The sequence below is a fragment of the Aggregatibacter actinomycetemcomitans genome, assembly GCF_023518055.1.
Taxonomy (GTDB): Bacteria; Pseudomonadota; Gammaproteobacteria; order Enterobacterales; family Pasteurellaceae; genus Aggregatibacter; species Aggregatibacter actinomycetemcomitans.
The window spans coordinates 1-230686 of record NZ_CP085096.1 but is presented as its reverse complement, the minus strand read 5'-3'; the positions used below and the strand labels follow the sequence as shown (position 1 = coordinate 230686).

Below are 230686 nucleotides of genomic sequence, written 5' to 3'. Positions count from 1 at the left end.
CAAACTACATGTGCACGATGAAAACAACGAAGCTAAATTAGGTGATTTAGTAGAAGTTCGCGAATGTCGTCCAATTTCTAAAACTAAATCATGGACTTTAGTTCGTGTAGTTGAGAAAGCAGTAATTGCTTAATTAACGATAAATAGAAGCCGATGATTTTATCATTGGCTTTTTTATTTATAGCTAGACAACGTCTAGCTATAAAAACCGTACGCTATGCATATGGAATCAAAGAGCTTAAGCGGTCAACATAAAAAATCCTCACTATATAAGAATAAGGCTGACAACCCAAATTCAAGATATAGGAGGATAAGTCAATGGTAAGTAAAGCCAATGACGATTCAAGTCTATCACATACCAAATGGAACTGTAAGTATCACATCGTCTTCACCCCGAAATATAGAAGAAAAGCCATTTACGGAAGGCTTAGAACGGATATAGGTAGCATATTAAGGCAGTTATGCGACTATAAAAATGTGGAAATAATAGAAGCGCACGCAATGAAAGAGCATATTCATATGCTTCTAAAAATTCCGCCGAAATTATCGGTATCAAGTTTTATGGGGTATTTAAAGGGAAAATCATTTGAAAGGCACGCAAACCTAAAATACAACTATGGTAACCGACATTTTTGGTCGAAAGGCTATTATGTAAGCACGGTAGGGCTAAATACAAAGGTAGTGTAGGAGTATATAAGGAATCAGGAAAAGGAAGACATGATTCAGGATAATTTATCGAAGAAAGAATATGTGGACCCCTTTAAGGGGTAGGTCATAGAGTTATTTCACGGTTGTTGGTTTTCATATGCCCTTTGAAGGGCATGTGAAGTACTAGGTCCTTATAGAGTAGCCTAAAAACCGCACGTTTTACGTGCGGATTGTTATTTACAGGAATCTTATTCCGCGTGATTGTCTTCTTCTACCATGTTTAACATTTCGGTTAAACTTGCTGACGCATCTTCGGAGGTCATCACGAATTCGGAAGCAATTTCTTCTTCATCCGCCGCCGATAATCTTACCGGCACCTCGTCATCCGCGATGGCTGTCGGGTTTTTATGGCGATTTCGGTGATACGCAAAACCGGTACCCGCCGGGATCAAACGACCTACGATGACGTTTTCTTTCAAGCCACGTAATTCATCGCGTTTACCGGCAACCGCCGCTTCCGTTAACACACGGGTGGTTTCCTGGAAGGAGGCCGCAGAGATGAAGGACTCGGTTGCCAAGGACGCTTTGGTGATACCCAATAATTCGCGTTCATATTCAACCGGCGGTTTGCCTTCTGCTTCGCGTTTGCGGTTAACGATTTTCACACGCGCCACTTCCACTTGTTCCCCTTCGAGGAATTCGGAGTCGTAGGCTTTGGTAACGATAGCTTTACGCAACATTTGGCGTACGATCACTTCGATGTGTTTATCGTTAATTTTTACCCCTTGTAAGCGGTAAACTTCCTGTACCTCGTTAACGATGTATTCGGTTACGGCATGGACACCTCGTAAACGTAAGATGTCATGTGGCGTTTCCGCACCGTCGGAGATTAAATCGCCGCATTGTACCATTTCACCTTCGAATACGTTCAGTTGACGCCATTTCGGGATCATTTCTTCGTACACTTCACCTTCCGTCGGGGTAATCAATAAGCGACGTTTACCTTTGGTTTCTTTACCGAAGGACACGATACCGGAAATTTCCGCCAAGATGGCAGGTTCTTTCGGTTTACGCGCTTCAAATAAATCCGCCACGCGCGGAAGACCGCCGGTAATATCTTTTGTTCCGACAGATTCTTGTGGAATACGTGCCAACGGGTCACCCACATGCACTTCCGCGCCGTCATCCAAGGTCACGATAGCCTTACTTGGCAAGAAATATTGTGCCGCAACGTCGGTGCCCGACACCAATACGTCATTCCCTTTCTCATCAACTAGTTTGATTGCAGGGCGCAGATCTTTACCGGCTGTGGCACGTTCACCCACGTCTTGTACCACGATAGAGGAAAGACCGGTGAGTTCGTCGGTTTGACGGGTGACGGTTAAACCGTCTACGATGTCCACGAATTTCACGAAACCGCCCACTTCAGAAATAACCGGCATGGTATGCGGATCCCAGTTAGCGATGGTTTCGCCTGCATTCACTTCTTGGTGATCGCCTTTGCTTAAAATCGCACCGTAAGGCACTTTATAGTGCTCTTTGGTACGTCCGAAATTATCCACAACGGTCAATTCGGTATTACGGGAAGTCAGCACCAATTTACCTTCGTTGTTCGTCACGAATTTTGCATTGGCTAAACGCAATGTGCCGTTGTTTTTCACTTGTACGCTGGATTCTTTGGCTGCCGCGGATGCCGCACCACCGATGTGGAACGTACGCATGGTTAACTGTGTACCCGGTTCACCGATAGATTGTGCCGCGATAACACCTACCGCTTCACCTTGGTTAATCAGGTGACCGCGCGCCAAGTCACGACCGTAACATTTCGCACAAACGCCGAAATCGGTGTTACAGGTTACGACGGAACGCACTTTTACGCTGTCCACGGAGTTTTCATCCAACACATCACAAAGTTTTTCATCAAGCAAGGTATTGCGTGGAATTAATACGTCTTCCGTACCCGGTTTTAAGATATCTTCCGCCGCCACACGACCTAATACCAATTCGCGCAGAGGAACTTTTTCGTCGCCACCTTCGATTAACGGGGTCATCACGATACCTTCGTGCGTACCACAGTCATCTTCGATGATCACTAAATCCTGTGCCACGTCAACCAAACGGCGGGTTAAGTAACCGGAGTTCGCGGTTTTCAACGCGGTATCCGCCAAACCTTTACGCGCACCGTGGGTAGAAATAAAGTATTGTAAAACGTTCAACCCTTCACGGAAGTTTGCAGTGATTGGGGTTTCGATAATGGAACCGTCCGGACGCGCCATCAAACCACGCATACCCGCCAACTGACGAATCTGTGCTGCGGAACCACGGGCACCGGAATCCGCCATCATAAAGATGCTGTTGAAAGAGGCTTGTTTTTCCGGTTTACCTTCACGGTTAATCACTTCTTCCGAAGACAGGTTTTCCATCATGGCTTTGGCAACGCGTTCATTGGCTGCCGCCCAAATATCAATCACTTTGTTATAACGTTCGCCCGCTGTCACAAGACCGGATTGGAATTGTTCCTGAATTTCGGCAACTTCTTCTTCCGCCGCAGAAATAATTTCGTATTTCTTCGCCGGAATCACCATGTCGTCGATACCCACGGAGGAACCGGAACGTGCCGCGTAAGCAAAACCGGTGTACATGATTTGGTCGGCGAACATGACGCTGGCTTTTAAGCCTAAGCGACGATAGCTTTCGTTAATTAACTTAGAAATGGCTTTTTTGCCAAGAGTTTGGTTAAACAAGCTAAACGGCATGCCTTTCGGCGCGATCATCCATAAGATGGCACGACCGATGGTAGTATCGGTTAGGGTTGTTTTCGGTTCAAACTCACCGGCGTCGTTTTTCACATATTCGGTAATACGCACTTTCACGCGGGAATGCAATTCTGCCTGACCGGTACGATAGGCTTTTTCCGCTTCGCGCGGATCTTGCAATAGCATACCTTCACCTTTACCGTTCACTTTTTCGCGGGTCATGTAGTAAAGCCCTAACACCACGTCTTGTGACGGAACGATAATCGGATCGCCGTTCGCCGGAGAAAGAATGTTATTGGTGGACATCATTAACGCACGCGCTTCTAATTGCGCTTCAAGCGTCAACGGAACGTGCACCGCCATTTGGTCACCGTCGAAGTCCGCGTTAAACGCCGCACAGACAAGCGGGTGCAATTGGATTGCTTTACCTTCGATTAAGATTGGTTCAAAGGCTTGAATACCCAAACGGTGAAGTGTCGGTGCACGGTTCAACAGAATCGGATGTTCGCGAATGACTTCCGCCAGAATATCCCAAACGATGGCGTCTTCGCGTTCCACCATTTTTTTCGCCGCTTTAATCGTTGTTGCATAACCACGACTTTCTAATTTCGCGTAGATAAACGGACGGAATAATTCCAATGCCATTTTCTTCGGCAAACCACATTGGTGTAAGTGCAAGTATGGACCCACGGTGATTACGGAACGACCGGAGTAGTCAACACGTTTACCCAACAAGTTTTGACGGAAGCGACCTTGTTTACCTTTAATCATATCCGCCAATGATTTTAACGGACGACGGTTAGAACCGGTGATGGCACGACCGCGACGACCGTTATCCAATAACGCGTCCACGGATTCCTGCAACATGCGTTTTTCGTTGCGCACGATAATATCCGGTGCGATAAGATCCAATAAACGTTTTAAACGGTTGTTACGGTTGATCACACGACGATATAAATCGTTCAAATCGGAAGTGGCGAAACGGCCGCCGTCTAACGGCACTAACGGACGTAAATCCGGCGGAAGTACCGGCAATACGGTCATCACCATCCATTCCGGTTTGTTGCCGGATTGCAGGAAAGCTTCTAATAATTTTAAGCGCTTCGTGATTTTCTTCCGTTTGGTTTCGGAATTGGTTTCTTGTAATTCTTCACGTAAATTTTCGCATTCCGCTTCTAAATCGATACCGCGCAATAACGCTTGGATCGCTTCCGCACCCATTTTTGCGTCGAACTCATCCTGCCAGCGGTCTTCCGCGTCAAGATATTGCTCTTCGGTTAATAACTGACCGCGTTCCAGATCGGTCATACCCGGTTCGATCACAATGTAAGATTCAAAATAAAGCACGCGTTCAATATCACGCAATGGCATATCTAACAACAAACCGATACGGGACGGCAGGGATTTTAAAAACCAAATGTGCGCCACCGGAGAGGCTAATTCGATGTGCCCCATACGTTCACGACGTACTTTGGTTTGAGTCACTTCAACGCCACATTTTTCACAAATCACGCCACGGTGTTTTAAGCGTTTGTACTTACCGCACAAACATTCGTAATCTTTTACCGGTCCGAAAATACGGGCACAGAAAAGACCGTCACGTTCCGGTTTAAAGGTACGATAGTTGATTGTTTCAGGCTTTTTAACTTCACCGTATGACCAAGAACGGATCATGTCAGGTGAGGCTAAACCGATTTTAATCACATCAAAATCTTCAGCGGTTTTTGATTGTGCTTTTAAAAACTTAACTAAGTCTTTCACAGATTTGCTCCTGTCGGAGTTAAACTTATTCAAGTGCGGTCGTTTTTCAAAACGTTTTTAACATCGACCGCACTTGGGCTCAATAGGGGTCAATACCCTGACTTATTCTTCGTCCAAGTCGATGTTGATACCAAGTGAACGGATTTCTTTCATGATTACGTTGAAAGATTCCGGTGTACCCGGATCCATTTGTTGGTTGCCGCTGACGATGTTTTTATACATCTTCGTACGACCGTTCACGTCATCGGATTTCACGGTTAACATTTCTTGTAAGGTATAAGCCGCACCATAAGCCTCAAGTGCCCACACCTCCATTTCACCGAAACGTTGACCACCGAACTGCGCCTTACCGCCCAACGGTTGTTGGGTAACAAGACTATAAGAACCGGTTGAACGCGCGTGCATTTTGTCATCAACCAAGTGATTCAATTTGAGCATATACATATAACCTACGGTTACCGGACGCTCGAATTTTTCACCTGTGCGACCATCATAAAGGGTAATTTGACCGGAAGTCGGTAAACCACCAAGCTCTAACAAACCTTTGATTTCTTTTTCATGTGCACCGTCAAATACCGGTGTAGCAACCGGCAAACCTTTACGCAGATTTTGCGCCAAACGCATCACTTCTTCATCGGTAAAGGTGCTGAGATCCACTTTTTGTGAACCGCCGCCAAGGTCATAGGCTTTTTGCATGTATTCACGCAATTTCGCGATAGATTGTTGTTGTTTAATCATCGCGTTAATTTGATCGCCAATACCTTTCGCCGCCAAACCTAAGTGAGTTTCCAAGATTTGACCGATATTCATACGGGACGGAACGCCCAGCGGGTTCAATACGATCTCAACAGGTTGACCGTTTTCATCGTATGGCATGTCTTCCACCGGGTTAATTTTGGAGATAACCCCTTTGTTACCGTGACGACCCGCCATTTTATCACCCGGTTGAATTTGACGTTTCACCGCAAGATACACTTTAACCACTTTTAACACGCCCGGTGCCAAATCGTCGCCTTGGATAATCTTGTTGCGTTGAATTTCCAATTTACGTTCAAATTCTTTGCGTAATTCTTCGTGCTGTTCCGCCAACTGCTCTAATTGGTGTTGTTTTTCTTCGTTATCTAAAGTTTGTTCCAACCATTTAGTGCGGTCTAATTTATCCAAGGATTTCGCATCGAAACCGCCGGATAACAACAGATTGCGTACGCGCATAAACAAGCCGGCTTCCAAGATCTCAAACTCTTCGCTCAAATCTTTTTTCGCTTGTTTTAATTGCATTTCTTCAATTTCTAACGCACGTTTGTCTTTTTCCACACCATCGCGGGTAAACACTTGCACATCGATAACCGTACCGGAAACACTGTTTGGTACGCGTAGAGAGGAGTCTTTCACATCGGAGGCTTTTTCACCGAAGATCGCACGCAATAATTTTTCTTCCGGCGTTAATTGGGTTTCACCTTTCGGTGTCACTTTACCTACCAGAATATCGCCGCCTTTCACTTCCGCACCGATATACACGATACCGGATTCGTCCAACTTACTTAGTGCGGCTTCACCGACGTTAGGAATATCTGCGGTAATTTCTTCCGCGCCTAATTTGGTATCACGCGCTACACAAGAAAGTTCTTGGATGTGAATCGTGGTGAAGCGATCTTGTTGAACCACACGTTCGGAGACTAACATGGAGTCTTCGAAGTTATAACCGTTCCACGGCATGAACGCCACGCGAATGTTTTGACCTAATGCCAATTCACCTAAATCGGTGGAAGGACCGTCTGCCAAGATTTCACCGCGTTCCACCGGATCGCCCAGTTCCACACAAGGAATTTGGTTGATACAGGTATTTTGGTTCGAACGGGTATATTTAATGAGGTTATAAATATCAATACCGGCTTCGCCCGCGACAGTTTCGTCTTCATTGACTTTCACCACGATGCGGGAAGCATCCACATATTGGATGGTACCGCCGCGTTTTGCCACAACCGCCACACCGGAGTCAAGGGCAACCGCTTTTTCGATACCTGTACCGACTAACGGTTTGTCCGCACGCAATGTCGGCACGGCTTGACGTTGCATGTTCGCCCCCATCAAAGCACGGTTCGCATCGTCATGCTCCAGGAACGGAATCAATGCCGCCGCTACGGAAACCACTTGTTGGGTAGAAACGTCCATATAGTGAATTTCTTCCGGTTTATATAAGCCGGATTCACCATGTTCACCACGACAGGTTACAAAGGCATCGGTAAAGCGGAAATCATCATCAAGATTGGAGTTCGCCTGTGCGATAACGTATTTGCCTTCTTCAATGGCAGACAAATATTCGATTTCTTCGGTCACCTGACCATTTACTACTTTACGGTACGGAGTTTCTAAGAAACCGTAGTCGTTAGTACGCGCATAAACGGAAAGGGAGTTGATCAAACCGATGTTCGGACCTTCAGGGGTTTCAATCGGACACACACGACCGTAGTGGGTGGCGTGTACATCACGCACTTCAAAACCGGCACGTTCACGGGTTAAACCGCCCGGACCCAATGCGGAAATGCGGCGTTTATGGGTCACTTCCGATAACGGGTTGTTTTGGTCCATAAATTGAGACAATTGGGATGAACCAAAGAATTCTTTCACCGCGGCGGAAATCGGTTTCGCATTGATTAGATCTTGCGGGGTAACAGCTTCCAGATCACCTAAAGATAAGCGTTCTTTTACCGCGCGTTCAACACGAACCAAGCCGATACGGAATTGATTTTCCGCCATTTCACCTACGGAACGAATACGACGGTTACCCAAGTGGTCAATATCATCCACTTCACCACGGCCATTACGGATATCAATCAATTTTTTCATCACACTGACAATATCTTCATTGCTTAAGGTGCCACCACCAGTGGTTTCTTCAATGCCTAAAGAGCGGTTGAATTTCATGCGCCCTACCGCAGATAAGTCATAACGATCGGAAGAGAAGAATAAATTATCGAATAACGCTTCCGCCGCTTCTTTTGTCGGTGGTTCGCCCGGACGCATCATGCGATAAATTTCCACCAAAGCGCTTAAACGATCGTTCGACGGATCAACACGCAGGGTTTCGGAAATATACGGACCGTAATCCAAGTCATTGGTAAATAGAGTTTCCAGCGTGGTATAACCGGCTTGTGCCAATTTCGCCAATAATTCAAGAGAAAGTTCCATATTCGCCGGGCAAATTAATTCGCCGGTTTCTAAATCTACATAATCTTTCGCGGCAACTTTCCCGATAATATATTCGGTTGGCACTTCCACCTGAGTGACTTTATCTTTTTCCAACGCTTTAATGTGACGGGCGGTAATACGACGACCGCGTTCTACATACACCTTGCCTTTGGTTTCAATATCAAAGGCGGCGATTTCACCACGTAGGCGTTCCGGCACTAACGTCATCAACAATTTGTTATCTTTGATTTCAAAAGTAATTTTATAAAAGAAAAGATCTAAGATTTGTTCGGTGGTGTAGCCTAAAGCACGCAAAATAATGGTTGCCGGTAATTTACGACGGCGGTCAATACGTGCGTATAAGTTATCTTTCGGATCAAACTCAAAATCCAACCATGAACCACGGTAAGGAATAATGCGTGCATTATAAAGCACTTTACCTGAAGAGTGGGTTTTGCCTTTGTCGCTATCAAAAAATACACCCGGACTGCGGTGTAATTGAGACACGATAACACGCTCGGTACCGTTAATCACAAAAGTACCGTTATCGGTCATCAACGGGATTTCACCCATGTAAACTTCTTGTTCTTTAATATCTTTGATCGTGCCCGGTGCTGCGTCTTTGTCATAGCTGACTAAACGCAATTTTACACGCAATGGTGCCGCATAGGTCGTGCCGCGAATTTGACATTCACGCACATCAAATACAGGCTCGCCTAATTGATAGCTGACATATTGTAATTCGGTATTTCCGTTCGTACTGACAATTGGGAAGACGGAGCGGAAAGCGGCTTCTAAGCCTTGTTGACCATCCGGATCTCTTTTAATAAATTTCTCAAAAGAGTCGATCTGGATTGTTAATAAATAGGGAATATTTAAAACTTGCGGACGTTTGCCGAAGTCTTTACGAATTCGTTTTTTCTCGGTATAGGAGTAAACCATAGGGTTCCTCTGCTTGCTGTTCAGTGACCCACAATCAACACACAATAATTTGGGCAAATATTGGTGATAATGTATTAGATACCGTTTTAGATGACCGCACTATGAACCTTACTTCTTGAGTGGGCATGATTCAAATTAACATGCTTGATTTAATTTGAGGAAACAAAAGTAATCAAACGGCAAATTTACTTCTGTTTTTGATAGCACAAAATGGCTGATGGTTACCCACCAGCCATTTAGCCTGAGAAACAGGACGAAATCGAATCAAAATTATTTGATTTCTACTTTCGCGCCAGCTTCTTCTAATTCTTTCTTAAGTGCTTCTGCTTCTGCTTTAGCGATACCTTCTTTCAATACAGCCGGTGCAGATTCAACTAAGTCTTTAGCTTCTTTCAAGCCTAAACCGGTTGCACCACGTACTGCTTTGATTACCGCTACTTTGTTAGCGCCTGCTTCAGCAAGAACTACGTCGAATTCAGTTTTCTCTTCTGCTGCCGCTACTGCGCCACCTGCCGGAGCTGCTGCTACTGCTGCCGCTGCTGAAACGCCGAATTTTTCTTCCATCGCTGCGATTAATTCAACGATTTCGGTTACAGATTTAGAAGCAATCGCTTCAATGATTTGTTCGTTAGTTAATGACATAACAATCAATTCCTAAAGTAAATAAAGTTAATTGGATGAAGAAACGCTTGATTAAGCCGCTTCTTGTAATTTGTCGCGTAATGCCGCAAAAGTGCGAACAAGTTTGCCTGCCGCAGCTTCTTTCATTGTGCCCATTAAACGTGCAATTGCTTCGTCGTAAGTCGGTAATGTTGCTAAGAATTCAATATCTTGGATCTTACCTTCAAAGGCTGCACCTTTAAGTTCAAACTTATCGTTTGCTTTAGCAAATTCTTTGAACAAACGTGCTGCAGCACCAGGATGTTCATTAGAGAATGCGATAAGTGTCGGACCGGTGAAAGCGTCTTTCAAACACTCGAATTCAGTGCCTTCTACCGCACGACGTAATAAAGTATTACGAACAACGCGCATAGAAACACCGGCTTCGCGTGCAGATTTACGCAATTCGGTCATTTTATCTACGGTGACACCACGGGAATCCGCGATCACGGCAGAAAGGGCACCTTTGGCTGCTTCATTTACTTCGGCAACAATTGCTTGTTTGTCTTGAAGATTTAATGCCATTGGCTGTTAGCTCCTGAATACACTCCGATTGCTCGGAATTTAGATACCTAATAAAACTGCTATTAGGACGAACTCGGTGCACAGAAGCAAGAAAATTCTTATTCTGTTCACCATCTACGTAGGATAATTAAGATTGCTCCCCTACGGTCTTGGACGGGGCTTGAATGAGGTCAAGCACCAACCAGAAATGCTAAACCGCAAGTAAACTGCGGTCTAAAAGGGACATGGATTATAACGACCGAAACGGCATTTGTAAAGCCTGGTGATAAAAAATCATCAATTCGCCCGTGATAAACGTCGCAAAAAATAACCGCACTTTTACTTTTAAAAGTGCGGTTATTTTTCATTGTATTTCTACAGATTAAAGTGAAGCTTGATCAATCGCTACACCGGCACCCATCGTGGTAGAAAGGCTCACTTTCTTAATGAAGATACCTTTGGATGTTGTGGGTTTCGCTTTGGTTAAAGCGGCTAACAGCGCTTGAAGGTTTTCTTTTAATTGATCTTCGGAGAAGTTTGCTTTACCGATAGTGGTGTGGATGATACCGTTTTTATCGTTACGATAACGGATTTGACCGGATTTCGCGTTTTTAACCGCTTCGGCAACGTTTGGTGTTACGGTACCCACTTTCGGGTTTGGCATTAAGCCGCGCGGGCCTAATACTTGACCTAATTGACCGACAACACGCATTGCATCAGGAGAAGCGATAACAACGTCAAAGTTCATTTCGCCTTTCTTAATTTGCTCTGCTAAATCTTCCATACCGACTAAATCTGCACCGGCTGCTTTAGCCGCTTCTGCGTTTGCACCTTGAGTGAACACAGCAACGCGAACTTCACGACCGGTACCATGTGGTAATACAGTTGCGCCACGCACGTTTTGATCGGATTTACGTGGGTCGATACCCAAGTTTACGGCAACGTCAACGCTTTCAACGAATTTAGCGGTCGCGAATTGCTTTAATAATGCGATAGCTTCGTTGATTTCGTATGCTTTAGTAGAATCCACGCCAGCTTTGATTGCTTTCATTTTTTTAGTCAATTTAGCCATCGTATTACTCCTCTACCACTAAGCCCATTGAACGAGCAGTACCGGCGATTGATTTCATTTTGGTTTCGATAGTTGCACCGGTCATATCGGCTGCTTTGGTTTCAGCGATTTGACGGATTTGATCTAGAGTTACTTTACCCACTTTATCCTTATTCGGTTTACCGGAACCGGATTTGATGCCTGCCGCTTTTTTCAATAACACGGCTGCCGGTGGAGTTTTGGTTACGAAAGTGAATGAACGGTCTGCATAAACAGTGATAACAACCGGAATCGGTAAACCTTTTTCTAAGCTCTCGGTACGAGCGTTAAATGCTTTACAGAATTCCATGATATTCACACCTTGTTGACCTAATGCGGGACCGACCGGTGGAGACGGGTTTGCCATACCGGCTGCAACTTGCAGCTTAACGTAGGCTTGGACTTTTTTTGCCATTTTAGTTTCCTCTGAATGGGTGATAACGCTATTGCTAGCTCCCCTGTTGTTAAAAAGGCTGCATTCTAATCAAATACAACCGGCTTTTCAAGTAAAACGCCGAAAAAATCGACCGCACTTTCCCAAAAGTGCGGTAGAAAATTCATGTGTTTTTACTAGTTATTTTTTTCTACCTGACCGAACTCAAGTTCAACCGGCGTAGCACGGCCGAAAATAGACACGGACACTTTCAAACGACCTTTTTCGTAATCGACCTCTTCCACTGTACCGTTGAAATCTATAAACGGCCCTTCGGTTACACGCACTTCTTCGCCCGGCTGGAATGTCGTTCTTGGTTTCGGTTTGTCGTTGCTTTGTTCCAAGCGATTTAAAATAATATCCGCTTCACGACTGCTGATTGGTGCCGGCTTATCTGGTGTACCGCCGATAAAACCCATCACCCGCGGCACACTGCGCACCAAGTGCCAAGTGTCATCATTCATTTCCATCTGTACCAGCACATAACCCGGGAAATATTTACGTTCGCTTTTACGACGTTTACCCGCTACATTTTCAACAACCTCTTCCGTCGGCACCAACACCTCGCCGAATTGATCTTCCATATTGTGAAGTTTAATGTATTCACGCAATGTGGTTGCTACTCGTGCTTCAAAACCGGAGAACGCCTGCAATACATACCAACGTTTTTTGTTTGCGGTTTCGGTCATTTTAGAATCTCCAGTCGGTTAAAAAGGTAATAATGCTGACGATAATTGAATCTAACCCCCAAAGGATTAAAGACACAAACACGGTGACACCAACAACCATCAATGTGGTTTGCGTCGCTTCCGGACGGGTCGGCCAGACAATTTTGCGCAATTCGGTACGGGCATCTTTAAAGAAGCCAAGGGCTTTTCCGCCTTGGTTGGTGCTCGCTGCGACACCTAAAGAGACTGACAGCAAGACAACAATTGCAACCACGCGAATCGGCGTAGAATATTGGTCTTGGAAATAAATATTACCAAATGCGGCCACTGCAATGATCAATACTGTCAGCAACCATAAAAAAATGTTTAATCCCTTAGCTTTTTCAATGGGAGCCTCAGGTGCATTTTTCTTTTTCTCAATCTCTAATGCCATAAAAATTTATCCATTAATGTAACTTAAAAACGGGGATCCTTCTTCGAACGCAGGATTATAGCAGCTAATTTTCCAGTTTCATAATTAAAATTACGGATTTGCTCAAGTATTTCAAGCCCTGTGATTTTGAATAAAAGTATCATGCAAATTTAGTCGCATTCTATTTAATGCAATAAAATGTGGGTTTGCCTTTGTGCAAAACACCAAGTATTAATGAAAAAATAAACAGATGAATCAGTTAATTGCAGTCAAATCAGCGGACTTTTTACCGCAACCGGAGCATTAGTCTGCCACCGTGCTGACCACTAGCATTTCTCTGTCGATAAAGCAAATTATGAAGACAAGTTCATGACAGCAAGCGACAAGTCTGCTTTAATAAATAAAATCATGGCGATTGTTGATAATAGTTTTAAGGGATCGGTTTTCAGACAATTTTGCATGTTATGGTTTTTCAAACTGCAAACCACCTTTGTTCCCTAGATATGTCGGTTGAATCTCGATACTTTGCTTATCTACCAACATCTCGGCGGTTTGTTTCAAATAATCTTTAAAATGCGGTGTTTCTCGGTGTGCCGCATAGGCATCGTCGTTTGCATAGATTTCAAAGAACATCCATTTATTCGGATTTTCCTGTGCTGTGGCGGCATACATTGCAATGACGCCGTCTTCTACTTTTAACGATTGCGCCATTTCAGCCAGCACAATAGCTTTAAATTTGTCATTTTCCGACGGTTTCACCTCCACCATGACTAAATTCGTCCGGGTGTTGGCAGTTTGCTCAACTTTCTTATCGGCTAAAAATTGCGGAGTTAGCACTGTGCGCTTTTTGTGATCCGTTAAAATCTCAGGAGAGGCGGTTAAAAACGCCTTGTATTGCGGTGAAGTGCGGTGGATTTCGTAGGCGTTTTGATCGGCATAAATTTCCACCATATACGCCATATTCGCATCAGCTTTTTGTTTCACCGAATGCATTGCCAGTGTGCCCTTTTCCGTTTGCATCGAGGTTTTGATGTTCTGTTCGCCCACTGCTTCATATTGCGCGTTTTTGCCCGGCTGAATGCCCAGTTCAAACAGATTGATAATCGGCGCGGCTTGTGCGGTCATTGCCATGCTCATAACTCCTAAAAGTGCGGTCAGTTTTTTCATTGTTTTTCCTTATACGATAATCAGTGGTAATAAATTACCCACAGACAAAAAAGATAGGGCATTATTTGTACTATCCACGCGGCAGCCAAGTCCCCACCAACAGCTCTGTTTCGAATTTTTGCTGCCTTTAAGCATCAATGTGTCATCATAATGTTTTACCATTTCCAAAGCAATCACCAAACCCAATCCTGAACTTTGCTTTACTAATATCCGCCGCGATCATTTTCGGGGCGAATTCGCGGATTTCATATTTGGCGAAATCCGGGTAGTAGCAATCTTCTTCCAAGATTTTTTGGAATGCTTCACGGCTTTCGGTTTTCGCGAAAATGACGCCTGAATGGGCATCGGTGTCGATGTAAGGACCGAGCATTAAAAATTTGCCTGCTTGGAAGTATTTTTTGAACCATTCCACATGGATTGGGAATAACTCGTTTTGTTTTTCTTCAGAAACGGAGGGGTTTACAGTGATGTTGATGATGTACATGTTTTTTTCTTGTAGGATGCAACTCGTTGCACCTACGAATTACGCTGTCGCCTTATCAATCACCGCCACTAAACGTGCCGCGTGATCTGGTGCCATGGCTTTTTGTGCGGCGACTTTCGCTTCGTCTCGTCCCGCATAGCTTACGCCGCAGGTGATGACCAGCGCTTGATAGTCCAAAGTACATAAGGTGGCGAAGGTTTCAAATTGCGACAAGTAATCTTCCACGGTGTGTTTGAAGAAACCGTCTTTTTGATACACTTCATTTGGTGCGCCGGTGGTGGAAATAATTAATTTTTTACCGCCGATTTTTGCCGCTGAACCGTGTGCAAATCCGTATACAAAACTTTGTCGATTCACAATTTCATTACTCGGTACGGAATACCAGGAGAACGGGAATTGGAACACAATCACGTCCGCTTCCAAAATCACCGATTGTTCCGCGTCAATATCAAATTTATAGGTCGGGTAAAGGCTGTCTAAGCGACGGATTTTTACATCGGGTAACGTGTTTTCGACCGCTTGTAGAATTTCCACATTTGCCACAGAATGGTTTGAATCCGGGTGACCTGAAACGATAAGTACATTTTTCATGTTGCTTTCCTTGTTTGTTGATTCGTCATCTGGTGTTGCACATTGAGGTGTTAACCAACCTGATTGAAGATGGCTTTGATTTGGGCATTCGTTTCGGTAATCGGCTGAATGAAGGTATAGTGGCGCGGAAATTGATGAATCCTTTTAAAGAAGGGCTTTATGTCAGTAAATCTTACGTGGCGCAGTACGGCATACCGAAAACGCCGAAAGCGTTGGCGGGACATAAACTCATCGGCTATCGCTTCATTTCCTCCAATCGCATTGAACCGCTGGTACTGGATATTGACGGGCAGGACACGGCGTTGGATATGGGTATGCCGTTATTTGTAACGACCCGGAAATCATCGCTGATGCCACTCGCGAAGGCTTGGACATCGGGCGTATTTTTGAAACCAGTCTGCAATTTTTCCCCGACAAAGCTCAATTTATCCCCGTGCTGCAAAAATACTGGCGTCAATCCCCCGCGCTTTATTTGTATTATTTACAACACAGTCAAAAGGCGAAAAAAGAGTAGGTGCTCATTGAATTTTTGTTAGAGAAGGGGAGAGAAAGGGGCTATATTTAGCTATTTTTGCACAGCACACACGGCATTATAGGTTAAAAAAGTGCGGTCAAAATCCACCGCACTTTTACCACAGCTGATCCAGCGCGATAACCAATAATGTATGAACACATAAGGGAGTAGGCTTATGTTCATTTACCCCAAACGTTAGCGGAACCGTAGCCTGTTTTTAAATCACGCTTTTCGCCCAATTCACTGCCGTTTCAATGGTTTTTCGCGCCTGGGGGCTGTTACGCCAGCAAGTGGAACCGGTTATTTCGGCGCCGCGTTGGAGAATAAAATCCGGGCTAGTGGCGGCGAGTGTGCTGACATCATCCAAGCCCATTTCTTCCAAGCGTTTTAAAATCGTCTCACCGATGCCCTTTTGCGCCAAAAGAGCGCGTTTTTCAGAGTCGCTAAATGGCATATTGTCGTCCTTACAAGATAAAAAAGTGCGGTCAAAATCCACCGCACTTTATTCACATTGATATTATGCTTCTGCTTTTGGTTTAATCACCGCATACACTACGCCGGTCACGACAGAGCCGATAGCGATGGCGCTGAGGTACATCAACGGTTCGGAGACAAACGGGATCACGAATAAACCGCCGTGCGGCGCTTGTAGCGCAATGCCGCAGCTCATGGAAATTGCCCCTGCGGTAGCGCCGCCTAACACGGAACTGATAATCACGCGGAGCGGATCTGCTGCCACGAACGGCAACGCCCCTTCAGAGATAAAGCATAATCCCAGTACGAAAGAGGCTTTCCCTGCATCACACTGATTGGCGGTGAATTTATTACGTGCTAACCAAGTAGCGATTGCCATGCCAATTGGCGGCACCATACCGGCAGCCATGGCGGCGGCCATCGGAGTGTGAATCTGTGACGCCAACAGACCTACCGAGAAGGTGTAAGCCGCTTTGTTTACCGGACCGCCCATATCAATACACATCATGCTGCCGATAATTACCCCGAGCACGATGGCATTTACATCTCCTATAGATTTCAGCCAATCACTTAACGCCGCCATAATTTTGGCAACCGGTGGGTTAATGATGTAAATCATCGCCAAGCCCACAATGAGCGTGCCAAGTAGCGGTAAAATCAAAATTGGTTTTAAAGAAGTTAAACTTGGTGGCAATTTAATGGCGTTGTTCAAGCTTTTCACCACATAACCCGCAAGGAAACCGGCGATAATCCCGCCCAAAATCCCCGCGCCCGCCATGGTGGCAAGCATACCGCCGATTAAACCGACCGCCAGCCCCGGACGGTCGGCAATAGAAAACGCCACATAGCCGGCGAAGACGGCGATCATTAAGTGGAACGCTGCGCCACCACCGATGTCCATTAAGGCTTTCGGCAAGCCGCCTGCGATGGTTTCGTCTTTAAACGCTTCAATCCCGAACATGAAGGAAATGGCGATCAGCAAACCGCCCGCCACCACCAACGGCAACATGTGCGATACGCCGGTCATCAGGTGTTTGTACACGCCTTTCTTCTCGCCGCTTTCTTCCGCTTTTGCGCCCACTTGTGCCGCTCCGCCATCAAACACTTTGGCTTCTTTGAAGGCTTTTTCAAATTCCTGCGCGGTTTTCTTCAAGGCAAGCCCGGTGGAAGTGCGGTACATTAATTTGCCTTTGAATTTGTCTAACGGCACATCAATATCCGCCGCCACAAAGACAAGATCCGCCGCCGCCACTTCTTCCGGCGTAATTTCATTGCCGGCACCTACCTGACCGCGGGTTTCCACTTTCACCTGCCAGCCTTGTTGTTTGGCGTAGGTTTCAATCGCTTCAGCAGACATGAAGGTATGCGCCACGCCCGTCGGGCAAGCGGTCACTGCTACGATATTTTTAATTTTACCGTCAGAAACGACCGCACTTTTCGTTGGCGGAACATAATCCTGTGCCTGTTGAATAGCGGTGTCTAACAACTGTTCCGGCGCATTAAAGTGCTCGTCGATTTTCGCCAAAAACACTTTTTTGCCGTGAAATTGCGGGTTATTCGGTAGCTGATCGCCAAGCACGATAATCAACTCTGCTGCATCGGTGTTATCCACGATTTGATGTTGGGTCGCCGCCGCGCTGAGCATTTGGCGCAATAAAAAGGCTTTTGCATTGCCGAAACCGGCGGATGGAGTGAAATAAATATGCATAAAATTATCCCTCAATGACAGTGATTTTGACATTGTTTAAAATCGGTTCAAGTAAGCTGCGGTCTGAAATACCTACGTTACTTTGCGACACGGCAAAGGCGGATACCGCGCTGGCGAAGGCAAGCGTTTGCTGTTGCGGCAAGCCGTTAATTACGCCGTAAATCAAGCCCGCCACCATAGAATCGCCCGCGCCCACGGTGCTGACCACGTTTTCGCATTTCGGCGGTTGCGCCTGTACGGCGGCTGTATCGCTCAACCACAACGAACCGTTGGCGCCCATGGAAATAATCACGTTAGCAATGCCTTGTGCTTTCAGTTTTTTCGCCGCCGCGATAATGTCGTCCAAGGTCGGCAGCGCATGACCAATCCAGGCTTCCAACTCACGATGATTCGGTTTAACCAACCAAGGTTGCGCCGTTAAGCCGGCGGTCAATGCGGCGTTACTGCTGTCCAACACCACTTTTACGCCCGCCTGATGTAACTGTTTTAACCAGTCGGCGAATAGTTCCGGTGTCACGCCGCGTGGCAAGCTGCCGCACACGGCGACGATGTCGAAGGCTTTGCAATAGGCGAGAGAATCCGTCACAAACTGTTGCCATGCGTCGGCACTGATTTTATAACCTAAGAAATTCAAGTCCGTGACGTCCGCTTCGGTTTCGGTGATTTTCACGTTAATGCGGGTTTTACCCGGCACGCGTTGGAATTTATCTTGTAGCCCCAATTTGTCGAACAGGGTGACGAAATCCCCTTGGTTATCTTCGCCAAGGAACCCGCCCACGGTGACATCCACGTCCAAATCTTTTAACACTTTCGCCACGTTAATGCCTTTGCCCGCCGGGAAAAAACCGAGGGTTTCCACGGTGTTCACTTCGCCCAATTCAATACGTTTTAAACGCCCGACCAAATCGTAAGCGGAGTTTAAGGTGATGGTTGCGACTTTTGCCATAATTATTCTCCCAATCCTGCGTTGATCGCGGCGCCGATGCCGTCGATGGCTTGTTGCGCTTGCTCACCGGTCGCTACGAAACGCAGGCGATGGCCTTTCACGACACCCAACGCCACCACTTTCATCAGGCTTTTCGCGCTGACCAGTTGTGAATCGCGCGATAGATTTTGCACCGCCACATTGGCGTTGTATTTTTTCACTTCGCTCACTAATACTGCAGCAGGGCGGGCGTGTAAGCCATGTTCGTTTTTCACTTCAAAAATGCCTTCCACCGATTCACCCGGATTTTGCACCGCACTTTCATGGCTTGACGCAGAGGCTGCCGGCGTAGCTTGTCCCATAACTTCGATAGTATCCGGTTCACTCGGCGGTACGGCAGAAACGCCTTCGCCAAGACCGGCAGCAATCACTTTGCCGATGGCTTCCATGGCGGCTTGCGCATCTTCACCTTCCGCTACGAAACGTAAACGATGTCCTTGGGTCACGCCCAACGCTACGATTTTCATCAGGCTCTTGGCGCTCACCGGTGCACTAGCGCGCGTGAGGTTTTCTACATTGATTTTTGAGGTAAATTTCTTCACTTCGTTGACTAAAATGGCACTCGGACGGGCGTGTAAACCGTGTTCGTTACGAATGGTGAAAGTGCCGACCACGCTGCCGCCCGCCACCGCCGGTTCACTTGAAGCGGTTGGCGCTACCGCTTCAGGAATTGCCACGCCGTTTAACGCAGCGACAATTTGCGCGCCGTCACCGTTTAACAAGATTTGTTGCACTTTCGCATCCAATAAACGGGTTAACGCCTCGTTGATTTGATCGTTGGCATAGGCGACCGTCACCACGCCGTGCACGGCTTTATTATTCAGACTGAACGCCTGTTTTGCACGACTAAAGGCAATCGCGTTCTTTTGATTGCCTACCGCCGCATCGGTTACCCATAAACCTTGCACCAACGGCAACGCCGGATTGGCGATGACCTCGGAAACGTATTGATTATTGACCGCACTTTGCTGTTCCAATTTGCCCGCGTTGATGGCGATTAAGGTCAACAGGCTGGCGGTGTCCACATCCAAACTGATGTTTTCGGCGGCTACTTTAAATGCTTCCGCTTCGCCCATTAAAATGGCACGGAATTTTTTCACATCGGTCAGCGTGGCGAGTTTGGCGGCGGTGTCTTCATTCCCCAGCACGTGCGTCAGTTGGCGCAACAATGCCAAATGCTCGTCGGAGCGCGCGGCAATGCCAATTACCACATAAGCGATATTGCCTTCACCCCATTCAATGCCCTGTGGAAATTGGAAAATCTGCACGCCGGTATTTTTCACCATGCTGCGGGTTTCTAACGTACCGTGCGGAATGGCAATGCCGTTACCCAAAAACGTCGAGGTTTGTTGTTCGCGTCCTAACATTCCTTGCAGGTAGCCGCTTTCCACATAACCCGCCTGTTCAAGCGCATTTGCCGCCATTTCAATAGCTTGCTGCTTATTGTCGGCTTGCGCCGCCAGATGAATGTTACTTTCAGGTAAATTAAACATTCTGTCTCCTTGTATCTGCGAGATATAAATAAGGTACTGAATAAGGCAAAAACCTTTCAGCCTTGGATTAAAAATACAAAAAACTGCCGACCAAAACCGACAGTTTTTTCATTATTTTCCGGTGCAAAGTTTGAGCAGCTGCTCGGAACCTTGCGCAATATATTCATCATGTTCTGACCGCACTTTGCCTTTTTGTAAATCTAACATGGCATCATAAATACCTTGTGTAGTGCTCGGCGTATCAATGTAGCTCCAGCAATTCGGATTCAATTTGGCGAAATTGCCTTGCAACGCCTCAGCATGAAGCACGCCGCTGTAATAAGCGTACACATCGGAATCTTGACCTTGCGGGCTATACAGTTTTTCTTTGATCTGTTCAGCCGGAATGAGGATTCTGCCCAAATACCAGTCTTTCGCGCCGCTGGCGAACGAGTTGACATTGTAGTTATCGTTTACGCGATCGCGATAGGTTTCCACCGTGGCTTCATAAGCGGTAGCGTAGGATTTTTGATCGATTTTATCTTCGTCTAAGTTAATGACAGTTTTTTTGTCGCCCATAAACGGCACATAAGAGGAAATAGAAGAAAGGGAACACGCACTCAACAGGGAGGCAAACACAAGAATGGAAAGTTTTTTTAACATAAAAATCCTTGAATGTCGGTTAAATCGGATAAGTTAACGCAAACGTGGCAGCCATTATACTGCTTATGTCCGGTTTCGCAATAAATAGCGCAGAATAGTTACGCCTGTCCGTTAAGTTGCTGCAACTCATCGAATGTATTGATATTGGCAAACGCCTGTTTATTTTCCGAAAAATCCACGCTCACTGCGCCGTTTTGGCGCATAAAATGCAGCATTCGGCGCTCGCCCGAAGCTAAATAGGCGGCAAGTTTGTCTTTCAGACTGCGCGCCATTAAACAGAAGGTCGGATGTTCCCGCTCGCCATCATGGGCATAGGCAACAGAAACGCCGTGAAAAATGACCGCACTTTTGAGCTTTTCCAGCAGATTTTCCGGGAAAAACGGGCTGTCGCAGGGTACAAATAAGACAAAATCCGTGTCGGATCGTTCCAACGCCGTCAAAATCCCGCTTAACGGGCCTTGAAACCCCTCCATATTATCGGCAAATACCGGCAAGCCGGCAGCGGCATAATCGGCTTGATTGCGATTGGTATTCACCGAAACCTGCGCCACCTGCGAACACAGCCGTTCATAAATCCACTGAAACAGCGGTTTGCCGTGCAATCGCTGTAAGCCTTTGTCCGCACCGCCCATACGCGTCGCCCGCCCGCCGGCTAAAATTACCGCGCTGATTGAAATTGTCATGTTTTCTTCCGTCGTTATATTTTCTTCCGGGGTTAATTCAAGTATGATCCCGCCGTTTATTTCTCAATAATAAGGAAAAGCGTATGAAATGTCATCGCCTGAATGAAGTGTTGGAACTTTTGCAACCGTACTGGTCTAAAGACTCCGATTTGCATTTAACGCAGATTTTGCAAAAAATCGCTGACGAAGCAGGTTTTGATAAGCCGTTAACCGAATTACCGGACGAAGTGATTATTTATCACTTAAAAATGGCAGGAAAAGACAAATTTGAACCGATTCCCGGGATCAAAAAAGATTATGAAGAAGATTTTAAAGCTGCTTTATTAAAAGCACGTGGAATTATTAAGTAGTTATATTAAGGATTGTCAATGAAAAAATGGTTATTTTTAGCCCTTACCGCCGCGTTTTCCGTCTCCGTGCAAGCACAGGATTTAACGGAAGGCAAACAATACACCGTAGTGGAAGGTCAACAACGCACCGCCCAGCCTGAAGTGATTGAATTTTTCTCTTTCTATTGCCCGCATTGTTATTCCTTTGAAGCGCAATATCACATCCCGCAAAAAGTTGCCGAAGCCTTGCCGGAAGGCACCTCTTTTAAACAATACCATGTGGATTTCTTAGGTCTTCAGTCGGAAAACCTAACTCGCGCCTGGGCGTTGGCGATGGCGATCAAAGCGGAAGAAAAAGTCAAAATACCATTGTTTAAAGCGGCACAAACCAACACGTTAAAATCTATGGATGACATTCGCCAAATCTTTATTGATAACGGCATTTCTGCCGAACAATTTGACGGCGGCATCAACAGTTTTGCGGTAAGTGGTTTAGTCGCCAAACAGCAAAATTTGGTGGAAAAATACCAACTGCGCGGTGTGCCGGATTTCTACGTGAATGGCAAATATCGCGTAAATACAGAAGGTTTGGCGCGCGATGAAAAGGGTTTCGTTGCCGAATATGTTGAAACCGTAAAAGGTTTATTGCAAAGATAAGCAAAAATTGGTTTAATGCCTGCCGATTTTATTTTCGAACAGTATTTTTAGAGGATTATATGGCTGAGAGTTTTAGCGTCACACGTCGTTTTTTCGATGACAAAAATTACCCGCGCGGCTTCGCCCGTCACGGCGACTACACCATCAAAGAAGCACAGGCTTTAGAGCAATACGGACAAGCATTCCGTGCTTTGGATTCAGGCGAGCGTAAACCTGCAACGGCAGAAGAAAAAGCCTTCGTGGCGTTCTGTCGTGGTAAACGTGAAGCGGAAACCTTCTTTGAGAAGACCTGGAATAAATATCGCAGCCATATTTCTGCCAGCAAACGCCTCTACACCTTATCCGGCGTGGTGAGTGTAGATAATCTGGACGACTACTCGGCAGACTAATCACGCAATAACAATCAGAAGGCTTGGGGTTCCGAGCCTTTTGTTTTACCGCCAACCCGATGAGTTCCTATGCTTTATTTACCTGTTGAACGTTACTCCGTGCTACTTGCAGAAAAGCAAAAAAAACTGACCGCACTTTTCGCCCCGTTTAATGCCCCCGAATTACAGGTTTTTGCCTCACCGACACAGCATTTCCGTATGCGTGCGGAATTTCGTATTTGGCATGAACAGGACGATTTCTATCACATCATGTTCGATCAGCAAAGCAAGCAACGTTATCGTGTGGATCGCTTTCCCATTGCCAACGAATTGATTAACCGCATGATGACGGCATTATTACCGTTGCTGAAACAACAAATGGTGTTGCACCACAAGCTGTTCCAAATTGATTATCTCAGCACCCAAAGCGGGCAAATTATCGTCAGTCTGTTATATCACAAAACCTTAGACGACGCGTGGCAGACTGCCGCACAAACCCTACGCACCCAACTGCAGCAACAAGGCTTCAACGTGCAGCTTATCGGGCGCGCCAGTAAGCAAAAAATCTGCCTGGAACAGGATTATGTGGACGAAATCCTCAGCGTGCACGGCAAGCAGTACATTTATCGCCAAGTAGAAAACAGTTTCACCCAGCCGAACGCGGCGGTGAATAGCAAAATGCTGGAATGGGCGGTGGATTGCACCCGCAACAGCCACGGGGATTTGCTGGAACTGTATTGCGGCAACGGCAATTTTTCCATCACCTTGGCGCAAAATTTCCGCCAAGTCCTCGCCACAGAAATCGCCAAACCGTCCGTGGTGGCGGCACAATTTAACATTGTCGCCAACAAGGTGGAAAATTTACAGATTATCCGTATGTCCGCTGAAGAATTCACCCAAGCCATGCAAGGCGTGCGCGCGTTTAACCGGCTCAAAGGCATTGATTTGACTGCCTACCAATGCAACACGATTTTCGTCGATCCGCCGCGTGCCGGATTGGATAACCAAACCCTGAAATTAGTGCAGCAGTACGAGCGTATTTTGTACATTTCCTGCAACCCGCACACCCTGTGCGACAATCTGCAAACCCTCTGCCAAACCCACCGCATTGAAAAAGCCGCGCTGTTCGATCAATTTCCTTATACGGAACACATGGAAGCGGGCGTGTGGTTGGTGAGGAAGTCATAACATGAACATCCAGCTCCTCTGTGAAACAAAAACACCGGAAAAACCAACCGCACTTTTTACCGACGCCGGTTTAACGCACGATCCGCATAGTCCCTTGGCGTTGGTGTGGACGGAAGCGGACGGCGTGGAACGCCTGGAATTGCGCAAATTGGATGAACCGAAACTTGGCGCGGTGTTTGTGGATTTTGTCGGCGGCGCGATGGCGCATCGGCGCAAATTCGGCGGAGGACGCGGCGAAGCGGTGGCAAAAGCGGTGGGCGTTAAACAAGACAAACTCCCCACCGTCATCGACGCCACCGCAGGATTGGGGCGCGATGCCTTTGTGCTGGCGACGCTCGGTTGCCAAGTAAAGTTGGTTGAACGCCACCCGGTGGTTCGCCTGTTACTGCAAGACGGTTTGCAACGTGCTTATGCCGACGAAGAAATCGGCAGCTGGATGCAACGCAATATGCAGCTATTGCCTTATCAACACATCAATGAACTCAACCCCGAAACGGATTGTGCTGATGTGGTGTATCTTGACCCCATGTACCCGCATAAAACCAAAAACGCGTTAGTCAAAAAAGAAATGCGCGTCTTCCAACACCTCGTGGGCGCAGATCTAGATGCCGATGAACTGCTCTCCCCCGCGTTACAACTTGCCCGTCAACGGGTGGTGGTCAAACGCCCGGACTACGCCGATTTTCTCGCCCGAAAAACACCGCACTTTTCCCGCGAAACCAAAAACCATCGCTTTGATGTGTATGTGAAACATGGGTAGGTATTTTTATTGATATATAGGCGTTTCCTAACCATTCCGTTGCTATGTTAAGGTAAGCCGATTTAACAAAATCGGAGATTGATTTTTTCTGAATAAAGCCTCTAAAACAATTTGGGTGACACAATACCGTTTTGCCCCAACAACTCGACAAACGAACAATTTACCGGTTATGTGCTTGGTTTAATGTCGGACAGAGAAAGTTATCAACAAGCTGTTGAAACGTTTCTATCGACACAAAATTTATCCGGGCATTTTCAACTTGCCGCGCTACCTATTCAAATTTGGTTTACCCGACATGACTTTTCTGCCCCGTTATGGCGATTAGCACAGCAAATATCGCCGGAAAACCCGATAATTTTATTCCGGGAAAATGCGTTATCGGTTGAAGCCATCACCGAAGATACCGAATATCTTGTGCAGGAATCAGTTACATTTGAGCCTTTCCTTGATATTTTTAGTAAGAACGCATTACCTGATATTTTGAAAAAAGGCTTTTTCGCCGAATTAATCGGTTTAGATGAACGACATTTTTTAACGGATAAAGAGGAAATACCACTTCAGTTACAACAAACAGGTAAACATTATTATGCAGTAATTGACACCTCAAAAGTTGTTGCTTATCCCTCCGCCTTAAAAGGTTCGGGACAAATAGCTAATCTCTATAAGGGAAAAACAGGCGAAACATTAGAAGATGCAGCACCCTATTTATTTGAATTCGATCCCGGCAATAGCGGGAGCATTATGTTCCTGCAAAAATTATTCAGGAAAATGGAAAGTCGGGTTTTAAGCCACTGGGAAACTAATCCTGTCATTTTTATCCGTAGTGATAAGGATTTTGATATGGTTTATCACCATCTCAGAAAATTTACACACCTGTATAACCCTGAAGAAGAAATATGGTATTTCTTCCGTTTTTACGACCCAAAAGTGCTAAGCGCCTGCTTGCCATATGATGAACGTCAACCGGCAGACCGTCGAATGGAGCATATTACATCGGTATTTAATAAAGCCACCGCCATTTTTGGTGACGCTAGGCGATCTCCAACAGGTTTTAAATATCATTATATAATTTTCATCTTATTTGGTTCCCTAACTCCCAGAATAAGATGGTTTTTTTATCTTACTCCCCATACAATAGCTCTTTCCCTTAGTAGTCGTTTTTTATTAAAGCTGTGGATATGTTATACAATGTATTTTCAGCGTCTACAAAAAACCTATATTAAGACATAGGGATTTAGTAGGACTTACAGAAACCTGTTGACATAGATACGATTTATAAAACTATTAAAAACCAATTAGTTAATTTTAAAGTGTATGATTTTAGAAGATAATTTAACCCAACATACTCCCATGATGAAACAATATCTGCAACTTAAAGCAGAGAATCCGGATATTTTGTTATTTTATCGTATGGGCGATTTTTACGAGCTATTTTACGACGATGCAAAACGCGCCTCCGCCTTGTTGGATATTTCCCTGACCAAGCGCGGGCAATCCGCCGGACAGCCGATTCCTATGGCGGGCGTGCCTTATCATGCGGTGGAAGGCTATTTGGCGAAATTGGTGCAACTGGGTGAGTCGGTGGCGATTTGCGAGCAGGTCGGCGATCCGAATACCGCAAAAGGCCCTGTAGAACGCCAAATCGTGCGCATTGTCACACCGGGCACCGTGAGCGATGAAGCCCTCTTGCCGGAACGGCAGGATAATCTTATTGCCGCCGTGTATCAGGAAAAAGATCATTTCGGTTTAGCCACGCTGGATATGACCTCCGGCCGTTTTCAAGTGTGCGAGCCGCAATCCCCAGCAGATTTACAAACTGAATTACAACGCATTGAGCCGGTGGAATTGCTTTATTGTGAAGATTTTGCCGATTTTCAGCTAATTGAGCACGCCAAAGGTTTGCGTCGCCGTCCTATTTGGGAATTTGAGCTGAAAACCGCTATTCAACAGCTTTGCCATCAATTTAATACCAAGGATTTACGCGGCTTCGGCGTGGAAAAAGCGATTTTAGGCTTATGCGCCGCCGGTTGTTTATTGCAGTACGCGCGCGAAACTCAACGCACCGCGTTGCCGCATATTCAGAGCATTTATCTGGTTCAACACAGCGAAAACATTCAACTGGACGCCGCAACCCGTCGCAACTTGGAACTCACCCAAAATCTGTCGGGGGGCACGGAAAATACGCTGGCAGCGGTGTTAGATAAATGCGTTACGCCAATGGGAAGCCGCTTGCTCAAACGTTGGATTCACCAACCGATTTGCGATGTGGCGAAACTCATGCAACGCCAACAGGCCATCGGTACGATTTTAGAACAGGATTTAGCGGCGGATTTGCAACCCTATTTACAACAGGTGGGCGACATGGAACGCATTCTGGCGCGCGTGGCGTTACGCACCGCCCGCCCGCGTGATTTAACCCGTTTACGCACCGCTTTGGAGCAGATTCCTTATATTAAAAATCTGTTGGCTGAAAAAACGTCCGCCAAAATGACTGCACTTTACCAACAACTGGGTGATTTTTCCGTGCAATTCGATCTCTTACAACGGGCGATCATTGAAAGCCCACCGGTCTTAATTCGCGACGGTGGTGTTATCGCGCCGGGCTATCATGCGGAATTGGATGAATGGCGTGCGTTAGCTGATGGTGCCACCCGTTATTTAGAAGAATTGGAACAGAGTGAGCGGGAAAGCACGGGGATTGATTCGCTAAAAATCGGTTTCAATGCGGTGCACGGCTATTACATTCAAATCAGTCAAGGACAGGCGCACAAAGCGCCGATTCATTATGTGCGTCGCCAAACCCTGAAAAATGCCGAACGCTATATTATTCCCGAACTTAAAACCTATGAAGATAAAGTGCTGAAGGCAAAAGGCGCTTCCTTGGTGTTGGAAAAACAACTATATGATGAAATCTTTGCTCAATTGTTACCGCACTTAAGCCGTCTGCAACTAGCCGGTTTAGCATTAGCCGAATTAGATGTGCTGACCAACTTAGCGGAGCGGGCGGAGAATTTGAATTATGTGGCGCCGACGTTCTCAGAACAAACCGGCATTCATATTCAAAACGGACGCCATCCGGTGGTAGAACAAGTGCTGAAAGAACCGTTTATCGCCAACCCGACGGAGCTTACCGAACAGCAACATTTCCTCATCATTACCGGGCCGAACATGGGCGGTAAAAGCACCTATATGCGCCAAACTGCATTGATTACGCTGATGGCGTACATGGGCAGTTTTGTACCGGCGGACAGCGCCGTTATCGGGCCGATTGATCGCATTTTTACCCGCATCGGTGCCTCCGATGATTTGGCTTCCGGACGCTCAACCTTTATGGTAGAAATGACGGAAATGGCGAATATTTTGCATCAGGCAACGGAGAAAAGTTTGGTGTTAATTGATGAAATCGGGCGTGGAACCTCCACTTATGATGGGTTGTCTCTGGCTTGGGCATGTGCCGAGTGGCTGGCGAAAAAAATCCGTTCACTGACCCTGTTCGCCACGCACTATTTTGAATTAACTATTCTACCGGAACAAGTCAATGGTATCGGCAACATTCACTTGGATGCCATGGAACACAACGACACCATCGCATTTATGCACGCCGTTCAGCATGGCGCCGCAAGCAAAAGCTATGGCTTGGCAGTGGCGGCTTTAGCCGGTGTTCCGCAACAAGTGATCAAGTTAGCGAAGCAAAAACTTGCCCAACTGGAAAAATTGTCAAACCAAAACACCAATCAGCAAATTCAAGATCTGCGTTTATTGAACCAACGCCAAGGTGAGTTAGCTTTTGAAAGTGCAGAAGATGAGAATAAAGATATGCTGTTGCATATGTTACAAGAATTGGATCCTGACGAATTAAGCCCGAAACAGGCATTGGCTTATTTATATCAGCTGAAAAAAATGGTGAAAAATTAAAATATGCAAAAAATAAACCGCACTTGTCGTCTGCGGCCTAAAAGTTGAATAGCACAACTAACCAATTAAGGTACGCAGCACACGTGCGGTTTTATTTTATCGCTATTTTTTCAGTATCACTCGGCACAGTAGACAAAAAATCTAACATACCTCCGCAGTACCAAGCTGCATAGCGGTATTGGCCACATAATTTTCTCGGTGGTTTTTAGCCAAGTATTTCTTCAATAAACCGGGCGATGCCGTCGCTATCATTTGAACCGATAACCCGTTTTGCCTGTGCTTTTACGGCATCTTCTGCGTTTCCCATGGCAACGCTGAGTCCTACGGCGGTAAGCATACTGATGTCGTTATGATTGTCGCCGAAGGCGATAACGTTTTGCGGATCAATATTCCATAACTTTAATAAATCAAGCAGACGTGCACCTTTACTGTTGCCGTTGTTGGCAACATCCACGCGATCAATCCATGACCATTCACAGCTGAACTCCGATTCAGGCAAGGATTTGACCGCACTTTCCATAGCCTGACGATCAGGCGAGCTAATCACGAATTTCCAGATATTTTCTTTCGAGTTATTAATAATTACCTTGAAATCCGTTACCAGACGTACGTCTGGGCGCACGGCAGGCGGGCAGCTCATTGCCCATTGGGTGAATTTTTCCATGTGCGGATTTAAGCGGGTGTAGTTCATGGCATCGCGGCTATACATCAGCAAGTGGGTGTCGAATTGATCTGCAATGTCGAGCACTTTATGGCATTGTGCGGCGGAAAGCGGGTTGGCGAATTTCACTTCATCGGTTTGTGGGTAGTAAAGGTAAGTTCCGTTGCAGCAAATAATCGGCGTGTCCAAGTTCACTTCATGATAATAAGGTTTGACGGCGGTGTGATGACGCCCGGTGACAAAAACTACTTTCATGCCTTGTTTTCGTGCCAGTTGAATGGCGTGTTTGCTAGCGGGAAGAATACTGCCTTGACGGTTTAGCAAAGTACCGTCAAGATCAAACGCGATAACCTGGTATGTCATAAGATGTCCTGTGTGCAGTAAGTAATGTAAAACGGAACGATCGCCGTAGTATAGAGCGAAGCATGAAAGAAACGCAAGGCGAGCAGGGAATATTATCTCAATTATTCCGTCACAATGAAAAAATTCGATACCGAACCTGAACCAAGTATCGGGATACAGAGACCCGGCATAGCCTGCTTAATTTATCTTTATTTTTTAGGCAAGGAAACGCCCTATAACCTGCCCGCCAACAATAATCCATGTCATTAATATTGAAGTTAAAAAAACGCCTAAATACACATAACCTGTTTTTAAATAACACCAATGGCTAATTAAAATCAACACAATAAATTGTGGAATAATCACTGATAACATCATCATCCAGCGACCACCGAATTGTGGAAGTCCAATTAAATCAAAGCCCGGTCCCAATTGCATAAAATCCGGTATAAAGTGAAATAACCATAAAAGTACCAATCCACTTACCGCGAAAAAGCTCGTTTTAATTGTCCAGCCAATCAAGGTTATTGTGAAATTTTTTGCCTGTTTCATACGCATTTGTACAGTGACAACTAACCCATTAAATGAGTAAAAGAAGAATAAAATAAATAACCAGTAAATCGGAAACAAAGCAAAGCGCTCTGGTGTAAGAGGTTTAAATGCCGGCCATAAAAAGCGCAATTCAACTTGCCAGTAAGAATGAACGACATAGGCAATCCCATACAAATAACTAACTAATATGGCAGCTAAAATCAAATAGCGCCCGATTAATTGAGAGGTCGTTATATTTGGTTTGCCAGCTAAAATACCAAATTCCTGCCAAGAAATAGATTTTTTATGGGACCATAGAAAGAATAAGAGATAATTAACAATTGCACTGACGACTAACCATAAGACAATTCCATTTCCCATCTCCAATGGCATGAAATCATTGATGCAATAGGTTCATTAGCGCCTCCCCATTGCGTGAACAATGGATACAATATCATTGTCGCAATAATATTGCACATAGCGAAATGAACCCATTTACCTGAAGGCAATTCAACTTTTCTTGACGGCATTTGTGTCACGGCAGAGAAATAAGGATTCTTCAGTAAGCCTGCCGCTAAACATAACGCAGAAATAACCGCAAAAGATAACGCAAATAATCCTGCAATCTCTTTATACCAATATGTCTGTTGTTCAGGTTCAATCCAATCGGCATCTTGTTGTCCTTGTTGTAAAGCTTGATTAAACCATAAAATTGCCTCTTTATTGGTATGTGATGAAACCATCACACCTAAATGAGTACCCTCTACTAAAGCCACTCGTCTTGCTGAACCGTCAGTAAAGTTTCCATAAGTATGATCCCATTGTAAACCACCACTTTTTTCCAATGAAAATGCTTTTAGACGGTTGGTATTTTTAGCTAACTCTTTAACCGGAAAAGATTTTTCACGATAACCGGCTATTTCCTCATACAATCCCTGAGTAAGGAGATAATTATGGAGACCGGGATCTCCACCGTTACTACTTTGACCATTTATCGCTTTGTGATCAGGATTTAACTGAGCGACACGAATAGCATTTAAGGCACCTGTTGAATGACCAAAAATACCTAATCGCCGACTATCTACAAAAGGTAAAGATTTCAAATATTGATAACCATTATTTGCACCACTCATATTTTTATTTGACGCAGGTAATTTAGTTGAATAGCCATGACCAAAATGATCAATTGCAAGAACAACGAAACCACGTTTTGCTAATTCCAATGCCCCAAAAGTATTGGTTGCTTCTTTATCGCTTTGATAGCCATGCAATGCCAATAAGCCGGGTTTAGGTGTTTTATCTGTTGCAGATTGTGGGCGATACAATTTTGCCACCATTGGCTGTTGTTCTTCTGTCATAAAGGATATGGTAGAGATCTCAAGCTGACCAAAATCTCGTTCAACTAAAGCGGCTACATAAGCGCTTATGAACGTGAAAATTAAAAATAAACCACCCCACACAAAACTTTTTCTTATCATCTTATTTACCTTTTTATATTTTCAAATCACATTGATTTTTAATACTTTTAATCAAAAACTTCAGCAATACAAGTGACTTGACTTGAATCTAAACCAACAATTCTGAGTGGGGCATTAAAGAATTGTTTGATTCGAGCGTTCCTCGGCAAAAGGTTATTTTCATTTAGCGCAACAACCTGTTCAGAAAAATCATCAATAAATAAAGTTCTAACGTTCTTTCTTTCTGCATTTTGAATAACTTCATTTCGATCAATAGTCTTGCCATTAGAAAGTTTCACATATCCTATTTGCTTAATTTTATAAACTAATTTTTCGTCATAATATTGTGGGATTTTTGTTGACTGAACTTTTTCGATCTCAATGATATGACCTGATTGATCTTTTGCTCTAAACTTCATAGGGTTCTTATTATCAATAATAAGTGAGTATAAATTAGCGTTAGTATCTCTATCATCGAATTCAATAATGACAAACTTCCCTGATTTAGCCTGCGGAGTTTTCTCCGGTAAATTATTTACATATGCACGAATTATGGTTCGAGGTTGTTCTTGCCGTTCTAACAACGTAAAAACTTGGTATGTATTTCTTAAATCACTGCTTGATAAAACATAATCCTCGTACTCTAAGGCCAAACCGGTAATTTTTTGCCCTGAAGAAGTCACTTCAGCAAGTAATATTATATTGATTGGTTTTCCTTCTTTAGGAGTATCATCTTGCGCCAAAATACCAAGATCCGTAATTAATAATAAAAATGCAATTAATATTTTTCTTAACATAAAATGTTTCCTTACTTTTAAATGTTAAATAAAGAACCACATCAAACTAATAATTAAGAATGCAATACTTCCGTATATCGTGGTAAGAATAGTCCAGGTTTTTAATCCGTCAGCGACAGAGATCCCAAAGAACTTTGTCCATACCCAGAATAGGCTGTCGTTCACATGCGACAATGTCATAGAACCGGCCCCCATAGCTGCTGTAATTAATGCGATTCGCACTCCGCTATATCCGGCAGTAGTAATAATAGGCGATAGAATTGTTGCAGTAGTAATAATTGCCACTGTCGCAGAACCTTGTGCTGCGCGTAATAATGCTGCTAGCACAAAACCTAATGTAAGAACATGTAATCCGGTGCCGGATAGTACCTCAGCCAATGCCTTTCCTACACCACTTGCATCTAAAACTTTACCAAACATCCCGCCGGCACCTGTAATTAAGATAATCCCGGCAATTGGTGCCAAAGATGAGTTAAGAATTTCTTCTAACTTTTCTTTATTCCAGCCACGACGTAAGCCTAATACATAAGAAGAAACACAAACAGCCAGCAATAAGGCGAACGGCGAGCTTCCGACCATGCTAAAAATTTCACGGATTATATGTTCTTTTGGTAAAGTTACTGCTGTGATCGTGCCCAACATAATTAATACGAGCGGAAACACAATCATGCTTAAAACCGTGCCGAATTTAGGTAATCCGGAAGCATCATGAGATAGCTGTTTTTGATATTGAATTAAATCTGCTGAAGTTGGTATATGAATAAATGTGCGATTTGTGAAAAAGGGAATAAACAATTGCCCGAGTAAGTAAGCAGGTAATGCAGCGCATAAACCAATACCAAGAACAAAACCTATATCGGCATTTAATACTTGAGCACCGGCGACAACCCCCGGATGCGGTGGTAACATCACATGTACCATCAACATGGAAAGACCAATAGGTAAAGCATAAACAAGCATATTTCCGCCAAGTCTTCGTGCCACACTGAAAATGATCGGTAGTAATACGATAAAACCAACATCAACAAACACCGGAATCCCGAAAATGAATCCTGTTGCGCCTAAAGCAAAGGCGGCGTGTTTTTCACCAAATTTATCCAATAGCCAGGCAGCGAGAACATCGGCACCATTCGATTTTTCAATAATCTTTCCAAGCATAGCTCCCAATCCAACGATTAAAGCGACATTTCCCAGTGTTCCTCCCATTCCGCTTACTAAGGTTGGGATGACTTTATTCGTTGGGATGCCGGCACTTAATGCAACGGTAATACTAACAAGCCCAAGAGCAATAAAAGGATGTACTTTCCCTTTAATCATAATGGTTAACAGTGCTGCAACGCTCGTTATGCCAATTAGAATAAGTATTTCATTAGACATACAAAACTCCTTAGCTATGGATATAAAAAGGGCGGTCAATTTTCATGACGTTTTAAAAACTCTCAAAAAAACAACCGCACTTCATCACTTATTTATACTGTTCAAACCAACCTAGACCGCTTGAGGTTTCACCCCGTGGTTTGTACTCACAGCCTACGAAACCTTGGTAACCAATCTCATCTAATTTATTAAAGAGGTATTCATAATTGATTTCGCCTTCATCCGGTTCATGACGATCCGGTACGGAAGCAATTTGTACATGCGCAAATTTGCCATTTAATTTGTCGGTCAAACGGGATAAATTGCCGTCTACATTTTGAGCATGGAAGTAATCTAATTGAACAAACACATTATCGCGTTCAACACGCTCTACAATGTCTAAGGTGTCATATTGGCTTTTTAGCAAATAGTGCGGTTTCACTTCCGGACTTAATGCTTCAAGTAAAATATTCACACCATGCGGTTTAAATTTTTCTGATGCATAACGAATATTCTGAATAAAGATTTGTTGATATTCTGACTTATCCGCCCCTTCCGGTACCACCGCTGCCATAATATGGACATTCGGGCAACCAAGACCTAGCGCGTATTCCAATGCCATATCAATGTGTTGATGGCTTTGTTCCTCACGCCCGGGAATAGCAGAAACGCCCCATTCCCCTTTGGAAACATCGCCTGCCGGAGTATTAAATAAAACGACCTTTAAACCATGTTTATCCAGTTCTTGCCTGATGGTTTCAACACTGTAATCGTAAGGCCAGAGAAACTCGACATACTTAAAGCCGGCGTTAGCCGCCGCTTCAAAACGATCAATAAATGGCACTTCGTTGAACATCATGGTTAAATTAGCAGCAAATTTTGGCATAATTATTTCCCCCTGTTTTTCAATTCATTCACTTCATCGTCATTGAGATAACGAATCGGTTGCCCTTGCAATAGGAAGAACAGTTTCGCGGCTTCTTCCAATTCTTCGGTATTGTCGGCGGCATCGAGTAAATCCTTACCCGTGACCACTACGCCATGATTTGCCAATAAAAAGGCTTTACCTGACAACGCGCGTGCCTCTAATTCTTCCGCTATGCGCGGTGAACCCGGGCGGTAATAAGGAATCACCGGTAAGCTTCCGACTCGCATTACGTAATAAGGCGTAAAGGCTTTTATAGCATTTTGTGGATCAAGGTTTTCTAAACAAGAAAGCGCAGTTAAGTAACTAGAATGAAGGTGGACAATGGCCTTGCACTCCGGATTTTTGCGATACATGGCCAAATGAAAGACGGATTCTTTGGATGGTTTATCACCTTCTAACAGGTTGCCCTCCATATCTAATATGGAAAGTCGCGCTTCCTCTAAACGTCCAAGTGAAGAACCGGTAGGCGTGACTAAAATTCGATTCCCATCCAGCCGGGTGGAGAGATTTCCTGCGCCACCGACGGTGTAGCCACGTTCATAAAAAGAATGTCCAAGCCGCACCATGATTTTTTTTAATTCACCATCACTCATAACATCATTCCTTGTGCATCAGCGAAGAAGGTTTCTTTGCCGAAGTTGCCTGATTTCAATGCAAGTGCGGTCGATTCTCCCAATACTTTTAACCAAGGCACGCCCGGCGCAATTTGTTTGCCAATTTGAAAACCGGTGAAGCCAAGTTGTTGCACCACAATGCTTGAAGTTTCTCCACCCGCAGTAATAAAGTTTTCCACCTTGGCTTTTTCTTTTAGTAACTGCGCTAAGTTTGCAAAGGTTTTCTCAATAGCATGGCTTGCCCGTTCACCACCAAATCGGCTTTGAATTTGTTTCAGTTGTTCCGGTGGCACGGTGGCATAAACCATTGGTGCAAGCGGTTCAGAAAAATGAGGTTGCACTTGATCAAACAACGTTTCCGCATAATTAGATTCCGCAATAGCTTTTTCCACATCTAAATAAATGGCGGTGGCTTTTTCTTTATAGGCATTCACTTGTTTATTCGTCATCACAGAACAAGAACCGGAAAGAATCACGCTTCGTCCTTTTTTCGGTACAAAAGCATCTGTGGCTTTTTTGCCGCCACTTAATCTTGCTGCCATATAAGCCCCTAAACCGGAACCACCTGTGACTAATTTCAATTCACTGACGGCTTCTGCCAAAACAGCAAGTTGACTATTATCCACGGCATCCACAACAGCGTAGCGGAAGCCGGCTTGCTTCAACCGGGTGAAACAAGCCTTCAGGTGCTCAGCACCTTGAATCACATCTGCATAACTCACTAAACCGGTTTTACCTTTTGCTTGCGCATCCATTAAACGTATAAGATTGGCGTCTTTCATCGGTGTAATCGGGTGATCACGCATGCCGGATTCATTAAGCAACACATTACCGACGAATAAATAACCGTTAAAGATCGTTCTGCCATTGACAGGCAAAGCCGGCGTGATTACGGTAAAATCATCATCAAGTGCTTCTAACAAGGCATCCGTTACAGGACCAATATTGCCTTTTGGTGTGCTATCAAAGGTGGAACAATATTTAAAATAGAACTTAGAACAACCGCTCTTTTGTAGCCAGTGAAGCGCCTGCAATGATTGTTCAATAGCTTCATTCACCGGGTTGGAACGAGATTTTAAACCGATGACAATGGCATCCACTTTTTCTGTTAATGGCGCGTTTGGCACGCCATTCATTTGTACCGTATGCAAGCCATTTTCAACTAAGAAACTGGCAATATCGCTTGCGCCGGTGAAATCATCAGCAATTACACCTAACATCATTACGCTCCTTTTTTCGGTAATTCGATACCACTGAAAATTTTAATCACAGCGCTGTCATCTTCTTTGCCATAGCCTGCATTACTCGCTTCAGTAAACATTGAATAGGCGGTACTTGCGAGGTGAAGTGGGAAGTGCAAAGATTTCGCCGTATCGTTTACGAGACCTAAATCTTTAACAAAAATATCTACCATAGAAAGCGGAGAATAATCTCCTTCCACCACGTGTTTCATACGATTTTCAAACATCCATGAATTACCTGCTGCGTTAGTCACCACATCGTACATCAGATTAAGTGGAATCCCTGCTTTGGCTGCAAGCGCCATCGCTTCTGCACCTGCGGCAATATGCACACCGGCAAGCAGCTGGTGGATGATTTTCACGGTTGCGCCTAAACCGATTTCTTCACCGATGTTATACACTTTACCCGCAACGGCATCTAACACCGGTTGTAATTTTTCAAAAGCCTGTGCAGAACCTGATGCCATTACTGTCATCTCACCCAATGCTGCTTTTGCCGCGCCACCGGAAACCGGCGCATCTAACATAACTAACCCCAAATCTGTTAATTTTTGTGAAATCGCTTTCGCATCTTGGGCAGAAATGGTTGAGGAAACCATGACAGCGGTTCCTTTATTTAACTTAGCCGCTAAACCATTTTCACCAAATAGCACCGAATTGACTTGCACAGCATTTACTACAAGCAACAAAACTGCATCTAATTTATCCGCAAAATCGACCGCACTTTGGCTGGTTGCGTGTGCGCCATCAGTTTTTAATTTTTCAAGTGCTTTTGGGTTAAGATCTACACCATAGGTCGTCAATCCGGCTCTTATACAAGACTGAGCCGCCCCCATGCCCATTGCACCCAGCCCAACAATAGCAACAGAATATGATTTGTTTGTCATGGTATTTCTCCAAATAATAAAGTTTGTTGATCTAACGGTATCCATTCTGCCGGATCTTAAAATAAAAAAACGTGAGCAATGTCACAAAATTTAACATTATTATTTATTTTTGTTATTTTATGTGAAAAATGAATGGAATAACAACAAAATAAACAAAAAGAGATATAATGACGAAAATTTTTTGGAGGGGTTATGATTCCTGCAGAGCGACAAAAATTATTACTCAATTTAATTAACCAAAAAGGTATTGTGAGCATTTCAAAATTAATGGAATCGCTCAATGTTTCACACATGACAATTCGTCGTGATATTCAAAAATTAGAAGAGATGGGGAAGGTTGTCTCAGTATCCGGTGGTGTGAAAATACATGAACATTTGTCCTTTGAGCCTACACATCAGGACAAATCGTTATTATTTCATGATCAGAAAGAAAAAATCGGCGAGCAGGCGGCAAAGTTGATTCCATCTAATACTACGATTTATTTGGATGCCGGCACGACAACGTTGGAAATTGCCTATCGTATTATTGAACGCGATGATTTATTAGTCATAACCAATGATTTCTCCATTACACATTTTTTAATGACCAGCGGCAAATGCCAATTAATCCATATTGGCGGTTCGGTGAATAAACTCAATCACTCTTCGGTAGGGGAACTGGCTGGGCAGTTTTTACGTCAGCTGTCGGTTGACATTGCTTTTATCTCTACCTCTTCTTGGACATTGACGGGCTTAACTACGCCGGATGAAATGAAGCTACCGGTGAAAAAAACGATAATTGAGTCAAGCAATAAGCGGATCTTAGTCTCAGACTCTTCAAAATACGGCAAAGTTGCCACCTTCAAAATTGCAGCCTTAAGCGTTTTCAATACGATTATTTGTGATAAGAATTTATTGCCTAATACAAAAGAAGCAATCCATGATATGGATATTGAATTGTTGCTGGTATAACAAAATGTCGGGGCTAAGTTGGTATAGCTTACAAGTGCGGTTATTTTTTTGAGTATTTTTTAAGGAGCGATCATCATGAAAAAAATCGAAGCGATTATAAAACCGTTTAAACTGGACGATGTGCGTGAAGCCTTGTCGGACATTGGCATTACCGGCATGACGGTGACTGAGGTGCGCGGTTTCGGGCGGCAAAAAGGGCATACGGAATTGTATCGCGGTGCCGAATATATGGTGGATTTTCTACCGAAAGTGAAAATGGAAGTTGTGGTGCCCAATGATTTGTTAGACCGATGCTTGGACGCCATTATTGATACAGCACAAACGGGCAAAATCGGTGATGGCAAGATTTTTGTGTACGAGGTGGAACGGGTGATTCGTATCCGCACGGGCGAAGAAAATGAGGATGCCATTTAATCCATGGGAAATAATACCGATAACACCGAGCCTTGTTTCGACAAGGCGCGTTTTCTTTAAAGCACGGTTTTATGCTATAATCCCGCCACTTTTTGTCATAATTTCCATAGAGAATTTCATCATCTTACGATAACGCTTATGAAAAAATTTTGTTTATTTCTTTTGTTTTTACTTGTTCTTCTTGCCGGCGCAGGATTTTGGGGATACCGGCAGTTGCAACAGTTTGTGCAGCAACCGGTGAATGTGCAAAAAGACCGGCTATTCACCGTGGAACGCGGCACCACGGGTAGCAAACTGGTGACTTTGCTGCAAAACGAACATCTTTTAGAAAATGCCGCACTCCTGCCTTGGGTGTTGAAAATTTATCCGGAATTTAACAAGGTGAAAGCGGGCACTTATGCCTTGGATAACGTCAAAACTGTGGAAGATTTGCTGAAGCTTCTCAATTCCGGTAAAGAAGCGCAATTTAACGTGCAGTTCATTGAAGGCAATACCTTTAAAACCTGGCGAAAACGCTTGGAAAACGCACCGCACTTAAAGCAAACCCTAAAAGATAAATCCGAGCAGGAAATTTTTCACTTATTGGCAATTCCCGATGTGGCGCAAGAGGTGTACGAATGGCTGAAAATCGAAGGCTGGTTGTATCCCGACACCTATAATTACACGCCGAATTCCACCGATTTGGAGCTTCTGCAACGTTCCGCCGAACGCATGAAAAAAGCCCTGGATAAAGCATGGCAGGAGCGTGATAAAGATCTGCCGTTGGCGAACCCTTACGAAATGCTGATCCTCGCGTCCATCGTGGAAAAAGAAACCGGCATTGCTGCAGAACGCCCACAAGTGGCGTCGGTATTCATTAATCGGTTAAAAGCCAAAATGAAGCTGCAAACCGATCCGACCGTCATTTACGGCATGGGCGACGACTACAACGGCAATATTCGCAAAAAAGATTTGGAAACGCCAACGCCTTATAACACCTATGTGATTGACGGCTTGCCGCCGACACCGATTGCGATGCCGAGTGAAGAGGCGTTACAGGCGGTGGCACATCCGGCGCAAACGGCGTTTTATTATTTCGTGGCAGACGGCACGGGGGGACACAAATTCAGTCGTAATTTAAACGAACATAACAAAGCGGTGCAGCAATATTTGCGCTGGTACCGCGAACAAAACGGAAAATAATATGGTAGGCAAATTTATTGTCATTGAAGGCTTGGAAGGCGCAGGCAAAAGCACCGCTCATCAATGCGTTGTGGATACGTTAAAAACGTTAGGTGTTGGGGAAGTCATCTCTACCCGCGAGCCGGGCGGCACACCGTTGGCGGAAAAGCTACGCCATCTCATTAAACATGAAAACGAAGAGCCGGTGACCGATAAAGCGGAATTACTCATGCTGTATGCGGCGCGCGTGCAGTTGGTGGAAAATGTGATCAAGCCTGCTTTGGCACAAGGCAAATGGGTGGTGGGCGATCGCCATGATATGTCCTCACAGGCTTATCAGGGCGGTGGTCGTCAGTTGGGCAAGGATCTTTTAAGTAGCTTAAAGCAAACCGTATTGGGCGATTTTGAACCGGATTTGACCCTTTATTTAGACATTGATCCGGAGATCGGCTTAGCGCGCGCGCGCGGACGGGGTGAACTGGATCGTATCGAACAGCAAAATCCGGATTTTTTCCACCGCACCCGCGCCCGTTATCTGGAACTGGTGAAAGACAATCCGAAGGCGGTGATCATTGACGCGGCGCAACCTGTTGAGCAGGTGCGGGCGGACATTCAAAGTGCGGTCAAAAATTGGTGGGTTTCTCTTTCAAGATGATCACGTTATACCCTTGGCTTACGCCCGTTTATCAGAAAATCACGCAGGCTTTTGAGGAAGGGCTGGGGCATCATGCGTTGCTGATTCGTGCCGATGAAGGTTTGGGCGCAGAACAGCTTTGCCGCCTTTTGGCGCAACGTTTGATGTGCTTAACGCCAAAGAGCGCGGAACCTTGCGGCGAATGCCATGCCTGTCATTTGATGCAGGCGAACAGTCACCCTGATTTCCAGCATATTGCGCCCATTGAAAATAAAGACATCGGTGTAGATCAAATTCGTGCCATGAATGAACAGGCAAGTCAGCACGCGCAACAAAACGGCAATAAAGTGATTTATATTGAACAGGCGCATCGCCTGACGGAATCTGCCGCCAATGCTATTTTGAAAACCTTGGAAGAACCCCGCCCGAACACCTATTTCATTTTGCAGAATGATATGCAAAAGGCGCTGTTGCCCACCATTTATAGCCGTTGCCAAGTGTGGAATCTTCTGCCGCCGGCGACGGATACTGCGTTGCACTGGTTGCAGGCACAAACGTCTGTCGAAACGCCGGAAATTCTGACCGCACTTTTGGTAAATTATGGTCGCCCGCTGTTGGCGCTTGCCATGTTGACGCAGCATCTGCCGGAACAACGGCGCGAGTTTTTACGTCAATTCTGGTTGTTTTATCGTCGTCGTTCGCCGTTGGAATTGTTGCCGTTTTTTAATAAAGAGATTCTGTTGCAACAACTGGATTGGCTGTTGGCGTTTTTGAGTGATAGTCTGAAAAATAAATTGGCTATTCAGGAAAACTGGATTTGTCGGGATATTGAACGGGGCGTGATTCAATTCAGCCAAGGGCTGTCCGCTCCGGCATTGTTAAAAGCGACGCAGATCGTCGGCAAAGTGCGGTCGGATTTGGCGGCGAATAATGCGTTAAATCAGGAATTAATTTTATTGGACGGGCTGACCCGTTTAATTACCGAAGTGTTTGAAGGATAAAATATGTTTATTGTGGATTCCCATTGCCATTTGGATGCGTTGGATTACGAAAAATTACATGAAAATATCGCCGATGTAGTGGCAAAAGCTAACGCCCGCGATGTGAAGCATTTATTGGCAATCGGCGTAACGTTAAGCCGTTTCGAGAAAGCCTATCCCGAATTGGTTAAATTTGATAACGTCTCTTTGGCGTGCGGCGTGCACCCTTTGGATTTTGAGGAAGAACCTTACGACGCCGCCCGTTTGCTACATTTGGCGCAGGATCCGAAAGTGGTCGCCATCGGCGAAATCGGCTTGGATTATTATTACAGCGCAGAAAACAAGGCGCAGCAACAGGCGGTGTTTGCCAGCCAGATTGAAGTTGCCAATCAGTTAAATAAGCCGGTGATTATTCACACCCGCGAAGCCCGCGAGGACACCATGAGCCTGTTGCGCGACAATCATGCGGAAAAGTGCGGTGGCGTTTTGCATTGTTTTACGGAAAATTACGACATGGCAAAACAAGCCTTGGATTTGGGCTTTTATATTTCTATTTCAGGCATCGTTACCTTTAAAAATGCCGAGGAAATTCGCGATGTGGTGCGTAAATTGCCATTAGATTGTTTACTGGTGGAAACCGATTCGCCGTATTTGGCGCCGGTGCCTTATCGCGGCAAACAAAATCAACCGGCTTACACCCGTGAAGTGTGCGAATATGTGGCGGCGTTGAAAGGCGTTTCGGTGCAGGAAATGGCGCAAATCACTACGCAAAACTTCGAGCGTTTATTTAAAATTCAGGTACAATGAGGTTCAAACGAGTCGGAAAAAGGACGGAATAATGCGTAAATTTTTTAAATATTTTTTCATTACGGTGATTTTGGTTTTTCACCTGTTTTTGTTCGCCACCGTGCACTATGTGTTCCCGCGCTATGATGTGACGCAGGTCACCGGCGTGGAAGTGAAACGGATGGATAAAGACGGGTTAATTACTAAAACCAATCCGGCGGACGGACCGACCCGCGACGTGTATTTTATCAACACCCAACATCCGGACGGCAAAGTGCGGGTATATCGTAACGAAGACACCGGCTGGGGCTTCCCGTTCTATTTTAAATTCGGTTCCGCGAATTTGCAGGCGGAGGCGCAGGCATTGGGTAACGAACAGAAAACCGTACAAATGAAATACTACGGCTGGCGCATTACCGTATTTAACGAATTTCCGAATGCTTTGTCGGTAGAAGCTCTGGCAGAAGGCGAATCGCCAAACCATCCGATTTTCGCCTATATTTTCTACGTGATTTTGCTGTTCACCTTATTCTTCTCTGTGCAATTTGTGCGCGGTTGGTTCGACAGCGAAAACTAACGTTCCTTTTTCCTTTCTTCGGTGCGGTTGAAAAACGTTTTAAAAACCGACCGCACTTTATCTTTATTTACATCAATGAATTGAAATCTTATGAGTTTATTTACCGCGATTTTAGTTTTAATTTTATTAATTATCATCAGTGCCGTTGTGTCTTCTGCTGAAATTTCCCTGGCGGGGGCGCGTCGGATTAAATTGCAAAACATGGTCAACGAAGGTAACACGAAAGCCGCCATGGTGCTCAAACTGCAAGAGCAACCGGGGCGCTTCATTACTGTGGTGCAAATCGGCTTGAATATGGTCGCCGTGTTAGGCGGGGTGATCGGCGAAGCGACCATTCGGGTGCACTTGCAACACGTTATTCATCAATATACCGATGCTGCGTGGGTGGAAAGCGCCGCTTCCTGGATTGCGTTTTTTATCGTGACCGCTTCCTTTATTTTGCTGGCGGATCTCATGCCTAAACGCCTGGCAATGACCAACCCCGAAGTGGTGGCATTGCGCACGGTGCGGATTATGCAAATCTGCATTTTCTTATTGAAACCTATTGTGTGGGTGTTCGATTCCGTCGCCAATTTCATTTTCCGTATTTTTAAAGTATCTACCGTGCGCGAAGAAAGTATGACCTCCGAAGACATCGTGGCAGTGGTGGATGCCGGCGCGGAGGCAGGCGTGTTAAAAGCGCAGGAACATTATCTCATCGAGAATATTTTCGATATGCAGCAACGCACGGTCACCTCCACCATGACCACCCGCGAAAATATCATTTTTTTAGACCGCACTTTTACCCGCCAGCAAGTGCTGGACACGCTCACGAAAAATTCCCATTCCAAACTGCTTATTTGCGATCAGGGCTTGGATCATATTTTAGGTTATGTGGAATCGCACAGTTTGCTGACACTGTTCCTGAAAGAGGAACAGGTGCAGCTCACCGACAATCGTTTGTTGCGCAAACCGCTGTTCGTGCCTGATACTTTGTCTTTGTATGAGGTGCTCGAATTATTTAAATCCACCGGCGAAGATTTTGCCGTTATCGTCAACGAATATGCGCTGGTGGTGGGCATTGTTACCTTAAACGATGTGATGAGTATCGTCATGGGCGAGTTGGTATCCAGCGAAGAAGAACAGATTATCCGCCGCGACGAAGATTCTTGGTTGGTGGACGGCGCCACACCGCTGGAAGATGTGAAACGCGCCTTGGATATTGAAGTCTTCCCGCACGATGAAAATTACGAAACCATCGCCGGTTTTATGATGTATATGCTACGTAAAATCCCGAAAAAAACCGATTTTGTGTTATACGGCCGCTACAAATTTGAAATCATCGACACCGAGAACTTTAAAATCGATCAACTGATGGTGTCTTTTAGGAGGGATTTGGAGGAAAGTAATCATAAGGATTGAGTTTGTTTGGTGGGTGTTGTATCCGCCCGAATTGTTCTGCTTTTAAGAGACAGTTTGGTGTCTCCTCTGCATTCCCTTTTTAAAAACGCTGCGAAAATCCACCGCACTTTTCTGTGAATTTACCCTTTCCGCACCAAAATCATAAAACGACAATCGTAAGGATTTTGTTCGTCGGCGGGGCGGTATTGTTCAAATTCAATGTTCCAGTGGTTCCAATCAATAGGCGGGAAGAAGGTGTCGCCTTCCAGTTCAGTTTGGATTTCGGTGAGGTAAAGGCGGGTCGCCTGCGGTAAATATTGCTTGAACAGCTGACCGCCGCCGATGAGCATGATTTCGTCGGAATCGATGACAAAATCCACCGCACTTTCCAGGCTGTCTTTCCAAATAATGCCGTCGTGCACGAAAGGTTGGCGGGAAAGCACGATGTTGGTACGTTTCGGTAATGGGCGACCGATGCTTTCAAAGGTTTTGCGTCCCATGATGACGGGTTTGCCGGTGGTATTTTGGCGAAACCAGGCGAGGTCGGCGGGCAGGTGCCATGGCATTTGGTTATCTTTGCCGATGACATGGTTTTTGGTCATGGCGACAATCAGGCTTAAACGCATTGTATTTCCTAATGTATTTAACGGGTTAAAGTGCGGTTACTATACCACAGGTTTTTCCCGATAGAACAGTAAGCCAGGTAATGCCAAGCCGAAAACCAGCGCACCGAGAATAAACGTGGTGCTGATGAAGGAGGCGATCATCTGCTCAAATAAGGCGTCGGAGAAGCCGTAATGGTGAATTTGCACGATGGCGATCATCGCCTTATATGCCTGCACGCCAGGAATCATCGGGATAATGGCGGCGACGGTGAACACTTTCGGGTGTGCCAAATAACGGTGGGATAAATGTACGCCGATGAAGCCGATGAGCGCCGCGCCGACCAGGGTGGCAAAAACGATGGGGATGTTGCACTGAATTAAAATGGTGCGGGTGACGTGTCCCAAAGCACCGAGCAAGGCGCAGTATTTCAACGCTTTCGGCGGCACATTAAAGACCAACGCAAAGCCTACCGCCGGAATAGCGGCGAAAAACATATCGTCCAGTAACAAAAATAACCAATCCATTTTAATGCCCCCACGTGGTGATGTTGAGTACGCTCAAGGCGAAGACAATGCCGAGACAAGCGCCGAAAGTGAGAATGGTAGCGATCGCCCAACGCCCGATTCCCATATTCACATAGCCTTTCAGAATATCCGCCAAAGAATTGATTAACGGAAAGCCAGGCACCAGTAATAATACGCTGGACGCCAAGGCGATTTGTGGGTCGTTGCCGAGCTGATATTTCAGACTGATGCCGGCGATGAGCGAGGCGACGAAAGCGGTGACGGCAAACACAATGACCGGGTTGTAGTGCCGTTTGGACAATTCCTGCCGCACGAACATGGCGACGGAGGCGGCTAAAAAGGTGATGAGCGAAATCAGCGCATTGCCGCCGGATAAATGGGCAAAAGAGGCGCAGGATAAGCCGATCATCAAGACCACAAAATAGCGGTTATATTTTAGCGGCTTGAGTTGCGAGAGTTTTTTCCTGACCAGCTGAATGTCGTAGATTTTATGTTCGGCAGAGATGACAATGCGTTGCACGTCGGTGACCATTTGCATATTAATGCCCTTGTCGGTGCTTTTACGGGCGGTGGTGATGCAATGGTTGTTAGCCAAGGTGGTGATAACCACGGCGTTGGCGGTGAGGGCGCATTCTACACTTTCTACCCCCAGTGCAAAACCGAGCCGTTGCGCCATTTGCGACACGACGGTGCTTTCCGCGCCATGTTGTAGTAATAACAGCGCCGTTTGCACGCATAATCGCGTGACTTCCCGTTGATAGTCGGGTGTGATGTTTTCTCTTTCCATGATGAATCTACCTAAAATTAATTAGCGACATTATAGACCTTTCGTCATTGAACAAAAATGCTTAATAGAATAAGCACTAAAGTGCGGTGGGATTTTTGGATAAATTTCAGGATTTATGCTAGGTTAAGTGCATTTTTGAGAGAAGTCAGTATGCAACAGAATAATAAAACCATTGTGGTGAAATTCGGCACCAGCACGCTCACGCAGGGCTCGCCGAAATTGAATTTAGCCTACATGATGGAAATTGTTCGTCAGTTGGCACAATTACATCAGGCAGGTTTTCGCCTGGTGATCGTGACCTCGGGTGCCATTGCCGCCGGTCGCCATTAATTATTTAAATCACCCGCAATTGCCGCCCACCGTGGCGTCCAAACAATTGCTGGCGGCGGAGGAGCAGAGCCAGCTGATTCAAACCTGGGAAAAACTGTTTGCCATTTATGATATTCACATCGGGCAAATGTTGCTGACCCGCGCCGATATTGAAGATCGCGAACGTTTCCTGAATGCACGCGTTGCTGGATAACCGCATTATTCCGGTGATCAACGAAAATGATGCGGTGGCGACGGCGGAAATTAAAGTGGGATAACGATAATTTATCAGCGCTGGTGGCGATTTTGGTGCAGGCGGATCGTTTGGAAAACCGTAAACAATGGCTGTTCACCGCGCCGTCGGCAGGCGTACTGACCATTGATGAAGGCGCACAAAGTGCGGTGTTAATTCAGCATAAATCTTTACTGCAGGCAGGCATTGTGAGTGTCAGCGGGCGTTTCTCACGCGGTGAAGTGGTGCGCATTCGGAATGCACAAGGCAAGGACATTGCCCTCGGCATGCCGCGCTATAACAGCGATGCGCTGGAACTGATTAAAGGCAAACAATCGCAGGATATTGAACAACAGCTGGGCTATGAGTACGGCGCGGTGGCTATTCATCGGGACGATATGATCGTGTTATAAAAAGAGAGAAAAGAAAAACGGCGTTCATCATAACGCCGTTTTTTGTAGGATGATTTTTTTGAATTATAGAATATCCAATAATTCCACTTCAAACACTAACGGGCTGAATGGCGGAATGGCTGCGCCAGCACCACGTTCGCCGTAAGCCAATTCATGCGGAATCGCCAAACGCCATTTGGAACCGACCGGCATCATGGAGAGGGCTTCGACCCAACCTTTAATCACGCCGTTAACCGGGAACTCCGCCGGTTGACCGCGTGTTACGGAGCTGTCGAATACGGTGCCGTCCGGTAGCGTGCCGGTGTAGTGTACGCTGACTTTGTCCGTGGCGGAAGGCACTTTGCCGTCGCCTTCAATCAGCACTTCATATTGCAAACCGGAATCGGTCATTTTCACACCGTCTTTTTGTTTATTGGCTTCCAAGAAGGCTTTGCCAGCCGCTTCAATTTCTTTGAATTGCGCCTGTTGTGCTTCTGCCGCTTGTTGTTGTAATTGTTGCAGCGCTTGGCTGATTTCGTTGAAATCCAATACCGGCGCGTGTTGATTTAACACATCGTAAATTCCTTTTGCCACGGCTTCCGTTTTTACCGCTAATTGGCTGTCCAATAATTGCTGACCGATTTGCAAGCCGATACCGTAGCTGCCTTTGGCTTGTGTATCGTCCAATTTCACTTGATTAAAAAACGCTGCCGTCATGTTGTTTTCCTTTGTATGATAAAAATTAATTGATCGTGGCTAATATTTCACCCACTCTGACGGGTTCGTCCACCTGCAAATGTTCTGTTAAGGTCACGCGATTAGCCGGGAAAAGGTTGATGACCGTAGAACCTAACTGAAATGCGCCCATTTCCTGACCTTTGGTCAATTTTACCGCATTTTCCTCTTGATACGTCCAGACTTTCACTTCATCGGCGCGCGGCGGATTAATCACGCCCGCCCAAACGGTGCTCATGCTGGCGGTGATCGTGGCGCCCACCAGAATCTGCACCATAGGGCCGAATTCGGTATCAAACAGGCAAATCACCCGTTCATTACGGGCAAATAAGTTAGACACGTGTTCCGCCAGGAACGGGTTCACCGAGAACAAGGCGCCGGGCACATAAATCATTTTGCGCAGGGTGGCATCGCACGGCATATGCACGCGGTGGTAATCGCGAGGAGATAAATAGATGGTGGCGAATTCGCCGTTTTTAAAGGTGTTGACCAATTCCTCATCGCCCGCCAATAAATCGGACAAGCTGAAAAAATGCCCTTTGGCTTGCAATAATAATTCGTCGTCAATATGCCCGATTTGGCTCACACGACCATCTGCCGGCAAGCAAAGTGCGGTAGGATTTTCATTTATTTTTCGGGCACCGTCTTTTAATTCGCGAATAAAAAATTGGTTGAAATTTTCGTAGTCGCTGAAGTTTTCTTTTTTCGCTTCGCTCATGTCCACATTGTATTTCTTGGCGAAGAGTTTAATTACGAAATGAGTGACTGCGCCCCATTTTTGCTTGGCGAACCAGCCCGCCAATTGGGTTAAATACAGTTGTGGCATAACATATTGAAAGGCAACTTTCAGGCGCTGCCAATAAGTGGATTTGTTCATAATGGTTATTTTTTCTACAATGTTAAGATGAATGAGGGGTGATTATAACAACTTATTCGGCTTGTGCAATGAGGGGGATTTACTGCCGTCGTTATATCGGAAAGAAAAAATATTGGAAGTACTTCAGAAGATGTAAAAGACAGTTTTAATCATATATAAGTATTTGGGGGTGGCGCCAATTCTCAGGTAAAATCACAATTTTATTCTTTTTCGATTAACTCTATGAATCAACAACAGCTATTAAAATTTGATCGTGAACATATTTGGCATCCCTATGCAGCACTTCCACCAACTACACCGATTTATGCAGTAGAACGCGCAGAGGGCGTAATGATTATGCTTAAAGATGGACGTCAGCTGATTGACGGAATGTCGTCTTGGTGGGCAGCGTTACATGGTTATAATCACCCTCGTCTGAATGCAGCGGCAAATAAACAGTTGGCGCAAATGAGCCACATTATGTTCGGTGGGTTAACTCACGAACCGGCTATTAAACTGACACAAAAATTGTTACCTTTATTACCTTCGGGATTAGAACAAATCTTTTTTGCCGATAGTGGTTCCATTGCCGTTGAAGTGGCGATGAAGATGGCTATTCAGTATCAACATGCAAAAGGTGAAACTCAGCGATATAAATTTGCAACCATTCGTTCAGGTTATCATGGTGATACTTGGCATGCCATGTCGGTATGCGATCCGGTGACGGGGATGCATAGCCTGTTTGCCAAAAGTTTGCCGGTGCAGTATTTCCTTCCACAGCCTCAAACTTCTTTTGGGCAACCATGGTGTGAAGAAGATATTGCACCATTGGCGGATTTATTGGAAAAACGAGGTGCAGAATTAGCCGCACTTATTCTTGAACCGGTAGTGCAGGGGGCAGGAGGAATGTATTTTTATTCGCCAATGTATTTAGTCCGGGCCCAACAACTTTGTCAACAATACGGCGTATTGCTAATTTTTGATGAGATTGCTACCGGTTTTGGTCGCACAGGAAAATTATTTGCGGCAGAATATGCCGACATTTCACCTGACATTATGTGTATCGGTAAGGCGTTAACCGGCGGTTATTTAACGCTGTCGGCAACCATTACAACCCGTGTTATTGCGCAAACTATTTGTCGTGGTGAAGCACAATGTTTTATGCATGGACCGACGTTTATGGCAAATCCATTAGCTTGTGCCATTGCTACAGCATCAATTGATTTATTGCTGGAAAACGATTGGCAGGGCAATGTAAAACGTATTGAACAACAACTGAAAGCCGAATTGCAGATTGCGGAAAATTTTAATGCGGTGAAAGCTGTACGGGTACTGGGTGCTATTGGTGTTTTGGAAATGTATGAACCGGTCAATTTAACCTCATTGCAGGTGCGTTTAGTGGCACATGGCGTCTGGGTTCGCCCGTTTGGCAGATTAGTGTACTTAATGCCACCTTTTATTATCAGTCCGTCACAATTATCTGCATTAACTTCCGGTATGTTGGCGGCAATCAGAGAGGAATACTATGAATAGGTCGGATTATTTTTCCACACAACTGGACATATTACGGCAAAAAGATCAATATCGCCGTTTCCCGCAAATTCACCATAACGGTAAGTTTGTTGAGCAAAATGGACATCAGATGCTCAATTTGGCTTCTAATGATTATCTGGGGTTAGCCGGTGATGTATCGTTACAACAAGCTTTTCTTAAAAAATACATTGAAAAACTACCGCACTTTACCTCCTCTTCGTCGCGCTTGCTAACCGGCAATTTCCCCGAATATGAAGCCCTTGAACAATTAATGGCAAATGCGTTTCGGCGGGAGGCATGTTTGCTGTTTAATAGCGGTTATCACGCCAATATTGGTATTTTACCGGCAGTAGCCAATAAACAAACCTTGATCGTCGCTGACAAATTGGTACATGCCAGCATTATTGATGGTATTCGCCTGAGCAATTCCCCGTTTTTGCGGTATCGTCATAACGATTACGATCACTTGTATAACATTTTACACAAACAGTATCTTCATTATGAACGCATTATTGTGGTGACGGAAAGTGTGTTCAGTATGGATGGGGATCTCGCAGACTTATCACAATTGGTTGCATTTAAAAAGCAATTTGACAATGTTATGTTGTATGTGGATGAAGCACATGGCATTGGTGTTTATGGCGAACGGGGTCTGGGTGTTGCCGAACAGACAAATTGCCTACCTGACATTGATTTTTTGGTAGGGACTTTTGGTAAAGCGTTTGCTTCCATGGGCGCTTATGTGGTTTGTGATCGAGTCATTAAAGATTATTTAATTAACACTATGCGCCCTTTGATCTTCAGCACAGCGTTACCGCCATTCAATGTGGCATGGACCACATTTCTCTTCGAAAAACAACCGCACTTTCAGGCTAAACGACAACATCTCATGCAATTAAGTGCGCGATTACGGCAGGTTCTCGCAGAGCAATTCAATATGCCAATGCCAAGTGAAAGCCATATAGTACCTTATATTTTAGGCGAAAATCAGCGCACTATAAAAATAGCGCACCGCCTTCAACAATGTGGATATTATTGCTTACCTATTCGGCCGCCTACCGTTCCTGTCGGAACATCTCGCATTCGTTTGTCTTTAACAGCCGATATGACCCATGATGAAATTGAACAATTTATAGAACAGTTATTTTATGCAATATCAATTAATTAACGTAAACCTGACACGTCGGCATTTAATCGTGTATTTCACCGGATGGGGTATGACACCATTGGTCATCCAACATTTAACATTACCGAAAGAACATGATTTGCTGGTTTGTTATGACTATCGGGATTTATCGCTTAATTTTGATTTTTCCTGTTATGAAAGTGTACGCTTAGTAGCATGGTCTATGGGTGTTTGGGTGGCTGAACATGTGATGGGGCAAACACCATTACTTTCCGCCACTGCAATTAATGGCACGGGGCTCCCTATGCACAATGAATATGGCATCCCTTGTGCCGTATTTAAAGGCACTTTGGAAGCTTTTGATGAGGTCAATCAACATAAATTTGAACGCCGAATGTGTGGTGACAAAAGTACATTACTACAATATCAATCGCTGGAAGGGCAGCGTTCAATTGAAGAAACACATGCCGAATTGACCGCACTTTATGAAGCATTGTTGACAAACCGGCAAAATGTCCCTCTGCACTGGACGAAAGCCATTATTGGCACGCAAGATCGTATTTTTCCTGTGCAGAATCAGCGTAATTACTGGCATTCTCGTTGTACGATGGTTGAAATGCTGGGTGGGCATTATTTGTTCCCATTACTACAAACATGGGCGCAATTATGGTGATCAAAAAAGAGCGTATAATGCAATGTTTCAATGCCGCATTAGAAACCTATGAAAAAAATGCCATTGCTCAACAACATATTGCCAATGATTTATTGAAATTATTATTGGAAAAAGGTGGAAGCCGTTTTCATCGAGTGCTGGAAATTGGTTGCGGCACAGGTAATTTTACCCGTTTATTGATGCAAAATATTGAGGCAGAGCATTGGGATTGTAATGATTTGTGCGATGTTTCCGCTCAATTAATGCAGAATCTGCCACTTCGGAACTATAATTTTTACCAAGGATGTGGCGAATCTTTGGTCTTATCTGCTCAATATGATTTGATCGTTTCCGCCTCAACCATTCAATGGTTTTCCGATCCATTGGCTTTTTTGTACCGATGTTCGACACACTTAATACCAAACAGTATGATTTTATTGAGTACATTTGCGCCGACGAATTTGCCTGAAATCAGGGCACTAAGCCAAATCGGTTTGGATTACCCTAATCTGGCACAATGGCGGGAAACATTAATGGCGAATTTTCATATTATTCACTTATCCCAAAAGGAAATTCGGCTAGAATTTGATTCCGCACTTTCAGTGCTGAGACATTTAAAAGATACCGGCGTCACAGCAACGAATAATCGAATTTGGAATCGTGAGAAAGTTGCTCGCTTTTGTGAGCAATATCATCAACATTACATCAATGAACAGGGTAAAGTTTCATTAACTTATGTGCCGATCTTCATGTTGGCACGAAAAAAAGAGAATGCATAATGGGAAAAGTATTGTTTGTTTCAGGCATTGATACCGATATTGGCAAATCCGTTGCCACAGGTTATTACGCTAGATACTTAATGCAATTGGGGTATTCGGTAATCACTCAGAAAATGGTGCAAACAGGTTGTTGCGATATTTCATCAGATATTTTAATTCACCGCAAAATTCAAGGTGTTGAATTAGCAGATGAAGATCGCAAAGGGGAAACCTGCTGCTATTTATTTGATTATCCTTGTTCACCCTATTTAGCTGCATGTTTGCAAAATACCTATATTGATGAAAAAACGATTGAAAAATACACCGCACTCTTAGCGCAAAAATATGATTATGTTTTGCTGGAAGGAGCAGGCGGTTTGATGGTCCCTTATGCCGAGGGAAAGACAACCTTGGATTATATTACGGCACATAATTATCCGTTAATCTTGGTGACTTCCGGTAGATTGGGTAGCATTAATCATACATTGCTCAGTTTAGAAGTATGCGCGCATCAAAATATTAACGTGGATACATTGATTTATAATCTTTATCCGCCTACGGATAAATTGATTACACAAGATACGCAACAATATTTCAAAAGCTATTTAGCCAAACGCTTTCCGACGACAAAATTTATGTTGATGCAAAAAATTGATTTTTAGCATTGATTTTCATGTTTATAACAATAATTTCCTTTGACTATTTTATTCCCAAAGAGTAATATGCGCTCCCTATGCAAAAGGTAAAGCTACCCCTAACTGTTGATCCGGTAAAAGACGCGCAACGAAGATTGGATTATCAGGGTTATTACTCCGTTAATCAATTAAGCCGCCTTGCCGAATCGGTCAGTAAAGTGCTCAGCGATGCACAGGTTACATTATCGTTCTTTATTGATCCGCAAAAATTAGTTGTTATGCAAGGTCATGCCTGCGTTGATGTCAAGTTGACTTGTCACCGTTGTGGTGAACCGTTTACACAAACCGTTGATTGTGAATTTTGCTACAGTCCGGTAGCTAGTTTTGATCAAATTGATGTATTGCCGGAGATCTATGAGCCAATTGAATTCAATGAATTCGGTGAAATAGATTTACTCGGTGCGATTGAAGATGAACTCATTTTAAGTTTGCCGATTGTACCAATGCATTCATCTGAACACTGTGAAGTGTCCGTGGCGGAACAGGTTTTTGGCGAATTGCCGCAAGAGCTGGCGAAAAGACCGAACCCGTTCGCTGTATTAGCTAATTTAAAGCAAAAATAATTTAGGAGTATAGCCAATGGCTGTTCAACAAAATAAAAAATCCCGTTCACGTCGTGATATGCGTCGTTCTCATGATGCGTTAACCACAGCTGCAGTCTCTGTTGATAAAGCAAGTGGTGAAACTCATTTGCGTCACCATGTAACCGCTGACGGTTACTATCGTGGTCGTAAAGTGATTAACAAGTAATTATCCATTACAGCAAAGGTAATCACTTGAGTCGTCTAACCCTTGCGTTAGATGCGATGGGCGGGGACATAGGTCCCCGTATTACTATCCCTGCATCCATTTTAGCCTTGGAACGTGATCCAGCGCTTTTCCTCGTATTATTTGGCGATCGCCAACAAATTCTTCCGCTTTTATCCGCCGCTTCAAACACTGTTCGTCAACGTTGTGACATCATTCATTGCGCCCGCGTAATTGATAATCGCCAAGGTATTTCCTATGCGTTACGTCACAGTAAAGATACTTCAATGCGTTTAGCTATTGAAGCGGTACAAAAGGATACCGCGCAGGCTTGTGTCAGTGCCGGCGATACCGCCTCATTAATGGGGTTGTCAAAAATTTTATTACAGCCCCTTGAAGGCATTCATCGCCCCGCGCTTATCTCCGCGATTCCGACCATCACCGGTGAACGTACTATCATGCTTGATTTGGGCGCCAATCTGGAATGTGACGCGGAAAACCTATACCAGTTTGCGCTGATGGGGGCTATTTTTGCCGAGAATACGCTGGATTTGGTTTATCCTCGCATTGCGTTGTTGAATATCGGTATTGAAGCAGTGAAAGGGTATAAATCCCTGCGTGATGCCGCTGATTTACTGCAAAAAGATACCGCACTTAATTATATAGGGTTCATTGAAGGGAACTGCCTGTTAAACGGCATGGCGGATGTGATTGTCAGTGACGGTTTTGCCGGTAATATTGCCTTAAAAACCCTGGAGGGGGCGGCGAAGAATGTGATTTCCTTACTGAAAAGTGAGAAGAAAAATAGTATATTAAGCACGGTTTTCAGTTGTTTAATTCGGTCTTTATTCAAAGACAGATATCAACGACTAAAAAAAATCAACCCCGATCAATATAATGGCGCATCTTTGATTGGTTTGACTTCCGTGGTAGTAAAAAGTCACGGCAGCGCGAACCAAGAAGCTTTTGCCAATGCCATTGCCGATGCGGCGTTACAAGCCCGTCGTCAAATTCCACAAAAAATTTTAGCGGGATTAAATAAGAATTAAATATCATAGATTAGTGAGTTCCCTCACTATTTTTAATGAGATGACTATGTTTAGCAAAATTTTATCTACCGGTAGTTATTTACCAAAAAATATTCGCACCAATGTCGATTTAGAAAAAATGGTAGATACTTCAGATGAATGGATTGTGACCCGTTCCGGTATTCGCGAACGTCGCATTGCCGATCCGAATGAAACCGTATCAACCATGGGCGTTGAAGCAGCGAAAAAAGCGATTGAAGCCGCAAACATTGACCCGCAGGAAATCGATCTTGTGTTGGTCGCTACAACCAGCAACTCTCATGCCTATCCGAGCGCTGCTTGCCAGATTCAGGGGATGCTGGAGATTGATGATGCCATTTCCTTCGACATTGCCGCCGCTTGCACCGGATTTGTGTATGCCTTAGGTGTCGCGGATCAATTTATTCGCACCGGTAAAGTAAAAAATGCGCTGGTGGTCGGTTCCGATTTAAACTCCCGCAAATTAGATGAAACGGATCGTAGCACTGTGGTGTTATTCGGTGATGGTGCCGGCGCGCTGATTTTACAGGCTTCCGAACAGGAAGGCATTATTTCCACCCATTTGCATGCCTCTGCGGACAAGCACGCCGCCTTGGTGCTGCCGCAACCGGAACGAGGTGAAGCCAAATCAGGCTATATTGAGATGCAGGGTAACGAAACCTTTAAACTTGCCGTGCGCGAGCTTTCCAATGTAGTGGAAGAAACCCTTGCCGCCAATAATTTAGATAAAAAAGATATTGATTGGTTAGTGCCTCATCAGGCAAATTTACGTATTATCACGGCGACGGCGAAAAAACTGGAAATGGATATGTCGCAAGTGGTGGTGACGCTGGATCGTTATGCCAATAACAGTGCGGCAACGGTGCCGGTGGCGCTGGATGAAGCGGTGCGTGACGGACGTATTCAACGCGGGCAGCTGCTCCTGCTGGAAGCCTTCGGCGGTGGTTGGACTTGGGGATCCGCCCTGGTTAGGTTTTAATAATGAAGATTTAATGAATTTTATGACCGCACTTTTTAGGTATTGATGCGGATTGACACTTTAAAGTGCGGTCGGTTTTTCTCACATTTTTAAGTAGGAAAAAAGTATGAAAAAATTTGCAATGGTTTTCCCGGGACAAGGTTCTCAAGCTGTGGGTATGCTTGCCGAATTGGCGGTGGAATATCCTGTGGTGCAGGACACTTTCAAACAGGCATCCGAGGCGTTGGGCTATGATTTATGGCAATTGGTACAACAAGGTCCGGCAGAAGAGTTGAATAAAACCTGGCAAACCCAGCCTGCGCTTTTAGCTGCGTCCGTAGCAATTTATCGTGTGTGGCAGGAAAAATATCCGCAATTAAAACCGGAAGTCATGGCGGGACACAGTTTGGGTGAATATTCCGCGTTGGTATGTGCCGGCGTGTTGGATTTCCAGGATGCAGTTAAATTGGTGGAATTGCGCGGTAAACTCATGCAACAAGCTGTACCGGAAGGCACCGGTGCCATGTATGCCATTATCGGGCTAGATAATGAAGCGATTATTAATGCTTGTAAACAGGCGGAACAAGGGGAAGTGGTGTCTGCAGTGAACTTTAATTCACCGGGACAAGTGGTCATTGCCGGTACGAAAGCGGCGGTAGAACGTGCGGCAGCATTGTGTAAAGAAGCCGGCGCTAAGCGTGCGTTACCGTTAGCGGTGAGCGTGCCTTCCCATTGTGCATTAATGAAACCGGCGGCGGATCAATTATCCGTTTCCTTAGAAAGTATTACCTTAAAGGCACCGAGTGTTGCCGTATTAAATAATGTGGACGTGAAAGGGGAAAGCGAGGCGGAAGCCATTCGTCACGCCTTGGTTCGCCAGCTTTATAGCCCGGTGCGTTGGACTGAAACCGTGCAGAAAATGGCGGGCAACGGCGTGGAAGTGTTAGTGGAAATCGGTCCGGGCAAAGTGTTAAACGGGCTAACTAAACGTATTGTGGATTCATTGCAGGCGGTTTCGGTGAACGATGTGAAATCCCTCGATTCAATTGAAGAATTATTCGCATAATAATGAGTAAAAAGGAGTAAAACTATGCAGGGCAAAATTGCACTCGTGACAGGCGCAACACGCGGTATCGGTCGTGCGGTGGCGGAAGAATTGGCATCGAAAGGTGCGTTTGTGATCGGCACGGCAACTTCTGAAAAAGGCGCAGAAACGATTTCCGCCTATTTAGGTGAAAAAGGCAGAGGCTTGGTATTAAACGTTGCCGATCAAGCCTCTATCGAAGGCGTATTGGAGCGCATCAAAAAAGAATTCGGCGACATTGATATTTTAGTCAACAACGCCGGGATTACCCGTGACAATCTGTTAATGCGTATGAAAGATGAAGAATGGTTCGATATTTTACAAACCAATTTAAGCTCCGTTTATCATCTTTCCAAAGCCATGTTACGCAGCATGATGAAAAAACGCTTCGGACGTATCATCAACATCGGTTCCGTCGTAGGTTCCTCCGGTAACCCGGGGCAAAGTAACTACTGCGCGGCAAAAGCCGGTTTAGTCGGTTTTAGTAAAGCCTTGGCGAAAGAAGTGGCCTCCCGCGGGATTACCGTAAACGTTGTGGCACCGGGCTTTATCGCAACAGATATGACCGAAGTATTAAGCGAAGAATTAAAAAACAACCTGCTGACCCAAATTCCGGCGGGACATTTGGGCAAACCGAAAGACATTGCTAAAGCCGTGGCATTTTTAGCCTCCGACGATGCGGCATACATTAACGGTATAACGTTGCACGTTAATGGCGGAATGTACATGAGCTAGGCGGTATTTGGCGAAAGGTTACGTGCGGTAAATAGGATAAAAGCAATAGCCAAACGTTCGGCTTAGTGTTAAAATCGCCTCCGCAATGTAACTTGGTTAGGTCGTTCAAGGGTTCGTGAAAGACGTAACTATTTTTTTTCACTGTATGTCTTTGTGAAAATTCAATGTTTTTTGAGGTTTGACCTCTTGCCAAAAACGTTGTAAATTTTCGGTAAGTACATACACTACTTAACTTATCGCAATGAGCGAAAACTTAAACATAGGAAGAAACAAATGAGCATTGAAGAACGCGTAAAAAAAATCATCGTTGAACAATTAGGCGTGAAAGAAGAAGATGTAAAACCTGAAGCGTCTTTCGTTGAAGATTTAGGTGCGGATTCTTTAGATACTGTTGAATTGGTGATGGCTTTAGAAGAAGAATTCGATATCGAAATTCCGGATGAAGAAGCTGAAAAAATCACAACAGTTCAATCAGCGATTGATTACGTTCAAAACAATCAATAATTGATTTGCTAATTTAGGCGGTTTTCATCACCGCCTAAATTTTTTCTGGTGATTCTACATTCCCGCCGTAAAAAACACATTCAAAACCGACCGCACTTTCTGTGCTTTGCTTATTGAAATTTTCCCTGAAAGCAGTAGACTGGCGCACAATTTTTTAGCCTTGTACACAGCCTAAAAAATCTCTTCTCTTCTAACTTTAAATGTTACCCGTGAGTAACAGAAGGACAATTCAAAATGACAACAAACGTAAATAGCTATGGCTGGAAAGCCTTGCTGGGTTCCGCCGTGGGTTATGCCATGGACGGTTTCTATCTTCTCATTCTCGGTTTCATGTTAAGCGCTATTTCCGCCGATTTAGGTTTAACCCCGGCACAGGGCGGTTCTTTGGTCACCTGGACCTTAGTCGGCGCGGTAGTCGGTGGCATCTTATTCGGTGCGTTAAGTGACAAATACGGGCGCGTGCGCGTGCGCGTGCTCATGTGGACGATTATCCTATTCGCCGTGTTCACCGGTTTATGTGCCTTAGCGCAAGGGTATTGGGATTTGCTCATTTACCGCACCATCGCCGGAATCGGCTTGGGCGGCGAATTCGGTATTGGCATGACATTGGCGGCGGAAGCCTGGCCGGCGCGTCATCGCGCCAAAGCGGCATCTTATGTGGCGCTCGGCTGGCAAGTCGGCGTGCTGGGGGCGGCGTTGCTGACACCGGTATTATTACCGCATATCGGCTGGCGCGGAATGTTTGTGGTGGGTATCTTCCCGGCATTTGTCGCCTGGTATTTACGCGCTCACTTACATGAACCTGAAATTTTTGTGCAAAAACAAACCGCACTTTCTGAGCGCAAAGCGGAAAAAAGCGGTTGGTTTTCCAAGTTGGAATCGTTCAAATTACTGGTGAAAGATAAAGCCACCATCAAAATCAGTTTAGGCGTTGTGGTGCTGACTTCCGTACAAAATTTCGGGTATTACGGCATCATGATTTGGATGCCGAATTTTCTCTCCAAGCAACTGAGTTTCAGCTTAACAAAATCCGGCATTTGGACAGCGGTCACCGTGTGCGGCATGATGGTCGGCATCTGGATTTTCGGACGTTTGGCGGATCATATCGGGCGCAAACCGAGTTTTCTGTTATTCCAAGCCGGTGCCGTGGTGAGTATTTTCGCCTATTCTCAATTAGCGGACCCGACGGCGACGCTGATTGCCGGCGCATTTTTAGGGATGTTTGTGAACGGCATGATGGGCGGTTACGGTGCCTTAATGGCGGAAGCCTACCCAACTCAAGCGCGCGCTACCGCACAAAATGTGCTATTTAACTTAGGGCGCGCCGTCGGCGGATTCGGACCGATTGTGGTCGGTGCGATCGTCTGCGCATATTCATTCCAAACCGCCATTGCCTTATTGGCAGTGATTTATGTGATTGATATGTTGGCGACCGTGTTCCTGGTACCGGAATTAAAGGGCAAAGCGTTAAATTAGCAAACTAAAGTGCGGTGAGAAAATGATGTGTTTTTTAACCGCACTTTTTAGACGATAACCTTAAACAAAAAGCCGCTTTTGATGATGTCAAAAGCGGCTTTTTCAAGGTAAAGTGCGGTGGAAATTATGAGCGTTTCATAATCTCAAAAAATTCTTCGTTGGTTTTTGCTACGGCGAGTTTGTCGATAAGGAATTCCATGGCTTCCACTTCGCCCATTGGGTTAAGGATTTTGCGCAGGATCCACATTTTTTGTAACTCGTCAGGGGTAGTAAGCAAGTCTTCTTTACGGGTGCCTGAACGGTTGAAGTCAATTGCCGGGAACACGCGTTTTTCCGCGATTTTACGCGAAAGATGCAATTCCATGTTACCGGTGCCTTTAAATTCTTCGAAGATTACTTCGTCCATTTTCGAACCGGTATCCACCAGCGCGGTGGCGATAATGGTTAAGCTACCGCCTTCTTCTACGTTACGTGCCGCACCAAAAAAGCGTTTTGGGCGATGTAGAGCGTTGGCGTCCACACCACCGGATAAAATTTTGCCGGAAGCCGGGGTTACGGTGTTGTAAGCGCGCGCTAAACGAGTGATGGAATCGAGTAAAATCACTACGTCTTTTTTGTGTTCGACGGCACGTTTGGCTTTTTCAATAACCATTTCCGCCACTTGGACGTGACGGGTCGCCGGTTCGTCGAAGGTGGACGCGATGACTTCGCCTTTCACGGAACGTTGCATTTCCGTTACCTCTTCCGGACGTTCATCAATCAGCAAGACGATAAGTTCGACATCAGGGTAATTGTGCGTGATACTTTGTGCGATATTTTGCAGCAACATGGTTTTACCCGCTTTTGGCGGCGCCACGATCAAACCACGCTGACCTTTACCAATCGGGGAGGCCAAATCTAAAATACGGGCGGTTAAATCTTCGGTAGAACCGTTGCCGCGTTCCATTCTTAAATGGGAGTTGGCGTGTAATGGGGTTAAGTTTTCGAAAAGGATTTTGCTGCGGGATACTTCCGGTTTGTCGTCGTTGACTTGGTCAACTTTAAGGAGGGCAAAGTAGCGTTCGCCTTCTTTCGGCGGTCGAATTTTCCCTTCGATTTTGTCCCCGGTCTGTAAATTGAAACGACGAATTTGGCTCGGGCTGACATAAATATCATCCGGGCCGGCTAAATAGGAACTGTCGTCGGAACGCAGGAAACCGAAACCGTCCGGCAAAATTTCCAACACGCCGCCGCCGAAAATATCTTCCCCACCTTTGGCGTGCTGTTTCAAAATCGCAAAAATAATGTCTTGTTTGCGTAAACGGGCTAAATTTTCCAAACCCATTTGGTCTTCGCCCAGTTTCACCAGATCGGAAACCGGCATATTTTTAAGTTCTGTAAGATGCATAGTTTATTTGAAGTTTGTTTAGAGTTGAATGTTTAAGAAATAAATGAATGGAGGCCAATTTGAAATTGGTGCGTAACTTAGCATTAAATTTAGGCACTGTCTAGTTTTTAACGTTTTTTTTTCTGTGTTTGTTTGATCCAACCCCGGATTGCAGAAAAGTGCGGTGGTTTTTGCGGGCGTTTTTCAGGTCCACCTTTAATGTTCGTTTACAAAATTCCCTAAATTTGTTGTGTCTAATTTTTGGGGATTTTCCCTGTTCGTGCTATGCTTAGCGCCAATTTTTTACGATAAATTTGAGACTATGCAACAGAATTATTTAAGTTCGGCACGTTTCGCCGATTTAGCCCTACATCCTTTGGTGTTACAGGCGTTGAACGACAAAGGATTTGATTTTTGTACGCCGATTCAGGCGCTCTCGCTGCCCATTACGTTACGAGGCAAAGATGTTGCCGGACAGGCACAAACCGGCACCGGAAAAACAATCGCGTTTTTGTCCGCACTTTTCCATCATTTATTAACCTACCCGAAACAAACGGAAGCCAATCAACCGCGCGCTTTGATTCTGGCACCAACCCGCGAATTGGCGGTGCAAATTGAACACGACGCGCAGATTTTCTTAAAAACAACCAAATTTAAGACCGCACTTGCCTACGGCGGTGACGGCTATGACAAGCAACTCAAAGCCATTGAAAACGGCGTGGACGTGCTTATCGGCACCACGGGGCGCGTAATTGATTATGTGAAACAGGGCGTGATTCGTTTGGATCAGATTCAAACGGTGGTGCTGGACGAAGCGGATCGTATGTTCGATTTGGGTTTTATCCGTGACATTCGCTATTTGTTACGCAAATGCCCGCCACCACAACAACGCTTGACCATGTTGTTCTCCGCCACCTTGTCTTACAAAGTGCGTGAACTGGCTTTTGAAGATATGAATAGCCCGGAATATGTGGAAATCGAACCTGAACAAAAAACCGGGCAGCAAATTAAAGAAGAATTATTTTATCCGTCCAATCGGGACAAAATGCCGTTGTTGCTGACGCTCTTGGAAGAAGAATGGCCGGAGCGCTGTATTGTGTTTGCCAACACCAAACATAAATGCGAGGAAATTTGGGGCTATTTGGCGGCGGACGGGCATCGCGTGGGCTTATTAACCGGCGATGTGGCGCAGAAAAAACGGCTTTCCTTATTGAAAAAATTTACCGACGGCGATTTGGATATTTTAGTGGCGACGGACGTGGCGGCGCGCGGGCTGCATATTGCGGAAGTGACTCATGTGTTCAATTACGATTTGCCGGACGATCGGGAAGATTATGTGCACCGTATCGGGCGTACCGGACGTGCCGGCGAAAGCGGCATTTCCATCAGCTTCGCCTGCGAGCAATACGCCATGAATTTGCCGGCGATTGAAGAATATATCGGACACAGCATTACCGTGAGCCAATACGATCCGAACGCGTTATTACAGGATTTGCCGAAGCCTTATCGATTAAAACGGCAAACCAATTTCAGCGCACAGAATAACAATCGCCGCAAACCGTTTCGCGCAAAACGCTAGCCAACAGATTGGCGTGTATTTTATTCAATGGTAAAATTTGCACCTTTTGTCAATTGAGGAAAAATAATGTCATTAGTCGATTTCGTGGTGAATAAACTGGATAATTTAAAAGCCACCGATATTTTATCGTTAAACGTGAAGGGAAAATCCTCCGTCACCGATACCATGATCCTTTGCACCGGCACCTCTTCCCGCCATGTGTCTTCTTTGGCGCAAAAATTAATTACCGAATGCAAACTTGCCGGTATCGACGTGTTCGGCGATGAAGGCAAGGAAACCGCCGATTGGGTGGTAGTGGATTTGGGTGACGCCATCGTACATATCATGCAGGCAGAAAGCCGCGAAATGTATCAGCTGGAAAAACTTTGGGCATAGACGCCAAAAAGTGCGGTTGTTTTTCCCGCTATTTTTTAGGTGCTGTTGAGGATCGAAAGGTGAAAATTCAGTTAATTGCCGTTGGAACCAAAATGCCGGGGTGGGTGACTACGGGCTTTGAGGAATATCAACGCCGCTTTCCGAAAGAGATGCCTTTTGAACTCATTGAAATTCCTGCCGGTAAACGGGGTAAAAATGCCGACATCAAACGTATTTTGGAACAGGAAGGCAAAGCCATGTTGGCGGCTGCCGGAAAAGGCAAGGTGGTGACACTGGACATTCCAGGTAACCCCTGGACCACGGAACAGCTGGCTCAACAATTAGAAGGCTGGAAAAATGACGGGCGCGATGTTTGTTTGCTCATCGGCGGGCCGGAAGGCTTGGCACTGGAATGTAAAGCCGCCGCCGAACAAAGTTGGTCACTTTCACCGCTTACTTTGCCGCATCCGTTGGTGCGCGTGGTGGTGGCGGAAAGCCTGTATCGCGCGTGGTCGCTCACTGCCAATCATCCATATCATCGAGAATAAATCAATAATAAGATGAGTTTAAAAATATTATTAAATCAGCCGCAATACGATCCGATTCGTGACAAAAAAGCCGAGCGCAACTTATTTGCCCGTCGCGCTTTGGTGTCATTTATCGGCGTGTTGGTGTTGTCGGTGGTGTTAATTTTAAACTTGTATGATTTGCAGGTGGTCAATTATGACGGTTATCAAACCCGTTCCAACGGCAATCGTATTAAGTTGTTGCCGCTGCCGCCGACTCGCGGGTTGATTTATGATCGCAACGGCAAACTGCTGGCGGAAAATCTGACCTTTTTCGGGCTTTATATCGTGCCTGAAAAGGTGGAAAATTTAGACCGCACTTTTGAGGAGCTGAGGGTGTTGGTAGGCTTAACTGATGAAGATATTGCGAATTTTAACAAGGAACGGCGTCGCTCCTCCCGTTATATGCCGATTATGCTGAAACGAAATCTAACGGAAGAGCAAATTGCCCGTTTTGCGGTGAATCAATACAATTTCCAGAGTTTGGATGTGAAACCCTACTTTAAGCGCCATTATTTATACGGCGAACCGCTGACCCATGTTTTGGGCTATGTGTCAAAAATTAACGATCGTGATGTAGAACGCTTGAAAAAAGAGGAAAAGTACGCCAATTATTCCGGCACGCACGACTGGGGCAAACTCGGCATTGAGCGCTATTATGAAGATGCTTTACACGGCACCACAGGCTTTGAAGAAGTAGAAGTGAACAGTCGCGGTAAAGTGATCCGCAAATTGCGCGCACAACCCGCCATTGCCGGCAAAAGCATTCACTTGACCATTGACTTAAATTTACAGCTTTACGTTACCGATTTATTGGCGGGACACAAAGGCGCCGTGGTAGTGATGGATCCGAAAGACAACAGTATTTTAGCCATGGTTTCCGTACCGAGTTATGACAATAATCTTTTTGTGGATGGTATTTCCGGGGCGGATTACCGTCGCTTGCTCAATGACTCAAATCGCCCGCTTTATAGCCGCGTGACCCAAGGCGCCTATCCGCCGGCATCAACCGTGAAACCGTTCATCGCTGTTTCCGCATTGCAGGAAAATGTGATTACGCCGAACATGACCATTTATGATCCCGGCTATTGGATGTTGCCGAACAGTACCAAGCGTTTTCGTGACTGGCGTAAAGGCGGGCACGGCATGATCAATCTAAACAAGGCCATTACCGAATCCTCCGATACGTATTTTTATCAAACTGCCTATAACCTCGGCATCGATCGCCTGTCCGATTGGATGAAACGCTTTGGTTTCGGTGTCCCGACGGGGATTGATATTCAGGAAGAAACCAGTGCCAATATGCCGACCCGTGAATGGAAGCAAAAACGCTATAAAAAAGCCTGGGTGCAGGGCGATACAATTTCCGTAGGCATTGGGCAGGGGTACTGGACGGCGACGCCGTTACAGCTGGCAAAAGCCACCAGCATTTTAGTGAATAACGGCAAGGTAAACACACCGCACTTAATGAAGAGCGTGGAAGGTTCGGTAGTAGAACCCTATAAAGATCCGTTGTTGTACGAAGATATTACCGAACCGAAACAGTATTTCTGGGATGAGGCGAAACGCGGTATGTACAACGTGGTAAACGGTGCCGGCGGAACGGGGCGTAAAGCTTTTATCGGCACGCCTTATCGTGTCGCCGGTAAATCCGGTACGGCACAGGTGTTCAGTTTGAAAGAAAATCAAACGTATAACGCCGGCAGCTTGAAAAAAGAATTGCACGATCACGCGTGGTTTACCGCTTTCGCACCTTATGATAACCCACAAATCGTGGTGTCGATGATTTTGGAAAATGCCGGCGGCGGTTCCAGTAATGCGGCGCCGATCGTCAGAAAAATTATGGATTATTATTTTAAACAAAATACCCCGCAAGCCGTGATGTCGCTATTCGATGAGCCTGAATCGCCGGAATCGGAACCCGCAACAGGAGACGAACCGAATGAAAATGAATGATCGTAATATTTGGCTGGAACTGTGGCGGCGTCTGCATATCGATTTGTGGCTGTTTATCGGGTTGGTGGTGGTTACCGGCTACGGCATGTTGGTGTTATATAGCGCTTCCGGTGCCAATGAAGCCATGTTTCGTAGCCGTATTGTGCAGGTGGCGCTCGGGTTTGTCGTAATGTTGGTCATGGCGCAATTTCCGCCGAAATTTTACCAGCGCATTGCGCCGTATTTATTTGGAATCGGCATCGTATTGCTTATTTTGGTGGATCTTATCGGCGCAACCAGTAAGGGGGCACAGCGTTGGCTGGATTTGGGCGTGGTACGTTTTCAGCCGTCCGAGATCGTAAAATTGGCAGTGCCGCTGATGGTGGCGGTGTATTTGGGCAATCGCCCACAACCCATTAAGTTAAAGGAAACGTTTATCGCACTGATCACCATTATTGTACCGACCTTACTCGTGGCGATTCAACCCGATTTGGGCACCGCAATTTTGGTTAGCGGTTCCGGCTTATTTGTGATATTTTTAGCCGGCATGAGCTGGTGGCTCATTTTAATTGCCGTGGTTGCGCTTGCGGGATTTATTCCGGTTATGTGGTTCTATTTAATGCACGACTATCAACGTGCCCGTGTGTTGACCTTATTTGATCCGGAAAAAGATTTATTGGGCGCGGGCTACCATATTTGGCAATCCAAAATTGCGATCGGTTCCGGTGGGTTATGGGGCAAAGGCTGGTTACAGGGAACGCAATCCCAGCTGGAGTTTTTACCCGAGCCGCACACGGATTTTATTTTCGCCGTGTTGAGTGAAGAATATGGCATGATTGGCTTTTTGGTTTTATTAGCCATTTATTTATTTATTGTTGCGCGCGGTTTAATGATTGGCGTTAATGCGCAAAGCGCTTTCGGGCGTATTTTAGTGGGGGCATTAACGTTAATTTTCTTCGTTTATGTCTTTGTTAACATCGGCATGGTAAGCGGCATTTTGCCTGTTGTGGGCGTGCCTTTACCATTGGTGAGTTATGGCGGTACATCCTATGTGGCAATTATGGCGGGCTTCGGTTTAATCATGTCAATTCATACTCACAAAGAACACTTTCTGAAAGGAACTAACTAAGTTTTCAGTTTTCTTAATTGTGAGCTTTACAGAGAGGGAGAAAACTCAATGAATCTAGAGCAAGCTGTAAAATATATGATAATTTTGTTTTCATTTTGCACCGCACTTTCCGTGCAAGCCGAAACAAAAAAATTATACGGCATTCAGGGACCGTCGTTGACTTACCGTCCGATGTCCGATAAAGCGCAGACTTATAATGTAAAAGGGGAAACTTACACCACGAAGCCGCACCAAACGGCAAAAAATTATTCCAAACAGGGGATTGCCAGCTATTACCATCATAAATTTAACGGGCGGAAAACTTCCAACGGCGATATTTACGATTCCACTTTATATACGGCGGCACATAAAACTTTGCCTTTGAATTCCTACGCAGTGGTCACCAATATGTATAACCAACGCAAAGTCATTGTGCGAATCAACGACCGTGGGCCCTTTGCTAAAGATCGTATTATTGATTTGTCCCACGCGGCGGCAAAAGAGATCGGTATTGTAAATTACGGTATGGGATTGGTTAAGGTGGAAGCGTTGCATGTGGACGCTAACGGTGAGCTTTCCGGCGCAGGCACCTCCACATTGGCGAAAGCAAGTAGAACAGAAGAAGGGCTAAAACGCCTGGTGGATAATGAAATCGCTTCCACGCCGGCGCCGCGACAAAATCGTAAAGTGGCAAGTGCCGAACGCTATGAAATTAAAATGGTCAATGTCGCCAGCAAGAAAAACGCCGAGCAGATCATTCAGGATTTAGCGTTAAATAATGTGAAAACGGAAATTGCCGCACATGGTCAAAAATACCATATCCATTTGGGACCTTTTAATTCAAAACAGGAAATCAACGAATTGAAAACACAATTAAGACGGTTAAATCATTCTGAACCGTTGATTGTGTATTCTTATAATCAATAACAAGTACATAATTTCAGGATATTTAACATTATGTTTAATAAAGCAGTAAAAAACAGCAAGATTGCCATCGTCTCAGGGGTATTGGCGGTATCGCTCGGTGCTATGGCGGCGGAAGACGTACAATTTAACATCGCCGTGCCGGAAATTAATGCACAAACCTACGTCTTAATGGATTACAACTCCGGTGCCGTGTTGGCGTCCCTTAACCCTGATCAGCGCCAATATCCGGCATCATTGACCAAAATGATGACCAGCTATGTGGTCGGGCAGGCGATTAAGCAAGGTAAAATCCGTAATACGGATATGGTCACCATCGGCGAAAGCTCCTGGGGGCATAAATTCCCCGGTTCTTCCAAAATGTTCTTAAACTTAAATCAACAAGTTTCCGTTGCGGATTTACATCGCGGCATCATCATTGTTTCGGGTAATGACGCCTGCGTGGCAATGGCGGAGCATGTTTCCGGCACGGTGATGAACTTCGTTGATACCATGAATAAATATGTGGAACAGTTCGGTTTAAAAAATACCTATTTCACCACGGTACACGGTTTAGATGAAGATAACCAATACTCTTCCGCCCGCGATATGGCGATTATCGGCGCGCGTATTATTCGTGATTTACCGGAAGAATATAAAATTTACGCCGAAAAAGATTTTACCTTTAACAAAATCAAACAGCCTAATCGCAACGGCTTGTTATGGGACAAAACCATTAACGTTGACGGTATGAAAACCGGTCACACGGATAAAGCGGGGTACAACCTGGTGGCTTCCGCCATCAGCCCGAACAATATGCGTTTGATTTCTGTGGTGATGGGCGTGCCGACTTATAAAGGTCGCGAAGTGGAAAGCAAAAAATTATTGCAATGGGGTTTTGCTAATTTTGAGACCTTCAAAACCTTGGATTCAGGCAAATCCATTTCCGAACAACGGGTGTATTACGGCGATGAAAGTAACATCCAATTAGGCGTGTTACAAGATGCTTTCATCACCATTCCGAAAGGCAAAAGCGCCGAGCTCAAAGCCCGTTACGAATTAGAGAAAAAATACCTTGAAGCGCCCCTTGCCAAAGGGCAAGTTGTGGGCAAGGTGGTGTATCAATTAGACGGCAAAGACATCGCCAGTGTAAACTTACAAGTGATGCAAGAAGTGAAAGAAGGCGGTATCTTCGGCAAAATCTGGGACTGGCTGGTGCTGACCATCAAAAGTTTATTTGACTAGCCTTTAAAAAACACACTCAACACTGACCGCACTTTTTCATGAAAGTGCGGTTCACTTTTTTAGGAGAATGCAATGACAGATAAAAAAACGGTAAATTTAGCCGACATTCCACAACAAAAATTAAAAGACTTGCTGGAATTCCCATGTGATTTCACTTTTAAAGTGGTGGGTGCCGCCCGTCCCGATTTAGTGGATGATGTGGTTCAGGTGGTGCATAAAACCATCAAAGACGATTACAACCCGAGCATGAAAGAGAGTGGCAAAGGCACTTATCATTCCGTGTCCATCACCGTGCGCGCTGAAAATATCGAACAAATTGAAAAACTGTATAAAGAATTGGCGGAAATCGACGGCGTGAGAATGGTGCTTTAACCATTAAAGTGCGGTCAGAAAAAACAGCGTTTTTAGGAAACTATCATGCAACCCGAATTAATTGTACGACAACTCGGCATTCGTGATTATGAGGACGTTTGGCACGAGATGCAGGCGTTTACCGATAATCGTACGGAGCAGACTCCTGATGAAATTTGGTTGGTGCAGCATTTATCTGTGTTCACCCAAGGTCAGGCGGGCAAGCCGGAACATCTATTGCAACAAAGTGCAATTCCGGTGGTGCAGTCCGATCGTGGTGGGCAGATTACCTATCACGGTTTGGGGCAGCAAATTATGTATGTGCTGATTGATGTGAAACGCCACGAGAATCTAAATGTGCGCCAATTAGTAACCGCACTTGAGCAATCAGTGGTGAAAACCTTGGCGGATTACGGCATTGAAGGCTATGCGAAACCTGATGCGCCGGGCGTTTATATTGACGGCAAAAAAATCTGCTCCCTCGGTTTGCGTATTCGCCACGGTCGGTCGTTCCATGGCTTGGCATTTAACATCAACATGGATTTGACCCCGTTTCATCAAATCAATCCTTGCGGTTACGCGGGTTTGGAAATGTGTCAGCTGGCAGATTTTATTCCCGCACCAGAGGCGGACTGCGACAAGGTTTCCCCACAATTAGTTCAACATTTCGCCGTGCAATTAGGGTATAATGTAACAAATTGTTAACATCAACAATCGTTTTTTACGTTCATTATCTCTGCAAATCTGCACAGAAAATTAAGGAATATCAATGGGAACACCTTTTAAAATGGAGCGCGGCGTTAAATATCGCGATGCCGCCAAAACCTCCATTATTCCGGTGAAAAATATCGATCCTGAGCAAGAACTGCTCAAAAAGCCGGAATGGATGAAAATTAAAATTCCGGCAAACGGTGCGCGCATTCAAAGTATCAAATCCGGTATGCGTCGCCATGGCTTGCATTCCGTCTGCGAAGAAGCCTCCTGCCCGAACCTGCACGAATGTTTCAACCACGGTACGGCAACTTTTATGATTCTTGGTGCTATTTGCACCCGCCGTTGTCCGTTCTGCGACGTGGCGCATGGTAAACCGTTGGCGCCGGATCCGGAAGAACCGCGTAAATTAGCGGAAACCATTCAGGATATGAAATTGCGTTATGTGGTGATTACCTCCGTTGACCGCGATGATTTACCGGATCGCGGTGCCGGGCATTTTGCCGATTGCGTTCGGGAAATCCGCGCCCTGAATCCGAATATTAAAATTGAAATTTTAGTGCCGGATTTCCGTGGTCGCATTGAACTGGCATTGGAAAAATTAAAAGACAATCCGCCCGATGTGTTCAATCATAATCTGGAAAACGTACCGCGCTTATACCGCGAAATCCGCCCGGGCGCTGATTATCAATGGTCACTGCGTTTGTTGAAGGAATTTAAAGCCATGTTCCCGCATATTCCGACCAAATCCGGACTTATGGTGGGATTAGGCGAAACCAATGACGAGATCTTGGAAGTGATGCAGGATCTGCGGGATCACGGTGTGACGATGCTGACGTTGGGGCAATATTTACAACCGAGTCGTCACCACCTTCCGGTTGCCCGCTATGTTCCACCGACAGAATTCGATATGTTCCGCGACAAAGCCCAAAACATGGGCTTCGAACACGCCGCCTGCGGCCCATTCGTCCGTTCTTCTTATCACGCCGATTTACAAGCAAGCGGCGGCTTGGTGAAATAATCGCGAAAAGTGCGGTGGTTTTCACGAACGTTTTTTCTCTTGAAAAACGCTTGGAAAAACCACCGCACTTTACGATGAACCCCGTGTCGTGATAACAAAAAAGGAAGTTAATGATAACTTTCCTTTTGCTTTTCTGAATAGCTTAAATTATTGCTTACGCCAGGTGGTGCCGTTCGGTCCGTCTTCCAATATGATGCCCATTTCCGTTAAGGCATTGCGCGCGGCGTCAGCGGCTGCCCAGTCTTTGGTGGCTCGGGATTCGTTGCGTTGCTTAATAAGCGCTTCGATTTTCGCCACTTCATCTTCATCGGAACCGGCTTGCAGGAATTGCTCCGGATCCAGTTGAAGCAGACCGAGAATGGCGGCGAGTTCGCGTAAGCGTGCGGCTAAGCCGTTGGCTTTTGCCATGTCTTCGGTCTTCAGCTTGTTCAGTTCACGCGCCATTTCAAACAGTACGGAAAGGGCATTCGGCGTGTTGAAATCATCATCCATGGCTTCACGGAAGGCATCCACAAAATTTTCACCGCCAAAAGCCACCGCACTTTTATCTGTGCCGCGTAATGCGGTGTAGAGCCGTTCTAATGCGCCGTGAGCGAGGTTAAGGTTTTCTTCGCTGTAATTTAATTGGCTGCGGTAGTGCGCGGTCAATAAGAAATAGCGCACGCTTTCCGCGTCGTAGTGGTTTAATACGTCGCGAATGGTGAAGAAATTGCCGAGGGATTTCGACATTTTTTCTTTATCCACCATGATCATGCCGGAGTGTAGCCAATAGTTCACATATTGATTGCCGTGGGCACAGCAGGATTGGGCGATTTCGTTTTCGTGATGTGGGAACATGAGGTCGGAGCCGCCACCGTGAATGTCAAAATGCTCGCCTAATTGTTTGCTGTTCATGGCGGAGCATTCGATGTGCCAGCCTGGGCGCCCTTTGCCCCAAGGCGAGTCCCAGCTCGGTTCATTCGGTTTAGACATTTTCCATAACACGAAATCCATTGGATTTTTCTTGATTTCGTTAATTTCAATGCGCGCGCCCGCTTGTAATTGTTCCAAATCCTGACGGGACAATTTGCCGTAATCTTTGAAGCTTTCCACATCAAACATTACATCGCCGTTGTCCGCTACGTAGGCGTGTCCGCGTTGGATTAATTTCTGTACAATGTCAATGATTTCAGGAATATGGTGGGTGGCGCGCGGTTCAAAATCCGGACGCAAAATATTCAGCGCGTCAAAATCTTTATACATTTCCACCACCATGCGATCCACCAACTGATCGCAGGTTTCTTTATTTTCCAAGGCATGTTTAATAATTTTGTCATCCACGTCGGTAATATTACGCACATAGGTTAAATCGTAGCCTAAATAACGCAAATAACGGGCGATTACATCGAAACACACGAACGTACGCCCGTGCCCGATGTGGCAGAGATCGTACACGGTCACGCCACACACATACATTCCGATTTTGCCGGCGTGAATCGGTTTAAAAATTTCTTTTTCGCGGGTTAGGGTATTGAAAAGTTTTAACATATTGGGATCCAAATCTTTTTGAAAACGCACCGCACTTTATGGCGATTTGGGGCGGATTGTGAAATAATGACGCTCTTTAATTCGTAGAGGAAAAGCACAATGGTTACACTACATACAAATTTCGGCGATATTAAAATTGCCTTAAATCACGAGAAAGCACCGGTAACGGCGGAAAATTTCTTAACTTATTGTAAAAACGGTTTTTATGATAACACAATTTTCCACCGCGTGATTGACGGTTTTATGATTCAAGGCGGCGGTATGGAAAGCGGTATGCGCGAAAAAGCCACCAACGCGCCGATTAAAAATGAAGCCAATAACCGTTTAAGTAACAAACGCGGCACCATCGCCATGGCGCGCACCTCCGATCCGCATTCCGCGACAGCGCAATTCTTCATTAATGTTGCCGATAACAACTTCCTGGATTACCGCGCAAAAGAGTTGCACGGGCGCGAAGTGGTGCAAGAATGGGGTTATGCGGTATTCGGCGAAGTGGTTGAAGGCATGGATGTGGTCGATAAAATCAAAGGCGTTAAAACCGGCAACAAAGGTTTTCATCAAGACGTGCCGAATGAGGATGTGGTGATTACTTCGGTTACTGTGGATGAGTAATTTTTCATAATAACCGCCTAAATAATTGGGCGGTTATTGGTTCCTTAATGGATTGGTTTGTACTAAAATTAACCAAAATCGAGGGAGGTTATGATGATGACACAGGAATATAAGCAGTTTTTGCAACAAAAAGTGGCAAAATCTGATGAAGATTTTAAAAATAATCGCGTATTTGAGCCTGAACAAGTGTACCAACGCGTGATTCAAGCGGCGGTAAAAGCTAAAGAAGGAATGAAGGACGTTGCATAAAATTATTTATTCAGAAAACGCCGTTCAGGATTTTGAGCATATTGTTTTTGATTTAACCGAATATGCCGGATTTAGCAGTGCTATAACTATTTTTGAAGATATTAAACAAGCGATTGAATTGCTTGCCTATATGCCTCTGATGGGAGTTGTCGGTAGTGTTGAGGGAACTCGTGAAATTTATGTCAGAGGCTATCGAATTGTTTATCGTGTTTCTTCTGCAGAAATTCAAATCAGCACCATCATTCATTGTAAAAGACTTTATCCCAATTTCTAATCATGCCTTTTTTTGATACCCACACCCACCTTGATTACCTGCAACAATTTAGCGGCGAGCGGTTGGTGCAGCTGATGCAAAATGCGCAGGCGGCGGGAGTGCAAAAGATTTTGATTGTTGCTGTGTTGCAGCGGGATTTCAAAACGATTGAAAAAATGACCGCACTTTATCCCGGGCAGTTGTATTACGGCTTAGGGTTGCATCCTTTGTATATCCAAGAGCATCAAATCGACGATTTGGGTTTGCTGGATCAGGCATTGGCAAGTCGTCCGGCAAATTGTACGGCGGTGGCGGAAATCGGTTTGGAGCGTGCCTTGCCTGAACTCTTAACGGAAGCATTATGGCGCAAGCAATGTGATTTCTTGGAAGCGCAGTTGCACTTGGCGAAAAAACACAACCTGCCGGTAAATCTGCATTCCCGTAAATCTCATGAGCAACTGTTTTCCTTTTTAAGACGCATCGCCGTGCCAAAATGTGGTGTGGTGCATGGTTTTGCGGGCAGTTATGATCAGGCGAAACGCTTTGTGGATTTAGGTTACAAAATCGGCGTAGGCGGCACCATTACTTATGAACGCGCCAATAAAACCCGTCAAACCATCGCCAAATTGCCTTTAAACGCGTTGCTGTTGGAAACGGATTCGCCCGATATGCCGGTGTTTGGTTTTCAAGGGCAGCCTAATCGCCCGGAACGCGTGGTGCAGGTGTTCAATGCCTTGTGTGAATTAAGAAGCGAAACGCCGGCGCAAATCGCCGAGACCATTTGGCACAACAGCGTGGCAAAATTCGCTTGAAAAAAGTACCGCACTTTTGTGCGAAATCAGATCTTAAACCGGTGAATCACTTGATTCGCCGAACCGCGCCAAATCAGGCTCGGATCCGCTTGCGCCTGAATGAATTTGCCGTCAATTAGCACGTCGATATAAGGCAGCATTTGGCGTTGATAGTCGTCCAATTCATCTAATTTGTACCCGGTCCATACCCAAATGTCTTTATCGGGGCATTCCCGTTTCACCCGTTGCACTAACGGCAACAGCGTTTCTACATTGCGCGGATGAAGCGGATCACCGCCGGAGAGGGTCAAACCTTGGCGTTTAATGCGGGTGTCTTTGAGATCCTTGAGAATTTGTTCTTCCATTTCAATACCAAACGGCGCGCCCGCACTAAACGACCAGCTTTTTTGGTTGTAGCAACCTTTGCAGGCGTGCGTACAGCCGCTGACGAAAAGGGTGCAGCGAGTGCCTTCGCCGTTGACGATGTCGACGGGGTAGTATTGGAGGTAGTTCATTAGTTACTTATGTTTTAGATTGTTTAACCCGCTATGGTTTTTGTTGATATATCGGATTTCGCCGATGGCGAGTTACTTTTCTTTGCGTCGTCAAAGAAAAGTAACCAAAAGAAAGGCGCCCCTGCTTTGCCTTGTTTATTCGCAACTCAGCACAGCTGACTTGCTCACCCCTTCGGGGTCGTTGGCATAGCCAACGCTTAAAATGCGTTGCATTTTGTCCTTTGTTCCATTGAATTTGCTTTACGGGAATTTTGTAAACTTGCTACGCTCAAACAGTACAAAATTCCCTACAAATTCAATTTCACAAAGGCGGTAAAGAAGGGAACCCAACGTTGACTTTTAAAGTGCGGTGAAATTTTGTGGTATTTTCTATAAAAAAACACTCAAAAAAATAACCGCACTTTTCTAGAATAACGCTCAAATAAATGGGGTCCCCGTATAAGACGCCTGAGCGACTTGCAATTTTTAGGAAATTTTCGTCTGTTTGCGCGTAGCGAGTTCGAAAATTTCCGTGAAGAAAATTGCAACCAAGCGAAGAACAGCGGCTTATCCGGGGTGTGTTCTTTGCTACTTTCTTGCACAAGCAAGAAAGTAGGAGTAACTACATATGCTTAACTCTGCGCTTCACTTCTTCCTGTTTCCCCGCATTAAACGGTCTGGCGTCTGGGCTTCCTAGGTAGCCGCAAACCCGTCGGGTGACGGAGACTTTTTCGCTGTCGTGGTTGCCGCATTTCGGGCAGGTGAAGCCTTTGCTGGTGCATTCAAATTCGCCGGTGAAACCGCATTCGTAGCATTCGTCGATAGGCGTGTTGGTGCCGTAGTAAGGCACGCGGTCGTAGCTGTAATTCCACACGTCTTCCAGTGCTTTGAGGTTGTGCTGGATGTTTGGGTATTCGCCGTAGCAAATGAAACCGCCGCTGGCAAGTGGCGGGTACGCCATTTCAAAGTCCAGTTTGTCGTATGGATTGACTTTTTTCTCCACGTCCAAATGGTAGCTGTTGGTGTAGTAGCCTTTGTCGGTCACGCCGTCGATGACGCCGAATTGTTTGGTATCTAAACGGCAGAAGCGATCGCACAGGTTTTCGCTTGGAGTGGAATACAAACTGAAGGCATAACCCGTTTCGGCGCGCCATTGTTTGGTGGCGTTGCTGAGGTATTCCACGATGGCACGACCTTTTTCGCGTAGCATGTCGTTATCGTAAATGTGTCCTTGGTGATAGAGCGCATTGACGGTTTCATAAATGCCGATGTAACCGAGGGAAATGGAGGCGCGTCCGTTTTTGAAGATTTGTGCCACGTTGTCGTCCGCTTTTAAACGCACGCCACAGGCGCCTTCCATGTATAAAATCGGTGCGACACGGGCTTTGGTGTGTTCTAAGCGGGCAATGCGGGTCATGAGTGCTTTTTTCGCCAAGGCTAAACGTTGATCCAAAATTTCATAGAAGCGTTTTTCATCCCCTTTGGCTTCAATGGCGATACGCGGCAGGTTGAGGCTCACCACGCCGAGGTTGTTACGTCCGTCGTGGATTTGTTCGCCATTTTCTTCGTACGCGCCCAAGAAGCTACGGCAGCCCATCGGGGCTTTGAAGGAACCGGTGACTTTGACCACTTGATCGTAATTCAGAATATCCGGATACATACGTTTGCTGGCGCATTCCAAGGCAAGCTGTTTGATGTCGTAATTCGGATCATTAGGTTCCAGATTTACGCCCTTGCGTTGGGTGAAAACCAGTTTCGGGAACACCGGTGTTTTGTGGTTTTTGCCTAAACCGCGAATTCGGTTTTGCAAAATCGCTTTTTGAATCAAGCGCGCCTGCCAGCTTGTGCCCAAACCGAAACCGAAGGTCACGAATGGGGTTTGACCATTGGCGGTGTGCAAGGTATTCACTTCATATTCAAGGGATTGGAAGGCGTCGAAACAATCTTTTTCGATAAGTGCCTGCGTGTATCCTTGCGCATCGGGCACATTCCACTGCGCGGCATTTTTCAGATGTTTGTCGTAACTGAGTTGAACGTAAGGCGCCAACACTTCGTCAATACGGTTAATAGTGGTGCCGCCGTAAATGTGACTTGCTACCTGCGCGATAATTTGCGCAGTCACGGCGGTGGCGGTGCCGATGGATTTCGGCGGTTCGATTTCCGCATTGCCCATTTTAAAGCCTTGGGTCAGCATGCCTTTTAAATCCACCAACATACAGTTAAACATCGGGAAGAAGGGCGAATAGTCCAAATCGTGATAATGGATTTCGCCTTTCTCATGGGCTGCCACCACATCGCGCGGCAGAATGTAACGTTTGGCATAATGTTTCGCCACGATACCCGCCAGCAAATCCCGTTGGGTCGGGATCACTTTGGCGTCTTTATTGGCGTTTTCGTTCAGTAATTCCACGTTGCTTTGTTCAATTAATCCCTCAATTTCCCGGGTTAATTGACTGCGTTTTTCACGCGCCAAATCACGATCGTGGCGATATTCAATATAAGCGCGTGCCACTTGCGGGTATTGGCTAGCCATCAGGTGATTTTCCACGATTTTTTGAATGTGACTAATGTCGATTTCCTGTTGGTAATGGCTGAAAATGTCATCACTGACTTTCTGCGCCACGGCATAGCAATAACGATCATCCGTAATACCGACCGCCTGCGCTGCCTTTTTTATGGCGTTTACGATACGTTGAAGTTCAAAGCTAATGCGTGAACCATCACGCTTAATGACAAAGAATGTACCCATGAGAGATGTCCATATTTAGTGTTATAAAAAATTGGATAATACTATATATAGATATTTTTAGGATTTCAAGACACAAGATGTAGTGTTTTTGTGGCTTGTTTGTTAACGTTCTGTTATGAGCAAAGTTTAGTGATTGGTTTCGTTAGGAATTTCATTCGGGGAGAAATGAGAGGGCGAAAATAAAAAAGTGCGGTGAAGAAACACATTATTTTTCCACCGCACTTTTGTTTCAGGTTAGCTGAATAAGCGCATTTTACCAGAAATAGCCCGCGCCTGCCGTACCGCCAACTTCACCTTGTGAGTTGGTGCTGAAAGAAACTTTCACGCCGTATTTTCCGTTATCGGAAATGCGTGAGTAACCCACAGCTACAGCGGTTTCGCTTTGATATTGACCGACAGCGGCGACTAAGGCGGATTGCCCGTCTCTATGCGGCTGCATCAAACCCGCCGTAGCGAGGGCGGAAGCGGTGCCGGCTTTGCGACGTTTATCCATTTTTTTCACGCGCTTATCAATGTTATCAATGCGATTATTAATGGCACTGCCGACGTCTTGAAGCTGACTCATATTTACTGCATCCGTCGGTGCTTTCCCTTTCGCAACGTTAGCAATTCGTTTGCCGCCGGCGTTGATGCCGTGGCTTGTCATGCTTGGACCGTCTTTAATCGTAACACCGTCGTTATTGACCGTGGTATTGCCTACAGTAAGGCTGCCATCTGCGCCGAGATTAACTTCCTTCGCCAGCTGAACGGTCATGGTGCCGTTTTTATCTGCGGTCACGCCGATATTATTTTGTGTTAATTTCTTCGGATCCGCACCGCCGCGAATGTTAAGTTGATCGCCTAATTTACGATTAACTGTGACTTCTTGATTGTCTCCTTGGAAATTCAGCCCTTTGTCCACATTGTTGGCTAAATTCGTCACATTTTGGTTGGTTTGATGTAATTGGCTACCGTTCACCGCCTCTTTACTATGGGCTGAAATTTCACCGTCTTTTACACCGGTGATTTTCTTATCATTGGCGTGAATGCCGTCCTTGGTGACACTTGGTCCGCCATTGATATTGACACCGTTGCTATCCAGGGTGGTATCACCGGTTTTCACCGTGCTGAATTCAACATCGTTTTGGGTTTCAACGGTGTACGTGGTGCTTCCGTCGGCATTCTTTTGAGGCGTTACAGTAATGTTTTTGCCGGCACTAACACCGGATTTAGCTTGAGCAATACTTCTATCCAATTGGGATTTGTTCACCGCATCTTTGTCATTTACCCCATCGGCAACCTGAGTAATACGACCATCTTCCTGGAACGAAATGCCATCTTTACCGTCTTTGCCTTTGAGCGTCAACGCGTCTTTACCATCAGCGCTACGCGTAGCGGCAATAGACATACCCGGTTGTCCGTCTTTAGCAAAAGTGACGGAAGCCTCTTTGCCGTTGATGGATACGCCATCCTTACCGTTTTCCCCTTTGACGCTAATGGTGCCCGCTTGCGCATCGTCTCCTACAGTGATGTCGTTGCTTAAACCCACTTGTAAGGTCGGTTTACCATTATCGGTAACTACTTTTGTAATAACACTGCCATCGCCTTTCACTTTCACGGTTTCACCTAAGTTGGCTTTAGCGGTTGCGCCATTGTCATCGCTTAAACCGAAGCCGCCGTTTTTACTTGCGTCGGTAATGTCGTTAATGGATTTTTGTAAATCGCCGATATTCGCCGCATTTTTTAAGGTATCACCTGAGGCGTCTTTTAAAGCAACTGTTGAACCGTCGGCTTGTTTTAATCCGCTGTCAATGTTCACAATTTGATTACCACCATTGTTTAGTCCTTTATCCGTTAAGCTGACCGCCTTTGTCGGATCTTTCGGGGTAATTGTTATGCCATTGCCATTGATAACCGTTGTGTTGTCGCCATTCTTGAATTGCGCACTGGTTAACTCATTCAACTCTTTGGCTAATTTCACTTCCAGTTTGCCGTTATTGGCATTTACGCCGATATTGTTGTCAGATAATTTGTTTTTATCTGCACCACCCACAATTTCCAGTTTTTGATTTAAGGTTTTAGTGATGACTTCGGTGCTGTTATCTCCGGCGAATTTTAAGCCGTCTTTAAGGGTTGCAACAGCGTCGTTATTCACCATTAAACGGTCTTTGGGATTGGTTTCATTCACACCGGCAGGACCTTGCGCCGTTTTGATGGTGACAGGATTCGCACCGTCTTTGCCATTTAATGCAATGGAACCGTCTTTACCGTTAATCGCCACACCGGAGCCATCTTTGCCGTTCACTTTAATGGAAGAATCTTTACCGGTTACGCCGTTAGCGTCTTTTTGACCTAGCGCTAAATCATCTTTCAGATTCACTTTAAACGGATTGGCGGCTGAGCCATCACCTTCAATGGTTGTATTGTTGCCGGGAGCCATTGCTGTTTTTTCCGGTGTTGGAATATTGGCTTTGATTTTGTAGGTTTTTTGTCCTGTCGTATTATCGGTTTCGTCAGTTACCGTAATCGTAGAATCAGCGGCTTTCACTACAGCGCCTAAAGCGGTAATAACTTTTTTACCATTATCGGTAATGTTGGCGAGATCTTTATCTGCCGCATTGTCGATCTTATTTTTTGTGGTTTGGGCAAGATCCACCGTGACATCATCGCCGGATCCTGATGTCGTCACATATTTTTGGCTGTCTCCGCCTTTGATATTAAATTTGATTCCGCCGTTGTGAGACAAGGATTTCTCTGTGGTACTACCGTTGTCACCGCCTAAAGAAACCTTATTATCGAATTTTTTATCGACTATAGATAATTGATCTTCCGTTGCTGCACGACCGGTTGTTGGCGCGCCCGTCCAGCTTGTATTGGTTAAACCGGTAATATAGCCGTTATTACCATCAATGGTGATCGGGTGACCATTTGTTCTTGGTCCGACGGTCAAGCTAGGATTTAATGCCACTTTATAGTTAATATGTCCGTCCGTTGCAGTTTCTGATGTGATTTGAATATTATCATCACCTTTCTCAACCGTAGTTTTGGCTTTTGCAGTTTCAGCGAATAATTGACCGCCATTCACGGCATCTTTGCTGTTAGCTGCAATAACGCCATCTGCTACATTGGTGATTTTCTTACCGCCTGCATCCACACCTGATTGGGTAAGTTTAGGGCCGTTGGTGATTTCTACACCATTACCGGTTAATTTGGTATTGCCCGTGGTCACAGAAGTAAATTCAACATTATCTTTGGTGGCAAAAGAGAATTTTTTATCTCTTTGAGTAATTTTGATGTTTTTGCCGGCATCATAAGTCACCGTATCCCCATTTTTAACGGAATTAGATGCATTGCTGACGACTTCGCCGTCAGATTTAGAGGCAGTTATTGTCCATGCGGCATTATTTAACGCCTCTACCACATTTTTAACCGTCGCTACGCCATCTTTGCCATCAGTGCCGTTGGCGCCATTTGTGCCCGGTGTACCGGCTACGGCAGCCTTGCCATCTTCTACTTTAATGGTGGATAAATTGACGTCATATTTCACCACACCGTCATTTGCCACGGAAGCGGTTGTCATCATACCATTGGTAAAGTTTAATCCTTTATCCAACATGACGGTTTTATCACCGCTACCGTTAGCTTTATAAGTTAATGGGATAGATTTCGCCGCTTCTGTGCCATTAAAGGTTACGGCATAAGTATCAACGCCATTTACATCTGTTTTGTTTACATTAATCGGTGCCGAACCTGTCACTTTAACCGTTTCTTTTGCGGCACTTTGTACGGCTTTTTTGGATACAGATACTTCGTATTTCGCACCCATATCGCCGGCGTTTTTACCATTTGCTACGCTAATATCCGCCAGGTTTTCATCTCCGGCTTGAGCTGCTTTTTTCTCAACAATTTCCGTTGACGCGGAGCCACCAAGAAGGCTTTTTAATTGTTTAAAGTTAACCGCGTCGTCATCTTGAGTGCCTTCAGCGACACCGGTAATGCGATTATTTCCCATATTGATGGTTCCGCCATTTTGAACGCTGAAGTTCTTAACAGTGGTGTTGCCTGTTGCAGTTAGATCTTGGGTCGTAACATTAGTGAACGTGACATTTTCTTGGGTTGAGAAGGTGAAGTTAGTGCCGTTTTGTTTGACTGCTAAATTCTTTCCTGCCAGTAGCTTCACTTGGTTACTCGGTTTGATTGTTGCTGTTGAGGCTGCGCCATTTTGAGTACCACCATTTTCTACGCCGGAAGTGATTTGCCAACCTTGTTCTACACGACTGGCGACAGCAAATAATTGAGAGCCATTAACGGCATCGGTTGAGTTTGCCGCAACATTACCTGCTGCCACATTTTTAATTTGACGCTCATTGCCTTTTGAACCAATGCTCACAAAATGTCCCGACTCTTTTACCGTGCCGGTAAAACCTGAGTAGGTATATCCGTTAACAGTCGCACTGCTAACATTTGAAACAGGATGTGAACCTTCCGTGGTGGAGGAATTTCCTAAAATGACGGAACCGTTGGTTGTCGCGGTGATATTGGCACCCAATGCAACGGTATTTTGGCCGCTAACATTGCTGTTTAAACCAATGGCAATAGAGTTCATTGCCGCCCTTCCTGTTGTGGCTTTTTCGCCTAACGCAATAGAACCTACTGCTTTAGCCCCTTTATTGTCGTAATTACTATCGGCTGCTGTATTAGTGCTATTTACACTTACATAATTGGTTTGTGCCGCTTCAACAGCTGTTTTGACATCGTGATAGTTGGTATTTTTAATACTAAATACCGGTGCTTTGTAAGTATGTCCGTCTGTTTCATAGCCGTTATAACCGGCGCCTGCGATGGACTTGGCTAAGTTATCATTCACGAATTTTAACTGGGCAACATTCACTGCATCAGTATCATTACGACCACCGGCAACATTAATAATTCGACGCTCTTTACCGGCGTTTGCAACAGCTACAACACCATTATTAGCATCATAATTTTGTGCAGTAAATTTAGATTGCCCGCCATCGACACTGTTGACAATGGTACCTGTACCTAATGCCAATGAGTTTTTAAAGGTAGATTTAGCTCCCTGACCAATGGCCATTGAACCAGATTCAGTGGCTGTAGCATCTTTACCTATTGCTACAACGTTATCTTGAGATGCTTTTGCATTTGCGCCAAGAGAAATTGCATTAATGCCGGAAGCATTAGCTTGGTAGCCAAATGCGATAGCAGATTCTTTTTGCGCAAGGGCACTCGTACCGACAGCAATGGCTTTATCAGCTTTTTTAGACAGATCCGGAGAGGTAACATTCTCTTTTAGATAGTTGTCATGTTCCACTTTAAACTCACCGGTGTGTGCTTTATAACCAATAGCAAATGAATCATCACCATTGGTTTTAGCTGCCGTACCCAATGCCATGGAACGGTTACCATTGGTTTGTGTGTTGTCTAACCCGTTGTATTTTGTGATTGGCACACCAGAACCATTCGGAGATATTTTTTGTTCCAAGCTGCCAATTGCAATGGATTGGTTGCCTTTAGCAGTAGCAGAAGCCCCCAGTGCGAAGCTTGATTGACCTGCAGCCCATGCGACAGAACCAATGGCAGTAGAATAATCCCCGGTTGCTGCAGATTGACGCATCATCGCAAGAGAATTAATTCCTGATGATCTGGAAGCTATACCGATTGCAATACCGCCATTTTTTTCTGCTCTGGAAAATGAACCTAAGGCCATGGCAAGCCCACCGGTAGCTTTAGAATAATCGCCTAAGGCGATACCATTTGAATCCTTACTTGAGTCACGAACATCGGTATTTTTACCGATAGCGATACCATATGCCTCCCCATTGCTGTATCTTCTTTCAGGATTGCTAGGTTTGTCTTTATCATCATATGATTTACTACCGGGGTTGTAATAATTTAATGCTTGGCTTCCCTTTCTCTTGTTTGGGGAGGCTTCTGCCCCCTCGGATTTCACAGAATTGTTTTCAACAGAACCTATAGCAATGTAAGCGTTGGTATTAAAGGAGAGAAATAATAACGGGGCTGCAGCAATGAATATTTTAGTTTTTTTAGGTATATCTGTAGTGGTAGAAAGGGAAAAAGCTTTAGATAGTTCAGATACGGCAATCCATGTCTGAGATGTTTTACACCAGATTACTTTAAAGACTTTATTCATCTTATGTTTTCCTTTTTGTTAGGGTAAATTACATTGATAATTAATATGTTAATAGGTTCTGCAGCTTAAAAATGTAGATTAAGGCGTTATAAATTAGATTTGGTACTTGATTATATTAATGGAGTTTTATTGGCTAATATTTGTGCAAGACTGAGTTAAGGGGGTACATCCTAACTATATAAATTTTAAATGCAAGTAAATTTTCATTGTTTTACAAAAAATAAGGTCTTTTTTGAAATTTTTTATTAAAATTCACTTGAAAGACGAATAATAAAGAGAAATTAATATAAAAAGTGCGGTGAAAAAACACATTATTTTTCCACCGCACTTTTATGATGAATCATTTAGTTATACATCGCCTCAATCAGCTCTTTATAACGCTGTAAAATCACTTTTCGTCGTAATTTCAACGTCGGTGTGATTTCTTCCAATTGTGTGCTGAAGGCTTGGGGCAAAAGGGTGAAACGTTTAATTTGTTCCCAGCCCGCCAATTCTTTTTGCAATTCATTAATTCGGCGTTCTAACATTTGAATAATCTCCGAATTTCTTAACAATTCCAAACGATCCTGATATTTGATGTTGACCTGCTTGGCATAATCTTCCAGTGACGCATAGCAAGGCACGATAAGGGCGGAGACGTATTTTTTCGCGTCGGCGATGACGGCGATTTGTTCGATGAATTTATCTTTGCCGATTTTACTTTCCAGCACCTGTGGCGCGATATATTTGCCGTTGGAGGTTTTCATCAGTTCTTTGATGCGATCGGTGATGTATAAATTGCCGTCGGCATCGAATTCGCCGGCGTCACCGGTTTTCAGGAAACCGTCAGGGGTGAAGGTGTCGGCGGTTTCCTGCGGTTTTTTATAATAACCTTTCATCACCATGCCGCCACGCACCAGAATTTCATTGTTTTCGCCGATTTTCACTTCTGCGCCCGGCATCAAAGTACCGATAGAATTGGCATTAAAACTGAAATCATTCCAGCAGGAAACGGTGGCGGTGGTTTCCGTCATGCCGTAACCCAGTTTGATGTTTAAGCCGATACTGTGGAAAAACAAGCCGATGGTCGGTTCCAATTTGGCGCCGCCGCACGGCATCATACGAATGCGTCCGCCGAGTAAGGCGCGCAGTTTACCGAGCACCAATTTATCGGCGAGGGCATATTGTTGTTTTAATGGGAAGCCGATTTTCTGTTGCTTGGCAAGGGTATCGAAACGTTTACGCCCGACGGCAATTGCCCAATTGAAAATCCATTGGCGCAGTTTCGGTGCGTTATGCACTTTGTCCAGAATCGCTGTGTAAATCTTCTCGTAAAAACGTGGCACGGCACACATCAATGTCGGACGAATCTCCGTCAATGCCGACCGCACTTGGTTGGTATCTTCAATGTAACAGTTAGTGGCACCGCGATGGAGCACATACGCCACCCAAGCCCGCTCAAAAATATGAGATAACGGCAGGAAGGAAAGGGACACATCGCTATCATCTATTTGCAACGCCTGATCGTGCGCCTTCAGCTGGTGCGCCAGATTGGCATAATCCAGCATCACGCCTTTCGGCTCACCGGTGGTGCCGGAGGTGTAAATCAGGGTGAATAAATCCGCCAAAGATTTGCCATCCAGCCGCTGTTGTAATTGCGGTCGATATTGTTCGTCCGCCATTTCAATAAAATCCTGCCAATGACAGGCTTTGGCGTGTTCGTGCAAATTGATGGTGCTTTTCATCGCCACGATTTTTATAAGCTTAGGGCATTCATCGGCGATGTCGATCACCTGATCGTATTGTTCCTGATCGCCGGCGAAAATGATCTTCATATCGGCGTTGTTAATAATGAATTGCGCCTGTTTTGCGGTGTTGGTGGCATAAATCGGTACCGTCACCGCACGCACCTGTAATATACCAATGTCGGTGATTGTCCAACGCGGCATATTGTGCGCGAAAATACCGATTTTATCTTGAATATCAATATGATTGGCTAAAAGTGCCAAAGAGATGTGATCCACTTGCTGTTGCAGCTCCGCCCAGGAAATATCCAGCCGGTTATTGTCTTTGAAATAGCAAAGTGCGGTGCGATTTGCCAGCGTTTTTGCCTGATGGCGAATGCGATTGATAAAATGAAAATTGAGATCCATGGTTAAAAATCCAAAATCAGCTAACAGTTGTGCGCTAATATAGCCGATTAACGATCAAAACTCTAGCAATAAAACTGCGTTTTGTAGGGATTTATTGTGTCGGTACGTCAAGACATCAAGACAAATTATCCCTACAATTCCCCGTAAAATACCGCTAAAATACACCGCACTTTTGTCTGATTTTTCCCAAGGATTTTTATGTCGCAGCCACGTTTCGTTCATTTGCAGGTTCACAGTGATTTTTCCATGATTGACGGTATCGCCAAAGTGAAACCGTTAGTGAAAGCCTGTGTGGGAAATGGAATGGTAGCGGTGGGCTTGACGGATTTCACCAATTTTTGTGGCTTGGTACGCTTTTACGGCGAGGCGTTGTCTTCCGGTGTGAAGCCGATTATCGGGACGGATGTGTTGGTACAAAGCGCATTATGCGGCGATGAAAAATTTCGTTTAACCTTGCTGGCGAAGAATAACGAAGGTTATAAAAACATTACGTTGCTGCTTTCCAAAGCTTATGAACGCGGTTATGCCGATTTGCCTTATATCGATCAGCAGTGGCTGGTGGAACACCGCGCCGGGGTGATTGTGCTGTCCGGCGGGGTAAACGGCGATGTGGGCAAGAAATTGCTCAGAAGCAACCCCGATGAACTAAAAAGTGCGGTGGATTTTTACCGTGAATTTTTCCCCGATCATTTCTATTTAACCCTCACCCGTACCGGTCGCCCTGACGAAGAACGCTATATTAAAGCGGCGCTGGAACTGGCGGAGCAGCAACAGTTGCCGGTAGTGGCAACTAATGATGTATGCTTTTTGCAGGCGGAGGATTTTGAAGCCCATGAAATTCGCGTGGCGATTCATGACGGTTTTACCTTGGACGACCCGAAACGCCCGAAACTTTATACGTCACAACAATATTTTCGCTCCGAACAGGAAATGTGCGATTTGTTCGCCGACGTGCCGAGCGCGTTGGAAAATACGGTGTTAATTGCGCAGCGTTGTAATGTCACCATTCGTTTGGGCGAATATTTCTTGCCACAATTTCCGACCGGTGATTTAACTACGGAAGATTATCTGGTTAAGCGCGCCAAAGACGGCTTGGAAGAACGCTTAAAAGTGTTGTTCCCCGATGAGAAGGTGCGTGCCGAATGCCGCCCGGAATATGATGAACGGCTACAGGTTGAACTGGATGTGATTAACCAAATGGGCTTCCCGGGCTATTTTTTGATCGTGATGGAGTTTATTCAATGGTCGAAAGATAATGACATTCCGGTAGGACCCGGGCGTGGTTCCGGGGCGGGATCTTTGGTGGCATATGCGCTAAAAATTACCGATTTGGATCCGTTGGAATTCGATTTGCTCTTTGAGCGTTTCCTCAATCCGGAACGGGTTTCCATGCCTGACTTCGACGTGGATTTCTGCATGGACGGACGCGACCGCGTGATTGACCATGTGGCGGAAATGTACGGGCATGGTGCGGTGTCGCAAATCATTACCTTCGGTACTATGGCGGCGAAAGCGGTAATTCGCGATGTGGGGAGGGTGCTGGGGCAACCTTACGGCTTTGTGGATCGCATTTCCAAACTGGTGCCGCCTGATCCGGGCATGACCTTGGCTAAGGCCTTTGAAGCAGAACCGAAATTACAGGAAATTTATGACGCGGATGAAGAAGTGCGTGCCATTATCGACATGGCGCGCAAACTGGAAGGTGTCACGCGTAACGCCGGTAAACACGCCGGCGGGGTGGTGATTTCGCCGACCCTGATCACGGATTTCTCGCCACTGTATTGCGATTCGGAAGGCAAACATCCGGTCACCCATTTCGATAAAAATGACGTGGAACACGCCGGTTTGGTGAAGTTTGACTTCCTCGGTTTACGCACGTTGACCATCATAAAATGGGCGCTGGATATGATTAATGCCCGCATGGAAAAAGAAGGCAAGCTGTTGGTGGACATCAGCGCCATTCCGTTGGACGACCAACAATCCTTCGATGTGTTACTGAATGCGGAAACCACGGCGGTGTTTCAGTTGGAATCGCGCGGTATGAAAGATTTGATTAAACGCCTGAAGCCGGACTGTTTTGAAGACATTATCGCGTTGGTGGCGTTGTTCCGTCCAGGTCCGTTGCAATCAGGCATGGTGGATAATTTTATCGACCGCAAACACGGACGCGAGGAAGTGTCTTACCCAGATGCCAATTATCAGCATGAATCCCTCAAACCGATTTTGGAACCGACCTACGGCATTATTTTGTATCAGGAACAGGTGATGCAAATCGCTCAAGTGTTGGCAGGCTATACTTTGGGTGGCGCGGACTTGTTGCGCCGTGCCATGGGGAAGAAAAAACCGGAAGAAATGGCGAAGCAGCGTTCCGTGTTTGAAGAAGGCGCGGTGAAAAACGGCGTGGACGGCGGACTTGCCATGAAGATCTTCGACTTGGTGGAAAAATTCGCCGGTTACGGTTTTAACAAATCCCACTCCGCCGCCTATGCGTTGGTGTCTTATCAAACCCTGTGGCTGAAAGCCCATTATCCGGCGGAATTTATGGCAGCGGTGATGACCTCGGAAATGGATAACACGGACAAAATTGTGGGCTTATACGACGAATGTATGCGTATGGGCTTGAAAGTGGTTCCGCCCGACATTAACACCGGTAAACACCATTTCAGCGTGAATGAAAACGGTGAAATCGTGTACGGAATCGGCGCCATTAAAGGCGTGGGTGAAGGCCCTATTGCGGCGTTGGTGGAAGCGCGGGAAAAAGACGGGATCTTTAAAAATCTGTTCGACTTATGTGCCCGCGTAGATTTAAAGAAAATCAACCGTCGTACTTTTGAAAGCCTGATTAAATCCGGTGCTTTTGATAAACTCGGACCGCATCGCGCCGCGTTACAGCAAAACTTGGAAGATGCGTTGCGCGCTTCCGATCAACACGCGAAAGACGAAGCCTTGGGGCAGGTGGATATGTTCGGCGTGCTGACGGAAACTAATGAGGAAGTGGAAAACTCCTATGCCAACATCGCACCTTGGACGGAAAAGACCATTTTGGACGGCGAACGGGAAACTTTAGGGTTGTATCTCAGCAGCTACCCGGTAACCCGTTATTTGAAAGAACTAGCCCATTACAGCCCCGTTCGCTTAAAAGAGCTGGTGCCGAATTATCGCGGGCAAATGAGCACCGCCAGCGGTTTGGTGATTAACACTCGCGTTGCGGTGACGAAAAAAGGCAACCATATCGGCATCGCTACCATTGACGATCGCTCCGGCCGGTTGGATTTAACCTTATTTGGCGAAGCCTTGGAAAAATTCGGCGAGAAACTGCAAAAAGACACGGTGATTGTGGTTTCCGGGCAAGTAAGTTTTGACGACTTCTCGCAGGGTTTGCGTATGTCAGTGCGTGATTTAATGACCATCGACGAAGCCCGTGCCCGTTATGCCAAAAGCCTTGCGATTTGCTTGTCGCAAGAACAAATCACGCCGCAATTCATTAAACAATTTAAAAGCATTTTACAGCCTTACAGCGGCAATTCGCTGCCGGTGCATATTTACTACCAAAGCCCGCAGGGCAGAGCGCTGGTTAAAATGGGCGTGCAATGGTCGGTCAACCCGACGGACGAACTGCTCACCGAACTGGCGGCACTGTTCGGTGAAAGTGCGGTGGAATTGGAGTTTGAATAGATAGGAAAAAGTGCGGTTAAAAAATGATTGTTTTTTCAACTGCACTTTGATCTACACCCCAAAAAAATCGGCATATAATTTAAGTTGCAGATTATGTCCTACTCTTATCAATTTCGTTTAAAAATTATCAAGCTAGTCACCGAGCAGGATTTCGGTATATGAGAGGTGGCTAAATTTCTCGTTCTCAAGTCATTTATTGGAAAAGCCTTTCGTGAAAGAGGGCTTGATGGCGTAAAATCACCTTACACAAACCTAAAATCTCCAAAATTCTGAAACCCAAAATGAAAAAAACGCAGATTGAAGTGGCTTGAAACAAGCGACTTTTCACCACAAGCCTTTAAAAAACTGAAACGGGAACCTGCCCTTGCAAAAGAGGAGATTGATAATCTAAAAAAGTTAGTGGAATTAGACAATCAAAAACGACGGCAGAAAAAAGAAAAGTCATCGAAAAGTTAAAGGAAAAACATGCCTTAAATGACCTGCTGCAAGTGTCTGAAATGCCTCATTCAACCTTTTATTATCAACAGGCAGGATTAGAGCCGGGTAAATTTGTGTATTACAACCAAAAACGAATTAAACCGATTTAAAAGGATTGAGCCCGATACAATACTGAGCTCAATATTTAAGTTAACTAACCTGTCCAACTTTTTGGGGGGGCAGATCACTTTCTATTTGTATTATTTGGCCTTACATCGCTTTCTCAGCTCCCAATGTACTTAGTGGCACAGCGACATTCTTCGTTAGAAAAATAAAATTAAAGGTGCCGTGTTCTGTCAGTACATTACTAATTTATTAAATTGCTTAGAAAATTTGTTCTTCACTTGCTTTTTTATGGAAGTGTTTTTTTAATTGTTCCGCTATGTAACAAAATGCCGTTTTAGAATCGATGCTTCCGGTGAGGTAGTAGAAGGATTTGTTTATGTCAGGAGACTACACAAATCTGTTTCTAACCTTTACTTAGCATAACCACACAATGAGTTCAGATTTAACACTATAATTTGGTGAATTTCAACATTTGCACACTGGGTATTATTAGATCAAGCTTGTTGGTTTTATAATGGATTCGGCTAAAAAAAATGACCGCACTTTTGAAGCAAAAGTGCGGTCGGTTCTTGAGTTAAATTTGAATCAAGCAAGTTTTGTGCGAATGGCGTTTGCCAATTCCGTATTAACGTGTTCAAAGTGTACCAACTGGTGTTCCACGATGGCATCGTCGGTGACTTCTGCCAGGCTGGCGGCGAAGTTGCCGGCGAGGCGGTCGCGTTGGGCGGCGTCCATAATGGCGTAAAGCGCGGCAGGTTGTGAGTAGTAATCTTCGTCGTAATCACGGAAATTAAAGTGCGCGCCTTCACGTTCCAGTTGCAATGACGGACCTTGATCGTGGGTTGGCACATAGGTGTCAAAGCGGTTTGGAGCATAGTTCGGGTGTGTGCCGCCGTTGTGATCTACGCGCATTGCACCGTCACGGTGGGTGGTGTGATACGGGCATTTTGGTGCATTCACCGGAATTTGGTGGTGGTTTACGCCCAAGCGGTAGCGTTGTGCATCTTGATAAGAGAATAAACGACCCTGCAACATACGATCGGGCGAGAAGCCGATGCCGGGCACGTTGTTGTTCGGCGCGAAGGCGGCTTGTTCCACTTCAGCAAAATAGTTTTGCGGATTGCGATTCAGTTCCAATACGCCTACATCAATCAACGGATAATCTTTGTGCGGCCATACTTTGGTTAAGTCAAAACTGTAATTGTGTTTTTCTGCATCGGCTTCCGGCATGATTTGAATTCGCACGTTCCAACGGGGGAAATTGCCGTTGGCAATGGCATCATATAAATCACGTTGGCTGGATTCACGATCTTCACCCACCACCTTCGCCGCTTCTGCGTTGGTTAAAAATTTATGACCTTGTTGGGTTTTGAAGTGGAATTTCACCCAAAAGCGTTCGTTGTCCGCATTGATAAAGCTGTAAGTGTGGCTGCCGTAACCGTTCATATTGCGCAGGCTTGCCGGAATACCACGATCGCTGAACAGAATCATAATTTGGTGCATGGATTCAGGATGACGCGACCAGAAATCCCATGCGGCGGTAGCGTCGCGTAAGTTGGTTTGCGGGTTGCGTTTTTGAGTGTGAATGAAATCCGGGAATTTGAGCGGGTCACGGATGAAGAACACCGGCGTGTTATTGCCCACTAAGTCCCAGTTGCCTTGTTCGGTGTAGAATTTCAACGAAAAACCGCGTACATCACGTTCCGCGTCGGCAGCACCGCGTTCGCCGGCAACGGTGGAAAAGCGCAACAGCACTTCCGTTTGTTTGCCCACTTCGCTGAACAGCGCAGCTTTGGTGTATTGGGTGATGTCGTGAGTGACGGTGAATGTACCGAATGCGGCGGAACCCTTGGCGTGCACCACACGCTCAGGAATGCGCTCGCGGGCAAAGTGGGCTAGTTTTTCTTGATACCAAACATCTTGTAACAGTAACGGGCCGCGGGGGCCGGCACTCATGGTGTTGTCATTATCCACCACCGGCGCGCCGGCAGCGGTAGTCAATGTGGCAGAGTTATGATCGAAAGGGCATTTTGCTGACATAATCGTTTCCTTAATTTTTGAGTAGTAGAGTAAAAAATATCCATTTTCATGGATGATCGATTGACAGAAATTATAAATACCAGCAAAAAGTTCTCAATCTATTAAATTAATAATATTTGACGATTAAAAAATAACTATTAATAGTTAGAATTGATTTAATCAAGAAAAAAGAAATGAGAAAAGAAAATGATCGCACTTTGATCTGCACCCTAAAACCGGGCGGATAGCTAAACCTAAGTTAAATATTGAGCTCTGCACTGCACAGGGCTCAAATTGTTTAACTTAAGCTTAATTACGCTCCTCAATAATAACGAATATATTCATCGTCCGCCCGGGTTCATCATGTAGTTAAACCGGCGGGAATAAAAATATTCCGATTAAATAATGTTTTCCTATAAAAACCTGCATTTTAATTGATTGGCGGCGGCGTCCTCTTTGGGAGGGCAGATCAAAGTGCGGTCATTTTCAACGGTGTTTTTTCTGACCGATTAATACACCCCTTGTGCCAACATGGCATCGGCGACTTTCACGAAACCGGCGATGTTGGCGCCCACCACATAGTTGATGTTGCCTTGGGCGTTGGAGCCGTATTTTTTACAGTTAGCGTGAATATCCAGCATGATGCTGTGTAATTTCGTGTCCACTTCTTCGCGGGTCCAGCTTAAACGTTGTGCATTTTGCGACATTTCTAAGCCGGAAGTTGCCACACCACCTGCATTCGCTGCTTTGCCCGGTCCGAATAATACGCCGGCGTCAATGAAGGCATTGGTGGCGTCGATGGTGGTTGGCATATTGGCGCCTTCCGCCACCACTTGTACGTCGTTGGCGATAAGGGTTTGCGCGTCGCTCAATGCCAATTCGTTTTGGGTTGCGCAAGGCAGAGCAACATCCACTTTTAAGTGCCATGGGCGCGCGCCTGCCACATATTTCAATCCGAACTGATCGGCGTAATCTTTAACGCGACCGCGTTTCACATTTTTGATTTCCATCAGTGCGGCTAATTTTTCGGTGGTGAAGCCTTCTTCATCCACAACCGTGCCCGAAGAGTCGGAACAGCTAATGACTTTTGCGCCTAATTCCAACGCTTTTTCGATGGCATATTGCGCCACGTTGCCGGAACCTGAAACCGCCACGGTTTTGCCTTTTAAATCCTGACCTTTTTCCGCCAGCATGGCTTGTACGAAATAAACCAAGCCGTAACCGGTGGCTTCCGGACGAATTAAGCTACCGCCGAAGGTTAAGCCTTTACCGGTGAATACGCAGCCGGTTTGGTTAGAGAGTTTTTTCATCATGCCGGTTAAATAACCTACTTCACGACCGCCCACACTGATGTCTCCTGCCGGTATGTCGGTGTCCGGACCGATATGGCGATAAAGTTCCGCCATAAGCGCTTGACAGAAACGCATGACTTCCGCATCGCTTTTGCCTTTCGGATCGAAGTCGGAACCGCCTTTGGCGCCGCCCATCGGTAAGGTGGTTAGGGCGTTTTTGAAGATTTGTTCAAACCCTAAGAATTTTAAAATGGATTGGTTTACGGAAGGGTGAAAACGCATGCCGCCTTTGAACGGACCGATGGCACTGTTAAATTGAATACGGAATGCGCGGTTGACTTGCACTTGACCTTTATCGTCCGTCCATGCTACGCGAAACTGAATGGCGCGTTCAGGTTCTACAAGACGTTCTAATAAGGCTTCGGAACAATATTTCGGATTTTGTTCAAGAAATGGCCAGATGGAAGTAAACACTTCACGAACAGCTTGTAAAAATTCAGGTTGGTTACCATCGCGTTGTTCGACTTTAGCTAAAAATGCTTCTAAGGAAGGGACCGAACCAGACATAAGAAATCTCCTGTAAGATGAATGTTGTTGTTTGCATTTGAGTGAATTGTGTGTTGCTCAACTATGTTGTTAAGTCGGTTTTCAATATGCAACAGCCGGGGAGATGATTTCAAATGTTTTTCTAGAAAAATATTAGAATATTTTGTTTTTATAGAAATGTTTTAGATTTTATCTAATAAAAAAATATTTATGTTAAACGCTGTTTAGTTTTTTGGGTCGCGTAAGTGAAATCGGTGCTAAAAACAAACAAAAGTGCGGTCAGAAAAAATGATGTTTTTTATGACCGCACTTTACGACGTATTTACGACGCAAATCGGGCTTTTGCGTCAGCAATGGCTTCGGCAATGCGCAACGGTGAAACCCCGCCTTTGGCGGCACGTTTGTCTAAACAGGATTGCAGAGACAGAATATCGTACACATCGTCCGACACTTTTTCGCAGAATTGACGGAATTCCGGAATAGTCAATTCTTCTAACGCCTTGTGTTGCTTAATGGCATATACCACGGTCTCGCCCACAATGTGGTGGGAATCGCGGAACGGCACGCCTTTAGCGACCAAGTAATCTGCCAATTCGGTGGCGTTAGAGTAGCCTTTTAGCGCGGATTCGCGGGTGCGTTCCACGTTCACTTTAATATCATCCAACACCAAAGACGCCATATCTAAGCAATCTTGCCAAGTATCCAACGCATCGAAAATGCCTTCTTTGTCTTCCTGCATATCTTTGTTGTAGGCTAACGGCAAACCTTTCAGTGTCATCAGCATGCCGTTTAGGGCGCCGATTACGCGCCCCGCTTTACCGCGAATCAATTCGCAGGCATCGGGATTTTTCTTTTGCGGCATCAGGGAAGAACCGGACGTTACGCGATCGGAGAGTTCCACAAAGTTGGATTCGCCGCTGTTGAAAATAATCATGTCTTCGGCGAAACGGGATAAATGCACCATGCTAAGGGACGCGGCGGAGAGCAGTTCCACAATGTGATCGCGATCGGATACGCTGTCCAAGCTGTTACGGGTGGCGAAGGCGAAATCCAGATCCTTGGCGAACCGTTCGCGATCGATAGGATATGCCGTGCCGGCAAGGGCGCCGCTACCGAGCGGGCAGCTGTTCATGCGACGGTAGGCATCAGCTAAACGGGAATAATCGCGATCCAGCATTTCCACATACGCCATGCACCAATGGGCAAAGGTGATCGGTTGGGCGCGTTGCAGGTGGGTGTAGCCTGGCATCACGGCATCCTGATTGTTTTCTGCTGTGAGCACCAATTTACGCTGTAAGTCACGGATAGAATGCTGCAATTCGGCAACCCGTTGTTTACACCACATTTTGATGTCGAGTGCCACTTGGTCGTTGCGGCTGCGCCCGGTGTGCAGTTTTTTGCCTAAATTGCCTACCTTATCAATGAGCTTACTTTCCACCCAGCTGTGGATGTCTTCCGCGTCATCTTGTAAAATCGCTTGCGGATTTGACCGCACTTCAACTAATAATTCGTGCAATGCCTGTTCTAATTGTTGTTGTTCCTGCACATCTAAAATGCCCACGGATACCAACGCTTTCGACCAGCCGATTGAGCCTTCGATGTCTTGCTCTGCCAAACGGTAGTCAAAGCGTAATGAATCGTTAAAGTTTTTAAAACGCTTATCCGCAGCTTGCGTGAAGCGTCCACCCCAAAGTGCCATAGAACCCTCTGATTGTTATTTGTGAAATCGGTTAAAAAATATATCACAGAAACAAAAAAGGCGATCAACAAAAATCTGCTTTTTGTGACCGCACTTTTTGCTTAATTGACGGTTATTTTAATAAATCTTCGTTTTTCGCGTGAATCCATTTGCCGCGTTTTTTATCCATATATTGAAAATATTCGTTGGCAAAGGTGCCTTGTGCGCAGGTCAATTTATCGCGGCGGGTGTTGACATCTTTGTTTTCCAGCGCTTTATTGAGCGTATCGGGACCGGTGAGGACAAACACGCCGCCGTCAATACGACGGTTTTCGATATTATCAATAATAATGTCCAGAGTTTCTTTCAAAAACGGATTGCTTTTGCGACTGGCTAAAAAGAAATTGGTGTAACGACCACGGCGCGTAATGAGCACTTCGTTGTCTTCGGGATCAATCATCTTATCCAAATTGCCGACCAAATGGCCGTCGATGTCTATGTAAATACCACCGTCGTGGTAGAGCGTGAATAAACGCCAGAAATCCGCCTGCGCCGCGCCGTCGGTAAGTTTGCTATACGCGGCGAATGTGCGGGCATCGGCATTTTTTTCAATATAATCGCCGCGCGCTTCGGTGCTCACATAACGGTAATCATAACCGGGCGAAAACAGGCGATTGACCAAATAGTTACAATAAATCGGTAAGGTAACTTGGTTGCTGTAGTTGGTTTGCCAGATGACTTTATTGATTTTGCCGGGCTTATTGGTTGGGTGTCTTGCCGGGCTGAATTCCGGAATGGTAAAGCGCTTTTTCGGAAAAATCGCGTGGAACGGGTAACTTAGGATTTTGACAATATTGCCGGCTAAACGTAACAAGCCGTTAGAAATGAAAAGTGCGGTCTGATTTTTAATTGGTTTATTCATTCAATGAATCCGTTGATGCAACTGAAAAATTGGGCGTACTTTATCACTTTACGCCAAAAGAATAAATGTTCTGAACCTGTTGAAATAAAATAATTAAAGGGGAAGTGAGTGGTGGGCGATACCGGTCTCGAACCAGTGACCCCCTCCTTGTAAGGGAGGTGCTCTCCCAACTGAGCTAATCGCCCGACGAATCGGCACTTTAAGATTTTAAGTGGTGGGCGATACCGGTCTCGAACCAGTGACCTCCTCCTTGTAAGGGAGGTGCTCTCCCAACTGAGCTAATCGCCCACGTTAGAATCTTAAAATTAGGGAAGTATGTAAAGAAGTGGTGGGCGATACCGGTCTCGAACCAGTGCCCCCCTCCTTGTAAGGGAGGTGCTCTCCCAACTGAGCTAATCGCCCACGTCGTTACATTGACAACATTGAGAAACTTTGAAGTGGTGAGAACATCGGTTTCGAACTCTTGGCGCTTTTCCTATCAAGAATTCTCCTACCTAAGCTAACCGTAACTGCCCTCAGCGTTGTGAGCGAGCATTATAATTGCTCAATGATTTCAGTCAACAAATTTTTGCCAAAAATCCGTCGGTTGTTTCAAAAATAGGCATAAAACACGATTTTTCCTTATGAATTCAATGAACCCGTAGTACAATACCGCACAATTATTTGCATTAGAAAAAGGGTTATAAAATGAAATTAGAGGCATTATTTGATTTGGATCCAAATGTGAAAGTGCGTACCCGTTTTGCGCCAAGCCCGACCGGTTATTTACATGTCGGCGGTGCCAGAACCGCACTTTATTCTTGGTTATATGCAAAACATAACCATGGTGAATTTGTGTTGCGTATCGAAGATACTGATTTGGAACGCTCCACCCCAGAAGCGACGCAAGCTATTTTAGAAGCGATGGAATGGCTGGATTTGGCATGGGAACATGGTCCGTATTATCAAACCAAACGTTTTGATCGTTACAATCAGGTGATTGATCAAATGATTGAACAAGGCTTGGCATACCGTTGCTACTGCACTAAAGAACGCTTGGATGCGTTGCGTCATACACAAGAGAAAAATAAAGAAAAACCGCGTTATGACCGTCATTGCTTGCGTGATCACGCCTATCACTCTGCTGACGAACCGCACGTTGTGCGTTTTAAAAATCCGACGGAAGGTTCCGTGGTTTTTGATGACGCTGTGCGCGGACGCATTGAAATCAGCAACAGCGAATTGGACGATTTGATTATCCGTCGCACCGACGGATCACCGACCTACAATTTCTGCGTGGTGGTGGATGACTGGGACATGGGCATTACCCATGTTGTGCGGGGCGAAGACCACATTAACAACACCCCACGTCAAATTAACATCTTAAAAGCGCTCGATGCACCGATTCCGGTGTATGCCCACGTTTCCATGATTAACGGCGATGACGGGCAAAAACTTTCCAAACGCCATGGCGCGGTGAGCGTCATGCAATATCGCGACGAAGGTTATCTGCCGGAAGCGCTCATCAACTATTTGGTACGCTTAGGCTGGGGACACGGCGATCAGGAAATCTTCACCCGTGAAGAAATGATTGAATTGTTCGATTTGCATTCCGTCAGCAAATCCGCCAGTGCGTTTAATACGGAAAAATTATTGTGGTTGAACCATCATTATATTCGTGAATTACCGGCAGACTATGTAGCGAAACATCTGGCATGGCAATATCAGGATCTTGGTATTGACACCGCCAACGGTCCGGCATTAACGGAAATTGTTGCCATGTTGGCGGATCGCTGCAAAACTTTACGGGAAATGGCGCTGGCAAGCCGTTATTTCTTTGAAGAATTCGACGAATTTGATGAAGCAGCGGCTAAAAAACATTTCAAAGCCGGTTCCGTAGAGACCCTCGAAAAAGTAAAAGAAAAACTGACCGCACTTTCCGGCTGGGATTTACATTCCACTCATGAAGCCATTGAACAAACCGCCGCCGAATTAGAGGTCGGCATGGGCAAAGTGGGGATGCCTTTGCGTGTTGCCGTTACCGGTGCGGGACAATCGCCGTCAATGGATGTCACCCTGGTCGGCATCGGACGCGAACGCGTATTAAACCGCATTCAACGTGCCATTGATTTTATTAAAGCGCAAAACGCTTAATATTTAATCTGATAACATTGAATTGAAAATTTAATATTGACAGACAAAGGGGCGGAATCTATTATAGCCGCCACCTACGGGGATATAGCTCAGTTGGGAGAGCGCTTGAATGGCATTCAAGAGGTCGTCGGTTCGATCCCGATTATCTCCACCAAATTCCAAAATCCTATCAATAAAAATTGATAGGATTTTTTTCGTTTTAACCGAAAGCTGATTAGACAAGCATGTAAATTCAATAAAATAGATTGTTTTCATTTCCCGGGTGTGTTCTAATGCGCTCCACGCTAGACAATCACTTCAGTAAGTTAGTTATTTCGGTTCTTCCTCATTCAAGTTTTAAATTTGCGCTTTGAAGATTCTATTTATCCATCTCTGTTTAAGTCAAATCGCTAGCGGTTCATGCTTTTGCAAGCATATAATTTCATTACTTTAAGAAGGAAGACAACATGTCTAAATTAAACGGCACCGTAAAATGGTTTAACTCCATAAAAGGCTTTGGTTTTATCGCTCCCACGGATGGTTCAAAAGATGTATTCGTACATTTCTCCGGCATCGTCGGTAACAATTTCCGTACTTTAAACGAAGGCGACCATGTGGCGTATAACGTACAGAATTCCCAACGCGGACCGACAGCAATTGAAGTTGAAGTGGTTTAATCCCCATTCCCAATAAAGTGAGCCCTTTGTTTAAAGGGTTCGTTTTTTATCCTTCGATTTTCTACATCTAAAAACGCTGTAAAAAATCACCGCACTTTTATCCCTGCTTTTCAAGAAAATCCAAGGCTTCCGCACGGCTCGGAATTGAGGGCTGCGCACCTTCGCGGGTGACGCTGATTGCCGCCGCTGCGTGGGCGAAGCGAATGGCATTCGTCAATGTTTTTCCTTCCAGTAACGCAACCGCCAAGGCACCATTGAAGGTATCGCCTGCTGCCGTGGTGTCTTTCGCTTTTACGCGAAAACCGCCGATAATTTGCCCCTGACCATTTTCACTGAAATAAACCCCTTTGGCACCCAGGGTAATAAGCACGATTTGCACGCCTAGTTGATGGAATCTTTTTGCCGCCTGTGCTGCCGAGATTTTATCTTCCACTTTAATGTCCGTCAGGATTTCCGCTTCCGTTTCATTTGGTGTAATCATATATAACTGCCGGAGCAATTCTTCCGGTAATGCTTGCGCCGGCGCAGGATTAAGAATCACTTTTGTACCGTTTTGTTTGGCGATTTGCGCCGCTTTACAAATTGCCGAAAGAGGGGTTTCCAGCTGCATTAACAAGGCATCCGCTTGTTGAATATGCGAGGCATAACAGGAAACGAGATGTTCGTCCAGACAGGCATTGGCACCGGCGTTAATTACAATGCTGTTTTCGCCGTTGTCCGCCACTTGAATCATAGCGACCCCCGTCATTTCCTGCTCAACTTGAGTTATGGTCGCCGTGTTAATGCCGTCTTTTGCAAAAGCGGCTTTCATGGTACGACCTATGTCATCGTTACCAAGGCAGGCGATAAAATCCACCTGCGTGTTTGGATCTTTTAACCGTGCGGCAGCTACCGCCTGATTAGCACCTTTGCCGCCGTAAGCAATGCGGTAACCGGAGCCGCGTAACGTTTCACCGGCGCGAGCAAAACGCGGGACACGAATCATATGATCGGCGTTAACGCTGCCGAGCACAACGAGTTTAGCGCACATAATCCCTCCTGAAAAAAAGAACGCACAGCGCGCTCTTCAAAAACGTTTGTAAAAACGACCGCACTTTTTGTGTGGCGACGCATTATTCGCTGATGACTTTGAGATCTACCGGAATTTTGGCTTCTACTTTTTCGCCTTTAAGCAATTTGTCTGCCGTCACCACGCCAAGTTCGCCGATTAACGCCGGTTGTTGAGCGATTGTTGCCGCCATTTTTCCGCTTTTTACCGCTTTCATGCCGTCATCGGTGCCGTCAAAGCCAACCACGAGGACTTTTTTATTGGCGGCGGATAACGCGCGCAATGCGCCTAATGCCATTTCATCATTTTGAGCGAATACGGCTTGAACCGTGCCTTTGGTGGCAAGCAGATTTTCCATCACATTTAAGCCTTTCGTGCGGTCAAAATCAGCCGGTTGATTGGCAAGTACATCAAATTTATGTTCGGCAACCGCTTGCTTGAAGCCCTCGCCCCGTTCACGGGCGGCGGAAGTGCCCGCCAAGCCTTCTAATTGAATGACTTTGGCATTGGCACCAAGTTTTTGCGCGATAAAATCGCCTGCCATTTTGCCGCCGGCAACGTTGTCGGATGCGATATGGCTCACCACTTCGCCTTTTGCCGCACCACGGTCTAAGGTGATAACCGGAATTTTATTGCGATTGGCGATGGCGACGGCATTGCTTACCGCTTCCGAATCGGTCGGGTTAATCAGCAACACTTTCGCGCCGCGCACCAGTAAATCTTCTACGTTTGCCAGCTCCTTCGCCGGGTCATTTTGAGAATCCAGCACCACCAGTTTGTAGCCCAGCTCATCGGCTTTTTTCTGCGCACCTTCTTTTAAGGATACGAAAAACGGGTTGTCCAGTGTGGAAACGGTGAGGGCGATCGTGTCCTGCGCCAGTGCTGAGGTGCTGAAACTCAATAAAAGTGCGGTGGCTAATGTGGTTAGTTTTTTCATACGCTTCTCCTTGAACGTGAATTAAAGTTTTTTGCTGCCTAAATAGTTATCTGCTAAAACCGCAATCAGAATAACCAATGCTTTTGCTATCATTTGATAGTAAGAGGAAATATCAGTAAATTCAGTGCATTATTTAAAAATCCGATAATCAGCGCGCCGATGAGTGTGCCCATGACCCGACCTTTGCCGCCCATTAAACTGGTTCCGCCCACCACAACCGCTGCGATGGCATCTAATTCGTAAGACACACCCGCAGTGGGTTGGGCGGAAGAGAGGCGGGACGTGACGATAAGTCCGGAAAGGGCGGATAGAAAGCCGCTGACGGCAAATACGAAAATTTTCACTTTGTTAACGTTGATGCCGGACAGCCGGGTTGCCGCTTCGTTGCCGCCGAGGGCGTAAATGTAGCGTCCTATTTTGGTGTGTTTCAGCACATACCAAGACACTAAAAACACGATTGCCATTAACCAAATCGGAAGCGGGATGACGAATAAATAGCCGGTGCCGAGAAACGCGAAGGCATCAGCGGTATCGGAAAAACCGGTACTAATCGGGCGACCGTCCGTATAAACCATGGCGACGCCGCGTAATAACGTCATGGTTACTAGGGTGGCAATAAACGCCTGCACTTTTCCTTTGGCGACGATCACGCCGCTGATGCCGCCGAGCAACGTGCCGATGAGTAAAACCAGCGGAATCACCAATAACACCGGCAATTCCGCGCCCACCATACTTGCCGCGAAAGCCCCTGTCAGTGCGAGAATGGAACCTACGGATAAATCAATGCCGGCAATTAAAATCACGAAAGTCATGCCGACGGCGATAATGGCGTTTACCGAGGTTTGGCGCAAAATGTTGAGAATATTATCCACGCTGAAAAAATCGGGATTAATCGCCGACACGACGCCAATAAGCACCAATAAGGCGATAATTGAGCGTTGTTCCAGTAAAAATTTACCTAACTTTATATTTTGTTGTTCAGTCATATTATCGCCTCTTGTGAATTGAGTTTTTCGATGGCGGCTGCCAATAATTTTTTTTGTGTGGCGTCAGCCCGCTGAAATTCGGCGCTGATATGTCCTTCCCGCATCACCAGAATGCGATCGCTCATGCCCAACACTTCGGGCATTTCGGAAGAGACCAAAATAATGCTCATGCCTTCTCCTTTGAATTGATTAATGAGCTGATAAATTTCTTTTTTTACGCCTACATCTACGCCACGCGTTGGCTCATCTAAAATCAGCACCTGCGGACGGGTCATCAAGCCTTTGGCGATGGAGACTTTTTGTTGATTGCCGCCGGAAAGAAGCCCGATGGGTTGCTCCCGGCTTGGCGTTTTTATGTTGAATAACATGATAAAATCATCCACTGCCATGCGTTCCGCCGCCCGGTCGATATGAAAGGTTTTGGCGAAATAATCTAACGCGGTAAGGGACATATTTTCTTTGACCGACATACCTAAAATCAGCCCGTCGCCTTTGCGGTCTTCGGAAATATACACAATGCCGTTACGTAAGCCTTCCTGTGGCGTACGATTCAAAATCGCCCGTTGATTTAACCGCACTTCACCGGATTCTCGCGGCAGCGCACCGTAAAGCACTTTCATTAATTCGCTGCGACCGGTGCCCATTAAGCCGGAAATACCGAGAATCTCGCCGCTGCGCAATGCAAAGGAGACATCATGTACGCCGCTGCCGCTGAGATGGTTTACCGTCAAGCGCACTTCGCCGGGTGCCCGTTCCAGACGCGGATATTGTTCTTCTAAACGACGACCCACCATCATTTCGATAAGACGATTTTCATCTAAATTTTCCACCGCACTTTCGCCGATAAACTGACCGTCGCGCAACACGGTGACATTATCGCAAATCTGAAAAATTTCTTTAATTCGGTGGGAAATATACACAATGCCGCGATTTTCCGCCTTGAGCTCACGGATTACCTTAAATAAGGCTTCCGTTTCGGTGTTGGTGAGCGCGTCGGTGGGTTCGTCCATAACAATGACTTTGGATTCAAAACTAAGGGCTTTGGCGATCTCCACCATTTGCTGTTCGCCGATGGAAAGCGTAGCGCAAAGGGTTTGGCTGCTGTGGGTGACACCCAGACGTGCCAACAACTTATCCGCTTCCCGATACATGCGTTGCCAATCAATGGCGCCCCAAGGTTTGGTAAATTCCCGTCCGAGAAAAATATTCTCTGCAATGGTTAAATTGCCTACCAAATTGAGTTCTTGATGAATAATGCTGATGCCCGCTTCCTGAGAATCTTTCGGACCTTTAAACGCCACTTGTTTTCCTAAATATTCAATGCTTCCCGTGTCTTTGTCGTAAATGCCGGTGAGCACTTTCATCAGGGTGGATTTGCCCGCGCCATTTTCTCCCATTAACGCCATGGCGTGCCCAGCATACACGGACAAACCGGCGTTGCTTAAGGCTTTCACGCCGGGAAAGGATTTATCAACGCCGCTGATTTTTAACAGAGGTTGCTGCATAACGCCTCCGTTAAAACGGCACGCCGGAATACAAAATAATATTGGCGTATGGCGAGCATTCGCCGCTGCGTACGATAGCTTTGCTTCGCGCGGTGGCGTGTTTGAACGCCTCGTGGCTAACGTATTCTATGGCGATTCGGTTGCCTTGTTGCTGTTCCAGTTTGTTCAGGCGGGCTAAAAGTGCGGTCAGAATTTCGGGACTTTTTTCTTGGATTTTCTGCGCCAGTAACACCCGTTCTACAAATATTTCGCTGACGATGGCATCTAAGCAGGCGAGGAAACTTGGGATGTTTTTGGTTAAGGCGAGATCGATACGTTCAACTTGGGTGGGGATCGGCAGAGCCGCGTCGCAGAGGGTTAAACCGTCGGTGTGTCCCAGCGTGGCAATGCAATGAGAGAGTTGGGCGTTGAGGATTATGGTTTTTTTCATCATCACTCCTTTTGATAAATTAACACGCGGTGTAAGTGTAGAAGAAATCGACAAAAAGCGAAAACAGATAAACCGGGTTTTGTGAAGTGGATCAAAAAACGGCGTGTGGATTTGCTGCTTCGTTTTTGCCGTTTTATAAGAATAAGTTGTGCTAACGGGCAGTTTGTGAAACAATTCACCGTTGTTTGAATTTAAAAGATTAAAAGTAAGGATACGATAGTGATCGACTCCGATGGCTACCGTCCGAATGTAGGCATTGTTATTTGCAACAATAAGGGGCAAGTGCTGTGGGCGAAGAGATACGGACAAAACTCCTGGCAATTTCCGCAGGGCGGAATTAATTGTAGTGAAACGCCCGAGCAGGCGATGTATCGCGAATTGTTTGAGGAGGTGGGTTTAACACGCAAAGATGTGCGGGTGCTGCATGCTTCCAAACATTGGTTACGTTATAAGTTGCCGAAACGTTTGTTGCGTTCTGATTCTAAACCAATGTGTATCGGACAAAAACAACGTTGGTTTTTACTGGAACTCATCGGCGACAGCAAAAATATCAATATGCAATGCAGCAAAATCCCGGAATTCGACGGTTGGCGTTGGGTCAGTTTTTGGTATCCGGTGCGTCAGGTGGTGTCTTTCAAAAAAGAAGTATATCGCAAGGCCATGAAGGAATTCGCCTCGGTGTTATTTGATGAAAATAACAAAGGGTTATTGCAACCGAAGGAACTAAGTGCGTCGGAAGAAAATAGGCGCGTTTCCCCGTCGAAAAAACACAACAATTCCAAACATTCAAAACGCCCATCATATAAATACAAAGGATAATTATGTTAACCTTTTTTCTCTTCTGCTTACTTGCCGGTTGTATTGCCGGCTTTTTAGCCGGTTTATTCGGCATCGGCGGTGGGCTGGTGATTGTGCCGATGTTGGTGTATTTATTGCCTATCGTCGGTGTGCCCGATTCGCTGCTCATGCCAACCGCACTTGGTACTTCTTTTGCCACCATTGTGATTACCGCCTTTTCCTCCGCGCAACGGCACCACAAACTGGGCAACGTTGTGTGGTCAACTTTAAAATATTTTGCGCCCGCCTTAATGATCAGCGCTTTTGTCTCCAGTCAATATATCAGCAAATTACCGCACGAAATTTCCAGTAAATTATTCGCCTGTTTAGTGATGTATTTAGCGGCAAAAATGGTGCTTTCCATTAAACAAAAACACATTGATCCCAATAAGAAAATCACCCCGTTAGCCTCCATTATCGGTGGTGGTCTCATCGGCATGGCAGCCAGCGTGGCGGGTATCGGTGGTGGCGGGTTTATCGTGCCATTTTTAAACTCGCGCAATGTGGATATTAAAAAAGCCATCGGTACTTCCGCGTTCTGCGGAATGTTAATGGGCATTGCCGGCATGTTAAGTTTTATGGTGAGCGGCTGGAACGCACCGGGTATGCCGCCGTATTCCATCGGTTTTGTGTATTTGCCGGCGGTGTTGAGCATTACCGTGACCTCATTTTTTACCTCCAAACTCGGCGCCAGTGCCACCAATAAACTGCCGGTGCCGACCTTGAAGAAAGCCTTTGCCGCCTTTTTAATTGTGGTGGCGATAAATATGTTGTTGAAATAAGGAAAGTTATGAATTCAGATTATCTTATATTGCCCCATTTCGACCCCGCCATTTTTGAATTCGGTCCTATCGGCCTGCGCTGGTACGGCTTGATGTACCTGCTCGGGTTTATTTTTGCCCGCTGGTTAGGCGTGCGTCGCGCCAAACGACCGAACAGCGGCTGGACCGTAGAGCAAGTGGATTCCCTGTTATTTAACGGTTTCATGGGCGTATTTCTAGGCGGGCGTATCGGCGATGTGTTCTTCTATAATCTCGACCATTTTCTGCAAGATCCGCTGTATTTATTCCGCGTTTGGGAAGGTGGTATGTCCTTCCACGGTGGCTTAATCGGTGTGATTATCGCCATGATCCTCACCTCCAAAGCGCAGAAACGCAATTTCTGGGCGACGGCGGATTTTGTGGCGCCGTTAATTCCTTTCGGCTTGGGTATGGGGCGCATCGGTAATTTCATCAATCTGGAATTATGGGGACGCCAAACGGATGTGCCTTGGGCGATGATTTTCCCGACGGATCCTCTACTGTTGCCTCGCCACCCGTCGCAATTGTACGAAGCCTTTTTGGAAGGGCTGGTGTTGTTCCTGATTCTCAATTGGTTTATTCGCAAACCGCGCCCGATGGGGGCGGTAGCGGGTTTATTCCTTATCGGTTACGGCTGCTTCCGCTTTATTATCGAATATGTACGCGAGCCGGACGTGGAGCTGTTCCTTGACGTCATCACGCGGGGGCAATTGCTTTGCCTGCCGATGATTCTCGGCGGCATGTTAATCATACTTTGGGCATACAAAAAAAGTGCGGTGAAAAAATGAAACAATATTTAGATTTGTGCCGACGCATTATTGATGAAGGCGTTTGGGTGGAAAACGAACGCACCGGCAAACGCTGCTTAACGGTGATTAACGCCAACCTGACCTACGACGTGGTAAACAATCAATTTCCGTTGATTACCACCCGTAAAAGCTATTGGAAAGCCGCCATCGCCGAATTTTTAGGCTATATTCGCGGCTACGATAATGCCGCCGATTTTCGCAAGCTCGGTACTAAAACCTGGGATGCCAACGCTAACGAAAACCAGGCGTGGTTAAACAATCCGCACCGTAAAGGTACCGATGATATGGGGCGCGTGTACGGCGTACAGGGCAGAAGCTGGCGCAAACCTAACGGCGAGCATTTGGATCAGCTACGCAAAATTGTCAACAACCTGAGCAAAGGTATCGACGATCGCGGCGAGATTTTGACATTCTACAACCCGGGCGAATTTGATCTGGGCTGCCTGCGTCCTTGTATGCACACCCACACTTTTTCCCTGCTTGACGACACTTTATATCTCACCAGCTACCAACGCTCCTGTGATGTGCCGCTCGGCTTGAATTTCAACCAAATCCAAGTGTTCACGTTTCTTGCTTTGATGGCGCAAATTACCGGCAAAAAAGCAGGGCAGGCGTTTCATCAAATCGTCAACGCGCACATTTACGAAGACCAGCTGGAACTTATGCGCGATGTGCAATTAAAACGCGAACCGTTCCCGTCGCCGACGCTGGAAATTAATCCGGACATCAAATCCCTGGCAGACCTGGAAACCTGGGTCACTATGGACGATTTTAAAGTCACGGGCTACCAATGCCACGAACCGATTAAATATCCGTTTTCCGTGTAACGAAAAAGTGCGGTCGGTTTTTAAAATGTTTTTTATTTTCACCGTGATTGACGCTCATTTTCCCCTCGCCCGTTTACGGGACAAATGCTTGCATTTGAGCGTTGGCTCTGCCAACGACCCCGAAGGGGCGAGTGAAGCGAGTATTGGGTGGAGAAAATCCGAGGGATTTTCGGAGGGAGAGAGGGGAAATAAAGTTCGTATCCTCCTCTCTCTGACAAAAATTGTTGAATGCAATTTTCGTCGGTCTCTCTCCCGAAAGCGGGCGAGAGGAAAATAAAAAACATTTTAAAATACAACCGCACTTTAACTCTAACTGAACTCAATCATGACCGAATCCCAAACCCAGCTCGACGAAAAATTTATGCACCATGCCCTAATGTTGGCGGGCAAAGCCGAAGCTTTGGGGGAAATCCCCGTGGGGGCTGTGTTAGTGAGTGAAGCGGGGGAAATTATCGGTGAAGGCTGGAATTTATCCATTATCCATTCCGATCCCACCGCACACGCGGAAATTGTCACGCTGCGTCAAGGAGGGCAGAAGTTGCAAAATTACCGTCTGCTTAACACCACCTTATATGTGACCCTTGAGCCTTGCACCATGTGCGCCGGGGCGATTTTACACAGCCGTATTAAACGCTTGGTGTTCGGCGCTGCCGATTACAAAACCGGCGCGGTGGGTTCTCGTTTTCATTTTTTCGATGATTACAAAATGAATCACGCTATCGAAATCACCGGTGGCGTACTGCAACAGGAATGCAGCGAAAAACTCAGCGCCTTCTTCCAAAAACGCCGCGCACAGCAAAAGGAAGCGAAATTGGCACGTCAGGCGACTGTCGAAATGCCTTCCAGCGCCTAAAAGTGCGGTGCTTTTTACCGGCGTTTTTGAATACCCCTCGTTAAATTGCCCGTAGAGTGATACAATCGCCGATCAATTTTATTAGCCAAAGAGAGCATGTATGTCCCGTCAGAAAAAGACCCGCCGCCTTACGGATATTATGCCGGCGCGCAAAGCCGATAAAAAATCGGAGCAACCCTATTCAGGTCGCAAAGCCACACGTTATGAACTCGACGCGAAAGCGCGTGAAGAGAAGAAAAAGCGCAAACACAAAGGTTTGAGTTCGGGCTCCCGTCACAGTGCGGCGGAGAGTAAAAACGCCGAACAGGTAAAAGAAGCGCAGGATCCGCGTCTCGGTAGCCGCAAAAAAGTGCCGTTAATAGTGGAATTTGTGAATAAACCGCAAAAAGCGCAAGCCGTTTCTGCCACGAAAGCCGAGCCTAAAGCAAAATTGGATCCGATGCTGGAATTGGAACAGTTGGAAAATAATGAATGCTTACATCAGTTGTTGGATCAATTAGATGAAGGCAAGAAACTGTCTGCCGAGGATCAGCAATTTGTGGATGAATGTTTGGCGCGCGTCGAGCAATTAATGACCGAATTGGGTATTGCGGAAGACGAGGAAAACGACGAAGATTTATACCGCACTTTCGAGCGAATCGACATCAATCAATTCAAATAAATGTTTTAGATTATGTGGAAAATCCTTTTACTCATTGCGGCCGTGTGTATTGTTGCGGGCATGATCGGCTATGCTGTGTATTTATTGCTCGCGTTACAAAAACAGAAAAAAGCCTTGCAACTTGCCCGCCAAAATCGCATCAATCGCATTAAAGAAAGCCTGGAAATTATCGCCAAAGCCATGTTGAACGGCGATTGTAATTTGTCGGAAGGCGTGCTGCGTTTGAAAATGTTGCTGGAACCTGTGGGCATGGCGCTTAAAAATTATCCTGCCATGTGGCAATTGTATGAAATGGTGGAAGGTATGCCCACCCACAATGCGCGTAAAGAATTGAAAAAGAACGAAAGAATGCGCCTGGATTTGCGCCGCGAAAGCGCTGAAGCGGAACTTGAAAGTAAAATTAAATTGGAACTGCATCGGCTGTTGACCGATATTCAAACATTATAAAGAGTGGGGAAAAATGTAATGTCCGAGATTATTTGGGATTTAGCATTAATTCAGAAATATAACCAATCCGGTCCGCGTTATACCTCTTATCCGACGGCGCTGGAATTTAGCGAAAATTACACCAATGACGATTTCACTGCAGCGGCGCAACGTTACCCCGAGCGCCCGCTGTCCTTATATGTTCACATTCCGTTTTGCCACAAACTTTGCTATTTCTGTGCTTGTAATAAACTCATCACACGCCATCAGCACAAAGCGGATATTTATTTGGATTTTCTGGAAAGGGAAATACAAGTGCGGTCGAAATTATTTGCAGATCGCGTGACAACCCAAGTACACTGGGGCGGTGGCACGCCGACCTATTTAACGGAAGCGCAATCTTCCCGTTTGATGCAAATGCTACGCGATCATTTCAATATCGCCGACAACGCGGAAATCAGCATTGAAATGGATCCCCGTGAAATCGAACTTTCCATGCTTGAACACTTGCGCCACATCGGTTTCAACCGTATCAGCATGGGCGTACAGGATTTCAACAAAGAGGTGCAAAAAGCGGTCAATCGAGAGCAGGATGAGGATTTTGTCAACGCGCTGTTGGTGCGCGCCCGCGAGCTGGGTTTTCAATCCACCAATCTGGATTTAATTTATGGCTTGCCGTTCCAAACCGTTGATGGTTTTATGTTCACGTTGCAAAAAGTGATTGAACTCAACCCCGATCGTCTAAGCGTATTCAACTACGCCCATTTGCCGAGCCGTTTTGCCGGACAGGCGAAAATCAAGGATTGGCAGTTGCCGAAACCGGAAGCGAAACTGGAAATTCTGCAAAAAACCATCGAAACGCTGGGCAACGCCGGTTACAAATTTATCGGCATGGATCATTTCGCTAAACCCGATGACGAACTTGCCATTGCGCAACAAAAAGGCGTGCTACACCGCAATTTCCAAGGCTACACCACGCAGGAAGAATGTGATTTGCTGGGCTTGGGTGTGTCGGCAATCAGCCTGCTCGGCGATACTTACGCACAAAATCAAAAGGACTTAAAAGCCTATTATACGGCGGTGGACATGCACGGCATTGCGTTGCATAAAGGCTTAGCCATGACCAAAGAAGATTGTCTGCGTCGTGATGTGATTAAACAATTGATTTGTAACTTTAAACTCGCTTACGCGCCGATTGAACAACAATATCATATTCATTTTAAACAATATTTCGCCGAGGATTTAGCACTGCTGGCGCCTTTAGCCGCCGACGGTTTGCTGGACATCGGCGAAGCACAAATCACCGTTTCCGCCAAAGGGCGTTTGTTGATTCGCAATATTTGTTTGTGTTTCGACACGTATTCCCGCGCACAAGCAAAACAACAACAGTTTTCGCGGATTATTTAAGATGTAGGTTCGCCCTTACGCCAACAAAAGTGCGGTGGAAATTCACGACAAATGTCCACCGCACTTTTTCTCATCAACCTGCCAAATTCAATTCAAACACCGATTTCTTCGGATTTAAGCGGAAGCCTTCCTGTTCCAGCAAATGGTGTTGTTGTCTGTCCTGTTCTATCACCAAGCGGGTGGATTGGGTGTAGCTGACAAATTCTTTGGCTTTGGCGATAAGTGCGGTGTAAATGTCGTTCGTTTGATTGCCGTCGCGCACGAAAATATCCGTTAATTGCCAGTAACGTTGTAATTGAAGGGAGGAAAGGCGGGGGTAAAGCTGAATAAAACCGACTGCCTGTTGTGATTGATCGAGCGCGAGGAAAAAAATGCTTTCACCGAAGCGAATACGATTGGAAAGAAAAGTGAACGTCCGTTCCGGGTTTTCCGCCATGCCGTGGGAAAGACGGTAGGCTTCAAATAACGGCAGGAGGGTTTCTACGTTCCATTGTTCAGCTTTGAAAATTTTAATCATGGGCAATTGGTCATTTTTTGTTAAATTTATACAGTAGATTGTATCTTTTTACCCCAAAAGAATCATCTGTTGCAAAGAAAATTTTTTAGAACGGTAATTTTTTTACCGAAAAAGCGGGCGATTTTTGTTATAGTAGGTGCAGTTTTTATTCAATTAAATTAAGGAGAAAAAAATGGCTCGTCGTCCTTTAGTTATGGGTAACTGGAAATTAAACGGTAGCAAAGCGTTCACCAGAGAATTAATTACCGGTTTGAAGGAAGAATTGCATGGTGTGACCGGTTGTAATGTGGCAATTGCTCCGCCGGTGATGTATTTGGCGGAAGCGGAAGCTGCGCTGGTTGGCAGTCAAATTGTTTTAGGTGCACAAAACGTTGATGTGAACGTGAAAGGTGCATTCACCGGCGATATTTCTACCGAAATGTTAAAAGATTTCGGCGCGAAATATATCATTATTGGTCACTCCGAACGTCGTACTTATCATAAAGAAAGCGATGAATTCGTGGCGAAAAAATTCGGTGCGTTAAAAGAAGCGGGCTTGGTGCCGGTGTTATGTATCGGTGAATCCGAAGCGGAAAACGAAGCAGGAAAAACCGAAGAAGTGTGCGCCCGTCAAATTGACGCGGTGATTAACCTGTTAGGCGTGGAAGCCTTCAATGGCGCGGTGATTGCCTACGAACCGATTTGGGCAATCGGCACCGGGAAATCTGCCACTCCGGCGCAAGCGCAAGCGGTACACGCGTTCATTCGCGGTCATATCGCGAAAAAATCCCAAGCGGTTGCCGATCAAGTTATTATTCAATACGGCGGTTCCGTAAACGATGCCAACGCGGCGGAATTGTTCACCCAACCGGATATTGACGGTGCATTGGTGGGCGGCGCGTCCTTAAAAGCCCCGGTATTTGCGGTTATCGTAAAAGCAGCGGCAAAAGCGAAAAACTAATTTCCTTTCTTCTGCTCAGGGTCGGTCAAGCCGACCCTTTTTGTTTTCAGATTTCACAAACTTCCGCTATAATGACCGCACTTTTTTAACCTTAATTTAAAGGAATTTCTCATGCAAAATCCGAAAGATGATGTGTTTTATGCGCCGGTAGAGTGGATCGATCACAGCGCGGGCTACACCGATATTCGTTACCACAAATCCACCGATGGCATTGCCAAAATCACCATCAACCGCCCGGAAGTGCGCAATGCGTTCCGTCCGCAAACCGTGAAAGAAATGATTAACGCTTTTGCCGACGCGCGTTTCGACGAAAAAATCGGCGTCATCGTGTTGACCGGTGAAGGCGAAAAAGCGTTCTGTTCCGGTGGCGACCAAAAAGTACGCGGCGACTACGGCGGCTATAAAGACGACAGCGGTGTGCATCATCTGAATGTATTGGATTTCCAACGTGATATTCGCACCTGCCCGAAACCGGTAGTGGCAATGGTGGCGGGTTACGCCATCGGCGGCGGTCATGTGTTACACATGATGTGCGATCTCACCATTTCCGCCGATAACGCCATTTACGGGCAAACCGGTCCGAAAGTGGGTTCTTTCGACGGCGGCTGGGGAGCAAGCTACATGGCGCGTATCATCGGTCAGAAAAAAGCGCGCGAAATCTGGTTTCTGTGCCGTCAGTACAACGCGCAGGAAGCCTTGGATATGGGCTTGGTGAACACCGTTGTGCCTTATGCCGAGTTGGAAAAAGAAACCGTTCGCTGGTGTCGTGAAATGTTACGCAACAGCCCGATTGCCTTACGTTGCCTAAAAGCGGCGTTAAATGCGGATTGCGACGGTCAATCCGGCCTGCAGGAACTCGCCGGCAATGCCACCATGTTGTTCTACATGACCGAAGAAGGGCAGGAAGGGCGCAACGCCTTCAACGAAAAACGCGCCCCGGATTTCGGCAAGTTCAAACGTAATCCTTAATTTCCCTGCTTCGTACGGTTAACTCATTAGGAATAGAATATGCAGCAAGATGATGTTCGTTGGAAACAACGCTTTGAAAATTATAAGAGGGCGTTAAATCAACTTGAAACCGCACTTCATGAGTATGCAGATACCAACCTTGATATTATTAAGGAGGGCATTATTCAGCGTTTTGAGTTTACCCATGAACTGGCATGGAAATTAATGCAGGATATTTTACAGGCGGAAGGTGTTGTGGATATTTTGGGTTCCCGTACCGCCACTCGCATGGCGTTTAATCGTGGATTGATTCAACAAGGTGATATATGGCTTGAAATGGTGAAAAGTCGAAATATCACCGTGCATACCTATGATGAAAAAATTCTGGCGCAAGAGTTTAGTAAAATTATGACACTTTATTTACCCCTTTTTCTTCAATTTAAACAACGGGTTGAACAATTATGTCAAAGTTTGGATTAAGCGATAAATCTATTGAGCAGATCCATTCGATTTTGAGAAAATATCCTGAGATTGAAACGGCAGTTATTTATGGTTCCAGAGCGAAGGGAAACTATAGGGAAGGTTCCGATGTTGATTTAACCTTAAAAGGTGAAAATCTTACTTATTCTGTATTGTTGAAGATTGCGGGCGAATTGGATGATTCTGATTCGCCGTATTTATTTGATTTATCTATTTATCATCAACTGTCAAATCCTGATTTCATTGAACATATTGATCGAGTAGGTCAAGTCTTTTATCAAAGAGAAAACGATGACGAATCGAAGTTATAATCTTTACCGCTATGCCATTCCTGTAGATTCCCAACTGATTTTACGTAATCGTTTTTTGAAAAAACGCGAGGGGTTGTTGGTGAAAGTCTGTTGCGGTGAACATAAAGGCTGGGGCGAAATTGCGCCGTTGCCGGAATTTAGCCAAGAAACTTTAGACGAGGCGCAGGCGCAGGCAATTGAATGGCTGAAAAAATGGGATGAAGCGCGCCGTTGCAATGTGAAACTGGAACTCACGCCGGATTTATATCCTTCCGTGGCGTTCGGTTTAAGTTGTGCGTTAATGGAAATGAAAGGCAGGTTGGATGACGAGGGAAACTATCAGGTGGCGCCGTTGTGTTATGGCGATCCGGATGAGTTGTATGAACCGCTGGATCGGATGCAGGGCGAAAAGGTCGCCAAGATTAAAGTGGGGATGTATGAAGCCAACCGCGACGGCATGATTGCGGATATGTTGTTGGAGGCTATTCCCGATTTGCAACTTCGTTTGGATGCCAACCGCAGCTGGACGCCCGCTAAAGCACAGCTTTTCGCCAAATATGTGAAACCCGGGCATCGTGCGCGCATCCAGTTTTTGGAAGAACCGTGCAAAACCCGTGAGGAAAGCCGTCAATTCGCCGCCGAAACAGGCATTAATATCGCCTGGGATGAAAGCGTGCGTGAACCTGGTTTTTGCGTGGAAAAAGAACCGCACTTGGCGGCGATTGTAATTAAACCGACCTTGGTGGGATCTATCGAGCACTGCACCGCATTGATTGAACAAGCGCACGTGCTGGGAATTAAAGCGGTGATCAGTTCCAGTATCGAAAGCAGCTTCGGTTTAACCCAACTGGCGCGCATGGCGCAGCAATATACGCCGAATGTCACACCGGGGCTGGATACGTTAAGTTTAATGGATTATCAATTGGTGAGACGCTGGCCGGGTTCCGATTTGCCTTTGGTGGGATTGGATTCCGAATTTGTTAGCGAAGTTAAAGTAGATTAAAAGTGCGGTAGGTTTTCGCGACGTTTTACAAATTAATGCAGTCGAAAAGTGGAAAATCATTAAATCCTTAATAAGCAAGTGAATGAGAGGAGTAGAATATGTCATCAAAATACAATATCTTGCTGTTAAACGGTCCGAATTTGAATATGTTAGGTGTGCGTGAGCCGAGCCATTACGGGCATTTATCTTTAGGCATGATCGAAGCCAAAATGCACCAGCTGGCAGGGCTGCAAGGCGTCGCATTAACCTGCTTTCAAGCCAATAGCGAAGAAAAATTAATCGAACAAATCCATCAAAGTTTTCAAAAAGTGGATTTTATTATCATTAATCCTGCCGCTTATACGCATACCAGCGTTGCCTTGCGAGACGCGTTATTGGCGGTGGCGATTCCTTTTGTGGAAGTGCATTTGTCCAACATTCACAAACGCGAACCGTTCCGTCACCATTCCTATTTCAGCGATGTGGCGGAAAGCGTGATTTGCGGCTGTGGCGCTCAGGGTTACGAATTTGCCCTGCAATTCGCGTTAAATTATCTGGCAAAAAAGCGAAATTCAGCGAAAATTGACGAAAAATAACAGAATTTTGTCGCCAAAATGATTATTTTCAGGTAATCTCTCGGGCAAAAATTTAAACTTAATCCGGACCGCACTTTTTTCACGAAAAGTGCGGTTGAAATTTGCATCTTTTAGGAAACAATTATGGACATTCGTAAAATTAAAAAATTAATCGAACTCGTCGAAGAATCGGGCATTATGGAGCTTGAGATCTCCGAAGGTGAGGAATCGGTTCGTATTAATCGCGGTTCTCCGGCTTCCGTTCAATATACCGTGCCAATGGCGGCACCGGCTGCGCCTGTTGCCGCACCGACCCCATCCGCACCGGCAGCAAGTCCTGCCCCGGCTGCAGCGCCTGCGGCTTCCGAAGAAGTTGCCGGACATAAAATCCGTTCTCCGATGGTGGGAACTTTCTATCGCAGCCCAAGCCCTGAAGCGAAGGCTTTTGTTGACGTGGGTCAAACTGTGAAAGTGGGCGACGCCCTTTGTATCGTTGAAGCGATGAAAATGATGAACCGCATTGAAGCGGATAAAGCAGGTGTAGTTAAAGCTATTCTGGTAAATGATGGTGATCCTGTTGAATTTGATGAGCCGTTGATTATTATCGAATAATTCGCACAACAGACCATAATTTAAACAAAGAATGGATTGATTATGTTAGAAAAAGTTGTCATTGCCAATCGCGGTGAAATCGCACTGCGAATTTTGCGCGCTTGCAAAGAATTAGGCATTAAAACCGTCGCCGTACATTCCACCGCAGACCGTGAATTGAAACACGTTCTGCTTGCCGATGAAACCGTATGTATCGGTCCGGCCCAATCGGCAAAAAGTTATTTAAATATCCCGGCGATTATTGCCGCCGCCGAAGTGACCGGCGCCGACGCTATTCACCCGGGCTATGGTTTCCTTTCCGAAAATGCCGATTTCGCCGAGCAGGTGGAAAGTTCAGGTTTCATTTTTATCGGTCCGACCGCTGATGTGATTCGTTTAATGGGTGATAAAGTATCCGCCATTAACGCCATGAAAAAAGCCGGCGTGCCTTGCGTGCCGGGTTCTGACGGTCCGTTAAGTTCCGACATCGCGAAAAATAAAGAAATCGCCAAACGTATCGGCTACCCGATTATTATCAAAGCCTCCGGTGGCGGTGGTGGTCGTGGTATGCGCGTGGTGCGTAGTGAAGATACTTTGGAAGAATCTATTGCCATGACCAAAGCGGAAGCCAAAGCCGCTTTTAACAACGACATGGTTTACATGGAAAAATATTTGGAAAACCCACGCCATGTGGAAATCCAAGTATTAGCCGACACCCACGGCAACGCAGTATATCTTGCAGAACGTGATTGCTCCATGCAGCGTCGCCACCAAAAAGTGGTGGAAGAAGCACCGGCCCCGGGCATTGCCGAAGAAGTGCGTCGCGACATCGGTTCCCGCTGTGCGAAAGCCTGCGTAGAAATCGGTTACCGTGGTGCGGGTACTTTTGAGTTCTTGTATGAAAACGGCGAATTCTATTTCATTGAAATGAACACCCGTATTCAGGTAGAGCACCCGGTGACCGAAATGATCACTGGTGTGGATTTGGTGAAAGAACAATTACATATCGCTTCCGGCTTGCCGATTTCCTTTAAACAGGAAGATATTAAAGTGAAAGGGCACGCTATTGAGTGTCGTATTAACGCGGAAGATCCGAAAACCTTCCTGCCTTCGCCGGGCAAAGTGGTGCATTTACACTCGCCGGGTGGATTGGGTGTGCGTTGGGATTCCCATATTTACGCCGGTTATACGGTTCCGCCGCACTATGATTCTATGATCGCGAAGCTCATCACTTACGGTGATGTCCGTGAAGTGGCGATTCGTCGTATGCAAAATGCGCTATCGGAAACTATCATTGACGGTATTAAAACCAATATCCCGTTACATGATCTTATTTTAGACGATGAAAACTTCCAAAAAGGTGGCACTAATATCCACTATTTGGAGAAAAAATTAGGTATGCACGAATAAGCCGCATATTTAGCCTTAACTTAATTTAATAAAGTGCGGTCAGAAAAAACAAAGTTTTTCAATGTGTTAAAGAACGTTTTAGGGATAGGTAAGCAAAGAAATGAGCTTATGAATAAAATATTCCGGTTTTTTTTCGCACTTTTATTAATTTTCAATAAACGTATTTTGTTTATTGTGTTAAACCGCCCAAGCAGTTTATGCGATTACGTCCACTTAAAAATTTCAAGCAGTTATAAAATTTAGTGGGATTATTAATTAAATATTAGACTATTACTTTAATTTCTAAGGAGTTTTTTTATGAGTAATTTTAAACACTCAATTTCAAAATTGAGTCTTATTGTATTAACATCATTAACCGTTACAGCTTGCGGAAGTGGCGGCGGTGGTTCCGGTACTCCGACACCTGTAGTTAATACTGGCGCTGTATTTTCAGTTTCAGAAAAAGGTGATGTATCAAAAACTTCAATAAATAGTAATTCAAATCTAAAAGCGTTAGATATTGCTGGACATAAAATTAATCTACTTGAAGATTCTGATAGTTATAGTTTTATAGGCGAGAACAATAGCCTTTATCAATATGGTTATTTATCTTCTAAGACAGAAGATTTCCCTAATGATCAAGTATTTTACAATGGAGAAATTGCTAAAAATATCCCTAATGCGGGTGAAGTCCGCTATTCCGGTAGTGTAGTTATAGGTGGTCAGAAGAGTGATGGCGCCCCTATCGGAGCTAGTGAGCAATTAACAAAAGGTAAAGCAGAAATTAGAGCTGATTTTGGGTCAAAAAAATTAGATGGTCGATTTATCTTTGGGCCAGGAACCTTAGAACGTAAAAATATGTCCGCTGATTCTCAAGTAATTAATATGAATGCAACTATTTCTAATAACAGTTTTGAGGGAAAAGCTACATCTAAGCATTTATCTGGCGAGGCTACCGTGGAGGGTAAATTCTATGGTAATAATGCCGAAGCATTGGCTGGCGCATTTCATAGATCAGGAGACAAACCTTGGTATGGTGCGTTTGGTGCAAAAAAAGATGACAGTGCTAAACCTAATCCATAGTTCTTAATGGATAGAATAAAGCAAGCTACGGCTTGCTTTATTCATTTCTACAAATTTATACGCAATGAAACTTAACCATTCTTTTTTCTTTTTTGCTTTGTCGCTTGCAGCAACAAGTATGGTCTACGCCGAAGAGAGACCGGAACCGAGAAATAATTTGCCGGAAGAGCGTATTCAAGTGGCGAAGCCTCAGCTTGCGCAACCGCAGCCGGTGCAAACAGAGAGTAGCGATAATAAGCACACCCTTTCCATCACCAAAGAAGAGCTGGCAAAGCATCCTGACTTAATTATTCGCGGGTTGATTCCGGCGGTGCTGCAGAATAATACGGAGGCGGTGGAACTGCTGTTGCCGTTATACCAGAATCTGCCACAGCAGGATCCATTTTTATTAGCTTGGGCGGAGGCCATTATAGCGACCAAACAAGGGAATTATTCCCGTGCGGTGCAGGAATATCGCACTTTGTTTGCACAACGTCCCGATATTTTGCAGTTGCGTTATCAATTAGCGCACGCGTTATTTTTGAATAATGATAACGAAGCAGCAAAAGATCAGTTCCAAAAACTCCGTGCGGAAGTGAATGATGAACAATCGCAGCACGTGATCGATCAGTATTTAACGGCGATCAACCAACGTGATCAATGGAGAATCAGCGGCGGTATTAGTTTTTTAAATGAATCGAACGTCAGTAATGCACCAAAAGCGGGTACACGTATCGGTGGCTGGCAGGCGTGGCAACGCGAATCGGCACACGGGCTTTCTTATTATCTCAGTAGTGAAAAGAAATGGTCGCTGCCAAAAAATGTTTTCGCCAAATTTATTTGGGACGGACAAGGCAAATATTATTGGGATAACAAGAAATATAACGAATTCAACGCCCGTATCGGGGCAGGCTTGGGCTATCAAACGGCAAATACCGAAGTGGTGTTGTTGCCTTTCGCCGAACGTCGTTGGTATTCCGGCGGATCTTCCGGCAGTGATGCTATGAAGCAATTTTCTAAAAACTCCGGCGTACGTTTTGAATTAAGCCATTGGTTTCATAAAATGTGGCAAATTTCCACCGCACTTGAGTATGGCGAACAGCGTTATGTGAAGCGCAAACATTTAAGCGGCAATAATTATTTGTGGTCGAACACTTTGTTATTCCTGCCTTACAGCGGGCAATATTGGTTTGCCGGGGTGGATTACAACCGCGAAAATACCCGTGATAGCGATAATGCCTATCAGCGTAAAAATCTTCGTTTGGGCTGGGTGCAGGAATGGCCGTTGGGCATTTCTACCCGCATTTCCCTTGCCTATGCCAGACGAACTTATAACAACATTGATTTCTTTAGCATTCGCCAAAAAAACAACGAATATCAAGCCGCACTTACTGTATGGCATCGTAACCTGTACTTTTTGGGCATCACTCCTAAACTAACATGGTCGTATCAAAAAAACGACAGCAATCATCCGTTTTATCGTTATGATAAAAACCGGATTTATTTAGAAATGAGCAAAACTTTTTAAGGTTTTCAATGAAGGATGATGTAATGGATTTACAACAACGCTATAAACAAGCCACGAAAGAAGCGCGGTGGTCGCTGGGTTTAACGCTGCTTTATGTGGTCGGTTGGTGCTTATGCGCGTATTTGCCAAAAGGTACGCACGGTCCTATGGGTTTTCCGTTGTGGTTTGAACTTGCCTGTATTTATCTGCCGATTCTGTTTATTGTGGTGGCATATTGGCTGATTAAAATTGTATTTCAGGATATTCCGTTGGATGTGGAATCCCAAACGCAAAACATGACGGAGAATAAACAGTGAATTTAGGCATCATTTTTCCGTTAGTGATTTACTTGGCGTTTGTATTCGGCGCGGCGATTTACGCTTATGTTAAACGCCAAAAAAGCGGCGATTTTCTTTCCGAATATTATGTGGGCAACCGCTCTATGACGGGCTTTGTGCTCGCCATGACCACCGCCTCCACTTATGCCAGTGCCAGTTCTTTCATCGGCGGACCGGGTGCCGCGTATAAATACGGCTTGGGTTGGGTGTTGCTTGCCATGATTCAAGTGCCGGCAGTGTGGTTGGCGCTCGGTGCTTTGGGGAAAAAATTCGCATTACTTTCCCGCAAAACCAACGCTTTAACAATCAACGATCTGCTTCTGTATCGCTACAAAAACAAATATTTAGTGTGGATTGCCTGTGTGGCGTTGCTTATCGCCTTTTTTGCCGCCATGACCGTGCAGTTTATCGGCGGCGCCCGTTTATTGGAGACTACCATCGGCATTCCTTATACCCAAGCCTTGTTGATTTTTGCCCTGACAGTGGGGATTTATACCTATGTCGGCGGCTTCCGCGCGGTGGTACTGACGGATACCATCCAAGGCACAGTGATGATTTTAGGCACCATTGTGTTATTGGTCGGTGTGATTTATCAGGTGGGCGGCATAGAAAGTGCGGTCAAAAAATTAACTGAAATCGACCCAAGTCTGGTTAGCCCGTACGGACCGAACGACATGCTGGATTTTCAATTCATGGCGTCCTTCTGGATTTTGGTGTGCTTTGGTGTGGTCGGCTTGCCGCACACGGCGGTACGTTGCATGGCATTTAAAGACAGCAAAGCCTTGCACAGCGGTATGCTTATTGGCACTATTGTGTTGACGGTGGTTATGTTAGGTATGCACTTGGCGGGCGCATTAGGTCGTGTTGTAGTGCCGGCTTTAACAGTGTCGGACAAAGTCATTCCAAGCCTAATGTTACAAGTGTTACCGCCTATCGTCGCGGGCATTTTCCTTGCCGCGCCGATGTCGGCAATCATGTCTACGGTGGATGCGCAGCTGATTCAATCTTCTTCCATTTTCGTGAAGGATTTATATTTAGCGACAAAACCACAGGCGGCGCAAAATCAAAAACGTATCGGGCGAATCTCCTCAATAATTACGTTAATTTTGACCGCACTTTTAATCTTCGCCTCCCTCAATCCGCCGGATATGATCATTTGGCTGAATCTGTTTGCCTTCGGTGGGTTGGAAGCGGCATTTTTGTGGGCCATCATATTCGGCTTATATTGGGATAAAGCCAATGCCTACGGCGCGATCAGCTCCATGTTAGCAGGCTTAATCTCATTTATTTTGCTCACCCAATTCGGCATTAAATTATTCGGCTTCAACCCTATTGTCCCGGCGCTGGTGTTCGGTTTGGCGGCGTTTTTGGTGGGAAATAAAATAGGAGGAATTGCTGATAAAGTGCGGTGAAAATAACGGGTGAATTCAATGAAAAAAACAGATCAGCAAAGTTTAGAAAATGCTTACCGCTTGTTTGAAACGGGTGATATTCATCAAATGGAAGTAGGAACTACGCGGGGATTGCAGCAGATTCATCGCTATTTATTTCAAGATTTGTATGAGTTTGCCGGCGTGATTCGGGAACAAAATATTTCCAAGGGAAATTTTCGTTTTGCCAACTCGCTTTATTTAAAGGAGGCGTTAGGGAAAATAGAGCAAATGCCCGAAAGCAGTTTTGAAGAAATTATTAACAAATATGTGGAAATGAATATTGCGCATCCGTTTTGGGAAGGAAATGGACGTTCAACCCGTATTTGGTTAGATTTAATTTTAAAGAAAAACTTAGGCAAAGTGGTTAATTGGCAAAATGTAGATAAAACGTTGTATTTACAAGCTATGGAGCGCAGTCCGATTAATGATTTGGAAATTCGCTTTTTATTACAAAGTAATTTGACTGATGATGTGAATAACCGTGAGATGATTTTTAAAGGTATTGAGCAATCTTATTATTACGAAGGTTACGGGAAATAATAAGGAATAAGTATGGCTTGGATTCAAATTCGCCTGAACAGTACTAACGAAAAGGCAGAGCAACTCAGTGATTTCTTAGAAGAAATCGGATCGGTATCAGTGACTTTTATGGACAGTCAGGACACGCCGATTTTTGAGCCGCTGCAGGGGGAAACCCGTTTGTGGGGTAATACGGATGTGATTGCTTTGTTTGATGCGGAAACCGACATGAACGCGGTGGTGACGCAGCTTAAACAGGCAAAGTATTTGGACAATCATGCCGCTTATAAAATCGAGCAAATCGAAGATAAAGATTGGGAACGTGAATGGATGGATAATTTCCACCCGATGCAATTCGGCAAGCGCTTGTGGATTTGTCCGAGTTGGCGTGAAGTGCCTGATCCTAACGCAGTAAACGTGATGCTTGATCCGGGGCTGGCGTTCGGTACGGGAACCCACCCGACTACGGCGTTATGCCTGGAGTGGCTGGACGGCTTAGGTTTGCAAGGCAAAACTGTGATTGATTTCGGTTGCGGTTCCGGCATTCTTGCCATTGCGGCGTTGAAACTGGGGGCAAAAAGTGCGGTGGGTATTGACATCGATCCGCAGGCGATTCTGGCAAGTCGCAATAATGCAGAGCAAAACGGCGTCGCCGATCGTTTGCAGCTGTGTTTGTCTGATGAAAGACCATCGGATTTAAACGCCGATGTAGTGGTGGCGAACATTCTCGCCGGTCCGTTAAAAGAGCTTTATCCCGTGATTAGCCAATTGGTGAAACCGAACGGTGATTTGGGTTTATCGGGTATTCTGGCAACCCAGGCGCAGTCCGTGTGCAATGTTTATGCCGAGGGTTTTGTGTTGGCGCTGGTGGCAGAACGTGAAGAATGGTGTCGGATTACGGGCAAGCTGAAATGTTGAATCATGCCCTATGACATAAAAGTGCGGTGGTTTTTAGCGGTGTTTTCAAGCGCTGAAAAACAGTGAAAAAAATCACCGCACTTTTTGTTTTCCCCCTTCAATTACTTCAAAATCCATATAAAATTTATGGATAATGTCAAGCCTTTCTTATGATTTTTTTTCAGAAATTTGACGAAGTTAAAAGAATGAAAAAAAATTACAGATTGTCTAAAAAATACACTTTTCAAACGCCCTAAAAGTGCGTATGATAGCCCACCTTGTCGGTTGGCAAGGGCATTTGGTCAAGTTGCCGGAAAGTAGTGGGGTCGCGGTGCGCATTGGTTCTTATCAATTAAAAAATCGCATTTTATTGGCTCCTATGGCGGGTGTTACCGATTTGCCTTTTCGGCGAATTTGCGCCAATTATGGTGCAGGTTTGACCTTCTCCGAAATGATGTCAACCAATCCACAGGTATGGTATACCGAGAAATCGAAACTGCGCTTGGCGCATCACCAAGAAGCAGGGATTAATGCCGTACAAATCGCGGGTTCCGATCCTGATGGAATGGCGCAAGCCGCTCAAGTGAATGTGGAATACGGCGCTCAGATTATCGATATTAATATGGGCTGTCCAGCAAAAAAGGTGAATCGTAAAATGGCGGGTTCCGCCCTTTTGCAATATCCTGACTTGGTTCGACGGATTCTTGAGGCTGTGGTGAAAGCAGTTAAGGTTCCGGTAACCTTGAAGATTCGCACAGGTTGGGATATGGAAAATCGAAATTGTGTAGAAATCGCCAAAATCGCAGAACAAAGCGGAATTCAAGCGCTCACCGTGCATGGTCGTACGCGCGCCTGTAAATTTGAAGGTGTGGCGGAATACGATTCCATTAAAGCGGTGAAGCAAAATGTTTCCCTTCCGGTGATTGCCAACGGCGATATAACTTTTGCCGAACAAGCCAAATTCGTTCTCGATTACACGGGGGCGGACGGCATAATGATCGGACGTGGTGCATTGGGGCGACCTTGGTTGTTTCAAACGGTGGTCGGCTTAATTGAGCAACATTCGATCGTTGCGGAACCAAGTTTAGAAGAAAAATGTAGTGTGATTTTGCAGCATATCCGCGATCTTCATCGATTTTACGGCGAAGAAAAAGGGTATCGCATCGCACGCAAGCATATCACTTGGTACTTACAGGATATTCACCCCGATTCTGTTTTTAAGCAACGTTTTAATGCGCTAACCTCCGCTAAAGAGCAATTACACGCGTTAGAACAATTTTTTAAGTTAATATTTACATGGATAGAACAATGTTAGAACAACAACGCAATCCGGCTGAAGCGTTAACGGTTTCAGTATTAAATTCTCAGTCACAAGTAACCAATAAACCTCTGCGTGATTCGGTAAAACAGGCTTTAAGAAACTACTTGTCTCAATTAGACGGTCAAGATGTGAATGAGCTTTATGAATTGGTCTTGGCAGAAGTTGAACATCCGATGTTAGATATGGTGATGCAATATACCCGTGGTAATCAGACCCGTGCGGCGACAATGCTTGGTATTAACCGCGGTACATTGCGTAAAAAATTAAAAAAATACGGTATGGGTTAGTTTTTAACTCATTTTTTACCATCGCCCTTGTCCTGTTGACAAGGGTTTTTTATTGTGAACCCGTGTATCGAGTATTTATTCCTAGTCTCCTAAAGCCATTTACATCGCTCATAACTGCGGACTAAACGGGGTAGCGCATTGAACGTAGCTTGATGTGAACCAATCGCTAGACGAAAAAACGCAGGAAGAACTGACCGCACTTCAATCAAAACTTGATCGTGGTACAGTACAACGACAACCACCTTAACCTAACAAACAGCATTCGGCAAACCCGAACGGATCCGTCCTTGGTATCAGTCCTTTCCAACACCAATGGCCGCATCGACATCATGATGCCACGTACGTATACAGAAATTAGACCACAGTCATTTCTAACTACATTTTTCACATACAAAAGTACTGATAGTTTTCGCTATAACTGTTTTTCTTTAGATTTAGGCGGGTTATTCCAAGCCGATAACTTCTCGGCCGTTGTGGGAAGGTTCTTCAATTTTACTTTTTTCACATTTTGCGTGTAGCCTATGATAGGTTTGTTATTGAATAAATAAGCTTTTTTGTGGCATCACAATAAAACGTACTCCTGCTTCCTGAAGTACGTTTGGTTTTTCCGGAATATTAGAGTAGCAATGTAGTACCCCATTTTATGATATCAAAGAAGAATCTATTTTCACTGGTAGCAACCCCTTGATCCGAATTCTCTCCACCTTCGGTTTTCTTTTCTTCAATCATACCATTCTTATATTTACCTTTAACTACATCTAAATCATCACGGGCATTAGTGCGTAAGGTTTGGCATTTAAAATGATCTAAATACTCAACTTCTTCAAATTTAAATTTCTTATATTGATAAGTAGCGTATAACATAGATTTTTCATCATTTTGAATTATTTTTAAGTATTTTTCTCCGATGATGTTTTCTAATGGATATAAGAGTATGTATTGAGAATAAATATAAGTATCTTCCCGAGAAAAATGTTCTTTTTGTATTCGGGTTAAATTAGGGTAAATACACTGTTCTGCTTGCTTACTATCAAAAGCCCAACGTTTTGCATCAATGTCAGATAGTAGATAATCGGCGCCGGCAAATTCTCCCGGGATTGGTGTTATAGGATCGTCTGCACATCCGACTAATAGTAATGTAACTACAGAAAAAATAACTTTTTTTAACATTCCTTAGCCTTATGAATTTAAAGAAAGCGAAGCTGTATTCTAGCAATAAGTTATCTATTGATAAATGGTTTGTTTATAGGAAAGGACAAGAAGGGGGAGAAAATTAGAAACCGCACTTCTAAAGTGCGGTCATTTTCACGGGTGTTTTTTATTCATTAAACGAATCTTTTAAGCGTTCTTCTGCGCGGCGGGATTCACTCTTATGCTGTAGCTTGTTGAGCTGTCTCTCCAATTTTTCTTCTACGTCGTTGATGGCTTTGTACATATCTTCCTCTTCGGCACTGGCAATCAGATTGCCGAACGGGGTGCCGATGGAAGCATCAACAGAGAAGCCCTTAGGGGTTTTATTTAAAATAAAGTGAGGATTTATCAGTTGGGTATGCCATTTTTTCAGTTTGCTGAGTCGTTCTTCAACGTGGGCGCGGATTGCAGGGGTTATATCCATTTGTTTGCTTGTGATATTTAATGTCATAGCATTTACCTCTTATTGTTGTGAATGGGTCGAAGACCCGGTTAAAATCCTTAGTTACAACATAGTTATGTTGATTGGACTTTTCAAGGTTTTTTTGATGGTTGGAGGAGAAAATCCGAAAAATATGATCTGGGTCTGATAATTGAAAAAAGAAACCTTTTTTGTGAACCAAAATTGTTATGATAAAGCGGATATTGTTTTTTAATATCCGCTTTTACACCATCACATTACGCCATTTCATCCAGGTCGCGTTGGTTGGTTTTCAAACGGGTAAAATAATCTTTGGTTTCCTCAATCACCACTTTACGTAAGCCGATTAACGCCACCAAATTCGGGAAAACCATTAGACCGTTGACGATATCCGCCAGAATCCAAATGAGATTTAACTGAATAAACGCCCCGCAGCCGACCAACGCAATGAAAACGGCGCGGTAAAGTTTAATGCCTTTGATACCGACCAAATACACAAAACAGCGTTCGCCGTAATAACACCAGCCGAGAATCGTGGTAAAAGCGAAAAATAACAAGCCAATGGTCACAATAGTCGCGCCGACAGAGGAGTTTAAGCCGCTTGAAAAAGCGAAATTGGTGACGGCGGCGCCTTCCATGCCGGGCGATTGCCATGCGCCGGTAAGTACTAACACAATGCCCGTCATGGTGCAGACAATGATCGTATCAAGGAACGTGCCGGTCATGGAAATCAACCCTTGACGCACCGGTTCTTTGGTTTGCGCGGCAGCGGCGGCAATAGGTGCACTTCCTAAGCCCGATTCATTAGAGAAAATCCCCCGCGCCACGCCCGATTGAATGGCTTTCATGACGCTAAAGCCCAGCGCGCCGCCCAATGCTGCTTCCGGATTGAAAGCGCTATGAACGATTAACTGAAGTGCGGTCGGAATTTTTTCTAAATTTAACAGCATAATGACGATGGAAGTGGCGACATAAGATAACGCCATAAACGGCACGATGTAAGAGGACACCAAGGCGATACGTTTTACCCCACCGAGAATAATCAAGCCCACTAAAATAGTGATAACCGCCGCCGTGGCAGGAATCGGAATGCTGAAGGTGTCGTTCATAGCGTGGGTGATGGCGTTTACTTGCGGGAAAGTACCGATGCCGAAAAATGCCACCAGCACGCCGAACACGGCAAACAGCTTCGCCAGCCAGCCTAAGCCGAGACCGCGCTCAATGTAATACATCGGACCGCCCGCCATAAAGCCGTTTTTATCCCTCACGCGATATTTCACCGCCAGTAAACATTCGGCGTATTTGGTCGCCATGCCGAGCAATGCCACCAACCACATCCAGAAAATCGCACCCGGTCCGCCCGCCTGTACGGCAGTGGCAACGCCCACGATATTTCCCGTGCCGATGGTGGCGGCAAGGGCGGTGCATAGCGCGGCGAAAGAGGACACGTCGCCTTTTTGCTGCAAACCGGAATCCCGTTTAAATAAATAGCGCAATGCGCGCGGCAATTGGATGATTTGAATGAAGCCCAGACGCAGGGTTAAATATAATCCCGTGCCGGATAATAAAATGAGTAGGGGCGGTCCCCATACGAAAGTATTTATTGCAGATAAAACGCCTTCTAATGACATTTGAGGTTCCTCGTAAATAACCAAATTACAAGGAGGCGAAAAGAATGTTGCGGATCAACAAAATGAAAAATTAACCCAATTGCCTTGAGTTAACGCTAACCGAATATCTCCTGCCCCTGTCCTTTTGCCTGAGCGTTTGAAAAGCCTGATGGAATCAAGCTTCTTTGCGCCTTCGGCGTCCATTAGCACTTAAAAAGTCGTTACCTTGAAAGTAAACGCTTTAAAAGTACCTTGGATCTCTCCAAGGGTTCGTCCAGTAACAGTCCCTGCCATCGCGCCTGAAAGATTTTACCTCGTCGGCGTGGGGTCGATTCCCCGCTCTCCAGCTACCTTCGTCCGAACAATTTATGTTTGCACATAAAGTGCGGTGGATTTTAACAAGATAATGTCAAGATCTCAACCATGCGCCCGGTCGCGCTGCCATTTTTTTGCAATGTAGCTACAGGTCGGTTTGAGCTTGAGTTGCTTTTCCCGAATAAATTCCACTAACGCCTGATATAGCTTATCCGCCACGCCTTGCCCGCGCAGCGCTTCCGACACATAGGTGTGGTCAGCGTTAATGGTGTTGTCATCAATGAAAAAATAGGTGAGTTCGGCAATGCGCCGTTGTTGCTCGTCTAAAATAAAGAAGGCACCCTGTTCCGCATTTTGCTCGTGTTGAATGTGCATTAGTGTTTTACCCAATCATTGTCTTCGTTTAACAAACCGTCTGCCGCAAAATCGGCGGTTTCGCATGGAATGGCTTTTTCTTCCGCCGCCCATTCGCCTAAATCAATTAATTGACAGCGTTTGCTGCAAAACGGACGATAAGGGCTTTGCTCCGACCAAACCACTGCTTTGTAGCAAATAGGGCAGGGCACGGTAAAGGTTTCATCGCTCATTAAATATCTCCGCAAATTGTAAATAGAGGTGGTGCAAGTCTAGCACTTTTTGCTTCAGTTGAGGCAGGTTTCGGGCTAAATCCTCGTCATTATTAATGACATCATCGGCGTACTTTAAGCGTTCCGCACGGCTGACTTGCGATTGCATAATATTTTTAATAAGCGCCAACTGATTGTTATCCCGCCGATTTGCCCGTTCTAGTTGGGTTTGTTCACTCACATCCACTACTAAAATCCGTTGGCAAAGTGCGGTCAATTTATTTTCAATTAATAAGGGCACCACAAAAAGACAATAAGGCGCACGTTGCACTGCCAACTGTTTTAACATTTCGCGACGAATGGCGGGGTGCAACAACTGATTCAGCCACTGTTTTTGCGATTCATCGGCAAACACCTTCTCCCGTAAGGCGGTGCGATTGAGTGAACCGTCGGCAAGCAAAATTTCCTCGCCGAAATGTTCAGCGATTTCTGCCAATAACGGCGAGCCTTTTTCTACCACCTGACGCGCCACCACATCCGCATCAATCACCGACACACCAAGTTCGGCAAACAAATCGGCAACGGTGCTTTTGCCACTGCCGATCCCACCGGTTAACCCGACCACATAAGTCATGTTGTTTCCTTTGCTTAATCAATGATAGGACGATCATACGTTCATGACATCAATTAAGCAATAAACAGACCACGCCGGCTAGGGACATAAAGGGACCGAAAGGCACGGCGTTGAGTGTGCGATGTTGGTATTTGGCGTAGGCAGCATAAAGTAAGCCGAAAAAGCAGGCGAGGAATAAAAAAACAGGAAATTGGTGTGCCGGGAGAAAAACGCCTAAGCCCAGTGCCAACCAATAATCGCCGCGTCCGAGAGCTTCTTGTCGGTAGTACCATTTTGCGGCGTGGTAGATGGCATAAAAAACACCGAAAAAAACAACCGCACTTTGCAGGCTTTGCTCCAATGTTAATGTGCCGATTTGCCAGTATGCCGCGCCTAAACCGAGGGTAAACAAGGCTTGGCATAAGGCGGGTGAAATCAAGCGATAGTGCCAATCCACTAGGGAAATGGCAATTAATAAGGCGCCATAAAGGGCAAAGCATAGGGCTTGTAACGGTTCATTGATGGCATAACAAATAATGAACAGCAAGGTGAATAAAAGGCTGTAAAGGGGCGCGGAAAAATGCCGTTTAAGCGGTTTCAGAATCGACTTTTCCGCTGTAAAGTGCGGTGGGTTTTGCGGGTAAATTTCCGTGTAGGCGGCATGAACCTCGCGGCTGAGGTTATCGGCGAAATGTTCTACATAACGATGAACACGCCACCCGCATAGTGCGCCACCAAGCAAAAAAAGTAGCCACATCATTGTACCAGCGAGCCCATGTTGAAAATCGGTAAATACATACCGAGCATAATCAAGCCGATCAGCCCGCCGATAATTACCATCAACAACGGTTCCAGCATTTGTGACAGTAGATCGATTTGGTGATCCAATTGTTGCTGATGATCGTTGGCGATAAATTGCAGCATTTTCGGCAATTGACCGCTTTGTTCGCCGACTTGCAGCATTTGTTGTGCCGCCGGCGGGAAGATTTGTCCGCTTACGCTGGCGGAGAACGGATAGCCTTGTTGAATCCAATGCAGTGCCGATTGCACTCCCGCAATAAGCAGCCAATCCCCTTGCTGCTGCGGTTTAGTTTGCCAGCTTTGTTGTTTCGGTAGGAAAGATTGTAGCGCCTGATTCAGCGGAATACCTGCCTGTAACATCAAAAACAAGCTGTGACTGAATCCCACTAAACGGGAGAGTTGTACGATACGATTAAGTAGCGGAATACTGTTAATCAGCCGGTTTTTTTGTCGGTTAAGCCAAGGCGAATGTTTGAGGCGAAAGCGAATTAACGCCACGGTCAGTGCAATAAACATGAGCAGCGCGAACCAATAACCCTGCAAGCCTTGGGAAAGGGCTAGTAAAACCTGCGTGAACACGGGCAGTTGCGCGTTGCTGTTGTCATACATGGCGGCAAATTGCGGCACGATGAACAGCAATAAAAGTGCGGTCAAAATCAATGAGATTCCGAGCACCAGCAACGGATAAAGCAGGATTTTCTGAATTTTACGCTGCAACGCCAGCGCCTGTTGTTTATGTTGTGCGATTTCATGACAAACGGCGGCAAGTTTGCCTGTCATTTCACCCACCTGAATCAGTTGGCGTTCCTGATAGGTTAAGTATAAACCTTGTTGTTCCAATGCTTGAGAAAATGCTAAGCCGCTTTCAATCTCCTGTAGCAAGCAGCGTAGCCGGCGATTCAACGCAATATTGGTACAATTTTGCAATAAAATTTGCAGGCTGTTTTTCAGCGGCACGGCGGCTTGTAACAGCGTCGCCAGTTGGGAAAGCAGCGTGCAGATGTCGGCATTTTTCGGTTTGTGGCTAAATTGCCAGTTTTGTTGTAATTTGATGTTTTGCAACCCGCATGAAAGCAGCTGTTGTTGTGCCATCGCCTCCGTTTCCGCCACGATTAAGCCTTTTTGTTTTTGCTGTAGTCGATTAACGGCGCGCCATTGAAACAGTTTCAATTTAATCATGAGTTTGTCCTAACACCCGTTGGATTTCGGTTAAATCTGTTGTGCCGTCTTTGAGTTTTTCTAAAGCGCTTTGGCCTAAATCGGCGAAATCCGTTTCATAGCCCTGCGGATGTTGTAAATTCGGTTGCAGGAATTGATAGACCCCGACACGCCCTTTGTAGCCTTGATGGCAATCGCAAAAACGCGTGGCATTTCCACCGCACTTTTGGCAGCGTTTGCGCACCAAACGTTGGGCGATCACCAGCAACAAACTGCCGTCGATTTCATGGCGTTGAATGCCGAGTTGTTGCAGGCGGGAAATGGCGGAAGGGGCGTCGTTGGTATGTAGCGTCGAAAGCACCAAATGCCCCGTTTGTGCGGCGCGTAATGCCATGGCGGCACTTTCTTCATCACGAATTTCACCTAACATAATAATGTCCGGATCTTGGCGTAAAAAGGTGCGAAGCAATCGGCTGAAATCCAAGCCGATAGGGTGATTCACTTGGCTTTGAATAATGCCTGGGAGCTGAATTTCAATGGGATCTTCCGCCGTCATAATGTGTTTTTCAGACGTATTTAAGTACTGCAACGCCGTATATAAAGAAATACTTTTGCCGCTGCCTGTCGGACCGGTGACTAAAATCAAGCCTTGTGGTTGGCTCAAGGCACGACGAAAACGCTGTTGCTGTGATTCCGTCATGCCCAGTTCACCGAATGCCAGTTGCACGGGACGATTTTGTTGCAAACGCAGGACCGCTTTTTCACCGAATTGGGTGGCAAGGGTGGAAAGGCGAAAATCCAGCGTGTCGGAAAACGTCGTTTTAAACTGAAAGCGTCCGTCTTGCGGCAGGCGGGTTTCGCTAATATCCAGTTTTGCCAATAATTTTAAACGAGAAATCAGTCGGCTCGCTATGGATAAGGGAATGGTGTTTTGCACCTGCAGCACGGTCAATGCGAAAACGGGTTTGCAGGCAGTCTGCTTGCGGTTCCAGATGAATATCGGAGGCTTTTTGTGCCGTCGCGCTTTCAAAAATATCATTTAACAGCCGAATAATCGGTTCGTCATACGGTTGTGTCGGCTGTTCCTGTGACAGTGCGGAATAAAAGAGCGGTTGATTTTCTTCGACTTTTTCGACGCGCGGGGATAAATCCTGCAATGCGGTTTTTAGCGTTTGGCTTTCAATTAATACCGGCTCAATGGTTTTGCCGGTGAGAAAAGAAAAGGCTTCACAGGCGCTCAGGTTAGTTAACGAGTCTAACCCTAGCCACAAGGTCTGCCCGTTTTCTGCTAAGGGCAGGGCGAGATAACGCAACAGGACGGTTTGTTGTTGCTGATTTTTAAGCCATAGCTCGGGCGCAATGGTAAAGTCCCCGTGATTTTGGCTGTGAATCAAATAACCTTGCGCCATCGGATTTTGCATGGATCATTGCCCCGCTGCGTTAGTGATTAAGAACAGAAACCTGCCGGGAAAATGTCGGCATTATTGCCGCAGGCGGCGTTCCAGCTGACCCCGCTGGCAGCCGTGCCCGAAGCGGTAAGGGTGTAGCTGATTTTATCCAAACTGCCTTTGCCGGTAACGGTGATGACGCCGCCTTTGACCGCAGTGGATTTCACATATTTTTGTTTCGAAGCATCTGCAACATCTGCTTGAATGCCGTTTTGTCCGCCGCTACAATTTTCAGCCTTACCGGTGTTATAAATACAGAGTTCCACTTCGGAACGTAATGGGGCGGAGGCTTGTAATAATTCGGAAACCGCCGCTTTTTTAGTGTAATTTTGATAAGATGGTACGGCTACGGTGGCGAGAATAGCAACAATAGCGATGACGATCATTAATTCGATTAATGTAAACCCTTTTTTAACGAATTTTAGCGAAATAAACGCGGATTGAATTTTCATAAAAATACCTTTGTAAAAAATAATGTGTGCCAAATTGGGCGCGGGCATTTTGCCTAAGGTAAAAAACACCGTAAAATTCCACCGCACTTTTATGGGATCCCGATCGCAAAAAGAAAATCTTATGACGGAAAAACAACGACAAATTAAAGACGGTTGGTTGCTTGATGAAAGACGGGTGCTTTCTCCTCACTTTGACCAACGCCCCGACCCGCAGGACATTTCCCTGTTGATTATTCATTACATCAGTTTGCCGCCGGAACAGTTTGGCGGCGGTTACATTGATGATTTTTTCCAAGGTAAACTGGACGCACAGGCACATCCGTATTTTCAGGAAATCAGTCTGCTGCGGGTGTCGGCACATTGTTTGATTGAGCGCACGGGGCGCATTACGCAATATGTGAATTTTAACGACCGCGCGTGGCACGCGGGACTATCCTATTTTGAAGGACGGGAAAAATGCAATGATTTTGCCATCGGCATTGAATTGGAAGGTAGCAATGAACAGCCGTTTACCACACAGCAATATGACACGCTACAACGCTTAACCCGACAAATTATGCAGGCGTATCCGCGGATTACCAAAGAACGCATTGTAGGGCATTGTGATGTGTCGCCGGGGCGAAAAATCGATCCGGGACAATATTTCGATTGGCAGCGTTATTTGCAACATTTATGAGTTGAACAATAAATATACAGTATAAAACGGCATTTTTCATTAACAGAAAAATGCCGTTGTTTTTTTAGCAGCTGATTGATGAATAAAGGAAATTTTTCTTCTGATTTCACTCCATAGGGAGTTTATGGGATTTATTTCAAGTTATACCCCCGCTAAAACACAATTTTATCCACAGAAATGCTGAATAACTCACAAGGGGGTTAAAAATGTGGCAAGTCAAATTGAGTGAAAAATTCGTTGGTTATTTGCTAAACAGGATTTGTGCAAAAAATATTAAGGAAAATGAATGGAGTGGCTGACCGATTATTTTTGCTGAAGATTTGAACATTGATAGGCAGATGCCCCCCGCATAATGGGACATGAAAAACGGCTCACGGATTATTTTACGGTTTTCCGAAATTTATCCACAAACTTATGTACAGTCGGTGAGTAACAAAAAATACCTCAAGAATGGGTTTGAGGTATCTAATGATTTATTTGATTAACGCCACGGGGATTTTCACCACCAGTTTTTTTAATTTAACCGTTTGTCCGTTGACGTTACAACCCGGGCGGTGCGGTTCGTACGGATAAAATACCACGAACATTTTCGGCCTTAAGGTTAGAGTATTTTGCTGTTCGATGATCGGGCAAAGTTGATAGTCGTCGGCATCGTTGTAATCGGTGTATTGGTTTAAATCAGGGTGGGTCACGCTGTAATCAATACTTTCGGCGCCGCTGATTAATACTTGTACATCTAAATATTTGTGGTGCAGTTCCGCTTGTTTGCTGTCTGCCGGGGCGGTGTCAAATTCCATAACGTTCATGTAAATTTGGTCGGTAATGTTATGGCGTCCGTTGGTTAACGCGGTTAAGTCCAAGCCGTTTAAATAGTCACAGATTTGTGCAATAACGGGCGGTAAGCCTAATTTTACATCTGCGCGGGTAAGATCTCCTATAATCATGATGTTCTCCTTTCATTTGTTATTTTTGATGTGTTTATTTAATACGAGGAAAATTTTATCACCGGTGTGTCAAGGCGGGTAGTGATAAATATGATTTGATTAAAAAAATTACCCAAGGGGGCAAAAGCCTAGTATAATGTACCGGTTTTATTTTCTGAATTAGCGTGCGGCTAACAAAAGTAATTTTCTGCGTGGTAGCCAATGAAAGTGCGGTCGGTTTTAAGATTATTTTTGCTAGTCGCAAATTGGAAAATAAAACATCGTTATTATTTATTTGCAAAAAGGAAAACATTGTGAATCCAATTGTTAAACAGTTTAAATACGGTCAACATACCGTAACCTTAGAAACCGGTGCGATCGCCCGTCAAGCAACCGCAGCGGTCATGGCAAGCATGGACGATACGACCGTATTCGTGACTGTGGTTGCTAAAAAAGATGTGAAAGAAGGTCAGGATTTCTTCCCATTGACCGTTAATTATCAAGAGCGTACTTATGCCGCCGGTCGCATTCCCGGCGGTTTCTTCAAACGCGAAGGTCGTCCGTCCGAAGGCGAAACCTTAATTGCCCGTTTAATCGACCGTCCGATTCGTCCGTTATTCCCGGAAGGGTTTTTCAACGAAATTCAAGTGGTTGCCACCGTGGTATCGGTAAATCCGCAAATCAGCCCGGATTTAGTGGCAATGATCGGTGCGTCCGCCGCGTTATCTTTATCCGGTGTGCCGTTTAATGGTCCGATCGGTGCAGCGCGTGTGGGTTTTATTAACGGTCAATTCGTGCTAAACCCAACCATGAACGAGCAAAAACAAAGCCGTTTGGATTTAGTGGTGGCGGGTACCGATAAAGCCGTGTTAATGGTGGAATCCGAAGCGGATATTTTAACCGAAGAACAAATGTTGGCGGCGGTGGTTTATGGTCATCAGCAACAACAAGTGGTCATTGAGGCCATCAAAGAACTCGTTGCCGAAGCGGGCAAACCGCGTTGGGATTGGGTTGCGCCTGAACCGAACACGGCGTTAATTAACAAAGTGAAAGCGTTGGCGGAAGCCCGTTTAGGCGATGCCTATCGTATCACCGAAAAACAATCCCGCTATGAGCAAATCGATGCTATTAAAGCGGATGTGATTGCACAAATCACCGCTGAAGACGAAGAGGTCAGCGAGGGTAAAATTATTGATATTTTCACCGCACTTGAAAGTCAAATCGTGCGTGGCCGCATTATCGCAGGCGAACCGCGTATCGATGGCCGTACTGTTGACACCGTGCGTGCATTGGATATTTGCACCGGCGTATTACCGCGTACCCACGGCTCCGCGATTTTTACCCGTGGTGAAACCCAAGCCTTGGCGGTGGCGACTTTAGGTACCGAGCGTGATGCGCAAATTATTGATGAATTGACCGGCGAACGTTCCGATCATTTCCTATTCCACTATAACTTCCCGCCGTACTCCGTGGGTGAAACCGGTATGATCGGTTCACCGAAACGTCGTGAAATCGGTCATGGTCGTTTGGCAAAACGCGGTGTGGCGGCAGTTATGCCAACTTTGGCTGAATTTCCTTATGTGGTTCGTGTGGTATCCGAAATCACCGAATCGAACGGTTCTTCTTCTATGGCGTCCGTATGTGGTGCTTCTCTTGCCTTAATGGATGCCGGTGTGCCGATTAAAGCGGCAGTAGCAGGTATCGCCATGGGTTTGGTGAAAGAAGAGGATAAATTTGTAGTGCTTTCCGATATTCTTGGCGATGAAGATCACTTAGGTGATATGGACTTCAAAGTTGCCGGTACCCGTGAAGGCGTGACTGCGTTGCAAATGGATATCAAAATTGAAGGCATCACTGCAGAAATTATGCAAATTGCCCTGAATCAGGCGAAAAGTGCGCGTATGCACATTCTTGGCGTGATGGAACAAGCGATTCCGGCACCACGTGCGGATATTTCCGATTTTGCACCGCGTATTTACACTATGAAGATCGATCCGAAGAAAATCAAAGATGTTATCGGTAAAGGCGGTGCGGTTATTCGTGCGCTGACCGAAGAAACCGGCACTTCCATTGATATTGATGACGATGGTACGGTGAAAATTGCTGCGGTAGATAAAAATGCAGTGCAGGATGTAATGGCACGCATTGAAGACATCACTGCCGAAGTGGAAGTCGGCGCAACTTACAAAGGTAAAGTCATCCGTTTGGCGGATTTTGGCGCGTTTGTGGCAATCGTCGGTAACAAAGAAGGTTTAGTTCATATTTCACAAATCGCTGAAGAACGTGTGGAAAAAGTGAGCGATTATCTACAAGTAGGACAAGAAGTGATGGTGAAAGTGGTCGAAATCGATCGCCAGGGTCGTATCCGTTTAACTATGAAAGACCTTGTGCCTAAACAAGATACTGTTCAACAACCTGCCGACAACCTTTTTGAACAGGAGTGATTTAGTTTAGGATTAATGTTACGGCGCATGTGTCGTAACATTTACTTTTCAACAAGCAGACCCATGCTTTAAGGCTGGCAAGAAATGACACAACGTCGGTTGTTTAATTTCACGGTATTTCTACCTGGTTTATTTTTCACTTTGCTGCTGTCCGGTTGTGTCGGAACCAATCAAAGCTTTGTGTCTAAAAATTCTGTGGTATTGGCCGATCAAAATCCTGCTCAACATTTTGAACAGGAAGTGATGATTGTTCGGATTAGCCAAGTTTTGCTGGTTGGAAAAATGAGTAATGAAGAACGTGCCGTCCTGCATTTTGAACGGGGTGTGCTTTACGATAGTTTGGGGCTTTGGGCTTTAGCACGTTATGATTTTACTCAGGCTCTTGCACTGCAACCGAAAATGACCGCGGTGTATAACTATTTGGGACTTTATTTATTACTTGATGAAGATTACGATGGGGCTTTGGAAGCATTTAATGCTGTGCTTAGCTTAGATCCCGACTATGAATATACGATGTTAAATCGTGCTTTGGATTTCTATTATGTGGGGCGTTATAACCTTGCCCAGCAGGATTTTCTGAGTTTCTATCAACGCAATAAATCCGATCCCTACCGTGTTTTATGGCTGTATTTGAATGAATTAAGATTCAAGCCCGACGAAGCACAAAAAAATCTGGCTCAACGTGCAATTGGGCTTTCTCATGATTATTGGGGTACCTACATTGTCCAATACTATTTGGGCAAACTTTCAGTACGGGAATTACAGGCTAAAGCGGAGCAGTTTTCCAAGCAAACTTCGACGCAATATGCGGAAATTCTTACTGAAACCTACTTTTATCTGGCAAAACAAAAACTCAATATGGGGCAGGTTGATGAGGCGGAGACCTTATTAAAACTGGCTATTGCAAATCAGGTGTATAACTTTGTGGAGTATCGTTTTGCGGTGTTTGAGCTACTGAAATTAGGACAACAGGTTCAAACGGAATAATGGTGAGCATGGCTTAACCGATAACATGTGGTAAGACGTAAAACGGCGCACATTGTGATTAACCTGAAAGCACTTTATTGAGCTTTCCTTTATATAATTCGAGTATTTTTAATGACTGAAACTAAAATGACTTTCATGGATTTAGGCTTGCCTGAATTCATCCTTAATGCTGTTTCCGATCTGGGTTTTCAAACTCCTTCTCCGATTCAACAAATTTGCATACCGCACTTATTAGAAGGGCGTGACGTACTGGGTATGGCGCAAACCGGTAGCGGCAAAACAGCGGCATTTGCGTTACCGATTTTGGCGAAAATTGATCCTAATGAAAAACATCCGCAATTATTGGTGATGGCACCGACCCGTGAGCTGGCAATTCAGGTTGCTGACGCCTGCGAACAATTTATGAAATATGCCAAAGGCATCAATATCGTGACCTTATATGGCGGTCAACGTTATGACATTCAATTACGCGCGCTCAAACAAGGCGCACAAGTGGTGGTGGGAACACCGGGACGTATTCTGGATCATATTCGTCGCGGCACATTAAATCTGGCGGAACTCAAAGCCATTGTATTGGATGAAGCGGACGAAATGTTGCGTATGGGCTTTATTGAAGATGTGGAAACCGTGATGGCGGAACTGCCTGAACACCACCAAACCGCCTTATTCTCCGCCACCATGCCGGAACCGATTCGTCGCATTACCAAGCGCTTCATGAAAGATCCGCAGGAAATCAAAATCAAAGCGACTCAGCAAAGTGCGCCGGATATTGCGCAAAGTTGTTGGTATGTGCATGGCTTCCGTAAAAACGATGCCTTATTGCGTTTCCTTGAAGTGGAGGATTTTGATGCAGCGATTATTTTCACCCGTACCAAAACCGGCACTTTGGACGTGACGGAATTACTGGAAAAACACGGTTTCCGTGCCGCCGCATTAAACGGCGACATGACTCAACAATTGCGTGAACAAACCCTTGACCGTTTGCGTAGTGGTAGTTTAGATATTGTTGTTGCTACTGATGTGGCGGCGCGCGGTATTGATATTGAACGTATCAGTCTTGTGGTTAACTACGATATTCCGCTGGATGCCGAATCCTATGTTCACCGTATCGGACGTACCGGCCGTGCAGGACGCTCCGGTCGGGCGTTATTGTTCGTTGAACCACGTGAACGCCGTTTGTTGCGCAATGTTGAGCACCTTATCAAGAAAAACATTGAAGAAGTGGAACTGCCAAATCATGAAGTGCTGCAAGCCTGTCGTCGTAAAAAATTCAAAGACAAAATTACCACTCAGTTGGAACATCATGATTTAGAGCTTTACCGTCAATTGCTGGAAGACATGTTCACGGCAGATCAATCGCAGGAAGACATTGCGGCGGCAATGATGATGTTGTTGCAGGGCAAACAAAAACTGATTCTCCCACCGGATCCGGTCGTAGAGAAAAAAGCCCGTCGTGAACGTGGTGAGCGTGGCGATCGTCGTGAAAATCCGCGTTCGGCGGAGCGTCGCGGGGAACGCAAAGGCTATGGTACGCCGCAACCGATGGATTTATACCGTATCGAAGTCGGGCGTGGCGATGGCGTGGAAGTGCGTCATATCGTCGGCGCCATTGCCAATGAAGGGGATATTAACAGCCGTTATATCGGCCATATCAAACTTTATGACGATTATTCCACCATTGAATTGCCGCAAGGTATGCCGAAAGAATTGTTACAGCAGTTCGGCAAGACCCGCGTGTTGAATAAACAAATGCGTATGTCTTTCATCGGCGAAGCCAAAGGCGAACGAGGCGGCGATAACTTCGGCGGCAAACGTCGCGGCGGACGTTTTGAAGACAACGGCTTTAAAGGCGAGCGTAAATTTAAAGAAAAAACGCACCGCACTTTTAAAGAAAAACGCGAGTTCAGAAAATAAAAAAGAAACACCGCACCAAAAAGTGCGGTGGTTTTTCCCGATGAATTTACGGCTTGTCCATGGATAAGCCGTTTTTTTGGCTGTTATAAATCCGTTCCCTTAATATCGCGGGTATAGACTTTATCCGCCACATCCAGGATTTCATCCGCCATACGATTGGCGAGAATGACATCGGCTTGTTGCTTGAACGCGTTTAAATCAGTCACCACTTCCGAGCCAAAAAAGTCTTTTTCAGCATATTCCGGTTCGTAAATAATCACTTTCACACCCGCTTTTTTGATGCGTTTGATCACGTATTGAATGCTGGAGCTACGGAAATTATCGGAACCGTGTTTCATGGTTAAACGATGAACGCCCACTACTGATGGCTTTCTTCTCAACACTTCCTCGGCAATGAAATCTTTGCGCACCGAGTTGGATTTCACAATGGCACTAATCAGGGTTTGCGGAATATCTTTATAGTTTGCCAGCAATTGCTTGGTGTCTTTAGGCAGGCAATAACCGCCGTAACCGAAAGACGGATTGTTGTAATGCGTGCCGATACGCGGATCAAGAGACACCCCTTCGATAATCTCCGCCGTATTGAACCCGTGCGTTGCGGCAAAGGTATCCAATTCGTTGAAGAATGTCACCCGCAAGGCAAGGTAGGAATTGGCAAATAATTTGATACATTCCGCTTCATTTGAATGGGTCAAGATAATCGGCGCGGGAATTGCTATGACAATGCGGTGATAGAGAGTTTTTTCAGCACGTTGAAGTCGGCATGTTTTTATTCCCGTCAGTTTAAGGACATTGACGAATTAGAACGGGCGATACATGACTATATTCGTTATTATAACGAGGAGCGCATTAAGCCTAAATTAAACAATTTGAGCCCTGTGCAGTACAGAGCTCAATATTTAACTTAGGTTTAGTTATCTGTCCAACTTTTGGGGTGCAGATCAAAAGTGCGGTCAGTTTTTTCGGTGAATTTCAGGTTTAAAAATAACGGGTAAGAAGATGCAATTAGATAAAATTATTGCGCAAAATATTGTTAAGCGCGCCATGAATATTATTGGTTGTTCGGTGAATGTGATGGATCATCACGGGATTATTATTGCTTCCGGAAATCCCGCCCGTTTGAACCAGTTGCATACCGGTGCGGTGCTTGCTTTACGTCAGAACAGAATGGTGGAAGTGGATGAAAACCTTGCGGAAAAATGGAATTTTGACGCGCACCCGGGGATCAACGTGCCGATTCAATATCTTGGCAATAATATCGGTGTAATTGGTATTTCCGGCGTGCCGGAACAGGTTAAGCCCTATGCAGAATTAGTCAAAATGACGGCGGAATTAATTATTGAACAACATATTTTATTGGAGAAAGAAAGCTGGAATCGACGCTATAAAGAAGAATTTATTTTACAGCTGGTAAAAGGAAATTTATCTCTGGCGGAAATACAACAACAGGCAGCGTTTTTTTCTTTTGCATTAGATATTCCGCGCGTCGTCATTATTATTAAATTATTACATCCCAACGCCGATTCATTACAGCAATTAGTGGGTTATTTAGAACAACCGCAATTTGAACAAGATGTGGCGATTTTATCCTTGGATCAAATTATTATTTTGCAGCCTTTTAATATTTTTGCCCAATTTGGCAAACAGCTAAAAAAATTATTACCGAAGGACTATTCGCAGCAGGATTACAAAATCGCCATCGGTGCACAGCTGGAATGTCCTGCCGGCGAGCAGTTGCATTTATCTTATCGCAGTGCCTTAAGCACCTTGCAGTATGGTTTGAAACATTATCCGCGCAAAACCCTTTACTTTTTCGAACAATATCGACTGCCTGTTTTGTTGGCGGGCATTGCCGATAGCTGGCAGGCGGAAGAATTGTTAAAACCGCTAAAAGCCTTATTTTCGGAAGAGAACGCGTTGCTCTTTAAAACATTGCAACAATATTTTTTATCAAATTGTGATCTTGTTCTCACTGCACAAAAATTGTTCATTCACCCTAACACGTTGCGCTATCGGTTGGCGAAGATTGAACAGATAACCGCATTGTCTTTCAATAAGATAGAGGATCGGTTTAGCCTTTATTTAAGTACCGTACTCATTTAGATTTTGTATATTCGTCTAAAAAATTTATTTTTTTAAAAAGATTTTTGTATTTTTATATAAAGCAATTTTTGCATTAAGGGCGAATAATCTCCTTTGTGTTATTTACACGGTTCATCACAGAGGAGAATTATATGACGACAGTCTCAGCGTTGGGAGCGGTCATTGCACTTGCGGTGGCGATCCTCCTGATTTTGAAAAAAGTATCGCCGGCATACGGTATGCTGGCGGGGGCGTTAATCGGCGGTTTGGTCGGCGGTGCCGATTTAGTGCAAACCGTGAGTCTCATGATCGGCGGTGCGCAGGGCATTACCACGGCGGTCATGCGGATTTTAGCCGCCGGTGTGTTGGCGGGCGTGCTGATTGATTCCGGTGCCGCCAACACGATTGCGGAAACCATTACCAATAAGTTGGGGGAAGCCCGTGCTTTGTTGGCATTAGCCTTAGCGACGATGATTTTAACAGCTGTTGGCGTGTTCGTTGATGTGGCGGTGATTACCGTATCACCGATTGCCCTTGCCTTGGCGCGTCGTACCGATTTATCCAAACCGGCGATTTTGCTGGCGATGATCGGTGGTGGTAAAGCGGGGAATATTATGTCGCCGAACCCCAATGCCATCGCAGCTTCCGACACCTTCCACCAGCCGTTAACGTCCGTCATGATGGCGGGGATTATTCCAGCGGTTTTCGGTGTAATTTTAACCTATTTCTTAGCCAAACGTTTGATTCGTAGAGGCTCCAAAGTCACTTCACAAGAAGTCATTGTCGTGGAAAAACACGATTTACCGCATTTCGGCACGGCAATAGTTGCGCCGCTGTGTGCGATTCTATTATTAGCTTTACGTCCGTTATTCGGCATCAAAGTGGATCCCCTGATTGCGTTGCCGGCGGGCGGTTTGGTCGGTGCGTTGTGTATGGGAAAAATTCGCCATGCGAATAATTATGCCATCAGCGGATTGGGCAAAATGGCGCCGGTTGCCATTATGTTGCTTGGTACGGGCGCACTTGCCGGGATTATCGCTAATTCAGGGTTAAAAGATGTGTTAATTCAAGGTTTAGAACATTCCGGGTTACCTTCCTATATTCTGGCACCTATCTCAGGCGTATTAATGTCTTTGGCGACGGCTTCGACCACGGCGGGGACGGCGGTGGCGTCCAACGTGTTTAGCGGCATTTTGTTAGAATTAGGCGTGAGCGGTTTAGCAGCGGCAGCCATGATTCATGCCGGTGCGACAGTATTCGACCATATGCCGCACGGTTCTTTCTTCCATGCCACCGGCGGCAGCGTGAACATGGATATTAAAGAACGCTTGAAACTGATCCCTTATGAAAGTGCGGTGGGTTTAATCATGACGATTGTTTCTACGCTGATTTTCGGCGTGTTTAATTGGTTCTGGGAGGTTTTATGAAAATTATTATTGCGCCGGATTCCTTTAAAGAAAGTTTAACCGCATTGGAAGCGGCAAATGCCATTGAAGCAGGGTTTAAGCGGATTTTTCCGAATGCGGAATGTGTCAAATTACCGATGGCGGACGGGGGCGAAGGGACGGTTCAGTCTTTGGTGGATGCCACCGGCGGTAAACTGGTTGAATGCGATGTCGTGGCACCGTTGGGCAATACCGTACAAAGTTTCTTCGGGCTTTCCGGCGATGGCAAAACGGCGATTATTGAAATGGCGGCGGCATCGGGCTTGCATTTGGTGGCGCCGGAGCAACGTAATCCGTTGCATACCACCAGTTACGGCACCGGTGAGTTGATTAAACGTGCGTTGGCTCTTGGCGTACAGCACATTATTTTAGGCATCGGCGGCAGCGCCACCAATGATGGCGGTGTCGGAATGCTGCAAGCGCTGGGCATTCGGTTTTTAAATTTTCAACAACAGGAAATTGGTTATGGCGGCGCACAGTTAGCGCAACTTGCACAAATTGATATGAACGCTTTGGAGCCGCATTTGGCGCAAGTGCATATTGAAGTGGCGTGCGATGTGAATAATCCGTTGTGTGGTGAACGGGGTGCGTCGGCGATTTTCGGACCGCAAAAAGGCGCCACCCCGGAAATGGTGGCGCAACTGGATGTGGCGTTGGCGCATTTCGCCGAGATTGCCCAACGCGATTGTGGCAAAAATATTCAAGATCAGCCGGGTGCCGGCGCCGCAGGCGGTATGGGCGGCGGCTTATTGCTGTTACCGAATGTGGAATTAAAAGCCGGTGTGCAAATCATGTTGGAAAATTTGCAACTGGCGGACAAAGTGCATGACGCCGATTTGGTGATTACCGGTGAAGGCCGCATGGACGCACAGAGTATTCTCGGTAAAACGCCTATTGGTGTGGCGCGTACGGCGAAGCAGTTCAATAAACCGGTGATTGCCATTGTTGGTTGTCTGCGTGAGGATTATGAAGTGGTGTACGAGCATGGCATTGATGTGGTGTTCCCGATCATTCGCCAGCTGGCACCGTTATCGGAAATTTTGCAGCAGGGCAGGGAGAACCTGGTTTCCGCTGCACAAAATATCGCCCGCCTGTTTGCGTTACAAGGGAAAATTTGAGGCGTTCCGCCGAAAAGTGCGGTGCTTTTTAGATGAATTTACGGCTTCACATGATAAGCCGTTTTTTCGTTATTCTTCCAAAATCACTTTGCCAATATAGCCCAGATTACGATGCTGTTGGGCATAATCAATACCGTAGCCCACCACGAATTCATCGGGAATAGTAAAGCCCACCCAGTCCACCGGCACCTGCACTTCACGGCGTGATGGTTTGTCGAGCAAGGTACAAATCGCCAGGGATGCCGGTTCACGCAAATTCAAAATTTCGCGTACTTTTTCCAAGGTGTAACCTGTGTCTATAATATCTTCCACAATCAGAACGTCTTTGCCTTTGATGTCGCCGTCTAAATCTTTGCTGATACGCACGTCATGATTAGTGGTCATGCCGCTACCGTAGCTGGAGGTCGTCATAAATTCAATTTCTACCGGCAAATGCAGTTCGCGCACCAAATCCGCCATGAACATAAAGGAACCGCGCAATAAGCCTACCACAACCAAACGGCTGATATTTTTGTGTTGATAGAAGACGGTGATTTCTTTACCGAGTTCCCGGATACGGGAGCGGGCTTCTTGTTCGGAAATCAGAATATCAACGTGGTGTTTTTTCATTTAAGGTTACCTTTGGCAGATGAGGATGTCGCTATTCTAACAAAAAAAAGACTGAAGCTTAAACTTCAGTCTTTTCAAATACCCTAACGAATTTACTTTCTACTCTACCTGTTTGGAGTACTATGCAGACTTCCAATGACTACCGTTCATCTTCATTGCAATACTTAACAGATGTGGCTTATGTTAGCAGAGTTTTAATTGTTGTCAATAAGAATTATTATCATTTACAAAAAATATTTTAATTACCGGAAATTTTCATATTTTCCAAGAGAATAGAACCGGTCTGAATATTTGAACGATGTTCAATATCATCACCCACGGCAACAATATTGCGCAACATTTCAGGTAATTGACCGGCAATGGTGATTTCTGCCACCGGGTATTGAATCTCGCCGTTTTCCACCCAGAAGCCGGCTGCTCCGCGCGAATAATCGCCACTAACCGGATTAACGCCTTGCCCCATTACTTCCGTAACCAACAAACCGCGATTCATTTGACGTAAAAGTGCGGTCAGTTTTCCCGATGAATTTGCTTTCACCAACCAGTTATGAATGCCGCCCGCGTGCCCGTTGCTTTGCATGCCGAGTTTGCGACCGCTGTAACTGGTGAGCAAATAAGTCTGTAAAATGCCGTTGCGGATAATGTCCATATCCTGCGTTTTCACACCTTCGCTATCGAAAGGTGTTGAAGCAAGTTGCCCCATCAGGTGCGGTCTTTCCACAATCTCAAACCAATCCGGTAACACCTGTTTGTCTAAATGATCCAATAAAAAACTGGCTTTGCGATATAAACTGCCGCCACTGATTGCCGCCGTCAAATGGCTAATTAAGCCTGTCGCCACATCATTTAAGAATATGACCGGTGCTTGTTGGGTCGCGAGTTTTTGCGGTTGCAAACGGGCAATGGCTTTTTGCGCGGCATGTTCACCGACCCATTTCGGTTGCGCTAACTGTGTCATATCTCGCGCTACTGTGTATTCATAATCCCGTTCCAACTGCGTCTGATGTTCGGCAATCACCGAGCAGGAAAGGGAATAGCGACTGGATAAATAGCTTTGCAACATGCCGTAACTGTTGCCATAAACCCGTACGCCGGTATGGGCGTTGAAAGAAGCACCTTCGCTGTTGACGATACGCGCGTCATGTTCCAATGCGGCTCTTTCCGTTTCCAGCGCGAGTTGCATGGCGTGATCCACCTCTATTTCGGCGGCGTGATACAACGCTAAATCCGGCGCATCAAATGCCATCAGATCTTTATCTGCCAAGCCGGCACAATCGTCCGGTGAAGTATATTTGGCGATGGCTAGGGCGGCTTCGACGGTGCTTTTGATAGCATCCGGCGTTAAATCGGAGGTGGAGGCATTGCCTTTTTGTTGTCCCAGATAAACGGAAATGCCTAACGCGCCGTCATTGTTAAATTCAACATTTTCAATTTCCCGGAGGCGGGTAGAGACAGACAGCCCGCCGGATTTGGTGACGCCCACTTCGGCGGTGGCGCCTGCTTTTTGCGCGATTTCAATGGCAAGGCTTACGGCGTCGCGTAATTGTTGTTCCTGTTGGCGTAAAAGTGCGGTGGATTTTTCAAGTGTTTTTTGTTGCATTGTGGTTTTCCCGATTGTGAAATTTCGATAATTTTAGCTTATTTTTCTTTTTAAGGCGAACCACAGATTCTGTGCTAAAATGCTCCGCACTTTTAAGTAAGTAGAATGATCGGAAAAAACATGGCAAAGCATAAAAAAGAAGATTTTGACCGGCAGAATGAAGAACAGGAAGAAATCATTTGGGTCAGCAAGAGCGAAATCAAACGGGACGCGGAAGCATTAAAAAAATTGGGTGAAAAATTGGTTGAACTGACCAAAGCCAAATTAGATAAAATTCCATTGGAAGAATCCTTGCTGGAAGCAGTAAATTTGGCGCAGCGCCTGCAAAAAGAAGCGCGTCGCCGCCAGTTACAATATATCGGTAAATTATTGCGTAGTATGGACGTGGAACCGATTCAGGGCGCCTTGGACAAACTGGAAAACAAACATTTGCAACAACAAGCCATGTTACACAAACTGGAATTACTGCGTGACGAGCTTGTGGCAAAGGGCGATAGCGCATTAACGGATTTTCTAGCGGATTATCCCCATGCCGATCGGCAACATTTACGCACTTTGATTCGTGCCGCTAATAAGGAAAAAGAACAAAATAAACCGGCAAAAGCCTATCGTGAAATTTTTCAGTATTTAAAAGAGATTGTGTTGGAAGATTAATGTCGTCCAAATGAAAAGCCCCTTAATCATGCGATGACTAAGGGGCTGTTTTTTTTATAGTTAGTTTAGCTAGAATAAATAACCGAAGGTGGCGATGACAAAAACACAGACGATGTTCAGAATAACACCCGCTCTGACCATTTCACTTTGTTTCACTTCACCGGTACCGAACACAATGGCATTCGGCGGCGTTGCTACCGGCAACATAAAGGCACAGGAGGCGCCTAAGCCGATGATAAGGGCAAGACCGATTTCCGGCATGCCGAGCGATTGTGCGATAGAAATGAAAATCGGCACTAATAACGCGGCACTAGCGGTGTTGGAGGTAAACTCCGTTAAGAAAATAATGAACGCGGCGACCAATAAGCCGATGAGGTAGAAATTTCCGCCTTCAATGAGGAAGACGATACCATCCGCTAAAATTTTGCTGGCACCGGAATTTTTTAGCACCGCGCTTAAGGTTAAACCGCCACCGAACAGCATTAACACGCCCCAGTCGGTGCTTTCCTGAATTTGCTTCCAGTTGGCTACACCGCTAACGCAGATAATCACTGCCGCCGATAAGGCGATGACACTATCAAAGCCGGCAATTTTACCTTCTAAACCTAATGCTGCGGAAAGAATCGGGTTGATTTGACTACTGAAAACCCAGCTTAAGGCAATAAACACAAAAATGCCGAGGGTAATCCAGCGTTGTTTGGTCATTTCTACTTTTTCAAATTGTTGTTCAAAGTGAACGTGAAGTTTCGGTTTGAACACAATATAAAGCGTCCCGATCATAATTGGCATTAAGATAATCATAATCGGCAAGCCATACCATAACCAATCGGCGAAGGTGAGGTGCAATTGGGTTGCCACGATGTTATTCGGTGGGCTGCCTACTAAAGTTCCCATACCGCCGATACTGGCGCTATAGGCGATTCCTAACAACACGAACAGATAAGTATTATGTTGCTCTTTACGATCAAGACGACTTAATACGCCCATCGCCAGCGGCAACATCATGGCGGCGGTGGCGGTATTACTCACCCACATGGATAAAAATGCGGTCACAGAGAACAAATAGATGACGGCAACAAATAAATTTCCTTTTGCCAATGTCATGATTTTATTCGCAATCATTTTATCCAATTGCTGAATATGTAATGCAGTGGCTAAGGCAAATCCGCCGAAAAATAAGAAAATATTCGGATCGGCGAAGGTGGCAATGGCGGTACTTGTTTTTACGAGCCCCAAAAAAATCGCCATCAAAGGAACAATCAACGCCGTGATAGTAACGTGTAGGGCTTCCGTTAGCCATAAAATGGCAACTAAAGCCAATAATGCCAACCCACTATTGGCGTCTCTGTCGAATGGCAGTGTGTTGAGTAAGATAAAAAATAGAATAACGGCAAGGATAAAGATAATTACACTCCTATTGATCTTACTTTGATTTTGAGTTGTTTCGCTCATAATTTTAATCCTGTAAATAGAATCGAAGATCAACATATTGCTCGCAACAAACAATATGGCGGAAAGTTAGCACTTTGTTAATAAAAAACAACACATTTTTTATAGAATTGTGACCTTGCGCAAAAAAAGTGCAGTGAAAATACCAAAAATTTTCACCGCACTTTTCAATGGAAAGCTAAATTTTATATTTAATCCTGCTCGAAATCTTCCAAATCCAAGGCTTCCTGCGACAGGATAATGCCGGTTAAATCGGCATAAACGAAATCTTCCGGGAAGAAGGTGACGCCGCCGAAGTTGACTGGAATATCGGTTTCGCCATGATTAGAATTGTCCGCGCCAACCGGAATCGGAGCCAACGCATGAATACCGATGTCGATATTTTCCAACTGTTGAATTTGACGTACCGCACCGTAAACGATAATGCCTTCCCACTGGTTGTCTGCCGCTAATTGGGCGAGTTCCGCATCAATTAACGCACGGCGCACCGCACCGCCGCCATCCACCAATAACACCCGACCTTCGCCGTTTTCTTCTAAAATTTCAGCAATCAGTCCGTTATTTTCAAAACATTTCACGGTGGTGACTTTACCGTGGAAGGAACTGAGTCCGCCGAAACTGGAGAAAATGGGCTCGACAACATCGACCTGGTCGAGATAAATATCGCAAAGTTCAGAAGTATCAATGTACATAAAAGACCCTATTTTTAAGATGAATACTGCGGGCTAGTATAGTCCGATTATCAGCCCGGAAGCAAGCCAAAACTAAATAGCCCGTTAATTAGCAACGCCAATAACGACATTTGCTCCAACATCGGACGCAGCGCCGTCGGTTCTTTGTGAGAGAGAACGAAGAAGGCGTGTTTCAATAATAACGGGTAAGTCAGCAAAAACACAAAACTCAACGGATGGCGTAAATTCATAGCGGTGAATAAGAAGTAAAACAGTGCGGCGACAGCAAGCAGAATGCAATGATAAATGCGCCCGTTGTGTGCGCCCAAGCGTACCACCAGGGTATTCTTGCCTGCTTTGCGATCCTGTTCAATGTCACGTAAGTTGTTGATGTTTAATACAGCGGTCGCTAATAAACCACTGGCGACGGCAGGCAACAGAATTTCCGCAGAAAACGTATGAACCTGTAAATAATAAGTGCCACCCACGCCCAATAAACCGAAGAAAATCAGCACGGAAATATCGCCTAAGCCCAAATAGCCGTAAGGTTTACTGCCTACGGTGTAAGTGATGGCGGCAATAATGGCGAGCACGCCGAGAACGGAAAAGGCGATTAAGTCGCTCAGATTTTGATATGCCGTGCCGATTAATATGGCGCCGCAAACAAAACTCAAGGCAATCATTAAATATAGCCCGTTTTTCAACTGAGCGGCGGAAATTGCGCCCTGCTGAATGCCGCGCAACGGACCGATACGCTCGGCGGTGTCGGAACCTTTTTGGTGATCGCCGTAATCATTAGCGAAGTTGGAGAGAATTTGCAGAAATAAAGTGGTTAGCAAACATAAAACGGTCACGCCCCAATGAAAACTGCCCGCCCAATAAGCCAGCGCCGAACCCGTTAAAATGGTTGCTAAGGCTAATGGCAAGGTTTTCGGACGTGCCGTTTCAATCCACATTTTTATTGTATTTTTTGTCATAATTTCCACATTCACAACAGGACATCGCAATGTTAAAAAACGTTACTTTTTTTCACCGCACTTTTCGCTAAAATAGTGCGCTATTCTACAAGGTTATTTTGCAGATTTTAACTGTTTTAAGGAAAATATGTCCGATTCTCTTACATTGCAGCCCGTTGCTATCATTCACACGCCTTACAAAGGAAAATTTTCCGTGCCGCGCCAACCGAATTTGGTGCAGGACGGCACGGGGATCATTGAGTTATTGCCGCCTTTCAATCAGGCGGAATCTGTGCGCGGTTTGGAACAATTCAGCCATCTCTGGCTGATTTTTCAGTTCGATCAAATCCCGCAGGGCAAATGGCATCCCACCGTGCGCCCGCCACGTTTAGGCGGCAACCAACGTGTCGGCGTATTCGCCTCCCGCGCCACTCACCGCCCGAACCCCATCGGTTTATCTAAAGTGGCATTGCGACAAATTGAATGCAAAAACGGCAAAGTCTTATTACATCTTGGTTCCGTAGATTTGGTGGACGGCACGCCGATTCTCGACATCAAACCTTATCTGGCTTACGCCGACAGCGAACCTGATGCCATTTCCGGCTTCGCCCAAAGCCAACCGACCCCGCCGCTAAAAGTGGAATTCACACCAGAAGCGGAAAGTGCGGTCAAAAAACACAGTAAAAATCGACCGCACTTACAACGCTTCATCACCGAAGTCATCCAACAAGACCCCCGCCCAGCCTACCAACAAGGCAAAACCACTGAGCGCATTTACGGCGTTTCATTGTATGAATTTAATGTGCGTTGGCGGATCAAGGCGGGGTGTGTGGATGTGGCGGAGGTGATGAGTTTGTCTGTTTTATTGAGCTTGCCGATGAAATCTGCTGTTATTACGGACAAAGAACAGGAATTGTTAGACATGGTACGTTATCGCTTAGCTAATCCACAGAAAGGAATTAAGGTGCGCTTAGATGAACTATGAATTAGAGTTTGATCTTAGAGCTTTGAAAGCGTGGTATAAATTAGATGAAAAGTTCGTCATCAATTTAAGAAAAAACTGGCAGAAATTCTTATTCACCTGAAAGTCCTGGAAATCGTTTAAGTGAGTTTCCAAATTGTTACAAGATTAAATTGCAAAAACTAGGGTATCACTTGATTTATCAAGTTCAACATCAGCGAATAGTTGTTTTTGTTATTTCTATAGGCGAGCGGGAACGGGAGGAATGCTAAATGAAAGAAAGAATTTAACGAAAGACTTTGCATAAAAGGGAGAAGACTCTCCCTTTTATTACATTATATCTATAATGGATTAATTACTCAGTTCCTCAGCAATTTCCTCCGCCTGCTTCAACACAAATTCCACCGCTTCCTCCGCTTTATCGGGCGGGTATTTGTATTTTTGCAGCGCACGGCGCACAAGCAAGCGAATTCTTGCCCGCACGGCTTCTTTATGTTGCCAATCAATGCTCACCGATTTTCGCAGAATATCGGTAATTTCTTTGGCAAGTGCAGAAAGGGTTTCGTCTGCCATCAATTCTCTTGCGCTATCGTTTTGGGCGAGGGCATCGTAAAACGCCAATTCTGCCGTACTTAAGCCCAATTTTTCGCCGCGCCCTAAACGTTCGGAAAAATCGCGTCCCATTTGCACCAAGGCATCAAGAATTTCTGCCACGCTTAAATTGTGGTTGTGATATTGGTTTAAGGCTTCTTGCAAACGTTGCTCAAAATCTTTTTGGGCGGTGAGATTGCGAGCGGCTTTGGCTTTGATTTCCTGTTTTAAATAACGCTCCATCGCCAAAACCCACAAACTTTTGGTTTCGCTCTCTTTAATCGCCTGCAAGAAGTCGTCTGAAAGCAAATTAATCTGCGTTTGTTCTTTGCCGAGCAGTTCAAACAAATCAATTGTGCCTTCAGAAACAATGCTTTGATTGATTAGGGTTTTAAGCTGAATCAGGCGTTCTTTGCCACCTGTGCCGTTTTGTTCTCGTTTGGCAAGCACGGCGCGCACCGCATCATAAAAGGCGATTTCTTGGCTGTACGCTTCGGCTTCTTTTAACGCACCACACAAGGCATAACCTTTTTTCAGGCTTGCCACCGCTTTTAAAAAGGCTTTTCTGCGCGGCTCGGGATCATTTGAATTTTGCCATTGTTGATTATGCGCTTTGCCGTCATCGGGCAGTTGATCGAGCGTGGCGATATGGTTTGCCGCCAAAGCAATGGCTTTTAGCAACGCTGCCGCTTCGCTTTGCCCAATCGCAGTATTCACATCAAACGCCTTTCTGCATTTCGGGCGCATCAGACGCACTGCCCGTCATCACAATTTTAATCACCCCTTGGTTTATATCATCAGAATGCCATTCGGGGCGAAGTGCCACAATTTCATCATATAAATCCACACAAATCTGACGGCTGGAAACCACAATCATCGCCTTTCCGTCTTGCTGCTCATTACGCTTTGTAAAATGGGCGACAAAATCCGCTGCCAAATCACGCAGCCGCTCTTCCGAGCCGAGCAATTTTTCCCGCAAACGCAGTTTCGGGTTGTCTTCGCCCTCCAAAAGCTCATCAATTTCGGCAAACAAGGCTTCGTGGTCAGCTTTTTCGGCAAGCTGAATTTGCCGTGCTTCATAAATAATCGGCACGGTCGCGCCATCTTCTACCGCATCTTGCAAATCGTAAATCGACACATACCGCCCAAACACTTCCTGCGTGTCTTTATCTTCCAAGCTAATTGGCGTGCCGGTAAAGCCAATAAAAGACGCATTCGGCAATGCATCGCGCAAATGGCGAGCATAGCCTGCTTGGAATTTGCCCTTGTGCAGTTTTGGCGTAAAACCATATTGGCTGCGGTGGGCTTCATCGCTAATCACAATAATGTTGGAACGGCTATTTAGCACGGGGAATTTATCTTCGTCATCGTCCAAACCGAATTTTTGAATGGTGGTAAAAAACACGCCACCCGATTCCCGCTCACTTAATAATTGGCGAAGAGCTTCGCGATCTTCCACCTGCTGCGGCGTTTGTTTGATTAAATCTTTGCCGCTATCAAATGTTTGAAACAGCTGACCGTCCAAATCGTTGCGGTCGGTCACGACTAAAATCGTGGGGTTTCGCAATTCAGGTTGCGAAAGCAATTTGCCTTGCATAAAACAGCATCGAAATCGACTTGCCCGAACCTTGCGTATGCCACATCACGCCAATGCGTTTGTCGCCCTGTTCGCCGGTGGCAAACACGGTAGATTCCACTGCTTCATTTACGCCGTAATACTGATGATAGGCGGCGATTTTCTTAATCAACGCTCCATTAGACGCCCGCTCAAACAGCACAAAATAACGCACATAATCTAAGAGTTTTTGCGGTGTCATCAAGCCTTTTAACAGATTTTGCAATTCATCGCCAAAATCAAGCCGCTTGCTTTTTGCCTTTTCATCAACCACTTTCCACGGCGTGAAACGCTGAAAGTCCGCCGAAAGCGAACCCAGCCGCGCATTCAAGCCGTCGCTAATCACCAACGTTTGGTTATACACAAACAAATCGGCGATTTCGTCTTTATAGGTTTGCAACTGATTGAACGCCTGCAATAAATCCGCCGATTCACGCAGCGGATTTTTCAGCTCAAATACGATGAGCGGCAATGCGTTGTAATACGCCTTTGAGTTTCTCGTTGTCTTTTTCGATGGCGTCAAAAGCATCATCAATCAAACGCGCGACGCCTACAAACTTTCCACCCCAAGGCAATTCCGCCCCTGTGTTTAAGATAGAGACTTCCTGCAAGGCTTGCCAACGGGCGGAGGCGGGAACCCAAAACACGTTGTCGGCGGTGTAGTAGTTGCGGTTTTCCAGTTCAAAATCTAAGGCTTCTTGATATTCTTCATCGGAGTTGTAAAAAGTGCGGTCAAGATAAAGGGGATTTTCAGGATTAGAAAGCTCGACACGGATTTTGTCTTGCTGTGCGGTGAAGCTGTCGGAGATGTATTTTAAGAAGATTAAGCCAAGCACAATGTGTTTGTAGTTGGCGGCGTCGAGTTGCTGGCGGAGACGGTCGGCGGAAGACCAAAGTTTTTCGTCGAGGTCGTTTAGGAAGGCTTGTTGTGTGGCTGAATTTTCAACATAATCTTGGTGGCTTCTGGCTTCTGGCTTCTGGCTTCTGGCTTCTGCATAAAATTTGTCCTTTGTAAAGTGAGTAAATAAAAAAATATACCTATTTTATAGGAATTGTGCATGTTTAAAAGATAAGCGTGAGAGATTTTTTAATTATATTTCTACTTAAAATTGCAATGAAAAATCACCGCACTTTTCACTCACTCAAGCCCTCCAAAATCGAGCATTCCGGGCAGTCGTTACCTTGGCAGTTGTCGTGCCAACGTTGCAGTTCGGTGACCATTTTTTGTAACGCCTGTATTTGGTCGTTTAAGGTTTCAATGTGTTGCGCGGTGAGTTTTTTCACTTCGCGGCTGTTGCGTTGCGGGTTGTCTTGTAATTGCAACAGTTGGGCGATTTGTTGCAGGGAAAAGCCCACGTCTCGCGAGTGGCGGATAAAATGCAGGCGTTTTAAATCGCTTTCTTCATAATGCCGATAACCGGCGAGAGTTCTTGCGCCGGGGTTTAATAAACCGAGTTTTTCGTAATCGCGGATTTGTTTGGCGGATAAACCGGTGAGTTTGGCTGCTTGACTGATATTCATAAAAAATTGTTTGACCTTAACCTGACGTTAAGGTTTATAGTATTCCTACCGACAAAGATCGGCAAGGTTTAACTTATTCTTGAAGGAGCAAATTATGCAAAACGTAACATTAAAAATCGACGGAATGACTTGTGGCGGCTGTGTGAAAAGCGTGACCCGCGTGTTGACCGAGCTGGACGGCGTGGTACAAGCGGAGGTGAGTTTGGAAAAAGCACAGGCGGTGATTAGTTTTGATGAAAGTAAAGTGCAGCCTGCGGCATTGGTTGAAGCGGTGGAAGACGCGGGATTCGATGCGCAGGTGGCGTAAGTTTGATTGAGGGTGCGAGGCACGCCATCAATACGTTGTAAAAACATGTTTAAAAACGACCGCACTTTGCGAGAAAAGAGGATGTTATGCAAAAAGTATCTCTTCAAATTGGCGGAATGACGTGTCAGTCTTGCGCCAGCCGTATTGAAAAAGTATTGAATAAAAAGGATTTTGTGCAGCAGGCAGGCGTGAATTTTGCCAGCGAAGAGGCGCAGGTGACTTTCGATGAAAAGCAAACTTCCGTTGAGCAACTTATCCAAATTGTTCAAAAAACCGGTTTCAGCGCGCAGTTAAAACCGGCGCAGGCGGATTTGCCGCAAGAGCATAAAATCTCTTGGCGTTTGATTTTATTATGGCTGATTAATGTGCCGTTTTTAATCGGTATGCTGGGCATGATGATCGGGCGCCATGATTGGATGTCGCCGCCTCTATGGCAAATGGTGCTCGCCACGATTGTGCAATTTGGCTTGGCAATCCCTTTTTATCGCAGTGCTTGGGGCAGTATTAAAGGCGGTTTGGCGAATATGGACGTGTTGGTCAGCCTCGGCACGCTCACCATCTATTTTTATTCGGTATTTATGCTGTTTTATGCGCCGCATATAGGGCATGAACACGGCTCGGCAAATATTTATTTTGAAGCTGCCGTGATGGTGTTGGGCTTTGTGAGTTTAGGAAAATTCCTGGAAGACCGTACTAAAAAGCACAGCTTGAATAGCCTCGGTTTGTTGTTGCAACTGACACCGAAACAAGTAAGCGTACAACGTAACGGGCAATGGCAAACCGTGCCGTTGAATCAGATCCAAGTGGGCGAGCTGTTACGCGCCAATCAGGGCGAGCGCATTGCGGCGGACGGTTTGGTAGAAGACGGTTCGGGCTGGTGTGATGAAAGCCATTTAACCGGTGAATCCGTTCCTGAAATGAAGAAGCTGGGCAGCAAAGTGTTGGCGGGCGCGATGGTGGCGGATGGTAGTCTGGTTTATCGCACGCAACAACTGGGTAGCCAAACCCTGCTGGGCGACATGATGAACGCTTTGTCGGAAGCGCAGGGCAGTAAAGCGCCTATCGCCCGTTTTGCCGATAAAGTGGCGGCGGTGTTCGTGCCGACGGTGATTGGCATTGCGTTAGTGACTTTTTTGCTCACATGGTGGATTCGGCAAGATGTGGTCATGGCGTTAATTCACGGCGTTGCCGTGTTGGTGATTGCCTGTCCTTGCGCGTTGGGTTTGGCAACGCCGGCGGCGATTATGGTCGGCATGGGCAAAGCGGTGAAACAGGGTATTTGGTTTAAAGATGCCGCCGCGATGGAGGAATCCGCCCATGTGAATGCTGTGGTGTTGGACAAAACCGGCACGCTAACGGAAGGCAAACCACAAGTGGTGGCGTTTTGGCAGGCAAAAAGTGCGGTCAATTCCGAAGATGAAATTTATGCGTTGGTAGCAGCCATTGAACAAAACGCCACGCACCCGTTAGCGAAAGCGATTGTGCAGGCGGCGATGGCGAAAAATGTCGTTTTGCCTGCCGTGCAACATATTCAAACAGACGTCGGACAGGGCATTCAAGGTGAAGTGGAAAATGTCGGCACGGTGAAAGTGGGTAAGCCTTCATATTGTGGTTTAACGCTGCCGGAGGGGCTTGATCCTGTATGGAATATTGCCAGTATTGTGGCGGTTACGCTGAATGACGAGCCTATCGCCGCCTTTGCTTTGGCGGACGCCTTAAAACCGGACAGTCAAAAAGCGATTAACCGTTTGCAGGCGCACGATATTGAGGTGTATATCATGAGTGGCGATAATCCCAATGTGGTGCAATACATCGCCGATCAACTGGGCATTAAAAACGCGCAGGGCAATATGTCGCCAAGAGATAAAGCGGGCGCGGTTAAAGTGCTGCAAGAGCAGGGCAAAGTGGTCGCCATGGCAGGCGATGGCGTGAACGACGCACCGGCATTGACGGCGGCGAATGTCAGTTTTGCTATGCGTGACGGTGCCGATGTGGCGCAACACAGCGCTTCGGCAACCTTAATGCAACATTCGGTGAATCAATTAGTGGATGCCTTGCTGATTTCTCGCGCGACCCTGAAAAACATTAAGCAAAATCTCTTTTTCGCCTTTATTTATAATGTGTTGGGGATTCCGCTGGCGGCGTTCGGGTTACTTAGCCCGGTAATTGCGGGGGCGGCGATGGCGCTAAGTTCCATTTCCGTGTTAAGCAATGCGTTACGTTTGAAAAAAGTGAAAATTGAATAGTTTAGCCAATATTCAACTTGAGGATCTTCGGGCATAATAAGCGACATTTTATATCTTAATAAGAAGAATAACATGTTGAATAAAATCGATTTATGGCTCATGAATCATCAGCCCGATCCTCAGTTGAAAGGAATCAAACGATTTTTTGTCGAATTCTGGTTTTTCGGTTTAAAAGAAGCCAGAGCCTGCCTGTTTGCCGGCGTGTTTTTTATCGCCATGTTTATTATGCCGAAAAACGGCATCGCCGGCATTCCACGCTATGATTTATTGCTGATTTTTGCTTTAGTCGTGCAATATTTGATGTTTCGATTCAAACTGGAAACACGCGATGAAATCAAATCCATCACCCTGTTTCACTTGGTGGGTTTTGCGTTGGAATTGTTTAAAACCTCCTCTTCCATTCAATCCTGGGCGTATCCCGATTTCGCTTACAGCAAAATCTTCGGCGCGCCTTTATTCACCGGGTTTATGTATGCCGCGGTGGGCAGTTATATTATTCAGGCGTGGCGTTTATTCGGGTTGAAAATTCAAAGCCACCCGCCGTATTTTTTATCTACGCTCACCGCCATTCTGATTTACCTGAATTTTTTCACCCATCATTATATCGGCGATTACCGCTGGTATCTGGCGGCTTTCGCACTTGGGCTTTACGCCCGCACCACGGTCTATTTCACGCCTTACGACAAACCGCGTCGCATGCCGTTATTGCTATCCTTCATGTTGATTGGTTTCTTCATTTGGCTGGCGGAAAATATCGGCACGCTTATCGGCATTTGGCGTTACCCCAATCAAATCGGCGCGTGGTCGTTAGTGCATGCCAGCAAGTGGAGTGCCTGGGCGTTGTTGGTGGTAATGACATTCACCATCGTGGCGAACCTCAAACACATTAAACAAACGATTCGGGTGTCGAGGGATTAGGTGGAAAAAGTGCGGTCAAAAAACACAATGAATTTTAACCGCACTTTGACATATTAAACGACGCGCCGAGTGAACATTGGCATTATGATTTATTTTGGTATAAAATTTTATACATTATGAGTAGGCAACAAATAGAACGGAAACCAATTCATTGGATTGGCTCTAGCTTAGAGGATGTTAAGGCGTTTCCGGATAATATAAAACGGGAATTAGGTTTCGATCTTGACCTCGTACAACAGGGGTTATCGCCTCGGGATTTTAAGGCAATGCAGAACCTGGGTTCCGGTGTAATGGAAATTCGAGTGAGGGATATTTCAGGGGCATATCGTTTGGTTTACATTGCCAAATTAAAGAAAGCGATTTATTGTTTGCATGCCTTTCAAAAGAAAACACAAAAAACATCTTCACAAGATCTTGCCGTAATTAAAGCGCGTTATGCTGCGTTAAAGGAGTTAGACGATGAATAATATTGATACAAAAATTCGCCACACAACAAAAGGCGATGGTAATGTGTTTGCTGATTTAGGTTTTTCTCAACAGGAAGCGGAGAGATTAAAATCGGCAAGTCAGCAATTAATTGAGAACAAACTTCTTTTACTTAATGTGATGAGTGATTGGATTGCCGATAATAACCTTAAACAAGCGGAAGCAGCTGCCATTTTGGGAGTGAGTCGTCCGCGAGTTTCCGATATGGTGAACAAAAAATTAGAGAAATTTACGTTGGATACCTTGGTGTCTTTTGTTGCTAAAACAGGACGAATGGTGCAGCTACAGCTGGTATAAAGCGTTTTACGTAAGAAAAAGTGCGGTTAAAATCCATTGTGTTTTTTAACCGCACTTTTTTATTAGTTGGAATAAATCAATTCCGGGGATTGGTTGTCGTTGATGACGTTTTCGTTGACCACGACTTTTTTCAAGCCTTCCAAGGATGGCAAGTCGTACATGGTGTCAAGCAAGACGCCTTCGATGATGGAACGTAAGCCGCGGGCGCCGGTTTTGCGGGCAAGGGCTTTTTTCGCCATTGCGGTTAGGGCTTCGTTGGTGAATTCCAATGCCACCTCTTCTAAACCGAACAATGCCTGATATTGCTTGCACAGGGCATTTTTCGGTTCGGTGAGAATACGTACCAAGGCTTCTTCGTCCAATTCGCTTAATGGCGCCACCACCGGCAAACGTCCGATAAATTCCGGGATTAAGCCGTATTTCATTAAATCGTCCGGTTCCACCTGTTTGAATAAGTCGGTCAGTGTCGCTTTGTCTTTTTCGCTCTTGATTTCGGCGCCGAAACCGATGGCGGTGGCGACGCTGGTGCGTTTTTCGATGACTTTATCCAAGCCCGCAAACGCACCGCCGCAAATGAATAGGATTTTGGAGGTGTCGATGCGTAACATTTCCTGTTGCGGGTGTTTGCGTCCGCCTTGTGGCGGAATGGAGGCGATGGTGCCTTCGATGAGTTTTAATAAGGCTTGTTGTACGCCTTCGCCGGAGACATCACGGGTAATGGACGGATTTTCCGATTTGCGGGTGATTTTGTCGATTTCGTCGATGTAGATAATGCCTTGTTCCGCGCGTTCAATGTCGTAATCGCAGTTTTGTAGCAATTTCTGCAACACGTTTTCCACGTCTTCACCTACATAACCGGCTTCCGTTAAGGTAGTGGCGTCCGCCATGGCGAAAGGCACGTTCAACATACGCGCCATGGTTTCTGCCAATAAGGTTTTGCCGCTACCGGTCGGGCCGATAAGCAAAATGTTGCTTTTACCGAGTTCCACATCGTTCGTCTGATGTTTGGTGCGTAGGCGTTTGTAGTGGTTATACACCGCCACCGCCAGCACTTTTTGGGCATAATCCTGACCGATGACATAATCGTCCAAATGGGCTCGGATTTGGTGGGGCGTCGGTAATTCCTGTTGCTCTTTTGCGCTTTCAGCTTCCGCTTCTTCGCCATGTTCTTCGTTGAGCAGCATATCGTGGCACAGTTCGATACATTCGTTACAAATGTAACCGGAAGTGCCGGCGATAAGTTTATTCACTTCGTCTTGTTCTTTGCCGCAGAAAGAACAGTGTAATTCTTTATCTTTTGTCATTTTTGTCTCTTAGCGTTTGCTGAACACTTCGTCAATTAAGCCGTAATTTTTGGCTTCCTGCGCCGACATAAAATTGTCGCGGTCGGTATCTTTTTCGATGGTTTCAATGGGTTGTCCGGTGTGGAACGCCAGGCGTTCGTTAAGAGTGCTTTTGATTTTCAGAATTTCTTGCGCGTGAATCTGAATATCCGATGCCTGACCACGGAAACCGCCGAGTGGTTGATGAATCATCACGCGGGCATGCGGTAATGCGCCGCGTTTGCCCGCTGCGCCGCCGGCTAATAAAAATGCACCCATGGAACAGGCTTGACCGATACACAGGGTGCGAACATCCGGTTTAATAAATTGCATGGTGTCGTAAATCGCCATGCCGGCAGTGACGGAGCCGCCCGGGGAGTTGATGTATAGGTTGATGTCTTTATCGGGATCTTCCGATTCTAAGAAAAGTAGTTGCGCCACAATCAGGTTTGCCATGTTGTCTTCCACTTCGCCGCTGAGAAAAATCACGCGGTCTTTCAGCAGGCGGGAATAAATGTCATAGGCGCGTTCACCGCGGGAGGTTTGGTCAACGACCATAGGAATTAGACTCATATGCTCCTCAATTTCGTCATAATGGGGTGAAAAGTGCGGTCAGAAAAAACGGTGTTTTTGGTGCCGGGTAAGCCGACGATGCCGCAGAGGCGAATTCACTTCGCAAAAAACGGCGGCTATTTTACCTGAAAAATTGCCTTTGCTGAATTGCTATTCCGCGAAAAATCAAAAGTGCCGACATTCGTTCGGAAAAATGACCGCACTTTTGAGCGCGACAAATGAATCTTTTCTGTTGCTAAGGCTATTTTTTCGCCGGATCTTCCTTCAGCGAGTTGTAATCCACCAGCGCCCGCCAGTTAAACACTTTAATCGGTTGCGGTTTCGGATTGAAAAAATCGTCCTGGCTCAAATGGGTTTCTTTGATGCCGAGCCATTGGGCAAAGCCGTTAATAAAATTAAAGGCGCTTTGCGGGTTTTTAATGACGGTTCTTTTGGTATCGTCGCTGGAAAAACGAATAAAGGGCACGGCATAACTTTGTTTGTATTCTTTATTGTTTAACATGGACAGATTTTTGCCTTCGCCCAAATGCGCCAAGCCGTGATCGGAAAAATAAATCACCGAATAACTTTGATTTTGCGCTTTCAGAATCTGATTAATTTCCGACAATAAGGTATCCGTTTGTTTTAAGGTATCCAAATAACAGGACATTTCACGGCTGACTAAATGGAATTTCGGTTCTTCGCCATTTAAGTGGGCGCAAAATGTCGGGTGGGAGCCGATTAAATGCAACACGATTAATTTGGTTTGATCTTTGTCTTTATTTAATAGCTGTTTTAATGGTTCCAATAATGCCGTGTCCGGCGTATTGCCCGAATCGTAGCCGCCTTTTTTGGTGAAAAAGGATTCGTCCGCTTGAATGCCGATGCGCGATGCCATGGTGTCCCATTCGCCCACTTTGCCTTGGTTGGACAGCCAGTAGGTTTTGTAGTGCGCCAATTTGGCGAGGGAGATGATGTTGTCGGTGTAAACCATTTCTTCATTATTGTTGGTGGAACGATAAAGAGTGCGTTGTAAAGAAGGCTGAGTGTTCGGGCCCGCCGCCACATACAGATTAAAAATCAAGCCGTTCACTTGCTCTAAAAACGGCGTGGTTTTTTGCGGATAACCGTATAACGAGGTGTAATCCCGTCGCATACTCTCCCCGATAATTAACACGTAATTTTGGTATTTCGGTTCGACGTAAACAATATCCCATTCCGGGGTTTTGGTTAGGGCGTCATTTAATAAATCGCGTTGGGTTAAATAGGTGTTGTTCACCTTCACCGCGTTGGAAATAAAACTGACCGGGTAAAAATCCGACGCTTTAATAAATTCGGCGGTGGTAAAGGGTTGTGTTTTATCCGTGTGGTTGATGAGTTTATTGACGGGAGTATATAAACTCAGAACAACGGCGGCTAAATAAAGGCAATAGTAAGCCGGTTGATATTTTTTATTGCTATGGATATGGCGATTAATCACCAATAATGCGATGAATAAAACGACATAAAGTGCGGTGAAAAAATAAATTGAAATGGGCATGGCGCGAAAAAAGCCCAAAGTTTCGCTGAAATTCGTTTCATAAACGGAGGCAATCACGCCGATGGAGACCGGCCCGTATAATATGCCTGACGGCACATAGCCGAAGGAAATGGCAAAAATAAAAACAAAAGCGACCAGAAATAAGCGGTTGCTGTGCTTTTTGAACGTGAAAAGCAGGATGCCCAAGCCCAAAATGCTCAGAATGTGATTGGCATAATTATCTAAAATGCCTAGGGCAATATGTGACAGAAAGGCGAATAACAGTAACAATAGAAAGAAGGATATATCATTGTAAAGAAAAGAGAATTTTTTTGATTGAAACATTGTTATTACCGTCATGTGTTTTTCATTAAGGCAAAATTTTAGTCTCTTTGTTACTTAAATTGAAGTATTTTCATAGCAATACATGAGGTTATCACCGTTCCTTATGAGAATTACGATTTTTTATTTGCATTTAGAGGCATTAATTTTAATAATGTGGTTGTTTTTTGAAAAATGTATTCCGACTGTAGCAATAAGTAAATTTGTTTTTCAACTCGGATTAAAGGAAGTTTTATGAAAATTCAGCAGGTTATAAAAGAAAATCGCTTGGAATTGTTGTTTCAGCAGGGTTCTTTCGGTATTGAAAAAGAAAGCCAACGCGTGTATGCGGACGGTTCCGTTGTGGTAAGCGCACACCCGAAATGTTTTGGCAGCCGTTCTTACCACCCTTATATCCAAACGGATTTCGCCGAAAGCCAGCTTGAATTAATTACCCCGCCGAATAAAAAAATTGAAGACACTTTACGTTGGTTATCCGCCATTCATGAAGTAGTGTTGCGCACCATGCTGCAAGATGAATACGTGTTTCCGTTAAGTATGCCGGCAGGGTTGCCGCCGGAAGAGCAAATCAAAGTAGCGCAATTGGAGAATCCGGCAGATGTGGCATATCGTGAGCATTTGGTGCAATCCTACGGCAAAAGCAAACAAATGGTGAGCGGTGTTCACTATAATTTCCAACTGGATCCCGCTCTAATCCGGCAGCTTTTTAACGGGCAAAATGAATACCAAAGTGCGGTGGATTTTCAGAATGATTTGTATCTGAAAGTTGCCCGCAATTTCCTGCGTTATCAATGGATTCTCGTTTATTTACTGGCGGCGACGCCGACCGTTGACGCTAATTATTTCCGCGGCGGCACGCCATTAAAACCGGGACAATATGTGCGTAGTCTGCGTTCCAGCCAATATGGCTATGTGAATGATCCGAGCGTCAAAATTTCTTACGACAGCTTGAAGGATTATGTCAATACTTTGGAACACGCGGTAAACAGCGGTCAATTAATCGCGGAAAAAGAGTTTTATTCCAACGTTCGTTTACGTGGCGCGAAGCACGCCCGCGAGCTGCTGCAAAACGGCATTCAATATTTGGAATTTCGTCTGTTCGATTTGAATCCGTTCGAGCCTTATGGTATTGCGCTAAACGATGCGAAATTCGTTCACTATTTTATTTTGCTTATGGCGTGGTTGGACGAAGAATCCACCGAAAGTGCGGTGGATTTAGGCAAAGAAAAATTAGCGCAGGTGGCATGGGAAAATCCGTTGTCGCCGACCGCCTTTCAATCGGAAGGGGAGCGTGTGTTACAGCAATTGTTAGCCATGTTGACGGAAATTCACACCGGCGCGGAAATCACGACGATCGTAAAAGAGAAATTGGCGCAATTTGCGGACCCGACACTTACCCTCGGCGCGCGTTTGGTCAATGCCATTGAGCAACATGGCGGTTATCAAAAATTGGGCGCGGAACTGGCGATTCGTTACAAACAGCAGGCATTTGAGCGTTTTTATGCCTTGTCCGCTTTTGATAATATGGAGCTTTCCACTCAAGCTCTGATGTTCGATGCGATTCAAAAAGGGCTGAAAATTGAAATTCTGGATGAGCGGGATCAATTCCTCAGCCTGCAATTCGGCGATCATTTGGAATATGTGAAAAACGGCAACATGACTTCCCACGACAGCTACATTTCGCCACTGATCATGGAAAATAAAGTGGTGACCAAAAAAGTGTTGGCGAAAGCCGGGTTTAACGTGCCGCAAAGTGTAGAATTCACCAGTGTGGAACAGGCGGTTGCCAGTTACGCCTTATTTGCCGGTCGTGCCGTGGTGATTAAACCGAAATCCACCAATTACGGCTTAGGTATCAGCATTTTCCAACAAGGTGTACATGATCGGGAAGATTTTGCCAAAGCCATTGAAATCGCTTTTCGTGAAGATAAAGAAGTGATGGTGGAAGATTATTTAACCGGCACCGAATACCGTTTCTTTGTGCTGGGCGATGAAACCCTGGCGGTGTTATTGCGCGTGCCGGCGAATGTTATCGGCGACGGCGTGCATACGGTGGCGGAATTGGTGGCGCAGAAAAACGATCATCCGTTGCGTGGCGACGGTAGCCGTACGCCGTTGAAGAAAATCGCTTTGGGCGATATTGAGCGGTTACAGTTGAAAGAACAGGGTTTGGCGGTGGACAGTGTGCCGGTAAAAGATCAGCTGGTGCAGTTACGCGCCAATTCCAATATCAGCACCGGCGGCGATTCCATCGATATGACAGATCAAATGCACCCAAGCTATAAGGAACTCGCGGTGGGCATTACCAAAGCCATGGGCGCGGCAGTGTGCGGCGTGGATTTAATTATTCCTGATTTAACCAAACCCGCCGAACCGAACTTACAATCCTGGGGTGTGATTGAAGCCAATTTCAACCCGATGATGATGATGCACATTTTCCCTTACGCCGGACAATCCCGCAGAGTGACACAAAACGTGTTGAAGATGTTATTTCCTGAGTTGAAGTAATTTTCTATTAACATAAAAATAAAGAGCGAATTCAGAGATTCGTCTTTGATTTTTTATTTTGCTAGTGCGCACAAAGGCGCTTTAGATTATAATCGTGCAAATTTTTGCGTCACTTTTATAGGATACATTTCAATGGTAATGGAAAAACTGCACGGAGCTTCAAATAACTGGGCTTCCAAGTTTCTTTTTGGTTTTATTACGGTCACTTTCGTTATTAGTTCTATGGCAGGCTATCTTTACTCCAGAATTGATAGTTCGGCAGCGAAAGTGAACGGCGAAGAAATTTCACAGCAAGCTTTTCAAAATCAATACAATATCGCCTCTCAAAATCTTAGCCCGCAAGAAGCGGATTCTCCGACTGTCGTTGCCAATTTAAAAAGACAGGTTCTATCTTCCCTGATTGATCAGGAATTACTGCGCCAATATGTTAAAGACCTCAAATTAGGCGTCAGCGATGAGCGTATTAAGCAGGAAATCGTCACCACACCGAGCTTCCAAAATAACGGCAAATTTGACAATGTGTTATATCAGCAGTTGTTGCAAAGCAACGGTATCAGCGCCGAAACCTATGCCGGTTATGTGCGCGAAGCCTTGCATTTGGAGCAATTGCAAAGCGGTTTAGGTATTACCGCGTTCACCGTGCCGGTGCAGCAGGAAGCCTTGACAAAACTTTTCTTTCAACGTCGTGATGTGCGTTTAGCAACACTGTCTTTAGCGGACGAAATTGCCAAACAAACGGTCAGTGCCGAAGAAATTCAAGCTTACTATGACGCCCATAAGGCAGATTTTACCCTGCCGGAATCGGTGAAAGTGCAATATCTTGATTTGTCCGGCGCCAATATGGAGAAAAACATCAATATTAGCAATGTGGAAATTGCGCAATATTATCAGGACAATAAATCCCAATTCATGACTCAAGGGCAACAACGTCTCGCGCATATTGAAGTGAAAACCGAGCAACAGGCACAGGATTTATATCAACAACTGCAAAACGGCGCGGACTTTGCCACTTTAGCGAAGAACCATTCCATTGACCCGATTAGTGCGGAAAAAGGCGGAGATTTAAGTTGGGTAAGTGCGGGTGAATTTCCGAAAGTTTTTGAAGACGCCGCGAATGCCTTGGATGTGGGTAAGTTCAGTCAGCCGGTTAAATTAGATAATAGCTACCACATTATTTTAGTGGAAGAGCGTAAAGATTCGGCGGTGTTGCCGTTGGAGCGCGTGAGGCCTCAAATTGTTGCGCAAATTCGTCAAAATTTAGTGAATAACCAGTTCTTTTCCGTTGAAAAACGCGTGGCAGAAAAAGCCTTTGAAGATTCTTCCTCTTTGAACGCGGCGGCGGAAGCCGGTGGCGTGAAAGTACAGGAAACGGGGTATTTCTCACGTAAAGATATTCCGGCAGCGTTAAATTACCCAAATGTAGTTTCGGCGATTTTTGATTCCGATATTTCTCAGGGCGGTAGCAATTCCGAACCGATGAGCATCGGCGATCAGCATTCGGTTGTTATTCGTGTGTTAGAGCATAAAGCGGAAAGCGTGAAAAGTTTAGACGAAGCGAAAAATGACATTACCGCCCGTCTTAAACGCCAAAAGGCGGAAGCGGTGGTGTTAGCCGAAGCCAACAAGTTAGTGCAGGAATTAACGGCGGGTAAAACCGTGGATAGCCTGAAATTCGGTGCGACACAAAGCTTGGTATTCGCAGAAAATAACGATCCGATGTTGTACAATGCCGTGTTTGCGATGCCGAAACCGACGGAAGGAAAAGCGGTTTACCAAGCAACCAAAGAAACAAAAGGCGACATTGTTGTGATTGCCTTGGATAAGGTTGTTGACGGCGCACTAAGCGAACAGGAGCAACAACAATTTGCCGTGCAACTGGCGCGTGCCGATCAGATTGCGTTGCAGAATAATCTGTTGAATGCGTTACGCGCCAAAGCCAAAATTGAAATAAACGATTCGGTGGTGAATCAGGAGCAATAATTGCACATAATGCCTATGACACATAGGCATTATTTTTGTCTGCAATGCACTGTTCACTAAAAGTATTTTTATTTACAATTCCGCGAGTTAATTTTTCGCGTCTAACCATCCAGCAAAAAATAAGGAGACATACGATGAAATTAGTAGAAGTTAAACATCCGTTAGTAAAGCATAAACTAGGTTTAATGCGGGCCGCCGATATTGATACCAAGAAATTTCGTGAATTGGCGATGGAAGTGGGCAGCTTGTTGACCTATGAAGCCACCTCGGATTTAGAAACGGAAAAAGTGATTATTGATGGTTGGTGCGGTCCGGTAGAAATCGATCGTATTAAAGGCAAGAAAGTGACCGTGGTGCCGATTTTGCGTGCCGGTCTTGGCATGATGGACGGCGTGTTGGAGCACGTGCCGAGTGCGCGTATCAGCGTAGTGGGGATGTACCGTAATGAAGAAACGTTAGAGCCGGTGCCGTACTTTCAAAAACTTGCCAGTGATTTAGATGAACGCTTGGCAATCGTGGTGGATCCGATGTTGGCAACGGGCGGTTCCATGATTGCTACCATTGATTTACTTAAACAAAAAGGTTGCCAACATATTAAAGTATTGGTTTTGGTGGCGGCACCGGAAGGGCTTGCCGCATTGGAAAAAGCCCATCCCGATATTGAGTTATATACGGCTTCTATTGACGATCACTTAAATGAAAACGGCTACATCATTCCGGGTTTAGGTGACGCGGGCGACAAGATTTTTGGTACGAAATAAACCTGATTTTATACCGAATCAAAGGCGGGTTTTTATCCGCCTCTTTCGCGGGCGAAAGAAAGTCAAAAACACTTGAAAAAACGACCGCACTTAAGTTAATTCAGACAGAGAGTTGAAACTTATATGACAACAGCAACACAATTAGACGCATCACAAGCGCGTCAAAGCGTCGGCAAGCAAGCGTTTGTCGGTTTACAAATGTTATTCGTCGCGTTTGGTGCATTGGTCTTAGTGCCTTTGATTACCGGGCTTGACGCCAATACGGCATTACTTACCGCAGGTATCGGAACCTTGCTTTTCCAACTTTGCACCGGCAAACAGGTGCCGATTTTCTTAGCGTCGTCCTTTGCCTTTATCGCACCGATTCAATACGGCGTCGCCACCTGGGGTATTCCTGTCACCATGGGCGGTTTGGAGTGCGCCGGCTTGGTTTATGTGGCGTTAAGCGCACTGGTGAAACTGCGCGGCGCGGCGGCGTTGGAGCGCATTTTCCCGCCGGTGGTGGTCGGTCCGGTGATTATTATCATCGGTATGGGCTTGGCGCCCATCGCCGTGGATATGGCGCTCGGTAAAAACAGCGACTATCAATATAACGATGCGGTGCTGGTTTCCATGGTGACCCTGATTACCACCTTGTGTGTCGCGGTGTTTTCTAAAGGCTTGATGAAATTAATCCCGATTATGTTCGGTATCGCCGTGGGCTATATTTTATGCCTGTTCATGGGCTTAATTAAATTCCAACCTGTATTGGACGCGCCTTGGTTCAGTATGCCGAATCTTACGGCACCGGAGTTTAAACTGGAGGCGATTTTATATTTACTGCCGATTGCTATCGCGCCTGCGGTTGAACACGTGGGCGGGATTATGGCAATCAGTTCGGTCACGGGCAAAGATTTTATCAAAAAACCGGGCCTGCATCGCACGTTGCTGGGCGACGGTATCGCCACCGGTGCTGCCTCATTATTAGGTGGACCGCCGAATACCACTTATGCGGAAGTGACCGGCGCGGTGATGCTGACCCGTAACTTTAATCCGAATATCATGACTTGGGCGGCAGTTTGGGCGATTGGTATTTCTTTCTGTGGCAAAGTAGGTGCCTTCTTATCCACCATTCCGACCATCGTGATGGGTGGCATCATGATGTTGGTGTTCGGTTCCATTGCGGTAGTAGGCATGAGCACCTTAATTCGCGCCAAAGTGGATGTTACCGAAGCGCGTAATTTGTGTATCATTGCGGTGGTAATGACCTTCGGTATCGGCAATATGTTCGTTGATGTGGGTGGTGTTTCTTTAAAAGGAATCAGCCTGTGCGCCGTGGTGGCGATTATCTTGAATCTGGTATTGCCAAAAGCGAAAAATGACACCCTTCAGGATTAAACGAAAATCCCATTGGCGGATATAAAAACGAGGATAAAAATATCCGCCAATGGCTTTCTAAATGAAAAAATTTCGTTTATTCTTACCGCACTTTCCTTCAGCATTTTTCGGTATTTGATTTGAGCGAGCCACATTTTCAACTTCCTTTGCCTATTCATCAGCTTGATGATGATACGTTGGAAAATTTCCATGCGGAAAATAATCAGCTGCTGCTCAATTCCCTGCAAAAAAATTTCTCCCATCCTCAACAGCAATTTTTCTATATTTGGGGCAATCGCGGCAGTGGTAAAAGCCATTTGTTGAAAGCCATTTGCCATCATTATTTAACCCAACAACGCCCCGCACTTTATGTTCCGTTGAATAAGGCTCAGTATTTCTCCCCGGCAGTGTTGGAAAATCTTGAACGGCAGGACGTCGTGTGTTTGGATGACGTGCAGGAAGTGATAGGCAATGCGGAATGGGAACTGGCGATTTTCGATTTAATTAATCGCATTCGCGAAACCGGAAAAACCCTTTTATTAATGGGCTCCGATCAATCTCCGGCGAATTTGGCGGCGCGCCTGCCGGATCTCCGTTCCCGTTTGACTTGGGGGGAGGTGTATCAATTAATGCCGCTGGACGACGCACAAAAAATTGCCGTGTTGCAAGAGAATGCGCACCAGCGCGGTATCGAATTGCCTGATGAAACGGCAAATTTCCTGTTTAAGCGTTTGGAGCGGGATATGAAAACCTTATTCGAAGCCTTAGAAAAACTGGATCAGGCTTCTTTGCAGGCGCAACGCAAACTAACCATTCCCTTCGTCAAAGAAATCCTGTCTCTATAACCAACCTACAACCATCTGCGGGTACGACGGAAATATTGTGTAAATTGCTCTCCAAAAATGTTTCGCAGGCTTTCTTCTTCCCGTTTAATCTGAAACTCGGTGATGTACCAAATGAATAATACAATGCCGAAAAAAGCAGATAACGAACCTAAGTAACACATCCAACTCAGCAAGATAAAAACTAATCCTAAATACATGGGATTGCGGGTGAATTTATAAATTCCAGTCGTCACTAATTGTGAAGCGGTTTCTAATTGCAGCGGATTGACGGTGGTTTTTGCCAGCAAAAATTGCAGCACACTGCCTGCGCCGATGAAGCAACCTAAGGCACTGAAAATAATGACCAATCCCCAGGATGTCGGAAATTGCCAAACGGGTGGCAGCAATTTCATCAGTAACGCGCAAAAAACAAAAATGAGTGGCGGCGGAATGGGAATTTTCGGTTTATTTCTTGACATAGTAAGCCTTGAAGCGAGATAACAGAAAGGCTTGGAAACCAAGCCTTAAAAACTATAAATTATTTAACCGCACTTGAATGAGCTGTTGCTCCAACGCACCGGGCATTTCCTGTGCCTGTTGGTAGCTTTTCTTCGCGGCTTCTTTATCGCCTTTGGCTAATTGAATATCGCCTGCCAACAGGTTTTTTTCGCTGTTCCATGCCTGTTCTTTGACGGATTTAAGGCTTTCCAACGCGGGATCCAATTGCCCCAACTGGAATTGTACGGACGCCAAACGTAACGCACTGACGGAAGATAAAATATCATCGTTAGATTGCGCCATCGCTTGTTTCAGCGCATCTTCTGCCAATGGGAAGTCTTTGTTTTCCACTGCGATTTTAGCCTTATCCAGCAAGGCTAAGACGGCATAGCTGGTTTTTTCATTGTTTTTAATGAATTGATTAAATTGTTCCGCTTGTGCTTTCGGATCTTTTTGATAGTTAAACAATGCCTGTTCATATTCTGCAGAGGCTTTGTGCATTTTTTGTATTTGATGAGACTGCCAGTAATTCCAGCCGAATACGCCACCAAACGCAATAACAAAACAAACGATAATAAATTTGTAATTTTCATTCCACCAGGCTTTGATGGCAGTCAGTTCTTGTTCTTCTTCAATGGTATAAGCCATTTTTCTTTCCTTATTTAAACGTATTTTGAATATGAGTCGTAATGTCGCTTAATGCTACCACCACTTGTTCGCTATGTTGTAGCAATTCTTTCACAACCACTTGTTGATTTTTCACTTCATCTTCACCGATCACTAAAGCCAATTTTGCACCGCTTTTATCGGCACGTTTGAATTGTTTTTTGAAGTTTCCGCCGCTGCAATGCAATAGCGTGCGTAAGTGCGGTAATTCCGAGCGGAGTTTTTCCGCCAGGCTAAACGCCGCCACCGTGGTGCCTTCACCTTGATAAACAATGTAAATATCCACCGCACTTGGTAGCGTAATCTGTTTATTGACTTCCTGCACGAGCAACACTAAACGCTCTAAGCCCATAGCGAAACCGACACCGGAGGTGGCGTGTCCGCCAAGCTGTTCCACCAAGCCGTCATAACGACCGCCACCGCATACCGTGCCTTGCGCGCCCAACGCGGAAGTCACCCATTCAAACACGGTTTTATTGTAGTAGTCCAAACCGCGTACCAGTTTTTGATTGATTTCGTATGTGATGCCTAAATTATCCAACAAGGCGCATAATTGTGCAAAATGTTCGCGGGATTCTTCATCAAGGTAATCGTGTAATTTCGGCGCATCATTTAATACTTGTTGAACGCGCTGATCTTTGCTGTCTAAGATCCGTAACGGATTGGTGGTTAAACGGCGTTTACTGTCTTCATCTAAAATATCAAGATGATTTTGCAGGAAAGCCACCAACGCCTGGCGATAATTTTTACGTGCTTCCAAGGAGCCGATGGAATTAAGTTGAAGGGTAACATGGTCAAAAATACCTAAATCTTTCCACAAACGGGCGGTTAAAGCGATAATCTCTGCATCAATTTCCGGATTCGGAATGCCGAAAATTTCCACGCCGACCTGATGGAATTGACGATAACGCCCTTTTTGCGGGCGTTCGTAACGGAACATCGGTCCCATGTACCACAAACGCTGTTCCTGATTATATAACAAACCGTGCTCAATCCCGGCGCGCACGCAACCTGCCGTACCTTCCGGACGGAGCGTTAAACTTTCGTCGTCACGGTCGTTAAAGGTAAACATTTCTTTTTCTACTACATCGGTCACCTCACCGATAGCGCGGGCGAATAACGGCGTGCTTTCCACAATCGGCATCCGGATTTCGGCGTAACCATACGCTTGTAAAACCGACCGCACTTTATTTTCAACCCACTGCCACAAAGGGGTTTCCGTTGGTAAGCAATCGTTCATACCACGAATTGCCTGAATAGTTTTTGCCACAATAAATTCCTGTAATAAAGATTAAATAATGCGATTTTTCGGATCTTGCTGCGCAACGCGGGCGCGAATTTTGGCTTCCAGCTGATTGATTAAATCCTCATTGTCAAAACGTTCTTTTTGACGTTCTCCGGAAAGATAATAACCGCTTTTCTTGTTGCCGCCGGTCACACCCAAATCGGACACCAGCGCTTCTCCTGGGCCGTTTACCACGCAGCCGATAATGGAGACGTCCATCGGCGTGATAATGTCTTCCAAACGCTGTTCAAGGGCGTTGACCGTGCCGATAACATCAAATTCCTGACGGGAGCAGGTCGGGCAGGCGATGAAATTAATCCCGCGCGAACGAATGCGTAAGGATTTCAAAATGTCGAAACCGACTTTGATTTCTTCCATTGGATCCGCCGCTAAGGATACCCGTAACGTATCGCCGATGCCTTCGGACAATAGCATTCCCAAACCGATTGCCGATTTCACCGCGCCTGCACGGGCACCGCCGGCTTCGGTAATGCCTAAATGCAAGGGTTGCTTAATGGCTTTGGCGAGCAGGCGATAGGATTCTACCGCCAAATAAACATCGGAGGCTTTAACACTCACTTTAAATTGATCGAAGTTCAAACGATCAAGAATTTCCACATGACGTAATGCGGATTCCAATAAGGCTTGCGGTGTCGGTTCGCCGTATTTTTCCTGAATGTCTTTTTCCAGAGAACCGGCATTGACGCCGATCCGAATCGGAATATTTTTATCTTTAGCGCAATCCACCACGGCATGAATGCGATCTTCTCGCCCGATATTGCCCGGGTTGATACGTAAACAGTCCACGCCGTATTCCGCTACTTTCAACGCAATGCGATAGTCAAAGTGAATATCCGCCACCAGCGGCACGTTGACTTGTTGTTTGATTAATTTGAAGGCTTCCGCCGCGTCCATGGTCGGCACAGAAACGCGCACAATATCCGCGCCCACCCGTTCCAGAGACTTAATCTGCGCCACGGTGGCTTCCACATCGGTAGTGCGCGTATTTGTCATTGATTGCACGGCAATCGGCGCATCGCCGCCCACCGGCACCTTTCCCACATAAATTTTCGTTGATTCTCTACGCTGAATCTTTGGTTTTTCTAACATCAGTTAACTCATTATTGAGGTAATTTAAATTTTGCCACACGTCCGTCAACGGTCAACGGGAAGGCTTGACCTTTATAAGTAATTCTTACGTTGCCCGGCGCGCCAATAATTAACGAATAAGGTTCTTCTTCGTTGAAACTCAACACATCACCTTGTTTGTATTCTTTTTGTGCCAAGACTTTGCGGTTTTTATCTTTAACGCTGATCCAGCAGTTGCCGATAACTTCAATATATAAGTTATCCTTTGTGGCGACGGCAGAAACACTTGAATTTTCCACCGCACTTTGTGGCTTGGCGGAGGCTTGCGATTCAGGTTGAACGCTAGTTAACTGCTCATTGCTGCCGATTTTTTCCATTTTCGATTGCAACACATTGGCGGTTGCTGCCGGAGTGTTTGATTCTTGAACGAAAGGCGCCGTCGTATTGGCTGCAACCGGTGTCTCTGTGAGCGGTTTGGTTTCAATTTCGATGCCGGTGCCTTTCGGTGCGGTATCCGTTAAGGTATTTTCGATTTTGTCCGTAGGCTGCGGCACCGGAATCTCGTTACCTGCGGGCTTGGCAGGCGCGGTGTTCACTTCCGTTGTCACCGGTGCGGACGGCGTGTAGGAATTGACTAATACATCCCGTTCCGCGTTAGATTGCTGGTGGCTTTCCCACCACCACATTCCGGTCATGCCGACCACGATCAAAATGACTAACGCGCTGAGGTAACCGATCCAGTTATTGTGTGACGAATATTGGTTAACGGAGCGGGTGGCGCGGGCGTTTTTGCCCAAATCGTTTTTCTGTTCGTTGCCGAAATGAATGACATTCATCCATTCGCTGTCCGGAATACGCAAAAATTTCGCATAACTACGCACATAACCGCGCATAAATGTGGCGGGAATGGTTTCGTTAGTAAACTGATTATTTTCGATGAGACGAACGAGGGCAGGGCGTAGGGAAATCTCTTTTGACACTTGCTCCGGTGTCAGGTTAAGGGCTTCGCGGGCAAGGCGGAATTTATCGCCTAAAGTGGTCTGCTGTTCGTTGCGGGATTGTGTTTCTGATGTATTTTGCATATTCATAAAACGGACGATATTTCTGACTAAAATTGAGTGCTAAAGTTTAAGGTTGTAACGCCTGTTTTGCAACTGTTATATGGCGTTATTCTGCGATTGGAAGGAAATTTGTGGGGAAAAACGACCGCACTTTTGCCCGTGGGAAAAGGTTATTTTATCCCTTGTGGTAATTTTGCCGCCCGTTTCGGAGAGATTTTCGTCAATAATGCGAGATTTTGCCGATAAATCGCCTGATTTTTGGCGGATAAAGCACATAACGCCAAGTTTTCATAAGTGTCCGCCTGATGGTAATAATTCGAGCTTTTTAAGGCGCGTTCAAATTGTACATAGGCACTGTCGAATTCCCCTTGCGCACAAAGAAATGCACCGTAATTATTGAACACATCCCCTTGTTTATCATCTAATTTTATCGCGTTTAAATAGGCGGTACGGGCTTGTTCAATGTCGCCCTGTTGTTGATAGAAATAGGCAAATGCCGCTGACACTAAATAATAATCGGGAGCGTAAGAAAAGGCTTTATCCAGGTTCAGCTTGGCTTGTGCCGAATCTTGCTGCTGTAAATAGCCTAATGCCAGTTCCACGCGTGCTTTGGCGGCTTTTTGCTTGTCAAAATCCACCGCACTTTGTTGGGTGACGCAGGCGGAAAGCAAAAACGGAAAAATAAACGGTATTGCACGATTGTGCTGTTGAAATTTGATCATTTATTTTTCCTCCTGACAGATTTATTGAATTTGAACGGCAATGCCTTGCCCGAAGTGTTTTTTCTGTGCGGTGCGTTTGGTACGGTCGATCACATCGCCGGCTAATTGTCCGCAGGCGGCATCAATATCATCGCCGCGGGTTTTGCGCACAATCACGGTTAAACCGTATTCCATCAAGGTTTTTTGGAAACGGTCAATTCGCGTGTTGGAACTTTTCGCATAAGGCGCTTGGGGGAACGGGTTCCACGGAATCAGGTTAATTTTGCACGGCGTATTTTTCAGTACGGCGGCGAGCTGATGGGCGTGTTCCACATGATCGTTAATGTGATCCAGCATCACATATTCAATGGTGACTTTGCCGTGATTGGCGTTGGAGACGCTCAAATAACGGTTCACCGAATCAATCAGGGTTTTAATGTTGTATTTCTTGTTTAACGGCACGATTTCATCGCGCAATTCATCGTTCGGCGCGTGCAGGGAAATCGCCAACGCCACATCGATCATTTTGCTTAAATTGTCCAACGCCGGTACCACGCCGGAGGTGGATAAGGTCACGCGGCGTTTGGACAAGCCGTAGGCGAAGTCATCCAGCATAATTTCCATTGCCGGCACCACATTCGCCACATTTAACAAGGGTTCGCCCATGCCCATCATCACGACGTTGGTAATCGGACGCACGCCGGTGACGCCGAAATTACCGATAATTTTCGAGGCGCGCCACACCTGACCGATAATTTCCGCCACCGTTAAATTGCGGTTAAAACCCTGTTGGGCGGTGGAACAGAAGGTGCAAGCCAAGGCGCAACCCACTTGCGAAGAAACGCATAAGGTGGCGCGATCCGCTTCGGGAATATACACGGTTTCCACTTGCTGATCGCCCACCTGCATCGCCCATTTAATGGTGCCGTCGGCGGAACGTTGCTCAACCGCCACTTCCGGCGCTTTGATTTCCGCCATGGTTTTTAATTTTTCCCGTAACGCTTTGTTCAGGTTGGTCATATTGTCGAAATTGTCTTCGCCGAAATGATAAATCCATTTCACCAACTGATCGGCGCGAAACGGTTTTTCGCCTAATTCAGCGAAAAATTCACGCATTTGTGCGCGGGTTAAATTCATTAAATTGACTTTTTTTGCCGGTTCGGCAACAGCTTGTTCTAACATGGGAGCCTCGTTATTACACATTATGGCGGAAACCGAAATTGGCGTCCTTCCTTTTGAAGTGACGACAGGATAAAAATGAGGTGCGATTGTACTGATTTCGGTTGCATTAAGCCAGCGATTTTACGCGTGGAAATAAAACGCTGTAAAAAATGACCGCACTTTTTTGTGATCAGCATCGAAGAATTGGAAAAAATCCCGCTGAAATATCAGGAAATCATACTGGTTGGTTCTTTTGTTTGAGCACTTTGTGAGTAAAATCCGGGTAGCGTTAAATGTTAATAAAGAGGAGTCATTATGAAGTTAAGAAAATTAACCGCATTCACCGTATTAAGTTTAGCCTGTTCCGTCGCCTATGCGGCAAATTTGCCGAACATTACCATTTTGGCAACCGGCGGAACCATTGCCGGCGGTGGGGAAACGGCGGTCAGTTCTGCCTATAAAGCAGGGCAGTTGACGGTAGAGCGCTTAATTGAAGCGGTGCCGGAAATGAAAAATCTTGCGGAAATTAAAGGCGAACAAGTTGTGAATATCGGTTCACAGGATATGAACGATGAAGTGTGGCTAAAATTAGCCAAAACCATTAATCGGCAATGCGCCGATACGGACGGCTTTGTGATTACGCACGGTACGGACACTATGGAAGAAACCGCGTATTTTCTGGATTTAACTGTGAAATGTGACAAACCGGTGGTATTAGTGGGCGCTATGCGTCCGGCGACGGAGAAAAGCGCTGATGGTCCGTTAAATTTATATAATGCCGTAGTGGTGACGACAAATAAAAAATCTGCCGGCCGCGGTGTGCTGGTGGCGATGAACGACAAAGTACTGGGTGCCCGCGATGTAACCAAAATGAGCACTACGGCGGTGCAAACCTTTGTAGCGCCGAACTTCGGTCCGTTAGGCTATATTCATAACAGCAAAGTGGATTACGAACGTTCGCCGGAAAGCAAACACACTGCTAATACGCCGTTTGATGTATCGAAACTGGACGCTTTGCCGAAAGTGGGCATTGTATATGCGTATTCCAATATGCCGACGGAACCGTTACAAGCCTTATTGAGCGCGGGGTATCAGGGTGTCATTAGTGCCGGCGTGGGCAATGGCAATGTGAATCAGGCAAATTTGGATTTATTGGAAAAAGCGGCAAAAGACGGCGTGGCAGTGGTGCGTTCTTCCCGCGTGCCGACGGGCTACACCACCCGTGATGCGGAAGTGGATGACAGCAGATACGGCTTCGTGACCTCAGGTTCGTTGAACCCGCAAAAAGCGCGCGTGTTGTTGCAATTAGCATTAACCAAAACCAAAGATGTGAAGGAAATTCAGCAATATTTCGATGATTTTTAACGACGTCCCGTTTGAGGTTTTATAACCTACGTTTAAATATAACCCCATACGGTAAGTATGGGGTTATATTTAAAAACACTGTGAAAAATATTCATAAATCACTGAAGTGATTTATTCACCCCTTCGGGGCCGTTGGCATAGCCAACGTTTAAAAAATGGAATTTTTTGTGACCGCACCTTTTACGAGCAAACCACTTTAATCGCTAAGCCGCCTTGTGAGGTTTCGCGGTATTTGGCGTTCATGTCTTTACCGGTTTCGTACATGGTTTCGATCACCTTATCCAGACTGACGCGCGGGCTGGTGGTGCGACGCAATGCCATGCGGCTGGCGTTAATGGCTTTGACGGAGGCGATAGCGTTGCGTTCGATGCAAGGCACCTGCACTTGCCCGCCCACCGGGTCGCAGGTTAAGCCAAGGTTGTGTTCCATGGCGATCTCCGCCGCAATGCACACCTGTTCCGGGCTGCCGCCGAGAATTTCCGAAAGTCCTGCCGCCGCCATCGAGCAGGCAACGCCCACTTCCCCCTGACAGCCTACTTCCGCACCGGAAATGGAGGCGTTCATTTTGTACAACGAACCGATCATGCCGCAGGCGAGTAAGTAGCGTTCGACGATTTCATCGGTGAGTGTGCCGACAAATTTCTCATAATACGCCAGCACCGCAGGCACAATACCGCAAGCACCGTTAGTGGGGGCGGTGACGACTCGTCCGCCGGCAGCATTTTCTTCGTTCACCGCCAAAGCAAACATATTTACCCAGTCGATGACACTCATTGGATCCATTGAAAGCTCGCTGTTCGCTTTCAGCATGCGATAAAGTGTTGCCGCACGACGAGCTACTTTTAACGGACCGGGTAGAACCCCTTCAGTGTGTAAACCGTGTTCGATACAATCTTTCATGGTCTGCCACACTTGATGCAAATGGGTTTTTAATTCTTCTTCACTATGTAGTGCCAGTTCATTTTGCATCATTAAACTGGAAATGGATAACCCGCTTTCCTGACAGTTACGTAAAATATCCGCCGCAATGTGGTAGGGATAAGGCACGTTCATTTCATTTTTTTCGGTTTGGTTGAAATGGGCTTCGTCTACAATAAACCCGCCGCCGATAGAATAATAGGTTTGTTTATATAATTCTTGCGCCTGATGAAATGCGGTAATGGTCATGCCGTTTTCGTGCAGCGGCAGGAAGGTTTGGTGAAAAATCATGTCCGTTGCCGGGTCAAATTGTGCAGTCTGTTTGCCTTTGGCAAGGGGCAGTTTGGCGGTTTTCTTTACCTCCGCAATGAACCCGGGGATACGTTCAATTTCCACATTATGCGGTAAATAGCCTGCCAGCCCCATGATGATGGCGATGTCGGTGCCGTGTCCAAGACCGGTCATGGAGAGTGAACCGTAAACATCCACTTGGATTTTCTCTGTTTTTTCCAAGAGATGTTGCGCAATTAAATCGTCAATAAACTGTTTCCCCGCCTTCATCGGACCCACCGTGTGTGAGCTGGACGGGCCGATGCCGATTTTAAACATATCAAAAACACTAATCATATTTCACTCATCATTTTTCATTATCGGAATGCCTCACGCATAAGGTGAGGCATCGGGTTAAACTTTAAAGGAAGCGCATTCTACGCGAAATTTTAAAATAATCCATAGACTACCGCTGAAATCGCAATGGACCCCATGACAACCACAAATACGTTGCTGAGTCTGCCTCTGTAACGTCGCATGGCGGGTACGTTACGAATGGCATACATTGGCATGATGAACAAAATCATGGCGATAATCGGGCCGCCCAACGATTCGATTAAACCAAGGATGCTCGGATTGCGAATAGCCACCAGCCAAAGGGTGATGAGGAAGAAAAGTGCGGTGCCATAATTCAGTGTTTTTCGATTGATGGTTTTGTTGTCGGTCATTTTTAAGTACAAGCCTTCCAACCCTTCACGGGCGCCCAAATAATGTCCGAAGAAGGAGCTGGTAATGGCTAAAAACGCCACTAACGGGCCGAGGTAGGAAATATACGGGTTGTCGAATTTGTTGGCTAAATAAGACAAAATACTGATATTTTGTGCTTTCGCTTCGGTAAGCTCCGCCGGGGTTAAAGTCAATACGCAGCTGAACACAAAGAACATGACGAAAAATAACAAAATGGTTGCCGTGCCTTTCAATGTTTTGCTCGCGTGCTTTTCCGCCAAAACGGGATCTTGGTATTCCCGTTGTTGCGATTGCGAAAAGGCGGAAATGGCAGGAGAGTGGTTAAAAGAAAATACCAATACCGGAATGGTGAGCCACAAGGTCATGATAAAGCCTTGAGTCGTCGGCATTTCCTGTAGCATAGAGGTGTTCCAGTTCGGAATCAGGTAAACCGATAAAGCGACAAGAATGATGACTAACGGATAAACCAAGAATTCGGTGATTTTCAGCATCACTTTTTCATTCATCAGCATAATGGAAATTAATGTGGCGATGAGAACAAAAGAGAGCAGCACCCGATTCGGCGATGGCATGCCTAGCTGGTGGACGATAAAGGAGTCCACGGTGTTGGTGATGCCATTGCCATAAATTAACAAAATCGGAAAAATCGCAAAAAAATACAGCAAGGTGATTAATTTCCCTGCTGTTTTACCGAAATGTTCCTCTACCACTTCGGTAATATCACTGCCCGGCTTGGCGGACGACAGCACGAATCGGGATAAACCGCGATGTGCCAAATAAGTCATTGGTCCTACTAAAATCGCCATCACAATTAACGGCCAAAATCCCCCCATACCCGCATTAATCGGCAAAAACAGTACACCTGCTCCTACCGCCGTGCCAAACAGATTAAGCATCCAAATAATATCGAATTTACGCCATTTTTTTTCATTTTGATTTGACATATTGTCTCCTTTTATAAGTTATATTTATTTTTGCGCAGATAGTAGTACTGTTACGAAGGGAGTGCAAAAGGAATTTAAAAGATTTGTGATCGAAGTATAACTTTTAGAGATAATTTTGATAGTTTTGTAACAAGTTTTAATTTAACCTGTTAATATTTAAACAACCCAATTTAACCGGGTTTTGCATTTACGGCAAAAATATACTGCACCATCACGTTGAATTTTATTATGACGACGAATACTTAATTGATGGGTTTGACAGGCGCAACGGTAAGTGAAGGTTTTGCCTTGCACAGAGGTTAAATCAAATTGATGGCGCACCTCAGCCGGCAGATGAAAAATCTCGGTCATCACAAACTGCCATTCTTTGCCGTGCGGTTGTACTCTGCCATAGTGTTGATATACCACCAAATGCGCCAATTCGTGTAGCACCACTTGATGAATAAATCTTTCGGTGTTTTCCAGTAATAAAGTGCGGTTAAATTTGATGGTGTTTTCCTGTAGGTATGCCAGCCCCGCTTTGCTGCCTTTTAATTCATAATTAATTTGCGGCATTGAAAAGGGTTGGTTGAAATGCGCTTCTGCCAGCTGTAAACCACTCTGTAAACGGCGCAGAATCTGCATTTTCAGGATGCGGAAATTTTCTTCTGTTTGCATATAAAAGTGCGGTTAAAAAACGCGTTATTTTTTAACCGCACTTTATCACAACTTAATGATTTAATGTATTATTTTAATCCTGCCGCAGCACGTAAATCTGCCGCACGATCGATTTTCTCCCACGGGAATTGCTCACGCCCGAAGTGACCGTAAGCCGCCGTTTGGCGATAAATCGGTTGGATTAAATCTAACATTTTGATTAAACCGTATGGACGCAAATCAAAGAATTCGCGTATTAATTTCACCAATGATTCATCAGCCACTTTACCGGTGCCGAAGGTTTCGATCATGATGGAGGTCGGTTCGGCAACGCCGATAGCGTAAGACAGTTGGATTTCACAGCGATCCGCCAAGCCCGCCGCGACGATATTTTTCGCTACATAACGGGCGGCATAAGCGGCGGAACGGTCAACTTTAGACGGATCCTTACCGGAAAATGCGCCGCCGCCATGGCGCGCCGCACCGCCGTAAGTATCGACGATGATTTTACGACCGGTTAAACCGCAGTCGCCCATCGGTCCGCCGATGACAAAACGACCGGTCGGGTTGATGAAATATTTGGTGTCTTTGGATAACCATTGGCTCGGTAAAATCGGTTTGATAATTTCTTCCATGACGCCTTCATGCAACTCTTTTGGGCTGATGGCCTCGGAATGCTGGGTGGAAAGCACCACGGCATCGATTCCGATGATGTTGTTGTCTTCATATTTAAAGGTCAATTGGCTTTTCGCATCAGGGCGCAACCAATCTAATTTTCCGCTTTTGCGCACTTGTGCCTGGCGTTCCATTAAACGATGGGCATAGGTGATGGCGGCAGGCATGAATACATCGGTTTCATTGGTGGCATACCCGAACATGATTCCTTGGTCGCCCGCGCCTTGATCCAACGGGTTTTCGCGATCTACACCTTGGTTGATGTCGGAAGATTGCTTACCGATGGCGTTTAATACCGCGCAGGAACGACCGTCAAAGCCCATTTCGGAGCTGGTGTAACCAATCTCACAAATTACTTCACGGGCCAAGTTTTCAATATCCACCCACGCGGAAGTGGTGATTTCACCGCCCACCAACGCCATGCCGGTTTTGACATAGGTTTCGCAGGCAACGCGGGCTTTCGGGTCCTGTTTGATGATTTCGTCTAATACCGCATCAGAAATCTGATCGGCGATTTTATCCGGATGTCCTTCGGAAACGGATTCGGATGTAAATAAATATTGGCTCATTGTGTTCTCCGGAATGATGTTAATTCAATGTAAATGTTAGCGTTTTTGGAAGTATTTCCATCTAGACGGCTATAATACGCGTTTAGCTCAAAAATGCAACTTGGAAAGGGGAGAGTTTTGTCAGTTTGATGTAAATAATGAGGTGTATAAAAAAGAAAACCCCCAACAAACGTTGAGGGTTTCTACTAAAATAACAACCTAAAAAGATTAGCGACGTAAACCTAAACGAGCGATTAAGCTGCTGTAAAGTTCAAGATTTGTACGTTTTAAGTAATCTAAAAGTTTACGACGACGGGAAACCATACGTAATAAACCGCGGCGACCGTGGTGGTCTTTTTTGTGTTCCGCAAAGTGTGCTTGCAAATGGTTGATTTGTGCGGTTAATAAAGCGATTTGAACTTCGGAAGAACCGGTATCTTTACCATCGCGACCATATTCAGCAACGATTTTTGCTTTTTGTTCAGTACTTAGAGACATAATAACTCCTGATATGAGGTGGTTAATGATACATTGTTAGCCGATCTCTAATTCAGCTACGATAATAAGGAATGCAGATTCTAGCTATTGCGCGCTCAAAAAGCAACGAATTTATCCTCTAACAACGCATTTAATTGCGCGGCAAATGCCGTTGGATTTTCCTGATGGGCGTTATGTCCCGCGTTAGGGATAACGGTTAAGTTAAGCTGATTTTCCAGTGCCATGTGTTTGAATTTATGATCCCGCTCGCCACAGAAATAATAAATGGGATAAGGGCTGTTTTTGACGGCAGAACGTAAATCCGGCTGTTTGGCAAGGGAGGTCGCCAACAGCATTTGTGCAATATTCTCCCCGCAATTGGCTCGGCGTTTTTCGATGAGGGCGTTGCGTTGATGTTCGGTCAAATGGGCAAATACCGCCTGTTGATACCAGTCGTTCAGTACGGATTCCGCCGTTTCATAGCGAAAACGTTGCGCCCAAAATACATCATTTTTCCACCGCACTTTTTTCGCTTGTTCATCGGTCAGCCCAAGATTACCGCCTTCAATAATCAAGCCCAGCAGGTTGTATTTTTCACAGTTGCTATGAAGTGCGTAATACAGCGCAATCCGTCCGCCGAGCGAGTAACCGATTAAAAAATAAGGTTGATTCCCCACTGCCGATTGGATTTGTTGCGCCACATAAGCGCAGGCTTCGTCAAAATTTTTCGCAGGGTGGTTTTTGGCGCTGCCGTGCCACGGTAAATCCAGGGCAATGCAATGAAAGTGCGGTAGATTTTCCGTGAGTTTTTGCCAGTCGGCTTGCGTACCGAGTAAGCCGTGTAAAAAGACGAGATACGGTTTCATAGAAGTTAAAAAAGCAAATTATCATGAAATAATTTGCTTTTGATGGTGTTATTTATTCGCCGACGACAGCATAGCTGATTTGTTCGATTAGGCGTTTATAAACGGTGCTGCCGTCATTCGGCGCCACTTTGATTTCGATGATGGTGGCTTCACGGCGTGAATAGGCTTGTTTCAGTACGGAACTCAAATCCGCCCAGGTGTAAGGGCGCGCATATTTTAAATCGAACATGGACGCCACTTGGGAAAATTCCGTGTGGTGCGGCATACGGTAGAATTTGTCTTTCACTTCCGCATCCACCGGCAACATATCGAAAATCGCCCCGCCGTTATTATTAATGATAAAAAGAATCGTCGGTTGGGTGATTTTTTTGAATAACGCCAGCGAGTTTAAATCATACAGCGCGGACGTGTCGCCCACTAACGCGACCACCGGCTGATTGGAACCGATACCGATGCCGGCGACGGTGGCAAGTAAACCGTCGATGCCACTGGCGCCGCGATTGGTGTAAATCGGATAGCCTTCCGGCAATTTGGTCAGTGCGTCCACCAAGCGCACAAATAAACTGTTGCCTAGGAAAAGTGCGCCGTTGTTCGGCAGCAGGCGTTCAATGTGGTGAGCTAAAGAGGCTTCGTTCAAATTGCCGCCCACTTGTTGCTCAATGAATGTGGCGCAGAATTTGGACAGTGCCAACGCTTCCAACAGCCAAGGTTTTTGTCTTAACGGCGGGTGGGCACGTAACCAATGGTGAATTTTGGCAACAAAACGGGTATGGGAGTGATGATACGGATCCACGGCTTGCGGGTTTTCATCCACAATCCAATATTCGTTTTTAAATTCCGCTAAAAATTGATTAATGCGTTTACTGATAAAACGGCTGCCAAGTTGAATGACAATATCCGCTTGCAACATTTTTTGTTTTACCGTTTGATTGGCAAGCCAAATGTCGGCATAAGGCAGTGATGCTTCCACGCCCGATTGAATGTCGGTCAACAACACCCAGCCCATGGTATTTGCCCAGGCGGCGATACCCATGGCTTGTTCCGCCGGCATTCTGCCCGCCACGACAACACCGCGTTTGGTGCGCCAATGATCCCAATTCTCGTGAATGATCACTTCTTGGTGCAAGGCGGGATAAGTCGTCCAACTTTTATTTTGGCTTAACCAGCACTGAACCTGTGCCAGCCACGGATGAACGTCAATTTCTTCCACATTGGCGTCATATAATGGTTCGGAGAACGGTACGTTAATGTGAATGACGCCGCCTTCTTCCGCCTGTTGATGACAAGCCTGTTCGATTTTGGAAATGAACCAGCTTGCCGCATAATCCTGGCTTGGGCGTGGTAAATTCAGGCTTGCCAGTGGGTAATCGGCAAACATATTTTCTTGTAAAATCGCTTGATTGGCGCCGCATTCCCATAATTCCGGCGGGCGATCGGCGGTGAGCACGATGAGGTTTACATGGCTTTGGCGCGCTTCGATGATCGCCGGGTATAAATTCGCACCAGCCGTGCCGGAGGTGACAATAACGGCGACGGGTTTTTTGGTGGCTTTCGCCACACCAAGAGCAAAAAATCCCAAGCCGCGTTCGTCGAAGTGCGTGTGGCAAAGGGCGCGGTTGGCGTTTTGTAAACGGACGGCTTCCAATGTCAGCGGGGTCGAACGCGAACCGGGCGCGATACAAAAGTGGGACACGCCTTGACGCACAAGGGTTTCCAAGATCACTTTCGACCAACAACGATTAAATACGCTTACTGACATTTTTTCTCTCCGTTTTTAGATTCCGTTATTTGTAACAATGAGATTAAACCGGCGGCTTTACGTTCGATTTCCTGCCATTCTAGCAAGGGAACAGACCCTTCAACAATACCGGCACCGGCAAAAACGCGAATTTTGTCCGCTTCAATAAAGGCGGAACGAATGGTTACGCAAAATTCGGCTCGCCCCCGATTAAAAAATCCCAACGTGCCTGCATACCAGCTCCGATCGTAATTTTCAATTTGTGCCAATAAGGTTTTGGCGCTTTGTTGTGGCAAACCGGCAACGGCAGCAGTGGGATGAATGGCTTTTAAACAATCCAGATCAGTGCAGTTTTCCGTTAAAAGTGCGGTGATTTCGCGGCGTAAATGTTGAACCCGACGCAGCGGCTTCAAACCGATTTCACCGAGCTGAATCTGTTTGGCAAAGGCGCTTAGATTGGCGCAAATGCCTTCGGCAACCAGCTGATTTTCATGAATATTTTTCCTATCCCGCAAGAGCCATTGCGCCTGTTGGCGGTTTTCTGCGGGGTCGTCGCTCACCAATGCCGTGCCTGCCAAGGCTTCGGTAGTGAGCCGGCGCTGATGGCGTGCGTATAGGCGTTCCGGCGTAGAGCCAAGAAAAACGGAAGAAGGGCTTTTCGCCAATAGAAAATGATAACAACCGTGATTATGGGCTTCGCTTTTGGCGAGAAAATCCTGTGCATTTAATGGCGCGTTAAGATGAAATGTGGTTTCATTCGCCAGCACCAGTTTGTCCACATAGCCGCTTCTGATTTGCGCTAACGCCTGTTCTACCCAATGTTGCCAGCGGGCTTGGTCGGCTTGTCGGTGGGATAAGGTCGCTTTACTTTGCACATCCAAAAGTGCGGTGGTTTTTTCCAGCGTTTTTAAGAACGTCAGTGCCTGCTGCTTGCTTTCTTTGAAATCGGCGTGATCGATAAACACTTTCACCGTAAGCCGATATTGCGTTTGTTCCAACAGCAGTTGCGGCAGGAAAAAATAGGTGTCGCCGTTAAAGGTCATGCCGCCGAATAAAGACAAATCAGCGTGTTCAATAAAATGTTGGGCGGCAATCAATTGATCAAAGGCGCGCACTTCGCCGATGGCGGCAAAAGCCGATTCGCCTTGTTGTAATTTGAAATAGCACTGCGGATAGTGTGGCTGCGCTTTTAGCCAGGCAAGTAAATTAACGCTGCCTTCGACCTGCGCCGAGCAAACCGAAATAGCATGTTGTTCTGATTCTAATTGATGAATTTGGCTGATTAATTGCGCTTTTATTGATTGCAAACTATCCATTTTGAAAAAGCATTGTCTTTACTAGGAAAATAAGTTAAAAATAAACCGTAATTCTACCGCACTTTGCGGGAATTTTTCACAAAATATTTCATTTCTTAATCACTAAGGTCGAAACTATGGAACGCTTTCCGAAATCCGATAAATTAGAGCACGTTTGTTATGATATTCGCGGGCCTGTGCATAAAGAGGCACTGCGTCTCGAAGAAGAAGGGCATAAAATTTTAAAATTGAATATCGGCAACCCCGCGCCGTTCGGTTTCGAAGCGCCTGATGAGATTTTGGTGGATGTGTTGCGTAATTTGCCGTCGGCGCAAGGGTATTGCGATTCCAAGGGGCTTTATTCGGCGCGTAAAGCCATTGTGCAATATTATCAATCGAAAGATATTCGTAACGTAACGGTAAACGATGTGTATATCGGCAACGGTGTGTCTGAGTTGATTACTATGGCAATGCAGGCGTTGCTGAATGACGGTGATGAAGTGTTGATCCCGATGCCGGATTATCCGTTATGGACGGCGGCGGCGACCTTGGCGGGCGGCAAAGCGGTGCATTATTTGTGTGATGAACAGGCGGATTGGTCCCCCGATGTGGAAGACATTAAAAGCAAAATTACTTCGCGTACCAAAGCCATTGTGATTATCAACCCGAACAACCCGACGGGAGCAGTGTACAGCAAAGACTTGTTATTGGACATTGTGGACGTGGCGCGTCAGCATAACCTGATTATCTTTGCCGATGAAATTTACGACAAAATTTTATACGACGGCGCAGTGCATCATCATATCGCCGCCTTGGCGCCGGATTTATTAACGGTGACGTTGAACGGGTTGTCAAAAGCCTATCGGGTTGCCGGTTTCCGTCAAGGTTGGATGATTTTGAACGGACCGAAAAAACACGCCAGAGGTTACATTGAAGGTTTGGATATGCTGGCGTCTATGCGTTTGTGCGCCAATGTGCCGATGCAGCACGCCATTCAAACCGCCTTGGGCGGCTACCAAAGCATTAACGAATTTATCCTGCCGGGCGGGCGTTTGTTGGAACAACGGAATAAAGCCTACGAATTAATTAATCAGATTCCGGGCATCAGCTGTACCAAACCGATGGGCGCGTTGTATATGTTCCCGAAAATCGACATCAAAAAATTCAATATGTATGACGATGAAAAAATGGTGTTCGATTTATTGGCGCAGGAAAAAGTGTTGTTGGTACACGGGCGCGGCTTTAACTGGCATTCACCGGATCACTTCCGTATTGTTACATTGCCGTATGTGCATCAAATTGAAGAGGCATTGGACAAATTCGCCGGATTCTTGTCTCATTATCATCAATAAGAACCATCAAACAGGAACCACGATAATTCGGGGTTTCTTTTGAACTTGAAAAGTGCGGTGGTTTTTATCAGTGTTTTTCAGCATGATAAAGAAAAAACACCGAAAAAAACTACCGCACTTTTATGTATACTCGCTGAAATCTTTCGGTAAAAACTCCTGCATTTTCGTCCATTGTGCGCTGCTTTCTTTGCCGTATTGTAAAATGCAAGGAGCGACTTCTTCGATGCTTTGGCGCTGGCAAATATCCCTTAGGTTGAAGTAAAACCGTCTTGCTAATTCTCGTGCTTCGGCGCTTTGAAAATAGAATAAACCGATTCTGGTATATAAACTTTTAAAGCTGTTCAAAATCAATCCGTAAACGGGATTATCGGAAGCAAAAGCCAGATTGCGAAATACGTCATAGTCGAATTTTGTATAGTCTTCCGCGGTATCTTCCAAGTTGTCCATCGGGTGAAGGATATGCAGAGAACGCTCGGGTGCACGTTTAAAGGCTTTCGGAATGTAGATCACGGAGATGTCGGTGCGCGCGGAACGCATATTGGCAGTCAGCGAAGGCAGGCGTGAACCGTCAAGTTGGATCATGGTTTCCAGAATGTTTAAACCTGAGGTTTCCCAAATATCATTAACTTTGGTGGGTTTGCCATGTTGGATATTTAACCAGCCATCACGTGCCAATCGTTGCAAAACTTCACGCAGGGTGGTGCGGGTAACACCGATTTTGTCGGCCAATTCACGTTCTGCCGGTAAATCCGAACCGGGTGGGAAATGATTATTCCAAATGCTTTTTACAATGTATTCTTCTGCTAATGCCGCCGGGCTTTGTGCTTTCAGAAGGGGGGAATTGTTATTCATAGTAATTCGGTATTATCAGTAGTTATCAAATAAAAAACGGCTTTATTATCGTTGAAACGACTATACATTACAATTAGATAATTATTTTTTAAATTCGTTGACATCATCTGCTATTTTTGACACAGTTTAGCGCTGAACTACCTTGAACGGTATTAGGTTAATATATTGTTAATTAAGAAATTAAGGTCAACTTTATGGATAGTAATTATACACAGGCATTTTTTAAAAACTTTCTTGGTTCTAGCCCGGGCTGGTATAAAATAGCGATCGTCGCATTTCTTGTCATTAATCCCGTCTTATTTGCTATTTCACCTTTTTGGGCGGGGTGGTTATTAGTCATTGAATTCATTTTCACCCTAGCTATGGCGCTAAAATGTTATCCGTTACAGCCCGGCGGGTTACTTGCCATTGAAGCGGTATTTATAGGAATGACAAATCCTGCCCACATTAAAGCAGAAGTGCTGGCAAATTTTGAAGTGATTTTGCTCTTGATGTTTATGGTGGCAGGAATTTACTTCATGAAACAATTGTTGCTTTTCGTGTTTACTAAGCTTCTTCTTAATATTCATTCCAAATTGGTGCTTTCTTTATCTTTCTGTTTTAGTGCCGCGTTTTTATCTGCCTTCTTAGATGCGCTAACCGTAGTGGCTGTCATTATCAGCGTGGCTATGGGGTTTTATGGGGTATATCACAAAGTGGCATCGGGGGGTACATTCTACGATCCTACCGATATTACTAATGATGAGAAAATCGGTAAAGATCGTGAAACTTTAGAGGAGTTTCGGGCATTTCTGCGTAATTTGATGATGCATTCCTGTGTAGGTACTGCGCTCGGTGGTGTAATGACCATGGTGGGCGAACCACAGAATTTAATCATTGCGGAACAGTCGGGTTGGAATTTTGTTGAATTCTTTTTTCGTATGGTGCCGGTGACGATTCCGGTCTTTTTATTCGGATTACTAACCTGCGTAGTAATAGAAAAGTTTCATCTCTTTGGTTATGGCGCGAAATTACCAAATCAAGTATGGATGGTTTTATCTGAATTTGATAAAGCCAGTATGAAAAAAATGACCAAGCAGGAGCGTTTGAAGCTTATCGCGCAGGCAATTGTCGGGATTTGGTTGATTATCGGTTTAGCATTCCACTTGGCGTCTGTCGGTTTAATCGGTTTAAGTGTCATTATTTTTTGTACCGCACTTTGTGGTGTTACCAGCGAACATGCATTGGGTAAAGCATTCCAGGAATCTTTGCCGTTTACTGCACTACTGGTTGTGTTCTTTACCGTAGTTGCCGTGATTATTGACCAAAAACTGTTTGCGCCGATTATTCATTACGTTTTATCTTCAGAGGAAACTGTTCAGTTAACTTTATTCTACGCCTTTAATGGTTTGTTATCCGCTATTTCCGATAACGTGTTCGTTGCAACGGTTTATATCAATGAAGCAAAAAATGCGTTAACTGCTAATGTGATTCCGCCACATCAATTTGAATTGTTGGCGGTAGCGATTAATACCGGTACCAACCTGCCTTCTGTAGCGACACCAAACGGACAGGCTGCGTTCTTATTCTTATTGACTTCCTCTTTGGCGCCCCTAATCAACCTCTCTTATGGTAGAATGGTTTACATGGCGTTGCCTTATACCATTGTATTATCGTTAGTGGGTTTGTTCGCCGTGGAATATATTTTACCGCCGATGACTATTTGGCTGGCAAACTTAGGCTTGATCATGCCGATTTAACATTTTTTAGGAGGAAGAACGCAATGCTAAAATTTTTCAAAACACTTTCCGTGCAACGGACCGGTTGGTTGTTGTTGGTTATTTCAGCATTGACGTTAGAAGGCACGGCACTTTATTTCCAATATGGCATGGAATTACAACCCTGCGTCATGTGTATTTATGAACGGGTTGCCTTATTCGGTATTGCTTTTGCCGGAATTGTCGGATTAATTGCACCGCGCTTTTTGGTTTTCCGTTTATTGGCATTGCTTATCGCGTTTTTCAGTACCGTGAAAGGATTATTAATTTCCCTTAAGCACGTAGATTATCAACTGCACCCGGCACCCTGGAATCAATGTTCCTATTTGCCGGAATTTCCACAAACCCTGCCGTTGGATAAATGGTTTCCGGCATTATTCCAACCCACCGGTTCTTGCAGCGATGTGGTTTGGTCGTGGTTAGGGCTTTCCATGGCGCAGTGGATTGTGGTGATTTTTGCCATATATTTGATTGTTTTGGTGTTAGTGTTAATTAGCCAATTTAAACGTCTTGATAATAGAGGAAGAAGACGTTTATTTAATTAACTCAATCATAAAATGGTGCAGCTTAAAAACTGCACCATTTTTTTATATATCCTGCACAACAAATTGTAAGGCGTGGCGGGCGAATAGCTTGGCTTTGCGTTGTTTTAAATGTTTCAGGCGCAAAGAACGGGCTTGTTGTTGATGAAAGAATTTCTTTTTAGCCGGTTTTAGAAAACGTCTTCTAAGCATGATTACCCCCTTATTTACTTTGTGGTTTTGTTTGCCCTGTGGCAGTTTCCGTGGTTTTATCGTTTTGTTTTTCCTGAATACGATAATAATTCATGATACTGTTCATATAGCGCCGAATATTTTCTACATACTGAAAGGCTTCGTAACCACGAGCATAACCGTATTTCAGATTACGGTAATATCGCTTTTCTGCCAACAAAGGCAAGTTATTTTTCACATCCAGCCAATTATCCGGATTGCCGCCTAAATTTTTGGTTAAACGGCGGGCATCCAATAAATGCCCTAATCCCATATTGTAAGCGGCAAGGGCGAACCAAATACGATCTTCACTGTTAATGCTGTCGGGAATCTGTCCGATCAACCAATGTAAGTATTCCGAACCGGCTTTAATGCTTTGCTCCGGATCGGTTCTGTCACTGATTTTCATGCGTTCTGCGGTGTCTTTGGTCAACATCATCATGCCACGCACGCCGGTGGGCGATGTGGCATCCGGGTTCCAGTGGGATTCCTGATACGCAATTGCTGCCAATAAACGCCAATCCAAATTGCCTTTGTGTTTAGTAAAGAGCGGTTCGAATTTCGGGAGAATCGTTTCAATGGAATTCAAATAGGATTTAATGTCCACATAGTCAAACTGACGGAAATGATTAAAATACTTCTCTTCAATGTTGGCGATTAAGCCCGAATCAATGGAGCTGTTCATGAAGCCCAGCAATGCCGATTGTAATTCACTTGAAGAATTATTCGGTAAATACCAATGCACGCTCATTTCATCGGTTAAATCGAAAGCCACGGCAATTTGCGGTTTAATTTGCTGGGTGGCAGAAATATCTAAAGAATTGGCGATGGTATAATCAATTTTCCCTTCCGCCACCTGTAACAATAATTCTTCTTGCGTTAATTTACTGTCTACCGTCCAGCTTAATTTCGGTTTTTTCAGCTGCGCTTCTTTTAAAATTTGCTGCAATTCGGAACTGTCAGGAACTACAAGGCTGCCGTTAATCTGTGCTAACGAACGCGGGCGATTTTTCCCTTTACGATAAGCGATTTGCCAGGAAGCGGAGTAATAGGACGGACCAAGCTGAAAACGCTCGGCTTTGGTCGGGTGATAAAATAAATTGGCGGCGGCAATATCAATTTGACGATCGTTTAACGCAGAAAAAAGATCATCCGTATTATTCATCGGCTGCATTTCAAGTTCCACGCCCAAATAATCGGCAAAGGCTTTGCTTAATTCATACTCTAAGCCGGATTCACCTTCGGCATTGATGAAATAAGAAACCGGATTATTAATCGTCCCCACCACCAGTTTGCCGCGATCTTGAATGGCATGATAAGCATTTTCTTCCGAATGCATAATTTGCTGCCACGGAAATACCATATCAATTGCCCATAACAATAGGCATAAGCCCGCAATAATGCGTAAAAATAAACCTTTCAAATTGTCTTTTTCTCTGATTTTTAGCGGCTTCGTTCAATAATAATACCGACGTTTTCCGCTTGCGCGACGGCTTTCGGTTTACTTAATTTGAGACGAAGCCACGAAATTTTAAATTGTTGTTGTAATTGTTCCGCCACTTCATTGGCAACCCGCTCAATTAATAAAAACGGTTTGGATTGCACATAATCAATAATGAATTGGCTGACTTCCGCATAATTTAGTGCAAATTGAACGTCATCGGCAGCTGCCGCCTGACGCGTGCCCCACGCCATTTCGACATCAAAAATGAGTTTTTGTTTAATTTGTTGTTCCCAGTCATAAATGCCGATTTGCGCAAATACCGTTAAACCTTCGATAAAAATAAGATCTTGCATGGTGTTCCTGTTGTTATTCCTAAAATTTTTGTGGGCTTATACTACCAACTTTGGGTACAATAGACGAACTCTTTTTCTCCAGTCATAGGAAGTCCAATGAGCCTTTTCGCCCTTTTTTATATGCTATTGAGCTATTTGCTCGGTTCCATTTCCGGTGCGATTTTATTATGCCGAGTCACCGGCTTGCCGGACCCCAGAACCTCCGGTTCCCATAACCCCGGCGCGACCAACGTGTTACGTATCGGCGGGCGTTGGATTGCCTTGGCGGTGCTTATTTTCGACATCTTAAAAGGCATGTTACCGGTGTGGTTGGGTTATTATTTGGGGTTAACACAATTTGAATTGGGCATGGTGGCGTTAGCGGCGTGTTTGGGGCATATTTTCCCGATTTTCTTTAAATTTAAAGGCGGCAAAGGCGTTGCCACCGCCTTCGGTGCCATCGCACCTATCGCTTGGGGCGTCTTATTTTCGACACTCGGCACCTGGATTGTCGTGTTCCTTATCAGCGGCTATTCCTCTCTCAGTGCTGTCGTCACCGCATTACTGGTGCCGCTTTATGTGTGGTGGTTCAAACCCGAATTCACCTTTCCCGTCGCCTTGGTTTGCTGCCTGCTCATCTATCGACACCACGAAAATATCCAACGTCTCTGGCGCGGACAGGAAGACAAAATATGGCGCAAGTTTAAAAAGTAGCGCCATCTGAAAAACACCGAAAAAAATAACCGCACTTTAATTTCAAATTTAAAGTGCGGTCATTTCCCAAAGCATTTTTTAAGCCAAGTCTACAAGCTTTTCGGCAAACGAATTTTTTGCCCGGGGAAGATTTTATCCGCGTCTTTAATCACTTCTTTATTGGCTGCTACGATAGCAGTGTATTTGCTGCCATTGCGGTAATGTTTTTCAGCGATTTTCCAAAGGGTGTCGCCTTTTTGAATCACGTAAAATTCATCTTCGCCGGCAATCTTTTCACCGTTTTGCACGGTGACTTCATCGATATTGACTTCGCTGATACCGACAATATTGCCCGTCATTAACACGGCTTTTTCCAGCGCAGTGGCGGAACTGGCAACACCGGCGATTTTCGCCACACCGTTTTCTACTTTCACTTCCACATCGGCAACGCCGGGATTGTCTTCGTTAATGTGTTTGGTGACGGCAGTGGAGGCCTCTTCTTCTTTGCTGAAGATTTTTTTACCGATGTCACCGATAAAATCAAATAAACCCATTTTTTCTCTCCTTATTGATGAATGAACGGAAGTCACAACATAACCAATTCAATCATATAAGTCTAGAAATAAAATAGTAGGCGGGAAAAGGGTTATGGATTAGAATGACGAAAATTTCACTTAATCAATAGGAAGGGTTATGGGTTGGCAAGGGCGTAGAGAAAGCTCAAACGTGGAAGACAGACGTTCGTCAGGTGGTGGTTTTGGCGGTGGCAGACCCACCGGTATTCTCGGGTTAATTATTATCTTAGTGGGCGCTTATTATGGCGTGGATTTATCGGGATTAGTCGGCGGGGTTGATGTGGGCGCAACCCAAACCACGCCTTTGCAATCGCAGCAGGAACAAGAGCTGGCGGGGCTTTCCAAAGTGGTGCTGGGCGATACTGAGGATGTTTGGAATGCGTATTTTGCCAAACATAATAAACAATATATCGAACCGACGATGGTGTTGTATAACGGTGCGACACCGACCGCCTGCGGCACCGGTCAATCGGCAATGGGGCCGTTTTATTGCCCCAATGATCAACGGGTGTATTTAGATTTGTCTTTTTATAACGACATGAAAAATAAGCTCGGTGCGGCGGGCGAAGCGGCGTTTGCGTATGTGATTGCCCATGAAGTGGGGCATCATGTGCAAAATCTGTTCGGCACCTTATCGCAGGTTCATCGCCTGCAACGACAAACCTCCCGCACGGAAGCCAATCAGCTTTCCGTAAAATTGGAATTACAGGCGGATTGTTATGCGGGCGTGTGGGCAAGTCTGGCAATACGAAAAGGTTTGTTTGAAAGCGGCGATATTGAAAAAGCATTCAATGCGGCGGAATCCGTGGGCGACGATCGTTTGCAAAAGCGTAGCCAAGGTTATGTGGTACCGGACAGCTTTACCCACGGCACATCGGCGCAACGCTTGCAATGGTTTAAACGCGGTGTAAATACGGCGGATCCGGCACAGTGTAATACGTTTTAAACTATGTGATAAAAAAGTGCGGTTGTTTTTACCATCATTTCCTAAACCTGCAATAGGTCAACCACCGTAAGTCAGGTAATAATTCTAACTTGCGGCGTGTAGCGTGGATTTTTCTACGAACCGATTAATGGATAGAAAAGGTGGTAGAAACCCGTGTTGAAAGCTTCAGACCACCTTTACACCGATCAAGAGGAAAACCGAGTTTATTCTTTTTTACCTGCCAGACCGATTTCTTGAGTTCCCTTACCGGTTTTGATCTCAGCTTTGCCGGCGATTTCTTCTGCCTTGCTACCGAAGATTTTTAGCGTGTAATTTCCTCTTTCCACGCCATCTTTCATAGCTTTACCACTCAACCCGGAACCGTTTCCCATTGCGCGGACGTTTGTTTGCGCCAAATCTACGTTATAATCGCCATGTAGACCACTGATGCTACCGCTGCCTTGTTTTTTAGCGAAGTCGATAGTGTAGGATAAACGACCTCCACGGTCATCGCCGGTAAATGCGATGCCGCGATAGTTTACCTGTCCCGAAGCCGGCAGATTATTAAAGGCGATGTCTCGCCCTTGAATTTCGTTGACATGGAAATCAAAGGCAGAGGAGCGTGTACCATCTGCGTTGGTTTTCTGTTTCGCTAACGTAGCAGCGATGATGGAATTACTCTGTTTATATATCAGAAAATCGCCTCGTTCCAACTCGATTATTTGACCGTTCACGTTGATTTTTTTGACGTAATCGTAGTCAGAGATCTTATCGGATCTCAAATAGCCTGTATCCAGAACGCCGCCTTTACGCAAGATCCGGGTTTTGCCGCCGCGGTCGGTTAGTTCCAAAGTGCCGTTATCGGGAACAGATTCGGAGATGGTTAACTGCTTCCAGTCTTTTGCTTTCGGATCGAACGGTTTCAGTAGACCATCCGCCAACCCCCCGGCAGCTTGGCTGCATGCGGATAATGTGCAGGCGACGGTCAGCGCCGCCAATAAATATTTCGTTTTCATTTGTTTCCTTCCTTTCGTTATAACAGGGTAAACCGCCGTATCTCCTGTTAAATAAACAAAGTTAACAATTCACAAACCGAACAGCTCAGTGGTTTCTGATACGGCTGACGACTTATCCTATAATAATTTTATAACGATATTTGTGACTTAAATCAAAAATTCATAAATTTGTTCTTCCACGTGGCTTGACAATGTAAGCAACACTGTATTCTTTATCAATATAATCGGAACAAATTGAAAAGAAAGGGATTATCCATAGGCGTTAAGAGCAGACATTATCCCCAAAGTGCGGTGGGTTTGAAAAACGTTTTTTAAGCCTACCGCACTTTTTAGGTTTTTTGGCAGTAAAGAAAAAAGCCGCCTGAAGGAGCAAATTTTCAGACGGCTTTGGAATTTATCTGTTTAGCAAATTAGTGTGGTGTACCGGCTAAGATTTTTTCAAAACGTTCATTGGCGAAATCCCAGTTCAGTACGTTCCAGAATTCTTTGATGTAATCCGGGCGGCGATTTTGGAATTTCAAGTAGTAGGCGTGCTCCCAAACGTCTAAACCGAAAATCGGCACACCGGAGCAGCCGGCGTATTCTTTGCCCATAATCGGATTGTCTTGGTTGGCGGTAGAAACCACGGCGAGTTTGCCGTTTTCTAAAACTAACCATGCCCAGCCGGAACCGAAACGGGTTGCCGCCGCTTTTTCAAATTCCGCTTTGAAGTTTTCAACGGAACCGAAATCACGTTCGATGGCATCTTTCAATGGGCCTTTTAAGGTTGTGCCTTTTTTCAGGCTTTTCCAGAACAAGCTGTGGTTTAAGTGACCGCCTACGTTGTTGCGTAATGCCGGGCGTTTTTCCGGAGTGATTTCGCTTAAGTGTGCCAATAACTTGCCCGGACAGCCTTCGGAAAGTGCTTGTAATTCAGGGGGATTTTCTAGTGCCGCATTCGCGTTGTTAACATATGCTTGGTGATGTTTGCTGTGGTGGATTTCCATGGTTTGTGCATCGAAGTGGGGTTCTAATGCATCATAGGCATAGCCTAATTCAGGTAAAGTATAAGCCATAACGTTTTCCTTTTCTTCGGGTTGATTGAGTATAAAACGCCAAAATGATAGCACAAAGATTGATTGGAATCATTAAACGTTACAATTTATTAACAAACAAAGAAGATGGTGATTAGCCATCTTCTTTATTTTTTGTTAAGTCGTCATTGGGCTTTGGCTGCAGCAATTGCCACCATGTTGATAATACGGCGAACGGAAGATACGGAGGTCAAAATGTGCGCCGGTTTGTTCAAACCCATGAGAATCGGCCCTACGGTAGTCGGTGTTGCCGTGCCTTGTAACAGGTTCAGGCTGATACGTGCCGCTTCCATGTTTGGCATGACGAGCAGATTTGCCGCGCCTTTTAACGGGCTGTCAGGCATCACTTCGTCACGTAAACGTTGAGACAACGCCACGTCACAGTGCATTTCGCCGTCAATGTTGAGTTCCGGCGCTTTTTCCCGCACTAAGGCTAAAACGTCGCGCATTTTGACCGCACTTGGGCTGTTGTTGCTGCCGTAATTGGAGTGCGAGATCAAGGCAATTTGCGGTTCGATACCGAATAAACTCACTTCTTTGGCCGCCATCATGGTAATTTCGGCAAGTTCTTCCGCGCTCGGATCGTTGTTCACGAAGGTGTCGGTCAGGAATAGGTTGCCGGTTGGTAATACCAAACCGTTCACCGTTGCCGGTGTGTGTACGCCCGGACGTAAACCGATGAAGTTTTTGATGGTTTTTAAGTGGGACGCGTAATGTCCAACCAAGCCGCACAACATGGCGTCGGCATGACCTAAATGTAACAACACGGAACCGATGGCAGTCGGGTTATTGAACATTTCGCGTTTGGCAATACCCGGTGTGATGCCGGCGCGTTTAAGCATATTGTAGTAGGTGGTGCAGCATTGGTTGTAGCGTTCATCGTTTTCGATGTTGATCAGATCGAAATCACGTCCTGCCTGAATGTGCAAGCCCAGTTTTTTAATGCGTTGTTCAATGACGCTCGGACGACCCAATAAAATCGGGTAGGCAATGCCCAAGGTGGCGATTTCCTGTACGGCGTGTAATACGCGGGTTTCTTCGCCGTCGGTGAGCAAGACACGTTTTTTGTCCTGTTTGGCTTGCGCGAATACCGGCTTCATGAACAGGTTGGTTTTGTAAACGAATTGCGCCAGTTTTTCGATATAAGCATCGAAATCTTCAATCGGACGGGTCGCCACGCCGGAATCCATGGCGGCTTTTGCCACTGCAGGCGCGATACGCACGATCAAGCGCGGATCGAACGGTTTCGGAATGATGTATTCCGGGCCGAAGGACAATTCACTGTCGCCGTAAGCGGAGGTGACCACTTCGCTTTGTTCCGCCAACGCCAAATCGGCAATGGCGCGCACCGCCGCCAATTTCATTTCTTCGTTAATGGTGGTGGCGCTCACATCTAACGCACCACGGAAAATGAACGGGAAGCACAGGACGTTGTTTACTTGGTTCGGATAGTCCGAACGACCGGTACACACAATGGCATCCGGGCGCACGGCTTTGGCGAGCGGCGGTAAAATTTCCGGTTCAGGGTTCGCCAATGCCAAAATTAACGGATGCGCCGCCATGGTTTTTACCATATCTTGCGTCAACGCACCTGCGGCAGAGCAGCCTAAGAAAATATCCGCATTCGGAATGGCGTCGGCTAATGTGCGTTTGCCGTTGTCATCAATGGCGTAAAGTTTTTTGGTTTCGTCCATGCGGTCGTCACGGTTTTTATAAATGACCCCCTTGGAGTCGCACACCGTGATATTTTCCCGTTTCATGCCTAGGGAAACCAACAGGTTCAAACAGGCGATAGATGCTGCACCCGCGCCGGATGCCACTAATTTCACATCTTCAATTTTTTTACCGACGATGCGTAAACCGTTCAATACCGCGGCGGCAGAAATGATCGCCGTGCCGTGTTGGTCATCATGGAAGACCGGAATATTCATTCTTTCGCGCAGCTTGCGTTCAATATAGAAACATTCCGGCGCTTTAATGTCTTCCAGGTTAATCCCGCCGAAAGTCGGTTCAAGGGAAGCGATAATATCCACCAATTTATCCGGGTCATGTTCGTTGATTTCAATATCGAACACGTTCACCCCGGCGAATTTTTTAAATAACACGCCTTTCCCTTCCATCACCGGCTTACCGGCTAACGCGCCGATATTGCCCAACCCGAGCACCGCGGTTCCGTTGGAAATCACAGCAACCAGATTGCCGCGCGAGGTATATTTATAGGAATCAGCAGGATCCGCCTGAATTGCCAAACAAGGCGCCGCCACGCCTGGTGAATACGCCAACGCTAAATCGCGTTGGGTTGCAAGAGATTTTGTCGGAGTAACTTCAATTTTCCCCGGAATCGGAAATTCATGAAAATCGAGTGCGGCTTTTTTAAGTTGTTCATCCATAAAATAAATCCTCTTTTTTGAATAATAGGGTGAAAAAACACCAAATATTATAATTAAATTCCAAAAGAATTCTGTGATATTTCACACATTCCTGATGATTTTCTTGGTGGATGGTTGTGAATGAGGGAAAGTGCGGTGGTTTTTCCAAATGTTTTTCATCAGGCAGGAAAGTCAATTTGGGTTTATAATGCGGGTAAGGAAAAGAAAAGGATCATTATGCGATTAGATAAATTTTTAGCAGAGCATACGGGGCTGACCCGTTCGCAGGCGACTAAGGCGTTGCGTCAAGGTGCGGTTACGATTAACGGTAAAATTGAGAAGAGCGGGGCGACCAAAGTGTCGCCGCAAGATGCGATTTATTTTGACGGTGAACTACTGACGTGGCTGGATGTCGGGCAATATTTGATGTTTAACAAACCGCAAGGCTATGTATGTTCACACGACGAAGATGAACATCCCTCCATTTATCAGTTTTTCGATTACCCTTTATCCGCCCGTTTGCATAGCGCGGGGCGTTTGGATATAGATACCACGGGCTTGGTGTTGTTAACCGATGACGGGCAATGGTCTCATCGCGTTACTTCGCCAAAACATCATCAGCCGAAAACCTATTTGGTGACGCTGGCGGATCCGGTGGAAGCCAATTATGCGCAAGCCTGTGCTGAGGGCATTTTGCTACGCGGCGAGAAAGATCCCACCAAACCGGCGGTACTTGAAATTTTAGATAATTACAACGTGAATTTAACCATTAGCGAAGGGCGTTATCATCAGGTGAAACGGATGTTTGCCGCATTGGGGAATAAAGTGCTCGGGTTGCATCGTTGGAAAATCGGTAATCTGACCTTGGATGACAATTTAGCAGAAGGCGATTTTCGTGCGTTAAACGCGGAAGAAATCGCATATTTTTCCGGAGAATAAATTCTTGAATCCAAGCAAAACCGTAAAAACGAATTTTATTTTTGTTGTTGCCTTAGGCATTTTGTCCATGCTGCCGCCGTTAAGCGTGGATATGTATCTGCCTGCATTTTTGAATATCGCGCAGGATTTTCAGGTGACTAATGATCAGGTGCAGCATACGTTAACGTCCTTTGCTTATGGCTTGGCACTCGGACAGTTGTTCTGGGGACCGTTTGGCGACAGTTTTGGGCGTAAGCCGATTATTTTGTTGGGGGTGACCGTGGCGGCGTTGGCGGCATTGATCCTGACGCAAATCCATGCAATCGGTAATTTCACCGCACTTCGTTTCATTCAAGGCTTTTTTGGCGCAGCACCGGTAGTGTTGGTGGGTGCGCTGTTACGGGATTTGTTCGATAAAAACGAGCTGTCCAAAATGATGTCAACCATCACGCTGGTGTTTATGATAGCACCATTGGTGGCGCCGATTCTGGGCGGTTATATCGTGTATTTCTTCCATTGGCACGCGATTTTTTATGTGATCGCCATGATGGGCTTGTTAAGTATCCTGTTGGTCTTTTTCGTAGTGCCGGAAACCCATCATAAAGAAAAACGCATTCCCTTGCGGTTGAACATCATAGCCCGCAATTTCATAGCGTTATGGAAACAAAAACCGGTGCTGGGGTATATGTTCGCCGCTTCTTTTGCTTTCGGGGGCTTATTTTCTTTCATCACGGCGGGGTCTATTGTGTATATCGGCATTTACGGCATTAAGCCGGAGAATTTCGGTTATTTCTTTATGCTGAATATCTCGGTGATGACCTTTGGTTCCTTCCTGAATGGGCGATTGGTGCATAAGGTCGGCGCGGAAACTATGTTGCGCGTTGGTTTGATGGTTCAGTTTTTGGCGGAAATTTGGTTGGTTCTGGTGCTGTTGCTGAATTTGGGCTTTTGGGCAATTGCAATTGGCATTGCGATTTTTGTGGGACAAAACTCGCTGATTTCTTCCAACGCCATGGCGTCCATTTTAGAAAAATTCCCGAATGCCGCCTGCTCGGCAAATTCTATGGTCGGTAGTGTACGTTTCGGCACCGGCGCCTGCGTGGGACACTGGTTGCCCTTATGAATATGAGCAGCGCAACGCCAATGTTGCTGACCATGGCGGCGTGTTCGTTGATGGCGGTGGTTTGCTATTATTTTTTAACCGCGCGCAATTTATAATTTTAAAAAGCGCATTATTGTAATCTGCAACGGACAGATAAATTTGTTCTAAATCAAAAATATCTCAAAGTACCGTGAAAGAGTTATATGATTTTGTACTTTCCCGCCTACGCCGTTCCTTCACCTTATGATAGAATGCCGCGCTAAAATCGGTTTGAATCACAAATTATCATGCACAATCAACTCAATCTTGAACAACTCGCCTGCCAACGTGGCGACAAAGTGTTATTTCACCACCTGAATTTACACATTCGGGCGGGCGATTTTGTGCAGATTGAAGGGAATAACGGTATCGGTAAAACCAGTTTACTACGCATTATTGCGGGGCTTGCTACGCCGCTGGAAGGAAAAGTGCGGTGGAATTCTGAAGAGATTTTTAAACAGTGTGAAGCTTTTCATGATGATTTGCTGTATTTGGGGCATCAAAATGGGATTAAACCCGAATTGACAGCGTGGGAAAATCTGCATTTTTATCAGCAAATCGGACGCTGCCGGCAGGGCGATGACATTCTGTGGGAAGTGTTGCAAACCGTAGGCTTGCTTGGGCGTGAAGATATTCCGGCGGCGCAACTATCTGCCGGGCAGCAAAAACGCATAGCCTTGGCGCGTTTATGGTTGTCGGAAGCGTCGTTGTGGATTTTAGACGAACCCTTCAATGCTATCGATAAAAAAGGCGTGGCAGTATTGACCGCACTTTTTGAGCGACATGCGCAACATAACGGCATCGTGATTTTAACCAGCCATCAGGAAGTGCCGAGTGCGCGGTTGAAAAAAATCCATTTAGAACAGTTTAAATGTGTAGAATAACGGCATGATTTTTTGGCAGATTATTAAACGCGAATTACAAATCGCCATGCGTAAACAGGCGGAAATTTTGAATCCGTTGTGGTTTTTCCTCATCGTGATTACGTTGTTTCCGCTGGTTATCGGACCTGATCCGAAACTGCTTTCCCGTATCGCGCCCGGTGTGGCTTGGGTGGCGGCGTTGTTGTCTGCATTGCTGTCTTTTGAGCGCTTATTTCGGGATGATTTTATTGACGGTTCTCTGGAACAACTCATGCTCACGCCGCAACCGTTGATGTTGACGGCATTGGCGAAAGTGCTTGCTCATTGGTTGCTCACGGGCTTGCCGTTGATTTTGTTATCGCCTGTCGCCGCATTATTGCTGTCATTGGAAAGAGCAATTTGGTGGGCATTAGTGCTGACTTTGTTATTAGGTACGCCGGTGTTGAGCTGCCTTGGGGCCATAGGCGTGGCGCTTACGGTGGGGTTGCGCAAAGGCGGCGTATTATTGAGTTTATTGGTGGTGCCGTTGTTTATTCCGGTGCTGATTTTTTCTGCGTCGGTACTGGATGCCGCCGCATTGAATTTACCTTACGGCGGGCAATTAGCCATTCTCGGTGCGATTTTAGCCGCCGTTGTTACCTTATCGCCTTTTGCGATTGCGACGGCGTTGCGGATTAGTTTGGATCAATAGAGGATAGTTTATGTGGAAGTGGTTGCATCCTTATGCAAAGTCGGAAACACAATATCGATTATGCGGCAAGTTTAGCCCTTTCTTTGCGATTTTAACCGCACTTTTATTAGCGGTCGGTGTCGTTTGGGGGCTGGCATTCGCACCGGCGGATTATCAACAGGGCAATAGTTTCCGCATTATGTATGTGCACGTACCGACGGCGATTTGGTCTATGGGCGTTTACGGCTCCATGGCGATTGCTGCGTTGGTGGCGTTAGTGTGGCAAATTAAACAGGCGCAGCTGGCGATGATTGCCATGGCGCCGATTGGGGCGTTATTTACGTTCTTAGCGTTGGTTACCGGTGCTATTTGGGGCAAACCCATGTGGGGTACCTGGTGGGTGTGGGATGCCCGTTTAACCGCCGAATTAATTTTGTTTTTCTTATATTTAGGCGTACTCGCCTTATATTCCGCCTTTCAGGATCGCAATGTGGGCGCAAAAGCCGCCTGCGTATTATGCCTTGTGGGCGTGGTGAATCTGCCGATTATCCATTTCTCGGTGGAATGGTGGAATACGTTGCATCAAGGGGCGAGCATTACCAAACTGGAGCGCCCGTCCATTGCCACGCCGATGTTGATTCCGTTGATTTTATGTATCTTCGGTTTTATGACTTTATCAATTTGGTTAACCTTAGTGCGTTACCGCAATGAATTATTAAAAGAAGATGCCAAACGCCCGTGGGTTAAAGCGTTGGCTGAAAAACTTTAGTGTTTACCGGGGGAAATATGTTTTTTCAATCTTGGAGTGAGTTTATCAACATGGGAGGCTACGGTTTTTATGTGTGGCTTTCTTATGGTTTAAGTTTATTGGTGATTGGGGTGTTAATTGTGCAAAGCCTTGCTGGCAAAAGTGCGGTGTTAAAATCCATCAAACATGAACAACAACGTGAAACCCGTTTACAACAACTGAAACAAAAAGGAGAAGCGCTATGAACCCAAGACGTAAATCCCGTTTGTCTGTTGTTTTATTTGTCTTGTTAGGTGTCGCGGTGGCTTCGGCATTGGTGTTGTACGCGTTACGCCAAAATATCGATTTATTCTATACCCCGTCGGAAGTGGTGTACGGCAAAAATGACAATGCCGATCAAAAACCGGAAGTAGGGCAGCGCATTCGCGTCGGCGGCATGGTGGTTGCCGGCACGGTGCAACGGGATTCGAAAAGCCTGAAAGTGCAGTTTGATTTAAACGACATTGGACCGTCCATCAGCGTGGAATATGAAGGTATCTTGCCGGATTTATTCCGTGAAGGGCAGGGCATTGTGGCACAGGGCGTGCTAAAAGAACCTACCTTGTTGGAAGCCACCGAAGTATTGGCAAAACACGATGAAAATTATGTGCCGCCGGATCTGGAACAGCAAATGCAGAAAATCCATAAACCGATGGGCATCTCTGATCTGAAAGGCGAAAGCGAACGCGATCGTCAGGAAAAAATGAAAGAAGGTCAGTAGTGGTTGCAGAATTAGGAAATTATGCCTTAGCCCTAAGTCTGGCGATCGCCGTTTTATTGGCGATTTTCCCTCTATGGGGGGCGGAAAAAGGCAACGCCCAACTGATGTCCTTGGCGCGCCCGATGACTTACGGCTTGTTTTTCGTGTTAACCTTTTCATTTGGTGCTTTGTTTTATTTGTTCGCCGTGAATGATTTCAGCGTGCAATATGTGGTGAACAACTCCAATACCACCTTGCCCATTTACTATCGCTTATCTGCAGTTTGGGGTTCCCACGAAGGTTCATTGCTATTGTGGATTTGGTTGCTGTCGTTGTGGGGCGCGGCAGTCGCCTTGTTTAGTAAACACTTACCGCAGGAAGCCACCGCCCGCGTACTCGGCATTATGGGCATTATCAGCATCGGTTTTCTGCTTTTCGTGTTATTTACCTCCAACCCGTTTAACCGCACTTTCCCTGATTTTCCGGTGGACGGCAAAGAACTGAATCCGTTATTGCAAGATGTTGGCTTAATTTTCCACCCGCCGTTGTTATATATGGGGTATGTTGGTTTTTCCGTTGCGTTTGCTTTTTCCATCGCCTCTTTAATGACCGGTAAACTGGATACCGCATGGGCGCGTTGGTCACGTCCTTGGACCATGGCGGCCTGGATCTTTTTAACTCTGGGTATCGTGCTTGGTTCCTGGTGGGCGTATTACGAACTGGGCTGGGGTGGCTGGTGGTTCTGGGATCCGGTAGAAAACGCCTCTTTCATGCCTTGGCTGGCGGGCACGGCATTGTTGCACTCTTTAGCTGTGACGGAAAAACGGGGTTCTTTCAAAGCCTGGACGGTGTTGCTGGCGATTTTAGCCTTCTCGCTGTGTTTGCTCGGTACTTTCTTAGTGCGTTCCGGTATTTTGGTCTCGGTACACGCCTTTGCCTCCGACCCAACCCGCGGTTTATATGTGTTGGCGTATTTAATCGTGGTGATCGGCGGTTCACTGACCTTATACGCTTATAAAGGCAGCCAAATTCGCTCCCGTGATAATGCGGAACGCTATTCCCGCGAAAGTTTGCTACTGTTAAATAATATTTTATTAATGACCGCACTTTGTGTGGTGTTGCTGGGTACGCTGCTGCCGCTTGTTCACAAACAATTAGGCTTGGGTTCCATTTCCATCGGCGCGCCGTTTTTTGATCAAATGTTCCTGATTATCATGACCCCGTTCGCCTTGTTATTGGGTATCGGACCGCTGGTAAAGTGGCGCCGTGATCAGTTCTCTGCCATTCGCACGCCGGTGATTGTCAGCCTAGTGATTATGCTTCTTGCCGGTTTTGCCTTGCCGTATGCGCTCCAAAACAAATTAACCATCAGCGCCGTACTCGGCACCATGATGTCGGTGATTATCGTGCTGTTAAGCCTGTATGAAATGCAGCAACGGGCGACGCACCGTGAATCTTTTTGGCGCGGTATAACTAAATTATCCCGCTCCCATTGGGGCATGATTTTGGCACATTTGGGGGTCGCCATGACCGTTTGGGGCATTGCCTTCAGTCAAAATTACAGCGTAGAACGGGATGTGCGGATGCACGTCGGTGATACGGTACAAATTGCCGGTTATGATTTCACTTTCAAAGGCATCAGCGATGCCAACGGACCGAACTACATCGGCGGCAAAGCGCAAATTGATATTCATCGTGACGGCAAAAAAGAAACCACGCTTTATGCGGAAAAACGCTTATACACCGTGAGCAAAATGCCGATGACCGAAGCCGCGATCGATTGGGGTTTCAGCCGTGACTTGTATGTGGCGTTAGGTGAAAAATTAGACGACAATTCCTGGGCGTTGCGCTTGTATTACAAACCCTTTATCCGCTGGATATGGCTTGGTGGGTTGTTTATGGTGCTCGGCGGGATATTATGCCTGTTCGACCGCCGTTATCGGTTTAGTAAAATTTTAGGTAAAGAAACCGTGCAGTAACCCCTTATAGAATCATCGAGTATTGATAATGAAAAAGAAATTATATTTACCTTTAATTATTTTCTTCGTTTTGGTTACCGCCTTTCTGGTGCAATTACAACGCAATGCACTGGGTGATGATCCGAAAGCATTGGAATCGGCGTTGGTGGGTAAGCCGGTTCCGCCGAAGACGTTGCAGGATTTATTATCGGATAAAACCTATGATGAAACGCTGTTTAAACAGGGCAAACCGCTTTTACTCAATGTATGGGCGACATGGTGCCCGACTTGTTATGCGGAGCACCAATATTTGAATCAACTGGCGAAGCAGGGCGTGCCGATTATCGGCTTGGATTATAAAGATAACAGTGCCAAAGCGACGAAATGGCTGAAGAATTTGGGCAATCCTTATCAGGCTGTGTTAAAAGATGAAAAAGGTTCATTTGCCTTGGATTTAGGCGTATATGGCGCGCCGGAAACTTTTCTGGTGGACGGCAACGGCGTGATTCATTATCGCCATGCGGGTGATGTAAACGCGAAAGTGTGGCAGGAAACCTTGCAACCCATTTACCAAAAATTAGGCAGTGCGCAGTAATGAAAAAAAAACTTTTATTTATATTTATAAGCTCACTTGTTCGTTTATTCACCCCTTCGGGGCCGTTGGCAAAGCCAACGTTCAAAAAACGTTGTTTTTTGTTAACCGCACTTTTCTTCAGCATCAATGTGTTTGCCGCCATCGACGTGCTGAATTTCAGCTCGCCGCAGCAGGAAGCCGACTATCACGCCTTAACGCGGGAACTGCGCTGTCCGCAATGTCAGAATAACAATATCGCCGATTCTAACGCCGCTATTGCTGTGGATATGCGCACTAAAGTGTTTGAATTGTTACAGGAAGGCAAATCCAAACAGGATGTGGTGCAATACATGGTGGATCGCTATGGCAATTTTGTTACTTATGACCCGCCATTGACCGTTGCCACCCTTGTTTTATGGGTTACGCCTTTTGCTTTGATCTTATGCGGGCTGGTATGGCTTTTCGGGCGGAAAAGAACGATGCCGAGTGGGGCGGATAATGCCGCGCCACAGGCCTTAAGTGAAGCACAACAGCAGCGCCTTAATGCTTTGTTAAATAAGGAAAATGACTAATGAATTTGTGGACAAGCATTTTTGTGTTAACGCTGATTGCCGCGTTAATTTGTTTTTTCCCGTTGCTGTCTGCGCGTTTTGTGCAAACCCAATCAACCCGTCGTGATGATCTCAACAAGGCGTTTTATTTTGAACGTTTAAAAGAGCTGGAATGGGATGAAAAACAAGGCTTGTTGGAAAACGCCGAACAACTCAAAACCGAATTGCAAAAATCCTTATTGGAAGATATTCCGCAACAGCCTGAAAGTGCGGTGCGCAGTGAAAAGAGTTACGGCAAGCTGTGGTTTGTCTCCGGCTTTCTGGTACTCGGCATTTTGTCCGTGTCGGCGTATTTTGTAGTGGGCTCCTGGCAGGCGGAAATTATGTTGGAAAAAAGCGCGGAAAAACTACCGCACTTTTATGAGCGTTTAAAACGTGAAAGCACAAATCCGTTAAACGATGCTGAAATGCAGCAATTTGCCACCGCGTTACGGGTGGATTTGCAAAAAGATCCGAATAATGCGAAGAACTGGTGGTTGTTAGGGCAAATCGGTATGAACTTGGAACAGCCGAGAATGGCATTAGACAGCTTTGCCCGCGCGAATAAATTAGAACCGAAAAATAATCTGTATAAATTGGCGTATGCCCGTATTTTGATGTTCTCCGGGGATGAAACGGATAAATTGAAAGGGGATAGTTTATTGCGCGACGTCATTCGTGAAGATCATACCAACGTTGAAGCTTTGAGTTTGTTGGCGTTCCGTTATTTTGAAACGGAAGACTACAAAATGGCAGCGGTCAGCTGGGCGATGATGTTGAAACTATTACCGAAAGATGACCGGCGTGTTCCGATTATTGAACGAAGTATTCGTTCCGCACGTGATGCGCTGGAAGCACAGAAACAGGAAAAACACCAACAACTGACGCCACAACAGGAAAAATAATGACCCCTTTTCGGGTTTTGCATTGACTGGAAAACAATTTACTTTTTTCTGTGATCCTGATAACTTACCGCTTGAGATTTGTACAATTTTATAATTTATACTCCATTTCACTTTATTCTTAAGGGGTCCCAATGATGCTTTTCAAAAAATTAACGCTCGGTCTGAGTTTTACTTTCCTTTCATCATTGGCTTTTGCAGAATCTTGGACTATGCATATTTCCGAAGATGGCGTGATAACCGATAAAACCGCTCAATAGCTTAATCCGGCTAGGTATGCCGGAGCTGTGTACAAACAACAATTTTCTTTTTCTGACAGCGGCGGGCAAGGTAAAACCACTTACATTAATCAAAATAACGGCAAGAAATTCGATCCTAAAAATGCTGCTGATGTGAGTGAATTGGGTAAAAGCATCGCCTTTGAAGTGTTTGAGATTAAAGAAAATAAAGACTCTCACTCAGTATTTGAATCCGGCGCCGGCATTTGTTACGGCTTCAAATATACCGATGGCGTCGCGTTCACCGATTCTACAACCTATTATGTAGATAAATCCAAGCAGCAATATTACGCCAGTATCATCGGCGCCACCGTATCTTCTGACGTGGAACCGAAAAACGTGCAATATGCGCCGGTGTTTAATATTCAGGATCCCGAGTTAGATAAAGAAGTAAAGTCGGAAGAACAACGAAACGGTAAAACCTTGATTAATAAAAATTTGCAAAAGAGCAGAGAAATTCTTTCTAACGTAGTTTGTAAGTAAAAATAAGGTGGTAAATTATGCAAAAATTGTTACTCGTCACAGTGATTAGTGGTGTTTTAGTTGCTTGTTCTTCTAAGGCTCCACAAATCAATCAAGCTCCTTTAGATAAGCAGACAGTTGAAGCTTATCAAGCGAAAGTGTATAGCGGTAATACGGTGTCGAAGAAATATCAAGTAAGAGACGTTAAACCGGAAGACAATGTGTTAAATGCTAGTGATTCGGAACCGAAAACCGTGATTTATCGCGAGCGTCAGCCAAGACTGGTTGTGACACCGAGCATTGGCTATTATCGCGGTTGGCACTGGTAAAAGACCCTGACAAAAATAATGCTTTTTGAACGTTGGCTTTGTCGGCGGAGTCGAGGATACAAGTAAATCTTCAAGATTTATGAGTAAGAAATTAACCGCACTTTTAGAGTAGAACATCAAATCAGAAAGCCGAATTCATTTCGATGAGTTCGGTTTTTTATTGCCCGTAATTAGGGTATTTCTTCTTCGATAAAATATTCAAATAAAAATAATTCTTTTTTGTAGCATAAAATGTAAATATACCTCTTTATAGTTATATATTCCTGCTTCATTTAATTTTCCCCTTTAATGATATTTTTATAATAATAAATAGGTAGTTGACACATTTTAGGAGAAATTTTCATGCTACAAAATTTCACTAAAATAGAAAATTAAATTGGAAAAATTGATCAAAAACAAGAAAATGTAAAATAACCATGGAATGAGCGCGGATATTTGGTTATGTTAAACTCGTTTAACCCCCTTTTATACCTTATATCGCATTGTTTTTCATGATAAAAGTTATCATTTTTATGATGCGGGCGGTATAGACATTTCCTTAACAAAACTACAGTTAACCTGATTGGAGTGATTATCGTGAACGCATTGAGCAAAAGCCTGGTAGTGGCAGCTTCTTTCGCAGCTTTAGGTGTGTTTAATTTGGCAATGGCGGAGTTGGTGTATAAACCGCTTGAGCAACCTGTGGAAGCACCAAATCCGAATCTAAAAATTGAAGCGGTAAACGAACAGTTTGCGGCAAAATACCCGAAACAATTTGCGTCTTGGAAAGCCACCGAAAAAGGCGACAAGATTATTTATGCAGATGAGGAAAATCCACGTTTAATCATATTATGGGGCGGTTATGCCTTTGCGAAAGAATATAACGCACCGCGCGGACACATTTATGCCATTAAAGATTTACGCAATATTTTGCGTACCGGTGCGCCGAAAACCGCTAACGACGGTCCACAACCGATGGCGTGTTGGACCTGTAAAGGTCCGGATGTGCCGCGTTTAATCGCCGAATGGGGAGAAGAAGGCTATTTCAATGGTAAATGGGCAAAAGGCGGGGCGGAAGTGGTGAATGCCATCGGTTGTGCCGACTGTCACGACACGACCTCTAAAGAGTTTGCTGAAGGTAAACCGGCATTGCGAATTGCCCGTCCACACGTTATTCGTGCTTTGGATCATTTAAACAATGCGTTGCAAGCCCGAGCGAAAGCGGAAGGCAAAACACAGCCTGATTTACGTTTCGGCACTGCCGCCCGCACCGAAAAACGGGCGGAAATTTGTGCGAACTGTCACGTTGAATATTATTTCGCAGGTGACTTGAAACAAGTGACTTTCCCATGGAATAACGGTCAAACCGTCGATGACATGGAAAAATACTACGATGACATCGGGTTCACCGACTTCACTCATATCTTATCCAAAGCGCCGATCTTAAAAGCACAACACCCTGACTTTGAAATTTGGTCTTTAGGTATGCACGGTAAAAACGGCGTGACCTGTATCGATTGCCACATGCCGAAAGTGCAAGGGGCGGATGGTAAAGTTTATACCGACCACCAAATTCAAAATCCATTTGATGCCTTTGATAGCACTTGTGCCAACTGTCACGATCAAAGTAAAGAGAAGTTAAAAGACATTGTGGCTTCCCGCAAAAAAGAAGTGAAAGACATTATGGGGCGCTTAGAAAATCAAGTAGTTCGTTTGCACTTTGAAGCGAAAGCCGCATGGGATGCCGGCGCAACCAAAGAAGAAATGGAACCGGCGTTAATGGACATTCGTCACGCGCAATGGCGCTGGGATTACGCCGCAGCCAGCCACGGCGGACATATGCACGCACCTGATGTGATGTTACGCGTGTTAGGTTCCGGTCTTGACCGCGCTGCTGATGCCCGTGCCAAATTGGCTGCCATCTTAACCAAACATGGCGTGAAAACACCGATTGAAGTGCCGGATATTTCCACCGCGGAAAAAGCCTGGAAAGCCGTGGGCATTGACATCGAAAAAGAACGCAAAGCCAAAGAAGAATTCTTAAAAACTGTTGTACCTCAATGGGAAAAAGAAGCGAAAGCCACAGGCAAATTAGCTGAAGATTCCGCAACAAAACAATAGAAAAAAGCACCGCACTTTTGCCGGGAAAGAAAAAAGTGCGGTCATTTTCAAACGCAAATTTGAGGTAATCAGAATGAATGTAACTTCCTTAATCCGCAAACCTGTAAAAGCGCTCGCACTGTTCGCTATGCTTGCGGCGCTGCCGATGGTTGCACAGGCGAAAACGCCATCGGCTGATAATCAGCTGACTTATGAACCGCAGTTGGACAATCAACGGGATCCGAATCAATATTGCGCCAAATGCCATAAATTTGACAAAGTGGATAAAAGCCAAACCTTGGATCAATCCGGCGGCGAATTGCATTTCGGTAAATTCCACGGCGCCCATTTAAGCCAAAAAAATCCGAATAACGGTAAACCGATTAATTGTGTGAACTGCCACGGTAATATTTCCGAAGATCACCGTCGTGGTGCGAAAGACGTGATGCGTTTTGAAGGTGATATTTTCGGTGAGAAAAAACCGATGTATAGCGCACAAGAACAAAACCAAGTGTGTTTTTCTTGTCATCAACCGGACAAACTGCGTGAAAAATTCTGGGCGCATGATGTGCACGCCATGAAATTACCTTGCGCAAGCTGCCACACATTGCACCCGAAAGCGGATGCGATGAAAGACATTGAACCGAAAAATCACGTAAAACTTTGTGTGGATTGCCATGGAAAACAACAGGCAGAGCAACAAAAACGCAAAGCACAACAAGAACAAACTCCATCAACCGAACAAAAGGGTAAACAATGACAGCCTGTTCACGCCGAAACTTTGTTTCCGGCATGGGGGCGTTAATCCTTATGATGGGGACATCAGTCACCTCTTTGGCAAAAGAGGAAAAGGCGGATAAACCGAAACGCTACGCCATGGTGCACGATGAAAACGCGTGCATCGGCTGTACCGCTTGTATGGATGCCTGTCGTGAAACCAACCAAGTGCCGCAAGGCGTTTCCCGCTTGGAGATTTTGCGCAGCGAGCCTTACGGCGAATTTCCGAATCAGGAATATGAGTTTTTCCGCCAATCTTGCCAACATTGCACCAACGCGCCTTGCGTAGCGGTTTGCCCGACCGGCGCGTCATTTATCGATAAAGATACCGGCATTGTGGATGTACACAAAGAGTTGTGCGTCGGTTGCCAATACTGTATCGCCGTTTGTCCGTATCGCGTGCGCTTTATTCATCCGGTGCACAGAACGGCGGATAAATGTAATTTCTGTCGCGATACCAACCTGGCACAAGGCAAACAACCAGCTTGTGTTGAAGCCTGCCCGACCAAAGCCTTAACCTTTGGTGATATGAACGATCCGACCAGCGCAGTGGCTCGCAAGGTAAAAGAAAAACCTGTTTACCGCACGAAAGTGGAATTGGGAACCCAACCGAATCTTTACCATATTCCATTCCAACATGGAGAACCGAAAAGATGACACTAGATTATCCTGTTCCGTTTCATACACCGAACCTCGTGTGGGATTCCAGTATCGCCATCTATTTGTTCTTACTGGGTATTTCTTCCGGTTCCTTATTGCTTGCCGTGCTTTATAAACGCAATCGCAAACCGGAAAAACCAAGCGAAAACTGGATTATTCGCAGTGCTGCGATCTTAGCGCCTGGCACGGTGATTATCGGTTTATTGCTGTTGATTTTCCACTTGGCGCGCCCTTGGACGTTCTGGTATTTGATGTTTAACTACCAGTTCAATTCCGTGATGTCCATGGGGGTACTGTTATTCCAAATCTATATGGCGGCGGTTCTCCTCTGGATTGCGATTCTCTTTAAAAATGAACTTGCCGCCTTGCTCGATAGATTTTTACCGAAATTAAAATTTATCGTGAAATGGATTTTCGCCTGTGAACGCATTACCAACCCGTTGGAACTGTTCCTGTTGTTCCTTGCGGTGTTGCTAGGCGCTTATACCGGTTTCTTATTGTCGGCGTTAATCAGCTACCCGATGCTAAACAATCCCGTATTGCCGGCATTATTCCTCGCTTCGGGCACGTCTTCCGGTATCGCGGCGGTATTCTTAACCATCCTGATTGTGGGCAAATTAAAAGGGCATTCCGACGAAGTGAATTTCATGCATAAATTTGAAGTGCCGATCATGCTCGCCGAACTCTTTTGCATCGGCTGCTTCTTCGCCGGATTATATTTCGGCGGCGGACAAAAAATGGTCGCCATGCACAACGCCCTAAGCGGTTTCTGGGGTGCGATTTTCTGGATCGGCGTCATGCTTATCGGCATCCTCATCCCGCTCGCCGGTAATCTATTGGTTAGCGATAAATTAAGATACAATCGTCATTTCATCATTCTGGTATCTATATTTGATTTAATCGGCGTGTTGTGTCTGCGATATTTTATTTTGTACGGCGGACAATTGACCGTTGCGTAGGTTAGTTTTTTATTATTGATAAAGGCGTATAATGTACGCTTTTTGTTTAGCTGTTGCTACTTTCTTGCTTGTGCAAGAAAGTAGCAAAGAACACACCCCAGCTTCACCGCTGATCTTCGCTTGGTTGCAATTTTTTTAACGGAAATTTTTGAACTCGCCACTACGCAGCTCAAACAAAGCGAAAATTTCCTAAAAATTACAAGTCGCTCAGGCGGGTCAGATGGGGCCCCCATGGTGCATTATTAAAAGTGCGGTGGTTTTTAAAATAGTTTTTTAATGATAAAAACGCTTGAAAAAATGACCGCACTTTATTCGGAAAAAGAAATTGGATTCCCTTCTTTGCCGCCCTTGTTGAATTGAATTTGTAGGAAATTTTGTACTGTTTGAGCGAAGCGAGTTTACAAAATTTCCGTGAAGCAAATTCAATGGAACAAGGGAAATAAGGCAAAACAGGGTCGCCTTTCTTTTGGTTACTTTTCTTTGGCGAAGCAAAGAAAAGTAACTCGCCTTCGGCGAAAACCGAACTTGTTATACCCAATAAAATTGAACCAATTAAAAACCACAAACAAACGTAGAACCCAATATTATGATCCCCGAACTTGGTTTTATTTCCCTTCTTCTCGCCACCATGAGCGTGTTGCTCCTCGCGGTAGTGCCGCAGCTTGGGCTTTGGTTGCGTAAGCCGGCGCTTACCCAATTGGCGTGGGGCTTAAGTTACTGCTTCGGGTTATTCACGCTGGCGCCTATTTCCATATTAGCATACTCCTTTGCGGCGGATGATTTTACGTTGGAATATGTCGCCGCCCATTCCAATTCCCAACTGCCGACCTTTTTCAAAATCGCCGCGACCTGGGGCGGGCATGAAGGTTCCATGTTGTTTTGGTTGTTTTCGCTTTCTGTTTGGGTGGTGTTGTTTGCGTTATTTAACCGAAAAAACGACCGCACTTTTGTGGCGCAAAGTCTGGTGATTTTGGGGCTGATTTGCTTTAGTTTCGCCGTGTTTATCGTCTTTTTCTCTAATCCGTTCGGACGAATTTTCCCGGCGCCGTTGGAAGGGCGGGATTTGAATCCGATGTTGCAGGATGTCGGTTTGATTTTTCACCCGCCGTTGCTTTACCTCGGTTACGTGGGCTTTGCAGTGAATTTTGCCATCAGTATTACCGCCTTGCTTCATCAGCATTTGGAACGCCAGATTGCTCAAATCATGCGGGCTTGGGTGTCGGTGTCATGGTTGTTTTTAACTTTGGGCATTGTGCTTGGCGCCTGGTGGGCGTATTACGAACTGGGCTGGGGAGGTTGGTGGTTCTGGGATCCGGTGGAAAATGCGTCGCTCATGCCGTGGTTGCTCGGCTTGGCATTGTTGCACAGTTTAATCGTCAGCGAAAAACGCGGAATTTTTAATTACTGGACGACCTTATTTTCCTTGTTGGCATTTGCCTTCAGCGTATTAGGCACGTTTATCGTGCGCTCCGGCGCGCTTACCTCCGTACACGCTTTCGCTGTGGACAGCCAACGCGGCTCGGCATTATTACTGATTTTCTTCCTGCTCACCGTGGGTTCTCTCGGTTTATTCGCGTTCAAAGCCAATTTGCAGCAACGCCGCGTCAAATTAACGCTGCTTTCCAAAGAAAGTGCGGTGCTTTTTTTGAATGTTTTATTGAGTATCGCCACCGTTAGCACCTTTCTCGGCACCTTTTATCCCATGCTGTTCCAAGCCATGAATTGGGGTTCCATTTCCGTCGGTGCGCCTTATTTCAACAGTATTTTCTTGCCGCTGCTTACGCTGATTTTAATCGCCATGGTGTTTTCCCTCGGCTTGCACTGGGCGAAGGCGGACAAAGGCATTTTGTTTAAACGCGCGGCGTTGTTACTGCCGTCTTTGTTGATCGCTTATTTTATGATTCGTCAGGTGATGCAAAACGACAGCGCTTTGCAGTTTAACCTGACGGCATATTTTCTGTTCACCTTGGCGATCTGGCTCTTATCGGCGACCTTATGGCAAAATTGGTGCAAGTTAAGTGTTTCCCGTTACGCCATGATTTTCGCCCACAGCGGCGTTGCCATTGCGACCATGGGCGCGGTGATGAGCAGTTACTTCGGTAGTGAAATCGGCGTGCGTTTGTCGCCGCAAGAGAGCCAAACCTTGGGGCAATTTGATTTTCGATATACGCGTTTCTCCAGTGAAATCGGACCGAATTTTACCGCTGAAGTGGCGGATTTTCATGTCACGGCGAATGGTAAACCTTATGCTGATTTGCAGCCGGAGCGCCGTTATTATGATGTGCGTACTATGACCATGAGCGAAGTGGGGCTTGCCGGCGGGTTTTGGGGCGATTTGTATATTGTGATGGGCGATCCGCTCGGCAAAGGCGAGTTTACCTTCCGCCTGCATTACAAACCGCTGATTCGCTGGTTATGGCTAGGCGGTGTGTTAATGGCGTTCGGGGCGTTGTGTTCCCTATTGACGATGAAGCGAAAAGGAAAGTGTGATGAATAGAAAAGTGATTTTTTTCCTGCCGTTAATTTTATTGCTCGGTGTGTGCGTGCTATTGTTGGCGGGGTTGCATCAGGATCCGAAAAAAATTGCCTCCGCTTTAATTGATAAGTCTGTGCCGGAATTTTATCAGGCGAATTTGCTGGATAACCGCCAAACGCTCAGCCCCAAGGATTTTCCGAAACGTCCCTTTCTGATAAATATTTGGGGCAGTTGGTGCGGTTATTGCCAACAGGAACATCCGTTGTTGATGGAATTGGCACAGGAAATGCCTATTGTCGGCGTGGATTATCGCGATAAACCGCAAAACGGCATTGAAATGCTGCAACGGATGGGTAATCCTTATGCGTTAGTGATTGATGACAGTCGTGGCGAGCTGGCGTTGAAGCTGGGCGTAGATGGCGCGCCGGAAACCTATTTAGTGGACGCCGACGGTATTATTCGTTACCGTCATTCGGGTTTATTGGATCGTGAAACCTGGCAAAATACGTTTGTACCTCAACTTAATCGGTTAATGCAGCCATGAAACGATTTCTCGCGTTATTTTTTTTATTGATCAGCGTCGGTGCTTTTGCCGAAATGGTGGATACCTTTGAATTCCACAATCCGGCAGATCGTGCGCGCGCGGTGGAATTAGCAAAATCTTTGCGCTGCCCGCAATGTCAGAATCAAAATCTGGTGGAGTCCAATTCTCCTATCGCCTATGATCTGCGCCTTGAAGTGTATAACATGGTCAAGGAAGGCAAAACCAATCAGCAAATTATTGATGCCATGACGGTACGCTTCGGCAATTTTGTGAATTACAAACCGCCCTTTCAGTGGAACACTGCATTGCTTTGGCTGTTGCCGGCGGGGTTGCTGTTAATGGCGTTTGGGTTGATTTGGAATTCTGCCCGCAGTTCATCAAGCCTGAAATCTGAAAAACAACTGGCAAATCCACCGCACTTTCATGCCATTCAAGAGAAAAGTGCGGTCAAATTTGAACGTAAATCTACGCTCATTGTTTTCACGTTATTGCTGATCGTACCCCTAGTTTATTACTTCTCTCTGGATCGCTTCGCCCGTGCCAAACAAGGGGAACGGGCACAAATCGCGCAGTTGAATCATCAAATTGAAACGCCGGAAGAAAACAAAACGGAAGCGATTATCGGCAAACTGCAGGATAAATTACGGCAAAATCCGAATCATGGAGAAAACTGGATAAAGCTGGGCGATGCTTATATGCAAAACAATGATTTTGACAGCGCATTAATTTGTTACACCAACGCGGAAAAAATCGAAGGGCGCAAACCGACCATTTTAGGGTTAATGGCGATGTCGTTATATCTTCAGGAAAATCAGCAAGTTACGCCACAGGTGCAACAGCTGGTAGAGGAGGTTTTGACGCAGGATCGCAAAGAGGTATCGGTTCTGTCCCTTTTGGCGGCGGAAGCCTTAAAAACGCGGGATTATTCCACCGCACTTGATTATTGGCAGCAAATTCTAGATTCGGGCAATGCCACGGTGGATCGTCGTGCGATCATTCAGAAAATGAAAATGGTGGATTTTATGCAGAAGGGGAATATGCAATGAGTCGAACCGTCAGCCATGAGACCCTCATTATCGGCGCCGGGGCGGCAGGCTTATTCTGTGCGGCACTGTTGGCAAAGTGCGGTGGAAACGTCCGGATTTTAGATAACGGGAAAAAAGTCGGGCGGAAAATTTTAATGTCCGGCGGTGGGTTTTGTAATTTCACCAATATGGAGATGTCTTCGGACCGCTATCTCAGCCAAAATCCGCATTTTGTGAAATCGGCATTGAAACGCTTTACCCAGTGGGATTTCATCGGCTTGGTAGCGGACTACAGCATTGCTTACCATGAAAAAGAACTGGGGCAGTTGTTTTGCGATAACGGCGCGGAAGACATTGTCAATATGCTGTTGGCGGAATGCAAAAAGTACGGCGTGGAAATTACGCTACGACAACATATTACCTCCGTGGAAAAAACGGCGGACGGTTTTTGCGTCACCACTAACGGCGAGACCTTACATTGCCGAAATCTGGTTGTTGCGACGGGTGGTTTATCCATGCCGAGGTTGGGCGCAACGCCTTTCGGGTATCAGCTCGCACAACAATTCGGCATTAATGTCATTGCGCCCCGTGCCAGTTTGGTGCCTTTTACCTGGCGCGAATGCGATCAGTTTTATGCCGCCTTATCGGGCATTTCCTTAGATGTGGCGGCGACCAATCGGCACAAAACCTTTACTCATCAAATGCTGTTTACCCACCGCGGTTTGTCCGGGCCGGCGATTCTGCAAATTTCCAATTACTGGCAACCGGGTGAAAGCATCCATCTGGATTTATTGCCTTATCAGGATATTCGCCATTATTTAGATGATCTGCGTCAATCATCGCCGAAATTGCAGTTAAAAACTGCATTAGCCCGTTTGTTGCCGAAAAAATTGGTGGAGCTTTGGCTTGACCAAGGGCTTTTGCAGGATGAGGTGCTTGCCCGGCTCAGCAAAGTGCGGTTAGAAAATCTGGTAAATTTAATTCACAACTGGCAGTTCGTACCTAACGGCACGGAAGGTTATCGCACGGCGGAAGTCACCATGGGCGGCGTGGATACTCATGCGATTTCCTCGAAAACCATGGAAAGTAATCAAGTGGGCAGCTTGTATTTTATCGGCGAAGTGCTGGATGTGACGGGCTGGCTCGGCGGCTATAACTTCCAATGGGCGTGGAGTTCCGCCTATGCCTGTGCGCAAGCGATTGCCGAGAAAGGATAAAAAATGCCGTCGTGATGACGGCATTTTTGTTTGGGAAGCACTTATTCGGCAAGTTCCGTTTGTTGGAGAATAGGATTCTGTTAACGTAAAGCAGCCTGCAATTTGAAAACAAATGTACAGACTGCTTTTTAGCTTCGCAGAAGCCAACGCTTTCAGGTAACCTTTAAAGGTCGTCTGAAAGCGATACAGCTTGGCAAGCTACGCTACCGAACGGCACCGTCAGCGGTATTCAGGCTGCCACATTGCGTCCTGCACAGCTTGCACCCAGTTGTCGGAGGTGTTGGCGGCAACGCCGTCTTTCACTGCTTGTTTCGCTACAGCAACTGCCACGGTTGCGGATGACGCGCGCAGATTGTCCACCGGAGGCAGCAGGGATGCGCCTTCGTCCTGTGGGTTCACTTGCGATGCCACGGCTTCGGCGGCGGCAAGAAGCATGCCGTCGGTAACCTGTTTCGCGCCGGAGACGATCACGCCCAAACCTAAGCCCGGATAAAGCATGGCGTTGTTGGCTTGTCCGATTTGGTAGTTCACGCCTTTATAAGGAACAGGCGGAACAGGAATACCGACAGAAATTAACGCTTTACCGTCAGACCATTGAACCGCGTCGGTCGGCATGACCTCGATTCTCTCCGTCGGATTAGACAGCGGCAGCAAAATAGGTCGTTCAACGCCCGCACACAGGGCTTTCACCACATCTTCAGTAAACGCGCCGTGATCGGTGGATGTGCCGATTAAAATGGTCGGTTTGACCTGTTTGACCACTTCCAATAAGCCGATTTTGCCGTCGGTTTTCGCCCACGCGGCAGCTTCGGCAGCGGGGCGGGCATATTCCTGCTGATAATCCGGCAGGTTCGGCATATCGTCGGTAACCAAGCCGTTGATGTCTATCAGCCATACGCGTTTTTTGGCTTCCTCGCGGGACAGTCCGTCGCGCTGCATTGCCGCGCTGATTTGGTCTGCCATGCCCGTACCCGCCGTACCCGCGCCATAAACAACCAGACGCTGTTCGGCAAAGTTTTGTTTGGTTACTTTCAATCCGGAGAATACTGCCGCCATCACAATCGCGCCCGTCCCCTGCATATCGTCGTTGAAAATACGGTAGTGGTCGCGGTTTTCCACCAAAATGCGGCGAGCATTGGACGGACCGAAATCTTCAAAGTGCAGCAGCGCATTCGGGAACAGTTCCGCCGCTGTTTTCAGGTATTCGGCAATCATCGCGTCGTAGCGTTCGCCGCGCACGCGGGCATGGCGGTTACCGAGATATGCGGGATCGCTGAGCAGGGCTTCGTTATCTGTGCCGACATCAAGGTTCACGGCAATGGCGCGGGCGGGGTCAATCCCTGCGGCAGCAGTGTAAACCGCCAGCTTGCCGACGGAAATATCTGTACCGTTCACGCCCCAGTCGCCGATGCCGAGGATTTCTTCCGCGTCCGACACCACAATCAGATCCACATCGTCCGCACCCAATCCCAAGGTTTCAAAGGATTCACGGATGGCTTCGGGATGGTTGATATCCAAATAAACCGCACGCGAACGGCGGTAGTCGCGACTCCATTTTTTAATCGCTTCGCCCACGGTCGGGTCGTACACAATCGGCAGCATTTCCGCCAAATGGTCGGTCAGCAGTTTGTAATACAGCACTTCGTTGCGGTTGTGCAGTTGGTCGAGAAAAATATATTTTTCAATATCTTCGGCGTAAGAAGAGAATTGGCGGTAGGCGCGCGCGGCTTGCTGGTCGAGAGTCTCCACCGCTGCGGGCAGGCGTCCGGTCAAGCCGTATTTTTTTCGTTCTTCGGCGGTAAACGCCGTGCCTTTGTTGGTCAGCGGGTTTTGCAGAATTTCAGGGGTTTTGCTCATAGCGTTGTTCTCCTAATTGATTGAACGGGAAATCCCCATTCTTATTCTATACCAAACTTTATAGGTTGACTAAACATATTAAAAAGTCCTTAATTCGGTCAAAAAAATTCGCCATTATTTCAACCTTTAAAGTTGAATAGGCTACTCAAAATGAACATCAATCTAAATCACGGAGAAATCAACAAACGAATTGGCAAAGCCATTGCCAAACAGCGCCAACAAAGCGGCTACACGCAGGAACAGGTGGCGGAAATGCTGGAAATCGGCAACGAAGCCGTCTCGCGCATGGAGCGCGGTCTGATTATGCCCAACGTGGTGCGCTTAATCGAACTGGCGGAAAAAGACCGCCAACTGATGCTGGATTTTCTCGACAGCTTCGCTCGGCGGCTGAAACAGGAGTAAGGCAAAACGATAAAGTCGTTTGAAATGCAGGTTTCCGACGGCGTGGCAATGTATGTTGGGTCATGATCCGACAATTACTTACCCGCTGTTTCAAACAACATCAATGATTCGGTGGGCAAGAAGGTATACCTTACGCTAAAAGTGCGGTCAAAAAACGTTGAGAATTTTGACCGCACTTTGATCTGCCCCCCAAAAGTTGGACAGGTTAGTTAACTTAAATATTGAGCTCGGTATTGCACCGGGCTTAATCCTTTTAAATCAAGTTTAATTCGTTCTTGGTTGTAATACACCAAATATTCTTCAATTTCCGCCTGTAATTCGGCAATCGAAGTATAAGTGCGTGAGTAAAAACACTCAGATTTTAATATCGCAAAAAAGCTTTCAATCACCGCATTATCATAGCAATTCCCTCGGCGACTCATACTTTGTATCGCCTTGCCTTCCAACATCTTTACCCATTCTGCTGAGCCGTACAATACCCCTTGGTCGCTGTGAATAATCGGGCATTCGCTCGGTTTTAGTTTGCCAAGTCCTTCTTCCGGCATTCTTTTTACCAATGAGAACTTAGGGCGTTTCGCAAAATTATAGGCAATAATTTCCCGGTTCGCTAAATCCATCAACGGTGAAAAATAGAGCTTTTCTTCCCCAACTCGAAACTCAGTGACATCGGTTACCCATTTTTGATTGAGCGCCGTCGCTGTAAAATCACGATTTAGCACATTCGGGGCAATATGCGATGTTTTGCCTCGTTTTCCATGTCTTTTCTTGCGTAAAATAGAATGAATACCTAACGCATTCATCAGTTTTAACACCGTTTTATGATTCAAATGGAAACCCATTTGACGTAATTTGAGTGTCATTGGGCGATAGCCATCTCGTTTTCTGTTCTTTTTATACCGCAACAAGATAGTTTCTTTTATCTCACGATAATCGTGTTTAACTTGCTGATAATAAAAGGTAGAACGAGGCATTTTAGCCACACGAAGTAAGTCATTTAACGCGTGATTTGGCTTCAATCTTTCAATGATTTTTCTTTTTTCTGTCGCTGTTTTTGACGGTCGAGTGCCTCCAACTCCTTTAGGTAAGCAATCTGTGCACGTGCTAATGCCAGCTCTCGTTGCAGCTTTTTAAACGCTTTTGGGGAAAAGTCTGTTTGTTCCGGGATTTCAATCGCTTTCTTTTTCATCTTTGGCTTCACTATTTTAGGGCGTTGAGGGTTTATATAAGGGGATTTTACGCCATTAAGCCCTCTTTCACGAAATGCTTTTAGCCAATAAATGACGAGCGCGTGGGAGATTTTATGAAGTTTCGCCACCTCACGGATACCAAAATCCTGCTCGGTGACCTGTTTGATAGTTTTTAAACGAAATTGATAAGAGTAAGACATAATCTGCACCTCAAATTAGGTGTCCGGGTTTTGGGGTGCAGATCACTTTTTTGTTTCGGAAAGCGGATTATTTAATTACACCACACGCCATACGCGGACCGCCGCCGCCAAGTGGGGCCGGGTGATCGGAGTGGTTATCGCCACCAGCGTGGATCATGAGGGAGTGACCGCGCACGTCGTCTAAGTGTTTAATGCGTGGGGCTAAAACCGGGTTAGCGGCTGTGCCGTCGTGTAATACGGTTAATGCCGGTAAATCACCTAAATGGGCGTCATCTTGCCATGGGTAGCCGTGTTGTTTGGTGTCTTTCGGATCCCAGTGACCGCCTGCGCCAAGACCTGCGGTAAGTTTGCCGTCTTTTTCTTTTGGTTCACAGCTTGGGTTTTGGTGAATGTGGAAACCGTGCAAACCTTCCGCCAAGCCTTTTAAATTTGGGGTGAATACCAAGCCGTAGCTGGATTCGGTGATAGTGACCGTACCCACATCTTTGTTGCCGTTGACCGGATCTAATTGCTGTATTTTAACTTCAATAGATGGTCCTTTAAGAGGCATCATCATGTTGTCATGCTTATGTTCATGAGCATTAGCAATGCCTGCAGAACAGATTGTGCCGATTACTATGGCTAAAATAGTTTTGATTTTCATTTTTAGCTCCTATTTATGTAAGAAAACCTTTGTCATTATAACCAAACTTAGTAATAAAACCGATAAGTTTTAATAAAATATTAACTATTAAATCATTTACTATTTTAATGTGTTGGCTTTTTATATTTAATAAAAATCATATTTATTTATAATGTAAGCTGTTTGGTGTTATTGAGGAGAAAGCAAAATGGGTAAAGAAGAAGTCGGCCATAATTTTTTAGCGCGTTTAGGTAAAACCCGTTTACGTCCGGGCGGTCGTAAAGCGACGGATTGGTTGATTGCCAGTGGTGATTTTAGTCAAGATAAAAAGGTGCTGGAAGTGGCATGTAATATGTGTACCACGGCAATTGGGCTGGCGAAGCAATACGGTTGCCACATTGAAGGCGTGGATTTGGATGAAAACGCGTTGGAAAAAGCTAAAGCCCATATTGTGGCGAATAACTTGCAGGATAAAATTCATGTACAACGTGCCAACGCCATGAAATTGCCTTTTGAAGATGACACGTTTGATATTGTGATTAACGAGGCGATGCTCACCATGTTACCGGTGGAAGCCAAAATGAAAGCGGTTGCCGAATATTTTCGTGTGTTAAAACCGGGTGGTTTTTTGCTTACCCATGATGTTATGTTGGTAGGGGATGATCACCAGACGATTTTAAACAATATGCGCGATGCCATTAATGTCACGGTCACACCGCTTACCAAAGACGGCTGGAAAAAGATCTTTACCGACAGTGGATTCCGTAATGTTGAAACCTTCTCCGGCGAGATGACGTTGCTGTCACCGAAGGGTATGATTTATGACGAAGGCGTGTTTGGTGCGTTGAAAATCATTAGAAATGCCATGAAAGCGGAAAATCGCGAGCAGTTTAAGAAAATGTTTAAGACCTTTAATGATCCTGAACATAAATTGCATTTTATTGTGGTTTGCAGTCAGAAATAAACCGACGGTCTTACAAATTAGCCCTCATGATTGAGGGCTGATTTTTTTATAACAATGCTATTTTTCCCGTATCTATCTTAAAAGTGCGGTGCTTTTTCGGTTGCATTTCTTTGAGTTGGTTTGATGTGATGGCGGTGACAAATACTTGCGAGCCGCTGTTTTGCAGACGTTCTGCCAAAAGACGCCGTTTGGTTTGATCCAATTCGGAAGCGAAGTCGTCAATTAAGAAAATACAATGGCGTTGCTTTTGCCGCATTAAGTGTTCCCCTTGGGCGAGGCGGAGGGCGCTCATTAATAATTTCAGCTGCCCGCGCGATAACACATCTTCCACCGGTAACCCGTTCGCTTTAAAACGAAAATCCGCTTTTTGCGGGCCGGAAACCGTGTAGCCTAAGGCGCGATCCCGTTCAAAATTGCGTTCCAGTAATTCCGCATAATGTTGTTCTTTTTCCCAGCCTTGATGGAAACTCACGCTAATGTCTAATTCGGGTAAGAATAAACGGCAGGTTTGTTCTATTTCCGGTTGTAGCGCCAGGGCATAGTCGGCGCGCAGTTGGCTGACTTGTTCGGCAAGTTTGACCAATTCCATATCCCAGATCTTCATTTGCGAATAAGCGGAGGTTTGTTGTAAAGCGGCGTTTCGTTGCTTAAGTAAACGGTTTAAACTTGCCCATAAATTATAGAAAGCTACATGATGATGAAATAAGCCCCAATCCAGAAAGGCGCGGCGATAGCTTGGCCCGCCGTTGAGCAGATTTAAGCCTTCCGGCGTAATGATTTGCATGGGAAGCAGGTGTGCCAAATCGGAAATTTTATTGCCGTCTTCGCCGTTAATTTTAACGAGGGTATTGCCCTGACGCAGTTTTTGCAACCCCACCGACCATTGATGCTGTTGTTCCTGAATTTGCCCGAACAGGGTAAAGTGCGGTTGATCGTAAGAAATGATTCGATTACTGACCGCACTTTTAAAGGAGCGCCCGTGCCCCAGATAAAAAATCGCTTCCAGTAAACTGGTTTTGCCGCTGCCGTTGTTGCCGACTAAAAAGTTAAAGCCGTGATCCAATTCCAGATCCACGGCTTGTAAATTACGAAAATTTTCGACGGTTAAACGTGAAATCGCCATAAATTATAAACGCATCGGCATAATCACATATTCCGCGCTGGCATCTTCACAGTCTTCAATTAAGCAGCTGGAGGAGGCGTCCGTTAAGCGCATACGCACCTGATTACACTTAAGTGCGTTGAGCACATCCAAAATGTAGCTCACGTTAAAGCCTACTTCCATTTCCTCGCCGCTGTAAGACACGTCGATAATTTCTTCCGCCACTTCCTGTTCGGGGTTGGTGGCGGTGATTTTGAGTTGATTTTCACTGAGTTGTAATCGCACACTGCGGAAACGTTCGTTAGATAAAATCGCGGCACGTACGAAAGCCTGTTTTAAGGTCTCCCAACCGGCTTCCACAATGCGGGTGGCATTGCGTGGTAATACGCGGCGATAATCCGGGAAGCGGCCGTCAATGAGTTTGGATGTGAAGGTGATATTGTTTAGCTGAATGCGTAAGTTATTGGTGCCGATTTGTAAACACGCCGGTTGATCACTCGGTTCCAGCAAACGGGCAAGTTCCAGCACGCCCTTACGCGGTAAAATTACCGAATGGGTCTGTAAATCCTGCTCCAGCGGAATGGTGCATACCGCCAAACGGTGACCGTCGGTCGCTACGGTACGCAATAAATTGCCTTCCGTCTCAAACTTCATACCGTTTAAGAAATAACGGGCATCTTGGTTCGCCATGGAAAATTGGGTGGCTTCAATTAAGCGGCGCAAGGTGGCTTGCTCAAGCGTAAAATCCACTTCCGATTGCCAGTCCGTTAAATTCGGATAATCTTCCACCGGCAAAGTGGATAAATTGAATTTACTGCGATCGGAACGCACAATAGCGCGATCTTCTTCAAATGTCACAGCAATTTCTGCATTATCCGGCAGGCTGCGACAAATATCCAGGAATTTTTTCGCCGGAATAGTGAATTTGCCGTCTTGTTCCGCATGAAGTAATGGGGTTTGGGTGGACAGTTCCACTTCTAAATCCGTACCGGTAATATTTAATTGATTATTTTCAATTTGCAGCAATACATTATTTAACACCGGAATATTCGGGCGGCTATTCAGCACGCCGCACACTTGTTGTAAGGGTTTTAGTAAATTTTCTCTGGAAATAATAAATTGCATCATATGACTCCTATACGGATAAAATTCGGATTAAGTTAGCCCAATCTTCTTGAATATTCGGATCGGTGTCGCGGAATCCTGCAATGGTGCGGCAGGCGTGTAAAACCGTGGTGTGATCACGATCGCCGAAGGACTTACCGATTTCCGGCAGGCTACGGTTGGTTAATTCTTTTGCCAATGCCATGGCGACCTGACGCGGACGTGCCACCGAACGGGAACGGTTTTTGGATTTCAGATCGGAAACCTTAATGCGATAGTATTCGGCGACGACTTTTTGAATATTGTCCACGGTGACCAGTTTGTCCTGTAGCGCCAGCATATCTTTTAAGGTTTCCCGCACAAAATCAATGGTGATCGGTTCGCCTTTGAACTCTTGCATGGCTTTCACACGATTTAACGCGCCTTCCAATTCACGCACGTTGGTACGTAGTTTTTGCCCGATAAAAAACGCCACATCGTGCGGTAAATCAACATTATTTTCTTCCGCTTTTTTCATTAAAATCGCCACGCGGGTTTCTAAATCGGGCGGCTCAATAGCGGTGGTTAAGCCCCAGCCGAAACGGGATTTCAGTCGTTCCTCAATTTTTTCGATTTCGCGCGGATAACGGTCGGAGGTGAGAATGATTTGGCGCCCACGTTCAAATAATGTATTGAAAATATGGAAAAATTCTTCCTGGGTTTTTTCTTTGTCACTGAAAAATTGAATATCATCCACTAATAAGGCATCCAACGAACGGTAGAATTTTTTGAATTCTTCCATTTTGTTATCGCGAATATAAGCCACGACTTGCTGCACAAAGCGTTCGGAGTGAATATACACCACGCGCGCGTTCGGATTATTGGCGATAATACCGTTGCCGATAGCGTGCAATAAGTGGGTTTTACCCAAACCAGTGCCGCCGTATAAGAAAAGCGGGTTGGCAGTTTGTTCGCCGGGATTGTCCGCAACCTTTTGCGCCACAGCACGTGCCAGTTGGTTGGATTTCCCCTCAACGAAATTTTCAAACACCAATTTGGTATTTAAATTGGAATGATAAGGTGTTTTAGCGGAGCTTTTTTCTTCGGAAAAACCGACCGCACTTTGTTTCTTTGCCGGTTTCTCGGCTTTCGGTGCGGCAGGCTTAATACCTTCGATGACGGATACGTTGAGGTTCGGATTGGTACTGGTTTGACGGGCGATGTCGGTGATCAAGGGAAGATAGTTATCGACCACCCATTTTTGCACAAACGCGTTTGAGGCGTAAAGTAGGACACCGTTTGCATTTATATCGGCTTGCAACGGATAAAGCCAGATTTTGAAATCGTCCGCAGGAATTTTATCTTGTAGTTGCAGCAGACAATTTTGCCACAGAGAATTCGGCCGGTTTTCCAC

General features: G+C 45.7%; 212 protein-coding genes, 4 tRNA genes, 12 pseudogenes and 1 riboswitch (1 of these 229 cut by a window edge). Of the genes and pseudogenes, 125 read left to right on the top strand and 103 right to left on the bottom strand.

Features of this window, described 5'->3' with window-relative positions; all coding sequences use genetic code 11:
* Nucleotides 1-133 carry the 3' portion of a 30S ribosomal protein S17 gene (gene rpsQ, locus LIN98_RS01135; protein WP_005539352.1) on the top strand. It extends 125 nt beyond the left edge of the window, so the window shows 133 of its 258 coding nt (coding positions 126-258); its start codon lies off the left edge, out of view; the stop codon is at nt 131-133.
* Nucleotides 134-318: 185 nt separating this feature from the next.
* Nucleotides 319-771: pseudogene (tnpA, locus tag LIN98_RS01130) on the top strand (IS200/IS605-like element ISAac1 family transposase).
* A 125-nt stretch (nt 772-896) separates the two neighbouring features.
* On the opposite strand, the gene rpoC reads toward tnpA, so the two are convergent.
* The 11 genes from rpoC to LIN98_RS01075 all read right to left on the bottom strand — a co-directional run bounded on the left by rpoC (nt 897) and on the right by LIN98_RS01075 (nt 15305).
* Nucleotides 897-5165, bottom strand: a complete 4269-nt coding sequence (rpoC, locus tag LIN98_RS01125; RefSeq protein ID WP_005542575.1) for a DNA-directed RNA polymerase subunit beta' — start codon at nt 5163-5165, stop codon at nt 897-899.
* A gap of 102 nt (nt 5166-5267) precedes the next feature.
* A complete protein-coding gene (gene rpoB / locus LIN98_RS01120) occupies nt 5268-9296 on the bottom strand; it encodes a DNA-directed RNA polymerase subunit beta (RefSeq protein WP_249856135.1) in 4029 nt (1342 codons plus the stop codon).
* A 270-nt stretch (nt 9297-9566) separates the two neighbouring features.
* Nucleotides 9567-9938, bottom strand: a complete 372-nt coding sequence (rplL, locus tag LIN98_RS01115; protein ID WP_005542578.1) for a 50S ribosomal protein L7/L12 — start codon at nt 9936-9938, stop codon at nt 9567-9569.
* Between the two features lie 51 nt (nt 9939-9989).
* The gene (gene rplJ, locus LIN98_RS01110) at nt 9990-10481 is read right to left on the bottom strand and encodes a 50S ribosomal protein L10 (RefSeq protein ID WP_249856134.1); all 492 of its coding nucleotides are present in this window, start codon (nt 10479-10481) and stop codon (nt 9990-9992) included.
* 361 nt (nt 10482-10842) lie between these two features.
* Complete coding sequence (rplA, locus tag LIN98_RS01105) at nt 10843-11532, bottom strand: 50S ribosomal protein L1 (protein ID WP_005542586.1); 690 nt, start codon at nt 11530-11532, stop codon at nt 10843-10845.
* A gap of 4 nt (nt 11533-11536) precedes the next feature.
* Nucleotides 11537-11965, bottom strand: coding sequence for a 50S ribosomal protein L11 (rplK, locus tag LIN98_RS01100; RefSeq protein ID WP_005542594.1), 429 nt, complete (start codon nt 11963-11965; stop codon nt 11537-11539).
* Nucleotides 11966-12120: 155 nt separating this feature from the next.
* Nucleotides 12121-12672, bottom strand: coding sequence for a transcription termination/antitermination protein NusG (nusG, locus tag LIN98_RS01095; protein WP_005547787.1), 552 nt, complete (start codon nt 12670-12672; stop codon nt 12121-12123).
* 1 nt (nt 12673) lies between these two features.
* A complete protein-coding gene (gene secE / locus LIN98_RS01090; RefSeq protein WP_005547784.1) occupies nt 12674-13084 on the bottom strand; it encodes a preprotein translocase subunit SecE in 411 nt (136 codons plus the stop codon).
* Nucleotides 13085-13525: 441 nt separating this feature from the next.
* Nucleotides 13526-14230, bottom strand: coding sequence for a putative quinol monooxygenase (locus LIN98_RS01085; protein ID WP_005547780.1), 705 nt, complete (start codon nt 14228-14230; stop codon nt 13526-13528).
* Nucleotides 14231-14375: 145 nt separating this feature from the next.
* Nucleotides 14376-14714, bottom strand: a complete 339-nt coding sequence (locus LIN98_RS01080) for a YciI family protein (RefSeq protein WP_005566508.1) — start codon at nt 14712-14714, stop codon at nt 14376-14378.
* A 39-nt stretch (nt 14715-14753) separates the two neighbouring features.
* On the bottom strand, nt 14754-15305 hold the full coding sequence (locus LIN98_RS01075) for an NAD(P)H-dependent oxidoreductase (protein WP_053330360.1): 552 nt from the start codon (nt 15303-15305) through the stop codon (nt 14754-14756).
* Nucleotides 15306-15319: 14 nt separating this feature from the next.
* On the opposite strand from LIN98_RS01075, the gene LIN98_RS01070 reads away from it, so the two are divergent.
* Entirely contained in the window at nt 15320-15841 is a 522-nt protein-coding gene (locus tag LIN98_RS01070; protein ID WP_014167468.1) for a type 2 periplasmic-binding domain-containing protein, read from the top strand.
* Between the two features lie 29 nt (nt 15842-15870).
* Here LIN98_RS01070 and LIN98_RS10375 read toward each other — a convergent pair whose 3' ends face one another.
* The 7 genes from LIN98_RS10375 to mobA form a co-directional block, all read right to left on the bottom strand.
* Nucleotides 15871-16002, bottom strand: a complete 132-nt coding sequence (locus tag LIN98_RS10375) for a hypothetical protein (protein ID WP_005588815.1) — start codon at nt 16000-16002, stop codon at nt 15871-15873.
* 34 nt (nt 16003-16036) lie between these two features.
* Nucleotides 16037-16273 carry a recombinase RecA gene (locus tag LIN98_RS01065; protein ID WP_005547771.1) on the bottom strand — a complete coding sequence of 79 codons (237 nt, stop codon included), beginning with the start codon at nt 16271-16273 and terminating at the stop codon, nt 16037-16039.
* Nucleotides 16274-16336: 63 nt separating this feature from the next.
* Nucleotides 16337-18001 (bottom strand): fructose-specific PTS transporter subunit EIIC, encoded by a 1665-nt coding sequence (locus tag LIN98_RS01060; protein ID WP_005570560.1) that lies wholly within the window; start codon nt 17999-18001, stop codon nt 16337-16339.
* 4 nt (nt 18002-18005) lie between these two features.
* Nucleotides 18006-18947, bottom strand: a complete 942-nt coding sequence (gene fruK / locus LIN98_RS01055; protein WP_148321857.1) for a 1-phosphofructokinase — start codon at nt 18945-18947, stop codon at nt 18006-18008.
* Between the two features lie 2 nt (nt 18948-18949).
* On the bottom strand, nt 18950-20479 hold the full coding sequence (gene fruB, locus LIN98_RS01050) for a fused PTS fructose transporter subunit IIA/HPr protein (protein WP_005570557.1): 1530 nt from the start codon (nt 20477-20479) through the stop codon (nt 18950-18952).
* Nucleotides 20480-20590: 111 nt separating this feature from the next.
* Entirely contained in the window at nt 20591-21121 is a 531-nt protein-coding gene (locus tag LIN98_RS01045; RefSeq protein ID WP_014167466.1) for a hypothetical protein, read from the bottom strand.
* A gap of 98 nt (nt 21122-21219) precedes the next feature.
* Nucleotides 21220-21804, bottom strand: a complete 585-nt coding sequence (mobA, locus tag LIN98_RS01040; protein WP_005566501.1) for a molybdenum cofactor guanylyltransferase MobA — start codon at nt 21802-21804, stop codon at nt 21220-21222.
* Nucleotides 21805-21887: 83 nt separating this feature from the next.
* On the opposite strand from mobA, the gene LIN98_RS01035 reads away from it, so the two are divergent.
* The 7 genes from LIN98_RS01035 (at nt 21888) to mutS (ending at nt 29021) form a co-directional block, all read left to right on the top strand.
* Nucleotides 21888-22154 (top strand): YihD family protein, encoded by a 267-nt coding sequence (locus tag LIN98_RS01035; protein WP_005547759.1) that lies wholly within the window; start codon nt 21888-21890, stop codon nt 22152-22154.
* 18 nt (nt 22155-22172) lie between these two features.
* Nucleotides 22173-22790 carry a thiol:disulfide interchange protein DsbA gene (dsbA, locus tag LIN98_RS01030; RefSeq protein ID WP_005566499.1) on the top strand — a complete coding sequence of 206 codons (618 nt, stop codon included), beginning with the start codon at nt 22173-22175 and terminating at the stop codon, nt 22788-22790.
* Between the two features lie 59 nt (nt 22791-22849).
* Nucleotides 22850-23179 (top strand): MaoP family protein, encoded by a 330-nt coding sequence (locus LIN98_RS01025; RefSeq protein ID WP_005566497.1) that lies wholly within the window; start codon nt 22850-22852, stop codon nt 23177-23179.
* Between the two features lie 69 nt (nt 23180-23248).
* On the top strand, nt 23249-24346 hold the full coding sequence (trmA, locus tag LIN98_RS01020) for a tRNA (uridine(54)-C5)-methyltransferase TrmA (RefSeq protein WP_005566495.1): 1098 nt from the start codon (nt 23249-23251) through the stop codon (nt 24344-24346).
* A gap of 1 nt (nt 24347) precedes the next feature.
* On the top strand, nt 24348-25106 hold the full coding sequence (locus LIN98_RS01015; RefSeq protein ID WP_005566493.1) for a class I SAM-dependent methyltransferase: 759 nt from the start codon (nt 24348-24350) through the stop codon (nt 25104-25106).
* Between the two features lie 183 nt (nt 25107-25289).
* Complete coding sequence (locus tag LIN98_RS01010) at nt 25290-26336, top strand: DUF4123 domain-containing protein (protein WP_050926633.1); 1047 nt, start codon at nt 25290-25292, stop codon at nt 26334-26336.
* 84 nt (nt 26337-26420) lie between these two features.
* Nucleotides 26421-29021 (top strand): DNA mismatch repair protein MutS, encoded by a 2601-nt coding sequence (gene mutS, locus LIN98_RS01005; protein ID WP_006710252.1) that lies wholly within the window; start codon nt 26421-26423, stop codon nt 29019-29021.
* A 205-nt stretch (nt 29022-29226) separates the two neighbouring features.
* On the opposite strand, the gene LIN98_RS01000 is transcribed toward mutS, so the two are convergent.
* The 8 genes and pseudogenes from LIN98_RS01000 to ltnD form a co-directional block, all read right to left on the bottom strand.
* The gene (locus tag LIN98_RS01000) at nt 29227-30045 is read right to left on the bottom strand and encodes a pyridoxal phosphatase (RefSeq protein ID WP_005566205.1); all 819 of its coding nucleotides are present in this window, start codon (nt 30043-30045) and stop codon (nt 29227-29229) included.
* A 195-nt stretch (nt 30046-30240) separates the two neighbouring features.
* Nucleotides 30241-32033 (bottom strand): annotated as a pseudogene (locus LIN98_RS00995) (alpha/beta hydrolase).
* 47 nt (nt 32034-32080) lie between these two features.
* Nucleotides 32081-32809 carry a hypothetical protein gene (locus LIN98_RS00990; protein ID WP_148326167.1) on the bottom strand — a complete coding sequence of 243 codons (729 nt, stop codon included), beginning with the start codon at nt 32807-32809 and terminating at the stop codon, nt 32081-32083.
* 24 nt (nt 32810-32833) lie between these two features.
* Nucleotides 32834-34186, bottom strand: coding sequence for a GntT/GntP/DsdX family permease (locus tag LIN98_RS00985; protein ID WP_005592297.1), 1353 nt, complete (start codon nt 34184-34186; stop codon nt 32834-32836).
* A gap of 88 nt (nt 34187-34274) precedes the next feature.
* Complete coding sequence (gene otnI / locus LIN98_RS00980) at nt 34275-35051, bottom strand: 2-oxo-tetronate isomerase (RefSeq protein ID WP_005567719.1); 777 nt, start codon at nt 35049-35051, stop codon at nt 34275-34277.
* Nucleotides 35052-35053: 2 nt separating this feature from the next.
* Nucleotides 35054-35686 carry a 3-oxo-tetronate 4-phosphate decarboxylase gene (locus tag LIN98_RS00975; RefSeq protein WP_005567720.1) on the bottom strand — a complete coding sequence of 211 codons (633 nt, stop codon included), beginning with the start codon at nt 35684-35686 and terminating at the stop codon, nt 35054-35056.
* Nucleotides 35683-36927, bottom strand: a complete 1245-nt coding sequence (gene otnK / locus LIN98_RS00970; protein WP_005585951.1) for a 3-oxo-tetronate kinase — start codon at nt 36925-36927, stop codon at nt 35683-35685. The genes LIN98_RS00975 and otnK overlap by 4 nt, the downstream gene beginning before the upstream one ends.
* Nucleotides 36928-36929: 2 nt before the next feature.
* On the bottom strand, nt 36930-37835 hold the full coding sequence (gene ltnD, locus LIN98_RS00965; protein ID WP_005551831.1) for an L-threonate dehydrogenase: 906 nt from the start codon (nt 37833-37835) through the stop codon (nt 36930-36932).
* A 192-nt stretch (nt 37836-38027) separates the two neighbouring features.
* Between ltnD and LIN98_RS00960 the strand changes: the two genes are divergently transcribed.
* The 8 genes from LIN98_RS00960 to LIN98_RS00925 all read left to right on the top strand — a co-directional run bounded on the left by LIN98_RS00960 (nt 38028) and on the right by LIN98_RS00925 (nt 44739).
* Entirely contained in the window at nt 38028-38786 is a 759-nt protein-coding gene (locus tag LIN98_RS00960; protein ID WP_005538577.1) for a DeoR/GlpR family DNA-binding transcription regulator, read from the top strand.
* 75 nt (nt 38787-38861) lie between these two features.
* Entirely contained in the window at nt 38862-39200 is a 339-nt protein-coding gene (gene glnB, locus LIN98_RS00955) for a nitrogen regulatory protein P-II (RefSeq protein ID WP_014167462.1), read from the top strand.
* A gap of 138 nt (nt 39201-39338) precedes the next feature.
* Entirely contained in the window at nt 39339-40382 is a 1044-nt protein-coding gene (gene mltG / locus LIN98_RS00950; RefSeq protein WP_005567730.1) for an endolytic transglycosylase MltG, read from the top strand.
* Between the two features lies 1 nt (nt 40383).
* Nucleotides 40384-41016: a dTMP kinase gene (gene tmk / locus LIN98_RS00945; RefSeq protein WP_005567733.1), complete on the top strand. Its 633-nt coding sequence runs from the start codon at nt 40384-40386 to the stop codon at nt 41014-41016.
* Nucleotides 41013-41996 carry a DNA polymerase III subunit delta' gene (locus tag LIN98_RS00940; protein ID WP_249856133.1) on the top strand — a complete coding sequence of 328 codons (984 nt, stop codon included), beginning with the start codon at nt 41013-41015 and terminating at the stop codon, nt 41994-41996. Before tmk ends, LIN98_RS00940 begins: the two co-directional genes overlap by 4 nt.
* 3 nt (nt 41997-41999) lie before the next feature.
* Nucleotides 42000-42782 (top strand): TatD family hydrolase, encoded by a 783-nt coding sequence (locus LIN98_RS00935; protein ID WP_005547724.1) that lies wholly within the window; start codon nt 42000-42002, stop codon nt 42780-42782.
* A gap of 31 nt (nt 42783-42813) precedes the next feature.
* On the top strand, nt 42814-43338 hold the full coding sequence (locus tag LIN98_RS00930) for a DUF1523 family protein (RefSeq protein ID WP_005547722.1): 525 nt from the start codon (nt 42814-42816) through the stop codon (nt 43336-43338).
* A 90-nt stretch (nt 43339-43428) separates the two neighbouring features.
* Nucleotides 43429-44739 carry a polyamine export protein PaeA gene (locus LIN98_RS00925; protein ID WP_005547718.1) on the top strand — a complete coding sequence of 437 codons (1311 nt, stop codon included), beginning with the start codon at nt 43429-43431 and terminating at the stop codon, nt 44737-44739.
* A 119-nt stretch (nt 44740-44858) separates the two neighbouring features.
* Here the strand turns inward: LIN98_RS00925 and folA are convergent, their stop codons facing one another.
* Genes folA through LIN98_RS00910 form a run of 3 tightly spaced genes read right to left on the bottom strand, consistent with a single transcriptional unit; the run spans nt 44859 to nt 46635 of the window.
* Entirely contained in the window at nt 44859-45344 is a 486-nt protein-coding gene (folA, locus tag LIN98_RS00920; RefSeq protein ID WP_005547716.1) for a type 3 dihydrofolate reductase, read from the bottom strand.
* 39 nt (nt 45345-45383) lie between these two features.
* On the bottom strand, nt 45384-45848 hold the full coding sequence (locus LIN98_RS00915) for a threonine/serine exporter family protein (protein ID WP_005544482.1): 465 nt from the start codon (nt 45846-45848) through the stop codon (nt 45384-45386).
* A gap of 1 nt (nt 45849) precedes the next feature.
* Nucleotides 45850-46635, bottom strand: a complete 786-nt coding sequence (locus LIN98_RS00910; RefSeq protein ID WP_005569756.1) for a threonine/serine exporter family protein — start codon at nt 46633-46635, stop codon at nt 45850-45852.
* Between the two features lie 150 nt (nt 46636-46785).
* Here LIN98_RS00910 and proB point away from each other — a divergent pair.
* A pseudogene (gene proB, locus LIN98_RS00905) lies at nt 46786-47589 on the top strand (glutamate 5-kinase).
* 63 nt (nt 47590-47652) lie between these two features.
* Here proB and LIN98_RS00900 read toward each other — a convergent pair.
* Nucleotides 47653-48285 carry a BamJ family beta-barrel-assembly machinery protein gene (locus LIN98_RS00900; RefSeq protein ID WP_005562679.1) on the bottom strand — a complete coding sequence of 211 codons (633 nt, stop codon included), beginning with the start codon at nt 48283-48285 and terminating at the stop codon, nt 47653-47655.
* Nucleotides 48286-48310: 25 nt separating this feature from the next.
* Nucleotides 48311-49180, bottom strand: coding sequence for an archaetidylserine decarboxylase (gene asd / locus LIN98_RS00895; protein ID WP_005567744.1), 870 nt, complete (start codon nt 49178-49180; stop codon nt 48311-48313).
* 222 nt (nt 49181-49402) lie between these two features.
* Between asd and bioA the strand changes: the two genes are divergently transcribed.
* The 13 genes from bioA to LIN98_RS00830 all read left to right on the top strand — a co-directional run bounded on the left by bioA (nt 49403) and on the right by LIN98_RS00830 (nt 60494).
* Complete coding sequence (bioA, locus tag LIN98_RS00890) at nt 49403-50692, top strand: adenosylmethionine--8-amino-7-oxononanoate transaminase (RefSeq protein ID WP_005567745.1); 1290 nt, start codon at nt 49403-49405, stop codon at nt 50690-50692.
* Entirely contained in the window at nt 50685-51860 is a 1176-nt protein-coding gene (locus tag LIN98_RS00885) for an 8-amino-7-oxononanoate synthase (RefSeq protein ID WP_005567746.1), read from the top strand. The genes bioA and LIN98_RS00885 overlap by 8 nt, the downstream gene beginning before the upstream one ends.
* Complete coding sequence (locus LIN98_RS00880) at nt 51841-52491, top strand: DUF452 family protein (protein ID WP_005547695.1); 651 nt, start codon at nt 51841-51843, stop codon at nt 52489-52491. The genes LIN98_RS00885 and LIN98_RS00880 overlap by 20 nt, the downstream gene beginning before the upstream one ends.
* A complete protein-coding gene (gene bioC / locus LIN98_RS00875) occupies nt 52485-53249 on the top strand; it encodes a malonyl-ACP O-methyltransferase BioC (protein WP_005547693.1) in 765 nt (254 codons plus the stop codon). The genes LIN98_RS00880 and bioC overlap by 7 nt, the downstream gene beginning before the upstream one ends.
* Entirely contained in the window at nt 53249-53890 is a 642-nt protein-coding gene (gene bioD / locus LIN98_RS00870) for a dethiobiotin synthase (protein ID WP_014167460.1), read from the top strand. Before bioC ends, bioD begins: the two co-directional genes overlap by 1 nt.
* Before the next feature lie 71 nt (nt 53891-53961).
* Nucleotides 53962-54486 carry a 23S rRNA accumulation protein YceD gene (gene yceD / locus LIN98_RS00865; RefSeq protein ID WP_005567749.1) on the top strand — a complete coding sequence of 175 codons (525 nt, stop codon included), beginning with the start codon at nt 53962-53964 and terminating at the stop codon, nt 54484-54486.
* A 16-nt stretch (nt 54487-54502) separates the two neighbouring features.
* Entirely contained in the window at nt 54503-54673 is a 171-nt protein-coding gene (rpmF, locus tag LIN98_RS00860; RefSeq protein WP_005544470.1) for a 50S ribosomal protein L32, read from the top strand.
* Nucleotides 54674-54699: 26 nt separating this feature from the next.
* Complete coding sequence (gene plsX, locus LIN98_RS00855) at nt 54700-55719, top strand: phosphate acyltransferase PlsX (protein ID WP_005585968.1); 1020 nt, start codon at nt 54700-54702, stop codon at nt 55717-55719.
* 46 nt (nt 55720-55765) lie between these two features.
* The gene (locus LIN98_RS00850) at nt 55766-56716 is read left to right on the top strand and encodes a beta-ketoacyl-ACP synthase III (protein ID WP_005567752.1); all 951 of its coding nucleotides are present in this window, start codon (nt 55766-55768) and stop codon (nt 56714-56716) included.
* A gap of 106 nt (nt 56717-56822) precedes the next feature.
* Nucleotides 56823-57761 carry an ACP S-malonyltransferase gene (gene fabD, locus LIN98_RS00845; RefSeq protein ID WP_005567754.1) on the top strand — a complete coding sequence of 313 codons (939 nt, stop codon included), beginning with the start codon at nt 56823-56825 and terminating at the stop codon, nt 57759-57761.
* A gap of 24 nt (nt 57762-57785) precedes the next feature.
* A complete protein-coding gene (gene fabG / locus LIN98_RS00840; RefSeq protein WP_005569002.1) occupies nt 57786-58514 on the top strand; it encodes a 3-oxoacyl-ACP reductase FabG in 729 nt (242 codons plus the stop codon).
* Nucleotides 58515-58787: 273 nt separating this feature from the next.
* Nucleotides 58788-59018, top strand: coding sequence for an acyl carrier protein (gene acpP / locus LIN98_RS00835; protein ID WP_005544465.1), 231 nt, complete (start codon nt 58788-58790; stop codon nt 59016-59018).
* 234 nt (nt 59019-59252) lie between these two features.
* Nucleotides 59253-60494 (top strand): MFS transporter, encoded by a 1242-nt coding sequence (locus tag LIN98_RS00830; protein ID WP_014167457.1) that lies wholly within the window; start codon nt 59253-59255, stop codon nt 60492-60494.
* Nucleotides 60495-60618: 124 nt separating this feature from the next.
* Here LIN98_RS00830 and rho read toward each other — a convergent pair whose 3' ends face one another.
* Complete coding sequence (rho, locus tag LIN98_RS00825) at nt 60619-61881, bottom strand: transcription termination factor Rho (protein ID WP_249856132.1); 1263 nt, start codon at nt 61879-61881, stop codon at nt 60619-60621.
* A 301-nt stretch (nt 61882-62182) separates the two neighbouring features.
* On the opposite strand from rho, the gene rhlB reads away from it, so the two are divergent.
* From rhlB to lipA, 10 genes are all read left to right on the top strand, one after another.
* Nucleotides 62183-63439, top strand: coding sequence for an ATP-dependent RNA helicase RhlB (gene rhlB / locus LIN98_RS00820; protein WP_005589362.1), 1257 nt, complete (start codon nt 62183-62185; stop codon nt 63437-63439).
* 66 nt (nt 63440-63505) lie between these two features.
* Complete coding sequence (gene rsfS, locus LIN98_RS00815) at nt 63506-63814, top strand: ribosome silencing factor (protein ID WP_005547673.1); 309 nt, start codon at nt 63506-63508, stop codon at nt 63812-63814.
* 59 nt (nt 63815-63873) lie between these two features.
* Nucleotides 63874-64341 carry a 23S rRNA (pseudouridine(1915)-N(3))-methyltransferase RlmH gene (gene rlmH / locus LIN98_RS00810; RefSeq protein ID WP_005566841.1) on the top strand — a complete coding sequence of 156 codons (468 nt, stop codon included), beginning with the start codon at nt 63874-63876 and terminating at the stop codon, nt 64339-64341.
* A 12-nt stretch (nt 64342-64353) separates the two neighbouring features.
* Entirely contained in the window at nt 64354-66315 is a 1962-nt protein-coding gene (mrdA, locus tag LIN98_RS00805) for a penicillin-binding protein 2 (RefSeq protein ID WP_005547670.1), read from the top strand.
* Nucleotides 66302-67423, top strand: a complete 1122-nt coding sequence (gene rodA / locus LIN98_RS00800) for a rod shape-determining protein RodA (RefSeq protein ID WP_005547668.1) — start codon at nt 66302-66304, stop codon at nt 67421-67423. The genes mrdA and rodA overlap by 14 nt, the downstream gene beginning before the upstream one ends.
* Nucleotides 67424-67471: 48 nt before the next feature.
* Nucleotides 67472-68329 (top strand): septal ring lytic transglycosylase RlpA family protein, encoded by an 858-nt coding sequence (locus LIN98_RS00795; protein ID WP_005547666.1) that lies wholly within the window; start codon nt 67472-67474, stop codon nt 68327-68329.
* A gap of 30 nt (nt 68330-68359) precedes the next feature.
* Nucleotides 68360-69550, top strand: a complete 1191-nt coding sequence (locus LIN98_RS00790) for a serine hydrolase (protein ID WP_005544450.1) — start codon at nt 68360-68362, stop codon at nt 69548-69550.
* A gap of 72 nt (nt 69551-69622) precedes the next feature.
* Nucleotides 69623-69922 (top strand): DUF493 family protein YbeD, encoded by a 300-nt coding sequence (ybeD, locus tag LIN98_RS00785; RefSeq protein ID WP_005544448.1) that lies wholly within the window; start codon nt 69623-69625, stop codon nt 69920-69922.
* A 45-nt stretch (nt 69923-69967) separates the two neighbouring features.
* The gene (gene lipB / locus LIN98_RS00780; protein ID WP_005547664.1) at nt 69968-70606 is read left to right on the top strand and encodes a lipoyl(octanoyl) transferase LipB; all 639 of its coding nucleotides are present in this window, start codon (nt 69968-69970) and stop codon (nt 70604-70606) included.
* Between the two features lie 64 nt (nt 70607-70670).
* Nucleotides 70671-71633: a lipoyl synthase gene (gene lipA / locus LIN98_RS00775; protein ID WP_005547662.1), complete on the top strand. Its 963-nt coding sequence runs from the start codon at nt 70671-70673 to the stop codon at nt 71631-71633.
* Nucleotides 71634-71780: 147 nt separating this feature from the next.
* On the opposite strand, the gene cysS is transcribed toward lipA, so the two are convergent.
* Nucleotides 71781-73160: a cysteine--tRNA ligase gene (gene cysS / locus LIN98_RS00770; RefSeq protein ID WP_041915509.1), complete on the bottom strand. Its 1380-nt coding sequence runs from the start codon at nt 73158-73160 to the stop codon at nt 71781-71783.
* A 99-nt stretch (nt 73161-73259) separates the two neighbouring features.
* On the opposite strand from cysS, the gene LIN98_RS00765 reads away from it, so the two are divergent.
* The 4 genes from LIN98_RS00765 to LIN98_RS00750 all read left to right on the top strand — a co-directional run bounded on the left by LIN98_RS00765 (nt 73260) and on the right by LIN98_RS00750 (nt 75086).
* Nucleotides 73260-73772: a peptidylprolyl isomerase gene (locus LIN98_RS00765; protein WP_005543917.1), complete on the top strand. Its 513-nt coding sequence runs from the start codon at nt 73260-73262 to the stop codon at nt 73770-73772.
* A 90-nt stretch (nt 73773-73862) separates the two neighbouring features.
* On the top strand, nt 73863-74021 hold the full coding sequence (locus LIN98_RS00760) for a hypothetical protein (protein WP_005547658.1): 159 nt from the start codon (nt 73863-73865) through the stop codon (nt 74019-74021).
* The gene (locus LIN98_RS00755) at nt 74014-74295 is read left to right on the top strand and encodes a type II toxin-antitoxin system RelE/ParE family toxin (RefSeq protein WP_005547656.1); all 282 of its coding nucleotides are present in this window, start codon (nt 74014-74016) and stop codon (nt 74293-74295) included. The genes LIN98_RS00760 and LIN98_RS00755 overlap by 8 nt, the downstream gene beginning before the upstream one ends.
* 2 nt (nt 74296-74297) lie before the next feature.
* Nucleotides 74298-75086, top strand: a complete 789-nt coding sequence (locus tag LIN98_RS00750; RefSeq protein WP_005547653.1) for a TatD family hydrolase — start codon at nt 74298-74300, stop codon at nt 75084-75086.
* Nucleotides 75087-75112: 26 nt separating this feature from the next.
* On the opposite strand, the gene nrdG is transcribed toward LIN98_RS00750, so the two are convergent.
* The 4 genes from nrdG to LIN98_RS00730 all read right to left on the bottom strand — a co-directional run bounded on the left by nrdG (nt 75113) and on the right by LIN98_RS00730 (nt 86591).
* A complete protein-coding gene (nrdG, locus tag LIN98_RS00745) occupies nt 75113-75580 on the bottom strand; it encodes an anaerobic ribonucleoside-triphosphate reductase-activating protein (RefSeq protein WP_005569956.1) in 468 nt (155 codons plus the stop codon).
* Between the two features lie 601 nt (nt 75581-76181).
* Nucleotides 76182-78308, bottom strand: a complete 2127-nt coding sequence (gene nrdD / locus LIN98_RS00740; RefSeq protein ID WP_005566858.1) for an anaerobic ribonucleoside-triphosphate reductase — start codon at nt 78306-78308, stop codon at nt 76182-76184.
* Nucleotides 78309-78561: 253 nt separating this feature from the next.
* The gene (gene emaA, locus LIN98_RS00735) at nt 78562-84459 is read right to left on the bottom strand and encodes a trimeric autotransporter adhesin EmaA (protein ID WP_148326169.1); all 5898 of its coding nucleotides are present in this window, start codon (nt 84457-84459) and stop codon (nt 78562-78564) included.
* 344 nt (nt 84460-84803) lie between these two features.
* Nucleotides 84804-86591, bottom strand: coding sequence for an AMP-dependent synthetase/ligase (locus LIN98_RS00730; protein ID WP_061869947.1), 1788 nt, complete (start codon nt 86589-86591; stop codon nt 84804-84806).
* Between the two features lie 198 nt (nt 86592-86789).
* Here LIN98_RS00730 and dnaE point away from each other — a divergent pair, with 198 nt between their 5' ends.
* Nucleotides 86790-90266 (top strand): DNA polymerase III subunit alpha, encoded by a 3477-nt coding sequence (gene dnaE, locus LIN98_RS00725; protein ID WP_249856131.1) that lies wholly within the window; start codon nt 86790-86792, stop codon nt 90264-90266.
* A gap of 165 nt (nt 90267-90431) precedes the next feature.
* Nucleotides 90432-90722: pseudogene (locus tag LIN98_RS00720) on the top strand (transposase).
* A gap of 672 nt (nt 90723-91394) precedes the next feature.
* Here LIN98_RS00720 and LIN98_RS00715 read toward each other — a convergent pair.
* The 7 genes from LIN98_RS00715 to LIN98_RS00685 all read right to left on the bottom strand — a co-directional run bounded on the left by LIN98_RS00715 (nt 91395) and on the right by LIN98_RS00685 (nt 97668).
* Nucleotides 91395-92849 carry a catalase gene (locus tag LIN98_RS00715; RefSeq protein WP_005570155.1) on the bottom strand — a complete coding sequence of 485 codons (1455 nt, stop codon included), beginning with the start codon at nt 92847-92849 and terminating at the stop codon, nt 91395-91397.
* 488 nt (nt 92850-93337) lie between these two features.
* Nucleotides 93338-94687 (bottom strand): NADP-specific glutamate dehydrogenase, encoded by a 1350-nt coding sequence (gdhA, locus tag LIN98_RS00710; RefSeq protein ID WP_249856130.1) that lies wholly within the window; start codon nt 94685-94687, stop codon nt 93338-93340.
* Between the two features lie 301 nt (nt 94688-94988).
* On the bottom strand, nt 94989-96365 hold the full coding sequence (gene argH / locus LIN98_RS00705; protein WP_005568831.1) for an argininosuccinate lyase: 1377 nt from the start codon (nt 96363-96365) through the stop codon (nt 94989-94991).
* 112 nt (nt 96366-96477) lie between these two features.
* The gene (locus LIN98_RS00700; protein ID WP_249856129.1) at nt 96478-97266 is read right to left on the bottom strand and encodes a glycosyltransferase family 32 protein; all 789 of its coding nucleotides are present in this window, start codon (nt 97264-97266) and stop codon (nt 96478-96480) included.
* Nucleotides 97267-97375: 109 nt separating this feature from the next.
* Nucleotides 97376-97451 (bottom strand) — tRNA-Val (locus LIN98_RS00695).
* A gap of 27 nt (nt 97452-97478) precedes the next feature.
* A tRNA-Val gene (locus tag LIN98_RS00690) sits at nt 97479-97554 on the bottom strand.
* Between the two features lie 38 nt (nt 97555-97592).
* A tRNA-Val gene (locus LIN98_RS00685) sits at nt 97593-97668 on the bottom strand.
* Nucleotides 97669-97953: 285 nt separating this feature from the next.
* Here LIN98_RS00685 and gltX point away from each other — a divergent pair.
* The 3 genes from gltX to cspE all read left to right on the top strand — a co-directional run bounded on the left by gltX (nt 97954) and on the right by cspE (nt 100055).
* Nucleotides 97954-99399: a glutamate--tRNA ligase gene (gene gltX / locus LIN98_RS00680; RefSeq protein WP_005571635.1), complete on the top strand. Its 1446-nt coding sequence runs from the start codon at nt 97954-97956 to the stop codon at nt 99397-99399.
* A gap of 78 nt (nt 99400-99477) precedes the next feature.
* Nucleotides 99478-99553, top strand: a tRNA-Ala gene (locus LIN98_RS00675).
* Between the two features lie 292 nt (nt 99554-99845).
* Nucleotides 99846-100055, top strand: a complete 210-nt coding sequence (cspE, locus tag LIN98_RS00670) for a transcription antiterminator/RNA stability regulator CspE (protein ID WP_005547622.1) — start codon at nt 99846-99848, stop codon at nt 100053-100055.
* Nucleotides 100056-100152: 97 nt separating this feature from the next.
* On the opposite strand, the gene rbsK is transcribed toward cspE, so the two are convergent.
* The 5 genes and pseudogenes from rbsK to rbsD form a co-directional block, all read right to left on the bottom strand.
* On the bottom strand, nt 100153-101085 hold the full coding sequence (gene rbsK / locus LIN98_RS00665) for a ribokinase (protein ID WP_005571634.1): 933 nt from the start codon (nt 101083-101085) through the stop codon (nt 100153-100155).
* A gap of 82 nt (nt 101086-101167) precedes the next feature.
* Complete coding sequence (gene rbsB / locus LIN98_RS00660; RefSeq protein WP_005567919.1) at nt 101168-102040, bottom strand: ribose ABC transporter substrate-binding protein RbsB; 873 nt, start codon at nt 102038-102040, stop codon at nt 101168-101170.
* Nucleotides 102041-102061: 21 nt separating this feature from the next.
* Nucleotides 102062-103026, bottom strand: a pseudogene (gene rbsC / locus LIN98_RS00655) (ribose ABC transporter permease).
* The gene (gene rbsA / locus LIN98_RS00650) at nt 103023-104531 is read right to left on the bottom strand and encodes a ribose ABC transporter ATP-binding protein RbsA (protein ID WP_148326170.1); all 1509 of its coding nucleotides are present in this window, start codon (nt 104529-104531) and stop codon (nt 103023-103025) included. The pseudogene rbsC and the gene rbsA overlap by 4 nt, the downstream one beginning before the upstream one ends.
* A gap of 10 nt (nt 104532-104541) precedes the next feature.
* Nucleotides 104542-104961 (bottom strand): D-ribose pyranase, encoded by a 420-nt coding sequence (gene rbsD / locus LIN98_RS00645; protein WP_249856128.1) that lies wholly within the window; start codon nt 104959-104961, stop codon nt 104542-104544.
* A gap of 219 nt (nt 104962-105180) precedes the next feature.
* Between rbsD and rppH the strand changes: the two genes are divergently transcribed.
* The 8 genes from rppH (at nt 105181) to hemN (ending at nt 111581) form a co-directional block, all read left to right on the top strand.
* Complete coding sequence (gene rppH / locus LIN98_RS00640) at nt 105181-105780, top strand: RNA pyrophosphohydrolase (protein ID WP_005547610.1); 600 nt, start codon at nt 105181-105183, stop codon at nt 105778-105780.
* 2 nt (nt 105781-105782) lie between these two features.
* On the top strand, nt 105783-106580 hold the full coding sequence (locus LIN98_RS00635) for a sulfite exporter TauE/SafE family protein (protein ID WP_005567927.1): 798 nt from the start codon (nt 105783-105785) through the stop codon (nt 106578-106580).
* Between the two features lie 8 nt (nt 106581-106588).
* Nucleotides 106589-107386 (top strand): prolipoprotein diacylglyceryl transferase, encoded by a 798-nt coding sequence (gene lgt / locus LIN98_RS00630; RefSeq protein ID WP_005547605.1) that lies wholly within the window; start codon nt 106589-106591, stop codon nt 107384-107386.
* Nucleotides 107383-108234 (top strand): thymidylate synthase, encoded by an 852-nt coding sequence (locus LIN98_RS00625; RefSeq protein ID WP_005567929.1) that lies wholly within the window; start codon nt 107383-107385, stop codon nt 108232-108234. The genes lgt and LIN98_RS00625 overlap by 4 nt, the downstream gene beginning before the upstream one ends.
* Nucleotides 108235-108559: 325 nt before the next feature.
* Entirely contained in the window at nt 108560-109087 is a 528-nt protein-coding gene (gene tadA, locus LIN98_RS00620) for a tRNA adenosine(34) deaminase TadA (protein WP_005547601.1), read from the top strand.
* Nucleotides 109088-109187: 100 nt separating this feature from the next.
* Nucleotides 109188-109748, top strand: coding sequence for a Der GTPase-activating protein YihI (gene yihI, locus LIN98_RS00615; protein ID WP_005547599.1), 561 nt, complete (start codon nt 109188-109190; stop codon nt 109746-109748).
* A 12-nt stretch (nt 109749-109760) separates the two neighbouring features.
* Nucleotides 109761-110195, top strand: a complete 435-nt coding sequence (locus LIN98_RS00610) for a DUF2489 domain-containing protein (RefSeq protein ID WP_005540740.1) — start codon at nt 109761-109763, stop codon at nt 110193-110195.
* Between the two features lie 18 nt (nt 110196-110213).
* Entirely contained in the window at nt 110214-111581 is a 1368-nt protein-coding gene (gene hemN, locus LIN98_RS00605) for an oxygen-independent coproporphyrinogen III oxidase (RefSeq protein ID WP_005567933.1), read from the top strand.
* 73 nt (nt 111582-111654) lie between these two features.
* Here hemN and LIN98_RS00600 read toward each other — a convergent pair whose 3' ends face one another.
* The gene (locus tag LIN98_RS00600; protein ID WP_005540737.1) at nt 111655-112098 is read right to left on the bottom strand and encodes a hypothetical protein; all 444 of its coding nucleotides are present in this window, start codon (nt 112096-112098) and stop codon (nt 111655-111657) included.
* A gap of 172 nt (nt 112099-112270) precedes the next feature.
* Here LIN98_RS00600 and tpiA point away from each other — a divergent pair, with 172 nt between their 5' ends.
* The 17 genes and pseudogenes from tpiA to LIN98_RS10465 all read left to right on the top strand — a co-directional run.
* A complete protein-coding gene (gene tpiA / locus LIN98_RS00595) occupies nt 112271-113038 on the top strand; it encodes a triose-phosphate isomerase (protein ID WP_249856127.1) in 768 nt (255 codons plus the stop codon).
* Between the two features lie 111 nt (nt 113039-113149).
* Nucleotides 113150-114007: a 1,4-dihydroxy-2-naphthoyl-CoA synthase gene (gene menB / locus LIN98_RS00590; RefSeq protein WP_005567937.1), complete on the top strand. Its 858-nt coding sequence runs from the start codon at nt 113150-113152 to the stop codon at nt 114005-114007.
* A 39-nt stretch (nt 114008-114046) separates the two neighbouring features.
* Nucleotides 114047-114466 (top strand): nucleotidyltransferase substrate binding protein, encoded by a 420-nt coding sequence (locus tag LIN98_RS00585; protein ID WP_005567940.1) that lies wholly within the window; start codon nt 114047-114049, stop codon nt 114464-114466.
* Entirely contained in the window at nt 114448-114777 is a 330-nt protein-coding gene (locus LIN98_RS00580; RefSeq protein ID WP_005540730.1) for a nucleotidyltransferase domain-containing protein, read from the top strand. The genes LIN98_RS00585 and LIN98_RS00580 overlap by 19 nt, the downstream gene beginning before the upstream one ends.
* On the top strand, nt 114758-115759 hold the full coding sequence (gene menC / locus LIN98_RS00575; protein ID WP_005567943.1) for an o-succinylbenzoate synthase: 1002 nt from the start codon (nt 114758-114760) through the stop codon (nt 115757-115759). The genes LIN98_RS00580 and menC overlap by 20 nt, the downstream gene beginning before the upstream one ends.
* Nucleotides 115760-115857: 98 nt before the next feature.
* Entirely contained in the window at nt 115858-116334 is a 477-nt protein-coding gene (gene aroQ, locus LIN98_RS00570) for a type II 3-dehydroquinate dehydratase (RefSeq protein ID WP_005567945.1), read from the top strand.
* Between the two features lie 123 nt (nt 116335-116457).
* Complete coding sequence (gene accB / locus LIN98_RS00565) at nt 116458-116925, top strand: acetyl-CoA carboxylase biotin carboxyl carrier protein (RefSeq protein ID WP_005547578.1); 468 nt, start codon at nt 116458-116460, stop codon at nt 116923-116925.
* A 42-nt stretch (nt 116926-116967) separates the two neighbouring features.
* Nucleotides 116968-118314: an acetyl-CoA carboxylase biotin carboxylase subunit gene (gene accC / locus LIN98_RS00560; protein WP_005567947.1), complete on the top strand. Its 1347-nt coding sequence runs from the start codon at nt 116968-116970 to the stop codon at nt 118312-118314.
* Between the two features lie 297 nt (nt 118315-118611).
* Complete coding sequence (locus LIN98_RS00555) at nt 118612-119376, top strand: Slam-dependent surface lipoprotein (protein ID WP_005588496.1); 765 nt, start codon at nt 118612-118614, stop codon at nt 119374-119376.
* A 64-nt stretch (nt 119377-119440) separates the two neighbouring features.
* The gene (locus LIN98_RS00550) at nt 119441-120883 is read left to right on the top strand and encodes a surface lipoprotein assembly modifier (protein WP_005588498.1); all 1443 of its coding nucleotides are present in this window, start codon (nt 119441-119443) and stop codon (nt 120881-120883) included.
* Nucleotides 120884-120906: 23 nt separating this feature from the next.
* Complete coding sequence (locus tag LIN98_RS00545; protein WP_005547570.1) at nt 120907-121179, top strand: YhdT family protein; 273 nt, start codon at nt 120907-120909, stop codon at nt 121177-121179.
* A complete protein-coding gene (gene panF, locus LIN98_RS00540; RefSeq protein WP_005567952.1) occupies nt 121176-122612 on the top strand; it encodes a sodium/pantothenate symporter in 1437 nt (478 codons plus the stop codon). Before LIN98_RS00545 ends, panF begins: the two co-directional genes overlap by 4 nt.
* An 18-nt stretch (nt 122613-122630) precedes the next feature.
* On the top strand, nt 122631-123173 hold the full coding sequence (fic, locus tag LIN98_RS00535) for a protein adenylyltransferase Fic (protein ID WP_014167442.1): 543 nt from the start codon (nt 122631-122633) through the stop codon (nt 123171-123173).
* Nucleotides 123174-123185: 12 nt separating this feature from the next.
* Nucleotides 123186-124070 (top strand): 50S ribosomal protein L11 methyltransferase, encoded by an 885-nt coding sequence (gene prmA, locus LIN98_RS00530; RefSeq protein ID WP_005567957.1) that lies wholly within the window; start codon nt 123186-123188, stop codon nt 124068-124070.
* A gap of 310 nt (nt 124071-124380) precedes the next feature.
* Nucleotides 124381-125364, top strand: coding sequence for a tRNA dihydrouridine synthase DusB (gene dusB, locus LIN98_RS00525; protein WP_249856181.1), 984 nt, complete (start codon nt 124381-124383; stop codon nt 125362-125364).
* Complete coding sequence (gene fis / locus LIN98_RS00520) at nt 125358-125657, top strand: DNA-binding transcriptional regulator Fis (protein WP_005540710.1); 300 nt, start codon at nt 125358-125360, stop codon at nt 125655-125657. Before dusB ends, fis begins: the two co-directional genes overlap by 7 nt.
* Before the next feature lie 175 nt (nt 125658-125832).
* Nucleotides 125833-125995, top strand: a pseudogene (locus LIN98_RS10465) (phosphoribosylformylglycinamidine synthase subunit PurQ); the annotation flags it as partial.
* Nucleotides 125996-126272: 277 nt separating this feature from the next.
* Here LIN98_RS10465 and LIN98_RS00515 read toward each other — a convergent pair.
* The 10 genes and pseudogenes from LIN98_RS00515 to LIN98_RS00470 all read right to left on the bottom strand — a co-directional run bounded on the left by LIN98_RS00515 (nt 126273) and on the right by LIN98_RS00470 (nt 134232).
* Nucleotides 126273-126827, bottom strand: coding sequence for a DUF5358 domain-containing protein (locus LIN98_RS00515; protein ID WP_005540709.1), 555 nt, complete (start codon nt 126825-126827; stop codon nt 126273-126275).
* 148 nt (nt 126828-126975) lie between these two features.
* The gene (raiA, locus tag LIN98_RS00510; protein ID WP_005540708.1) at nt 126976-127299 is read right to left on the bottom strand and encodes a ribosome-associated translation inhibitor RaiA; all 324 of its coding nucleotides are present in this window, start codon (nt 127297-127299) and stop codon (nt 126976-126978) included.
* A gap of 227 nt (nt 127300-127526) precedes the next feature.
* Nucleotides 127527-128900 (bottom strand): alanine/glycine:cation symporter family protein, encoded by a 1374-nt coding sequence (locus tag LIN98_RS00505; protein ID WP_005547554.1) that lies wholly within the window; start codon nt 128898-128900, stop codon nt 127527-127529.
* A 106-nt stretch (nt 128901-129006) separates the two neighbouring features.
* Nucleotides 129007-129155: riboswitch (glycine riboswitch) on the bottom strand.
* Between the two features lie 141 nt (nt 129156-129296).
* Nucleotides 129297-129569 carry a GNAT family N-acetyltransferase gene (locus LIN98_RS00500; RefSeq protein WP_005547552.1) on the bottom strand — a complete coding sequence of 91 codons (273 nt, stop codon included), beginning with the start codon at nt 129567-129569 and terminating at the stop codon, nt 129297-129299.
* The gene (gene yacG / locus LIN98_RS00495) at nt 129569-129781 is read right to left on the bottom strand and encodes a DNA gyrase inhibitor YacG (RefSeq protein WP_005567966.1); all 213 of its coding nucleotides are present in this window, start codon (nt 129779-129781) and stop codon (nt 129569-129571) included. The genes LIN98_RS00500 and yacG overlap by 1 nt, the downstream gene beginning before the upstream one ends.
* Nucleotides 129771-130394, bottom strand: a complete 624-nt coding sequence (coaE, locus tag LIN98_RS00490; RefSeq protein ID WP_005547548.1) for a dephospho-CoA kinase — start codon at nt 130392-130394, stop codon at nt 129771-129773. Before coaE ends, yacG begins: the two co-directional genes overlap by 11 nt.
* Nucleotides 130395-130443: 49 nt before the next feature.
* Nucleotides 130444-131133 (bottom strand): prepilin peptidase, encoded by a 690-nt coding sequence (locus LIN98_RS00485; protein ID WP_005547547.1) that lies wholly within the window; start codon nt 131131-131133, stop codon nt 130444-130446.
* Nucleotides 131130-132353: a type II secretion system F family protein gene (locus LIN98_RS00480; protein ID WP_148326171.1), complete on the bottom strand. Its 1224-nt coding sequence runs from the start codon at nt 132351-132353 to the stop codon at nt 131130-131132. The genes LIN98_RS00485 and LIN98_RS00480 overlap by 4 nt, the downstream gene beginning before the upstream one ends.
* Nucleotides 132346-133753 (bottom strand): annotated as a pseudogene (locus LIN98_RS00475) (GspE/PulE family protein). Before LIN98_RS00475 ends, LIN98_RS00480 begins: the two are co-directional and overlap by 8 nt.
* Nucleotides 133754-133779: 26 nt before the next feature.
* Entirely contained in the window at nt 133780-134232 is a 453-nt protein-coding gene (locus LIN98_RS00470) for a pilin (protein WP_005586498.1), read from the bottom strand.
* A 121-nt stretch (nt 134233-134353) separates the two neighbouring features.
* On the opposite strand from LIN98_RS00470, the gene ampD reads away from it, so the two are divergent.
* On the top strand, nt 134354-134908 hold the full coding sequence (ampD, locus tag LIN98_RS00465) for a 1,6-anhydro-N-acetylmuramyl-L-alanine amidase AmpD (protein WP_005567973.1): 555 nt from the start codon (nt 134354-134356) through the stop codon (nt 134906-134908).
* 473 nt (nt 134909-135381) lie between these two features.
* On the opposite strand, the gene nanQ is transcribed toward ampD, so the two are convergent.
* A complete protein-coding gene (gene nanQ / locus LIN98_RS00460; protein WP_005547536.1) occupies nt 135382-135852 on the bottom strand; it encodes an N-acetylneuraminate anomerase in 471 nt (156 codons plus the stop codon).
* Between the two features lie 293 nt (nt 135853-136145).
* Here nanQ and pnp point away from each other — a divergent pair, with 293 nt between their 5' ends.
* From pnp to LIN98_RS00445, 3 genes are all read left to right on the top strand, one after another.
* Nucleotides 136146-138275, top strand: a complete 2130-nt coding sequence (gene pnp, locus LIN98_RS00455; protein ID WP_032997542.1) for a polyribonucleotide nucleotidyltransferase — start codon at nt 136146-136148, stop codon at nt 138273-138275.
* An 84-nt stretch (nt 138276-138359) separates the two neighbouring features.
* Nucleotides 138360-139262 (top strand): lipoprotein NlpI, encoded by a 903-nt coding sequence (nlpI, locus tag LIN98_RS00450; protein ID WP_249856126.1) that lies wholly within the window; start codon nt 138360-138362, stop codon nt 139260-139262.
* Between the two features lie 111 nt (nt 139263-139373).
* A complete protein-coding gene (locus LIN98_RS00445) occupies nt 139374-141176 on the top strand; it encodes a DEAD/DEAH box helicase (protein WP_026161177.1) in 1803 nt (600 codons plus the stop codon).
* 83 nt (nt 141177-141259) lie between these two features.
* Here LIN98_RS00445 and LIN98_RS00440 read toward each other — a convergent pair whose 3' ends face one another.
* Nucleotides 141260-141871 carry a UDP binding domain-containing protein gene (locus LIN98_RS00440; protein ID WP_005547528.1) on the bottom strand — a complete coding sequence of 204 codons (612 nt, stop codon included), beginning with the start codon at nt 141869-141871 and terminating at the stop codon, nt 141260-141262.
* A 3-nt stretch (nt 141872-141874) separates the two neighbouring features.
* On the opposite strand from LIN98_RS00440, the pseudogene LIN98_RS00435 reads away from it, so the two are divergent.
* The 4 genes and pseudogenes from LIN98_RS00435 to LIN98_RS00420 form a co-directional block, all read left to right on the top strand.
* Nucleotides 141875-142084, top strand: a pseudogene (locus LIN98_RS00435) (IS3 family transposase); the annotation flags it as partial.
* Between the two features lie 91 nt (nt 142085-142175).
* Nucleotides 142176-143279, top strand: a complete 1104-nt coding sequence (locus tag LIN98_RS00430; protein WP_005547526.1) for a sugar diacid recognition domain-containing protein — start codon at nt 142176-142178, stop codon at nt 143277-143279.
* A 131-nt stretch (nt 143280-143410) separates the two neighbouring features.
* Nucleotides 143411-144685: a GntP family permease gene (locus tag LIN98_RS00425; RefSeq protein WP_005547524.1), complete on the top strand. Its 1275-nt coding sequence runs from the start codon at nt 143411-143413 to the stop codon at nt 144683-144685.
* The gene (locus tag LIN98_RS00420; protein WP_005547522.1) at nt 144682-145821 is read left to right on the top strand and encodes a glycerate kinase; all 1140 of its coding nucleotides are present in this window, start codon (nt 144682-144684) and stop codon (nt 145819-145821) included. The genes LIN98_RS00425 and LIN98_RS00420 overlap by 4 nt, the downstream gene beginning before the upstream one ends.
* Before the next feature lie 69 nt (nt 145822-145890).
* On the opposite strand, the gene hpt is transcribed toward LIN98_RS00420, so the two are convergent.
* Both hpt and pmbA read right to left on the bottom strand, forming a co-directional pair.
* A complete protein-coding gene (hpt, locus tag LIN98_RS00415) occupies nt 145891-146430 on the bottom strand; it encodes a hypoxanthine phosphoribosyltransferase (RefSeq protein WP_005540477.1) in 540 nt (179 codons plus the stop codon).
* Between the two features lie 238 nt (nt 146431-146668).
* Nucleotides 146669-148030 (bottom strand): metalloprotease PmbA, encoded by a 1362-nt coding sequence (pmbA, locus tag LIN98_RS00410; RefSeq protein ID WP_005547518.1) that lies wholly within the window; start codon nt 148028-148030, stop codon nt 146669-146671.
* Nucleotides 148031-148150: 120 nt separating this feature from the next.
* Here pmbA and yjgA point away from each other — a divergent pair, with 120 nt between their 5' ends.
* Nucleotides 148151-148684: a ribosome biogenesis factor YjgA gene (yjgA, locus tag LIN98_RS00405; RefSeq protein WP_025298073.1), complete on the top strand. Its 534-nt coding sequence runs from the start codon at nt 148151-148153 to the stop codon at nt 148682-148684.
* Nucleotides 148685-148753: 69 nt separating this feature from the next.
* On the opposite strand, the gene LIN98_RS00400 is transcribed toward yjgA, so the two are convergent.
* From LIN98_RS00400 to LIN98_RS00390, 3 genes are all read right to left on the bottom strand, one after another.
* A complete protein-coding gene (locus LIN98_RS00400) occupies nt 148754-150136 on the bottom strand; it encodes a DASS family sodium-coupled anion symporter (protein ID WP_041915460.1) in 1383 nt (460 codons plus the stop codon).
* Between the two features lie 188 nt (nt 150137-150324).
* Nucleotides 150325-150825: a ribonuclease E activity regulator RraA gene (gene rraA, locus LIN98_RS00395; protein ID WP_005564600.1), complete on the bottom strand. Its 501-nt coding sequence runs from the start codon at nt 150823-150825 to the stop codon at nt 150325-150327.
* A gap of 50 nt (nt 150826-150875) precedes the next feature.
* Nucleotides 150876-151781 carry a 1,4-dihydroxy-2-naphthoate polyprenyltransferase gene (locus LIN98_RS00390; protein WP_005592516.1) on the bottom strand — a complete coding sequence of 302 codons (906 nt, stop codon included), beginning with the start codon at nt 151779-151781 and terminating at the stop codon, nt 150876-150878.
* Nucleotides 151782-151908: 127 nt separating this feature from the next.
* Here LIN98_RS00390 and tsaA point away from each other — a divergent pair, with 127 nt between their 5' ends.
* A complete protein-coding gene (gene tsaA, locus LIN98_RS00385) occupies nt 151909-152745 on the top strand; it encodes a tRNA (N6-threonylcarbamoyladenosine(37)-N6)-methyltransferase TrmO (RefSeq protein WP_005572332.1) in 837 nt (278 codons plus the stop codon).
* A gap of 327 nt (nt 152746-153072) precedes the next feature.
* On the opposite strand, the pseudogene LIN98_RS00375 reads toward tsaA, so the two are convergent.
* The 3 genes and pseudogenes from LIN98_RS00375 to cueR form a co-directional block, all read right to left on the bottom strand.
* Nucleotides 153073-155411 (bottom strand): annotated as a pseudogene (locus LIN98_RS00375) (type I restriction endonuclease subunit R); the annotation flags it as partial.
* Nucleotides 155383-155961, bottom strand: a pseudogene (locus tag LIN98_RS00370) (type I restriction-modification system subunit M N-terminal domain-containing protein); the annotation flags it as partial. The pseudogenes LIN98_RS00375 and LIN98_RS00370, both read right to left, overlap by 29 nt.
* Nucleotides 155962-156061: 100 nt before the next feature.
* Nucleotides 156062-156448 (bottom strand): Cu(I)-responsive transcriptional regulator, encoded by a 387-nt coding sequence (gene cueR, locus LIN98_RS00365; RefSeq protein WP_005547504.1) that lies wholly within the window; start codon nt 156446-156448, stop codon nt 156062-156064.
* Nucleotides 156449-156542: 94 nt separating this feature from the next.
* Between cueR and LIN98_RS00360 the strand changes: the two genes are divergently transcribed.
* The 5 genes from LIN98_RS00360 to LIN98_RS00340 all read left to right on the top strand — a co-directional run bounded on the left by LIN98_RS00360 (nt 156543) and on the right by LIN98_RS00340 (nt 160702).
* Nucleotides 156543-156755, top strand: coding sequence for a heavy-metal-associated domain-containing protein (locus LIN98_RS00360; protein WP_005547502.1), 213 nt, complete (start codon nt 156543-156545; stop codon nt 156753-156755).
* An 86-nt stretch (nt 156756-156841) separates the two neighbouring features.
* Nucleotides 156842-159001 carry a heavy metal translocating P-type ATPase gene (locus LIN98_RS00355; protein ID WP_005570349.1) on the top strand — a complete coding sequence of 720 codons (2160 nt, stop codon included), beginning with the start codon at nt 156842-156844 and terminating at the stop codon, nt 158999-159001.
* Nucleotides 159002-159073: 72 nt separating this feature from the next.
* Nucleotides 159074-159919, top strand: coding sequence for a DUF817 domain-containing protein (locus tag LIN98_RS00350; protein WP_249856125.1), 846 nt, complete (start codon nt 159074-159076; stop codon nt 159917-159919).
* 116 nt (nt 159920-160035) lie between these two features.
* Nucleotides 160036-160386: a type II toxin-antitoxin system RelE/ParE family toxin gene (locus LIN98_RS00345; protein ID WP_005585570.1), complete on the top strand. Its 351-nt coding sequence runs from the start codon at nt 160036-160038 to the stop codon at nt 160384-160386.
* The gene (locus LIN98_RS00340) at nt 160379-160702 is read left to right on the top strand and encodes a helix-turn-helix domain-containing protein (protein WP_005547493.1); all 324 of its coding nucleotides are present in this window, start codon (nt 160379-160381) and stop codon (nt 160700-160702) included. Before LIN98_RS00345 ends, LIN98_RS00340 begins: the two co-directional genes overlap by 8 nt.
* Nucleotides 160703-160764: 62 nt before the next feature.
* Here the strand turns inward: LIN98_RS00340 and clpX are convergent, their stop codons facing one another.
* From clpX to LIN98_RS00325, 3 genes are all read right to left on the bottom strand, one after another.
* Nucleotides 160765-162006 (bottom strand): ATP-dependent protease ATP-binding subunit ClpX, encoded by a 1242-nt coding sequence (gene clpX / locus LIN98_RS00335; protein WP_061869940.1) that lies wholly within the window; start codon nt 162004-162006, stop codon nt 160765-160767.
* A gap of 9 nt (nt 162007-162015) precedes the next feature.
* Nucleotides 162016-162597 carry an ATP-dependent Clp endopeptidase proteolytic subunit ClpP gene (gene clpP, locus LIN98_RS00330; RefSeq protein ID WP_005542551.1) on the bottom strand — a complete coding sequence of 194 codons (582 nt, stop codon included), beginning with the start codon at nt 162595-162597 and terminating at the stop codon, nt 162016-162018.
* 241 nt (nt 162598-162838) lie between these two features.
* Nucleotides 162839-164440 carry a phosphoethanolamine transferase gene (locus LIN98_RS00325; protein WP_249856124.1) on the bottom strand — a complete coding sequence of 534 codons (1602 nt, stop codon included), beginning with the start codon at nt 164438-164440 and terminating at the stop codon, nt 162839-162841.
* Nucleotides 164441-164671: 231 nt separating this feature from the next.
* Between LIN98_RS00325 and gshAB the strand changes: the two genes are divergently transcribed.
* The 5 genes from gshAB to hda all read left to right on the top strand — a co-directional run bounded on the left by gshAB (nt 164672) and on the right by hda (nt 171887).
* Nucleotides 164672-166945, top strand: a complete 2274-nt coding sequence (gene gshAB, locus LIN98_RS00320; RefSeq protein WP_249856123.1) for a bifunctional glutamate--cysteine ligase GshA/glutathione synthetase GshB — start codon at nt 164672-164674, stop codon at nt 166943-166945.
* Nucleotides 166946-167077: 132 nt separating this feature from the next.
* Nucleotides 167078-168925: a peptidylprolyl isomerase gene (ppiD, locus tag LIN98_RS00315; RefSeq protein ID WP_005547484.1), complete on the top strand. Its 1848-nt coding sequence runs from the start codon at nt 167078-167080 to the stop codon at nt 168923-168925.
* Nucleotides 168926-169059: 134 nt separating this feature from the next.
* Nucleotides 169060-169686 (top strand): uracil phosphoribosyltransferase, encoded by a 627-nt coding sequence (upp, locus tag LIN98_RS00310; protein WP_005568013.1) that lies wholly within the window; start codon nt 169060-169062, stop codon nt 169684-169686.
* Between the two features lie 123 nt (nt 169687-169809).
* Complete coding sequence (locus LIN98_RS00305; RefSeq protein ID WP_005568014.1) at nt 169810-171063, top strand: nucleobase:cation symporter-2 family protein; 1254 nt, start codon at nt 169810-169812, stop codon at nt 171061-171063.
* Nucleotides 171064-171182: 119 nt separating this feature from the next.
* Complete coding sequence (hda, locus tag LIN98_RS00300; RefSeq protein ID WP_005586985.1) at nt 171183-171887, top strand: DnaA regulatory inactivator Hda; 705 nt, start codon at nt 171183-171185, stop codon at nt 171885-171887.
* A gap of 5 nt (nt 171888-171892) precedes the next feature.
* Here hda and LIN98_RS00295 read toward each other — a convergent pair whose 3' ends face one another.
* The 7 genes from LIN98_RS00295 to LIN98_RS00265 all read right to left on the bottom strand — a co-directional run bounded on the left by LIN98_RS00295 (nt 171893) and on the right by LIN98_RS00265 (nt 178369).
* On the bottom strand, nt 171893-172345 hold the full coding sequence (locus LIN98_RS00295; RefSeq protein ID WP_005568016.1) for a methyltransferase family protein: 453 nt from the start codon (nt 172343-172345) through the stop codon (nt 171893-171895).
* Between the two features lie 52 nt (nt 172346-172397).
* Nucleotides 172398-173012, bottom strand: a complete 615-nt coding sequence (locus tag LIN98_RS00290) for a YfgM family protein (protein WP_148326174.1) — start codon at nt 173010-173012, stop codon at nt 172398-172400.
* Between the two features lie 10 nt (nt 173013-173022).
* A complete protein-coding gene (gene hisS, locus LIN98_RS00285) occupies nt 173023-174300 on the bottom strand; it encodes a histidine--tRNA ligase (protein ID WP_005589329.1) in 1278 nt (425 codons plus the stop codon).
* 21 nt (nt 174301-174321) lie between these two features.
* Nucleotides 174322-175425 carry a flavodoxin-dependent (E)-4-hydroxy-3-methylbut-2-enyl-diphosphate synthase gene (gene ispG / locus LIN98_RS00280; RefSeq protein WP_005542474.1) on the bottom strand — a complete coding sequence of 368 codons (1104 nt, stop codon included), beginning with the start codon at nt 175423-175425 and terminating at the stop codon, nt 174322-174324.
* Nucleotides 175426-175436: 11 nt separating this feature from the next.
* Nucleotides 175437-176492: a RodZ domain-containing protein gene (locus tag LIN98_RS00275; protein ID WP_005568019.1), complete on the bottom strand. Its 1056-nt coding sequence runs from the start codon at nt 176490-176492 to the stop codon at nt 175437-175439.
* A 143-nt stretch (nt 176493-176635) separates the two neighbouring features.
* Entirely contained in the window at nt 176636-177187 is a 552-nt protein-coding gene (gene pilW / locus LIN98_RS00270) for a type IV pilus biogenesis/stability protein PilW (RefSeq protein WP_005547469.1), read from the bottom strand.
* 21 nt (nt 177188-177208) lie between these two features.
* The gene (locus tag LIN98_RS00265; protein WP_005586654.1) at nt 177209-178369 is read right to left on the bottom strand and encodes a dual-specificity RNA methyltransferase RlmN; all 1161 of its coding nucleotides are present in this window, start codon (nt 178367-178369) and stop codon (nt 177209-177211) included.
* A 273-nt stretch (nt 178370-178642) separates the two neighbouring features.
* Between LIN98_RS00265 and ansB the strand changes: the two genes are divergently transcribed.
* Nucleotides 178643-179692: an L-asparaginase 2 gene (gene ansB / locus LIN98_RS00260; RefSeq protein ID WP_050846138.1), complete on the top strand. Its 1050-nt coding sequence runs from the start codon at nt 178643-178645 to the stop codon at nt 179690-179692.
* Nucleotides 179693-179872: 180 nt separating this feature from the next.
* Here ansB and LIN98_RS00255 read toward each other — a convergent pair whose 3' ends face one another.
* The 8 genes from LIN98_RS00255 to LIN98_RS00220 all read right to left on the bottom strand — a co-directional run bounded on the left by LIN98_RS00255 (nt 179873) and on the right by LIN98_RS00220 (nt 188827).
* On the bottom strand, nt 179873-181237 hold the full coding sequence (locus LIN98_RS00255; RefSeq protein ID WP_005547462.1) for an L-serine ammonia-lyase: 1365 nt from the start codon (nt 181235-181237) through the stop codon (nt 179873-179875).
* A gap of 92 nt (nt 181238-181329) precedes the next feature.
* On the bottom strand, nt 181330-182571 hold the full coding sequence (locus tag LIN98_RS00250) for an HAAAP family serine/threonine permease (protein ID WP_005588266.1): 1242 nt from the start codon (nt 182569-182571) through the stop codon (nt 181330-181332).
* Between the two features lie 156 nt (nt 182572-182727).
* Nucleotides 182728-183228, bottom strand: a complete 501-nt coding sequence (locus LIN98_RS00245; protein ID WP_005568024.1) for a SprT family zinc-dependent metalloprotease — start codon at nt 183226-183228, stop codon at nt 182728-182730.
* A 68-nt stretch (nt 183229-183296) separates the two neighbouring features.
* Nucleotides 183297-184451, bottom strand: coding sequence for a methionine adenosyltransferase (gene metK / locus LIN98_RS00240; RefSeq protein ID WP_005547457.1), 1155 nt, complete (start codon nt 184449-184451; stop codon nt 183297-183299).
* A 207-nt stretch (nt 184452-184658) separates the two neighbouring features.
* Nucleotides 184659-184928 (bottom strand): 30S ribosomal protein S15, encoded by a 270-nt coding sequence (gene rpsO, locus LIN98_RS00235; RefSeq protein WP_005540508.1) that lies wholly within the window; start codon nt 184926-184928, stop codon nt 184659-184661.
* 95 nt (nt 184929-185023) lie between these two features.
* Nucleotides 185024-185773 carry a 2-succinyl-6-hydroxy-2,4-cyclohexadiene-1-carboxylate synthase gene (gene menH / locus LIN98_RS00230; protein WP_005547454.1) on the bottom strand — a complete coding sequence of 250 codons (750 nt, stop codon included), beginning with the start codon at nt 185771-185773 and terminating at the stop codon, nt 185024-185026.
* 52 nt (nt 185774-185825) lie between these two features.
* Nucleotides 185826-187532: a 2-succinyl-5-enolpyruvyl-6-hydroxy-3-cyclohexene-1-carboxylic-acid synthase gene (gene menD, locus LIN98_RS00225; RefSeq protein WP_005568025.1), complete on the bottom strand. Its 1707-nt coding sequence runs from the start codon at nt 187530-187532 to the stop codon at nt 185826-185828.
* Complete coding sequence (locus LIN98_RS00220; RefSeq protein ID WP_005547450.1) at nt 187523-188827, bottom strand: isochorismate synthase; 1305 nt, start codon at nt 188825-188827, stop codon at nt 187523-187525. The genes menD and LIN98_RS00220 overlap by 10 nt, the downstream gene beginning before the upstream one ends.
* 116 nt (nt 188828-188943) lie before the next feature.
* On the opposite strand from LIN98_RS00220, the gene LIN98_RS00215 reads away from it, so the two are divergent.
* Nucleotides 188944-190158 (top strand): pyridoxal phosphate-dependent aminotransferase, encoded by a 1215-nt coding sequence (locus LIN98_RS00215; protein WP_005547449.1) that lies wholly within the window; start codon nt 188944-188946, stop codon nt 190156-190158.
* 120 nt (nt 190159-190278) lie between these two features.
* Here the strand turns inward: LIN98_RS00215 and fadR are convergent, their stop codons facing one another.
* Nucleotides 190279-191010, bottom strand: a complete 732-nt coding sequence (gene fadR / locus LIN98_RS00210) for a fatty acid metabolism transcriptional regulator FadR (protein ID WP_148326177.1) — start codon at nt 191008-191010, stop codon at nt 190279-190281.
* A gap of 194 nt (nt 191011-191204) precedes the next feature.
* Between fadR and nhaB the strand changes: the two genes are divergently transcribed.
* Nucleotides 191205-192749, top strand: coding sequence for a sodium/proton antiporter NhaB (gene nhaB, locus LIN98_RS00205; RefSeq protein WP_005543712.1), 1545 nt, complete (start codon nt 191205-191207; stop codon nt 192747-192749).
* A gap of 23 nt (nt 192750-192772) precedes the next feature.
* Nucleotides 192773-193312 (top strand): disulfide bond formation protein DsbB, encoded by a 540-nt coding sequence (gene dsbB / locus LIN98_RS00200; protein ID WP_005568033.1) that lies wholly within the window; start codon nt 192773-192775, stop codon nt 193310-193312.
* A gap of 42 nt (nt 193313-193354) precedes the next feature.
* Here the strand turns inward: dsbB and LIN98_RS00195 are convergent, their stop codons facing one another.
* Genes LIN98_RS00195 through folB form a run of 3 tightly spaced genes read right to left on the bottom strand, consistent with a single transcriptional unit; the run spans nt 193355 to nt 195316 of the window.
* A complete protein-coding gene (locus tag LIN98_RS00195) occupies nt 193355-193501 on the bottom strand; it encodes a hypothetical protein (protein ID WP_005543716.1) in 147 nt (48 codons plus the stop codon).
* A gap of 10 nt (nt 193502-193511) precedes the next feature.
* Entirely contained in the window at nt 193512-194942 is a 1431-nt protein-coding gene (gene mltF / locus LIN98_RS00190; protein ID WP_005568034.1) for a membrane-bound lytic murein transglycosylase MltF, read from the bottom strand.
* Nucleotides 194943-194962: 20 nt separating this feature from the next.
* Nucleotides 194963-195316, bottom strand: a complete 354-nt coding sequence (gene folB, locus LIN98_RS00185; protein WP_005568036.1) for a dihydroneopterin aldolase — start codon at nt 195314-195316, stop codon at nt 194963-194965.
* A gap of 96 nt (nt 195317-195412) precedes the next feature.
* Here folB and plsY point away from each other — a divergent pair, with 96 nt between their 5' ends.
* The gene (plsY, locus tag LIN98_RS00180; protein ID WP_005543723.1) at nt 195413-196009 is read left to right on the top strand and encodes a glycerol-3-phosphate 1-O-acyltransferase PlsY; all 597 of its coding nucleotides are present in this window, start codon (nt 195413-195415) and stop codon (nt 196007-196009) included.
* Between the two features lie 89 nt (nt 196010-196098).
* On the opposite strand, the gene lysM is transcribed toward plsY, so the two are convergent.
* Nucleotides 196099-196542, bottom strand: a complete 444-nt coding sequence (gene lysM / locus LIN98_RS00175) for a peptidoglycan-binding protein LysM (RefSeq protein ID WP_014167416.1) — start codon at nt 196540-196542, stop codon at nt 196099-196101.
* A 139-nt stretch (nt 196543-196681) separates the two neighbouring features.
* On the opposite strand from lysM, the gene ypfJ reads away from it, so the two are divergent.
* Nucleotides 196682-197509, top strand: coding sequence for a KPN_02809 family neutral zinc metallopeptidase (ypfJ, locus tag LIN98_RS00170; RefSeq protein WP_014167415.1), 828 nt, complete (start codon nt 196682-196684; stop codon nt 197507-197509).
* 203 nt (nt 197510-197712) lie between these two features.
* Here the strand turns inward: ypfJ and LIN98_RS00165 are convergent, their stop codons facing one another.
* The 3 genes from LIN98_RS00165 to LIN98_RS00155 form a co-directional block, all read right to left on the bottom strand.
* Nucleotides 197713-198504 carry a factor H-binding protein gene (locus tag LIN98_RS00165; protein WP_005568042.1) on the bottom strand — a complete coding sequence of 264 codons (792 nt, stop codon included), beginning with the start codon at nt 198502-198504 and terminating at the stop codon, nt 197713-197715.
* Nucleotides 198505-198914: 410 nt separating this feature from the next.
* Nucleotides 198915-199559 (bottom strand): Fe-Mn family superoxide dismutase, encoded by a 645-nt coding sequence (locus LIN98_RS00160; protein WP_005564490.1) that lies wholly within the window; start codon nt 199557-199559, stop codon nt 198915-198917.
* A gap of 143 nt (nt 199560-199702) precedes the next feature.
* Nucleotides 199703-201967 carry an NADP-dependent malic enzyme gene (locus tag LIN98_RS00155; RefSeq protein ID WP_148326178.1) on the bottom strand — a complete coding sequence of 755 codons (2265 nt, stop codon included), beginning with the start codon at nt 201965-201967 and terminating at the stop codon, nt 199703-199705.
* Between the two features lie 216 nt (nt 201968-202183).
* Here LIN98_RS00155 and rsuA point away from each other — a divergent pair, with 216 nt between their 5' ends.
* The 21 genes and pseudogenes from rsuA to LIN98_RS00050 all read left to right on the top strand — a co-directional run bounded on the left by rsuA (nt 202184) and on the right by LIN98_RS00050 (nt 221855).
* Entirely contained in the window at nt 202184-202885 is a 702-nt protein-coding gene (gene rsuA / locus LIN98_RS00150; protein ID WP_005568046.1) for a 16S rRNA pseudouridine(516) synthase RsuA, read from the top strand.
* Nucleotides 202886-202889: 4 nt separating this feature from the next.
* A pseudogene (locus LIN98_RS00145) lies at nt 202890-204082 on the top strand (Bcr/CflA family multidrug efflux MFS transporter).
* A gap of 171 nt (nt 204083-204253) precedes the next feature.
* Complete coding sequence (gene ccmA, locus LIN98_RS00140; protein ID WP_005570189.1) at nt 204254-204889, top strand: cytochrome c biogenesis heme-transporting ATPase CcmA; 636 nt, start codon at nt 204254-204256, stop codon at nt 204887-204889.
* A 4-nt stretch (nt 204890-204893) separates the two neighbouring features.
* Nucleotides 204894-205559 carry a heme exporter protein CcmB gene (gene ccmB, locus LIN98_RS00135; RefSeq protein WP_005568052.1) on the top strand — a complete coding sequence of 222 codons (666 nt, stop codon included), beginning with the start codon at nt 204894-204896 and terminating at the stop codon, nt 205557-205559.
* 10 nt (nt 205560-205569) lie between these two features.
* Nucleotides 205570-206307 (top strand): heme ABC transporter permease, encoded by a 738-nt coding sequence (locus LIN98_RS00130; protein WP_005547415.1) that lies wholly within the window; start codon nt 205570-205572, stop codon nt 206305-206307.
* A 17-nt stretch (nt 206308-206324) separates the two neighbouring features.
* Nucleotides 206325-206531: a heme exporter protein CcmD gene (gene ccmD / locus LIN98_RS00125; protein WP_005574716.1), complete on the top strand. Its 207-nt coding sequence runs from the start codon at nt 206325-206327 to the stop codon at nt 206529-206531.
* The gene (gene ccmE / locus LIN98_RS00120) at nt 206528-207046 is read left to right on the top strand and encodes a cytochrome c maturation protein CcmE (RefSeq protein WP_005547412.1); all 519 of its coding nucleotides are present in this window, start codon (nt 206528-206530) and stop codon (nt 207044-207046) included. Before ccmD ends, ccmE begins: the two co-directional genes overlap by 4 nt.
* Nucleotides 207046-209004, top strand: a complete 1959-nt coding sequence (locus LIN98_RS00115) for a heme lyase CcmF/NrfE family subunit (protein WP_005568055.1) — start codon at nt 207046-207048, stop codon at nt 209002-209004. Before ccmE ends, LIN98_RS00115 begins: the two co-directional genes overlap by 1 nt.
* A 28-nt stretch (nt 209005-209032) precedes the next feature.
* A complete protein-coding gene (locus tag LIN98_RS00110; RefSeq protein ID WP_005542796.1) occupies nt 209033-209578 on the top strand; it encodes a DsbE family thiol:disulfide interchange protein in 546 nt (181 codons plus the stop codon).
* Nucleotides 209578-210129, top strand: a complete 552-nt coding sequence (locus tag LIN98_RS00105; protein ID WP_005547408.1) for a cytochrome c-type biogenesis protein — start codon at nt 209578-209580, stop codon at nt 210127-210129. The genes LIN98_RS00110 and LIN98_RS00105 overlap by 1 nt, the downstream gene beginning before the upstream one ends.
* Complete coding sequence (ccmI, locus tag LIN98_RS00100; protein ID WP_005568059.1) at nt 210129-211052, top strand: c-type cytochrome biogenesis protein CcmI; 924 nt, start codon at nt 210129-210131, stop codon at nt 211050-211052. Before LIN98_RS00105 ends, ccmI begins: the two co-directional genes overlap by 1 nt.
* A 131-nt stretch (nt 211053-211183) precedes the next feature.
* Nucleotides 211184-211810, top strand: a pseudogene (locus tag LIN98_RS00095) (hypothetical protein).
* A 17-nt stretch (nt 211811-211827) separates the two neighbouring features.
* The gene (locus LIN98_RS00090; protein ID WP_005547402.1) at nt 211828-212118 is read left to right on the top strand and encodes a hypothetical protein; all 291 of its coding nucleotides are present in this window, start codon (nt 211828-211830) and stop codon (nt 212116-212118) included.
* 576 nt (nt 212119-212694) lie between these two features.
* The gene (gene nrfA / locus LIN98_RS00085) at nt 212695-214218 is read left to right on the top strand and encodes an ammonia-forming nitrite reductase cytochrome c552 subunit (RefSeq protein WP_012821116.1); all 1524 of its coding nucleotides are present in this window, start codon (nt 212695-212697) and stop codon (nt 214216-214218) included.
* A gap of 73 nt (nt 214219-214291) precedes the next feature.
* On the top strand, nt 214292-214957 hold the full coding sequence (nrfB, locus tag LIN98_RS00080; RefSeq protein WP_005547398.1) for a cytochrome c nitrite reductase pentaheme subunit: 666 nt from the start codon (nt 214292-214294) through the stop codon (nt 214955-214957).
* Nucleotides 214954-215631, top strand: coding sequence for a cytochrome c nitrite reductase Fe-S protein (nrfC, locus tag LIN98_RS00075; protein ID WP_005572111.1), 678 nt, complete (start codon nt 214954-214956; stop codon nt 215629-215631). The genes nrfB and nrfC overlap by 4 nt, the downstream gene beginning before the upstream one ends.
* Nucleotides 215628-216593, top strand: coding sequence for a cytochrome c nitrite reductase subunit NrfD (gene nrfD, locus LIN98_RS00070; RefSeq protein WP_005572112.1), 966 nt, complete (start codon nt 215628-215630; stop codon nt 216591-216593). The genes nrfC and nrfD overlap by 4 nt, the downstream gene beginning before the upstream one ends.
* Before the next feature lie 586 nt (nt 216594-217179).
* Nucleotides 217180-219090 (top strand): heme lyase NrfEFG subunit NrfE, encoded by a 1911-nt coding sequence (gene nrfE, locus LIN98_RS00065; protein ID WP_148326271.1) that lies wholly within the window; start codon nt 217180-217182, stop codon nt 219088-219090.
* Nucleotides 219083-219613 (top strand): DsbE family thiol:disulfide interchange protein, encoded by a 531-nt coding sequence (locus LIN98_RS00060; RefSeq protein WP_012821113.1) that lies wholly within the window; start codon nt 219083-219085, stop codon nt 219611-219613. The genes nrfE and LIN98_RS00060 overlap by 8 nt, the downstream gene beginning before the upstream one ends.
* A complete protein-coding gene (nrfF, locus tag LIN98_RS00055) occupies nt 219610-220659 on the top strand; it encodes a heme lyase NrfEFG subunit NrfF (RefSeq protein ID WP_005568599.1) in 1050 nt (349 codons plus the stop codon). Before LIN98_RS00060 ends, nrfF begins: the two co-directional genes overlap by 4 nt.
* A complete protein-coding gene (locus LIN98_RS00050; RefSeq protein ID WP_249856122.1) occupies nt 220656-221855 on the top strand; it encodes a BaiN/RdsA family NAD(P)/FAD-dependent oxidoreductase in 1200 nt (399 codons plus the stop codon). Before nrfF ends, LIN98_RS00050 begins: the two co-directional genes overlap by 4 nt.
* 219 nt (nt 221856-222074) lie before the next feature.
* Here the strand turns inward: LIN98_RS00050 and LIN98_RS00045 are convergent, their stop codons facing one another.
* Nucleotides 222075-223712 carry an NAD-dependent malic enzyme gene (locus tag LIN98_RS00045; protein ID WP_005568596.1) on the bottom strand — a complete coding sequence of 546 codons (1638 nt, stop codon included), beginning with the start codon at nt 223710-223712 and terminating at the stop codon, nt 222075-222077.
* Nucleotides 223713-223862: 150 nt separating this feature from the next.
* On the opposite strand from LIN98_RS00045, the gene LIN98_RS00040 reads away from it, so the two are divergent.
* On the top strand, nt 223863-224114 hold the full coding sequence (locus tag LIN98_RS00040; protein WP_005546544.1) for a helix-turn-helix domain-containing protein: 252 nt from the start codon (nt 223863-223865) through the stop codon (nt 224112-224114).
* Nucleotides 224115-224323: 209 nt separating this feature from the next.
* Here LIN98_RS00040 and LIN98_RS00035 read toward each other — a convergent pair whose 3' ends face one another.
* The 3 genes from LIN98_RS00035 to sodC form a co-directional block, all read right to left on the bottom strand.
* Nucleotides 224324-225130: an IS3 family transposase gene (locus LIN98_RS00035; protein WP_249847582.1), complete on the bottom strand. Its 807-nt coding sequence runs from the start codon at nt 225128-225130 to the stop codon at nt 224324-224326.
* Nucleotides 225127-225501, bottom strand: coding sequence for a transposase (locus LIN98_RS00030; RefSeq protein WP_014167405.1), 375 nt, complete (start codon nt 225499-225501; stop codon nt 225127-225129). The genes LIN98_RS00035 and LIN98_RS00030 overlap by 4 nt, the downstream gene beginning before the upstream one ends.
* A 67-nt stretch (nt 225502-225568) precedes the next feature.
* Nucleotides 225569-226144: a superoxide dismutase family protein gene (sodC, locus tag LIN98_RS00025; protein WP_005547254.1), complete on the bottom strand. Its 576-nt coding sequence runs from the start codon at nt 226142-226144 to the stop codon at nt 225569-225571.
* Between the two features lie 187 nt (nt 226145-226331).
* On the opposite strand from sodC, the gene LIN98_RS00020 reads away from it, so the two are divergent.
* On the top strand, nt 226332-227087 hold the full coding sequence (locus LIN98_RS00020) for a class I SAM-dependent methyltransferase (protein WP_005566829.1): 756 nt from the start codon (nt 226332-226334) through the stop codon (nt 227085-227087).
* A gap of 46 nt (nt 227088-227133) precedes the next feature.
* Here the strand turns inward: LIN98_RS00020 and recF are convergent, their stop codons facing one another.
* The 3 genes from recF to dnaA are packed head-to-tail and all read right to left on the bottom strand — an operon-like array spanning nt 227134 to nt 230686.
* Nucleotides 227134-228210, bottom strand: coding sequence for a DNA replication/repair protein RecF (recF, locus tag LIN98_RS00015; RefSeq protein WP_005547246.1), 1077 nt, complete (start codon nt 228208-228210; stop codon nt 227134-227136).
* Between the two features lie 3 nt (nt 228211-228213).
* Nucleotides 228214-229314: a DNA polymerase III subunit beta gene (dnaN, locus tag LIN98_RS00010; RefSeq protein WP_249856182.1), complete on the bottom strand. Its 1101-nt coding sequence runs from the start codon at nt 229312-229314 to the stop codon at nt 228214-228216.
* Nucleotides 229315-229324: 10 nt separating this feature from the next.
* Nucleotides 229325-230686, bottom strand: coding sequence for a chromosomal replication initiator protein DnaA (dnaA, locus tag LIN98_RS00005; RefSeq protein WP_005547242.1), 1362 nt, complete (start codon nt 230684-230686; stop codon nt 229325-229327).

What these genes read in the sequence shown, in the direction of transcription:
- rpoB (WP_249856135.1), bottom strand. Translation starts at nt 9,296, where the DNA reads ATGGTTTACTCCTATACCGAGAAAAAACGAATTCGTAAAGACTTCGGC.
- rplL (WP_005542578.1), bottom strand. Translation starts at nt 9,938, where the DNA reads ATGTCATTAACTAACGAACAAATCATTGAAGCGATTGCTTCTAAATCT.
- rplJ (WP_249856134.1), bottom strand. Translation starts at nt 10,481, where the DNA reads ATGGCATTAAATCTTCAAGACAAACAAGCAATTGTTGCCGAAGTAAAT.
- rplA (WP_005542586.1), bottom strand. Translation starts at nt 11,532, where the DNA reads ATGGCTAAATTGACTAAAAAAATGAAAGCAATCAAAGCTGGCGTGGAT.
- rplK (WP_005542594.1), bottom strand. Translation starts at nt 11,965, where the DNA reads ATGGCAAAAAAAGTCCAAGCCTACGTTAAGCTGCAAGTTGCAGCCGGT.
- nusG (WP_005547787.1), bottom strand. Translation starts at nt 12,672, where the DNA reads ATGACCGAAACCGCAAACAAAAAACGTTGGTATGTATTGCAGGCGTTC.
- secE (WP_005547784.1), bottom strand. Translation starts at nt 13,084, where the DNA reads ATGGCATTAGAGATTGAGAAAAAGAAAAATGCACCTGAGGCTCCCATT.
- LIN98_RS01085 (WP_005547780.1), bottom strand. Translation starts at nt 14,230, where the DNA reads ATGAAAAAACTGACCGCACTTTTAGGAGTTATGAGCATGGCAATGACC.
- LIN98_RS01080 (WP_005566508.1), bottom strand. Translation starts at nt 14,714, where the DNA reads ATGTACATCATCAACATCACTGTAAACCCCTCCGTTTCTGAAGAAAAA.
- LIN98_RS01075 (WP_053330360.1), bottom strand. Translation starts at nt 15,305, where the DNA reads ATGAAAAATGTACTTATCGTTTCAGGTCACCCGGATTCAAACCATTCT.
- LIN98_RS10375 (WP_005588815.1), bottom strand. Translation starts at nt 16,002, where the DNA reads ATGAACATAAGCCTACTCCCTTATGTGTTCATACATTATTGGTTATCG.
- LIN98_RS01065 (WP_005547771.1), bottom strand. Translation starts at nt 16,273, where the DNA reads ATGCCATTTAGCGACTCTGAAAAACGCGCTCTTTTGGCGCAAAAGGGC.
- LIN98_RS01060 (WP_005570560.1), bottom strand. Translation starts at nt 18,001, where the DNA reads ATGCATATTTATTTCACTCCATCCGCCGGTTTCGGCAATGCAAAAGCC.
- fruK (WP_148321857.1), bottom strand. Translation starts at nt 18,947, where the DNA reads ATGGCAAAAGTCGCAACCATCACCTTAAACTCCGCTTACGATTTGGTC.
- fruB (WP_005570557.1), bottom strand. Translation starts at nt 20,479, where the DNA reads ATGTTTAATTTACCTGAAAGTAACATTCATCTGGCGGCGCAAGCCGAC.
- LIN98_RS01045 (WP_014167466.1), bottom strand. Translation starts at nt 21,121, where the DNA reads ATGTTAAAAAAACTTTCCATTCTTGTGTTTGCCTCCCTGTTGAGTGCG.
- mobA (WP_005566501.1), bottom strand. Translation starts at nt 21,804, where the DNA reads ATGACAATTTCAATCAGCGCGGTAATTTTAGCCGGCGGGCGGGCGACG.
- LIN98_RS01035 (WP_005547759.1), top strand. Translation starts at nt 21,888, where the DNA reads ATGAAATGTCATCGCCTGAATGAAGTGTTGGAACTTTTGCAACCGTAC.
- dsbA (WP_005566499.1), top strand. Translation starts at nt 22,173, where the DNA reads ATGAAAAAATGGTTATTTTTAGCCCTTACCGCCGCGTTTTCCGTCTCC.
- LIN98_RS01025 (WP_005566497.1), top strand. Translation starts at nt 22,850, where the DNA reads ATGGCTGAGAGTTTTAGCGTCACACGTCGTTTTTTCGATGACAAAAAT.
- trmA (WP_005566495.1), top strand. Translation starts at nt 23,249, where the DNA reads ATGCTTTATTTACCTGTTGAACGTTACTCCGTGCTACTTGCAGAAAAG.
- LIN98_RS01015 (WP_005566493.1), top strand. Translation starts at nt 24,348, where the DNA reads ATGAACATCCAGCTCCTCTGTGAAACAAAAACACCGGAAAAACCAACC.
- LIN98_RS01010 (WP_050926633.1), top strand. Translation starts at nt 25,290, where the DNA reads ATGTCGGACAGAGAAAGTTATCAACAAGCTGTTGAAACGTTTCTATCG.
- mutS (WP_006710252.1), top strand. Translation starts at nt 26,421, where the DNA reads ATGATTTTAGAAGATAATTTAACCCAACATACTCCCATGATGAAACAA.
- LIN98_RS01000 (WP_005566205.1), bottom strand. Translation starts at nt 30,045, where the DNA reads ATGACATACCAGGTTATCGCGTTTGATCTTGACGGTACTTTGCTAAAC.
- LIN98_RS00990 (WP_148326167.1), bottom strand. Translation starts at nt 32,809, where the DNA reads ATGTTAAGAAAAATATTAATTGCATTTTTATTATTAATTACGGATCTT.
- LIN98_RS00985 (WP_005592297.1), bottom strand. Translation starts at nt 34,186, where the DNA reads ATGTCTAATGAAATACTTATTCTAATTGGCATAACGAGCGTTGCAGCA.
- otnI (WP_005567719.1), bottom strand. Translation starts at nt 35,051, where the DNA reads ATGCCAAAATTTGCTGCTAATTTAACCATGATGTTCAACGAAGTGCCA.
- LIN98_RS00975 (WP_005567720.1), bottom strand. Translation starts at nt 35,686, where the DNA reads ATGAGTGATGGTGAATTAAAAAAAATCATGGTGCGGCTTGGACATTCT.
- otnK (WP_005585951.1), bottom strand. Translation starts at nt 36,927, where the DNA reads ATGTTAGGTGTAATTGCTGATGATTTCACCGGCGCAAGCGATATTGCC.
- ltnD (WP_005551831.1), bottom strand. Translation starts at nt 37,835, where the DNA reads ATGACAAACAAATCATATTCTGTTGCTATTGTTGGGCTGGGTGCAATG.
- LIN98_RS00960 (WP_005538577.1), top strand. Translation starts at nt 38,028, where the DNA reads ATGATTCCTGCAGAGCGACAAAAATTATTACTCAATTTAATTAACCAA.
- glnB (WP_014167462.1), top strand. Translation starts at nt 38,862, where the DNA reads ATGAAAAAAATCGAAGCGATTATAAAACCGTTTAAACTGGACGATGTG.
- mltG (WP_005567730.1), top strand. Translation starts at nt 39,339, where the DNA reads ATGAAAAAATTTTGTTTATTTCTTTTGTTTTTACTTGTTCTTCTTGCC.
- tmk (WP_005567733.1), top strand. Translation starts at nt 40,384, where the DNA reads ATGGTAGGCAAATTTATTGTCATTGAAGGCTTGGAAGGCGCAGGCAAA.
- LIN98_RS00940 (WP_249856133.1), top strand. Translation starts at nt 41,013, where the DNA reads ATGATCACGTTATACCCTTGGCTTACGCCCGTTTATCAGAAAATCACG.
- LIN98_RS00935 (WP_005547724.1), top strand. Translation starts at nt 42,000, where the DNA reads ATGTTTATTGTGGATTCCCATTGCCATTTGGATGCGTTGGATTACGAA.
- LIN98_RS00930 (WP_005547722.1), top strand. Translation starts at nt 42,814, where the DNA reads ATGCGTAAATTTTTTAAATATTTTTTCATTACGGTGATTTTGGTTTTT.
- LIN98_RS00925 (WP_005547718.1), top strand. Translation starts at nt 43,429, where the DNA reads ATGAGTTTATTTACCGCGATTTTAGTTTTAATTTTATTAATTATCATC.
- folA (WP_005547716.1), bottom strand. Translation starts at nt 45,344, where the DNA reads ATGCGTTTAAGCCTGATTGTCGCCATGACCAAAAACCATGTCATCGGC.
- LIN98_RS00915 (WP_005544482.1), bottom strand. Translation starts at nt 45,848, where the DNA reads ATGGATTGGTTATTTTTGTTACTGGACGATATGTTTTTCGCCGCTATT.
- LIN98_RS00910 (WP_005569756.1), bottom strand. Translation starts at nt 46,635, where the DNA reads ATGGAAAGAGAAAACATCACACCCGACTATCAACGGGAAGTCACGCGA.
- LIN98_RS00900 (WP_005562679.1), bottom strand. Translation starts at nt 48,285, where the DNA reads ATGACGGCAGCGTTTTTTAATCAAGTGAAATTGGACGATACACAAGCC.
- asd (WP_005567744.1), bottom strand. Translation starts at nt 49,180, where the DNA reads ATGAACAAATCCACTTATTGGCAGCGCCTGAAAGTTGCCTTTCAATAT.
- bioA (WP_005567745.1), top strand. Translation starts at nt 49,403, where the DNA reads ATGAATCAACAACAGCTATTAAAATTTGATCGTGAACATATTTGGCAT.
- LIN98_RS00885 (WP_005567746.1), top strand. Translation starts at nt 50,685, where the DNA reads ATGAATAGGTCGGATTATTTTTCCACACAACTGGACATATTACGGCAA.
- LIN98_RS00880 (WP_005547695.1), top strand. Translation starts at nt 51,841, where the DNA reads ATGCAATATCAATTAATTAACGTAAACCTGACACGTCGGCATTTAATC.
- bioC (WP_005547693.1), top strand. Translation starts at nt 52,485, where the DNA reads ATGGTGATCAAAAAAGAGCGTATAATGCAATGTTTCAATGCCGCATTA.
- bioD (WP_014167460.1), top strand. Translation starts at nt 53,249, where the DNA reads ATGGGAAAAGTATTGTTTGTTTCAGGCATTGATACCGATATTGGCAAA.
- yceD (WP_005567749.1), top strand. Translation starts at nt 53,962, where the DNA reads ATGCAAAAGGTAAAGCTACCCCTAACTGTTGATCCGGTAAAAGACGCG.
- rpmF (WP_005544470.1), top strand. Translation starts at nt 54,503, where the DNA reads ATGGCTGTTCAACAAAATAAAAAATCCCGTTCACGTCGTGATATGCGT.
- LIN98_RS00850 (WP_005567752.1), top strand. Translation starts at nt 55,766, where the DNA reads ATGTTTAGCAAAATTTTATCTACCGGTAGTTATTTACCAAAAAATATT.
- fabD (WP_005567754.1), top strand. Translation starts at nt 56,823, where the DNA reads ATGAAAAAATTTGCAATGGTTTTCCCGGGACAAGGTTCTCAAGCTGTG.
- fabG (WP_005569002.1), top strand. Translation starts at nt 57,786, where the DNA reads ATGCAGGGCAAAATTGCACTCGTGACAGGCGCAACACGCGGTATCGGT.
- acpP (WP_005544465.1), top strand. Translation starts at nt 58,788, where the DNA reads ATGAGCATTGAAGAACGCGTAAAAAAAATCATCGTTGAACAATTAGGC.
- LIN98_RS00830 (WP_014167457.1), top strand. Translation starts at nt 59,253, where the DNA reads ATGACAACAAACGTAAATAGCTATGGCTGGAAAGCCTTGCTGGGTTCC.
- rho (WP_249856132.1), bottom strand. Translation starts at nt 61,881, where the DNA reads ATGCATCTTACAGAACTTAAAAATATGCCGGTTTCCGATCTGGTGAAA.
- rhlB (WP_005589362.1), top strand. Translation starts at nt 62,183, where the DNA reads ATGCAACAGAATTATTTAAGTTCGGCACGTTTCGCCGATTTAGCCCTA.
- rsfS (WP_005547673.1), top strand. Translation starts at nt 63,506, where the DNA reads ATGTCATTAGTCGATTTCGTGGTGAATAAACTGGATAATTTAAAAGCC.
- mrdA (WP_005547670.1), top strand. Translation starts at nt 64,354, where the DNA reads ATGAGTTTAAAAATATTATTAAATCAGCCGCAATACGATCCGATTCGT.
- rodA (WP_005547668.1), top strand. Translation starts at nt 66,302, where the DNA reads ATGAAAATGAATGATCGTAATATTTGGCTGGAACTGTGGCGGCGTCTG.
- LIN98_RS00795 (WP_005547666.1), top strand. Translation starts at nt 67,472, where the DNA reads ATGAATCTAGAGCAAGCTGTAAAATATATGATAATTTTGTTTTCATTT.
- LIN98_RS00790 (WP_005544450.1), top strand. Translation starts at nt 68,360, where the DNA reads ATGTTTAATAAAGCAGTAAAAAACAGCAAGATTGCCATCGTCTCAGGG.
- ybeD (WP_005544448.1), top strand. Translation starts at nt 69,623, where the DNA reads ATGACAGATAAAAAAACGGTAAATTTAGCCGACATTCCACAACAAAAA.
- lipB (WP_005547664.1), top strand. Translation starts at nt 69,968, where the DNA reads ATGCAACCCGAATTAATTGTACGACAACTCGGCATTCGTGATTATGAG.
- lipA (WP_005547662.1), top strand. Translation starts at nt 70,671, where the DNA reads ATGGGAACACCTTTTAAAATGGAGCGCGGCGTTAAATATCGCGATGCC.
- cysS (WP_041915509.1), bottom strand. Translation starts at nt 73,160, where the DNA reads ATGTTAAAACTTTTCAATACCCTAACCCGCGAAAAAGAAATTTTTAAA.
- LIN98_RS00765 (WP_005543917.1), top strand. Translation starts at nt 73,260, where the DNA reads ATGGTTACACTACATACAAATTTCGGCGATATTAAAATTGCCTTAAAT.
- LIN98_RS00760 (WP_005547658.1), top strand. Translation starts at nt 73,863, where the DNA reads ATGATGATGACACAGGAATATAAGCAGTTTTTGCAACAAAAAGTGGCA.
- LIN98_RS00750 (WP_005547653.1), top strand. Translation starts at nt 74,298, where the DNA reads ATGCCTTTTTTTGATACCCACACCCACCTTGATTACCTGCAACAATTT.
- nrdG (WP_005569956.1), bottom strand. Translation starts at nt 75,580, where the DNA reads ATGAACTACCTCCAATACTACCCCGTCGACATCGTCAACGGCGAAGGC.
- nrdD (WP_005566858.1), bottom strand. Translation starts at nt 78,308, where the DNA reads ATGGGTACATTCTTTGTCATTAAGCGTGATGGTTCACGCATTAGCTTT.
- emaA (WP_148326169.1), bottom strand. Translation starts at nt 84,459, where the DNA reads ATGAATAAAGTCTTTAAAGTAATCTGGTGTAAAACATCTCAGACATGG.
- LIN98_RS00730 (WP_061869947.1), bottom strand. Translation starts at nt 86,591, where the DNA reads ATGGATCTCAATTTTCATTTTATCAATCGCATTCGCCATCAGGCAAAA.
- dnaE (WP_249856131.1), top strand. Translation starts at nt 86,790, where the DNA reads ATGTCGCAGCCACGTTTCGTTCATTTGCAGGTTCACAGTGATTTTTCC.
- LIN98_RS00715 (WP_005570155.1), bottom strand. Translation starts at nt 92,849, where the DNA reads ATGTCAGCAAAATGCCCTTTCGATCATAACTCTGCCACATTGACTACC.
- gdhA (WP_249856130.1), bottom strand. Translation starts at nt 94,687, where the DNA reads ATGTCTGGTTCGGTCCCTTCCTTAGAAGCATTTTTAGCTAAAGTCGAA.
- argH (WP_005568831.1), bottom strand. Translation starts at nt 96,365, where the DNA reads ATGGCACTTTGGGGTGGACGCTTCACGCAAGCTGCGGATAAGCGTTTT.
- LIN98_RS00700 (WP_249856129.1), bottom strand. Translation starts at nt 97,266, where the DNA reads ATGAATAAACCAATTAAAAATCAGACCGCACTTTTCATTTCTAACGGC.
- gltX (WP_005571635.1), top strand. Translation starts at nt 97,954, where the DNA reads ATGAAATTAGAGGCATTATTTGATTTGGATCCAAATGTGAAAGTGCGT.
- cspE (WP_005547622.1), top strand. Translation starts at nt 99,846, where the DNA reads ATGTCTAAATTAAACGGCACCGTAAAATGGTTTAACTCCATAAAAGGC.
- rbsK (WP_005571634.1), bottom strand. Translation starts at nt 101,085, where the DNA reads ATGTGCGCTAAACTCGTTGTGCTCGGCAGCGTTAACGCCGATCATATG.
- rbsB (WP_005567919.1), bottom strand. Translation starts at nt 102,040, where the DNA reads ATGAAAAAACTAACCACATTAGCCACCGCACTTTTATTGAGTTTCAGC.
- rbsA (WP_148326170.1), bottom strand. Translation starts at nt 104,531, where the DNA reads ATGCAGCAACCTCTGTTAAAAATCAGCGGCGTTGATAAATCCTTTCCC.
- rbsD (WP_249856128.1), bottom strand. Translation starts at nt 104,961, where the DNA reads ATGAAAAAAACCATAATCCTCAACGCCCAACTCTCTCATTGCATTGCC.
- LIN98_RS00635 (WP_005567927.1), top strand. Translation starts at nt 105,783, where the DNA reads ATGTTAACCTTTTTTCTCTTCTGCTTACTTGCCGGTTGTATTGCCGGC.
- lgt (WP_005547605.1), top strand. Translation starts at nt 106,589, where the DNA reads ATGAATTCAGATTATCTTATATTGCCCCATTTCGACCCCGCCATTTTT.
- LIN98_RS00625 (WP_005567929.1), top strand. Translation starts at nt 107,383, where the DNA reads ATGAAACAATATTTAGATTTGTGCCGACGCATTATTGATGAAGGCGTT.
- tadA (WP_005547601.1), top strand. Translation starts at nt 108,560, where the DNA reads ATGACCGAATCCCAAACCCAGCTCGACGAAAAATTTATGCACCATGCC.
- yihI (WP_005547599.1), top strand. Translation starts at nt 109,188, where the DNA reads ATGTCCCGTCAGAAAAAGACCCGCCGCCTTACGGATATTATGCCGGCG.
- LIN98_RS00610 (WP_005540740.1), top strand. Translation starts at nt 109,761, where the DNA reads ATGTGGAAAATCCTTTTACTCATTGCGGCCGTGTGTATTGTTGCGGGC.
- hemN (WP_005567933.1), top strand. Translation starts at nt 110,214, where the DNA reads ATGTCCGAGATTATTTGGGATTTAGCATTAATTCAGAAATATAACCAA.
- LIN98_RS00600 (WP_005540737.1), bottom strand. Translation starts at nt 112,098, where the DNA reads ATGATTAAAATTTTCAAAGCTGAACAATGGAACGTAGAAACCCTCCTG.
- tpiA (WP_249856127.1), top strand. Translation starts at nt 112,271, where the DNA reads ATGGCTCGTCGTCCTTTAGTTATGGGTAACTGGAAATTAAACGGTAGC.
- menB (WP_005567937.1), top strand. Translation starts at nt 113,150, where the DNA reads ATGCAAAATCCGAAAGATGATGTGTTTTATGCGCCGGTAGAGTGGATC.
- LIN98_RS00585 (WP_005567940.1), top strand. Translation starts at nt 114,047, where the DNA reads ATGCAGCAAGATGATGTTCGTTGGAAACAACGCTTTGAAAATTATAAG.
- LIN98_RS00580 (WP_005540730.1), top strand. Translation starts at nt 114,448, where the DNA reads ATGTCAAAGTTTGGATTAAGCGATAAATCTATTGAGCAGATCCATTCG.
- menC (WP_005567943.1), top strand. Translation starts at nt 114,758, where the DNA reads ATGACGAATCGAAGTTATAATCTTTACCGCTATGCCATTCCTGTAGAT.
- aroQ (WP_005567945.1), top strand. Translation starts at nt 115,858, where the DNA reads ATGTCATCAAAATACAATATCTTGCTGTTAAACGGTCCGAATTTGAAT.
- accB (WP_005547578.1), top strand. Translation starts at nt 116,458, where the DNA reads ATGGACATTCGTAAAATTAAAAAATTAATCGAACTCGTCGAAGAATCG.
- accC (WP_005567947.1), top strand. Translation starts at nt 116,968, where the DNA reads ATGTTAGAAAAAGTTGTCATTGCCAATCGCGGTGAAATCGCACTGCGA.
- LIN98_RS00555 (WP_005588496.1), top strand. Translation starts at nt 118,612, where the DNA reads ATGAGTAATTTTAAACACTCAATTTCAAAATTGAGTCTTATTGTATTA.
- LIN98_RS00550 (WP_005588498.1), top strand. Translation starts at nt 119,441, where the DNA reads ATGAAACTTAACCATTCTTTTTTCTTTTTTGCTTTGTCGCTTGCAGCA.
- LIN98_RS00545 (WP_005547570.1), top strand. Translation starts at nt 120,907, where the DNA reads ATGGATTTACAACAACGCTATAAACAAGCCACGAAAGAAGCGCGGTGG.
- fic (WP_014167442.1), top strand. Translation starts at nt 122,631, where the DNA reads ATGAAAAAAACAGATCAGCAAAGTTTAGAAAATGCTTACCGCTTGTTT.
- prmA (WP_005567957.1), top strand. Translation starts at nt 123,186, where the DNA reads ATGGCTTGGATTCAAATTCGCCTGAACAGTACTAACGAAAAGGCAGAG.
- fis (WP_005540710.1), top strand. Translation starts at nt 125,358, where the DNA reads ATGTTAGAACAACAACGCAATCCGGCTGAAGCGTTAACGGTTTCAGTA.
- LIN98_RS00515 (WP_005540709.1), bottom strand. Translation starts at nt 126,827, where the DNA reads ATGTTAAAAAAAGTTATTTTTTCTGTAGTTACATTACTATTAGTCGGA.
- raiA (WP_005540708.1), bottom strand. Translation starts at nt 127,299, where the DNA reads ATGACATTAAATATCACAAGCAAACAAATGGATATAACCCCTGCAATC.
- LIN98_RS00505 (WP_005547554.1), bottom strand. Translation starts at nt 128,900, where the DNA reads ATGTCATTAGAAGGCGTTTTATCTGCAATAAATACTTTCGTATGGGGA.
- LIN98_RS00500 (WP_005547552.1), bottom strand. Translation starts at nt 129,569, where the DNA reads ATGCACATTCAACACGAGCAAAATGCGGAACAGGGTGCCTTCTTTATT.
- yacG (WP_005567966.1), bottom strand. Translation starts at nt 129,781, where the DNA reads ATGAGCGATGAAACCTTTACCGTGCCCTGCCCTATTTGCTACAAAGCA.
- coaE (WP_005547548.1), bottom strand. Translation starts at nt 130,394, where the DNA reads ATGACTTATGTGGTCGGGTTAACCGGTGGGATCGGCAGTGGCAAAAGC.
- LIN98_RS00485 (WP_005547547.1), bottom strand. Translation starts at nt 131,133, where the DNA reads ATGATGTGGCTACTTTTTTTGCTTGGTGGCGCACTATGCGGGTGGCGT.
- LIN98_RS00480 (WP_148326171.1), bottom strand. Translation starts at nt 132,353, where the DNA reads ATGATTAAATTGAAACTGTTTCAATGGCGCGCCGTTAATCGACTACAG.
- LIN98_RS00470 (WP_005586498.1), bottom strand. Translation starts at nt 134,232, where the DNA reads ATGAAAATTCAATCCGCGTTTATTTCGCTAAAATTCGTTAAAAAAGGG.
- ampD (WP_005567973.1), top strand. Translation starts at nt 134,354, where the DNA reads ATGACGGAAAAACAACGACAAATTAAAGACGGTTGGTTGCTTGATGAA.
- nanQ (WP_005547536.1), bottom strand. Translation starts at nt 135,852, where the DNA reads ATGATTATAGGAGATCTTACCCGCGCAGATGTAAAATTAGGCTTACCG.
- nlpI (WP_249856126.1), top strand. Translation starts at nt 138,360, where the DNA reads ATGACACAACGTCGGTTGTTTAATTTCACGGTATTTCTACCTGGTTTA.
- LIN98_RS00445 (WP_026161177.1), top strand. Translation starts at nt 139,374, where the DNA reads ATGACTGAAACTAAAATGACTTTCATGGATTTAGGCTTGCCTGAATTC.
- LIN98_RS00430 (WP_005547526.1), top strand. Translation starts at nt 142,176, where the DNA reads ATGCAATTAGATAAAATTATTGCGCAAAATATTGTTAAGCGCGCCATG.
- LIN98_RS00425 (WP_005547524.1), top strand. Translation starts at nt 143,411, where the DNA reads ATGACGACAGTCTCAGCGTTGGGAGCGGTCATTGCACTTGCGGTGGCG.
- LIN98_RS00420 (WP_005547522.1), top strand. Translation starts at nt 144,682, where the DNA reads ATGAAAATTATTATTGCGCCGGATTCCTTTAAAGAAAGTTTAACCGCA.
- hpt (WP_005540477.1), bottom strand. Translation starts at nt 146,430, where the DNA reads ATGAAAAAACACCACGTTGATATTCTGATTTCCGAACAAGAAGCCCGC.
- pmbA (WP_005547518.1), bottom strand. Translation starts at nt 148,030, where the DNA reads ATGCAACAAAAAACACTTGAAAAATCCACCGCACTTTTACGCCAACAG.
- yjgA (WP_025298073.1), top strand. Translation starts at nt 148,151, where the DNA reads ATGGCAAAGCATAAAAAAGAAGATTTTGACCGGCAGAATGAAGAACAG.
- LIN98_RS00400 (WP_041915460.1), bottom strand. Translation starts at nt 150,136, where the DNA reads ATGAGCGAAACAACTCAAAATCAAAGTAAGATCAATAGGAGTGTAATT.
- rraA (WP_005564600.1), bottom strand. Translation starts at nt 150,825, where the DNA reads ATGTACATTGATACTTCTGAACTTTGCGATATTTATCTCGACCAGGTC.
- LIN98_RS00390 (WP_005592516.1), bottom strand. Translation starts at nt 151,781, where the DNA reads ATGACAAAAAATACAATAAAAATGTGGATTGAAACGGCACGTCCGAAA.
- tsaA (WP_005572332.1), top strand. Translation starts at nt 151,909, where the DNA reads ATGTCCGATTCTCTTACATTGCAGCCCGTTGCTATCATTCACACGCCT.
- cueR (WP_005547504.1), bottom strand. Translation starts at nt 156,448, where the DNA reads ATGAATATCAGTCAAGCAGCCAAACTCACCGGTTTATCCGCCAAACAA.
- LIN98_RS00360 (WP_005547502.1), top strand. Translation starts at nt 156,543, where the DNA reads ATGCAAAACGTAACATTAAAAATCGACGGAATGACTTGTGGCGGCTGT.
- LIN98_RS00355 (WP_005570349.1), top strand. Translation starts at nt 156,842, where the DNA reads ATGCAAAAAGTATCTCTTCAAATTGGCGGAATGACGTGTCAGTCTTGC.
- LIN98_RS00350 (WP_249856125.1), top strand. Translation starts at nt 159,074, where the DNA reads ATGTTGAATAAAATCGATTTATGGCTCATGAATCATCAGCCCGATCCT.
- LIN98_RS00345 (WP_005585570.1), top strand. Translation starts at nt 160,036, where the DNA reads ATGAGTAGGCAACAAATAGAACGGAAACCAATTCATTGGATTGGCTCT.
- LIN98_RS00340 (WP_005547493.1), top strand. Translation starts at nt 160,379, where the DNA reads ATGAATAATATTGATACAAAAATTCGCCACACAACAAAAGGCGATGGT.
- clpX (WP_061869940.1), bottom strand. Translation starts at nt 162,006, where the DNA reads ATGACAAAAGATAAAGAATTACACTGTTCTTTCTGCGGCAAAGAACAA.
- clpP (WP_005542551.1), bottom strand. Translation starts at nt 162,597, where the DNA reads ATGAGTCTAATTCCTATGGTCGTTGACCAAACCTCCCGCGGTGAACGC.
- LIN98_RS00325 (WP_249856124.1), bottom strand. Translation starts at nt 164,440, where the DNA reads ATGTTTCAATCAAAAAAATTCTCTTTTCTTTACAATGATATATCCTTC.
- gshAB (WP_249856123.1), top strand. Translation starts at nt 164,672, where the DNA reads ATGAAAATTCAGCAGGTTATAAAAGAAAATCGCTTGGAATTGTTGTTT.
- ppiD (WP_005547484.1), top strand. Translation starts at nt 167,078, where the DNA reads ATGGTAATGGAAAAACTGCACGGAGCTTCAAATAACTGGGCTTCCAAG.
- upp (WP_005568013.1), top strand. Translation starts at nt 169,060, where the DNA reads ATGAAATTAGTAGAAGTTAAACATCCGTTAGTAAAGCATAAACTAGGT.
- LIN98_RS00305 (WP_005568014.1), top strand. Translation starts at nt 169,810, where the DNA reads ATGACAACAGCAACACAATTAGACGCATCACAAGCGCGTCAAAGCGTC.
- LIN98_RS00295 (WP_005568016.1), bottom strand. Translation starts at nt 172,345, where the DNA reads ATGTCAAGAAATAAACCGAAAATTCCCATTCCGCCGCCACTCATTTTT.
- LIN98_RS00290 (WP_148326174.1), bottom strand. Translation starts at nt 173,012, where the DNA reads ATGGCTTATACCATTGAAGAAGAACAAGAACTGACTGCCATCAAAGCC.
- ispG (WP_005542474.1), bottom strand. Translation starts at nt 175,425, where the DNA reads ATGTTAGAAAAACCAAAGATTCAGCGTAGAGAATCAACGAAAATTTAT.
- LIN98_RS00275 (WP_005568019.1), bottom strand. Translation starts at nt 176,492, where the DNA reads ATGAATATGCAAAATACATCAGAAACACAATCCCGCAACGAACAGCAG.
- pilW (WP_005547469.1), bottom strand. Translation starts at nt 177,187, where the DNA reads ATGATCAAATTTCAACAGCACAATCGTGCAATACCGTTTATTTTTCCG.
- LIN98_RS00265 (WP_005586654.1), bottom strand. Translation starts at nt 178,369, where the DNA reads ATGTGTAATAACGAGGCTCCCATGTTAGAACAAGCTGTTGCCGAACCG.
- ansB (WP_050846138.1), top strand. Translation starts at nt 178,643, where the DNA reads ATGAAGTTAAGAAAATTAACCGCATTCACCGTATTAAGTTTAGCCTGT.
- LIN98_RS00255 (WP_005547462.1), bottom strand. Translation starts at nt 181,237, where the DNA reads ATGATTAGTGTTTTTGATATGTTTAAAATCGGCATCGGCCCGTCCAGC.
- LIN98_RS00250 (WP_005588266.1), bottom strand. Translation starts at nt 182,571, where the DNA reads ATGTCAAATCAAAATGAAAAAAAATGGCGTAAATTCGATATTATTTGG.
- LIN98_RS00245 (WP_005568024.1), bottom strand. Translation starts at nt 183,228, where the DNA reads ATGCAAACAGAAGAAAATTTCCGCATCCTGAAAATGCAGATTCTGCGC.
- metK (WP_005547457.1), bottom strand. Translation starts at nt 184,451, where the DNA reads ATGAGCCAATATTTATTTACATCCGAATCCGTTTCCGAAGGACATCCG.
- rpsO (WP_005540508.1), bottom strand. Translation starts at nt 184,928, where the DNA reads ATGTCTCTAAGTACTGAACAAAAAGCAAAAATCGTTGCTGAATATGGT.
- menH (WP_005547454.1), bottom strand. Translation starts at nt 185,773, where the DNA reads ATGAAACCGTATCTCGTCTTTTTACACGGCTTACTCGGTACGCAAGCC.
- menD (WP_005568025.1), bottom strand. Translation starts at nt 187,532, where the DNA reads ATGTCAGTAAGCGTATTTAATCGTTGTTGGTCGAAAGTGATCTTGGAA.
- LIN98_RS00220 (WP_005547450.1), bottom strand. Translation starts at nt 188,827, where the DNA reads ATGGATAGTTTGCAATCAATAAAAGCGCAATTAATCAGCCAAATTCAT.
- LIN98_RS00215 (WP_005547449.1), top strand. Translation starts at nt 188,944, where the DNA reads ATGGAACGCTTTCCGAAATCCGATAAATTAGAGCACGTTTGTTATGAT.
- fadR (WP_148326177.1), bottom strand. Translation starts at nt 191,010, where the DNA reads ATGAATAACAATTCCCCCCTTCTGAAAGCACAAAGCCCGGCGGCATTA.
- nhaB (WP_005543712.1), top strand. Translation starts at nt 191,205, where the DNA reads ATGGATAGTAATTATACACAGGCATTTTTTAAAAACTTTCTTGGTTCT.
- dsbB (WP_005568033.1), top strand. Translation starts at nt 192,773, where the DNA reads ATGCTAAAATTTTTCAAAACACTTTCCGTGCAACGGACCGGTTGGTTG.
- LIN98_RS00195 (WP_005543716.1), bottom strand. Translation starts at nt 193,501, where the DNA reads ATGCTTAGAAGACGTTTTCTAAAACCGGCTAAAAAGAAATTCTTTCAT.
- folB (WP_005568036.1), bottom strand. Translation starts at nt 195,316, where the DNA reads ATGCAAGATCTTATTTTTATCGAAGGTTTAACGGTATTTGCGCAAATC.
- plsY (WP_005543723.1), top strand. Translation starts at nt 195,413, where the DNA reads ATGAGCCTTTTCGCCCTTTTTTATATGCTATTGAGCTATTTGCTCGGT.
- lysM (WP_014167416.1), bottom strand. Translation starts at nt 196,542, where the DNA reads ATGGGTTTATTTGATTTTATCGGTGACATCGGTAAAAAAATCTTCAGC.
- ypfJ (WP_014167415.1), top strand. Translation starts at nt 196,682, where the DNA reads ATGGGTTGGCAAGGGCGTAGAGAAAGCTCAAACGTGGAAGACAGACGT.
- LIN98_RS00165 (WP_005568042.1), bottom strand. Translation starts at nt 198,504, where the DNA reads ATGAAAACGAAATATTTATTGGCGGCGCTGACCGTCGCCTGCACATTA.
- LIN98_RS00160 (WP_005564490.1), bottom strand. Translation starts at nt 199,559, where the DNA reads ATGGCTTATACTTTACCTGAATTAGGCTATGCCTATGATGCATTAGAA.
- LIN98_RS00155 (WP_148326178.1), bottom strand. Translation starts at nt 201,967, where the DNA reads ATGGATGAACAACTTAAAAAAGCCGCACTCGATTTTCATGAATTTCCG.
- rsuA (WP_005568046.1), top strand. Translation starts at nt 202,184, where the DNA reads ATGCGATTAGATAAATTTTTAGCAGAGCATACGGGGCTGACCCGTTCG.
- ccmA (WP_005570189.1), top strand. Translation starts at nt 204,254, where the DNA reads ATGCACAATCAACTCAATCTTGAACAACTCGCCTGCCAACGTGGCGAC.
- ccmB (WP_005568052.1), top strand. Translation starts at nt 204,894, where the DNA reads ATGATTTTTTGGCAGATTATTAAACGCGAATTACAAATCGCCATGCGT.
- LIN98_RS00130 (WP_005547415.1), top strand. Translation starts at nt 205,570, where the DNA reads ATGTGGAAGTGGTTGCATCCTTATGCAAAGTCGGAAACACAATATCGA.
- ccmD (WP_005574716.1), top strand. Translation starts at nt 206,325, where the DNA reads ATGTTTTTTCAATCTTGGAGTGAGTTTATCAACATGGGAGGCTACGGT.
- ccmE (WP_005547412.1), top strand. Translation starts at nt 206,528, where the DNA reads ATGAACCCAAGACGTAAATCCCGTTTGTCTGTTGTTTTATTTGTCTTG.
- LIN98_RS00110 (WP_005542796.1), top strand. Translation starts at nt 209,033, where the DNA reads ATGAAAAAGAAATTATATTTACCTTTAATTATTTTCTTCGTTTTGGTT.
- LIN98_RS00105 (WP_005547408.1), top strand. Translation starts at nt 209,578, where the DNA reads ATGAAAAAAAAACTTTTATTTATATTTATAAGCTCACTTGTTCGTTTA.
- ccmI (WP_005568059.1), top strand. Translation starts at nt 210,129, where the DNA reads ATGAATTTGTGGACAAGCATTTTTGTGTTAACGCTGATTGCCGCGTTA.
- LIN98_RS00090 (WP_005547402.1), top strand. Translation starts at nt 211,828, where the DNA reads ATGCAAAAATTGTTACTCGTCACAGTGATTAGTGGTGTTTTAGTTGCT.
- nrfB (WP_005547398.1), top strand. Translation starts at nt 214,292, where the DNA reads ATGAATGTAACTTCCTTAATCCGCAAACCTGTAAAAGCGCTCGCACTG.
- nrfC (WP_005572111.1), top strand. Translation starts at nt 214,954, where the DNA reads ATGACAGCCTGTTCACGCCGAAACTTTGTTTCCGGCATGGGGGCGTTA.
- nrfD (WP_005572112.1), top strand. Translation starts at nt 215,628, where the DNA reads ATGACACTAGATTATCCTGTTCCGTTTCATACACCGAACCTCGTGTGG.
- nrfE (WP_148326271.1), top strand. Translation starts at nt 217,180, where the DNA reads ATGATCCCCGAACTTGGTTTTATTTCCCTTCTTCTCGCCACCATGAGC.
- LIN98_RS00060 (WP_012821113.1), top strand. Translation starts at nt 219,083, where the DNA reads ATGAATAGAAAAGTGATTTTTTTCCTGCCGTTAATTTTATTGCTCGGT.
- nrfF (WP_005568599.1), top strand. Translation starts at nt 219,610, where the DNA reads ATGAAACGATTTCTCGCGTTATTTTTTTTATTGATCAGCGTCGGTGCT.
- LIN98_RS00050 (WP_249856122.1), top strand. Translation starts at nt 220,656, where the DNA reads ATGAGTCGAACCGTCAGCCATGAGACCCTCATTATCGGCGCCGGGGCG.
- LIN98_RS00045 (WP_005568596.1), bottom strand. Translation starts at nt 223,712, where the DNA reads ATGAGCAAAACCCCTGAAATTCTGCAAAACCCGCTGACCAACAAAGGC.
- LIN98_RS00040 (WP_005546544.1), top strand. Translation starts at nt 223,863, where the DNA reads ATGAACATCAATCTAAATCACGGAGAAATCAACAAACGAATTGGCAAA.
- LIN98_RS00030 (WP_014167405.1), bottom strand. Translation starts at nt 225,501, where the DNA reads ATGTCTTACTCTTATCAATTTCGTTTAAAAACTATCAAACAGGTCACC.
- sodC (WP_005547254.1), bottom strand. Translation starts at nt 226,144, where the DNA reads ATGAAAATCAAAACTATTTTAGCCATAGTAATCGGCACAATCTGTTCT.
- LIN98_RS00020 (WP_005566829.1), top strand. Translation starts at nt 226,332, where the DNA reads ATGGGTAAAGAAGAAGTCGGCCATAATTTTTTAGCGCGTTTAGGTAAA.
- recF (WP_005547246.1), bottom strand. Translation starts at nt 228,210, where the DNA reads ATGGCGATTTCACGTTTAACCGTCGAAAATTTTCGTAATTTACAAGCC.
- dnaN (WP_249856182.1), bottom strand. Translation starts at nt 229,314, where the DNA reads ATGCAATTTATTATTTCCAGAGAAAATTTACTAAAACCCTTACAACAA.